At 72.2% G+C, this 173,629-nt stretch carries 152 protein-coding genes, 3 tRNA genes, 1 other RNA gene and 3 pseudogenes; 70 read left to right on the forward strand and 89 right to left on the reverse strand.

All coding sequences use genetic code 11. From position 1 onward, the window contains the following. Window positions 1–102 precede the first annotated feature (102 nt). Window positions 103–978, forward strand: a complete 876-nt coding sequence (locus AB0D67_RS11280; protein WP_362932468.1) for a helix-turn-helix transcriptional regulator — start codon at window positions 103–105, stop codon at window positions 976–978. Window positions 979–1,072: 94 nt separating this feature from the next. On the opposite strand, the pseudogene AB0D67_RS11285 reads toward AB0D67_RS11280, so the two are convergent. The 4 genes and pseudogenes from AB0D67_RS11285 to AB0D67_RS11300 all read right to left on the reverse strand — a co-directional run. Then, window positions 1,073–1,318, reverse strand: a pseudogene (locus AB0D67_RS11285) (transposase); the annotation flags it as partial. A 585-nt stretch (window positions 1,319–1,903) separates the two neighbouring features. Then, entirely contained in the window at window positions 1,904–2,962 is a 1,059-nt protein-coding gene (locus AB0D67_RS11290) for a beta-eliminating lyase-related protein (protein ID WP_362932470.1), read from the reverse strand. Between the two features lie 205 nt (window positions 2,963–3,167). Next, window positions 3,168–4,124, reverse strand: a complete 957-nt coding sequence (locus AB0D67_RS11295; protein WP_362932472.1) for a D-alanine--D-alanine ligase — start codon at window positions 4,122–4,124, stop codon at window positions 3,168–3,170. A gap of 240 nt (window positions 4,125–4,364) precedes the next feature. After that, complete coding sequence (locus AB0D67_RS11300; protein WP_362932818.1) at window positions 4,365–5,597, reverse strand: PLP-dependent aminotransferase family protein; 1,233 nt, start codon at window positions 5,595–5,597, stop codon at window positions 4,365–4,367. A gap of 296 nt (window positions 5,598–5,893) precedes the next feature. Here AB0D67_RS11300 and AB0D67_RS11305 point away from each other — a divergent pair, with 296 nt between their 5' ends. Further along, window positions 5,894–6,514 (forward strand): GNAT family N-acetyltransferase, encoded by a 621-nt coding sequence (locus AB0D67_RS11305; RefSeq protein WP_362932474.1) that lies wholly within the window; start codon window positions 5,894–5,896, stop codon window positions 6,512–6,514. A 306-nt stretch (window positions 6,515–6,820) separates the two neighbouring features. On the opposite strand, the gene trxA is transcribed toward AB0D67_RS11305, so the two are convergent. The 8 genes from trxA to AB0D67_RS11345 form a co-directional block, all read right to left on the reverse strand. Further along, window positions 6,821–7,144 carry a thioredoxin gene (gene trxA / locus AB0D67_RS11310; RefSeq protein WP_362932476.1) on the reverse strand — a complete coding sequence of 108 codons (324 nt, stop codon included), beginning with the start codon at window positions 7,142–7,144 and terminating at the stop codon, window positions 6,821–6,823. A 49-nt stretch (window positions 7,145–7,193) separates the two neighbouring features. Continuing rightward, window positions 7,194–8,126, reverse strand: a complete 933-nt coding sequence (gene trxB / locus AB0D67_RS11315; RefSeq protein WP_362932478.1) for a thioredoxin-disulfide reductase — start codon at window positions 8,124–8,126, stop codon at window positions 7,194–7,196. Between the two features lie 166 nt (window positions 8,127–8,292). After that, window positions 8,293–9,315: a hypothetical protein gene (locus tag AB0D67_RS11320; RefSeq protein ID WP_362932480.1), complete on the reverse strand. Its 1,023-nt coding sequence runs from the start codon at window positions 9,313–9,315 to the stop codon at window positions 8,293–8,295. Beyond that, complete coding sequence (gene sigM / locus AB0D67_RS11325; protein ID WP_362932482.1) at window positions 9,305–9,910, reverse strand: RNA polymerase sigma factor SigM; 606 nt, start codon at window positions 9,908–9,910, stop codon at window positions 9,305–9,307. Before sigM ends, AB0D67_RS11320 begins: the two co-directional genes overlap by 11 nt. 153 nt (window positions 9,911–10,063) lie before the next feature. Beyond that, window positions 10,064–11,599, reverse strand: coding sequence for a protein kinase family protein (locus tag AB0D67_RS11330; protein ID WP_362932484.1), 1,536 nt, complete (start codon window positions 11,597–11,599; stop codon window positions 10,064–10,066). A 198-nt stretch (window positions 11,600–11,797) separates the two neighbouring features. Further along, window positions 11,798–13,402: a murein biosynthesis integral membrane protein MurJ gene (gene murJ, locus AB0D67_RS11335; RefSeq protein ID WP_362932486.1), complete on the reverse strand. Its 1,605-nt coding sequence runs from the start codon at window positions 13,400–13,402 to the stop codon at window positions 11,798–11,800. Between the two features lie 30 nt (window positions 13,403–13,432). Beyond that, window positions 13,433–15,724, reverse strand: a complete 2,292-nt coding sequence (locus AB0D67_RS11340; protein WP_362932488.1) for a hypothetical protein — start codon at window positions 15,722–15,724, stop codon at window positions 13,433–13,435. Between the two features lie 46 nt (window positions 15,725–15,770). After that, window positions 15,771–16,292 (reverse strand): YbaK/EbsC family protein, encoded by a 522-nt coding sequence (locus tag AB0D67_RS11345; protein ID WP_362932490.1) that lies wholly within the window; start codon window positions 16,290–16,292, stop codon window positions 15,771–15,773. A 128-nt stretch (window positions 16,293–16,420) separates the two neighbouring features. On the opposite strand from AB0D67_RS11345, the gene AB0D67_RS11350 reads away from it, so the two are divergent. After that, window positions 16,421–17,866: a CCA tRNA nucleotidyltransferase gene (locus AB0D67_RS11350; RefSeq protein WP_362932492.1), complete on the forward strand. Its 1,446-nt coding sequence runs from the start codon at window positions 16,421–16,423 to the stop codon at window positions 17,864–17,866. A gap of 49 nt (window positions 17,867–17,915) precedes the next feature. On the opposite strand, the gene AB0D67_RS11355 is transcribed toward AB0D67_RS11350, so the two are convergent. Further along, entirely contained in the window at window positions 17,916–19,217 is a 1,302-nt protein-coding gene (locus AB0D67_RS11355) for an MFS transporter (protein ID WP_362932494.1), read from the reverse strand. A 170-nt stretch (window positions 19,218–19,387) separates the two neighbouring features. Between AB0D67_RS11355 and idi the strand changes: the two genes are divergently transcribed. Next, a complete protein-coding gene (gene idi, locus AB0D67_RS11360; RefSeq protein WP_362932496.1) occupies window positions 19,388–19,969 on the forward strand; it encodes an isopentenyl-diphosphate Delta-isomerase in 582 nt (193 codons plus the stop codon). A 102-nt stretch (window positions 19,970–20,071) separates the two neighbouring features. On the opposite strand, the gene AB0D67_RS11365 is transcribed toward idi, so the two are convergent. Both AB0D67_RS11365 and AB0D67_RS11370 read right to left on the reverse strand, forming a co-directional pair. Then, window positions 20,072–21,151, reverse strand: a complete 1,080-nt coding sequence (locus AB0D67_RS11365) for an inositol-3-phosphate synthase (RefSeq protein WP_362932498.1) — start codon at window positions 21,149–21,151, stop codon at window positions 20,072–20,074. 29 nt (window positions 21,152–21,180) lie between these two features. Next, window positions 21,181–21,867, reverse strand: a complete 687-nt coding sequence (locus AB0D67_RS11370) for a PadR family transcriptional regulator (RefSeq protein WP_362932500.1) — start codon at window positions 21,865–21,867, stop codon at window positions 21,181–21,183. A gap of 545 nt (window positions 21,868–22,412) precedes the next feature. Here AB0D67_RS11370 and AB0D67_RS11375 point away from each other — a divergent pair. From AB0D67_RS11375 to AB0D67_RS11385, 3 genes are read left to right on the forward strand one after another with little or no spacing between them, the layout of a single operon-like run. Then, window positions 22,413–25,214, forward strand: a complete 2,802-nt coding sequence (locus tag AB0D67_RS11375; protein ID WP_362932502.1) for a transglycosylase domain-containing protein — start codon at window positions 22,413–22,415, stop codon at window positions 25,212–25,214. Continuing rightward, entirely contained in the window at window positions 25,214–26,557 is a 1,344-nt protein-coding gene (locus AB0D67_RS11380) for a glycosyltransferase 87 family protein (RefSeq protein WP_362932504.1), read from the forward strand. The genes AB0D67_RS11375 and AB0D67_RS11380 overlap by 1 nt, the downstream gene beginning before the upstream one ends. Further along, window positions 26,538–27,791 carry a mannosyltransferase family protein gene (locus AB0D67_RS11385; protein ID WP_362932506.1) on the forward strand — a complete coding sequence of 418 codons (1,254 nt, stop codon included), beginning with the start codon at window positions 26,538–26,540 and terminating at the stop codon, window positions 27,789–27,791. Before AB0D67_RS11380 ends, AB0D67_RS11385 begins: the two co-directional genes overlap by 20 nt. Window positions 27,792–27,965: 174 nt before the next feature. Here the strand turns inward: AB0D67_RS11385 and AB0D67_RS11390 are convergent, their stop codons facing one another. Next, on the reverse strand, window positions 27,966–28,724 hold the full coding sequence (locus AB0D67_RS11390) for a deoxyribonuclease IV (protein ID WP_362932508.1): 759 nt from the start codon (window positions 28,722–28,724) through the stop codon (window positions 27,966–27,968). A gap of 115 nt (window positions 28,725–28,839) precedes the next feature. On the opposite strand from AB0D67_RS11390, the gene AB0D67_RS11395 reads away from it, so the two are divergent. Further along, a complete protein-coding gene (locus AB0D67_RS11395) occupies window positions 28,840–29,016 on the forward strand; it encodes a hypothetical protein (RefSeq protein WP_362932510.1) in 177 nt (58 codons plus the stop codon). A 118-nt stretch (window positions 29,017–29,134) separates the two neighbouring features. Here the strand turns inward: AB0D67_RS11395 and AB0D67_RS11400 are convergent, their stop codons facing one another. Further along, on the reverse strand, window positions 29,135–29,446 hold the full coding sequence (locus AB0D67_RS11400) for a hypothetical protein (protein WP_362932512.1): 312 nt from the start codon (window positions 29,444–29,446) through the stop codon (window positions 29,135–29,137). Window positions 29,447–29,704: 258 nt separating this feature from the next. On the opposite strand from AB0D67_RS11400, the gene rpsF reads away from it, so the two are divergent. The 7 genes from rpsF (at window position 29,705) to AB0D67_RS11435 (ending at window position 34,442) form a co-directional block, all read left to right on the forward strand. Further along, window positions 29,705–29,995, forward strand: coding sequence for a 30S ribosomal protein S6 (gene rpsF / locus AB0D67_RS11405; RefSeq protein WP_189246906.1), 291 nt, complete (start codon window positions 29,705–29,707; stop codon window positions 29,993–29,995). Between the two features lie 75 nt (window positions 29,996–30,070). Then, complete coding sequence (locus AB0D67_RS11410; RefSeq protein WP_362932514.1) at window positions 30,071–30,631, forward strand: single-stranded DNA-binding protein; 561 nt, start codon at window positions 30,071–30,073, stop codon at window positions 30,629–30,631. Between the two features lie 153 nt (window positions 30,632–30,784). Further along, a complete protein-coding gene (gene rpsR / locus AB0D67_RS11415) occupies window positions 30,785–31,021 on the forward strand; it encodes a 30S ribosomal protein S18 (RefSeq protein WP_012895699.1) in 237 nt (78 codons plus the stop codon). 14 nt (window positions 31,022–31,035) lie between these two features. Next, window positions 31,036–31,482 (forward strand): 50S ribosomal protein L9, encoded by a 447-nt coding sequence (gene rplI / locus AB0D67_RS11420; RefSeq protein WP_362932516.1) that lies wholly within the window; start codon window positions 31,036–31,038, stop codon window positions 31,480–31,482. Window positions 31,483–31,661: 179 nt separating this feature from the next. Beyond that, window positions 31,662–32,537 carry an ABC transporter substrate-binding protein gene (locus AB0D67_RS11425; RefSeq protein WP_362932518.1) on the forward strand — a complete coding sequence of 292 codons (876 nt, stop codon included), beginning with the start codon at window positions 31,662–31,664 and terminating at the stop codon, window positions 32,535–32,537. Beyond that, window positions 32,534–33,559 carry an amino acid ABC transporter permease gene (locus AB0D67_RS11430; RefSeq protein ID WP_362932520.1) on the forward strand — a complete coding sequence of 342 codons (1,026 nt, stop codon included), beginning with the start codon at window positions 32,534–32,536 and terminating at the stop codon, window positions 33,557–33,559. The genes AB0D67_RS11425 and AB0D67_RS11430 overlap by 4 nt, the downstream gene beginning before the upstream one ends. A gap of 139 nt (window positions 33,560–33,698) precedes the next feature. After that, window positions 33,699–34,442, forward strand: coding sequence for an amino acid ABC transporter ATP-binding protein (locus tag AB0D67_RS11435; RefSeq protein ID WP_362932522.1), 744 nt, complete (start codon window positions 33,699–33,701; stop codon window positions 34,440–34,442). Between the two features lie 134 nt (window positions 34,443–34,576). On the opposite strand, the gene AB0D67_RS11440 is transcribed toward AB0D67_RS11435, so the two are convergent. Next, window positions 34,577–35,887: an MATE family efflux transporter gene (locus tag AB0D67_RS11440; protein WP_362932524.1), complete on the reverse strand. Its 1,311-nt coding sequence runs from the start codon at window positions 35,885–35,887 to the stop codon at window positions 34,577–34,579. 326 nt (window positions 35,888–36,213) lie between these two features. Here AB0D67_RS11440 and dnaB point away from each other — a divergent pair, with 326 nt between their 5' ends. After that, window positions 36,214–37,569: a replicative DNA helicase gene (gene dnaB / locus AB0D67_RS11445; protein WP_362932526.1), complete on the forward strand. Its 1,356-nt coding sequence runs from the start codon at window positions 36,214–36,216 to the stop codon at window positions 37,567–37,569. Between the two features lie 95 nt (window positions 37,570–37,664). Here the strand turns inward: dnaB and AB0D67_RS11450 are convergent, their stop codons facing one another. After that, window positions 37,665–38,066 (reverse strand): MerR family transcriptional regulator, encoded by a 402-nt coding sequence (locus tag AB0D67_RS11450; RefSeq protein WP_362932528.1) that lies wholly within the window; start codon window positions 38,064–38,066, stop codon window positions 37,665–37,667. Between the two features lie 90 nt (window positions 38,067–38,156). Here AB0D67_RS11450 and AB0D67_RS11455 point away from each other — a divergent pair, with 90 nt between their 5' ends. After that, window positions 38,157–38,861: an SDR family NAD(P)-dependent oxidoreductase gene (locus AB0D67_RS11455; protein WP_362932530.1), complete on the forward strand. Its 705-nt coding sequence runs from the start codon at window positions 38,157–38,159 to the stop codon at window positions 38,859–38,861. Between the two features lie 184 nt (window positions 38,862–39,045). Here AB0D67_RS11455 and AB0D67_RS11460 read toward each other — a convergent pair whose 3' ends face one another. The 4 genes from AB0D67_RS11460 to AB0D67_RS11475 form a co-directional block, all read right to left on the reverse strand. Beyond that, on the reverse strand, window positions 39,046–39,954 hold the full coding sequence (locus AB0D67_RS11460; RefSeq protein ID WP_362932532.1) for a pentapeptide repeat-containing protein: 909 nt from the start codon (window positions 39,952–39,954) through the stop codon (window positions 39,046–39,048). A gap of 451 nt (window positions 39,955–40,405) precedes the next feature. After that, on the reverse strand, window positions 40,406–42,004 hold the full coding sequence (locus AB0D67_RS11465; RefSeq protein WP_362932534.1) for an ABC-F family ATP-binding cassette domain-containing protein: 1,599 nt from the start codon (window positions 42,002–42,004) through the stop codon (window positions 40,406–40,408). A gap of 281 nt (window positions 42,005–42,285) precedes the next feature. Further along, the gene (locus AB0D67_RS11470) at window positions 42,286–42,792 is read right to left on the reverse strand and encodes an anthrone oxygenase family protein (RefSeq protein WP_362932536.1); all 507 of its coding nucleotides are present in this window, start codon (window positions 42,790–42,792) and stop codon (window positions 42,286–42,288) included. 152 nt (window positions 42,793–42,944) lie between these two features. Continuing rightward, window positions 42,945–43,766: an NAD(P)H-binding protein gene (locus AB0D67_RS11475; RefSeq protein WP_362932538.1), complete on the reverse strand. Its 822-nt coding sequence runs from the start codon at window positions 43,764–43,766 to the stop codon at window positions 42,945–42,947. A 363-nt stretch (window positions 43,767–44,129) separates the two neighbouring features. On the opposite strand from AB0D67_RS11475, the gene AB0D67_RS11480 reads away from it, so the two are divergent. Then, window positions 44,130–45,116, forward strand: a complete 987-nt coding sequence (locus AB0D67_RS11480) for an AraC family transcriptional regulator (RefSeq protein WP_362932540.1) — start codon at window positions 44,130–44,132, stop codon at window positions 45,114–45,116. Window positions 45,117–45,155: 39 nt separating this feature from the next. Next, window positions 45,156–45,299 (forward strand): annotated as a pseudogene (locus tag AB0D67_RS11485) (winged helix-turn-helix transcriptional regulator); the annotation flags it as partial. On the opposite strand, the gene AB0D67_RS11490 reads toward AB0D67_RS11485, so the two are convergent. Then, on the reverse strand, window positions 45,296–45,751 hold the full coding sequence (locus tag AB0D67_RS11490) for an Lrp/AsnC family transcriptional regulator (RefSeq protein WP_362932542.1): 456 nt from the start codon (window positions 45,749–45,751) through the stop codon (window positions 45,296–45,298). The pseudogene AB0D67_RS11485 and the gene AB0D67_RS11490 overlap by 4 nt on opposite strands. A gap of 101 nt (window positions 45,752–45,852) precedes the next feature. Here AB0D67_RS11490 and AB0D67_RS11495 point away from each other — a divergent pair, with 101 nt between their 5' ends. After that, window positions 45,853–46,794, forward strand: a complete 942-nt coding sequence (locus AB0D67_RS11495) for an SMP-30/gluconolactonase/LRE family protein (RefSeq protein WP_362932544.1) — start codon at window positions 45,853–45,855, stop codon at window positions 46,792–46,794. A gap of 49 nt (window positions 46,795–46,843) precedes the next feature. Here the strand turns inward: AB0D67_RS11495 and AB0D67_RS11500 are convergent, their stop codons facing one another. Together AB0D67_RS11500 and AB0D67_RS11505 are read right to left on the reverse strand one after the other, a co-directional pair. Next, a complete protein-coding gene (locus AB0D67_RS11500) occupies window positions 46,844–47,578 on the reverse strand; it encodes an ABC transporter permease (RefSeq protein ID WP_362932546.1) in 735 nt (244 codons plus the stop codon). Next, window positions 47,575–48,474, reverse strand: a complete 900-nt coding sequence (locus tag AB0D67_RS11505) for an ABC transporter ATP-binding protein (protein ID WP_362932548.1) — start codon at window positions 48,472–48,474, stop codon at window positions 47,575–47,577. The genes AB0D67_RS11500 and AB0D67_RS11505 overlap by 4 nt, the downstream gene beginning before the upstream one ends. Window positions 48,475–48,606: 132 nt before the next feature. Between AB0D67_RS11505 and AB0D67_RS11510 the strand changes: the two genes are divergently transcribed. The 4 genes from AB0D67_RS11510 (at window position 48,607) to dnaN (ending at window position 54,648) form a co-directional block, all read left to right on the forward strand. Beyond that, complete coding sequence (locus AB0D67_RS11510) at window positions 48,607–50,130, forward strand: sensor histidine kinase (RefSeq protein ID WP_362932550.1); 1,524 nt, start codon at window positions 48,607–48,609, stop codon at window positions 50,128–50,130. A 2-nt stretch (window positions 50,131–50,132) separates the two neighbouring features. Next, window positions 50,133–50,789, forward strand: a complete 657-nt coding sequence (locus AB0D67_RS11515) for a response regulator transcription factor (RefSeq protein ID WP_362932820.1) — start codon at window positions 50,133–50,135, stop codon at window positions 50,787–50,789. A 216-nt stretch (window positions 50,790–51,005) separates the two neighbouring features. Continuing rightward, the gene (locus AB0D67_RS11520) at window positions 51,006–53,288 is read left to right on the forward strand and encodes a cellulose binding domain-containing protein (protein WP_362932552.1); all 2,283 of its coding nucleotides are present in this window, start codon (window positions 51,006–51,008) and stop codon (window positions 53,286–53,288) included. A gap of 262 nt (window positions 53,289–53,550) precedes the next feature. Next, window positions 53,551–54,648: a DNA polymerase III subunit beta gene (dnaN, locus tag AB0D67_RS11525; protein WP_362932555.1), complete on the forward strand. Its 1,098-nt coding sequence runs from the start codon at window positions 53,551–53,553 to the stop codon at window positions 54,646–54,648. A 114-nt stretch (window positions 54,649–54,762) separates the two neighbouring features. On the opposite strand, the gene AB0D67_RS11530 is transcribed toward dnaN, so the two are convergent. The 6 genes from AB0D67_RS11530 to upp form a co-directional block, all read right to left on the reverse strand. After that, window positions 54,763–55,452: a FadR/GntR family transcriptional regulator gene (locus AB0D67_RS11530; RefSeq protein WP_362932557.1), complete on the reverse strand. Its 690-nt coding sequence runs from the start codon at window positions 55,450–55,452 to the stop codon at window positions 54,763–54,765. 107 nt (window positions 55,453–55,559) lie between these two features. Next, window positions 55,560–56,918: a helix-turn-helix transcriptional regulator gene (locus AB0D67_RS11535; RefSeq protein ID WP_362932559.1), complete on the reverse strand. Its 1,359-nt coding sequence runs from the start codon at window positions 56,916–56,918 to the stop codon at window positions 55,560–55,562. Window positions 56,919–57,049: 131 nt separating this feature from the next. Further along, on the reverse strand, window positions 57,050–57,577 hold the full coding sequence (locus AB0D67_RS11540; RefSeq protein WP_362932561.1) for a PH domain-containing protein: 528 nt from the start codon (window positions 57,575–57,577) through the stop codon (window positions 57,050–57,052). Continuing rightward, window positions 57,574–57,732 carry a hypothetical protein gene (locus AB0D67_RS11545; RefSeq protein ID WP_179821737.1) on the reverse strand — a complete coding sequence of 53 codons (159 nt, stop codon included), beginning with the start codon at window positions 57,730–57,732 and terminating at the stop codon, window positions 57,574–57,576. The genes AB0D67_RS11540 and AB0D67_RS11545 overlap by 4 nt, the downstream gene beginning before the upstream one ends. Window positions 57,733–57,871: 139 nt before the next feature. Continuing rightward, on the reverse strand, window positions 57,872–58,102 hold the full coding sequence (locus tag AB0D67_RS11550) for a hypothetical protein (RefSeq protein ID WP_362932563.1): 231 nt from the start codon (window positions 58,100–58,102) through the stop codon (window positions 57,872–57,874). Window positions 58,103–58,239: 137 nt separating this feature from the next. Beyond that, complete coding sequence (gene upp / locus AB0D67_RS11555; protein WP_362932565.1) at window positions 58,240–58,878, reverse strand: uracil phosphoribosyltransferase; 639 nt, start codon at window positions 58,876–58,878, stop codon at window positions 58,240–58,242. Window positions 58,879–59,048: 170 nt separating this feature from the next. Between upp and AB0D67_RS11560 the strand changes: the two genes are divergently transcribed. From AB0D67_RS11560 to AB0D67_RS11575, 4 genes are all read left to right on the forward strand, one after another. Next, the gene (locus AB0D67_RS11560) at window positions 59,049–59,558 is read left to right on the forward strand and encodes a tRNA adenosine deaminase-associated protein (RefSeq protein WP_362744539.1); all 510 of its coding nucleotides are present in this window, start codon (window positions 59,049–59,051) and stop codon (window positions 59,556–59,558) included. A gap of 16 nt (window positions 59,559–59,574) precedes the next feature. Further along, window positions 59,575–60,066 carry a tRNA adenosine deaminase-associated protein gene (locus tag AB0D67_RS11565; RefSeq protein WP_362932567.1) on the forward strand — a complete coding sequence of 164 codons (492 nt, stop codon included), beginning with the start codon at window positions 59,575–59,577 and terminating at the stop codon, window positions 60,064–60,066. A gap of 154 nt (window positions 60,067–60,220) precedes the next feature. Then, a complete protein-coding gene (tadA, locus tag AB0D67_RS11570; RefSeq protein ID WP_362932569.1) occupies window positions 60,221–60,664 on the forward strand; it encodes a tRNA adenosine(34) deaminase TadA in 444 nt (147 codons plus the stop codon). Between the two features lie 24 nt (window positions 60,665–60,688). After that, window positions 60,689–60,778: transfer RNA gene (locus AB0D67_RS11575), tRNA-Ser, on the forward strand. Window positions 60,779–60,860: 82 nt separating this feature from the next. Here the strand turns inward: AB0D67_RS11575 and AB0D67_RS11580 are convergent. The 5 genes from AB0D67_RS11580 to AB0D67_RS11600 form a co-directional block, all read right to left on the reverse strand. After that, a complete protein-coding gene (locus AB0D67_RS11580) occupies window positions 60,861–61,160 on the reverse strand; it encodes a type II toxin-antitoxin system VapB family antitoxin (RefSeq protein WP_362932571.1) in 300 nt (99 codons plus the stop codon). Between the two features lie 81 nt (window positions 61,161–61,241). Continuing rightward, complete coding sequence (locus tag AB0D67_RS11585; protein ID WP_362932573.1) at window positions 61,242–62,099, reverse strand: neutral zinc metallopeptidase; 858 nt, start codon at window positions 62,097–62,099, stop codon at window positions 61,242–61,244. A gap of 88 nt (window positions 62,100–62,187) precedes the next feature. Then, the gene (locus AB0D67_RS11590) at window positions 62,188–62,913 is read right to left on the reverse strand and encodes an SMI1/KNR4 family protein (RefSeq protein ID WP_362932575.1); all 726 of its coding nucleotides are present in this window, start codon (window positions 62,911–62,913) and stop codon (window positions 62,188–62,190) included. A 106-nt stretch (window positions 62,914–63,019) separates the two neighbouring features. After that, entirely contained in the window at window positions 63,020–64,441 is a 1,422-nt protein-coding gene (locus tag AB0D67_RS11595; protein ID WP_362932577.1) for an ATP-binding protein, read from the reverse strand. A 479-nt stretch (window positions 64,442–64,920) separates the two neighbouring features. Next, window positions 64,921–65,009 (reverse strand) — tRNA-Ser (locus tag AB0D67_RS11600). Between the two features lie 82 nt (window positions 65,010–65,091). On the opposite strand from AB0D67_RS11600, the gene ffs reads away from it, so the two are divergent. From ffs to AB0D67_RS11635, 7 genes are all read left to right on the forward strand, one after another. Next, window positions 65,092–65,187: signal recognition particle sRNA small type (ffs, locus tag AB0D67_RS11605), an RNA gene on the forward strand. A 32-nt stretch (window positions 65,188–65,219) separates the two neighbouring features. Further along, window positions 65,220–67,511 (forward strand): DNA polymerase III subunit gamma and tau, encoded by a 2,292-nt coding sequence (locus AB0D67_RS11610; RefSeq protein ID WP_362932579.1) that lies wholly within the window; start codon window positions 65,220–65,222, stop codon window positions 67,509–67,511. 338 nt (window positions 67,512–67,849) lie between these two features. Continuing rightward, complete coding sequence (locus AB0D67_RS11615; protein ID WP_362932823.1) at window positions 67,850–68,203, forward strand: YbaB/EbfC family nucleoid-associated protein; 354 nt, start codon at window positions 67,850–67,852, stop codon at window positions 68,201–68,203. A gap of 4 nt (window positions 68,204–68,207) precedes the next feature. Then, on the forward strand, window positions 68,208–68,807 hold the full coding sequence (gene recR, locus AB0D67_RS11620) for a recombination mediator RecR (protein WP_362932581.1): 600 nt from the start codon (window positions 68,208–68,210) through the stop codon (window positions 68,805–68,807). After that, a complete protein-coding gene (locus AB0D67_RS11625) occupies window positions 68,800–69,330 on the forward strand; it encodes a DUF5063 domain-containing protein (protein ID WP_362932583.1) in 531 nt (176 codons plus the stop codon). The genes recR and AB0D67_RS11625 overlap by 8 nt, the downstream gene beginning before the upstream one ends. A gap of 90 nt (window positions 69,331–69,420) precedes the next feature. Further along, window positions 69,421–70,695 carry an aspartate kinase gene (locus tag AB0D67_RS11630; RefSeq protein WP_362932585.1) on the forward strand — a complete coding sequence of 425 codons (1,275 nt, stop codon included), beginning with the start codon at window positions 69,421–69,423 and terminating at the stop codon, window positions 70,693–70,695. After that, entirely contained in the window at window positions 70,692–71,759 is a 1,068-nt protein-coding gene (locus tag AB0D67_RS11635; RefSeq protein ID WP_362932587.1) for an aspartate-semialdehyde dehydrogenase, read from the forward strand. Before AB0D67_RS11630 ends, AB0D67_RS11635 begins: the two co-directional genes overlap by 4 nt. A 318-nt stretch (window positions 71,760–72,077) precedes the next feature. Here the strand turns inward: AB0D67_RS11635 and AB0D67_RS11640 are convergent, their stop codons facing one another. Continuing rightward, window positions 72,078–73,496 (reverse strand): hypothetical protein, encoded by a 1,419-nt coding sequence (locus tag AB0D67_RS11640; RefSeq protein ID WP_362932589.1) that lies wholly within the window; start codon window positions 73,494–73,496, stop codon window positions 72,078–72,080. A 390-nt stretch (window positions 73,497–73,886) separates the two neighbouring features. Here AB0D67_RS11640 and AB0D67_RS11645 point away from each other — a divergent pair, with 390 nt between their 5' ends. Beyond that, the gene (locus AB0D67_RS11645) at window positions 73,887–74,561 is read left to right on the forward strand and encodes a TetR family transcriptional regulator (protein WP_362932591.1); all 675 of its coding nucleotides are present in this window, start codon (window positions 73,887–73,889) and stop codon (window positions 74,559–74,561) included. 214 nt (window positions 74,562–74,775) lie between these two features. Continuing rightward, a complete protein-coding gene (locus AB0D67_RS11650) occupies window positions 74,776–75,549 on the forward strand; it encodes a hypothetical protein (protein WP_362932593.1) in 774 nt (257 codons plus the stop codon). 79 nt (window positions 75,550–75,628) lie between these two features. Here AB0D67_RS11650 and AB0D67_RS11655 read toward each other — a convergent pair whose 3' ends face one another. Next, on the reverse strand, window positions 75,629–75,868 hold the full coding sequence (locus AB0D67_RS11655) for a hypothetical protein (protein WP_362932595.1): 240 nt from the start codon (window positions 75,866–75,868) through the stop codon (window positions 75,629–75,631). Between the two features lie 882 nt (window positions 75,869–76,750). Here AB0D67_RS11655 and AB0D67_RS11660 point away from each other — a divergent pair. Both AB0D67_RS11660 and AB0D67_RS11665 read left to right on the forward strand, forming a co-directional pair. Continuing rightward, window positions 76,751–77,695: an LLM class F420-dependent oxidoreductase gene (locus AB0D67_RS11660; protein WP_362932597.1), complete on the forward strand. Its 945-nt coding sequence runs from the start codon at window positions 76,751–76,753 to the stop codon at window positions 77,693–77,695. A 222-nt stretch (window positions 77,696–77,917) separates the two neighbouring features. After that, complete coding sequence (locus tag AB0D67_RS11665) at window positions 77,918–78,289, forward strand: YkvA family protein (protein ID WP_362932599.1); 372 nt, start codon at window positions 77,918–77,920, stop codon at window positions 78,287–78,289. A gap of 120 nt (window positions 78,290–78,409) precedes the next feature. Here the strand turns inward: AB0D67_RS11665 and AB0D67_RS11670 are convergent, their stop codons facing one another. Beyond that, a complete protein-coding gene (locus tag AB0D67_RS11670) occupies window positions 78,410–79,606 on the reverse strand; it encodes an amidohydrolase family protein (RefSeq protein ID WP_362932601.1) in 1,197 nt (398 codons plus the stop codon). 512 nt (window positions 79,607–80,118) lie between these two features. On the opposite strand from AB0D67_RS11670, the gene AB0D67_RS11675 reads away from it, so the two are divergent. After that, on the forward strand, window positions 80,119–80,811 hold the full coding sequence (locus AB0D67_RS11675; RefSeq protein WP_362932603.1) for a hypothetical protein: 693 nt from the start codon (window positions 80,119–80,121) through the stop codon (window positions 80,809–80,811). A 39-nt stretch (window positions 80,812–80,850) separates the two neighbouring features. Continuing rightward, window positions 80,851–81,555: a hypothetical protein gene (locus tag AB0D67_RS11680; RefSeq protein ID WP_362932605.1), complete on the forward strand. Its 705-nt coding sequence runs from the start codon at window positions 80,851–80,853 to the stop codon at window positions 81,553–81,555. 104 nt (window positions 81,556–81,659) lie between these two features. Here the strand turns inward: AB0D67_RS11680 and AB0D67_RS11685 are convergent, their stop codons facing one another. Then, window positions 81,660–82,469 (reverse strand): SURF1 family protein, encoded by an 810-nt coding sequence (locus AB0D67_RS11685; protein ID WP_362932607.1) that lies wholly within the window; start codon window positions 82,467–82,469, stop codon window positions 81,660–81,662. A 317-nt stretch (window positions 82,470–82,786) separates the two neighbouring features. Here AB0D67_RS11685 and AB0D67_RS11690 point away from each other — a divergent pair, with 317 nt between their 5' ends. After that, window positions 82,787–83,425 carry a TetR/AcrR family transcriptional regulator gene (locus tag AB0D67_RS11690; RefSeq protein ID WP_362932609.1) on the forward strand — a complete coding sequence of 213 codons (639 nt, stop codon included), beginning with the start codon at window positions 82,787–82,789 and terminating at the stop codon, window positions 83,423–83,425. A 90-nt stretch (window positions 83,426–83,515) separates the two neighbouring features. On the opposite strand, the gene AB0D67_RS11695 is transcribed toward AB0D67_RS11690, so the two are convergent. Then, window positions 83,516–83,845, reverse strand: a complete 330-nt coding sequence (locus tag AB0D67_RS11695; protein WP_362932611.1) for a hypothetical protein — start codon at window positions 83,843–83,845, stop codon at window positions 83,516–83,518. Window positions 83,846–84,073: 228 nt separating this feature from the next. On the opposite strand from AB0D67_RS11695, the gene AB0D67_RS11700 reads away from it, so the two are divergent. Continuing rightward, window positions 84,074–85,516 carry a methyltransferase gene (locus AB0D67_RS11700; protein WP_362932613.1) on the forward strand — a complete coding sequence of 481 codons (1,443 nt, stop codon included), beginning with the start codon at window positions 84,074–84,076 and terminating at the stop codon, window positions 85,514–85,516. A 484-nt stretch (window positions 85,517–86,000) separates the two neighbouring features. Here AB0D67_RS11700 and AB0D67_RS11705 read toward each other — a convergent pair whose 3' ends face one another. Further along, window positions 86,001–89,291 (reverse strand): BTAD domain-containing putative transcriptional regulator, encoded by a 3,291-nt coding sequence (locus AB0D67_RS11705; protein ID WP_362932615.1) that lies wholly within the window; start codon window positions 89,289–89,291, stop codon window positions 86,001–86,003. Window positions 89,292–89,607: 316 nt separating this feature from the next. Between AB0D67_RS11705 and AB0D67_RS11710 the strand changes: the two genes are divergently transcribed. Next, the gene (locus tag AB0D67_RS11710) at window positions 89,608–90,126 is read left to right on the forward strand and encodes a hypothetical protein (RefSeq protein WP_362932617.1); all 519 of its coding nucleotides are present in this window, start codon (window positions 89,608–89,610) and stop codon (window positions 90,124–90,126) included. A 266-nt stretch (window positions 90,127–90,392) separates the two neighbouring features. Here the strand turns inward: AB0D67_RS11710 and AB0D67_RS11715 are convergent, their stop codons facing one another. Together AB0D67_RS11715 and AB0D67_RS11720 are read right to left on the reverse strand one after the other, a co-directional pair. Then, on the reverse strand, window positions 90,393–91,037 hold the full coding sequence (locus AB0D67_RS11715) for a GNAT family protein (RefSeq protein WP_362932619.1): 645 nt from the start codon (window positions 91,035–91,037) through the stop codon (window positions 90,393–90,395). Between the two features lie 165 nt (window positions 91,038–91,202). Beyond that, window positions 91,203–92,480 carry a pyridoxal phosphate-dependent aminotransferase gene (locus AB0D67_RS11720; protein ID WP_362932621.1) on the reverse strand — a complete coding sequence of 426 codons (1,278 nt, stop codon included), beginning with the start codon at window positions 92,478–92,480 and terminating at the stop codon, window positions 91,203–91,205. Window positions 92,481–92,575: 95 nt separating this feature from the next. On the opposite strand from AB0D67_RS11720, the gene AB0D67_RS11725 reads away from it, so the two are divergent. The 3 genes from AB0D67_RS11725 to AB0D67_RS11735 all read left to right on the forward strand — a co-directional run bounded on the left by AB0D67_RS11725 (window position 92,576) and on the right by AB0D67_RS11735 (window position 95,702). Next, complete coding sequence (locus AB0D67_RS11725; protein WP_362932623.1) at window positions 92,576–93,514, forward strand: LysR family transcriptional regulator; 939 nt, start codon at window positions 92,576–92,578, stop codon at window positions 93,512–93,514. A 10-nt stretch (window positions 93,515–93,524) separates the two neighbouring features. Continuing rightward, entirely contained in the window at window positions 93,525–94,193 is a 669-nt protein-coding gene (locus AB0D67_RS11730) for a ribonuclease HII (RefSeq protein ID WP_362932625.1), read from the forward strand. Between the two features lie 318 nt (window positions 94,194–94,511). Further along, window positions 94,512–95,702, forward strand: a complete 1,191-nt coding sequence (locus AB0D67_RS11735; protein WP_362932626.1) for a transposase — start codon at window positions 94,512–94,514, stop codon at window positions 95,700–95,702. Window positions 95,703–95,746: 44 nt separating this feature from the next. Here AB0D67_RS11735 and AB0D67_RS11740 read toward each other — a convergent pair whose 3' ends face one another. Continuing rightward, window positions 95,747–96,040, reverse strand: coding sequence for a nucleotidyltransferase family protein (locus tag AB0D67_RS11740; RefSeq protein ID WP_362932826.1), 294 nt, complete (start codon window positions 96,038–96,040; stop codon window positions 95,747–95,749). A 138-nt stretch (window positions 96,041–96,178) separates the two neighbouring features. Between AB0D67_RS11740 and AB0D67_RS11745 the strand changes: the two genes are divergently transcribed. After that, window positions 96,179–97,297 carry an LLM class flavin-dependent oxidoreductase gene (locus AB0D67_RS11745; RefSeq protein ID WP_362932628.1) on the forward strand — a complete coding sequence of 373 codons (1,119 nt, stop codon included), beginning with the start codon at window positions 96,179–96,181 and terminating at the stop codon, window positions 97,295–97,297. On the opposite strand, the gene AB0D67_RS11750 is transcribed toward AB0D67_RS11745, so the two are convergent. After that, window positions 97,294–97,680, reverse strand: a complete 387-nt coding sequence (locus tag AB0D67_RS11750; RefSeq protein WP_362932630.1) for an SCO5389 family protein — start codon at window positions 97,678–97,680, stop codon at window positions 97,294–97,296. The genes AB0D67_RS11745 and AB0D67_RS11750 overlap by 4 nt on opposite strands. Before the next feature lie 71 nt (window positions 97,681–97,751). Further along, complete coding sequence (locus tag AB0D67_RS11755; RefSeq protein ID WP_362932632.1) at window positions 97,752–98,717, reverse strand: ATP-binding protein; 966 nt, start codon at window positions 98,715–98,717, stop codon at window positions 97,752–97,754. Window positions 98,718–98,822: 105 nt separating this feature from the next. On the opposite strand from AB0D67_RS11755, the gene AB0D67_RS11760 reads away from it, so the two are divergent. Further along, on the forward strand, window positions 98,823–99,143 hold the full coding sequence (locus tag AB0D67_RS11760; protein ID WP_362932634.1) for an SMR family transporter: 321 nt from the start codon (window positions 98,823–98,825) through the stop codon (window positions 99,141–99,143). Window positions 99,144–99,186: 43 nt separating this feature from the next. On the opposite strand, the gene AB0D67_RS11765 is transcribed toward AB0D67_RS11760, so the two are convergent. The 5 genes from AB0D67_RS11765 to AB0D67_RS11785 all read right to left on the reverse strand — a co-directional run bounded on the left by AB0D67_RS11765 (window position 99,187) and on the right by AB0D67_RS11785 (window position 104,381). Beyond that, window positions 99,187–99,663, reverse strand: coding sequence for an Rrf2 family transcriptional regulator (locus AB0D67_RS11765; RefSeq protein ID WP_362932636.1), 477 nt, complete (start codon window positions 99,661–99,663; stop codon window positions 99,187–99,189). A 4-nt stretch (window positions 99,664–99,667) separates the two neighbouring features. After that, the gene (locus AB0D67_RS11770) at window positions 99,668–100,702 is read right to left on the reverse strand and encodes an ABC transporter permease (RefSeq protein ID WP_362932638.1); all 1,035 of its coding nucleotides are present in this window, start codon (window positions 100,700–100,702) and stop codon (window positions 99,668–99,670) included. Then, window positions 100,692–101,465, reverse strand: coding sequence for an ABC transporter ATP-binding protein (locus AB0D67_RS11775; RefSeq protein ID WP_362932829.1), 774 nt, complete (start codon window positions 101,463–101,465; stop codon window positions 100,692–100,694). The genes AB0D67_RS11770 and AB0D67_RS11775 overlap by 11 nt, the downstream gene beginning before the upstream one ends. 233 nt (window positions 101,466–101,698) lie before the next feature. Next, complete coding sequence (locus AB0D67_RS11780; RefSeq protein WP_362932640.1) at window positions 101,699–102,766, reverse strand: ABC transporter substrate-binding protein; 1,068 nt, start codon at window positions 102,764–102,766, stop codon at window positions 101,699–101,701. 271 nt (window positions 102,767–103,037) lie between these two features. Then, window positions 103,038–104,381, reverse strand: coding sequence for an LCP family protein (locus AB0D67_RS11785; protein ID WP_362932642.1), 1,344 nt, complete (start codon window positions 104,379–104,381; stop codon window positions 103,038–103,040). Between the two features lie 328 nt (window positions 104,382–104,709). Between AB0D67_RS11785 and AB0D67_RS11790 the strand changes: the two genes are divergently transcribed. After that, window positions 104,710–105,594: a hypothetical protein gene (locus AB0D67_RS11790; RefSeq protein ID WP_362932644.1), complete on the forward strand. Its 885-nt coding sequence runs from the start codon at window positions 104,710–104,712 to the stop codon at window positions 105,592–105,594. Window positions 105,595–105,608: 14 nt separating this feature from the next. Here AB0D67_RS11790 and AB0D67_RS11795 read toward each other — a convergent pair whose 3' ends face one another. The 5 genes from AB0D67_RS11795 to AB0D67_RS11815 are packed head-to-tail and all read right to left on the reverse strand — an operon-like array spanning window position 105,609 to window position 111,267. Further along, complete coding sequence (locus tag AB0D67_RS11795; protein ID WP_362932646.1) at window positions 105,609–106,526, reverse strand: NAD-dependent epimerase/dehydratase family protein; 918 nt, start codon at window positions 106,524–106,526, stop codon at window positions 105,609–105,611. Beyond that, the gene (locus AB0D67_RS11800; RefSeq protein WP_362932648.1) at window positions 106,523–108,325 is read right to left on the reverse strand and encodes a class I adenylate-forming enzyme family protein; all 1,803 of its coding nucleotides are present in this window, start codon (window positions 108,323–108,325) and stop codon (window positions 106,523–106,525) included. The genes AB0D67_RS11795 and AB0D67_RS11800 overlap by 4 nt, the downstream gene beginning before the upstream one ends. Next, window positions 108,319–109,533 (reverse strand): cytochrome P450, encoded by a 1,215-nt coding sequence (locus AB0D67_RS11805; protein ID WP_362932650.1) that lies wholly within the window; start codon window positions 109,531–109,533, stop codon window positions 108,319–108,321. Before AB0D67_RS11805 ends, AB0D67_RS11800 begins: the two co-directional genes overlap by 7 nt. 43 nt (window positions 109,534–109,576) lie before the next feature. Beyond that, window positions 109,577–110,308: a glycosyltransferase gene (locus AB0D67_RS11810; protein ID WP_362932652.1), complete on the reverse strand. Its 732-nt coding sequence runs from the start codon at window positions 110,306–110,308 to the stop codon at window positions 109,577–109,579. Next, window positions 110,308–111,267: a ketoacyl-ACP synthase III gene (locus AB0D67_RS11815; RefSeq protein ID WP_362932654.1), complete on the reverse strand. Its 960-nt coding sequence runs from the start codon at window positions 111,265–111,267 to the stop codon at window positions 110,308–110,310. Before AB0D67_RS11815 ends, AB0D67_RS11810 begins: the two co-directional genes overlap by 1 nt. Window positions 111,268–111,437: 170 nt before the next feature. Here AB0D67_RS11815 and AB0D67_RS11820 point away from each other — a divergent pair, with 170 nt between their 5' ends. Continuing rightward, window positions 111,438–112,895, forward strand: a complete 1,458-nt coding sequence (locus tag AB0D67_RS11820) for an MFS transporter (RefSeq protein WP_362932656.1) — start codon at window positions 111,438–111,440, stop codon at window positions 112,893–112,895. Between the two features lie 215 nt (window positions 112,896–113,110). Next, a complete protein-coding gene (locus AB0D67_RS11825; protein ID WP_362932658.1) occupies window positions 113,111–113,479 on the forward strand; it encodes a metalloregulator ArsR/SmtB family transcription factor in 369 nt (122 codons plus the stop codon). 143 nt (window positions 113,480–113,622) lie between these two features. Here the strand turns inward: AB0D67_RS11825 and AB0D67_RS11830 are convergent, their stop codons facing one another. The 3 genes from AB0D67_RS11830 to AB0D67_RS11840 all read right to left on the reverse strand — a co-directional run bounded on the left by AB0D67_RS11830 (window position 113,623) and on the right by AB0D67_RS11840 (window position 119,510). Next, window positions 113,623–115,053 carry a HAMP domain-containing sensor histidine kinase gene (locus AB0D67_RS11830; RefSeq protein ID WP_362932660.1) on the reverse strand — a complete coding sequence of 477 codons (1,431 nt, stop codon included), beginning with the start codon at window positions 115,051–115,053 and terminating at the stop codon, window positions 113,623–113,625. Between the two features lie 95 nt (window positions 115,054–115,148). Continuing rightward, window positions 115,149–117,941, reverse strand: coding sequence for an AAA family ATPase (locus AB0D67_RS11835; RefSeq protein WP_362932662.1), 2,793 nt, complete (start codon window positions 117,939–117,941; stop codon window positions 115,149–115,151). A gap of 132 nt (window positions 117,942–118,073) precedes the next feature. Further along, a complete protein-coding gene (locus tag AB0D67_RS11840; RefSeq protein WP_362932664.1) occupies window positions 118,074–119,510 on the reverse strand; it encodes an LCP family protein in 1,437 nt (478 codons plus the stop codon). Between the two features lie 372 nt (window positions 119,511–119,882). Between AB0D67_RS11840 and AB0D67_RS11845 the strand changes: the two genes are divergently transcribed. After that, entirely contained in the window at window positions 119,883–120,395 is a 513-nt protein-coding gene (locus AB0D67_RS11845) for a GNAT family N-acetyltransferase (protein WP_362932666.1), read from the forward strand. Window positions 120,396–120,529: 134 nt separating this feature from the next. After that, complete coding sequence (locus AB0D67_RS11850; protein WP_362932668.1) at window positions 120,530–122,290, forward strand: ABC transporter ATP-binding protein; 1,761 nt, start codon at window positions 120,530–120,532, stop codon at window positions 122,288–122,290. Between the two features lie 240 nt (window positions 122,291–122,530). Here AB0D67_RS11850 and AB0D67_RS11855 read toward each other — a convergent pair whose 3' ends face one another. The 9 genes from AB0D67_RS11855 to AB0D67_RS11895 all read right to left on the reverse strand — a co-directional run bounded on the left by AB0D67_RS11855 (window position 122,531) and on the right by AB0D67_RS11895 (window position 138,507). Then, window positions 122,531–123,379: a glycoside hydrolase family 16 protein gene (locus AB0D67_RS11855; protein WP_362932670.1), complete on the reverse strand. Its 849-nt coding sequence runs from the start codon at window positions 123,377–123,379 to the stop codon at window positions 122,531–122,533. After that, complete coding sequence (locus AB0D67_RS11860) at window positions 123,376–125,241, reverse strand: hypothetical protein (protein WP_362932672.1); 1,866 nt, start codon at window positions 125,239–125,241, stop codon at window positions 123,376–123,378. Before AB0D67_RS11860 ends, AB0D67_RS11855 begins: the two co-directional genes overlap by 4 nt. A 46-nt stretch (window positions 125,242–125,287) precedes the next feature. Further along, the gene (locus AB0D67_RS11865) at window positions 125,288–126,064 is read right to left on the reverse strand and encodes a hypothetical protein (RefSeq protein WP_362932674.1); all 777 of its coding nucleotides are present in this window, start codon (window positions 126,062–126,064) and stop codon (window positions 125,288–125,290) included. Beyond that, window positions 126,064–127,056 carry a MinD/ParA family protein gene (locus AB0D67_RS11870; RefSeq protein ID WP_362932676.1) on the reverse strand — a complete coding sequence of 331 codons (993 nt, stop codon included), beginning with the start codon at window positions 127,054–127,056 and terminating at the stop codon, window positions 126,064–126,066. The genes AB0D67_RS11865 and AB0D67_RS11870 overlap by 1 nt, the downstream gene beginning before the upstream one ends. A gap of 50 nt (window positions 127,057–127,106) precedes the next feature. Continuing rightward, window positions 127,107–129,215 carry a hypothetical protein gene (locus AB0D67_RS11875; RefSeq protein ID WP_362932678.1) on the reverse strand — a complete coding sequence of 703 codons (2,109 nt, stop codon included), beginning with the start codon at window positions 129,213–129,215 and terminating at the stop codon, window positions 127,107–127,109. Then, window positions 129,212–131,221 (reverse strand): hypothetical protein, encoded by a 2,010-nt coding sequence (locus tag AB0D67_RS11880; RefSeq protein ID WP_362932680.1) that lies wholly within the window; start codon window positions 131,219–131,221, stop codon window positions 129,212–129,214. Before AB0D67_RS11880 ends, AB0D67_RS11875 begins: the two co-directional genes overlap by 4 nt. A 27-nt stretch (window positions 131,222–131,248) precedes the next feature. Next, a complete protein-coding gene (locus AB0D67_RS11885) occupies window positions 131,249–132,520 on the reverse strand; it encodes a hypothetical protein (protein ID WP_362932682.1) in 1,272 nt (423 codons plus the stop codon). Window positions 132,521–133,172: 652 nt separating this feature from the next. Beyond that, entirely contained in the window at window positions 133,173–134,741 is a 1,569-nt protein-coding gene (locus AB0D67_RS11890; RefSeq protein ID WP_362932684.1) for an MFS transporter, read from the reverse strand. 163 nt (window positions 134,742–134,904) lie between these two features. After that, complete coding sequence (locus AB0D67_RS11895; RefSeq protein WP_362932686.1) at window positions 134,905–138,507, reverse strand: BTAD domain-containing putative transcriptional regulator; 3,603 nt, start codon at window positions 138,505–138,507, stop codon at window positions 134,905–134,907. A 203-nt stretch (window positions 138,508–138,710) separates the two neighbouring features. Between AB0D67_RS11895 and AB0D67_RS11900 the strand changes: the two genes are divergently transcribed. From AB0D67_RS11900 to AB0D67_RS11910, 3 genes are all read left to right on the forward strand, one after another. Beyond that, window positions 138,711–139,112 (forward strand): hypothetical protein, encoded by a 402-nt coding sequence (locus AB0D67_RS11900; RefSeq protein ID WP_362932688.1) that lies wholly within the window; start codon window positions 138,711–138,713, stop codon window positions 139,110–139,112. A 183-nt stretch (window positions 139,113–139,295) separates the two neighbouring features. Beyond that, window positions 139,296–140,258 carry an NAD(P)-dependent oxidoreductase gene (locus AB0D67_RS11905; RefSeq protein ID WP_362932690.1) on the forward strand — a complete coding sequence of 321 codons (963 nt, stop codon included), beginning with the start codon at window positions 139,296–139,298 and terminating at the stop codon, window positions 140,256–140,258. A 61-nt stretch (window positions 140,259–140,319) separates the two neighbouring features. Next, the gene (locus AB0D67_RS11910; protein WP_362932692.1) at window positions 140,320–141,303 is read left to right on the forward strand and encodes a DUF5996 family protein; all 984 of its coding nucleotides are present in this window, start codon (window positions 140,320–140,322) and stop codon (window positions 141,301–141,303) included. Here the strand turns inward: AB0D67_RS11910 and AB0D67_RS11915 are convergent. From AB0D67_RS11915 to AB0D67_RS11930, 4 genes are all read right to left on the reverse strand, one after another. Beyond that, window positions 141,287–142,345, reverse strand: coding sequence for a glucose 1-dehydrogenase (locus AB0D67_RS11915; RefSeq protein WP_362932694.1), 1,059 nt, complete (start codon window positions 142,343–142,345; stop codon window positions 141,287–141,289). The genes AB0D67_RS11910 and AB0D67_RS11915 overlap by 17 nt on opposite strands. Next, window positions 142,342–143,061 (reverse strand): MarR family transcriptional regulator, encoded by a 720-nt coding sequence (locus AB0D67_RS11920; RefSeq protein WP_362932696.1) that lies wholly within the window; start codon window positions 143,059–143,061, stop codon window positions 142,342–142,344. Before AB0D67_RS11920 ends, AB0D67_RS11915 begins: the two co-directional genes overlap by 4 nt. 154 nt (window positions 143,062–143,215) lie before the next feature. Next, window positions 143,216–146,266: an FAD-binding and (Fe-S)-binding domain-containing protein gene (locus tag AB0D67_RS11925; protein WP_362932832.1), complete on the reverse strand. Its 3,051-nt coding sequence runs from the start codon at window positions 146,264–146,266 to the stop codon at window positions 143,216–143,218. Between the two features lie 23 nt (window positions 146,267–146,289). Then, a complete protein-coding gene (locus AB0D67_RS11930) occupies window positions 146,290–148,056 on the reverse strand; it encodes a thiamine pyrophosphate-dependent enzyme (protein ID WP_362932698.1) in 1,767 nt (588 codons plus the stop codon). Window positions 148,057–148,299: 243 nt separating this feature from the next. Here AB0D67_RS11930 and AB0D67_RS11935 point away from each other — a divergent pair, with 243 nt between their 5' ends. Together AB0D67_RS11935 and AB0D67_RS11940 are read left to right on the forward strand one after the other, a co-directional pair. Beyond that, window positions 148,300–149,397 (forward strand): enolase C-terminal domain-like protein, encoded by a 1,098-nt coding sequence (locus AB0D67_RS11935; protein ID WP_362932700.1) that lies wholly within the window; start codon window positions 148,300–148,302, stop codon window positions 149,395–149,397. A 170-nt stretch (window positions 149,398–149,567) separates the two neighbouring features. Further along, window positions 149,568–151,367, forward strand: coding sequence for a glycoside hydrolase family 15 protein (locus AB0D67_RS11940; protein ID WP_362932702.1), 1,800 nt, complete (start codon window positions 149,568–149,570; stop codon window positions 151,365–151,367). Between the two features lie 86 nt (window positions 151,368–151,453). Here AB0D67_RS11940 and AB0D67_RS11945 read toward each other — a convergent pair whose 3' ends face one another. Further along, window positions 151,454–152,314: a 3-methyladenine DNA glycosylase gene (locus tag AB0D67_RS11945; protein WP_362932704.1), complete on the reverse strand. Its 861-nt coding sequence runs from the start codon at window positions 152,312–152,314 to the stop codon at window positions 151,454–151,456. A 198-nt stretch (window positions 152,315–152,512) separates the two neighbouring features. Between AB0D67_RS11945 and AB0D67_RS11950 the strand changes: the two genes are divergently transcribed. Continuing rightward, complete coding sequence (locus tag AB0D67_RS11950; RefSeq protein WP_362932706.1) at window positions 152,513–152,836, forward strand: hypothetical protein; 324 nt, start codon at window positions 152,513–152,515, stop codon at window positions 152,834–152,836. Window positions 152,837–153,091: 255 nt separating this feature from the next. On the opposite strand, the gene AB0D67_RS11955 is transcribed toward AB0D67_RS11950, so the two are convergent. Beyond that, the gene (locus AB0D67_RS11955; protein ID WP_362932708.1) at window positions 153,092–153,460 is read right to left on the reverse strand and encodes a hypothetical protein; all 369 of its coding nucleotides are present in this window, start codon (window positions 153,458–153,460) and stop codon (window positions 153,092–153,094) included. 147 nt (window positions 153,461–153,607) lie between these two features. After that, window positions 153,608–154,030, reverse strand: a complete 423-nt coding sequence (locus AB0D67_RS11960) for a hypothetical protein (RefSeq protein WP_362932710.1) — start codon at window positions 154,028–154,030, stop codon at window positions 153,608–153,610. A gap of 282 nt (window positions 154,031–154,312) precedes the next feature. Between AB0D67_RS11960 and AB0D67_RS11965 the strand changes: the two genes are divergently transcribed. From AB0D67_RS11965 to AB0D67_RS11975, 3 genes are all read left to right on the forward strand, one after another. Continuing rightward, on the forward strand, window positions 154,313–154,549 hold the full coding sequence (locus tag AB0D67_RS11965) for a hypothetical protein (protein ID WP_362932712.1): 237 nt from the start codon (window positions 154,313–154,315) through the stop codon (window positions 154,547–154,549). A gap of 210 nt (window positions 154,550–154,759) precedes the next feature. Next, window positions 154,760–155,629, forward strand: a complete 870-nt coding sequence (locus tag AB0D67_RS11970) for a hypothetical protein (RefSeq protein WP_362932713.1) — start codon at window positions 154,760–154,762, stop codon at window positions 155,627–155,629. Between the two features lie 527 nt (window positions 155,630–156,156). Continuing rightward, window positions 156,157–156,471: a hypothetical protein gene (locus AB0D67_RS11975; RefSeq protein ID WP_362932715.1), complete on the forward strand. Its 315-nt coding sequence runs from the start codon at window positions 156,157–156,159 to the stop codon at window positions 156,469–156,471. 9 nt (window positions 156,472–156,480) lie between these two features. Here AB0D67_RS11975 and AB0D67_RS11980 read toward each other — a convergent pair whose 3' ends face one another. Further along, window positions 156,481–157,497, reverse strand: coding sequence for a putative sulfate exporter family transporter (locus tag AB0D67_RS11980; protein ID WP_362932717.1), 1,017 nt, complete (start codon window positions 157,495–157,497; stop codon window positions 156,481–156,483). 71 nt (window positions 157,498–157,568) lie between these two features. Between AB0D67_RS11980 and AB0D67_RS11985 the strand changes: the two genes are divergently transcribed. From AB0D67_RS11985 to AB0D67_RS11995, 3 genes are all read left to right on the forward strand, one after another. Continuing rightward, window positions 157,569–158,492, forward strand: coding sequence for a LysR family transcriptional regulator (locus AB0D67_RS11985; protein WP_362932719.1), 924 nt, complete (start codon window positions 157,569–157,571; stop codon window positions 158,490–158,492). Between the two features lie 190 nt (window positions 158,493–158,682). Continuing rightward, on the forward strand, window positions 158,683–159,897 hold the full coding sequence (locus tag AB0D67_RS11990) for an ammonium transporter (RefSeq protein ID WP_362932721.1): 1,215 nt from the start codon (window positions 158,683–158,685) through the stop codon (window positions 159,895–159,897). 19 nt (window positions 159,898–159,916) lie between these two features. Beyond that, window positions 159,917–160,609 carry a YoaK family protein gene (locus tag AB0D67_RS11995; RefSeq protein ID WP_362932722.1) on the forward strand — a complete coding sequence of 231 codons (693 nt, stop codon included), beginning with the start codon at window positions 159,917–159,919 and terminating at the stop codon, window positions 160,607–160,609. Between the two features lie 45 nt (window positions 160,610–160,654). Here the strand turns inward: AB0D67_RS11995 and crcB are convergent, their stop codons facing one another. From crcB to AB0D67_RS12045, 10 genes and pseudogenes are all read right to left on the reverse strand, one after another. Continuing rightward, window positions 160,655–161,011, reverse strand: a complete 357-nt coding sequence (gene crcB / locus AB0D67_RS12000) for a fluoride efflux transporter CrcB (protein WP_362932724.1) — start codon at window positions 161,009–161,011, stop codon at window positions 160,655–160,657. Next, window positions 161,008–161,523, reverse strand: coding sequence for a CrcB family protein (locus AB0D67_RS12005; RefSeq protein ID WP_362932726.1), 516 nt, complete (start codon window positions 161,521–161,523; stop codon window positions 161,008–161,010). Before AB0D67_RS12005 ends, crcB begins: the two co-directional genes overlap by 4 nt. A gap of 69 nt (window positions 161,524–161,592) precedes the next feature. Next, window positions 161,593–162,534 carry an urease accessory protein UreD gene (locus AB0D67_RS12010; RefSeq protein ID WP_362932728.1) on the reverse strand — a complete coding sequence of 314 codons (942 nt, stop codon included), beginning with the start codon at window positions 162,532–162,534 and terminating at the stop codon, window positions 161,593–161,595. 5 nt (window positions 162,535–162,539) lie between these two features. Beyond that, window positions 162,540–163,175 carry an urease accessory protein UreG gene (gene ureG, locus AB0D67_RS12015; protein ID WP_362932730.1) on the reverse strand — a complete coding sequence of 212 codons (636 nt, stop codon included), beginning with the start codon at window positions 163,173–163,175 and terminating at the stop codon, window positions 162,540–162,542. Window positions 163,176–163,200: 25 nt separating this feature from the next. Further along, complete coding sequence (locus tag AB0D67_RS12020) at window positions 163,201–163,911, reverse strand: urease accessory UreF family protein (protein WP_362932732.1); 711 nt, start codon at window positions 163,909–163,911, stop codon at window positions 163,201–163,203. Further along, window positions 163,908–165,629, reverse strand: a complete 1,722-nt coding sequence (ureC, locus tag AB0D67_RS12025) for an urease subunit alpha (RefSeq protein WP_362932734.1) — start codon at window positions 165,627–165,629, stop codon at window positions 163,908–163,910. Before ureC ends, AB0D67_RS12020 begins: the two co-directional genes overlap by 4 nt. A gap of 144 nt (window positions 165,630–165,773) precedes the next feature. Next, window positions 165,774–166,076 (reverse strand): annotated as a pseudogene (gene ureB / locus AB0D67_RS12030) (urease subunit beta); the annotation flags it as partial. Continuing rightward, window positions 166,066–166,890, reverse strand: a complete 825-nt coding sequence (locus tag AB0D67_RS12035; RefSeq protein WP_362932736.1) for a hypothetical protein — start codon at window positions 166,888–166,890, stop codon at window positions 166,066–166,068. The gene AB0D67_RS12035 and the pseudogene ureB, both read right to left, overlap by 11 nt. Further along, the gene (locus AB0D67_RS12040; protein WP_362932738.1) at window positions 166,887–167,195 is read right to left on the reverse strand and encodes an urease subunit gamma; all 309 of its coding nucleotides are present in this window, start codon (window positions 167,193–167,195) and stop codon (window positions 166,887–166,889) included. Before AB0D67_RS12040 ends, AB0D67_RS12035 begins: the two co-directional genes overlap by 4 nt. A 34-nt stretch (window positions 167,196–167,229) precedes the next feature. Further along, window positions 167,230–168,138, reverse strand: coding sequence for an urea transporter (locus AB0D67_RS12045; RefSeq protein WP_362932835.1), 909 nt, complete (start codon window positions 168,136–168,138; stop codon window positions 167,230–167,232). Window positions 168,139–168,578: 440 nt separating this feature from the next. On the opposite strand from AB0D67_RS12045, the gene AB0D67_RS12050 reads away from it, so the two are divergent. Beyond that, complete coding sequence (locus AB0D67_RS12050; protein WP_362932740.1) at window positions 168,579–170,432, forward strand: APC family permease; 1,854 nt, start codon at window positions 168,579–168,581, stop codon at window positions 170,430–170,432. A 208-nt stretch (window positions 170,433–170,640) separates the two neighbouring features. Here AB0D67_RS12050 and AB0D67_RS12055 read toward each other — a convergent pair. Beyond that, window positions 170,641–170,726 (reverse strand) — tRNA-Leu (locus tag AB0D67_RS12055). Between the two features lie 164 nt (window positions 170,727–170,890). On the opposite strand from AB0D67_RS12055, the gene AB0D67_RS12060 reads away from it, so the two are divergent. From AB0D67_RS12060 to AB0D67_RS12070, 3 genes are all read left to right on the forward strand, one after another. Beyond that, window positions 170,891–172,198 (forward strand): M20/M25/M40 family metallo-hydrolase, encoded by a 1,308-nt coding sequence (locus AB0D67_RS12060; protein WP_362932742.1) that lies wholly within the window; start codon window positions 170,891–170,893, stop codon window positions 172,196–172,198. 111 nt (window positions 172,199–172,309) lie between these two features. Next, window positions 172,310–172,930, forward strand: coding sequence for a hypothetical protein (locus AB0D67_RS12065; protein WP_362932744.1), 621 nt, complete (start codon window positions 172,310–172,312; stop codon window positions 172,928–172,930). A gap of 239 nt (window positions 172,931–173,169) precedes the next feature. Then, window positions 173,170–173,629, forward strand: a 460-nt coding sequence (locus tag AB0D67_RS12070) for a chaplin family protein (protein WP_362932746.1), incomplete at its 3' end; no start/stop codon positions are given.

Consider the following 173,629-nt stretch of genomic DNA (forward strand, 5'->3'; position numbering starts at 1 on the left):
AGCCGCGGCCTGACGACCACCCAACTCGGTGAACCTTTCCGGTCACAGCACTAGGTCTGCGGGACCTACCATGGGCGCCCGGTGAGGCGGCACACTTACGGCATGACCAATCCGTACGCTCGTGAGCTCGGAGATTTCCTGCGAGCCCGGCGCGGCAGGCTGCATCCACACGACGTCGGCCTGGAGCCGGGCGGCCGACGCAAGGTCACCGGACTGCGGCGCGAGGAGCTGGCCTTGCTGGCCGGGCTGAGCACCGACTACTACCAGCGGATGGAGCAGGGCCGGGAAGTGCGCCCGTCCGACGATGTCCTGGACGCGCTCGCCGGGGCGCTCGGCCTCGACGGCGAGGAACGCCGGCATCTGTTCGCCCTGGCCCGTGCCGCCCGCCGGCCGTTACCCACCCTGGTGGACCGGGGCCCGGAAAGAGTGCCGGACAGCACACGGCGGCTGCTGCGGGTGATGGACACCCCGGCGGTCGTGCTCGGCCGGCACCTCGACCTGCTCGCCTGGAACCCGATGGCGGAGGCGCTGCTCGGCGCCCCGGACGCTTACCCACCCCACCGGCTCAACATGCTCCTGCTGATGTTCGACGACACGCTGACCGGCGAGCGGAGGTGCCCGGACTGGGAGCGGCAGGCCCTGGACTACATCGGCATGATGCGCGCCGCCGTCGCCACCGACCCCACCCATCCGCGCGCCACCGCGATCGTCGGTGAGCTGAGCATCCGCAGCGTCGAGTTCCAGCGGCTGTGGGCCCGGCATGACGTACGCGCGTCGGTCCGCGGCACCAAGACCTTCCGGGCTCCCGAGGTCGGCGACATCGTCCTGGACTGGGACACCTATCCGCTGCCCGGCAACCCCGGCCCGGTCATGCTGGTCTTCACCGCCGAGCCGGGCAGCGCTGACGCGGACCGGCTTCAGCTCCTGGCGTCATTGCACGCGACCCGCTCGGCGCTCACCAACAACTCCTCCCAGTAGTGCTTGTTGCGACTCCCAACAGAATGATCAGCCGCCCTGGACCAGTCGAGCTTGTGGCGGAATGCAACGCGGCCAGCAGGAACCGGCGCAGTCATTCCCACATGTCGGCGTGATGCCAGCCGCGCAGCCGCCGCAGGCAGGTCATTCCCGAGCCGAAGCCGGGTTCCCGGGGCAGGAACTCCCACGGGATCGCGGTGTGGAGCACGAGCAGGATGCCACGGGGCTTTGCGGTCACCCAGCCGCGTGCGACCGGGGTGGCGCTGCCGTCGCTCCACCTTCGGTACAGCGGCTCGATCCGTTCCCCCAAGTCGTCTGAGACGATCCACGGAGGCTGCTTCACCCTTCCTCACGCGCAGATCAACCACCGTCCAGGTGGACGGACACGGCCATGGTCGTTTTGCCGGGAGTCGTTGGTGGCGATGTTTCACGTGAAACAGTGGCCGTCCATAGGCGCTCTACCCCGGTGACCGGCTCTCCGGAGAAAGCCGTGGATTGCTCCGTGGGGTCAGCTCGTGGGCGGTGTTTCACGTGAAACATCACCGCCCGCGCGGCCTGACGTTCACTCGGCTGTATCGGTGATCGTACGGCCGGACAGCGGTGGCCGGCCGTACGGTCGAGAGAGTCGGCCGACCCGTACCGTCGGGGCCAGCCGGTCGGCCTTGCGGCCCGGAGAGCCGGTGCGGGCGGCGACCGCCGCGGGCCACGACCGCCGCGGGCAGCGACCGTCACGGGCGGCGGTCGCCCCGGGTCACGAGCGTCGCGGGTCGCGACTGCCCCGGGTCACGAGCGTCACGGGTCGCGACTGCCACGGGCCACGACCGTCACGGGTCGCGGGCGACGCGAACCGCGACCGTCACGGGCCGCGGTTGACGCGCACCGCGACTGTTCACGGGTCGCGGTCGACGCGGCCCGGGGCCGAGGTCGGTCAGGCGTCGGCAGCCGCCCGTACCGTGAGCCGGATGTCGGCGAGGAAGGCGTCGATGTGCTCAGCCGTGGTGTCGAACGAGGTGACCCACCGGACCACGTGCTCCTCGGCGTTCCAGACGTGGAAGGGATGCCGCTGCTGGAGTTCGGTGATCGCCTTCTCCGGAAGCGCCGGGAAGACGGAGTTGGACTGGACGGGATAGCGGAGCGAGACCCCGGGAAGCCCGGTGACGCCCTCCGCCAGCCGGCGGGCCATCGCGTTGGCCTGGGCGGCGTTCTCGCGCCAGAGCTCACCGGCGAGGAGCGTGGCCAGCTGGACGGAGACGAAACGCATCTTGGAAGCGAGCTGCATCGCCTGCTTGCGGAGGAACAGCGCGGAGGCGTCCAGCTCGGGGTTGAGGATGACGATCGCCTCGGCTCCCATGGCGCCGTTCTTGGTGCCGCCGAAGCTGAGGACGTCCACCCCCGCGTCCGTCGTGAGGGCGCGCAGCGAGCAGCCGAGCCCGGCCGCGGCGTTGGCCAGCCGCGCCCCGTCCATGTGCAGGAGGAGACCGCGGGAGTGGGCGAACTCCGCGAGCTCGGCGACCTCGTCGGCGGTGTAGCAGGTGCCGCACTCGGTCGCCTGGGAGATGGATACGACGCGGGGCTGTGAATGCTGGATTCTGCCCAGCGCCGAGAGCTGTCCCCGGACGTCCTCCGCCGAGATCTTGCCGTCCTCCGTGGCGAGGGGGACCAGCTTCGTGCCGAGAAGGCGTTCGGGAGCGCCGCACTCGCTGGTGTTGATGTGCGCGCTGACGGGACAGAGCACCGCGTCGTAGGGCCGCAGGAGGAGGCTCAGGCCGACGACGTTGGCTCCGGTGCCGTTGAACACGGGGTAGACGGTCACCCGGTCGCCGAACTCGGCGCGGAAGGCGTCCTCCATCTCCCGGGTCCAGCGGTCCCCGCCGTACGCGGGGGCGTCTCCGGTGTTCGCCTCGGTGATGGCGGCCATGACCGCCGGGTGGACGCCCGCGTGGTTGTCGCTGGCGAAGCTCTTCGGGAAGGGGGTGGAAGTCAGCACGGGGACCACCCTAGAACCTGCTCCGTGGGTCTTCCCCGAGGCGGGAGTCTACGGAACGGAACTCGGCGCGGGTGGCACGGGCCGACGGCGCCGCACCGCTCGTAAGGTGGCGCGGCGTCAGTGCGGGCGCGAGGCCGGATGAGTCCGGCTTCGCGCCCGCACGCCGGCCCGGCGGTCGGGTGAGGCCGGGTGCGTCGCGGGAGGGTCAGGCCGTGCCGCGGGCGGCGGCCTGCTCCAGCAGCACCCGGCATACGGTGCCGAGGTCGTCGCCGGCCGCCTCGACGGCCATCGGCAGGAGGGACGTCTCGGTCATGCCCGGGGCGACGTTGACCTCCAGGAAGTGCGGCAGACCGGAAGGGTCGACGATGAGGTCCGTACGGGAGATGTCCCGCAGTCCCAGGGCGGTGTGCGCGGTCACCGCCATCTCGGCGCAGGCCGCGGCGACCTCCGGGGACAGCCGGGCGGGCGCGAAGAACTCGGTGTGGCCCGCGGTGTAGCGGGCCGCGTAGTCGTACACCCCCCCGTCCGGGACGATCTCCACGGGCGGCAGGGCCACCGGACCCTCCCCGAGGTCGAGCACGGAGACCGCCACCTCGACGCCCTCGACGAACCGCTCGATCAGCGCGGTGTCGCCGTAGGCGAAGCAGCCGACCATCGCGGAGGGTAGCTCCTCCGCCGTGCGGACGACCGACGCGCCGAGCGCCGAACCGCCCTGGGACGGCTTGACGAACAGCGGCAGGCCCAGCCGTTCGACGATCCGGGACAGCACCTTGGACGCGCCGAGGTCGTGGAAGGTCTCCTTCGGCAGGGTCACCGACTCGGGGGTGCGGAGGCCGACGGAACGCACGACCGCCTTGGCGGTGGGCTTGTCGTAGGCCACCCGGCAGGCGTCGGGGCCGGCGCCCACGTACGGGACGGAGAGGAGCTCCAGCACCGAGCGGATGGCGCCGTCCTCACCGGACCCGCCGTGCAGCGTGACGAAGGCCGCGTCGGGCGGGTCGGCGAGGACGGTGGGCACCAGGGAGGCGTCGGTGTCGCGGATCTCCACCGGGATCCCCGCCGCGCGCAGCACCTCGCTCACCCGGCGGCCGGAGCGCAGGGACACCTCACGCTCGTAGGACAGCCCGCCCGACAGCACGAGGACGTGGCCCAGATCACTCACCCGAAACACCTCTCTTTTCCACCCCTGCCGCGTCCCGGGCCCGCTCCCGTCGCGGCCGGGCCGTCCGCCGCGCGACGGCGGCGGAAGTCACCGTACGGCACCGCGCCGGTCCGTGCTCGTCCGGCCCGCGGGAGGACGGGCTGAACGAGGACTTCGCGGGACGGTGAGAAGCGGTTCGGATCCTGGTCCGCGGATCACCCCGCGGGCCGCTCGCCCGGGCGAAGATCCACGAAACGGAATCTAGGCGATGTCGGGGCCGGGGGTGTCCACCCCGATGTGGTCCGGCGCGGCGCCCGGACCGAACGTGTCGCGCAACTGGAGCTCCTGCTCGATCACCCCGGCCAGGCGGCGGACGCCCTCGCGGATGCGGTCCGGCTCGGGGTAACAGAAGGACAGGCGCATGTTCCTGGCGCCGCCGCCGTCGGTGTAGAAGCCGGTGCCGGGGACGAAGGCCACCCGCTCGGCGACCGCGCGCGGCAGCAGGGCCTTGGAATCGAGGCCTTCGGGAAGCGTGGCCCAGACGAAGAACCCGCCCTGGGGACGGGTCCATGTCATGCCGGCCGGCATCAGGGCGTCCAGCGAGGCGAGCATGGTGTCGCGGCGCTCGCGGTACAGCTCCCGGAAGGTCTTGATCTGCTCGCGCCACGGCTGGACGGAGAGGTACTCGCCGACCGCGAGCTGGGTGAAGGTGGAGTGCGAGAGCACCGCCGACTCCATCGCCAGCACCAGCTTGTCGCGGATGGCGTGCGGGGCGAGCGCCCAGCCGACCCGGAAGCCCGGGGCCAGCGTCTTGGAGAAGGAGCCGAGGTAGACCACGCCGTCGGCGTTGTCGGCGCGCAGCGTCCGCATGGGCTCGCCGTCGAAGCCGAGCAGGCCGTACGGGTTGTCCTCGACGATCAGGATGCCGGCGCGCTGGCAGATCTCCAGGACCTGCTGCCGGCGGACCGCGTTGAGGGTCACCCCGGCCGGGTTCTGGAAGGTGGGGATCGTGTAGAGGAACTTGATCGGGGCGCCCGCCGTCCGCAGTGCGTAGATGGTCTGGGCGAGCGACTCGGGGACGATCCCCTCGTCGTCCATGGCGACGTGGACGACCTTGGCCTGGTAGGCGGAGAAGGTGCCGAGCGCGCCGACGTAGGACGGCCCCTCGGCCAGCACGACGTCGCCCGGGTCGATGAAGATGCGGGTGATCAGGTCGAGGGCCTGCTGGGAGCCGACGGTCACCACGACGTCGTCGGCGCCCGCCTCGATGCCCTCAAGGCGCATGACGTCGCAGATCCGCTCACGCAGGTGCGGGTCGCCCTGACCGGAGCCGTACTGCAGCGCGACCGGGCCGCGGCGGGAGACGAGATCGGCGACGAGCTCCCCCACCACGTCGAGGGGCAGCGCGGTGACGTACGGCATGCCGCCGGCCAGCGAGACCACCTCGGGCCGCGACGCGACGGCGAAGAGTGCCCGGATCTCGGAGGCGACCATCCCGGTTGCCCGTGCGGCGTACCGGTCGACGTAGGCGTCGATCCGCGAACCCTGGGGCGCGACGGTCCGACCGTGATCAGAATCGTGGGGCACGGTCCACCTCCTAGCTCATGTGGAGCACGCGAGTGCTCATGCCAGAGAAACCAGCGTACGTCAGTGAATGATGTCGTCTGCGTGGGGGGATACGACAGTCTGAAACGCGGACCCCCACTGGGCTACGATGCCAGCTGGGGACGCCGTTTTCGCGGGGTTTTCGTCATGGCTCGCACTCATCTCGCCAGGATTGGGGCCAACAGGTGTCGCGTCGGCTGGCCAACGTCACTCTCGACAATCTCGACGACCTGCCGCACCGGTGCCGCCGGTGCGTGTTCTGGGAGCTGGATCCCATGAGCGGCAACCGCGCCGTCGAGGCGGGGGACCCGGCGCTGGAGAAGGAGGCGTGGATCTCCTCCACCCTCCTGGAGTGGGGGAGCTGCGGGAAGATCGTCTATGTGGACGGCGTGGCCGCCGGGTTCGTGCTCTACGCGCCCCCGCACCACGTGCCCCGTTCGGTCGCCTTCCCGACCTCGCCGGTCAGCGCCGACGCCGTGCTGCTGATGACCGCGCACATCATCCCGGAGTTCTCCGGGGGCGGTCTGGGCCGGATGCTGGTCCAGGGCGTCGCCAAGGACCTGACCCGGCGCGGGGTGCGGGCGATCGAGGCGTTCGGCGACCTGAAATGGGAACAGCCGGGGGCGTGCGTGATGCCCGCCGACTACCTGCTCTCGGTGGGTTTCAAGACCGTCCGGCCGCACCTGCGCTTCCCCCGGCTCCGCCTGGAGCTGAAGACCGCCGTGTCGTGGCGTGAGGACGTCGAGGTGGCCCTGGAGCGGCTGCTGGGTTCCATGAGCCCGGAGAGGGCGCTGCGGCCGGTCTGAGGCGGTCTCAGTCGCTTTCCGTCCCGCGCGGCCGTACGCGGCGGGACGCCCGGCGCTCGACAGCTCAGCCCGGTGGACGACGGCCCAGCCCGGTGGGCGCGACCGGCGCGACTTCACGACACGCCGTCGCGGCCGTCCGCCACGCATGCGGAAGCCCCCCGCCGTGGGTGGCAGGGGGCTTTCGCGGGTGGGTGTGCCGCTCGGAAGCGGTGGTACGGCCCGCACGCCGTGGGGTGCGCCGTGCCGCAGGGGGCCTTCTCCGGCCCGTCCGTCCGGCCCCGCCGGAGCGGGACCGTGCGGGCGGTCCTAGATGATGCCCTCGAGCTCGCGGAGCAGCATGGCCTTCGGCTTGGCGCCGATGATCTGCTTCACGACCTCTCCACCCTTGTAGACGTTCAGGGTCGGAATCTGGAGTACACCGTACTTGCCGGCGGTCGCCGGGTTCTCGTCGACGTTCAGCTTGACGACGGTCAGCTTGTCGGCCTGCTCGCCGGCGATCTCCTCCAGGATCGGGGCGACCTGGCGGCACGGGCCGCACCACTCGGCCCAGAAGTCGACGATGACGGGCTTGTCGTTCTTCAGGACGTCGGCGTCGAAACTGGCGTCGGTCACGCTCTTGATGGCGCCCAAGGTCTTGCTCCCTCTTCGTGTATCGGTGTGTCCGGGTGTGTCGGTCGGGTCAGCTCTCGTGGTCGGCCAGCCAGCGCTCGGCGTCGAGCGCGGCGGCGCAGCCGGTGCCGGCGGCGGTGATCGCCTGCCGGTAGGTGTGGTCGACGACGTCACCGGCGGCGAACACCCCGTCGACGTTCGTGCGGGTCGAGGGGGCGTCGACCTTGATGTACCCCTCCTCGTCGAGCTCGACCTGGCCCTTGAGGAGTTCGGTGCGCGGGTCGTGCCCGATCGCGATGAACAGGCCGGTGGCCGCCAGCTCGCTCTCCTCACCCGTCTTGACGTTGCGCAGCCGGAGCCCGGAGACCTTGGCCTCGCCGAGGACGTCGACCACCTCGCTGTCCCAGACGAAGCGGATCTTGTCATTGGCGAACGCCCGGTCCTGCATGATCTTGCTGGCGCGCAGCTCGGCACGGCGGTGCACGACGGTCACCGACCTGGCGAACCGGGTCAGGAAGGTCGCCTCCTCCATCGCGGTGTCGCCGCCGCCGACGACCACGATGTCCTGGTCGCGGAAGAAGAAGCCGTCACAGGTGGCGCACCAGGAGACGCCGTGGCCGGACAGGCGCTTCTCGTTGGGCACGCCCAGCTCGCGGTAGCCGGAGCCGGTGGCCAGGATGACGGTCCTGGCGTGGTACGTGTCGGTGGCGGTCCTGACGACCTTGGGGTCGGCCTGCAGGTCGACCTCGACCACGTCGTCGGCGACCAGCTCGGCGCCGAACCTCTCCGCCTGCTTGCGGAGGTTGTCCATCAGGTCCGGCCCCATGATGCCGTCGGGGAAGCCGGGGAAGTTCTCCACCTCGGTGGTGTTCATCAGCGCGCCACCGGCCGTGACCGAGCCCTCGAAGACGAGGGGCTTCAGATCGGCGCGTGCCGAGTACACGGCCGACGTGTAGCCGGCGGGACCCGAGCCGATGATGATCACATTCCGGACGTCCATCACTGCGGTGACCTTTCCCGTCGTCGTTGCCAGTGGCGTCAACAGATACTAGGCGCCGGTGATTCCCCACCCGAACCGGCGCGTCCACCTGCGCCGAGACGGGCGGAGCCCGGCACGGATGACTCCGTGCCGGGCTCCGATGTCCTCGCGGATCGTCGTCCCCGCGGACCTACTTCCACTGGGCGAAGGCCGGCTTGCGCACGTTCTCGCACTGAGGGCCCACGACGTGGACGCGCACGGTGTTCTTCGCCTTGTTCTGCCAGAAGACCATGATGTTGGCCTCCTGCCCGTTGTAGAAGCCCTGGTCCACCGCGAACGGGAATCTCCCGATCTTCTTGGAGACCTGCTGCACACACTGGTCGATCTTGGACGCGTCGGTCGCCTGGGCGGCGTCCACGATCTGCGCCGGACCGATGTACTCCAGCAGCGAGCCGCTGAGCTCCTGCTCGGTGTAGTTCCAGTTGCTGTCGGTCAGCTGGTAGGCGGGCTCGCTGGCCGACGGGGAAAGGGCGATCGGGTCGTTCTGACCCGGTCCGGAGGCGGCGAACATGTTGGTCGACACCACGGTCGCGCCGATCACCGCCGCGGCCGCCATGCCCGCCACCGCGGGAAGGGCCCACCGGCGCCGCGCGGCTCCGGAGCCACGGCGCCGCCTGACCGGCGCCGGGACCACGGTGCCGTCGTCGCCGACGACTCCGAGGCGGGCGGCCGGCACGGCGGGCTCGCCGTCGAACCCACGATCGCGGTCGTCGCCGGCGACCTCCGGCCGCACGACGGGGGCGTCGCCTTCCCCGCCCGTTCCCGGCCGCGTGACAGGGACCACGGTGCCGTCGTCGCCGACGATCCCGAGGCGCGTCACCGGCGCGGGCGCGGGGGAGGACGTCGTCTCCCACGGCGCGTCGCGCATTATGTCGTCCCAGGCCGGTGCCTCCACCAGGCCTACTCCACCTCCACGGAAGCTCTCGGCCTCAGCGGCCAGCGCACGGTCGATCCTGAGGGCGACACCCATCGGCATGGCCGGGGTGGGCGTCGCGGCAAGCACCTCACGGACCGCTGCGAGGTCGGCGAGGCTTTCGCCACAGGGATCGCAGATCGCGAGATGCTCGCGTACCTGCAGGGCCGTGGCGGCGTCGAGAAGACCCTCGGCCAATTCGGCCAGGGTCTCCAGGTCGTAGTGCGTGTCACCCGTCACGAAGTTCTGCTCCCTTCGCGGATGAGACGCGAGTGAGGTCTGATCGGTTCCGTAGGTGAGAAAGAATCGGGGCCAGTTTCGCCCGGCCGCGGGCGCATCTGCTCTTCACGGTGCCGCTCGGCACCCCGAGGACCTGGGCCGCGTCCTCGACGGAGTAGCCCATCATGTCCACGAGCACCAGCGCGGCGCGCTGGTCGGCGGGCAGCAGCCGGAGCGCGGACGAGACCTCCATGGAGACCTCGCGCTCGGCCGTCTGGTCCTGCACGGGAGTGTCGCGCTCCGCGGCCTCGACGAGCTCGTCGTCGGCGACCGGGCGGACGGATTTCCTGCGCATGCGGTCCAGGCACGCGTTCACCACGATGCGGTGCAGCCACGTGGTGACGGCCGCCTCGCCGCGGAAGCTGCCGGCCTTGCGGTAGGCGGAGACGAACGCGTCCTGTACGGCGTCGGCCGCCTCGTCGGGGTCACCCAGCGTGCGCAGGGCGACCGCCCACATGCGGTCTCGGTGACGCTTGACTATTTCACTGAAAGCGTGCGGATCCCCGGCGATGTGCCGGGTCAGCAGATCGGCATCGGACACGGCTGGCCGCGCCATCTGCTCCGCCGCTGGCGGGGTCTCTGGTGGGAGGTTCACAAGGAAAGTCCTGCTGCCGGTCCGGGGAGAATCACCACTACGGGATAGATGGTGCCACGAAATCTCTGATGATCGGCAAGAAGCGGGGTAAAAGCGTCTGAATCCGTACAGCTCTCACTTGGTGGCGAGGATCTTCACATCCATGATCGTTCCTCGGTACTTCCCCTGGAAGGTCGGCATCCTGGTGAACCAGACGCACACGTAGCGGCCCTTGTGCGGGGAGTCGGCGCTGAAGGTCTTCCTGCCCCCGAGGTCGGTGAACCTGTGGACCGTCTCCAGGGAGGCGAGGTCGGCGGACGGGCCGACCCGCAGCTCGGCCGTGCCGCCGGAGCCCGCCCCGAAGTCGACCGTGACCTGCTTGACCGGCACGCTCTCACCGAGGTCGAGCAGCAGGCCGACGCCCTTCTTCAGGTTGCCGAAGTCGGCCGAGTCGTAGGACTCCGAGTGCCAGTCGGTGGAGGGCTTGCCGTCGATCGCGCCCAGCGTCAGCTCGTCACGCTCGTCGCTGTCCCCCTGCGGGTCGAAGCCGTCGGCGTTCTGGACCTTGACCTCGCGGGTGGCCGTGGCCGTCGTGGGGGTGGGCGTGGTGGTCGGGGCGGCCGCGGGCGGCCCGGAGGCGCCGATGCTGCGGCCGAGCGTCCAGGCGACCAGTCCGACGGCCACCATCACCAGCAGCACGACGAGGGTCATGGCGACCTTGTTGACCGTCCCGCCGCCCGCCGGACGCGGCTGCTGGTACGACTGCTGGTACGACTGCTGGTAGGGCGGCCGGGTGACGGGCGCGCCGGGCCCGGACGACGCCTGCGTCGTGGAGGGAGGCGCCTCGGAGCGAGAGGCCGTCACCGGCGGCAGGGCCGTCGAGGGCAGCGGCATGGGCATGGGCGTGGGCCTCGGCACCGAGCTGAGCGCCTCGGCGAACTCCGCCGGCGTGGTCAGCGGGGTGAGCCCCTTGCGGCTCTCCGGCAGCAGCGCCCGGCAGGTGATGGTGTCGAGGTAGCCCGGGACCCCGGCGGTGACCTGCCGCGGCGTGCAGTAGTGGCCGTCGTCCACGGGGGCGGCCGGCAGTCCGCCCTCCTGCTCCTCGCCCGGCCAGTGGCCGGTCAGCCCGGCGTACAGCAGGCGGCCGAGGCCCTCGGCGTCGGTGCGGGCCGGGTCGTCGCTGGTGACCTCCGCCAGGGCGGCGTCGATCCCCACGCCGAGCAGCTTGACCGTGTTGCCAGAGGTCCACACCAGGTGGTCCGGGGTCAGGCACAGGTGCGCGATGTCCGCCTCGTGCGAGTGGGCCAGCGCCTCGGCGGCCTCGGCGACCAGCGCGGCGGCCCGCTCGGCCTCCAGCGACCCGGAGGCGACCATGTCGCCGAAGGTCTCGCCGCTCACCCACTCGCTGACGACGTAGGAGCGCCCGTCGTCCTCGGTGGCGTCGAACACCTGGGTCAGGCGCGGGTCGGTCAGCCGGCTCGCCGCGCGGGCGGCGGTGACGACCTCGTTGAGACGTGGGAAGTCGGGGTCGAAGGTGTGGACCGCGACGGGGCGGGCGAGCACCTCGTCGATCGCCTTCCACAGGGTGGCCCCGCCTGACTCGTGGACCCGGTCCTCGAGCCGGAAACGGTCGGCCAGCTTCGTGCCCGGCTCGACGGCGGCGGAGCTCATGAGATCTCCGCTACTGGGGACGCGACGCCGTCATCTTCGACGGCCGACACGTCAAGACACATCACAATATGCCGGGTGGATCCGCCCACGCCCTCCTGCTTCCATTAGCCGCATGTCGTCACACGCGTCGCACCATGGTAGTCCCGCGCCGGTTCCGCCCGTGTTCTGCTTGTCAGACGCTTGGGACAAGTCTTGGGGTTACCGGCCTACCCGTCCTGCCACCATTCCAACGATCGAGTTGACCTCCGGGATGCGCATCCGGTGCGCGAAGGCCAGATAGAGCACCATACCGAGACCTCCGCCCGCGGCGAGCATGATGGCCGCGTTGAAGGGGGTCAGGTCGGCGAGTCCCCGGGTGATCCACAGCACGCCGAGCGCGAGCGCCGCGGCCGGCAGGGCCGCGAGGTACATCCGGGACAGCCCGGCGGCCACCACGCGCCCGTTCAGCCCGCCGGCGCGGCGGGCGGCCATCCGCCAGGCCACCGCGGTACCCACGACGTAGGAGACGGTGAGCGCGAACGCCAGGCCCATGACGACGTACTCGGGGGGCAGGACGGCGGCGGCGAGGAAACTGAGCGCGATGCTCACCGCCGTGTTGCCCGCCCCGATGAGGACCGGGGTCCTCGTGTCGCCGAAGGCGTAGAACACGCGCAGCAGGAGCTGGAAGAGCGAGAACGGCACCAGCGCCAGCCCGAAGACCTGCAGCACGCTGCCGATGTACAGGGCGTTGGCGGGGTCGTTGTTGCCCCAGGAGTAGATCAGCACGGTCACGGCCGGGCCCAGCACCATCAGCAGCACCCCTGCGGGCACGAGCAGCGACGCCACCAGCCGCACGCCCGAGGCGAACTCGTCGCGGACCGAGGTCAGGTCGCCCTCGGCGACCGACCGGCTCATCCGGGGCAGCATCGCGGTGATCACCGAGACCGCGATGATCCCGTAGGGGAGCTGGAAGAGCTGGAACGCCTGGGAGTAGGCGGTGTTGCCCGCGCCCGGCGCCCGGTCACCGGCCGCCGAGGCGATGTTGGTCGTGACCAGGAAGCCGAGCTGGGTGATGGTCACGTACAGGAAGGTCCAGGAGCCGGCCTTGGCCATCTCGCCCAGTCCGGCCTGGCGCAGGTCGAACCGGGGCGTGAGACGGAAGCCCGCCCGGTGCAGCGAGACCATCAGCACCAGGCACTGGGCCACGATCCCGAGGGTGGTGCCGAGCCCCAGGACGGTGAGGTCGGAGCCGCTCACCGCGGTGACGTCCGCGCCCGCCCGCCCCGCCTTCACGTAGTACAGGGCCAGGACGGCGATCATCACGATGTTGTTCAGCACCGGCGCCCACATCGGGGCGGCGAACCGGTCGCGGGTGTTGAGGATCGCCCCGGCGAGCGCCCCGACGCCGACGAAGGCGACTTGCGGCAGGAGGTAGCGGGCCAGCGTGACCGTGACCTCGACCCGCTCGGGACCCCAGTCGTGGGTGTAGAGGCCGATCAGCGGCCGGGCGAGCAGCACAGCGATGACGGTCAGCACCAGCAGTCCGAGCACGCCCGCGGTCATCAGCCGCTGCTCGTAGGCCCGGCCGCCGTCGGGGTCGGTCTTCTGCCGCCGCACGATCGACGGCACCACGACGCTGCTCAGCACCCCGCCGAGGAGGTAGTCGAACAGGATGAACGGGATCATGTTGGCGACGGTGTAGGCGTCGCCCATCTGCGCGCTGCCCAGCGCGGCCACCAGCACCGCCGAGCGGACGAACCCGGTGACGCGGGAGACCATCGTGCCCGCCGCCATGATCGCGCTCGCGCGCAGGACCCTGCTCATGGGCTTCCTTCCACTGGGGGACCCGGCCTTTCAGGACTCGGTGCCCGCGGGGGCGCCGGCCGGCCGTGGCGGAGCCGTCGGAGCCGCCTGGGACGCCCGGGACGCCGCGCCGCGGCGGGCTCCGCGGCGCCGCAGCACGCGCATGACCACGGCCGCCAGCATCACCGCCAGGGCCGCGCCCACGATGAACAGCGCGATGCCGGTGTAGCCGGTGGTCCGCACGGTCAGCTTCGCGGGCTTGCCGTACTTGTGGCCGTCCCTGGTGACGAGCTGGACCGTCACGGTCGTCTGGCCGCCGATGGCGGTCGCCCGCATCGGGACCCGGATCGTGCGGTTCTGGCCCCCCGCGATGACGATGGGGGAGTCCTCGCTCTCGTACGGGTCGATCTCCAGCAGCTTCGGCTTGTCGGACGTCACCCGCAGCTGCACCGCGATCTCGCTGCCCAGCCCCGTCAGGTCGTTGCGGACGCTGATCGGCACGTTGCCGTCGGAGCCCGCCAGGGTGCGGAACTGCGGCTGGTCGCTGCCACTGATGGAGACCTTGGCGATCCGCCCGTCGACGGCGGCGGCGACCTGCCTGACGTAGGGGGTGGCGTCCTCGGTCCGGCCGCGCCAGGCGGAGGAGGCCAGCCGCAGCAGCGCCGGCTCGAAGATGTCGAGGTCCTGCGCGGTGGTGACGCCGGTCGTCAGGTCGGCGCGGGAGCTCACCCGCTTGACGCTCGACATGTACGGCTTGCCGAGCTCGGCCCGCCGGTCCTGCTCGGTGTAGGTGAGGCCGGCCCGCGGCGTGGCCGGCGACTTGGGCCGCTTGAGCGCGTCGAGCGTGACCGGGGAGAGCCAGGGCAGCGTGGCGGTCGCCTTGACGAGCCCGGTGACGTAGCCGGGGTCCGGGTGCCAGCGGCGCGGCGGGACCGCGATGACGGTCTTCGCGGCGGTCTTCGGGGTCTCGGCCGTCCCGGTGGCGGTGGTGGCGGGGGCGGCCTGCTCGGCGCCGATCATCGCGGTCTCGGCGACGAACCGCTGCCGGTTCAGCGCCGCGGCTCCGGGGGTCGAGGTGTCGGCGCCGAGGACGTCGCTCAGCGCCGGGTCGGCGACCAACGCGGTGACCGGGCCGTCCACGCTCTCCAGACGGGCGAAGGCGTCGGGGGTCGTGCCGCCGGTGGTGGCCGGGACCTCGGGCGGCACGGTGGAGGGCTGGTCGGCCGCGGGCGGCAGGTTGCGCTGGTCGAGCAGCACGGTGTCGACGCCCGCGTCGGCCAGCGCGTCCAGCCCGTCGTAGTCGACCACGCCGTTGACCGGCCAGTTGACGTAGTCGATGACGTCGCGGCCGAGGGTCTCCCGGCCGATGCGGGCCGCCGCCTCGATGCCGCTGCGCGTCGCGTCGTCCACACCGTTGTGGGCCAGGGCCGTCACGTCGGGGTCGGCGTAGGGGGTGGCGATCACGGGCGGCCTGGCGAGGGCGGCGCGGAGGTCGCGCAGCCACCGGCCGGCCTCGGCACTGGCCGGCCGCTTCACGACGGTGTCCTTGGTCTTGACCGTGTGCGTCTTCGCCATCGCCTGGGCGTCGTCGAGCAGGGCGGGGTCGACCATCCAGGTGAGCCCCTTGGCGGAGGTGTTGTCCTGGGCGATCTTCAGCAGGTCGCCCAGCCGCTGCCCGGACGCCATGTACTTGGCCAGGGTGTCGTCGACGAAGGTGGCGTCGTCGGCCCGGCGCGGCTGGTCGATGACCGGCATGACCATGGCGATCTTCGTTCGGGGGACCGTGACGTCCTTGGGGAGGTAGGTCAGCACGGTGCGCTGGACGGCGATCTGCTGGTCGAAGCCGTCGAGCACCTCCAGCAGGAGCGGGTAGACCCCGAACCGGCTGATGCCGAGCTGCTCCGGGGTGACCGTGATCTCCCAGGGCGCCTTGGCCGAGGGGGCGACCGTGGGCTCCAGGTACTGGTCGCGGTAGGAGAGGGGCTGCACGCCCTCACCTCTGAGGTAGGCCGCGAGGTCGGCGCGGCGGGCGAACGGCTGCGCCGAGTGGCGCCGCCGGATCCGCAGGCCGCTGCGGGCCTCGCCGGTGTTGGCGAAGAAGCCGGAGATCCTGATCTCCGTCGTCGGGTCGCGCGGCACGTCGGGGGTGATCGACTCCACCACGAGCTGCGGCTCCTGGCGTCCCTGGCGGGCGGCCGCCGGACGGGCGCCGGCCGCGCCCACCCCGGCCTCGCGGGCCCCCGCCGCGGTCGTCCGGGCGTCCGCCGTACCAGGAAGGACCACGACGGCGGAGGAGAGCATCGTGGTGGTCATCATGGCGAGCAACGCGGCCTTGCGGATCACGTGCGGGCCTGGGTCGGAGTACGGCGCACGCCCGTAATGCTATGGCCTATCCGGCGAGCGGGAAGGTCGCGGGCTCTCTCCGTGACCGGGACTGGACCAGGCCGATGGTCTTCCCTGGGACAAGGGCGAGCAGGTGATCGGCCCTGATCCGCAGGGCCGTACGGCGCTCTCCGGTGGGGGTGTGGACGACCCGCTCGGTCCCGGACAACCGCTCGTCCACCAGGACGGGAAGGGTCTCCGGGAGCAGCAGCGGGCACACCAGCCCGGCGGCGTAGTCGGTGACGGAGTTCACAGTGAAATCCGTCGCCGGGCGGACCCGGCGGGCCCCCACGATGCCGCCGACGACGCCGGAGGCCGGCGGGGTGCCCACGGCGGAGACGACCGCCACCGGCTCGCGGCCGATGCGGGTCGTGACCTCGAAGACGGTGACCTCCACGCAGGTCTCCGGGCTCACCGACAGCAGGTCCGGAAGTTCCCGGACGGACGTCATCGCCCGGGGAAGGCGTACGATCTCATGGTGGACCTGGTGTGCGAGGAGCCAGCGATGGATCGCGAGGGCGTCCTTCATGTGTGTGCTCCTTGCCTCGACTGTCTCGACGCACGGCCCCCGACGGTCTCTTACCGACCGTAACCTGGTGATCGCTTCAGGTGTATCCCCGCAGGGAACATGTTTCGTAACCGAAGGACCTACCCGGCTTGTCCCTTTCAAATCTGACCGAGAGCCAGCGGAGCGGCGTGACCGCGTTGTTCCGGAAGATCGCCCCCGTGTCCGACGAACTCGGCGAGCTCTTCGCGGCCGAGGGACACCAGATCGCCCTCGTGGGCGGCTCCGTCCGCGACGTCTTCCTGGACAGGATCGGCAACGACCTCGACTTCACCACGGACGCGCGCCCGGAGACAGTCCTGGCGCTGGTGCGCGACTGGGCCGACTCCGTCTGGACGGTCGGCATCGACTTCGGCACCGTGGGCGTGCGCAAGAACGGCTGGCTGCTGGAGATCACGACCTACCGCAGCGAGTCCTACGACCCCGCCTCCCGCAAGCCCGAGGTGTCCTACGGCGACACGCTGGAGGGTGATCTCGCCCGCCGTGACTTCGCGATCAACGCGATGGCGCTGCGGCTGCCCTCCCGGGAGTTCGTCGATCCGTACGGCGGCCTGGACGACCTGCACGCCCGGGTGCTGCGCACCCCGGGGCCGCCCGAGCGGTCCTTCGACGACGACCCGCTGCGGATGCTGCGGGCCGCCCGGTTCGCCAGCCAGCTCGGCTTCACCGTGGACGACGCGGCGCTCGCCGCGATGCGCGAGATGGCCGGGCGCATCGACATCGTCTCCGCCGAGCGGATCCGCGAGGAGCTCAACAAGCTGATCTGCGGCGACGACCCCCGCCGCGGCCTGGCGATCCTGGTCGACACGGGGCTCGCCGAGCACGTCCTGCCCGAGCTGCCCCGGCTCCGCCTGGAGATCGACGAGCACCACCGGCACAAGGACGTCTACGATCACACGCTGATCGTGCTGGAGCAGGCGATCGACCTGGAGGAGGACGGTCCCGACCGGATCCTGCGCTGGGCCGCGCTGCTGCACGACGTGGGCAAGCCCAAGACCCGCCGCCACGAGCCGGGCGGCCGGGTCTCCTTCCACCACCACGAGGTGGTGGGCGCCCAGCTCGCCAAGCGGCGGATGACCGAGCTGAAGTTCCCCAAGGACGTGGTGGCCGACGTGTCCCGCCTGGTGGAGCTGCACCTGCGCTTCCACGGTTACGGCACCGGCGAGTGGACCGACTCCGCCGTGCGCCGCTACGTCCGCGACGCCGGGCATCTGCTCGACCGCCTGCACAAGCTGACCCGCGCCGACTGCACCACCCGCAACCGCCGCAAGGCCCAGGCCCTGTCGCGGACCTACGACCAGCTGGAGGAGCGCATCGCCCGGCTGGCCGAGGAGGAGGAGCTCGGCAAGATCCGCCCGGAGCTCGACGGCAACGAGATCCAGTCCGTCCTCGGCGTCCCCCCGGGCCCGGTCGTCGGCCGCGCGTACAGGTTCCTCCTGGAGATGCGGCTGGAGTCGGGCGTGGTGGGCAAGGAGGCCGCCACCGAGGCCCTGCTCGCGTGGGCCCGGGAGAACGGGCTGACGCCCCCCGCGGAGTGACCGGTCCCGCCCGCCGCCCCGCGACACCGGCGTGGCGGGCACGGGCGGGTCACGACGGCGACGACGACGGCAGCGGCTCGCGCGGGCGGTCCGGCGCGACGGCCCGGTAGACCAGCGCGCCCGCCAGGTACCCGGCGCAGATGACCGAGAGCACGACCAGCGACTTCCCGTTGGGCGGCAGCATCACCGCGGCCAGGGCGGCGGCGAGCACGTACGTGCCGTTGAAGAGCATGTCGTAGATCGAGAACGCCCGTCCGAGGTAGAGGTCCTCGACGTCGCGCTGGACGCTCGTGTCCGCGCAGATCTTGATGCTCTGGCCGGTGATGCCCAGCACGAAGCCGCCGGCCGCGAAGGCCCACTGGTGGAACGACGCGCAGAGCGCGAACGTCAGCACCCCTGCGGTGGCGAGCATGACCGGCACCCAGGTCTCGATGCCGAAGCGCGCGGTCGCCCACGGCGTGACCAGGATGGCCAGGAAGTAACCCACGCCCGAGGTGGCCAGCACCAGGGTGACCGCGTTCAGCGCGCTCTCGGCGCTCTCGGCGAAGTAGTAGCGCGACAGCAGCACCAGCATCGCCGTGCACATGCCGTACATGAACCGGTGGGTCGCCATCGCCCCCAGGGCGGCGCTCGCGGCGCGGCGGTGGGCGATGTGCCGGACGCCGTCGGCCAGTCCGCGGACGACGTTGCGCACCGCCTCGCGGGCCTGCGGCCGCTCGGGGTCGTCGGCCGGGCCGAGCAGTCCGCGGTCCATGGTCCTGGCGACCAGGCCGCTGACGCAGAAGACGACCGCGGAGAAGGCCAGCAGCACCGCCGTGCCCCGGTCGTCGCCCCCGACGGCCAGCCGCAGCGTGTAGCCCAGGCCCACGCCGAGGAAGGTCACCACCGTCCCGGAGGTGGGGGTGACCGCGTTGGCCACCATCAGCCGGTCGGACGGGACGACGTGCGGCAGCGCGGCCCCGAGCGCGGCCAGGAAGAACCGGTTGACGCCGAGGACGGCGAGCGCGGCGGCGTAGAAGACCGGCTCGGGAGCGTCCGAGACGACGATGGCCGCGGTCGCCAGCAGCAGCGCGCCGCGCACCAGCGGCGAGATCACCAGGATCCGCTGCCGGGACCACCGGTCGATGAACACGCCCACGAAGGGGCCCAGGATCGAGTAGGGCAGGAACAGCACGGCCAGACCGGCGGCGACGGCGGCGGCGCTCGTGTTCTTCTCCGGGCTGAAGAAGGCGAATCCGGTCACCGCGAACTGGAAGACCCCGTCGGAGAACTGCGAGACCAGGCGGGTCGCGTACAGCCGCCGGAAGTCCCGGCCTTCCAGGACGACGCGGAGATCGGAGAGGAACGACACGCGATCAGCGTACGCGGGGCCGCCGACGGCGGCATCGGGGAAATCCCTGAGAAGCCTCTCAGCCGCGGGCGGGTCTTCGTGAACCGGGTGTTCACCGCATTACACGGACCTTTCATGAACTAATGCTCATCGGACCCGGCGGACCTGCCTGGTCACGTACCCTCGGTCGGGTGACACGTGATGAACACGTCGTGCTCGTCGACACCGACGGCAACGCGATCGGCACGGCTCCCAAGGCGACGGTGCACGGCTCCGACACCCCGCTGCATCTGGCCTTCTCCAGCTACGTGTTCGACGACCAGGGCCGGGTGCTGCTCACCCGCCGGGCGTCACACAAGATCACATGGCCGGACGCCTGGACCAACAGCTGCTGCGGCCACCCGCTGCCCGGGGAGCCGCTCCCGGCCGCGGTGATCCGCCGGCTCTCCTACGAGCTCGGGCTGGAGGTGGAGCGGGTGGATCTGATCCTGCCCCGCTTCTCCTACCGCGCGGTCATGGACAACGGGATCGTCGAGCGCGAGCTCTGCCCGGTCTACCGCGCCGTCGTCGCCCGCGACGCCGCGCCCAACCCCGAGGAGGTGGGCGAGGTCCGCTGGATGCCGTGGAAGGAGTTCGCGGCCGGGGTGCTCGACGGCAGCCTGGAGATCTCCCCGTGGTGCCGGGAGCAGATCCCCCACCTCGACCGCCTCGGCGCCGACCCGCTGACCTGGCCGGCCGCCGACCCGGCGGAGCTGCCGCCCGCCGCCCGCTGAGCGGCCACGGGAAGAGCCCGGCGCGCTGAGCGGCCACAGGGGACGCTGCGCGGAAGAAGCCCCCCGCCCCGGTGGGCGGAGGGCTTCGTCATCGGCGGGGCGTCAGCGCTCGACCTCGCCGCGGATGAACTTCTCGACGTACTCGCGAGCCTCGTCGTCGGAGTACTGCTCCGGCGGGGACTTCATGAAGTAGGACGAGGCCGACAGGATCGGGCCGGCGATGCCGCGGTCCATGGCGATCTTGGCGGCCCGTACGGCGTCGATGATGATGCCGGCGGAGTTCGGGGAGTCCCAGACCTCCAGCTTGTACTCCAGGTTCAGCGGGGTGTCGCCGAAGGAGCGGCCCTCCAGCCGGACGTAGGCCCACTTGCGGTCGTCCAGCCACGGCACGTGGTCCGACGGGCCGATGTGCACGTCGGCCTTGCCCATCTCGTGCGGGATCTGCGAGGTGACGGACTGCGTCTTGGAGATCTTCTTGGACTGGAGGCGCTTGCGCTCCAGCATGTTCATGAAGTCCATGTTGCCGCCGAAGTTCAGCTGGTAGGTGCGGAGCAGCTCCACCCCGCGGTCCTCGAACAGCTTGGCCATGACGCGGTGCGTGATGGTGGCGCCGACCTGCGACTTGATGTCGTCGCCGATGATCGGCACGCCCGCCTCGGTGAACTTCCGCGCCCACTCGGGGTCGGAGGCGATGAACACCGGCAGCGCGTTGACGAACGCCACCTTGGCGTCGATGGCGCACTGGGCGTAGAAGCGGTCGGCCTCCTCCGAGCCCACCGGCAGGTAGGAGACGAGGACGTCGACCCGGTTCTCCTTGAGGACCCGCACGACGTCGACCGGGGCCTCGTCGGACTCCTCGATCATCTCGCTGTAGTACTCGCCCAGACCGTCGAAGGTGTGGCCGCGCTGCACGGTCACGCCGAGCGGCGGCACGTCGCAGATCTTGATGGTGTTGTTCTCCGACGCCACGATCGCCTCGGACAGGTCGCGCCCGACCTTCTTGGCGTCGACGTCGAACGCCGCGACGAACTCGACGTCACCGACGTGGTAGTCGCCGAACTTGACGTGCATCAGGCCCGGCACCCGGGTGCCGGGATCGGCGTCCCTGTAGTAGTGCACGCCCTGCACGAGCGACGAGGCACAGTTGCCAACACCGACAATGGCTACGCGCACCGAACCCATGGCACTCGCTCCCCTTGGTCGTTAGTTCGTCAGTTGCCGTCCGGGGCGGAACGCCGTCCCCGGTTATCAGATCCGGGCGCGGGCGCCCGGGGTGTTTTCTCTTGTGGAGCGTCCTCGGCCGAATGCAGGGCCTCCGCCGCCGACGACTCGCGCCGCTCGGTGGCGATCAGCTCGTTCAGCCAGCGCACCTCGCGCTCCACCGACTCCAGCCCGTGACGCTGCAGTTCGAGGGTGTAGCTGTCGAGCCGCTCCCTCGTCCGGGCCAGGGCCGTGCGGACGCCGTCGAGCCGCTCCTCGAGCCGGCTGCGACGGCCCTCGAGGATGCGCAGACGCACCTCGGCCTCCGTGTGCCTGAAGAAGGCGAAATGGATGCCGAAGCTCTCATCTTCCCAGGCAGACGGACCGGCCTGGGTCAGCAGCTCCTGGAGCCGCTCCTTGCCCTCGGCGGTCAGCCGGTAGACGATCTTCGATCGCCGTCCGGTGAGCGTTATGGAGCCCTCCGCTGGGGCAGAGGCGTCCTCCGCCCCGTCGTCCTCGACGATGAGGCCGTCCGCCAGCAGCTGACGGAGGCAGGGGTACAGCGAGCCGTAGGAGAACGCCCGGAACATCCCGAGCAGGGAGTTCAGGCGTTTGCGCAGCTCGTAGCCGTGGAGTGGAGTCTCGTGCAACGACCCGAGCACGGCGAGCTCCAGCACGCCGCTACGTCCGCTGGCCACCGGGGAACACCACCTCTCGCGTCGATGTATCGCTCCGATACATCAGGATGATACGTCGGCGCGTCATATCTCCGCAATTAACGACTTTCTCAAGAGGTTGGGAGGAAAGCGTAAAAAGCCGTAGTCTGGCGGCTATGTGGTCACGGCTGATCGTGTCGGGAGACGGGTCCCGCATGGCCTGGACCGCCCGTCGATACGGGAAATCCCGGCCTGTCGCGGCCGAGGTCTGCCAAGGTTGTTCTGGGAGTCACCGGAAGACCTCGATCGTCCTCGGCAACGGAGATCCACCCGAACGGGCCGGCCAGTTGTGGGCCAAGGCGACGAGATCATCCGCCTGCGGGAGGTAACCTCGCCGCGCCTGTACGCCGCCGTAGACCTTGACGACCGAACGAGGACGCGTGAGTTACAGCAGCAGCAATGACCCGGAGCCGGGCGGAGACCGGCGAAGTCCGGACCCTTCGGCTCGCCAGGGGCGGCGCCGCCGCTCCGGCGCGGGGGCCGCTTCTCCTCCGGTTCCCCCGGCTCAACCGTCTCAAACCGGCGACATGGCCGTGAACCGCGGGCCGTCCCAGGCACAGCCGGGGCGGCCTCCGTACGGCTCGGGCCGGAACGACACGGTACGGCTGCCACAGGGCGCGGGGCCCGACCCCCGCGCGCCGTACGGCCCGGCCACCGGCCGCCGCCAGGAGGCGGCCTTCGAGGACACCCAGGCGATGCTCGCCGCGGCGCGGGGCGCCGCCCACACCGGCGGCGTTCCGGGAGCCGAAGGCCGTGACGCGGCTCAGGAGACCCGGGTGCGGGCCGCCGGGCCGGGGAACCGTTCCCTGGACGCCAACGAGACCCAGGTGGCCGGCCGCTTCGCGGCCGAGGGCACGCCAGGCCCCAGGCGCAGGCGGGCACGCGGGCGCGGGGCGTCCGGACCGGGCGGTCCCGAGGGCCCCGGCGGCGGGCACGGTGACGACGGATCCGGCGACGACGGGCCCGGTGACGGCAGGCGTAAGGGCTGGAAGCGGTTCCTGCCGAGCTGGAAGATCCTGGTGGCCGGCTTCGTGGTCGTCGCCGCCGGCGTCTTCGGCATGATCGCGGTCGGCTACGCCAACACGCCCGTCCCGTCGGACGCGGACGCCAAGGCCAGCGTGGACGACCGGGGCAGCGTCTTCTACTACGCCGACGGCAAGACCGTCATCGCCCGCATGGGCACCAAGCGCACCCCGGTGACGATCGAGAAGATCCCCTTGCACGTCCAGGACGCGGTGATCGCCCTGGAGAACAGGACCTTCCGCACCGACAGCGGCATCGACATCAAGGGCATGGCCCGCTCGCTGTGGAGCACCGCGTCCGGCACCCAGCTTCAGGGCGCCTCGACCATCACCCAGCAGATGGCCCGCGGCTACTACGACGGCCTCGACAAGGAAGTGTCGATCAAGCGGAAGGTCAAGGAGATCTTCGTCGCCGTCAAGATCAGCAAAGAGCTCTCCAAGGACGAGATCCTCACCCGCTACCTGAACACGATCTACTTCGGCCGCGGCGCCAACGGCATCGAGGCCGCCGCCAAGGCGTTCTTCGGCAGGCACGTCTGGCAGCTCACCCCGCCGCAGGCCGCCTACCTCGCGGGCCGCATCCAGAACCCGAGCCGTTTCGACGTGCTGGAGCAGGAAGGCAACTTCGCCGCCACCAAGGAGCGCTACACCGTCGCGCTGCGGAACATGGCCGAGATGGACCCGGCCAAGTACGGCAAGTACGCCGACACCCCCTTCGAGAAGCTCAAGTTCGTCAAGGTCAAGACCACCGACATCTACAAGGGCATCCGCGGTTTCATGCTCGACATCGCGCGCCAGGAGCTCGCCCGGCGCGGCATCACCAAGCAGATGCTGGAGACCCAGGGGCTGAAGGTCTACACGACCTTCGACGAGCAGAAGATGAAGGACGCCCAGAAGGTGGTCAAGGCCCGCACCGCCGGGCTCGACCCCACCATCCACGCCAGCATCGCCTCGGTGGACCCCAGGAACGGCCGGGTGGTCGCCTTCTACAGCGGCGACGACTACCTCAAGGTGTACGGCAACCGCGCGTTCACCTCGCCCAAGCAGGCGGCGTCGGCGTTCAAGCCGTACGTCCTCGCGGCGTGGCTGGAGAAGGGCTACTCCCTCGACAGTTATGTTGACGGCGTGTCGAAGATCAAGATGCCGGGCACCACGGAGATCGGCAACTCCCACGCCGCGCCGTACGGGCCGATCAACATGGTCAAGGCCATGGCCGACTCGGTGAACACCGTCTTCGCGCAGATGGGCGAGGAGGTCGGCCTGGATGCCGTCGCCCAGATCGCCAAGGACGCCGGGGTCGGCGAGGCGGCCAAGAACGTCCCGGGCTATCGCGGCCTGAACGCGGTCGACTACGCGATCGAGGAGCAGAAGTACCAGACCACGATCGGTGTCGCCTCGGTCACCCCGGTCGAGCAGGCCGCCGGATACTCGATCTTCGCCAACGCCGGCAAGCACGCCGACTGGCACACCGTCATCAAGGTGACCGGCCCCGACGGGGTGGTGCTGCCCGAGCTGGCCAACACCCGCGAGGTCATCACCCCCGAGACCGCGGCCGACGTGACCGTCGCGCTGCAGGCCGTCGTCAAGAGCGGCACCGGCACCGCGGCGAACCTCGGCACCCGTCCGGTGGCCGGCAAGACCGGCACGAACAACGCCTACAAGGACGCCTGGTTCGTCGGCTTCACCCCGCGGCTGGTCACCGCGGTCGGCATGTCCAAGGACGTGCCGTACAACAAGCCGGTCGGCGCGTCCGGCCGACGCCCGCTCAAGGTCGACAAGTACGGCCAGCCGGTCAGCAAGAAGGCCAAGCCGTCCTGGGCCGAGGAGCCGATGCCGGCCTTCATCGGCGGCGGCGGCACCCCGACCCAGATCTGGCACGACTACATGGCCCTGGCCACCGCCAAGGACCCGGTCGAGCAGTTCCCGACGCGGGTCGACGCCGGTCAGCCGCACAACCTGGTCGACCCCAAGCCGACCCCGACGCCGACGGCGGAGTCGGAGCAGCCCGACGACCCGTTCGACCAGAGCTGGCCGAACGACGGCGACCCGGACAACCCGTCCGTCGACGACGGGGGCTGCCAGCCCGGCGACCTGTCCTGTGACACACCGCAGGACAGCACCGACGACGCGCCCCTCCCCGACGACGGCGGGGGCGGCGACATCGGCAACGGTCCCGGCAACGGCGGCGGGAACGGCCCCGGCAACGGCAACGGTCCCGGCAACGGGAACGGGAGCGGCGACGTCGGCACCACGAGCCCCGGAGCGGCGATCATGCCGAGCCCCGAGCCGTCCCGCCGGCGGCCCTGATGAAGGCGAACCGGCCCGGGTGGCTCACCACGTCCCGTGAGAGCGGAGAGATCCCGTACCTCCCCCTGACCCTGCTCGCGGGGCTGGGGGCGGTGCTCGCCTACCTGTGGAAGTGGCCGTGCCGCTTCGGCGGGGCATGGAACGACGGCACCCTCCAGTTCACCAACTTCTGCTACACGGACATCTATCCGCTGTGGTGGAACGAGAAGCTCAACGAGGGCAAGGTCCCCTACTTCGACCACCCCGTCGAGTACCCCGTCGGCATCGGCGGGATCATGGAGTTCTTCCGCAGGCTCGTCGGGCCGACCAGCGATCCCCCGACGGCGTTCTACGACCTGACCACGGTCCTGATGGCCGTCTGCCTGATCGGGGGCGTGCTGCTGACGGCGGCGCTCGCCGGGCCGGCCCGGCGCTGGGACGCCGCGTGGTACGCGCTCGCCCCGGCGCTGATCCTCACCGCCTACATCAACTGGGACCTGGCCGCGGGGGTGCTCGCGCTCGGCGGGTTGCTGGCCTGGTCGAAGCGGCGGCACGTGCTCGCCGGAGTCCTGCTCGGGCTGGCCGTCGCCACGAAGTTCTACCCGCTGATGTTCTTCGGTCCGCTGTTCCTGCTGACCTGGCGCACCGGCCGGTGGAAGGAGTTCGCCCAGACCGCCGCCGGCGCGGCCGGAACCTGGCTCGTCGTCAACGTGCCGATCATGCTCCTGGCCTTCGACGGCTGGAAGCGGTTCTACGTCTTCAGCCAGGAGCGACCCGCCGACTGGGGATCGATCTGGTTCTTCTTCTCCCAGAAGCAGTGGCCGCTGCTGGGCGACCCCGAGCGGGTCGACAGCCTCGGCATCGTCACGCTGGGCCTGCTCTGCCTGGGCATCGCGCTGCTCGCCCTGGCCGCGCCGACCAGGCCCCGGCTGATGCAGCTCTGCTTCCTGGCGCTGGCCGCGTTCATGCTGACCAACAAGGTGTGGTCGCCGCAGTACGTGCTCTGGCTGATCCCCTTCGCGGTGCTGGCCCGGCCGAACTGGAAGCCGCTCGCGCTGTGGATGGCCGCCGAGTGCTGGTACTTCTTCGCGATCTGGCTCTATCTCGTCGCCCTCCAGCCGGGCAACGCCGACCTCGGCATCTCCGGTGACACCTATTTCACCGCGGTGTGGGGGCGGGCGATCACCATCGTGGTCATGATGGCCTTCGTGGTCCGCGACATCCTGCGGCCGGAGAAGGACGTGGTCCGCCGGAGCGGCGTCGACGACCCGTCCGGAGGCGTCTTCGACGAGGCGCCCGACCGTTTCCGCCTCGGCGGCTCCCCCGGCTTCGTGCTCCCGGACAATGACCCCGCGCACGCCTGAGCCCGGCCCGGAGCCGGTGCCGACCGGCGGCGACGGCGGATCCGAGGAGACCTCCGACGCCGGCGGGCCCGGTGCCGGCGGTCCGGTCGAGACCGCCGTCGCGCGGAGGACTGCGCCGCCGTCGGCGCCGCCCGCGCCGCGCGACGCCCGCACGGAGGCGATGCTGCTCTGGCTGAGCTCCCGGCTGGGAGTCGTCGTCCTCTCCCTCGCCGCGGGGGCCGGGGCCGTGTCGCAGGTGGCGTCCATGCCGTTCCTGGACCGCTGGCGGCACTGGGACGCCCAGCTGCTCATCATCATCGCCGAGCACGGGTACGGCGGCGACCCTGCGGCCAAGCCCGACGCGGGGCTGCCCGCGTTCTTCCCGGGGATGCCGCTGGCGCTGCGGGTGGTACGGCCCCTGGTCGGCGACTGGACGCTCGCGGGGCTGCTGATCTCCCTGGTCGCGGGGGCCGTCGCCGTGGTGGCGCTGGCCCGGCTGGCGGAGTTCGAGGGGCCGCCGGGGACCGGGTGGCGCGCCGTGCTGACGCTGCTGCTGTGGCCGATGTCGGTCTTCCTGTTCGTCGGCTACAGCGAGGCGCTGTTCCTGGCCTTCGCGCTCCCGGCCTGGCTGGCGGCGCGTCAGGGCCGCTGGCCGCTGGCCGCCGCCCTCGGCGCAGGCGCCTCCTGCGTGCGGATCACCGGCCTGTTCCTGGCGCTCGCGCTGGTGGTGGAGTTCTTCACCCACCGCCGGCCGGTACGGCAGGCGGCCTGGCTCGCGGTGCCGTTCGTCCCGCTGGGGCTGTACTCGGCCTACCACTACACCCGCACCGGCGACTGGCTGGCCTGGAAACACGCGCAGGAGGCCGGCTGGGGCCGCCAGCTGGTGTGGCCCTGGCAGTCGCTGTCCACGACGTGGACCTCCGCGATGGGCGACGGGCAGTTCGCGTGGGCGTTCCGGATGGAGATCGCCGGGGCGTTCGTCGGGGTCGGGCTGGTGCTGGTCCTGCTGTACCTGCGCCGATGGAGCGAGTTCGTCTACGTGGGGCTCCAGGTGGGCGCCCTGATCTGCTCCGCCTTCTACCTGTCGATCCCGCGGTCCGCGCTGCTGTGGTGGCCGCTCTTCCTGCTCCTCGCGCGGGTGAGCGCCACGGGGCCGCCCTGGCGACGGTGGATCATCGCCGTCTACGCGCTGGTGGCGGGCCCGCTCATGGCGCTCAACACGCTGAGCTTCATGCAGGGCGCCTGGGTGGGGTGAATACCTTTACCCGATTTCGGCGGTGAATAATCCAGATAAGTTATCCACAGGCTGTGGATTGAATCCGCCGGACGCCCCGGGGCCGGCGCGGGACCCTTCACGGGCCGTTTCCGGGCCCTCCTCCCGCGGCCGTTCCGCGGATCCGCGCCGTGGCGGGGACCCGCGGAGCCGGCCCTAAAGCCTCTTCCTGAGCAGGGCGATGTCCTCGGCCTGGCCGGCGGACGGGGTCTCCACGATGATCGGAGCGTCCGCGCTCCGGCACACCTGGAGGATGAGCTCGGTGTCGATCTGGCCCGCGCCCAGGTTGGCGTGCCGGTCAGCGCCCGACCCGGCGGCGTCCCGCGAGTCGTTGCAGTGGACCAGGTCGATCCGGCCGGTGATCGCCCTGATCCGGTCGACCACGTCGGCCAGGTCCTCCCCGGCGGCGTGGGCGTGACAGGTGTCCAGGCAGAAGCCCACGTCGAAGCCGTCGAGGGCCTCCCAGAGCCGGGCGATGCGGTCCAGCCGCCGTGCCATCGCGTTGCCGCCGCCCGCGGTGTTCTCGATGAGCACGGGGACCTCGTGCTCCTCCAGACGCTCGAACACCTTGCGCCAGTTGTCGAAGCCCTTCTGCGGGTCGTCGCCGGCCGTCACGTGCCCGCCGTGGACGATCAGGCCTTTGGCCCCCAGCTCCGCGGCGGCCGCGAGATGGGCGCTCAGCAGCTTGCGGCTGGGGATGCGGACGCGGTTGTTCACCGTGGCCACATTGATCACGTAGGGGGCGTGGACGTAGACGTCGACCCCCGAGTCCCTGATCTCGCGGGTCTTCTCCTCGACGACCGGGCCCTTCCAGCCCTGCGGGTCACCGAGGAAGAACTGCACGGCCTCGGCGTCGCACGCCCTGGCGTGGGCGAGCGGGTCGTCCGAGGAGACATGGGCTCCGATACGCGGCATGTGTTCGAGCCTAACCGTTTCAGGGCCCCGCGCACGGGCAGTCGGACGGCGCGCCCCACGCGCTCCCGGCGTACCCCCCACACCGGCCCCCGGCGGGCCGACGCAAGGAGTCGAGATGGCTTACCGCAGCAGAGGAATCAGCCTGATCGGGCTGATCTACATCATCATCGGCGTCTACGTGGCCTGGGTCCACGACTACATCACCCCGGCGCTGCTGAAGGACGTCGCCAGAGCACTGCTGGCGATCTTCTTGTGGTTCCTCGTCCTGCTGGGCGTGGACCTGCGGTTCTAGATTCTGTTCTGTGGACACGTGCCCGCGCGGGTGCGAACCCGCGCGGGCACGGGCCCGCCACCGTACGGACCGGTGGGCCAGGCGGCCCGTGGGCCCACGAGTCCACGGGGTCACCGGATCACGGGTAGAAGCCGCCGTGGTAGACGCCGAAGGCCAGGCCGACGAACGAGGCGACGATGCCGACGATGTTCAGCGAGCGCTCCGCCGTGGTCGCCGAGATGTACTGGGAGTAGAGCCCGCCGACGAACCCCAGCACGCCCAGCCACGCCGCGAACACGTGGGCTCCGGGGTTGAACCCGCAGGCGAAGGCCACCAGGCCGAAGACCAGCGTGACGACGCTCAGGAGGTTCTCCAGCGGGTGCCGCCGTCCGTCGCTGTTCAGCCTCAGCCGGAACCTTTGGCCGCGCACGGGGCGAGACATCTGCGACATGACCCACCACTTTCCCTGTGTTCTCCCTGTGTTCTTCCTGGTGGGGGGCTTGTGCTTCCTTCTGGTAGGGGGTGCCCGGCGAGGTGGCGGCCCAACCCTTGACATCCTGGTAGGCTTGCACGGCTACGTCGCGCGGGTGTGTTTCCGCCCGCCCGCCGCCTCCGCCGCCGAAATGGGCGCCGGGGCGAAGACGTCAGCGTCCTCCTGTCACGGCACGGTGTCGTGACCGCGAAAGTCCAGAGGAGGTTGGAAGCCAGCATGCGTCGTTACGAAGTGATGGTCATTCTCGACCCGTCGCTCGATGAGCGCACGGTGGCCCCTTCCCTCGACCAGTTCCTCACTGTCGTCCGCAATGACGGCGGCACGGTGGAGAAGGTCGACGTGTGGGGTCGCCGGCGGCTGTCCTACGACATCGCCAAGAAGCCCGAGGGCATCTACGCCGTGATCGACCTGACCGCGACTCCCGCCACGGTCAAGGAGCTCGACCGGCAGATGAACCTCAACGAGGGCATCCTCCGCACGAAGGTCCTGCGCCCGGACGTGCACTAATCCCCGGCTTTTGTCGGGTGGCAGCCGTACTCTGAGCCGATAACAGCTAAGGCCGCAGGAAAGGCATCGCTAGCCATGGCAGCAGGCGACACTCAGATCACCATCGTCGGCAACCTCGTCGACGACCCGGAGCTGCGCTTCACCCCCACGGGGCAAGCCGTGGCCCGGTTCCGCATCGCATCCACTCCGCGGTTCCTCGACAAGCAGACCAACGAGTGGAAGGACGGCGAAGGGCTGTTCCTGACCTGCAACGTCTGGCGGCAGGCGGCGGAGAACGTCGCCGAGAGCCTTCAGCGCGGCATGCGGGTCATCGTCCAGGGACGGCTGCGCCAGCGGTCTTACGAGACCAAGGAAGGCGAGAAGCGCACGGTCTACGAGGTCGAGGTCGACGAGGTCGGCCCCTCCCTCCGCAACGCGACCGCCAAGGTCAACAAGACCACCCGGCAGGGTGGTGGCGGTGGCGGCGGCGGTGGCTTCGGCGGCGGTCCGGCCAATGACCCGTGGGCCTCCGCCGCGCCGACCGCGCCTCAGGGAGGCGGCGGTGGTTACGGCGGTGGCGGCGGCTTCGGCGGTGGCCAGCAGCAGGGCGGCGGCGGCTTCGGCGGCAACGACTTCAGCGACGAACCGCCTTTCTAGGACCTGCTCCGCGGGTCCCCGCCGCGGCGGGGGTCCACCGGGCAGTTCCACGGCGCCGCCCTCCGGGGCGGCCGGGGACCGCGTCCCACAACCCAGTCCATATCCGCAGCGACCATTCCCGCCTCGCGGCGGGGCTCTGAAAGGAGCACCACGATGGCCAAGCCGGCACTGCGCAAGCCCAAGAAGAAGGTTTGCCTGTTCTGCCACGACAAGATCTCCTACGTCGACTACAAGGACACGGCGCTGCTTCGGAAGTTCATCTCCGACCGTGGCAAGATCCGTGCTCGCCGGGTGACGGGCAACTGCACCCAGCACCAGCGTGACGTGGCGACCGCTATCAAGAACGCTCGTGAGATGGCGCTCCTGCCGTACATGAGCACCGCGCGCTAAGGAGGTCCGGACAGATGAAGCTCATTCTCACCAGTGAGGTCTCGGGCCTCGGCGCCCCCGGCGACATCGTCGAGGTCAAGGGCGGCTACGGCCGCAACTTCCTGCTCCCCCGCGGCTACGCGATCCTGTGGACGCGCGGCGGCGAGAAGCAGATCGCCTCGATCAAGAAGGCTCGCGACGCCCGCGAGATCCGTGACCTGGGCACCGCCCAGGAGGTCGCCGGCCAGCTCAAGGCCCTGCGCGTGGTCCTGACCACGAAGGCCGGCGAGTCGGGTCGCCTGTTCGGCTCGATCACCACCGCCGACGTGGCCGAGGCCGTCAAGGCCGCCGGCGGCCCCCTGCTCGACCGCCGCCGGATCGAGATCGCCCCGGCGATCAAGAGCCTCGGCTCGCACCGGGTCACCGTCAAGCTGCACCCGGAGGTCACCGCCGCCGTCGACGTCGAGGTCGTCGCGGCCTGACCGGTCATGCCTGACCAGGACCCCCTTCCGTCTTCTCGGGAGGGGGTCGCGAAGGGGTCTCTCTCGTCTTCTCGGGAGGGGCCCCTCTCCGTATGTATCCGTATGCCGAGACGGGGACATCGGTGACGCGGAAAATTCATACAATTTCGGAGCTGTTGCTTCGTTCATGGAGGTTTGTCGTGGTCCGTCCCTCGATCCTGTTCGCGCTCGGCGCCCTCGCGGTGGCCGTGACGGCCTGCGCCCCGGCCTCGGACACGACCCAGGCGGCCCCGTCCGGTACGGCGGGCACCCCGGCGGCGGACGCCTGCGCCAAGGAAGGGCTCGCCCTGAAGACTCCGGGCACCCTGACCATCGGCACCGACAAGCCGGCCTACGAGCCGTGGTTCAAGGACGACGCCCCGGCCAACGGCAAGGGCTTCGAGAGCGCGGTGGCCCACGCCATCGCCAAGCGGCTCGGCTTCGAGGGCGGCCAGGTGAAGTGGACGACGGTGAAGTTCGACTCCGCCTTCGCCCCCGGCGCCAAGAAGTTCGACTTCGACGTCAACCAGGTCTCCGTGACCCCCGCCCGCGCCAAGGTCGTCGATTTCAGCAAGGGCTACTACACCGTCAAGCAGGCCGTGGTCGCGCTGGAGGGCTCCCCCGTCGCCTCCGCGAGGGATCTCGCCGGGCTGCGGGACGCCAAGATCGGTGTTCAGATCGGCACCACCTCGCTGCAGGCGGTCAAGGACGTCATCCGGCCCGCCAAGGAGCCGAACGTCTACAACGAGCAGATCGACGCGGTGAACGCGCTGAAGAACAAGCAGGTCGACGCCGTGGTGGTGGACCTGCCCACCGCGTTCTACGTGACCGCGGCCCAGGTCGAGAACTCCAAGATCGTCGGCCAGTTCGGCTCCGTCTCCGGTACGCCCGAGGTCTTCGGCGCGGTCTTCGAGAAGGGCAGCCCGCTGGTGGGCTGCGTCAACGAGGTCATCGACGAGCTCACCGCCTCCGGCGAGCTGGCGAAGATCGAGAGCGAGTGGCTCGGGTCGGCCGCGGGCGCGCCGGAGCTGAAGTGACGGGAAGCGGCGACCGGGACCGCGCGACCCCGGCGGACGGCGGCTCGCGGGTCCGGGGTGACGGCGCCGGACCCCCGGCCGGCGGCGCGCGGACCTCGGGCGACGGGGCGGCCTCCCCGGCCGGTGGCGCCGCGGTCCCGGTCGACGACGGCGCGCAGGCTCCGGCCGGGACCGCGGCGGTCGCGCCGGACTGGGTGAAGAGCGCGCGGCAGGTGGAGCGCGAGCGCCTGCGCCGGCGGCGGACGGCCCGCTCGGGCTCGATCGCGACGGCCTCGACGGTGCTGGTGATCGTCCTGCTGCTGTGGGTCCTCACCGCCTCGCCCGGCTGGCCCAGGGTCCGGGAGACGTTCTTCGACCCTGAGCAGTTCGTCTCGGCGCTGCCGGACGTCCTGAGCGGGTTCCTGCTCAACATCAAGATCTTCCTGATCGCCGAGCCGCTGATCCTGGTGGTGGGGCTGCTGGTCGCGCTGGTCCGCAGCCTCAGGGCGCCGGTCTTCTTCCCGCTGCGGGCCCTGGCGGTCGCCTACACCGACGTGTTCCGCGGCGTGCCCACGATCCTGGTCATCTATCTCGTCGGCTTCGGCCTGCCCGCCCTCGGCCTGCAGGGCGCCCCGACGGACCTGGCGACGCTGGGCGTCATCGCGCTGACCCTGTCGTACGGCGCCTACGTCGCCGAGGTGTTCCGGGCGGGCATCGACTCGGTGCACCCCAGCCAGGTGGCCGCCGCCCGGTCCCTGGGGCTGAGCCACGGCAAGGCGATGCGGTACGTGGTGGTGCCGCAGGCCGTACGGCGCGTGGTGCCGCCGCTGCTCAACGACTTCGTCTCACTGCAGAAGGACACCGCGCTGGTGGCCACGATCGGCCCGCTGGAGGCGCTGCGCCAGGCGCAGATCCACGTCGCGAGCACGTTCAACTACACGCCCTATCTGGCCGCCGCGCTGCTGTTCATCGTGCTGACCATCCCCATGGCCCGCTTCACCGACTATCTGGCGGCCCGCTCGCAGCGGCGGCGGGGCCAGTGAGCGGGCGGCACGCGGCTCCCGGCCGCCGGACGGACCGTCCGCGACCCGGCCCGCGGGATGAGGGCTCACCGTACGGCGAGCCGCCGCGCGAAGGGGACGGCCGTCCGCGGCCCGCCCGGCGGACGGGGAAGGAGACCTCATGAGCCTGCTGACCATCGACGGCGTCTGGAAGAACTACCACGGCCACAGCGTGCTGCGCGGAATCGACCTGTCGGTCGGGGCGCACGAGGTGGTCTGCCTGATCGGCGCCTCCGGGTCGGGCAAGTCCACGCTGCTGCGCTGCGTGAACCTCCTGGAGACCGTGGACGACGGCACGATCCACCTGGACGGCCAGGAGATCACCGACGTCCGGGCCGACGCCGACGACGTGCGCAGGAGGATCGGCATCGTCTTCCAGGCGTTCAACCTCTTCCCGCACATGACCGTGCTGGACAACATCACCCTGGCCCCGCGCAAGGTGCACGGGACCGGCCGGGAGCAGGCCGAGGAGCAGGCCCGAGAGCTGCTGGGCAGGTTCGGGCTGGCGGACAAGGCCCTGGCCTACCCCGACCGGCTCTCCGGCGGCCAGCAGCAGCGCGTCGCCATCATCCGCGCCCTGGCCACCAGGCCCCGCCTGATGCTGCTGGACGAGGTGACCTCGGCGCTCGACCCGGAGCTGGTCACCGAGGTGCTCGGGATCATCCGGGAGCTCAAGGACACCGGAATGACCATGATCCTGACCACCCACGAGATGGGCTTCTGCCGGGAGATCGCCGACACCGTCTGCTTCCTCGACGGCGGCGTGCTCCTGGAACGCGGTACCCCCGAGCAGGTCTTCACCGACCCCCGGCAGCCCCGCACCCGGGAGTTCCTGCGGAGCGTGCTCGACGCCCGGCGGCTCTGAGTCCCGGCCGGACCGCCGGCCTCCCCGGGACCGCCGGGTCCGGCCGGCTCGCCGGGTTCGCGGGCTCCCTCGATCGCCGGTCCTCCGGGTCCGTCCGGGTCATCGGGTCCGGCGGATCCGCCGGACCCGGCGGGTCACGCGCCGGTCACCAGCCAGCGGGAGCCGTACGCCCGCGCCCCCAGGGTGACGAGCCGGGCCGCCATCCACACCCCCAGCGCCAGCCACAGCGCCACCAGGCCGCCACCGGACTCCGCCACCAGCACGGCGGCGGGGAGGTAGGCGAGCGTCGTCAGCACCCCCGCCCAGGCGAGGTAGCGCTGGTCGCCGGCGCCGATCAGCACCCCGTCGAGCACGAACACCACCCCGGCGATCGGCTGCAGGGCCGCCACCACCCACAGGACGGCGAGCAGCTCCCGGGCCGCCTCCGGCGACGCGTCGAACAGCGCGGGCGTGAACGGCCGCAGCGCGGCCACGACGAGGAGGAGGACCACCCCGGAACCCACCCCCCACACCACCATCCGCCAGGTGGCCGCCCGGGTCCCGGCGACGTCCCCGGCGCCCAGCGTGCGGCCGGTGATGGCCTGCCCGGCGATGGCGATCGCGTCCAGGGCGAACGCCAGCAGCGTCCAGATCCTGGAGGCGATCGTGTGGGCGTCGATCTGCGCCTCTCCCATCCGGGTGGCCAGCGCGGTGGCCACGATCAGCACCGCCTGCAGGCACACCGTACGGACGACCAGGGCGACCCCGGCGGAGCCCGCCGACCTGATGCCCGCCAGGTCGGGACGGAACGGCGCCCGGTGCCGTACGAACAGCAGGGCGAGGTACACCGCGGCGGCGAGCGACTGCGCCAGCACCGTGCCCCAGGCCGATCCGGCGATCCCCCAGCCCAGGACCAGGACGAAGACGACGTTGAGCACCGCGTTGAGCGCGAAGGACCCCACCGACACAAGCAGCGGGGTGACGGTGTCCTGCATGCCGCGCAGCACGCCGGTCCCGGCCAGCACCAGCAGCATGGACGGGACCCCCAGCAGGCTGATCCGCAGGTAGGTCAGGGCCAGCCGGGCCAGCTCGCCCTCGGCGCCGAGCAGGTGGACGAGCCAGGGGGCGAGCGGCCACACCACCGCGATGATCACCAGCCCGGTCCCGGCGGCCAGCCACAGGCCGTCCACCCCCTGCCGGAGCGCCCGCCGGGTGTCGCCCGCCCCGATCTGCCGGGCCACCGACGCCGTCGTGCCGTACGCGAGGAACACGCACAGGCCCACGACGGCGCTCAGCACCGTGCTCGCCACCCCCAGTGCGCCGAGCGCCGGACCGGGCAGGCGGCCGACGATGACCGTGTCGGTCAGCAGGAACAGCGGCTCGGCGACGAGGGCGCCGAACGCCGGTACGGCCAGCCGGAGGATCTGCCGGTCGTGCTCGCGGCTCGCGGGGCGGGTAAGAGGCACCCAATCATTGTGCCTCTTACCCATCGATGGTTTCCCGGTCCGCCGGGCCCCGGGTGAGGAGCGTCACGGCGTGTCGCGCCGACTTTCTTTCCTCCACAGGCGGTGGATGAAGTTTTCCCTGGTAGAAGCGGTGTTGTGGATTTCGAGGGAGAGTTATCCACAGCGCTGTCCCCAGGCTGCCCACATGTCTGGGGACGAAGTGCACACCTTATCCACACCTCTGTCGACAGGCCGCGTTGCGATGCGGCGTGGGAAGCGGCGAGACTGTCAGACCGGCCGGGTAACAATAGAGGTGCCGTAAATTTGTTCGAAAGAGGGGGTGCCCGGTGAGCATCGCGGAGCCGCCGGTCTTCGAGTCCGGATTCGAACGCACCCCTCCGAACAACATCGAGGCCGAGCAGTCCGTCCTGGGCGGCATGCTGCTGTCCAAGGACGCCATCGCCGACGTGGTCGAGGTCGTGCGGGCCGACGACTTCTACCGCCCCGCCCACCAGATCATCTACGACATCATCACCGAGCTCTACGGCCGGGGCGACCCCGCCGACGCGGTCACCGTCTTCGGTGAGCTGCAGAAACGCGGCGAGGTGGCCCGCGTCGGCGGCGGCGCCTACCTCCACACCCTCACCGCCGTCGTGCCCACCGCCGCGAACGCCGGCTACTACGCCCGGATCGTCCGCGAGCAGGCCATCCTCCGGCGGCTGATCGAGGCCGGCACCCGCATCGTCTCCTTCGGCTACGGCGGGCAGGACGAGGAGGTCGACGAGATCGTCGACCGCGCCCAGGCCGAGATCTACAAGGTCACCGAGCGGCGCACCTCCGAGGACTACGTCCCGCTGGCCGAGATCATGCCGGGCGCCCTCGACGAGCTGGAGGCCATCGGCGGCCGGAACGGCCAGATGGTCGGCGTGCCCACGGGCTTCCAGGACCTCGACGCCCTCACCAACGGCCTGCACCCCGGCCAGATGATCGTGGTCGCCGCCCGACCCGCGATCGGCAAGTCCACTTTGGGGCTGGATTTCGCCAGATCTGCCGCTATCAAGCACGGTATGACGACTGTCGTCTTTTCTCTGGAAATGTCCAGAAATGAGATTACGATGCGTCTGCTGTCCGCCGAGGCCCGGGTGGCGCTGCACAACATGCGGTCCGGCACGATGACCGACGACGACTGGGCCAAGCTGGCCCGGCGGATGGGTGAGGTGGCCGAGGCGCCGCTGTTCATCGACGACTCGCCCAACATGTCGATGATGGAGATCCGGGCCAAGTGCCGCCGCCTCAAGCAGCGCAACGACCTGCGGTTCGTCATCATCGACTACCTCCAGCTGATGTCCTCGCCGAAGAAGACCGAGAGCCGTCAGAACGAGGTCTCGGAGATCTCCCGGGCGATCAAGCTCCTGGCCAAGGAGCTGGAGGTGCCGGTCATCGCCATCTCGCAGCTCAACCGAGGCCCGGAGCAGAGAACCGACAAGCGGCCGATGGTGAGCGACCTGCGCGAATCCGGAAGTATCGAGCAAGATGCGGACATGGTCATCCTGCTGCACCGGGAGGACGCCTACGAGCGCGAGTCACCCCGGGCGGGCGAGGCCGACCTGATCGTGGCCAAGCACCGTAACGGCCCCACCGCGACGGTCACCGTGGCGTTCCAGGGCCACTACAGCCGCTTCGTCGACATGGCCCCGCACTGACGACCACGACGCCGTAGGAGCCCGGGTTCCGCTTCGGAGCCTCGACGCCGGCCGCACCTCAGCGGAGCCCGTGCGGTGGCGCCGGGCTCCCGATGTCAGGCCCGGCGGTCCCGCTCGCGTCGGCCGGACGTGTCGCCCGACCGCCGTGGGACGGCGGCGAGAAGGGTGTCGAGCGCCTGCTGGGACGACTGGAGCCGGGTGATCGCTTCCGAGATGCGGCGACGCTCCTGTCGCAGGCTGGTGACCATCCCGGGACAGGCGGACGGTATGAGCCGTTCACCTTCGTCGTGGACGCAGTGCAGCAGGCGGGCGATGACCGCGGTGGGCAGGCCGGCGGCCAGAAGTGTGCGAATGCGCCGCACCGTGGCGACGTCCGATTCGGAGTACTCACGGTATCCGTTCGCGAGACGTAGCGGCTGGAGCAGCCCCTGCTCCTCGTAGTAGCGCAGCAGCCGCCGGCTGGCCCCCGTCCTGTCCGCCAGGGTGCCGATCCGCATGTGACTTCCCCGGGGTTGACCTTCACATCGATGTGACACCTTAACGTTCCGGTTGTCGGCGATCATCCATGGAAAGAGGGGGAGTCAACGATGCCGGGAGCAGTGATCATCGGAGCCGGTCCGGGGATCGGCCGTTCGGTCGCCCGCCGGTTCGCGCGGGAGGGACTGCCGATCGCCCTCATCGCGCGGACCACCGGAACGCTCACCGATGTGACCGAGGCGGTTTCCTCCTTCGGCGTGCCGGTCGTCTCGCTGACCGCCGACAGCGCCGATGAGACGGCGTTGCGCGCCGCTCTCGACACGGCGGCCGAGGAGTTCGGGATCCCTGACGTCGTGGTCTACAACGCGGCGATCATCCAACCGGACCGGATCGGAGAGCTGAGCGGCAGAGGCCACCTGGATGCCTGGGCGGTCAACGTGGTCGGAGCCATCACCGCCGCCGCCCACGCCGCACCGGCGATGGCCCGGCGCGGAAGCGGTTCGTTCATCATCACCGGCGGAATGCCCGAGCCGAAGCCGCAGTATGTCAGCCTCTCGCTCGGCAAGGCGGGGGTGCGAACCCTGGTGGCCCTGCTCGACCAGGAATACGGGCCCTCCGGGGTCCACGTCGCCGGCGTCACCGTGGACGGTCCCGTGGCCGCGGGTACGGCCTTCGACCCCGACGACATCGCCGAGCACTACTGGCGGCTGCACACCCAGCCGCGGCACCGATGGCAACGGGAGGTCCTTCACAGCGATCCCGGCGTCATCGGGGACGAAGCCGTCGCGGACGACTCCGCTCCGGTCTCCCCGTGATCGACGCCGGCGGGCATCGCGGTGCCGGACCCCGGGCGGGAGCCGGGAACGGGGCCGGCGGGTCGTGGGCGGCAGGGGCGAGATCCCGCTCCCGCCGGGACGCGGGCCGTACGGCGGCCGGGCGCCAGCGGGCCGTACGGCGGGCGGCCGGGTGTCAGCGGGCGGTACGGCGGGCGGCCGGGTGTCAGCGGGCCGCGGCCTCGGCGGCGGGTGACCAGTGCGCCGGATGGGTGAGCGCCGGCGGCAGCTTCGTGGTGGCGTCGCCCCGGGCCGCGTCGAGCTGCGACTGGATGAGGAAGATGCTCCCGGTGAGATCCGCGCCGCGCAGGTCGGCGCCGCGCAGGTCCGCCCCGATGAGGTCGGCCCCGCGCAGATCGCCGCCGCGCAGGTCGGCGTCGATGAGGTAGGCGCCCCTGAGGCTGGCCCCGCGCAGGTCGGCCCCCCTGAGTCTGGCGCCGATGAGGTCCGCCCCGCGGAGGTCCTTCCCCGGGCCCTTGCCCGCGCCCCTGCCCTGGCTCTTGCCCCGGCCCTTGCTCCGGCTCTTTCCGGCTCCGCCGTCCCGCACCGGGGCGTTCGCGCGGGCCAGTTCGCTCGCGCGCAGCAGCAGGGCGTTGACGTCCCGCCGGTGGGCCTCCAGGTCCAGCTCCAGCAGCGCCTCCGGATCGGCGCGGGTGAGGCGCTCGGTCTCGTCGAGCGCGCGGCCGAGCTCGGCGTGGATCGGGCGGGCAGGGCGCAGGGCGAGCGCCTCCGTGAGGTACCACAGCAGCTCGTGGAGCTGCCGCATGACCGGGAACACCTCGAACATCCGGCCGGCCGTCTCCGGGAACCGCCGCCAGTCGCGTCCGCCGAAGGTGACCTGGGAGATCTTCTGGCCGGCTCCGAAGCAGTCGAAGACGGTGCAACCGGTGAACCCCCGCTTCCTGAGGTCGCGGTGGATGCCGCAGCGGAAGTCGTCCCGGAGGTTGGGGCAGGCCTTCCCGGCGGGTTTGTCGATGGCGAAGTCGGAGGAGGCGGCGAAGGCCGGGGCGACGCAGCACAGCGCGAAGCACTTCTCGCAGTCGGCGCGCAGGTCCCGGCGGTCGGGCCGGCCCACGGGCGCCGGAGCGCCCGGGCCGCCGGGAGCGTCAGAAGCGGCCGGAGCACCCGGAGTACCCGGAATGCCCGGGGCGTCCTGGACGTCGGGTCGGGGCTCGGCGTGTTCGCGCTGCTCGGACAACGTGGGTGATCTCCTGCCGGGCCGGACGGCCCACCGCGGCGTGCTCGGGTCGGGCCCGGCGTCCCGTCCGGGGCGGACGGTGTCCTCGCGGACGGCGGACCCGCGAAAAGGGCGGCCGGTTCCACCGGGCTCACCGGCTGAAGGGTACCTCCGGAGACCACGCGGCCGTTCATCCGGCCTCCCCGCCCCAGGGCTCCGTCCCGCCTCCGGGTGTGTGCGCCGGGAGGCGGGACGGGACCGGGCGGCGGGACGGCGGGGCAGAGCGCTCACTCACCGGCGGCCACAGGCACCGAGTCCGCCGCCCGAACAGCCGACCCGGCGGCTCCCGTCAGTCGAGCGGCACCAGGCCGGCGTAGCCGGGCGACCAGAGGTCCTCGACGCCGTCGGGCAGCAGCAGGACCCGGTCGGGTTCGAGCGCATCGACCGCTCCCTCGTCATGGGTGACGAGCACGATGGCCCCGCGGTAGCCGCGGATCGCGCCGAGGATCTCCTGCCGGGAGGCCGGGTCGAGGTTGTTGGTGGGCTCGTCGAGCAGCAGCACGTTGGCGCTGGAGCAGACCAGCGTGGCCAGGGCGAGCCGGGTCCTCTCCCCACCGGACAGCACTCCCGCCGGCTTGCCGGCGTCGTCGCCGGAGAACAGGAACGAGCCGAGGATCCGCCGGGCCTCGCCGTCGGTGAGGTGCGGCGCGGTGCCCGCCAGGTTCTCCCGGACCGAACGTGTGAGGTCCAGCGTTTCGTGCTCCTGGGCGTAGTAGCCCAGGCGGAGCCCGTGCCCGTGGACGACCGCGCCGGTGTCGGGCCGCTCGCGTCCCGCCAGGATCCGCAGCAGGGTCGTCTTGCCCGCGCCGTTCAGGCCCAGGACGACCACCCGGCTGCCGCGGTCCACGGCCAGGTCGACGCCGGTGAAGACCTCCAGCGAGCCGTAGGACTTGGACAGGCCGGTCGCGGTGAGGGGGGTCCTGCCGCAGGAGGCCGGTTCGGGCAGCCGGATCCGGGCGACCTTGGCGGCGCGCCGTTCGGGTTCGAGGTCGGAGAGCATGCGGTGGGCCCGGCGGGCCATGTTCTTCGCCGCGCTCGCCGTACCGACGCTGGCGCGCATCCTGTCCGCCTGGGCGAGGAGGGAGCCGGCCTTGCGTTCGGCGTTCACCCGTTCGCGCCTGCGCCGCCGCTCGTCGGTCTCGCGCTGGGTGAGGTACGCGCGCCAGCCGACGTTGTGGACGTCGATGACGGCGCGGTCGGCGTCCAGGTGGAAGACCCGGTTGACGGTCGCCTCCAGCAGTCCGGTGTCGTGGCTGATCATGATCAGCCCGCCCCGGTAGGAGGCGAGGAAGTCGCGCAGCCACCCGATCGAGTCGGCGTCGAGGTGGTTGGTGGGTTCGTCGAGGAGCAGCGTGTCGTGGCCGGCGAACAGGACGCGGGCCAGCTCGACCCTTCTGCGCTGCCCGCCGGACAGGGTGCCCAGCGGCTGGGCGAGCACCCGGCCGGGCAGTCCGAGGCCGGACGCCGCCTGGGCGGCCTCGGCCTCCGTGGCGTACCCGCCGCGGGCGAGGAACTCCTCCTCGGCGCGGGCGTAGGCCCGCATCGCCCTCTCCCGGGCCGTCCGGTCGTCCGAGGCCATCGCGAGCTCGGCGGCGCGCAGCGAGCGGACGACCTCGTCGAGGCCGCGGGCGGACAGGATGCGGTCCCGCGCGGTGACGCCGAGGTCGCCCGTCCGGGGGTCCTGGGGAAGGTGCCCGACGGAACCGACGACGGTCACGGTGCCGGCGGCGGGCTGCTCCTCACCGGCGAGGATCCTCGTCAGCGTGGTCTTGCCGGCGCCGTTCCGGCCGACCAGGCCGATCCTGTCGCCGGGGGAGACGCGGAAGGAGGCGTCGGAGAGCAGGGTGCGGGCGCCGACGCGGACATGGACATCGCTTACGGTAAGCATGGAGATACGCTCCGGATTCGCTCAAGGACACAGGAAGGACGCGGAACCTGTGTCCGAGCTAGGAGATCCGGGGCGAAGCCATGCCGGTCATCTTAGGAAGGGGCCGGCCGCGGCGTCGAAGGGTTTTCCGTCGCCGGGCGTTCTCCCGGCGTCGTTCCCGGAGGCCCGGCGCGCCCGCCGGGCCTCCGGCATCCCGCCGTGCGGCCCTTTCCCACGTCGCCCGGACGGTCTCCGCGATGCCCCGCGTGATCCGATCCGGGCGGCCCCCGTGCGCTCCGCCCCTACGCCCCTACGCCCGGGGCGGCCGACGCCCCGTGGACCACCAGGGCCCAGGCGAGGCAGCCGAAGGCCGCCGTCGACGACGCCGCGCGGACGACGTTCCAGCGCACCCACGCCGCCTCGAACTGCTCGCGCGCCGCCGCGAGATCACCGGTTCCGGCCGCGGCGAGCCGGTCGTTGAGCGGCACGCTGACCGCGAAGGTGACGGCCAGGACGAGGCCGTACAGCAGGAGGGCGGCCACGATCCAGGGCAGCGCGCCCCGGCCGTCCCCGCGCAGGTGCAGCGCCGCCGCCAGCAGGGTCAGCACCAGCGCGCCGCCGAAGGCGAGGGCGAACCAGCCGTTGAGGATGGCCACGTTGATCTGCCGCATGGCCTCGACGAAGGTACGGTCGCCGCCGCGGCCCAGGCCGGGCATGACCGCGTAGGCGAAGGCGGCGAACAGGCCGGCCGTGAGGCCCATGGCGAGGGTGGACGCGACCAGGGCGGCGCTTCTGAACAACTCGAACATCGCTTTCTCCATGAACAGGGTTCGGACGTCCGCACGGGAGGCGGCCCCTTCGGGAGTGGGCGCGGGCCCGCCCCGTACGGGCCGGGCGGGCGCGGGCCGCTTCGGCGGCGCGGGTCTCCGGTGCCCGGACGATCCGGCGTGGCCAGGTGCGGTCAGACGTTCCAGACGCCGGTCGCGGCGGTCTCGCGGGCGTAGCCGGTGAAGTCACGGGGCTCCCTGCCCAGGACGCGCCGGACGTCGTCGGTGAGGTGGGCGTTGCGCCCGTCCAGGACCTTGGCGAACAGGCCTGCCAGCATGGCCGCCTCCCCGGCCGGTACGCCCTGCCCCACGAGCCCGGCGGCGTACTCCTGTGTGGAGACCGGGACGTACCGGACGTCCCTGCCCGCCGCCTTGGTGATCTCCCGCGCCGCGTCGGCGAAGGTGAGCAGGCGGGGACCGGTCAGCTCGTGGATCCGGCCCGCGTGGCCGTCCTGTGTCAGCGCCGCGACGGCGACGTCCGCGATGTCCTCGGCGTCGACGAACGGCTCCGCCACCGTTCCGGCCGGCAGGGCGATCACTCCGTCGAGCACCGGTCCCAGCAGGTGGTGCTCGCTGAAATTCTGGGAGAACCAGCTCGCCCGCAGGATCGTCCAGTCGGCGCCGCACGCCTCCACCTCCCGCTCGCAGCCGCGGGCCTCCTCCTCACCCCGGCCCGACAGCAGAACCAGTCGCCGGACCCCGCTTCCCGCCGCCAGACGGGCGAACGCGCCGATCGTATCCACCGATCCGGGGGCGGCCAGGTCCGGCTGGTAGGTCACGTACACCGCCTCCGCACCCCGCAGCGCGGGGGCCCAGGTAGCCGGCTCCTCCCAGTCGAACGGGAGCGCGGCCGAGCGAGAGACGGCCCGCATCGGCAGGCCCCGGGCCGCGAGCCGCGCGGCCACTCTGCGGCCGGTCTTGCCCGTGCCGCCCACAATCACCGTCGTCTTCTGCATGTCCCCAGTCAAATATCACTCGATGAGACTTTCCATGGCGGAAAAGCTCACTCCCATATTCGATCGTCTACCTTGGGAAGTGAGTGCACTAGTGACCCTGCGGACCATGCGTCATGAGCGGCGCCGCCTCCGTCGCGGGCGGCGCCCCTCCATCGGACTCCGTGGCGAGCGGTGGATCAGGCCGGCGTCGACGGCCTCGGCTGTCGCCGGTCGGGCCATGCGCCTCGGGCCGGTCCGCCGCCCGGCGTCCGCCTCGTCCGGGCCCCGGATCCCAAGTCATCTCCGACTTCGGTGAAGCACCCCGGGTGAGACCCTTAATGTTTGGAAGATATTATTTCATATTCAGGCGTCTAGGATGGCGCCATGGACGCACTCGCCGGGCTGCTGGACGGGCCGCGGGCCCACCGGGCCTTCCTGCTGCGCTCGATCCTGGATCCCCCGTGGTCCCTGCGGATCCAGGATGAGGCGCCGCTCACCCTGGTCACCGTGACGCGGGGCCGGGCGTGGATGATCCCCGACGACGGTGAGGCCGTACGGCTGGACGCGGGGGACGTCGCGATAGCGCGCGGGCCCGAGCCCTACACGGTCACCGACGACCCGGCCACCCCCTGGCAGGTGGTGATCCATCCGGGCCAGCGCTGCACCACCCTGGGCGGCGAGCCGCTGGAGGAGGAGATGGGCCTCGGCGTGCGCACCTGGGGCAACGGCCCCGGCGGATCGACGGTGCTGCTCACCGGCACCTACCAGCTGCGAGGGGAGGTCAGCGGGCGTCTGCTCGCGGCGCTGCCGCCGATGCTGGTCCTCCCGGGGGAGGCCCGCGACCATCCCCTGACCGCGCTGCTCGACCGGGAGATCGTCAAAGACGACCCGGGCCAGGAGGCCGTCCTCGACCGGCTGCTCGACCTGCTCCTCATCACCGTGCTGCGGACGTGGTTCTCCCGGCCCGAGGCGGAGGCCCCGGCCTGGTACCGGGCGCACGCCGACCCGGTGGTCGGCCGCGCGCTGCGGATGATCCACAACGACCCGGCCCACCCCTGGACCGTGGCCGGGCTGGCCGCCGGGACCGGAGTGTCCCGGGCGTCGCTGGCACGCCGCTTCACCGAACTGGTCGGCGAGCCGCCCATGACGTTCCTCACCGGCTGGCGGCTGGCCCTGGCCGCCGACCTGCTGCGCGAGACCGACGCCACCGTCGGCGCGGTGGCCCGGAAGGTCGGCTACGGCGGTCCGTTCGCTCTCAGTGCCGCCTTCAAGCGCGTGCTCGGCGTCAGCCCGCAGCGATACCGCGAGGCGGGAGCCCCCGGGACCGGAGAGACCGGAGCCGCGACCGCGGCCGGACGGCCGGGCGCGTGACGATCCGGGCGGCCGGATGCGTGACCGGTTCCGGTCCGCGTCGACTACGCCCTCACCGACCTCGGCCGGGACCTCCAGCCGGTCATGCGGGCCATCAAGTCGTGGGCCGAGAGTCACATCGAGCAGGTGCGCGCCGCCCGCGAGTCCTACGACCGCGGATCCGAGGTGCCCCGGGAGCGTTAGGGCCGGTCGCCGCGGGGGTCGGGGGGGCGCTCGAAGAAGGTCTCCAGCACCACCACGGTCCGGGTGCCGGTGACGCCGGGCACCTCGTGCAGGTGTCTCAGCACGGCCTGCAGGTCCTCGGTGCTGGAGGTGCGCACCTTCACGAGCAGCGAGGCGGATCCGGCGACGACGTGGGCCTCCTCGATCCAGGGGAGCGCGGCCAGCGCCTCCGCCGTCTCCGTGCCGCCCACCCACGCGTTGGCGTCGATCATCACGAACGCGGCCACGCCCTTGCCCACCGCCGCCGGGTCGACCTCCACCGAGGTCCGTCTGATCACTCCGCGCCGGCGGAGCTTGCGCACTCGCTCGTGGGTGGCGCCGCTGGACAGCCCGACGGCCTCGCCGAGCGCCGCGTAGGACTGGGTGGCGTCGGCCTGGAGCAGGGCGAGGAGTTCGCGGTCGATGTCGTCCACGATGACATCGTAGTGCCGAACCACAGTCTGTATTTCGTCACTTGACCGAATGGTGTCCTGTGAGATTAGGTTCACACAGGATTCGATTCGGAAGGTGTGACATGGAAGTGATCGAGGCGCGGTTCGAGGTCCTGGACGACCGGTTCCGGGCGTGCCGGGGCGACGACCGCATCGAGCGGCTCGCCACGGGCTGCCGCTGGGCTGAGGGCCCGGTCTACTTCCCCGCGGGCCGGTACCTGCTCTGGAGCGACATCCCCAACGACCGGATGCTCCGCTGGGACGAGACGACCGGCGCGGTCGGCACGTTCCGGCAGCCCGCCGGTCACGCCAACGGCCACACCGTCGACCGCGAGGGCCGGCTGGTCTCCTGCGAGCAGGGGAACCGCCGGGTCACCAGGACCGAGCACGACGGCTCCGTCACGGTCATCGCCGACCGGTGGCGGGGGCGGAGGCTGAACAGCCCCAACGACGTGGTGGTGCGGTCGGACGGCTCGGTCTGGTTCACCGATCCGTCCTACGGCATCGACAGCGACTACGAGGGGCACCGGGCGGAGAGCGAGATCGGCGCCTGCCACGTCTACCGGGTGGACCCGGTCACCGGGGAGGCCGCGATCGTGGCCGACGACTTCGTCCGCCCCAACGGACTGGCGTTCTCCCCCGACGAGTCGGTGCTCTACGTCGTCGACACCAGGGCCGGTCACCTGCGGGCGTTCGAGGTGGGCGAGGACGGCGCGCTCACGGGCGGCACGGTGCTCGCCACCTGCTCCTCCGGGGTCTTCGACGGCCTCCGCGTGGACACCGGCGGGCGGATCTGGGCCGCGGCCGGGGACGGCGTGCACTGCTTCGACCCGGACGGCACGCTGATCGGGAAGATCCGCTTCCCCGAGGCGGTGTCCAACCTGTGCTTCGGCGGCGCCAAGCGCAACCTGCTGTTCGTCACCGCCACCACCTCGCTCTACTCGATCATGCTGACCGTCAACGGCGCCACCCGGCCCGCGGCCCCGGGCCGCCGTGACCCGGCCGGCGCAGTCCGGGTGCCGTGATCCGGACACCGGCGCCGTACCCGGGCGGCGTCGCCGGTGCCCGTCCGCGTCACTCCCACCGGAACAGCCGTGCCGCCACCGCGCCCGTGACCAGTACGGTCACCGCCATCACCGCCAGGTGCAGCGGCTGCGGCGCGTGGCCCGCCCAGGTGTCGCGGATCGCCTGGCCGAACGGAGCCATCGGCAGGAAGTCGCCGATCCGCCGGAGCAGGTCCGGCATCAGCTCGCGGGGGATCCACATGCCCGCCATGAACAGCAGCGGGAACATCAGCAGCGAGCCGATCCCGGGCGCGACCTTCGCGTTGGGCGCGACCGCGGCGATCAGCAGGCCGAGGCCGAACACCGAGGCGGTGCCGAGCACGAACACGACCGCGAACGCCGGGAGGTTCCCGGGCACGGCCACGCCGAGGAACAGGTGGCCCAGCGTGATCAGCAGGGCGGTGGCGACGATCGCCACCACGAGGTTGTTCACCACCTGGGCGACCAGCAGCCGGACCGGGCTTACCGGGGTGGTGGACAGGCGGCGCAGCACGCCCCTCTCCCGGTAGGCGACCAGCGTGCCCGGCAGCACCGACAGCGCCATCGTGGCCACCGACAGGATCACCATCATGCCGGGGAGCTGGGTGTCGATGACCCGCTGCCCGCCCATCGCCGGGTCCGGCTCGCCGAAGCCGGGGATGCTGCCCAGCCCCAGCAGGAGCGCCAGCGGAAGCAGGATGGCGAAGATCGGCCCGGCCGGATCGCGGAGGAAGAGCTTGGCCTCGGTGATGATCATCTTGTTCATGCGGAGATCTTCTTTCCGGTCAGTGCGAGGAAGGCGTCGTCGAGCCCGGCCTGATCGACCCGCAGGTCGGCGGGCGTGACACCGGCGGCGGACAGGACGGAGACGACCGCGGGGAGGAGGTCGCCGGTGCCGGAGACCTCGATCCGGCCTCCCTCGTGCCGCACCCCGGTCACCTCCGGCAGGGCCCGGAGCGCCGCGTCGTCGAACGGGCGGGAGGGCCGGAACCGTACGCGCTGCGGGCTGCCGATCCGCGACACCAGCCCCTCCGGGCTGTCGAGGGCCACCACCTTGCCCGCGTCGATCAGCGCGAGCCGGTCGCAGAGCCGTTCGGCCTCCTCCATGAAGTGGGTGACCAGCACGATCGTCACCCCGTCGGCGCGGACCTGCTCGATGAGCTCCCAGGTGTCGCGGCGGGCCTGCGGGTCCAGGCCCGTGGTCAGCTCGTCGAGGATCGCCACGCGGGGCCGGCCGACCAGCGCCAGGGCGATGGACAGCCGCTGCTGCTGGCCGCCGGAGAGCTTGCCGTAGTGGGCGTCCCGCCTGGCGGTGAGCCCGACCCGCTCCAGCAGCTCGTCGGTGTCGGCGGGCGCCGGGTAGAAGGAGGCGTACAGGTCGAGCGCCTCCCACACCTTGATCTTGTCCGGGAGCGCGGAGCTCTGCAGCTGCACGCCCAGATGCCTCCTGATCTCGGCGCGGTCCAGGCCGCCGAGCACCCGTACGGTGCCGGAGTCGGGGACGCGCAGGCCCGCCACGCACTCGACGGTGGTGGTCTTGCCCGCGCCGTTGGGGCCGAGGACGCCGAAGATCTCGCCCTCCTCGACGGTGAACGAGACGCCGTCCACCACGTTCCTGCCGCGGTATCCCTTGCGGAGATCGCTGACTTCGATGACCTTCATGACGACGACGTTAGGAATCCGGCGGATCAGGCGGAATCCATCTGGGCACCCGGCGGGGTGTACCCAGCCACACCCCGCGGAGTGCGGCCGGCGTCATTGGGCCGGCGGCGCCGATCGTCCACACTGTCAGACATGAGACGACACGCGGTGACCCTCGGCCGGGCCCTGGCGCTGGGAGGCATGGCCCTGACTGACGTCCTCCTGCTCGCGGCGGCCCTGGTGACCGCCGTTCTCGCCTCTCTGGGCCTGGTCTTCTTCTTCCTGCCCATGGTCGGTCTGGTCAGGCGCCGCGCCATGCTCGCCAGACGTCTGACCGGCACGTGGCTGGGCGTCGCGACGGAACCGCCCTACCTGCCGCCCCCGCCCCCTCCCCGGCCCCAGCCCGACGGCTGGTACCGCTACGAGCGCCAGCTCTACAAGACGCCGCGGTGGCCCGCGTGGCACGAGCGCTGGAAGTGGATGTTCACCGACCCGGCCACCTGGCGGGATCTGGCCTGGCTCTCCCTGAACCCGATCGTCGGCGGAAGCCTGCTGTTGCTGCCCCTCGCCGCGGTCTGGTGCGGCCTGGACCTGCTGGGGCGCTGGACACCCCTGACGGTGCCGTCGGGAGTCGTCGTCGCCGTGGCCGGGGTGGCCGCAGTGCCCTGGCTGCTGCGCCTCTACGGCTGGTGGACCCGCCTGTGCCTCGCGCCCACCGCCAGGTCCGTCCTGGCCGGGCGGGTCCGGCGGCTCGACCAGCTCAGGACGGAGACGGCCGACTCCCAGGCGGCCGAGCTGCGGCGGATCGAGCGCGACCTGCACGACGGCGCACAGGCGCGGCTGGTGGCCATGGGCATGACGCTGGGCGCGGTCGAGGAGCTGATGGACTCGGACCCCGAGGCGGCCAAGGCCCTGCTCGCCAAGACGCGCGAGGCGTCGTCGGTGGCGCTCACCGAGTTGCGCGCCCTGGTCAGGGGCATCCACCCGCCGGTCCTGGCCGAACGCGGCCTCGGCGACGCCGTACGCGCCATGGCGCTGGACAGCCCGCTGAAGGTCACGGTCACCGCGAACCTGAGCAGGCGGTCCCCCGCGCCCGTCGAGTCGGCGGTCTACTTCTCGATCAGCGAACTGCTCACCAACGCGGCCCGGCACGGAGGCGCGGACCGCGTGTGGATCGACATCGGCGTCCGGGACGGGTCGCTGCGGGTGACCGTCACCGACGACGGCTCGGGAGGCGCCGACCCCGCCCGGGGCAGCGGCCTGCGCGGGATCGAGCGGCGGCTGGCGGCCTTCGACGGGGTGCTCGCGCTGAACAGCCCGCCCGGCGGCCCGACCACGGCCACCATCGACCTCCCGATCGAGGGGAGCGGGGACGCGCCCGAGGGCGGGCCGGCGCCGAAGGGCTGGCGGCTCGCCGTGCTGGTCCTGGGCTGGGGGCTGGGCTGGCTCCCCCTGTTCCCGCAGGGCCTGGTCGCGATGGGCATGAAGATCTTCGGATCCGACGCGAAGAGCTGGTTCCTCGCCCTCCACCTGCCCGAGCCGTGGCAGTGGCCGATGATCGTCTTCAACATCCTCCTCGGCCTGACCATGTACGGCGGGGCCATGGCGATCACCTCCGCGCACTCGCACCGGCGGCTGATCGAACGGGCCGGCCCGGCCCTAGGGTTGGACGGGTGAGCCTGCGAATCGTCATCGCCGAGGACCTCCACCTGCTGAGGGAGGGCCTGGTCCATCTGCTCCAGGCCCACGGGTTCGAGGTCGTCGCGGCCGTCGAGAGCGGCCCCGAGCTGCTGCGGGCGCTGGTCGCCGAGCGCCCCGACGTCGCCGTGGTGGACGTACGGCTGCCGCCCACGTTCACCGACGAGGGCCTCCAGGCCGCGCTGGCCGCCCGCAGGGAGGTCTCCGGCCTGCCGGTGCTCGTGCTGTCCCAGCACGTCGAGCAGTTGTACGCGCGCGAGCTGCTCGCCGACGGCTCCGGCGGGATCGGCTACCTCCTCAAGGACCGGGTGTTCAACGCCGGGCAGTTCGTCGACGCGGTCCGCCGGGTCGCCGGCGGGGGCACCGCGATGGACCCCGAGGTGATCGCCAAGCTGCTGGCCAGCAACGCCCGGCACGAGCCGCTGGGCGCGCTGACCCCGCGGGAGCGGGAGGTGCTGTCCCTGATGGCCGAGGGGCGCTCCAACGCCGCCATCTCCCAGCGCCTGTACCTCAGCGAGAGCGCGGTCGGCAAGCACACGGCGAGCATCTTCGGCAAGCTCGGCCTCACCCCGTCGGACGACGACAACCGCAGGGTCCTCGCCGTCCTGGCCTATCTCGACGCGGCCCGGGACCTGTGAAACTTTCGGCCCGCCCCCGGGTGCGGGGCCGGGCCGCCCGGCGGAACGCCGCAGCTCACGGGGCGGTGCGGGGCGGCGCCGGCCCGCCGTACGGCGCCGGCCCGGCCGGAGGGGTGGCGCGCCGGCGACCGATGGCGGTTTGATCGGCCTTTGAAAACGCTTTCCGACACCGTGGTCGTCGAAGCGCCTCCATCCGATCAGCCGCAGGGGTGAAGAATGCACAGACAGCACGGACCATCCCTCCGCCACGCGCTCGCCGCCTGTTCGGTGGCCGGGGTCGCGCTCGCCGCCGGCCTGCAACCGGTCACGGCGCACGCCGCGGCGGGCTGTCGCGTCGACTACGCCGTCACCTCCCAGTGGGGCGGAGGCTTCACGGGCGACGTGAAGGTGACCAATCTCGGCGACCCGGTCAACGGCTGGACGCTGACCTGGAGTTTCTCCGCCGGACAGCAGGTGACGCAGGCGTGGAACGCGACCGTCACCCAGAGCGGCGCCCAGGTGACGGCCAAGGACGCCGGATACAACGCGGCGCTGGCCACCGGCGCCGCCGCGACGTTCGGGTTCAACGGCTCCCTGACCGGCTCGGCCAATCCCGTCCCGGCGGCGTTCGCGCTCAACGGCGTCGCCTGCACCGGCTCCACCGGTCCCACGGCCACCCCCACCGCGACGCCGACCGTGACGCCCACGGCCACTCCCACGGCGACGCCGACCGTGACCCCGACGGCGACCCCCACGACGCCCCCCGCGGGGGCGCGGCAGGTGGAGGACCTCGACCGGGGACTGATCAGCGCCCGGTCGGGCACCGGCAACTTCGTCGCGTGGCGGCTGCTCGGCACCGACCCGGCGAACGTGGCCTTCAACCTCTACCGGGGCGGGACGAAGGTCAACGCCACCCCCATCACCGGCTCGACGAACCACTTCGACGCCGGCGCCGCGGCGGACGCGTCGTACACCGTGCGCCCGGTCGTCGACGGCGTCGAGCAGGCGGCCTCCGAAGCCTCCCTCCGCTTCGGCGGCGGCAACTACCTCGACGTGCCGATCCAGCCGCCCTCCGGCGGCACCACCCAGGACGGTGTCGCCTACACCTACGCGGCCAACGACGCCAGCGTGGGAGACCTCGACGGCGACGGCCGCTACGAGTTCGTCCTCAAGTGGGACCCGACCAACTCCAAGGATAACTCCCAGTCCGGCTACACCGGAAACGTCTACGTCGACGCCTACCGCCTCGACGGCAGCCGGATGTGGCGGATCGACCTCGGGCGCAACATCCGCGCCGGCGCGCACTACACGCAGTTCCAGGTCTACGACTACGACGGGGACGGCCGCGCCGAGGTCGCGATGAAGACCGCCGACGGCACGGTCGACGGCGCCGGCCGGACGATCGGCAACGCCTCGGCCGACCACCGCAACTCCAGCGGCTACGTCCTGTCCGGCCCCGAGTACCTCACCATGTTCGACGGGCGGAGCGGCGCGGCCCTGTCCACCGTGAACTACGACCCGCCGCGCGGCACGGTCTCGTCGTGGGGGGACTCCTACGGCAACCGCGTCGACCGTTTCCTGGCCGCCACCGCCTACCTGGACGGCTCGCGGCCGTCTCTGATCATGTCGCGCGGCTACTACACCCGCGCCGTCATCGCGGCCTGGGACTTCCGCAACGGCTCGCTGGTCGAGCGGTGGAAGTTCGACAGCGACAGCGCCGGAAGCCAGTACCGCGGCCAGGGCAACCACAACCTCTCGGTCGCCGACGTCGACTCCGACGGCAAGGACGAGATCGTGTTCGGCGCGATGGCGATCGACGACAACGGCCGGGCGCTGTGGAATAACGGCTACGGGCACGGCGACGCGCTGCACGTCGGCGACCTCGACCCCTCCCGGGCCGGGCTGGAGGTCTTCAAGATCTCCGAGGACACGAGCAAGCCCGCCGCGTGGTTCGCCGACGCCGCCACCGGAAGGGCCCTGTGGAGCAACGCCTCCTGCGGCTGCGACAACGGCCGCGGCGTGTCGGCCGACGTGTGGGCGGGCAGCCCCGGCGCCGAGTCCTGGTCGGCGGCCGTGGACGGCGTCTACGACACCAGGGGCCGGAACGTCGGCCGCAAGCCCTCCTCGATGAACTTCCTCGCCTGGTGGGACGCCGACCCGGTCCGTGAGCTGCTGGACGGCACGCGCATCGACAAGTACGGCACGAGCGGCGAGAGCCGCCTGCTGACCGCGAGCGGCGTGCACTCCAACAACGGCACCAAGTCCACCCCGTCGCTGTCGGGCGACCTTTTCGGCGACTGGCGGGAGGAGGTCGTCTGGCCGACCACCGACAACAGGGCGCTCCGGATCCACACCACCACCGCGGTCACCGACCGGCGGATCCACACGCTCATGCACGACACCCAGTACCGGGTGGCGATCGCCTGGCAGAACACCGCCTACAACCAGCCGCCGCATCCGAGCTTCTTCATCGGGGACGGCATGGCCACCCCGCCGCGGCCCAACGTGTACGTGCGGTAGACGGACGCCGGACCGGAGGACGCGTCCGGTGAGAGCACCCGGCCCGGTGCTCTCACCGGGCCTCCGGCTCCTCACCGGACATCCGTTCCCGCAAAGGGCATCCGTTCCCCCGAAGACATCCGGCTCCGCCCAGGAGCCGCCCGGCTTCCGGGAAGCACCGGATCGCATGGGCTTCGCGGGAGTTCTGTCGGTCACACCGGCTACCTTCTGATGGATACGGCCCGCGATTCCGCCATGCCGTTCAGGACGAAGGGGTGATCAGGTGAAGTTCCGGGTTAACCGTGATGTCCTGGCCGACGCCGTGGCCTGGTCGGCCAGGGCGCTGCCGAGCCGCCCGACGGTTCCGGTGCTGTCCGGCCTTCTCCTGGAGGCCGGGGACGACCTCGTGCTCTCCGCCTTCGACTACGAGGTCTCCGCCCGGGTGTCGGCCGAGGCCGACGTGGCCGAGCCCGGCCGGGCGCTCGTCCCCGGCAGGGTCCTCGCGGAGATCACCCGCAGTCTGCCCGCCCAGCCGGTGGAGATCGTCACCAGCGGATCCGAGGCGATTCTGACCTGCGGTGACACCGAGTTCGGCCTGCCCACCATGCCGGTGGAGGACTTCCCGGCCCTGCCCCCGACACCGGCGAGGATCGGCGCGATCGGCGGCGGCGTCTTCGCGAGCGCGGTCGGCCAGGTGGCCCCCGCCGCCAGCCGTGACGAGGCGCTCCCCATGCTGACCGGCGTCCGGATCGACATCACCGGCGAGACCGTGACCATGGCGACCACCGACCGCTACCGCATCGCGGCCCGTGAGTTCGACTGGCGACCGGAGCGGCCCGACGTGGCCGCGGCCGCCGTGGTGCCCGCCCGGGCACTCGTCGAGGTGGCGAAGTCGTTGCGCGGGGGCGAGGTGTCGATCGGGCTGGGCGACGGCGTCGCCGGGTTCGAGAGCGTCGACCGCAGCACCACGGTCCGCCTGCTGGACGAGCAGTTCATCGACTACCGGTCCCGGCTGACCGAGGACTGGCCGATCCGGGCCGACGTGCGGGTCGCCCCGTTCGTCGAGGCGATCAGGCGGGTCGGGCTGGTCGCCGAGCGCAACACCGCGATCCGCCTGTCGTTCGACCACGGCCGGGTGTTCCTCCAGGCGGGCGGCGGCGAGATCGGTCGCGGTGCCGAGTCCATGGAGGCCGAGCTGTCCGGTGACCCCATCCAGATCGCCTTCCAGTCGCATTTCCTGCTCGACGGCCTGAACGGGGTCGAGACCGAGTTCGCCCGGATCAGCATGCAGTCCTCCAGCCGCCCGGCGCTCATCACCGAGGTCCCGGGCGACGCCGATCCCGCCTTCCGCTACCTCACGATGTCCCTGCGCGCGGTGTGACACCGCCCGGGGACTTCCCGGCGACGGACCACACACGGATGCGCCCCGCCTCCTCGATGTTCCCCGAAGGGAGAGGAGACGGGGCGCATCCGGTGCGCCGACCGGGCCCGCGGATCAGTTGGACAGTTCCTGGGCCTCGGTCAGGGAGATCAGGATGTGCTCCATGCACGCGTGGCCGGCGCGTTCCGCGGCGGCCACGTCACCGTCCGCGATGGCGCGGGCGATGGCCTCGTGCGGGATGTAGGTGCTGTTGATGGAGGTGCCCGCGGCGGTGATGCTGGCCCGCAGGGCGGCCGAGAAGTCCTCGTAGAGGTCGCTCAGCACCCGGTTGTGGGTCGCCTCGACGACGGCGATGTGGAAGGCGAGGTCGGCCTCGACGAACGCCTCGGGTCCGCCGGACTCCCATGCCCGCTCGCGCTCGGCCAGCGCGCTCTGGATGCGGGCGATGTCGGCGTCGGTGCGCCGGGTCGCCGCCAGGCGGGCGGCCTCGACCTCCAGGGCACGCCGTACCTCCAGGATCTCCAGCTGCTCGGCGGCGCGCAGCCTCCGCTGCATGGCTCCCGAAAGCTCACTCGTCGCGCGGACGTAGGTGCCGTCACCCTGACGGCACTCCAGCAACCCGGCGTGGGTGAGAGCTCGTACGGCCTCGCGTACGGTGTTGCGTCCGACCCCGAGCTGTTCGGCGAGCACGGTCTCGGTAGGGATTTTCGCGTGCATCTGCCAGGAGTTCGATGTGATCTGCTCCTTGAGCTGATCGATCACCTGGTCGACGAGGGACGCACGCTGCGCCGTACGCAGACTCACAGTCCGCCTCCTCCGGGGAAACCAATCATCCTATGAGTCAATGACTGGTAGACCCTAATTATTCCGGAGGCGTGAATACAAATCCAGGTTCGGCGGAGCGCCGATCTCTACCGGGCCAGAGCGGAGTCGACCGTCACCCCCACCATCGCGCTGCGCACTCCGGCGGCTTCCAGAGCCTTACGATACGCGTTAGAGCGTTCCTCGTCCGCGCCGACTCGTCCGTACAGGTCGCCCAGCTCACGCCAGGCCCGTGCCGCCTCCCTGTCGGGTGCGGAACCCGCCGGGCGCGGCTCGTCGAGCAGCTGGCCGGCCCGGTGCAGGATGACCGGCACGTCGCGGTCGCCGTGGGCGAGCGCGATCTCCGCGAGAAGGAGCTGCGCGGTCGCCGCGACGGGACAGGCCTGTCCGTCCAGCATGGCGAGAACGGACGCGGCCAGCCGGGCGGCGTCCTCGGGGGCGTCGCCGGTGAACCGTACCCGGGCGAGGGCGACGAGGCTCCGGGCGTGCTCGTGGACGGCTCCGGGGAACGCGGCGAAGACGCGACCGGCGGAGGTCACCAGCTCCCGGGCCTGCTCCAGCGACTCCTCACCGGTGGACGCGGCCAGCCGCGCCCAGCTCGTCGCGACGCCGGCGAGCCGGAACGCCATCCGGGCCGGACGGCCGGTCGCGATGGCGTCGTCGGCCAGGTGCACGGCCAGGGCGGAGTCCTCGCCCTCGGCCGCGACGAGGCTCGCCCGCCACAGCGCGTGGATCTCGGCGGTGCGGTTGGCCACGACGGGCACGCCGTTGTCCGTCAGCACCCTGCGGATGTAGTCCATGCCCGGCGAGCGCGGCTGCCGGGGGTTCTCGGTCTCCATGAGGGACGCGGCGAGATCGACGGCGACCTCGCCCTGCGTCAGCGCGAGCCTCTCCACCTGGACGAGCGCCTGGGCGGCCAGGTCACGGGCGCGCAGGATGTCTCCGGCACGCTGGTAGCAGCGGCTCAGCGCCACGGTGAGGGGCAGGTCCGCCAGACGCTCGGGATGGGCCGCCGCCTCACGGCGCAGCCACTCGAACGCCTCCACGGCCGGCCCGAGCCTTCCCCGGGCCTCCAGGGCCCGCGCGCGGCCGAACCGCGCGTGCGCGCCCAGCAGGACGTTCTCCTCGCCGGCCACCTTGACGATCTCGCCGAACCGCTCGGCGGCCACGGACGGGTCGCCGTGGAGCAGTTCCAGCTCGGCGTGGCGCAGCCCGAGTTCGGTGTCGATGCGCTGACGCGGTTCGATGCCGTGCAGCAGGAACTCGGTGGTGCAGCCCAGGCGTTCGGCGAGGAGGCGCGCGACCACCGGGGTCGGCGTGCGCTTGCCGGACTCGATGAGAGAGACGTAACTGTCGGAGAGGTCAGGCCCGGCCAGCTGGGCCTGAGACATGCGCCTACTGAGCCGCAGTCCGCGGACGCGGTCACCGATGGTTCCCTGACTCGGCATCTGATCTCTCAGGGCGGGGGATGGTCAATGTTCCCGCCATGATTGCACGAAGCAGTCGAATAAGGTAACCCCGCGTGAAAAATATCGGGTGGACTCTTCTCTAACGTGCCTCCGCAAAGGACGAAGAGGCACTAATCATCGTCGTTGCCTCCGGGGAAGAGCATCTGGCACACCTCGAGGTAGAGCGTCTCGGGGTAGGGGATGTAGTTGACCCTCGACAGGGCCTGGTCCTGGCCGGCCGACTCCAGGACGAACTCGCCGTACCCCATCATGCGGCCGAGCAGCGACCGCTGGAAGCTCATGTCGGTGACCTTGCCCAGCGGCATCATGTCGACCTTGCGGGTGATCAGGCCCGTGGTGAGCAGCATCCGCTTGGACGTGACGACGAAGTAGTCGACCGACCACTCCGCCACCTTCCAGACGAAGCGGATCAGCAGCAGGAGCCAGGCCCACCACACGACGACGAGGGCGGCGCCGCCGCCCTGGTCGCCGAACCACTTGCTCAGCAGTCCGGCGATGATCAGGCCGCCGAAGACCTCGGCGACAGGGCGGAGCAGCACGGCCGGGTGACGCCGCACCATGATGACCTGGTGTTCGTGGGGGAGCAGGTAGCGGTTGACCGACGAGGGAGCTGAGTCCCCGTGGGTCACGAGCCTCATGAGAGATGGGAGACGAACTGGGCCAGAGAGTCGGCCGCGTTGTACACAGTGTCCATTGCGCTCCTCACCGTGCTGGCGGCGTCACCTGGTCGGGTGAACAGGAAGAACGCCACAAAAGCAATACCGCCGTACGTAAGAACCTTCTTGACCTGCACTTCGGCCTCCTGCTACCGCTGACCCACTGCACCCGCCGTATACATTACCCACGCCATTCGCCGGGTAAAGCGCTTCGGTCCATTACGTCTGGCCGCGTTCCACGGACCTGGCGAACCGGACAGAATGGCTTTTTCTCGGTCACCCGCGCTCGCTCGCGACGAGCGCGAGGACCTCGAGATGTTTGCGGGCGATCCGCTCCACCATTCCGGGATGGACGTGGCCGGTCACCTCCAGCGCGCCGTAGTGCGCCGCCTCCACGCAGCGGGTCACCGTGGCGGCCGGATGGATCCCGGAGAACTCGGCCCGCAGCGTGGCGCTGACGCCCTCGTACGGGTCGGGCTCCGCGCCCGGCGTGATTCGCTCGCTCATGGTTCTCCCTGGTGTGCGCCCGCGGCCCTCGCGGACCGGAGCACGCAAGAGCCGCTTTCGCTACTCTGAGTACCCAGAGAGTAACATTACGGAGTCGAAAGCTGCAGAACGTCCCTTCTATCGGAAGGGAAGTTTTCTCAGACGACCCCGTAAAGACGGTCACCGGCGTCGCCGAGGCCCGGGACGATGTAGCCGTTCTCGTTCAGCCGCTCGTCCACCGCCGCGGTGACCAGGCGGATCGGCCGGCCGCTGCCCGCGAACGCCCGGTCCATGTGGGCGATGCCCTCCGGGGCCGCCAGCAGGCACAGCGCGGTCACGTCGTCCGCGCCGCGCTCGAAGAGGAACTCGATGGCCGCGGCCAGGGTGCCGCCGGTGGCGAGCATGGGGTCGACCACGTAGACCTGGCGGCCGGACAGGTCGTCCGGCAGGCGGGTGGCGTAGGTCTCGGCCTTCAGCGTCGACTCGTTGCGGATCATCCCGAGGAAGCCCACCTCGGCCGTCGGCAGCAGCCTCGTCATGCCGTCCAGCATGCCCAGGCCCGCCCGCAGGATCGGCACCACCAGCGGGTACGGCTGAGCCAGCCGTACCCCCTCGGCCGGCGCGACCGGGGTCCGCACGGTCACGTCGGTCACGCGGACGTGCCGGGTGGCCTCGTAGGCGAGGAGGGTCACGAGCTCGTCGGCGAGGCGACGGAATGTGGGTGAATCCGTCTCCGCGTTCCGCAGCACGGTCAGTTTGTGTGCCACCAGCGGGTGGTCGACGACCAGGGTCTCCATGGAGGCCAACGGTATCCGGTATGCCGAGGTGAGGGATAACGGCAGGGTCCGTACGTGATGTGACCCACTTTCACTTTGAGTTTGATCACGATTTGGTAGGAGAGACGTACGCTCGCAGGCTGGTTCTGAAAGCATTGACTTCCGGAGAGAACGCATCGGTGGGGATGGCCATGTCAGATCAAGAGGCGCTCGACTTCGCCATCGTCGTCTACCGCGAGGACGACGTCTGGGAGGCGGAGGTGCTCCCCACCGCCCTCACCTCCGACCTGGACGGCCTGATCTATGCCCTGCGCCAGCAGCCGAGCATGAGCGGCACGATTGGTCTGGTCGCCGTTGGGGATGAGTTCTTCGTGGCGCTAAGGGTTCTCGGCGAGCGGGTGGACGTCTTCCTGTCCGACATCGCCGCCTCCTGGGACTTCCCCCTCGCCGAGCAGGTGCTGGAGTACCTCGACGTTCCGGTGCCGGACGAGGAGGAGCTCGACGCGATCCTCCAGGACGAGGACACCGCCCTTCCCGCCGGGGACCTCTCGATCTTCGCGGATCTGGGCCTCGACGAGATGGAGCTCGGCATCCTCTCCGGCGACGTCGACCTGCTTCCCGAGGACGTGCTGTCCAGCATCGCCGCGCGGCTGGGTTTCTCCGAGCCGTTCGAACGCGCCATCGACTCGATGTTCGGCTGACCTTGGGAGATCGGCCATGTCCTCCAGCCCATCAGCAAGCAGCGTGTTCTCGGCGGCCTTCGTCCGAACCCCCGGCGGGTGGAAGGGCGCGGAGGTCGATCTCGGCTCCGCCGAGACCGCGGACGACCTCGGCGACGCCGTCGCCGAGCATCTGGGACTCGACGGCGACGAACTGGTCCTGCTGTGCGTGGAGGTGGAGGACGAATGGTTCGGGATCGTCCGCTACGACGGCGACAGGGAGCCCCGCACCTTCCTCTCCGACGAGCAGGCCGGTGTCTCGGCGAGGCTCGGGGAGCTCTTCAGCGAGCTGGCCGGGGTCGCGCCGGCCAAGGAGACGGCCGAGATCGGGGTACGGCCCGCCGGCGACTTCGAGCTGCTGGACGATCTCGGCGTCACCTCCGAGGAGCTGATCGAGCTCAGCGTGGAGGAGGGCGTCCTCCCCGCGGACACGCTCTCCGTCATCGCCGAGCGGCTCTCGTTCGCCGACGAGCTCGACAGGCTGCGATGACCGTGACGGCCGTACGGCCGCCGTCGCCGTGACCGGTGGCGGGCGGGGTCCCGGGGCGGGCGGTCCGGGAGACGGAGCCGCGGGCGGACGGGAGACCGGGCCGGGGCCCGCCGAGCCCGGCGGGTCCGGTGTGGAGGCCGGTCACGTCCCCGTGATGCGGCTCGCCCTCGACGAGGCGGCGCGGGCCGGCGCCCGTGGCGAGGTGCCGGTCGGCGCGGTCGTCGTGGACGCCGGGGGCGCCGTTCTGGCCCGGGCGGGCAATGACCGTGAGTCCCTGGCCGATCCCACCGCCCACGCCGAGATCCTCGCGCTGAGGGGCGCCGCGCGGGCGCGCGGCGGGTGGCGGCTGGACGGCTGCACGCTGGTGGTGACCCTGGAGCCCTGCACGATGTGCGCCGGGGCCGCCGTGCTGGCGCGGGTCGACCGCGTCGTGTACGGCGCCGCCGACGCCAAGGGCGGCGCCGTGGGTTCGCTCTGGGACGTCGTCAGGGACCGCCGCCTCAACCACCGGCCCGAGGTGGTGAGGGGCGTTCTGGCCGACGAATGCGCCGGGGTCCTCACCGATTTCTTCTCCGTCAGACGGATGCGCGAGCAATAGCGGTTATCCGGTAAGCTGCTCCGCGGTGGAGTCGCCTAGTGGCCGAGGGCGCACGCCTCGAAAGCGTGTGATGGGGCAACTCATCCGTGGGTTCAAATCCCACCTCCACCGCCACAGCGAAGGGCTCCCGGCCGTCGGCCGGGAGCCCTTCGGTTTTCCGCTCCCCCGCCCCTCCGGACCTCTCCGGCGGGCGGGCTCAGTCGTCCGGCAGCTCCAGCACCCTGGCGTGCAGGACCGAGCGCTGGTGAAGGGCCGACCGCAGCGCGCGGTGCAGGCCGTCCTCCAGGTAGAGATCACCGTGCCACTGCACCACATGCGGGAACAGGTCGCCGTAGAAGGTGGAGTCCTTGGCGAGCAGTGAGTGCAGATCCAGCACCGCCTTCGTGGTGATCAGGGTGTCGAGCCGGATCTGCCGTGGCGGTATCTGCGCCCACTCGCGGTGCGAGAGGCCGTGGTCCGGGTAGGGCCGTCCGTCGCCGATCATCTTGAAGATCACACTATGTAGTTTATGAGAGTATCGGGCGTCATGCCCGCCGGATGCCCACCCGGCGGTTCGTTTCGCAGGTCACGAGGCCTTTCAGATGTCGCCCGCGAAGGTGTCGCACTTGTTGGGGTCGCCGCTCTCGTAACCGGTGGTGAACCACTTGACACGCTGCGCCGACGTCCCGTGGGTGAACCCCTCGGGGTCGATCCGACCCTGGGTGCGCTTCTGGATGCTGTCGTCGCCGACGGCCGAGGCCGCGCTGATCGCCTCTTCGATGTCGGTCTGGCTGAACGGCTTGGCGAACAGGCCGGTCTCGTAGGCGTTCTTGGCCCAGGCTCCGGAGTAGCAGTCGGCCTGAAGCTCCAGCCGGACCGAGCCGCTCTCCGGTCCCTGCCGGTCCCCCTCCGCCTTGGCGTTGGTGCCGAGGAGGTTCTGCACGTGGTGGCCGTACTCGTGGCCGACGACGTAGGCCTGGGCGAACGGACCGCCCTTGGCCCCGAACCGGCTCTGGAGCTCGTCGAAGAAGCTCAGATCGAGGTAGACCCGCTTGTCGGAGGGGCAGTAGAACGGGCCGACCGAGGCGTCGGCCGCGCCACAGCCCGTGTTGACCTGGCCGGAGAACATCACCGTCTTGGCCGGCGTGTAGTTCTGCACGACCCCGGGCCAGTAGTCCTGGATGCTGTTGACCACGCCGACGATCCGGCACTGCTCCTTCTGGTCGGCGTCCTGGCCGGTCTTGCACTCGGAGGCGAGGTTGGAGCTGGGGTTCACGGGTGCCGGGTCTTCGCCGCCGGTGATGTTCCCGGGGTTGACGCCGAATATCAGAGCCACGATGAGCGCGATGATCCCGGCCGCGCCGCCGCCGACGGCGAGTCCGCCGCCGGGGAAGCCGCCCCTGCCGCCGCTCTCCACCTGTGAGGAGTCGAGCTTGGCGTCATCTCTGAAGTCCATCGCCGGTGTCCCTTCGATCCGCTGGGGAACCTCCCACTGCCCCGGGAAGGGCCGGACATTCCGGTGGAACCGTATGACGACGGGGAGGTCACGGCGTCGCGGCGTCCCCCTCCCCGGCTCCCGCCGCGCTCTCCGGTTCCTCCCCTGCCGCGCCCTGCGGTTTCTCCGCGGCCCGGCGCTCCGCGTGGGAGAGCCACTCCAGATACCACTCGGCGAACGTCATGCGCCCGCCGTCCCCGTCACCGAGGGGCACGACCCCCATCCCGACGGCCCGGACGTCCTCCCATACGGTGCCGCGCTCGGGACCGGTCACCACGAGGAGGGTGTGGTAGCCGCATCCCCGGTCGCTCACGCAGAGGGTGCCCGCGACGAGAGCCTCGTCGAGCTCGTCGAACTCGTCGTCCCAGGCTCCGAAGGCGCGGCGGTACCCCTCCTCGTCCGGGTAGGCGTCCCGGGAGGGCTCCCGCTCGTCGTACTCGTCCAGCGCCCGCTGCGCGTGGTCCGGCCGGAAGGGGCGCCGCAGACGCCCGGCGAGCGCGGCCCGGTTCTCCTCCGGAGGGAGGGCCGGTGGGAACAGCCCGTAGTCGGGGCCGGCCCCGCCCGCGCCGACCTCCATCAGGAATCCGCGGTACTCCCCGGGCAGGCTCGTGCCCAGGGCCGTCTCGATCTCCGCCACCTCGGCCCCGGTGAGCGGGGGCGACAGCTCGAAGCCGTGGCCGTGGCCCTTGAAGAAGGCGCCGAACACCCGGCGCGCTCCCGGGGCGGCGCGCAGGGCGAGCACCCGCTCGCGCACCCCGGCCCACATCGTCGTCACCGGAGGGAAACCACCGATCCGCGGCCTTTCCCGGGAGCCGGTTCCCCCGGAGAACCGGGACGGCCGGCCCGCCGTCGGAACCGCGACCGCGGAAGCCCCGACCCGCTCATGCCCTGCGCCAGGCGGAGAGCAGTTCGTCGGGGCCGTACGCCGCCTGAAGACCGGAACATCGGACCCCGCTGCGGGAGACCGCGACGAGTGGTACCGGCTCACCGGTGATCGCCGCTCGGTGCTTCTGCAGTGCGGCCAGGTCGTGACCGTCGAAGGCGGAGTTCTCCAGCCACTTGATCGAGCCGAGGAAGAGCAGTTCCCTGGCCACCGGCTGTCGGTCGGCGCCCACCAGGTCGATCTCGATGTCATTGCTGCGGGTCCAGTACCCGCCGATCGCCGGAGTGGAGGGCAGGACCCCGTCCGGCAGGAGGCGGGCGAGGGACTCCCGGATGAGGGGTTCGATCGCGCGACCCCGCCAACTCGTCCACTGCTCCTTGATCCGGCTCAGCGTCAGATCTCCCCGCATCCGCTCGATCTCCGCCATGTGCGGATCCAGGAACGTGAGCCAGAAGCGTAGGTAGGGGTCGGCCACTCGGTAGCGACGTTCCTTCGACGGCCTCAGTGAGAGCGGCAGTTCGGCGGCCACGACCCGTTTCTGGATCAGTACGTCAGTGGCTCGGGTGAGAGTGGTGTGGGCGATGCCGCCGGCCGCGCGAGCGATGTTGGTGAAGGCTCGCTCTCCGGAGCCGATGGCCCGCAGGACCTCCCGGCTCATCGCCTGCGGTGGGAACTCCGCGGCGAGTGAACGCTCGGCGGAGACCGACAGCGCCGAGATCGGGTTGTCCAGTGAGTCGCGGAGGAACTCCCAGGCATCCGCTCCGGCCCGCCATTCGGCACAGATCAGGGGGAGACCTCCTGTGATCAGAGCGGCGTCGAACGCGGCTGCCGGTGACAGACCGAGCATCTCGCCGATGTCGGCCGGGTTCAGGGGTCCCACGACCATTTCCCGGCCACGCTGATGGAGGGGACGGTCGTAACCGCTCAATGCCTCCATCATCGACAGATCGGATCCGACGAGGAGGAGAAGTACCGGTTTGCGGCTGAGCAGCCGGTCCCATGCTCGCTGGAGCATGCCCTCGAAGGCGTCGATGCGGTCCATGAGATACGGGACCTCGTCGATGACGACCACGCTCGGGCTGTCGTCGGGAAGGATCTCCGCGAGGAGCCTGAACGCCGCGTTCCACTGCCCTGGGATCTCCTCCGCGAACAGTCCCCGCTCAGGCAGGGAGGACCTGGCGACGGCGTCGAGCAGCTCTTCCAGCTCGTTCTCCGCGGTGCCGCCCGCCGCGGTGAAGAAGAGGTTCGGCGTCCCGGCTCGTCGGAGGAACTCCTCGACGAGGCTGGACTTACCGATCCGCCGCCTTCCCCGCATGAGGATGCACTGCCCCGGTTTCGGTGACCCGACGGCATCGTGAACCGCCTGCAAGGCGTTGCGGAGTACGGCCAGCTCGCGGTCCCGTCCGATGAAACGGCGCACGACAAGCCTCCTCGTGGGGATGGTATCGGTGGAGATACTATCGCCGTCGATACCATCCTCCTCCTTGGTTTGGGCCGGACGCGAAGCCTCTGACGCTTCGGATGCATACGTATGCGGGAGAAAGTAAGGACGCGTTCGGCACTCCACAGGTGGCGCCAGGCTTCGAAGTGGGGCGGATCCGCCATGAGGCGACTGAGAGCGCGTACGGCCCGGGTCCCGGAGGTGGCGACGCGCTCGCGGTGACGGGTTCATCGGAGTCGGCGGCATGGGCGGACCGGCGGGCGCCGCCGTACGCCGGCGCTTCGCCCACGCCGGGACGATTCCGGTGGATCGTGGCGGAGCGGACCGGCAGGTCTCCGAGGGGGCCGAGCCCTCCGGAGAGGCCGACTGAGACCCGAACTGAGACCGGAACTGAGACCGGAAGCAGAAGAAGCCCGCTCCGAGATGGAGCGGGCTTCCCTGTCGTGGCTGGTGAGCCGTGGCGGAGGATAGGAGATTCGAACTCCTGAGGGGTTGCCCCCAACACGCTTTCCAAGCGTGCGCCCTAGGCCAACTAGGCGAATCCTCCGTGGAGAAGCTTACCGAACTTTCGGAGTGCGATGAACGGATATTCGGTGCCCCGAACACTCCGGTCAGACGTTAGACTGTCCTCGGACCCCTCGCGCGGCGTCATCCTGTGAACCTCCCCAGGGCCGGAAGGCAGCAAGGATAAGCAGGCTCTGGCGGGTGTGCGAGGGGTTCTCTTCGTTTCAGGACCTCTCGCAGGCGGGATCGTCGCATGAGTCTTGCGCTTTACCGCAAGTACCGGCCCGGGACCTTCGCCGAGGTCAAGGGCCAGGAGCACGTCACAGAGCCGCTGCGGCAGGCGCTGCGGAGCGGCCGGATCAGCCACGCCTACCTGTTCAGCGGGCCCAGGGGCTGCGGCAAGACCTCCAGCGCCCGGATCCTGGCCCGCTCGCTGAACTGCGAGCAGGGGCCGACGCCCGATCCCTGCGGAAAGTGCGAGTCCTGCGTCGCGCTGGCCCCCACCGGTCCCGGCCACCTCGACGTCATCGAGATCGACGCCGCCTCGCACGGTGGCGTGGACGACGCCCGCGACCTGCGTGAGCGTGCCTTCTTCGCGCCGGTGTCGGCACGCTTCAAGATCTACATCATCGACGAGGCGCACATGGTGACCCGCGAGGGTTTCAACGCGCTGCTCAAGCTCGTCGAGGAGCCCCCGCCGCACCTGAAGTTCGTCTTCGCGACGACCGAGCCCGAGAAGGTCATCGGGACGATCAAGTCCCGGACCCACCACTACCCCTTCCGGCTGATCCCGCCCGCCGCGCTGCGCGCGCTCATGGAGGAGATCCTCACCGCCGAGAAGGTCCCGTTCGAGCCGGCCGCGCTGCCGCTGGTGCTCCGGGCGGGCGCCGGCTCGGCCCGTGACTCGCTGTCCATCCTCGACCAGCTCTTCGCCGGGTCCGACGAGTCGGGCATCACCTACGCGCGCGCCGTCTCCCTGCTGGGCTACACCGACGGCGGCCTGCTCGACGACGTGGTCGCCGCCTTCGCCGCCCGCGACGGCGCCCGGGTCTTCCAGACGGTCGGCCGGGTGGTCGAGGGGGGCCACGACCCCCGCAGGTTCGCGATGGACCTGCTGGAGCGCTTCCGCGACCTGGTGATCCTGGCCAACGTGCCCGAGGCGGCCGAGAGCGGGCTGCTCGACCGGCCCGCCGACGAGCTCGACCGGCTCCGCGAGCAGGCCGCCTCGATGGGTCCGGCCGAGCTGACCCGCGCCGCCGAGATCTTCAACGCGGGCCTGACCGAGATGCGCGGCGCGGCCTCGCCCCGGCTGATGCTGGAGCTGATGTGCGCCCGGACGCTTCTGCCCGGGACCGGCCGGGACGAGGCGGCGCTGCTGACCCGCCTGGAACGGCTGGAGCGCGGCGGCCTCACGGCGGCTCCCGCCGTCCCCGCCGTCGGCGTCCCGCCCGTGCGGGCGGTCGCCTCCCCAGCGGTCGCCTCCCCGGGGGACGCGTCGCCGGCGGCTCCGGCCGCGGTGGGCCTCTCCGCGGCGGCCCAGGCCGTGCCGTCCGCGCAGTCCCCGGTCCCGCCGCCCGCGCAGGCTCCGGCGTCCTCCGCCGGTACGGCTCCCGCCCCGGCGCAGCGGCCCCGCGCGGACGAGGACTGGCCCGCCGTGAACAGGCCGGGCGCCCCGGTGGCGGAATCCCAGGCCACCGCGGCGCCGATGGCCCCGGCCCCCTCGACGGCTCCGGCCGCCGACGCGGTGACCGGTACGGGGGCCGCGGCGGTGCAGCAGGCGTGGCCGCAGGTGCTCGCCGCCCTGAAGCGGCGCAGCATCGTCGTCTGGGCGAACGTGAACACCAACGCCCAGGTCGTGGGGGTCGAGGGGAAGCTCGTCACGCTCGGGTTCGCCCAGGTCGGCGCGATGCGCAACTTCACCGGCGGCGGCAAGGACGTCGTCGTCGCGGCGGCCCTCCAGGACGTCCTGAGCGGCTCCTGGAAGGTCGAGGCCGTCGTGGTGGGCGGCGGCCCGCCCGGCGGCGCCCGCCCCCCGGCGGGCCCGCCGCCCCAGCCGGTCCAGCCCGCCCCGCAGCCGGCCCGGCCGGGCCAGGACCCCGCCCCGGGGCCGGCTCCGGGATCCGCCCCGGGTCCCGCGCAGGGACCGGCTCCGGGGGCCGGCTCCGCGCAGGTCCCGGCTCCGGGGGCCGGCTCCGCGCAGGTCCCGGCGGCCCGGCAGGCCCCTCCCGCGCGCCGGTCCTCCCCGCCCACCGACGACTCGTGGCCGGACGCGCCGCTTCCCGACGACCCCGGCTCACCGCCCTCCCCCGCCCCCGGTCTCGCCGCCGCCCGCTCGGCCGCGAGGGCGGCGGCGCAGACGGGCCCGAGAGCCGGCGGCGCCAGGCCCGCCTGGCCGGACAAGGTGCCGGGGCGCGGCCCCGCGCCGGACGGCGACGAGGTCGACCCGCTGAACGACGCGGACGCCGACGTCGACGCGCTGACCGGCATGGCGCTCATCCAGCGTGAGCTGGGCGGTCAGATCATCGAGGAGATCGACCACACCTGACGCGCGACGCCGCGCCGTACAGAAGCCGTACAGGGCCGTACGGGCAGGAGCCGTGCGGAGCAGGGCCGTGCGGAGCCGGCGCGGGGAAGATGCGCGGGGTTATTGAACAAATGCAATGTGTGACGGGCCCGGGTCCGGTTAAATTTCCGTCAACACGTCGCCGTACGCGGCCGATCCGGTGCGTGTCATGTCGGGTCCCGGACGTCTGGAGGGGGGCCGGGACCCGACGGGGGATTTAGTCGCTTCCTCCGGGGAACACGTGCCCGGGCCAGTGCAACAGCCGGTCCGGACCCCGTAGGCTCGTGACGACTGACGTCACGGACGAGGAGCACACGACGGTGAACCCAGGGGATGTAAACCTGCAGCAACTGCTGGAGCAGGCGCAGCTCATGCAGCAGCAGCTCGTCAGCGCCCAGCAGGAGCTGAACGACGCCCAGGTGGAGGGCTCGGCGGGCGGCGGGCTCGTCGTGGCCACGGTCAACGGCAGCGGCGAACTGCTCGAACTGAAGATCAGCGCGGAGGCCGTCGACGCCGGCGACCGCCAGGAGACGGCCGACACGATCGCCGATCTGGTCATCGCCGCCATCCGGGACGCCGTGCGCTCGGCGGCCGACCTCCAGCAGGAGAAGCTCGGGCCGCTCGCGCAGGGCCTCGGCGGCGGGGGCGGCCTCGGCCAGCTTCCCGGATTCTGAAGCCATGTACGAAGGGGTCCTCCAGAACCTGATCGACGAGCTCGGCATGCTGCCGGGCGTCGGTCCCAAGAGCGCGCAGCGGATCGCGTTCCACCTGCTGGCAGCGGAGCCCGCCGACGTCAAGCGGCTCGCCCACGCCCTGCTGGAGGTCAAGGACAAGGTCCGCTTCTGCCGTGTCTGCGGCAACGTGGCCGCCGAGGAGGAGTGCCGGATCTGCCGTGACGCCCGGCGCGACACCCACGTCATCTGCGTCGTGGAGGAGTCCAAGGATGTGGTGGCCATCGAGAAGACCCGTGAGTTCCGTGGCCGCTACCACGTGCTCGGCGGGGCGATCAGCCCGATCGACGGGATCGGCCCCGACGATCTGCGCATCCGGGAACTGATGACGCGCCTGGCCGACGGCCGGGTGACGGAGCTGATCATCGCCACCGACCCTAACCTGGAGGGGGAGGCGACGGCGACGTACCTCGCCCGTCTGGTGAAGCCGATGGGTCTGAAAGTCACACGACTCGCCAGCGGCCTGCCCGTGGGCGGTGACCTCGAGTACGCCGACGAGGTCACCCTGGGCCGCGCGTTCGAAGGAAGAAGGCTGCTGGATGTCTGACGCATGGGCCGCTCTGGCCGACCGGATCGCCGTCCACGCGCGTGACTACATCGACGGGCTGACCCGGCTGGCGGGCGGCGAGGGCGGCGACGCCATCCTGCCGCTGCTGCTGGTGGAGGTGGCCCAGGTCAGCTCGGCCGGGGCCCAGCTCGGCGCCTGCCAGGACGTGATCCTGTCGGGCAACTGGGAGCCGCACCTGAGCGAGGACCCCGACGTCGACGGCGTCCGCACCGACCTCGCCGAGCGCCTGGGCCCGGTCGACGACTACGCCGAGGTCTTCGACCCCTACAAGGACACCTCGGTGACGCCCTACCGGCTGTCGGACGACCTGACCGCGGTGGCCGCCGATCTCATCCACGGGCTCCGGCACTACCAGGCGGGCCGTCCGCTGGAGGCGCTGTGGTGGTGGCAGTACTCCTACTTCAACACGTGGGGCAACCACGCGGGCGCCGCCCTGCGGGCACTCCAGGCGCTCGTCGCGCACACGCGCCTCGATGTGGCGGAGGAGCGTACCACGGTCTGACTGTCCACATGGTGGTCAGGCCCGAGAGAGCTCGACGGGGCGCAAGTAGACTGTGGACTCCACAGCCCCAGATTGCTTCGGAGAGATCTCGTGGCGCTCGTTGTACAGAAATACGGTGGTTCGTCCGTCGCCGACGCGTCCTGCATCAAGCGGGTCGCGCAGCGGATCGTCGCGACGAAAAAAGCCGGCAACGACGTCGTGGTGATCGTCTCGGCGATGGGCGACACCACCGACGAACTGCTGGACCTCGCCCAGCAGGTCTCGCCGCTGCCCCCGGGCCGCGAGCTCGACATGCTCCTCACCTCCGGTGAGCGCATCTCGATGGCGCTGCTGGCGATGGCGATCGCCAACCTCGGCCACGAGGCCCGGTCCTTCACAGGCTCCCAGGCCGGTGTCATCACCGACTCCTCCCACGGCCGCGCGCGCATCATCGACGTGACGCCCGGCCGGATCCAGGAGGCCCTCGGCGACGGCCAGATCGCGATCGTGGCGGGATTCCAGGGAGTCTCCCAGGACACCAAGGACATCACCACGCTCGGCCGGGGCGGTTCCGACACGACCGCCGTCGCCCTCGCCGCCGCGCTGGAAGCCGACGTCTGCGAGATCTACACCGACGTGGACGGCGTCTTCACCGCCGACCCGCGCATCGTCCCGGCCGCCCGTAAGATCCCCAGGATCTCCTATGACGAGATGATGGAGATGGCGGCCTGCGGGGCGAAGATCCTGCACCTCCGCTGCGTGGAGTACGCGCGCCGGTTCGACCTGCCGATCCACGTCAGAAGCTCGTTCAGCACCAAGGAAGGCACGTGGGTCGTCTCCGACCCCGACAGTGAGGGAACAGAGATGGAGCAGCCGATAATCTCCGGCGTCGCGCACGACCGGAGCGAGGCCAAGATCACCGTTGTCGGGGTGCCCGACAAGGTCGGCGAGGCTGCCACGATCTTCAAAACGCTGGCGGACGCTGAGATCAACATCGACATGATCGTGCAGAACGTGTCGGCGGCGGCGACCGGCCGTACGGACATCTCCTTCACACTGCCCACGACCGACAGCTCCACGGCGCTGACCGCTCTGAAGAAGATCCAGGACCGCATCGGGTTCGAGTCGCTGCTCTTCGACGACCAGATCGGCAAGGTGTCGCTGATCGGCGCGGGCATGCGCTCACACCCCGGCGTCACCGCGACGTTCTTCGCCGCCATCGCCGACGCGGGGGTGAACATCGGGATGATCTCCACTTCGGAGATCCGCATCTCGGTGGTCGTCGGGCAGGACGAGGTCGACGCGGCGGTCACCGCCGCGCACCACGCGTTCAACCTCGACGCCGACCAGGTCGAGGCAGTGGTCTACGGAGGTACCGGACGATGAGCCGCAAGCCGACCCTCGCCCTGATCGGCGCGACCGGTGCGGTGGGCACCGTCATGCGCGACATCATCTCCCAGCGGGAGGACGTCTACGGCGAGATCAGGCTCGTCGCGTCCGCCCGGTCGGCCGGGAAGGTCCTCCGGGTCCGCGGCGAGGACGTGGTCGTCCGGGAGCTGGCCCCCGAGGTCTTCGACGGCGTCGACATCGCGATCTTCGACGTGCCGGACGAGGTCTCCGCGATGTGGGTGCCGGTCGCGGCCGAGCGCGGCGCGATCGTCATCGACAAGTCCGGGACCTTCCGGATGGACCCCCAGGTGCCGCTGGTCGTGCCGGAGGTGAACCCCGAGGCCGCGCGGGAGCGGCCGCTGGGCGTCATCTCCACCCCCAACTGCACCACGCTGTCGATGATGGCCGCGATGGGCGCGCTGCACGCCGAGTACGGCCTGCGCGAGCTGGTGGTCGCCTCCTACCAGGCGGTCTCCGGCGCGGGCGTGGCGGGCTCGGCGCGCCTCTACGACGAGGTAGAGGCCCTGGCCGGCGACCGGACGGTCGGGCAGACCGCCGGCGACGTGCGCAAGGCCCTGCAGAACGCGCTGGGCGAGGCCGAGTCGCCGTTCCCGGCCCCGGTGGCGTTCAACGTCGTGCCGTGGGCGGGCTCGCTCAAGGACGGAGGCTGGGCCTCCGAGGAGCTCAAGCTCCGCAACGAGTCCCGGAAGATCCTCGGGATCGACGACCTGAAGGTCTCGGCGACCTGCGTGCGGGTGCCGGTGATCACGACCCACTCGCTGGCCGTGCACGCGACCTTCGAGCGCGAGATCACCGTCGCCGACGCCCACCGGATCCTGGAGGCCGCGCCCACCGTGGTCGTCATGGACGACCCGGCCAACGGCGTCTTCCCGACCCCGGCCGACGTCGTCGGCACCGACCCGACCTATGTCGGCCGGATCCGCCAGGCGCTCGACTTCCCGAACACCCTCGACCTGTTCGTCTGCGGGGACAACCTCCGCAAGGGCGCGGCCCTGAACGCCGCGGAGATCGCCGAGCTGGTCGCGGCCGAGTTCGCCTGACCCGTCAGACCCGTCAGACCCGTCGGACCGGTCCGGCCCGTTCGGATCCGGCCGGTCCGGTCCGTTCGGATCCGGCCGGTCCGGTCGTCACCGCCTCCCGTCGTACGGCTCGCCGTACGACGGGAGGCGGTCCGCCGTACGGCGGAAGGCGGCCTGACCTGCGGCGGGTGGCCGTCGCTCGCCGGTCACGATGTCAGGGCCCGCGGCGCCGGGGTGCCGTGGCGGTCGTCGCGTGGCGGTGTCCACGGGCGGCGGCGGTCGCGGTGCCCGGGGGTGCGGGTCCTGTGCTTTCATGCGTCCCGGGCGCCGGAGAAGGCGTCACGGCGTCCCGGTGTCGAAGAACAGGATGTCCCAGTGGTCCAGCTCGCGGGCGTAGAGGGCGTTCGGCGCCCGGTAGAGCGGAGCGCCGTCGTCGCGGATGCCGTCGAACGGATAGTGCCGGGTGATGTAGTCGTTGACGCATGAATTCGGCTGGATGTCCAGCTTGTAGCCCTTGGCGTGGCTGTAGCGGCCGGGGGCGTGGCCGACCTCGGTGCCGCCGGTGATGACGATCGGGCAGCCGCTCGCCCGTCTCAGTGCGATCACGGAGGTGACGGTGGTCCTCCGTACGGTGTCCAGCGAGGTGCAGTGCCCCACCGTGCGGTCCACACATCCCCCGGTGGACTTCCAGGACAGGCCCGAGCGTTTCAGCCGGTGCGCGGCCTGGGTCTGGGTGAGCCGTACGGGCAGCACGCGCGTGGTCTTCGCGCTCGTGGTCCGGACACTCGCCGCCTCCGTGCGCGCGGCCGGTTTCGCCTCGGCCGCGGTCTTCGCCGCGGGAGCGCGCCCGGAACCCGTGGCCGGTTTCGCCTCCGTCGCGGTCTTCGCCCCGGTCTTCGCCCCGGTCTTCGCTACGGGTTTCGCCACGGGAGCGGCCTCGGTGCCGGTGGCCGGTTTCGCCGCCGCGCGTTTCACCGCCGTCGCGGTTTTCGCCGCCGGGACATTCCTGGCGCCCGTGGCCGATTCCGCCTCGGCCGTGGTCTTCGTCGCCGTGCTCCTCGCCTCGGTTGCGGGCTTCACCGCCGGGGCGCCCTTCGTGCCAGGGGCGGTCCTCTCCGCGAGGGCGGTCTTCCTCGGGGCGATGGCCCCCCTCACGGGGGTCGTCCTCGCGCTCCCGGCGTCCTGCCTCACAGGAACGGCCTTCGTGCCCTCGGCGGCCTTCGTGCCTTCGGCGGTCCTCCGCGCAGAGACGGCCTTCTGCGCCGAGACGGCCTTCTGCGCCGAGACGGCCTTCTGCGCCGAGACGGTCCGGCGCGCCGAGACGGCTTTCGCGCCCGCCGCGACCTTCGCTCGTCCGGCGGCCCTCGTCGCCCTCGCGGTCTTCGTCACCGCCCGCACAGCCGCCCTGGTGCTCGCGGTCCTGGCGCCTCGCGCCCTCGGGGACCTCGGGTCGGCGGCCAGATCGTCCGACGTCGATTCCATGTCCGCGGTCGATCCCGTGTCCGCGGCTGTTCCGGTGTCCGCGGTCGACCCTGTTTCCGCAGCCGACTCGGCGCCGACGGTCCACGCGCCCGCCACCGCCCCCATGCCCGCCAGTGTCCCCATGCCCGCGCCCGCCGACGCTCCGGCACCCGCCATCGGCCGGTCGGCGGTCAGCGGTCCCGTGAGGACGGGCGGTATCGCGGCGGTCAGCGGGCTCAGGAGGGCGGGTGACCCCGCGGTGATCAGCGGACCCGTCGCCGTCAGCGGATCCGCCACCGTGGGCGAACCTGACATCATGAGCGGGTGTGCCGCCGTGACAGGGCCCGCGTCCATCAGCGGGTCCGCGGCCACGAGACCGGCCGGGCGTGTGACGGCTCCGGCGGCGCTTCCCGCGGTCACCGTGGTGAGCGCCGCGGGCAGAACCAGAAATGCTCCGGACGCGAGCCAGGAGGCGCCACGTCTACGGGGAGGTGCTCCCATTCTTCATCCCTTGTCGCGGGAGCCCTTCCGCCAAGGGGTTCAATCCCACGATCGAACTGGTACGACTCCTCAGAAAGTCTCGAATTTGCCCTTTAATGGTGATCATCGTGCGGCTCGATGACCTGACCCGTTCGCCCGCCGGGTCGTGGATCAACAACGGGGTCACGGGGTCGTACAGTGACGAACGTGGCTGAGCCGACCCAGAGAAGCCGAGGATCAGACAAGACCCGTGAAGTCATCGTCGAGACGGCCCTGCGGCTGTTTCGCGAACGGGGATACGAGGCCACGACGATGCGGGCCATCGCCGCCGAGGCCGGCGTCTCGGTGGGGAACGCCTACTACTACTTCGCCTCCAAGGAGGCCCTCGTCCAGGTGTACTACGACCGGGCACAGGACGAGCACGAGACGGCGTGCGAGGAGGTGCTGCGCCGGGAGAGCGCCTTCGCCGCGCGGCTGAGCGGCGTGCTGCGGGAGTGGGTGCGGGTCTCCGAGCCGTACCACGAGTTCGCGGTGAAGTTCTTCAAGCACGCGGCCGAGCCGAACAACCCCCTCAACCCCTTCAGCGCCGAGACCTCGCCCGCCCGGGACTCCTCGATCGCCGTCTACCGCACGGTGGTGGAGGGTTCGGCCGAGCGCATGGACGCCGAGCTGCGGGCCGAGCTGCCCGAGCTGCTGTGGCTGCTGTCGATGGGGGTCGTGCTCTTCTGGGTGCACGACACGTCGGAGGGGTGCCGGAGGACGTACCGCCTCATCGAGCTGGTCGTCCCGCTGGTGGACCGCCTGGTCGGGCTCTCCCACCTGCCGGGTCTGCGCGGCGTCGCCCGCGACTTCATCGCGGGGCTCCACGAGCTGCGGGCGTGACCTCGTAGCGGAGGTCCATGTCCTTCCCGCGGAGCTCTGTCATGGGTCCGCGGCCTTCCCGCGTGATCTCGTCACGGGGTCCGCGGCCTTCTCCTGCGGTCTCGTCGCGGGAATTCACGGATTCCGCGTACGACGGCGGGCCCGAACCCGAGAATTTCAGTAATCGATTCATTACCCTCGGTAGTTATTCTCATGACTACTCCGAGGGGGTCCCATGGCCTGGGTAACCGTCCTGGTGGTCTCGACCACCGCCGTCACGCTGCTCACGCTTCTCGCGCTTCGCCGGAGAGGCAGGCCGGACGAGGAGCGGGGGGCGACGTCGGTCGACTTCTCCGCCAACCTCGCCCTCGCCGTCTATCTCCTCGTGCTGGCCTACGCCGCGGTGCTCTGCCGCGACGCGATCTCCACCTCGCAGGCCGACGTCCAGGCGGAGGCGGAGACCCTGACCGAGATGTACTGGTCGGTGGCCCCGATCCCCGAGGCGGCGCAGATCCGGACCCAGATCCGCGAGTACTCGGCGCAGAGCGCCAACCTCGACTGGCCGTTGATGGCCGAGGGCGAGATGTCCCCCGTCCCGTCGAGGATCCTCGAGGACATGCGTGCCGCGACCCTCCGGCTCCGGCCGGCCGGGAAGGAGGCCGAGAGCCTCCGCCAGGACGCGCTCCTCCGGGCCTCCGAGGTCGCGCACGCGCGCGCCGTACGCGCCGACGACGCCGAGGGCGGTCTGGAGAGCATCTTCGTGATCTCGATGATCGTCTCGGGGGCACTGGTCATCGCGCTGCCCTGGACGCTCGGGATGAGGCCCACGCGTCAGTCCGTGATCAGCGACGCCGTACGGGTGGGCGTGGTGGTCATCGGCATCGGCTTCATCATGCTGATCAGCCATCCCTTCACCGGGATCGGCGCGGTCGGGCCCGACGCCCTGCGGACCGCCCAGCATCAGTACGACCGGATCGACGGGCAGTTCCCGCAGCCCTCGCAGGGGTGAGCGAGGCGCCGTCCGGGCTCGCCGCCGGGGTCACCGCCCCGGCGGCGGCCTGTTTCCGTGTGTGCTCCCCGGTGTCCGCTCAGCGACGGGAGCGGCTCTTCAGCGCGGCGGCGGCGCTCACCGAGATGACACCGGTGAAGACCACCAGGATGACCAGCCTGCGGTCGGTGCCCCGGCGCCGGTCGGCGAAGCGGTCCAGCACCATCGGCCTGCGCGCGGCCAGGGGTGCGAAGGAGGGTACGGCCGGCCGGGGCGTGGCGGACGGCGACGGGGTGGGCTCGGGCGCCTCCGGCGGGACGACGGCCTGGCGGAAGCGCACGGCGGGCTCGACTGGCCGGGGCTCGGGCCGCCGCGGCGGATGGGAGGGCGGGGCGGGGGCCCGCGTCTCCGGTGGCTCCGGCGAGGCTGGTGGCTCCGGTGGGTCCGGCACGGCGGGCATCACCGGCACCGCCGGCGTCACCGGAGCCACCGGGGTCGGGACGGGTGGCGCCGGAGGCGCGGGCTCCGCGGGCTCCGGAACCGGAACGGGCGGTTCAGAGGGCCGTACAGGACTCGGAACGGGGTGCGCCGGGACGATGACCGGGGGGCAGGGCTGCGGGCACGCCCCGCATGTCCCCAGGCGTACGCCCAGGATCACCTCCACGAGACCCGGCCCCACGCTCACCCGTGCCGGGCCGTTCGGGTCGCTCCCCACGCTCACCCGCGCCGGGTCGCTCGGGTCGCTCCCCACGCTCACCCGCGCCGGGCCGTTCGCATCGTTCCCGCCGTTCGCGTCAGGCGGGCCGGTCGGAGTGTCCCGCCCCGGAACGCCCGATCGTGCGGCGGCGGCCGCGCAGTACGGCCGAGCGGCGGTGCCGGGCAGGCCGCCAGGCCGCGCTCCGGCGGCCGCGTCACCGGCCCAGGCCGGTGCGAGAGCCGCCAGGCAGGCCGCGGCGGCCACCGAGACCGCCGCCCGTGGCCCGCGTCCTCGTCTTCCGTGCCGTCTTCCGTGCCACTTCGTCGTCACCATAACGTTCTAACATCTCACTCAGTGTCACGGAGGGGTAAACGGCCACCCCGGGAAGATCTTCTCCGGTCGTCGGCCGTACGGCCGAGGCGGGCGGACGGTTGACGGGGCCCGGGGCCGATGCGGCAAGCTGTTTCAGAACATCATTCTAGTAACCGCGGAGGCGGCATGATGGCCACGGGCACACGGTGGGGAATGACGCTCCCCTTCTCGGACCGCACACTCGCCGGGTCGCGGGAGTTGGTGGCCGAGCTGCCGAAGCTCGGCTACACCGACGTCTGGTCCGCCGAGGTGAACGGCGCCGACGGCTTCGTGCCGCTGGCGCTGGCCGCCGAGTGGGCCCCCGGCGTACGGCTCGGCAGCGCGATCGTCCCCGTCTCCACCCGTGGGCCCGGCCTGCTGGCGATGTCGGCCGCCACGCTCGCCGATCTCGCCCCGGGGCGGTTCGTCCTGGGCATCGGGGCCTCCTCCCCCGTCATCGTCGAAGGCTGGAACGCCGGAGAGTTCACGAAGCCGTTCGCCAGGACGAGAGACACGCTCCGCTTCCTGAGGGCGGCGCTGTCCGGCGAGAAGGTCACCGAGCGGTACGAGACGTTCGAGGTCAGGGGTTTCCGGCTGGAGCGCGCCCCCGAGACGCCACCGAAGATCGTCCTCGCCGCGCTGCGGCCCCGCATGCTCCGCCTGGCCGCCGCCGAGGCCGACGGCGCGATCACGAACTGGCTCTCGCCGCAGGACGTCCGGAAGGTCAGGGCGGAGATCGGCCCGGACGTCGAGCTGATCGCCCGGCTGTTCGTGTGCGTCAGCGAGGACGCCGCCCGGGTGCGCGAGTTCGCCCGCCGCATGCTCGCCGGATACCTGACCGTCCCGGCCTACGCGGCGTTCCATGAATGGCTGGGGCGCGGTGAGACGCTGCGCCCGATGCGCGAGGCGTGGGCGGCCGGCGACCGGAAGGGGGCACTGCGCGCCATCCCGGACGAGCTCGTGGACGCGCTCGTGGTGCACGGCGACGCGGCGACGTGCCGGGCCAGGATCCGCGAGTACGTGGACAACGGGCTCACCACCCCGGTGCTCGCGCCGATCCCGGTGGGCGGGGTCCCGCTGGAGCGGGCCGTACGGGAGCTGGCGCCGGCCGGGGACTGACGGGGCACGATCTCCGCCGCGGAGGCGGGGGTGGGGGGAACGGAGTGGAGGCGAGGGACGGAGGCGGGGCGCCGGATCCCGGGAGCCTGAGCCGGGGAATCGTGAGGTCCGCGTACGGGACGGGACCGCGCGGGAACCGGCCGGAGGAATCACGCGTTATATCGTGTGGCGGCCGGGTAGATGACCCCCGCCAGAAGAGCGTGCTTCCGAGGAGGTTCCCCCATGGCGAAGGCGGCGCGTGCGGCACAGGCGTGGCGGGTCTACAGGCAGGTGTCCGGGCCGGGTTCCCCCGGCGTCGCCACCCGCCTGCGCGCGGTGCCGAAGATGATCGGCGCGGTCATGCGCGGTCAGTATCCGGGCATGACCAAGGGCAAGCTGGCGATGCTGGGTCTCGGCGTCGCCTACATCATCTCTCCCATAGACCTCGTCCCGGACTTCCTGGCGCTCATCGGGGTCGCCGACGACTTCGGCGTCTTCCTGTGGCTGATGGGCTCCCTGCTCGGCGAGAGCGGCCGCTACGTCGACTGGGAGCGGCACGGCGTCAGGGCGTTCCCGTCCGCGACGGGTCCGTTCCCCCACGGACGGCGCGACTGAGCCGGCCCGTCACGCGGACCGGAGCCGTTCCGTCCCGAGCCGGGCCCGCGAGGGCGGCGGGTGACAGAGCCTGAAGCTGCGCCGCCCTGAGCCGGGCCCGCGATGGCGGCGGGACAGGACCTAGAGCTGCTCCATCCTGAGCCAGGCCCGCGAGGGCAGCGGGTGGCCGAACAGGCGGGCGGCGTTGCCGTAGGCCACCCGGGCGATGTCGGCGGGCGGCAGCCTGCCCAGGCCCGTCGCGACGGCCTGCTGGGTGTCGGGCCAGGTGGAGTCGGAGTGCGGGTAGCCGCTCTCCAGCAGCACGTGCTCCAGGCCGACGGCCAGGCGCACCCCCGACAGGGCGTGGTCGTTGAGCGTGCCGAAGTAGAAGTTGCGGCGCAGCACCTCGCTGGGCTTCAGGCCGCCCTCCCACTGCGCCTCGCCCGCCACCGGGTGGTCCAGCGCGTAGTCGGCCCGCTCGGCGAGCATGGGCAGCCAGCCCACGCCGCCCTCCACGATCAGGATGCGCAGGGCCGGGAACCGCAGCGGGACGCCCGACCAGAGCCAGTCGGCGCAGGCGAACATGGCGCTGGCCGGCATCAGCGTGGTGATCGCCTCGATGGGGGTGTCCGGGGACGGCACCGGGGCCCACGAACCGGCCCCGGCGTGCAGGCAGACGACGGTGCCGGTCTCCTCGCACGCCTGGAAGAACGGGTCCCAGTGGTCGCTGTGGACGGACGGCAGGCGCAGCCGGGTGGGGAACTCGGGGAAGAGCACGGCCTTGAAACCTCGGGCCGCGTTGTCGCGGACCTCCTTGGCGGCGATCTCGGGATCGGCCAGCCAGGGAAGCTGCAGGGCGATGATCCGCTCGGGGTAGGTGCCCGCCCAGACCTCCACGTGCCAGTCGTTCCAGGCCCGCGTGACGGCCAGGCCCAGCTCCTGGTCGCGGGTCTTGGCGAAGAGCATCCCGGACTGCAGGGCCAGCATGCCGGGGAAGCACAGCGACGCCCAGACCCCGGCGCGGTCCATGTCGTCGATCCTGGCCTCGATGTCGTGGCAGCCCGGCCGCATGTGCTCGAAGCGCACCGGGTCGAGCGTCCACTGCTCCCGGGGCAGGCCCGCGCCCACGTCGAGACCCGCGCACGGGTAGGTCGCGCCGCCGTACCGCCAGACCTGGTGTCCGGCCTCGGTCTCCACGACCTTGGGGGCGAGCTCGGCGTACTTGCCGGGAAGCCGGCCCTCGAACATGTCCGGCGGCTCGATCAGATGGTCGTCGACCGAGATGATCACATAATCCCGCCGCCTGGGCTCGGGGTCGGGGAGCAGCGGCGTCGTCACGCGGTAAACCGTACGTCCCCGCCATAACACTGGACAAGCCGGAGGGTCACGGTTTGACGCGCGTGGTCCGAAAGCCCGCGCCGGGGTCATGACCTCGCGACTTCGCGGGGTGGCGCGCAGGGGCTCGGCCGGGCCCGGCCGAGCCTTCCGGCCCTCGCGCCCCGGGCCCGGGACCGCCGTCCGGGGGATGGCAGCGGCCCCGGGAGGGCGGGCCCGCCGATGAGGGTGCCACTCGTGGCGGGCCCTGGGGAATGCCCCTACCCGTAGATCGTCGGGATAACGGCATTCCCCGAAAAAGATCCGTTCCGCGCTGAACGGGCGACGAGAGCCGGTGGAGCAACGGGTGAGCCTGACAAGCGGGACGGGGCAGGGACCGGCGGGGCGAGGTGGGGACCGGCGGGGCGAGGTGGGGCCAGGCGGGACGGGGCGAGGTGGGGACCGGCGGGGCGGGGCGGGGGTGCGGGTCCGCCGGCCGTAACCTGTCCGGCGGGTCCGAGAGCGGGAGGGGCGGCATGCCGACGGTGGTTCCGGCGCGGGACGGTCTGGAGTACGGCGCGCGCCTGGTGCTGCTGTTCGTCCTCGCGCTGTCCTTCGTCGTCGTCCTGGCCGACCAGGACCTGCCGCGCCGTGACGCCGAGGAGCTCATCGCGGACCTGCGCGCGGGGAGGGTCGCCACGGTCGTCTACGACCGTGACTGGCCGGCCTACGGCACCCTGACGTGGTCACGCGGCCCGCTGTCCTGGACCCAGGCCACCCACCGCCAGCCGGACGACGTCTGGGACCACCGGACGGGTGAGCTGGTCCGCCCGGCCCTGGAGCGCCGCCAGGGCGCGTTCCTGGCCCGGGTGCGCGCCGCCGCGGGCCCGTCGGTGGAGATCGTGCGTGGCGGGCCCGCGTGGCTCCGAACGGGCTCACCGGCCTACGCGCGGTGGTGGCCGCCGTTCGCGCCGTTCGCGGTGGCGGCCGAGATGCTGGTGTGGATGATGATGCTCGCCCGCGGGGACCACCGCCTCGCCGGCCGCCGGGCGTGGTTCTGGATCCTGCTGGCCGGTGGTTCGCCGCTCTACGCGCTGCTGGAGCCGTACCCGCTGTGGCGCCGGCCGTACGAGGTGCTGCCGGCGCGTGCGAGGCTCGGCGGCCCGGCGGCGTTCACCCTCGCCGTGACCGCCATGCTCACCCTGACGATGCTGACCACCCCCGCCTGATCGCCCCCAACGGGCGGGCCGCTGAGGTAGTAAGGAAGGATGATCCCCTTTCCTGCCGAGGTGCGGGAAGGCTGGCGGATCGCCGGCCTGGCCGTCCGGATCGTGCTGCTGGCGGTCCTCCTCACGGGCGCGCTGGTGGCGGTGCTGAGCTACGCGCCCACCGCGCGGACCCTGACCGATTTCCGCGCCGCCGTGGCCGCGGACCGGGTGTCGGCCGTCCTCTACCGGGAGCACGGCGGCCTGATCAGGGAGGTCAGGTGGTCCGAGGGACTCCTCGTCTGGCACCAGGTCGTCGACCTGCCGGTCTCCCGCGGGAAGCAGGGGTACGCCGCGGCCGAGTTCTGGCCGGAGATCTCCAGGGTTCCCCCGCGGGCGGTGTCCTCCTTCGGCGACCGGGACGACCCGTCGGGGATCCTCCCCGACTGGCCGTTCCGGGTCCTTCGGTACGGCGGCATCCCCTGGCTCGCGGGCGCCTGGGGGATCTCTTTCCTGATCATGCTCGGCTCGATGCCCCGGCTGGCCAGTCGGTGGGCGTGGATCTGGCTGTTCACCGTGGGCCAGGTCGGCGCGATCGGCTTCCTGCTGCTGGAGCCCCGGCCGCTGTGGTTCCGGGGCGACCGGCAGCCCGCGCCGGTGACGAGGATGAGCGGCTGGCAGGGCTTGGCGATGTCGATCGGCCTGGCGCTCGCCGCCGTGCTCGTCGCGATGGGCGTCGGCATGCTGGCGAGACTGCTGCTGGGCTAGGTCCCGTGGGCCGCCTGACCGGCCGCGGCAGGCGAAAAGGTCCACGGAACGGAACCCGGGCCCGCCCGGGGAGGCGGCCGGGCGCCGATGGGCGTGGGAGCCGGTCAGGCGTCGATCGGTTCGGCGGGCTCCTTCGTGTCCCGCTCCGATCCGTCCGCCGTCCGGCCGGCACGGATGTCGGCGGCCTCGCGGCGGATCAGCAGGATCCAGCCGCCGATCGCGACGGCGATGAACAGCCACCACTGCACGCCGTACGCGAGGTTGAGACCGCCGCCCTCGCCGACGTCCGGCGCGGGCACCGGGACGGGCGCGGCGGCCGCCCGGGGGGACTGGTCGGTCAGCTCCACGAACCCGCCGTAGAGCCGGTACGGCAGGCCGTCGCCGATCCGGCCGGTGTCGATCAGCATGACCTGGCCCGGGGGAAGTCCGGGCCGGTCCTTGATGCCGCTGGTGTCCTGGGTCTCGGCGGGGCGCAGCCGTCCGGTGACGGTCACCCGGCCCGGCGCGGGGGGCGGGACGTCGGGTACGGCGTCGGCCGACGCGCCGGCCTTGACCCAGCCCCGGTTCACCAGCACGGCCTGGCCGTCGCCGGTGACCAGCGGGGTGAGGACGTAGAAGCCGAGCACACCCTCCTGGGGGCGGCGGCGCACCAGGAGCTGGTGGGCCGTGTCGAACGCCCCGGTGGCCGTGACGATGCGGTACTTGTCCTGGGCGCGCACGGCTCCGCCGGGCGTGGTCAGCCGGTCCACGGGCACCGGGCCGGCCGCCAGGTTGGCGGTGGCCTGGTGGCTGGTGGTGGACCGCTCCTCGTAACGCCCGAACTGCCACCGGCCCAGGAACACGAAGGCGGGTATGACCAGCAGCACCACCACGTGCAGGGCGATCCAGCGAGGGGTCAGAAGAAACCGGTACACGCATTCAGGGTAGGCACCGCGGGCACCGCCCCGTCCTTCCGGGTGGGGTGGTGACGTGGGACAGGCGGGGCGGCGGTGTGGGGTGACGGCTCGGCACGGCGGCGATTCGGGATGGCGGCACGGGGCGGTGACTCCGGGCGGCGGTGCGGCACGGTGGCGTGGGACGGCGGCTTGGTGCCGTGAGGCGGAGGGGTGGCACGGCGGCGATTCGGGATGGCGGCTTGGTGCCGTGAGGCGGAGGCGTTAGGATCGGCCGGGCCGGAGCCGTTTCCCGAATCGTTTGCGGAACAAGGTTCTGTTGCCGCACCATGGAATCCGTGAAGACTGCCAAGAGCGGACGTGACGGCCGCTCCCGCATCATCGAGGGCGCCCTGCGGCGGTTCAGCCAGGACGGCGTGTCGGCCACCACTCTGGCCAGCCTCCGCGACGAGAGCGGCGTCAGCGTCGGAAGCTTCTACCACCACTTCGCCAGCAAGGAACACGTCTTCGGCGTGCTCTACGCCGACACCCTGCGCATGTACCAGGAGGCGTTCCTCGCCGAGCTGCGGCGTCACGAGACCGCGCGGGAGGGCATCGAGGCCATCGTCGCGATGCACATGGCCTGGTGCGGGGAGAACCGCGAGCGCGCCCATCTGCTGATCAGTGAGCGGCCGCCCCGGCGCGACGAGCCCGGCGGCACCGAGGTCTCGGAGTCGCGGCGGGCCTTCTTCCGCCAGGTGTCCGACTGGTGGCGCCCGCACATGAAGGAAGGACTGCTCCAGCCGGTCCACCCGACCATGTGTTACGTGCTGTGGCTGGGCCCGGCCACCGAGATGTGCCGCCTGTGGTTCGCCGGCGCCCACCAGCCGACCCAGGACGAGATATCGGGCCTGTGCGACGCCGCCTGGCAGAGCCTGCGCCAGCGGTCCTCCTCGGAACCCGCGCAGGAGGAGGCCGCGCAGGAGGAGCCCGCGTAGGAAAGGCCCGCGCAGGAAGGGCCCGCGCAGGAGGAGCCCGCGCAGGGGTCCCGGACGGCGGACCTCGTCCGCCGCGCGGCGCGGCTCTCCTCAGGGCTCGCGAAGAGGTCCCGGAGCCTTCGCCGGCCGCCGTGCACGGGCGGCGATCCGCCAGGTGGTCCCGTCCAGGGTGATGTCCAGCCGCGCGTCGTGCCGCCTGCGGCGCAGGCCGGGGACGGGCACCCGGTCCTCGGCGTCGAACCCGCCGCGCCGGGCGTGGCCGTACACCAGTTCGCCGGTGAAGACCCGCAGCTCGTCCCGGTTGCCGCACCGGGGGCAGGTCCAGGCCACCAGGTCGGCGCGGCGGTCGTAGTCGTGGCAGGCGGGGAAGTACTCGTCGGGCCGGAAAGGGGTGTCGCAGGCGAGGCAGGGGATCGGCATCCAAGTCCTCCAGGGGCCGCTGTGCCGGCCGGTCATGGTCACTCACCGTGATCAACGGCTATCCTGTCGCGCTTGACCTGCACTTTCATGGCGCTTGCCACTCTCCGTAGTCGATCGGCACTTCCCGTTTCCACCGTTGTCCCGGCCGTACGGCCCGCTCCGCCCGGAACACCGGACCGAAACACCGATCCGTCCGGCGCGGCCGGGCCGCGGTGCGAGGATGGGCCGGTGAACGATCTGTTTGACCGGCTCAGGGAGCTGCTGCTCGACGCCGGATACACCATCGACGGCGTCCGGGAGCGTCTCGGCGAGGTCGCCGCCACCGCGCTGTCCCGGGAGGAGACGGTGCCCGCGCTGCGCGCCACCCGCGACGGGGACCCGCTGGGCACACTGATCCGGCTGTGGTGGCTCGGGGTGCCGGTGGACGCCCCGGCGGGCCTGCCGGTGGCCGAGCTGGCCGCCGCGGGCCTGGTGGCCGCCGACGGCGACCGGGTGGTCTCCACGGTCCACCTCCAGCCCTGGGAGACCGGCGGCTACGTCGTCTCCGACCGCAAGGTCCGCCCCGGGGACCCGGCGCTGCGCCCCGACCACGTCGTCGGCGCGGGCGGCGCGTCGGCGAACCTGGCCCAGCTCGTGACCCGCCGCCCGGTGGAGCGCGCCCTCGACCTGGGCACCGGATGCGGGGTCCAGGTGCTGCACCTGGCCGGGCGGGCCCGGGAGATCGTCGCCACCGACGTCAACCCGCGCGCCCTGGAACTGGCCCGGATCAGCTGGGCGCTCTCCGGGGTCCGCGACGTGGACGCCCGCCAGGGGTCGCTGTTCGAGCCGGTCACCGGGGAGCGGTTCGACCTCGTCGTCTCCAACCCGCCGTTCGTGATCTCCCCGGCCGGACGGTTCACCTACCGCGAGTCCGGCTTCGAAGCCGACGGCTTCTGCCGCGAGCTGGTACGGCAGGCCCCCCGGTTCCTGGCGCCCGGCGGCACCTGCCAGCTCCTGGCCAACTGGCTGCACGTCCGGGGCGAGGACTGGCGCGACCGGGTGGGCGGCTGGCTGACCGGCACCGGATGCGACGGCTGGGTGGTCCAGCGCGACGTCCAGGATCCCGCCGAGTACGTGGAGCTGTGGCTGCGGGACGCCGCCGAACAGGGCACCGCCCGCTACCGCGAGCTGTACGACGGCTGGCTCGGGTGGCTGGAGTCCATGGACGTCACCGGGATCGGGTTCGGCTGGATCACCTTGCACGACTCGGGCAGCCTCGACCCGGTCGTGCGGGTGGAGGAGCTCGGCCAGCGGGTCGAGCTGCCGGTGGGCGGCTACGTGGACGAGGTGCTCGGCTCGATCGCGGCGGCGCACCGGCTGTCCGGCGCGGAACTGCCGGGCGTACGGCTCGCGCTGGCGGAGGGCGTGCTGGAGGAGCGGATCGGCCCGCCCGGCGCCGAGGACCCGTCCGGGATCGTGCTCCGGCAGACCCGGGGGCTGCGCCGTACCGCGCGGGCGGGGACGGTGGAGGCGGCGCTCGCCGGGGTGTGCGACGGCGAGTATCCACTGGGCCCGCTGCTGGCGGCGATCGCCGAACTCACCGGTGAGGACGCCGATGACCTGCTGGAGAAGGCTCCGGAGGCCATCCGGCCGCTGGTCGCCGAGGGGTTTTTCCACATATCCACAGGGTGACCGTCCACAGCCTGTGGACATTCTCCGGCGATCGGTTGTTGATCGGATGTTGAACCCCGTGGGAGAGGCTCTGATCACGGACGCGGCACCCGGGGGGAAGGGACCGCGTCCGGTCCGGCCGGTCGCCGGCATGAGGCGGCCGGCCGTCGGGAGACGCGCCGGACAACCGGGCCCCCTATGCGTCCCCGGCGGTCAGCGACCGGCCGGACACCTGCCCTCGCTGTCCGACCGCCCGGTGTCAGGTCCCCGGTGCGGGAACCAAGACGGGAACCCGATGAACAACCACGCCTGGATGACGCGGCTCGACGACGGCCTGTACGACGGGCTGGAGCCGGTGGCCCCGGCGGCGGACGGTCCGGCCCCGGCCGCCTCGGCGGGCGGGAAGGGAGCGCTGACGGACGGCCCGCCGGTCACGGCGGGCGACGCGGCGGTCTCGACGGACGGTCCGGCGGCTTCGGTGGCCCCGGTGGACGGTCCCGCGGTCTCAGCGGGCGGCGGGGTCGCCGTCGGCGGCGGCCCGGTCGAGCAGCGCCCGCAGGTCGGCGGCCTCGGGGGCGCCGAGCCGGGCGAAGACGTCATGGGCGCGCCGGAGGCAGTCGCGGCTGCGGGCGGCGTCCCCGAGGCCGTCGAGGGCCCGGCCGAGCACCCACAGTGACAGCGCCTCGCCGTACGGGTGGCCGATCTCGCGGCTGACCGTCAGCGCCTGCTCGGCGTGCCGGGTCGCGTCGGCGAACCGCCCGGCGGCGATCAGGGTCTCGGCGAGCCGGGAGCACACCCGCTGCTCCCACACCCGCTGCCGGCTCGCCCGGAAGAAGGCCAGGCACTCGGCGTGGTGGTGGACGGCCTCGTTCAGCCGCCCGACGCGCGACAGCACCATCCCCAGGTGGTAGCGGGCCCGTGCGGTGCCGGGACCGGAGCCGATCTCGGTGAAGAGGGCAAGGCCCTGCTCGGCGGCGGCGATCGCCTCCTCGGCCTGGCCGAGGAACAGGTGGTCGCGGGCGGAGTAGCTCAGCGTCAGGGCCTCGCCGCCGCGCGCGCCCGCCTCCCGGAACGCGGCCCGCGCCGCCTCGAACCAGGACAGTGCCTCGGTGTGCCGGCGCCGGCGGCCGGTCACCACGGCCAGGGCGTTCATCGTCTCGCCGGTGACGATCCCGTCGCCCGCGCCGGACAGGTCCAGCGAGGCGCGGAACTCCTCCTCGGCCTCGGCGAGCCGGTTGGCGTTGAACAGCACCCGGCCGAGCACGTAGTGGCAGCGCATCCGGCAGGAGGCGTCCCCGAGCCGCCGGGCGGCGGCCAGCGTCTCCCTGGCCCGCTGCTCGAACTCGCGGACGTGACTGCCCGACTCCAGCAGCGGCTCCATGGCCAGCAGCAGGTCCGCGCCGGGCAGCAGCCCGCCGGCGTCCCGCACGCCGGACTCCTGGGCGCCGGACGTCTGGGTGCCGGACGTCTGGGTGATGGCCGCGAACAGCGACTCCGCCTCGGCGGACAGCCAGGCCACGGCCTCGTCGGCGGAGGTGAACGCGTGACCTGGCGCGGCCACCGCGATCCGGTCGGCGACCGTGCTGCCGTCGTAGGCGAGGCGGTGCGCCGACCGCGCGGAGGCCAGGTAGAAGTCGAGCAACCGGCGCAGCGCGGCCGCCCCCGTGTCAGCCGTCCCCGTGCCGGCGGCCCCCGCCTCGGTCTCGGTCCGTTCCGCGATCCGGCGGGCGAAGAGCCTGAGCAGGTCGTGGAAGCGGTAACGGCCGGGTGCCGGGGCCTCCAGCAGGCTGGCGTCCACCAGGGACTCCAGGAGGTCCTCGGCGTCGGCCTGACCCAGGCCGAGCAGGGCGGCGGCCGCCCCGACCGAGATGTCGGGTCCGCCGGGCAGGGAGAGCAGCCGGAAGGCGCGGGCCTGATCGGGGCCGAGGTGGCCGTACCCGAGGGCGAAGGTGGCCTCCACCGCGAGGTTGCCGACCCGCATCTCGTCGAGGCGGCGGCGTTCGTCGGCCAGCCGGGGCACCAGCGAGGCGACCGTCCAGGACGGGCGGGCCGCCAGGCGGGCCGCCACGATCCGCACCGCGAGGGGCAGGAATCCGCAGGCGGCGACGACGTCCATGGCCGCGGCGCGTTCGGCCGCCACCCGGTCCGCGCCCGCGACCGTGCCGAACAGGGTGAGCGCCTCGTCGGGCTCCATGACGTCGAGGTCGAACAGCCGGGCCGCCGTCAGGTCGGCCAGCTTGCCGCGGCTGGTCACGATCGCCGCGCAGCCGGGCGTGCCGGGGAGCAGGTGGGCGACCTGCTCGGCGTCCCGGGCGTTGTCCAGCAGCACCAGCATCCGGCGTTCGGCCAGCAGCGAGCGGAACAGCGCCGACCGCTCGGCCAGGCCGTCCGGGATGACGTCGGGCGGCAGTCCCAGCCCGCGCAGGAACGCCGCCAGCGCGGAGTCGGGCGCGACCGGGTCCTCGCCGTAGCCGCGCAGGTCGGCGTAGAGCTGGCCGTCGGGGAACAGTTCCTGCAGGGTGTGCGCGACGTGTACGGCGAGCGTCGTCTTGCCGACGCCGCCGATGCCGGAGATGGCGGCCACCGGGACGCCGTCGGCGCCGTCCCCGGCCGACAGCAGGGCGCGCAGCCGGGAGATGATCCGGTGGCGGCCGGTGAAGTCGTTCACGGCCGCGGGGAGCTGCGCGGGCCGCGGCAGCTCCGGGGGACCCGCCGGGCCCGGCGGATGCGGCGGCGCGGCCGGATGCGACGAATGCTGTGGGTGCTGTGGGTGCTGTCCGGCGGTCTCCGGCCCGTCGCGGTCCGGGCTCCCGGCGGGTGCGGAACCCGCCGCCCCGGCCGCCGGCGGGTTCGGCCCGGCGGATGAGGCGGACGCCGGGGACGCCGGGGACACAGTGGGTACGGAGGACGCGGTGGGCCCCGCGGAGCCGGTGGTGGGACCGGCCGGTTCCCCGGCGCCCGGCGGGGCCGGGACCCGTGCCGGGCCCGGGACGGGAACGGGCGGCGGCGGGACCAGGCTCGGGTCGCCGCTGAGGACCCGTCGGTGCAGCGCGGTCAGCTCGGGTCCCGGCTCGATGCCGAGCTCGCCGACCAGCACGGTCCGGGTGTCGGCGAAGACGGCGAGCGCGTCCCCCTGCCGCCCGCACCGGTAGTAGGCCAGCATCAGCTGGGCGCGCAGCCGCTCGCGGAGCGGGTGCTCGGCGGTCAGCGCGATCAGCTCGGAGACGACGTCGGCGTGCCGGCCCAGCTCCAGGTCGAGGTCCATCAGGGTCTCCAGCACGCTCATCCGGCGTTCGGCGAGCCGGTCGCGCTGGTGTTCGGCGTAGGGACCGACGGCTCCGGACAGCGGCTCGCCGGTGTGCAGCGCCAGGCTCGCCCGCAGGTGCCCGGCGGCCGCGGCGAGGTCGCCGGAACCCCGGGCCGCCTCGGCCTGCCGTACTCCGTGTTCGAAACGGGCCAGGTCGAGGGCGTCGTCGGTCAGGCGCAGCGCGTAGCCCCTGCCCACCGAGGTGAGCAGCTCCGGGCGGGTGCGTGGCGACCTGCCCGGCTCCAGCACGGACCGCAGCCGGGAGACGTAGGTGCGCAGCGCCCCCAGCGCGCGGGGCGGGGCCTCCTCGCCCCAGACCCCGTCGATCATCTCGGCCGGGGTCACCGCCCGGTTCCCGCGCAGCAGCAGCATCGCGAGGATGGAACGTTGCAGGGGCGTGCCGAGATCCAGCTCCCCACCGTCACGCCAGGCTTGGACGGGGCCGAGTACGGCGAAGCGCAACCCGCCCGCGCTGCCCTGATCAGCCATTCCGTGGATCTCCGCCCTAATGGGAAGTTTTATTCGCAAATAATAGATCCTTTATCCCCGATCCACAGGAGAGCGGTGGTTACCCCTCGGTGGCAATCGACATCGTTGATCGGGTATTGATCGGCTGTTGAGCCTCGATGTCGATGATTCCCTATGTCGGGCATGGCGCCATACGGGGGCTGCCATGCCCGACATGTCAGTCAATTGCAGGTATGAAGAAAGATGCGGTAAGCGGGGTGCAGGCGGTCCGGCCTATCAATGAGCCATGGCTCCCCGAACGGAGACGGGAGCCACCTCACCCCCTTGGAGAACCGCAATGCGCACCACCGCCCGTACCCTCCTCGGCCTCGCCGCCGCCGCGGCCGTCCTCGCCGCCACCCCGGCGCTGGCCTCCCCCGCCTCGGCCGCCACGCTCGCCTCCGGCACCGCCGCGGCGACCACGGCGACCGCGGTGACGGCCCCGGGCCACGACTACGACGACCGCTGGGGCCCCTACTACTCCAAGTACTTCGGTCACTCCCGGGCCATGGCGGCCAGGGGCGGGGTGTGGACCGATGACTCCGACCGGGTCCACGTCGAGGGCAGGCTCTACGACAGGTACTCGCCGAGCTGGCTCTGCGGCTACGTCCAGGTCAAGTTCGAGGACACCGACGGCGACGAGTCGATCTACTGGGCCAAGAAGTGCGGCTCCAGCGGCTACCGCTCCTTCCACTTCGCCTCCGAGGACGTCGACAGCGCCCAGGTCCGGGTCTGCTACTGGCACCAGGGCGAGAGCCGGACGAAGATGTGCGGCAGGTGGAAGTACGTCTACGAGGCCGACGGCGACGACGAGTGACGCCGGGTTCCGCTCCCGGGCGGATGTCCGGTCCGTCGGGTCCCGGACGAACCTCGGGCCCGCCCGTTCCCCGGGCGGGCCCTCCGTTCCTAAAAGATCGTCGAAGTGACGGACGGCGGGGAGGGGTCCCCTCCCCGCGGTTCGGCCGCGCGGCCCCGGCCGGGCGGGGCCTGTGCGGTCAGGAGGCCCGGCCGGGCGGGGCGTGCGGCCGTCGTGCGGTCACACGGTCCCGGCCGGACCGGGCCGGGCGTGCGGCCGTCGTGCGGTCAGGCGGCCTCGACCAGACCCAGCCGGGCGTGCAGCCGTTCTCGCACGAGCGGCCACTCGGAGCTGAGGATCGAGTAGTACGCGGTATCTCGGACCGTGTCGTCGGCGCCTCGGGACTCCGCCCGCCGTACACCGTCGAGGTGTGCGCCGAGGGCTTCGATGGCGGTCCGGGAGCGCGCGTTGCGCACGTCGGCCTTGAGGGTGACGCGGTGGACCTGCCACGTCTCGAAGGCGAGGGAGAGCATCAGGTACTTGCTCTCCCGGTTGACACCGGTGCCCTGGGCCGACGCCGCCAGCCAGGTGTAACCGATGTCCGCCACGGACGGGACCTCGCCCACCGCTCCATGTGCGCCCGGTGGCCAGGGCATGGGGCCCTGCCAGTACTCCAGGTTCATGAGACGGGTGGCACCGACGACGCGGTCGGTGTGCAGCCACCGGATGGCGAAGGGCATCGTGCGGCCCTCCGCCTGCTCAGCCAGGGCGGCCTCCACGTAGGAGACCACCTCGCCCCGACCATGGGGCACACGAGTGAAGCCGTAGGTGGAGCGGTCTTCACTCGCCGCGGCGACGAGGTCGTCGACGACCTCGAGGCTGAGCGGCTCCAGGCGCACGAGGCGCCCGGACAGGGTGACGAAAGCGGGCATGAGCACATGATGAGGGCTGCCGACGTGGGCTTTTGCCAAATGATGTGGGGTGTTTCGGTGTCCACCGGGTGAATCACCCTCTATGCCCCGTTTTTCGCGACAAATCCGCAGGTCAGGGACGTGCAGCCTGCCCCCGGGGTGGTCGGCTCGCAGGTAAATTTTCGGTCAAGCTCCCGCATCGCCGAACGCCCGCTGCGGCCGGCGTCCGGCGGCCGTTCCGGCACCCGCGCGAAGACGGCCCAGGACCTCGGACAGACGGTCCAGGGAGGCGGCGATCCAGGGCAGCTCCAGGGGGTCGGGAGCGGCCAGTGCGGCCAGCCGCCGCTCGGCCGTCCCGCCGTACAGGAGGCTGGTCGCCATCCGCACCCGCAGGGCCCGCGGGTCGTCGCCGAAGGCGTGGCCGGGGAGCACCCCGACACCGTGCGCGCCGAGCAGGTGCGCGGCCAGTTCGGCGGAGCCGCCGAAGGGCAGCCCCGAGAAGTCGGGGTACAGGTAGAAGCCGCCGCGCGGCGCGCCGGCCGGGACACCCGCCCCGGCGAGCAGCCCGTGCACGGCCCGCGCGACCGCGCCGTGCAGCCGCCGGCTCCGCTCGATCCGCTCGGTGAGCTCGGGGGGCTCGGTGTAGGCGTGGGCCGCCGCCCGCTGGACGGGCGCCGCGGGGCTGGACCAGATCTCGCTTGCCACCGCGAGCAGCCGGTCGCGCAGCTCCCCCGAGGGGAGGCGGGCCACACCGATCCGCCAGCCGCCCAGGGCGAGGCTCTTGCTGAGCCCGCTGGTGACGATCGTGCGCTCGGGCGCGACGTCGGCCGGGCTGAGGAACTCCGTCGCCGGGTCGTGGACGAGGTCGCGGTAGATCTCGTCGGAGACGATCAGAAGGTCGAGCTCGCGGGCCAGTTCGGCGATCCGCCGGACCGTCGCGGCGCCGGCCAGCGTGCCGGTGGGGTTGTCCGGCAGCGTGACCAGCAGCGCGCTCACCCGGCGTCCCCGGGACCGCGCGTCCAGGACCGCGCCGGCGAGGAGATCGGGATCCGGCACCCCGCCCTCGCCGGGCGGTGACGGGACGGGCAGCGGGCGCACCCCGGCCAGCTCCGCCTGGGCGGCGTAGCTGACCCAGCTCGGCACGGGCAGCACGATGTCACCGCCGATCGCCGGCAGCAGGCCGTACAGCAGGGCCTTGCTGCCGGGACCGCAGACGACCGAGTCCGGGTCGGTGGGCAGCCCCCTGCGGCTCCAGTACCCGGCCGCCGCCTCGCGCAGCTCCGGGATCCCGGCGACCGGGCCGTACCCGTTGTGCCCGGCGGCGTCGGCCAGCCGCTCCCGCAGCACCGGGTGGACCGGCAGACCCGCCTCGCCGAAGGCGAGGTTCAGCACGCGCTCCCCGGCGAGCCGCCTGCGTTCGATCTCCTCGTTGGCCGCCAGCGTGGCGGAAAGGGCGATGCCCATGGGTGCCTCCGGTCGTTGCGGAACGCTCCCCAGCATGGTGAGGTGAGTGCCCCGGAACAACCACCGGTCGCCGTGGGAAGGCGTAAGGAAAACCGATGCTCGATCTGCGCCGCCTGACGGTGATCTGCGAGTTCGCCCGCCGGGGCAGCATCGCGGCGACCGCCGAGGCCCTCGGCTACAGCCCATCCGCCGTCTCCCAGCAACTCGCGGTCCTGGAGCGTGAGGCCGGGGCCGCCCTGCTCGACCGGACGGCCCGCAGCGCCACGCTGACCGACGCCGGCCGCCGCCTCGTCGAGCACGCCGAGCGCATCCTGGCCATGGTGGAGGCCGCCGAGTCCGACCTGTCCGCCCAGGCAGGGACGCCCTCGGGTCACGTCGCCGTCACCGCCTTCCCCACCGCCGCGGTCGCCTTCGCGCCCGCCCTGGCCCGGACGCTGCGCCGGCACACCGGGCTGACCATGCGGATGCGGCAGGCGCCCGCCGGACGCGGAATCGGGCAGGTGCGGTCGGGTGAGGCGGACATCGCCCTGGTGGACGACTGGCACGGCGGGACGCGCGAGGAACCGGCCCCGCTGCGGGTCTTCCCGCTGCTGCGCGACCCCCTGGTGCTCGCGGTGCCGCGCCGGCACCGGCTGGCCGACCCGGAGGAGCCGGTCGACCTGCGGGAACTGCGCGACGAACCGTGGATGGCGACCCCCGAGGGGGAGCCGTCCCGCCTGGCCGTGGACCGCCTGCTGGCCGGCGTCGGCGGCGCCCGGCCGGTGCCGTGGGAGTTCGAGGGACTGGGCACCGTCCTCGGCCTGGTCGCCAAGGGCATCGGCATCGCGGCCGTCCCGGCCCTGACCCTGGCCGCAGGGGTGCGCGGCGTCGCCGTACGCGAGATCCCCGGCTCCCCGACCGTCCGCGAGGTCCACGCCGTGGCGCGGGCCGGGAGCGTTCACCGTCCCGCCGTGGCCGTCACGCTGCGCGCCCTGCACGTCGCCGCGCGCCTGCTGTCCGCCGACCTCGCCCCGGTCCAGCCCGCCGACCGGTAACGTCGGGGCCGTGCCTCCCTCCTACGCGCTCGAACGCCTGCTCGCGGCCGGCGGCTCGAAGACGGTGGCCGGGATCGACGAGGTCGGCCGGGGCGCCTGGGCCGGGCCCGTCGCGGTCTGCGCCGTCGTCACCGACCTGTCGGAGCCGCCCGCGGGGCTGACCGACTCCAAGATGCTCGCCCCCGCCCGCCGCACCGCGATGGCCGCCGAGATCACCGGCTGGGCGGCCGGGATCGGGTACGGCGAGGCGTCGTGCGAGGAGATCGACGAGCTGGGCATGACCGAGGCCCTGCGCCGGGCCGCCCGCCGTGCGCTGGCCGAGCTGCCGGTCCGGCCCGACGTGGTCGTCCTCGACGGCAGGCACGACTACCTCGGCGCGCCGTGGCCGGTGCGGTGTGAGGTCAAGGCCGACCTGTCATGCGTCTCGGTGGCCGCGGCGTCGGTGGTCGCGAAGGTCCGCCGCGACGCCCACATGGCCTCACTCGGTTTCGAGGAGTACGGCTTCGCCGACAACGCGGGCTACCCGTCGCCGGTCCACCAGCGGACGCTGGCCGAGCGCGGGCCGACGGAGCACCACCGCCTGTCGTGGTCCTACCTCGACGACCTCCCCCGCTGGCGCCACCTCAAGCGGCACCGCAACCCACTGGCGGGCGAGGGCCAACTGGGGCTCTTCGGCTGAGAGCTCATTCCCCTCGGTGGGCGCCCGGGACCGTCGAGCCGCCGGACGATGGCGGGATCGAGCAGCCAGAGAAGGCCGAGGGCGTGTTTTTCAGGTCCGCTATGTGAGTCCTGGAAGTCACCCACCCGGCGTTGAGGTCAACGGAGAAATACGCGTGGGCCAATGTTGCGAAGGCCACGGATCTGCCGCCAGGGGATGTCGGGGTGGCTGGCTCGGAGCGCATCATTATGACCCTGCAGTATGGAGGCCCCGTCCTTCAGGGCGGGGACTTCCTGATTCACCGGCGACGGTCAAGTGACGTTCGGTAAAATGTCGTGCGTGTCCCGCTACCGGCTGCAGCCAACCCCCTCCCAGGAGGCGGCGCTGGCGGAGCACTGCCGTCATGCCCGGTACATATGGAACCTCGCCGTCGAGCAGGACTCTTTCTGGTGGCCCGGGCGCGGCAGCTCGCCAGGCTTCGCCGAGCAGTGCCGCCAGCTCACCGAGGCCCGCGCCGCCCATCCCTGGTTGGCTGAAGGATCGATCATCGTACATCAGCAGGCGCTGAAGGACTTCGCCCAGGCGATGGCGAACTTCTTCAACGGAACCCATGAGCGGCCCACCTGGCGCAAACGTGGACGGGATGAGGGCTTCCGCATCGTCGCGGTCAAAACCGAGGACGTGCGCCGCCTGTCACGCCATGTCGGCGAGGTGCGCGTCCCCAAGGTGGGGCTGGTTCGTTTTCGCTGGTCGCGGCCGGTGCCAGCCGGGGTGAAGTCCTACCGGGTGACCCGGGACCGGGCCGGGCGCTGGCACATCGCCTTCGCCGCCATTCCTCAACCGATTCCCGCGCCGGGCAACGGTCAGATCGTAGGCGTGGACCGGGGTGTGGTGGTCTCGGCGGCGCTGTCCACCGGCGAACTGCTCACCGTCTCACCCCTGCGAGAGACGGAACAGGCGCGGCTGCGGCGCTTGGAGCGCAAGCTCGCCCGCGCCAAGCGCGGCTCCAACCGGCGGGCGAAGGTCAAGGCCGCCCTTGCCCGGCTGAAAGCGCGGCGCAAGGATCGGCGTAAGGACTGGGTGGAGAAGACCAGCACCGATCTGGCGCGCCGGTTCGACGTCATCGCGGTCGAGGACCTCAAGGTCGCCGCGATGACCCGCTCGGCCCGCGGCACGGCCGACAAACCCGGTCGCAGGGTGCGGCAGAAGGCCGGGCTGAACCGCGGCATCCTGGCCAACGGGTGGGGTCTGCTCGTCACTCGCCTGGAGGACAAGGCACCCGGCCGGGTCGTCCGGATCGATCCGGCGTTCACCAGTCAGCGCTGCTCGGTGTGCGGGGTCGTGGATCGGAGGGCGCGTGAGAGCCAAGCGCGCTTCCGGTGCCGCTCCTGCCATCATGCCGCCCACGCCGACGTGAACGCCGCACGCAACATCGCACACGCGGCAGGGCATGCCGTGACTGCGCGGGAAGGGCCACGGGATGCCGGGCCGGTGCACCGCGAACCTCAACCTGGCCTCCTCATCGCGTAGGACAACGGGTTGGAATCCCTTGTCTTTCCAGGCGGGGGAGGAAGTCAAGCCGCGTAGAGGACTCGCGCGTCATGGAGGACCCGGTCCTTGATCGTTTCGTTGAGGTAGCGCTTGGCCACCAGGTCGACGGGGCGGCCGAAGAGGTCTTCCAGCTCCTCCTGGAGAGCCATGAGCTCGAAGAGGCCGAGGGAAGCGCCTTCGGTGTGGACGTACAGGAGGTCGATGTCGCTGTCGGGGCGATCCTCCCCCCGCGCGGCCGATCCGAAGACGGACAGCTCGCTGACACCGAACCGCCTGCACAGTTCCGTGAGTCGTCTTTCCACGGCATCGAAGTCCATCTCCACCTCCCCCTCCATCGTGCCACGCCGTCCGGCTCGTGCCCGGGTGAACGACGATCTCGTCACCGGCCTCCGTGGATCGGGGGTAACGGTGGTCTGGTCTTTCCCGGGCGGGTCCGCTGATCCACAGTGGGCGGCATGCGGATGGGCGTCTTTCTGATCGCGGCGGGTTTTCCCGGGCGGGACGCGGGAGAGGTGCTGCGGGACACGGTGGAGGCGGTCGCCGTCGCCGAGGAGGCCGGTTTCGACGACGCGTGGATCGCCGAGCACCACTTCATGTCGTACGGCGTGTGCCCGTCGGCGGCCACGCTGGCCGGGGTGGCGCTGGGCCGTACGTCCCGGATCGGGGTGGGGACGGCGGTGAGCGTGCTGTCGACCCGGCACCCGGTGGACCTGGCCGAGCAGGCGGCGATCCTCGACCGCGTCTCGGGCGGGCGGTTCACGCTCGGGGTGGGGCGGGGCGGCCCGTGGGTGGACCTGGAGGTGTTCGGCACGGGGCTCGCGCGGTTCGAGCGGGGGTTCGGCGAGTCTCTGGACCTGCTGTGCGCGGCCCTGGGCGGGGGGACGGTCTCGGCGGAGGGGGAGTTCTTCCGGTTCCGTCCGGTGCCGGTGGTCCCGCCCGCGCGGCTGCGGCCGGTGGTGGCGTGCACCTCCGCGGCGACCGTCGCGCTCGCCGCGGAGCGGGGACTGCCGATGCTGCTGGGGATGCACGTCGGCGACGCCGAGCGGGCCGCGATGATCGGTTCCTACAGTACGGCGAGCGAAAACCGGCACGGGGGCCGGGGCGCAGGGAACGGGGACGGCGGTCCAGGCGGCAGGCGTCGGGAGGGCGGTCCGGGGGCCGGAGTCCCGGATGGCGGTGCGGGGGACGGGAGCCGGAACGGCGACGCGGGCGGGGGCGGGGATCCCGGGCACGTGGGGGCGGCCGTAGGGTACGTGGCCGACACCACCGAGCGGGCCGTACGGGAGCTCAGGGAGGCCATGCCCAGGTGGCTGGGGCCGGGGCTGGCCGGTCACGTGCCGGTGGACGGCCGGCCCGGTCCGCGGCGTGACATCGGGGCGTACGTGGACTTCCTGTGCGACACGCACCCGGTCGGCTCGCCGGGACGCTGCGTCGAGATGATCGCGCGTACCGCCGCGGCCACCGGGTTGCGGCACCTGATCCTCATGGTCGAGGGTGCGGGCGACCACGCCCGCACCCTCGACAACATCCGGCGGCTCGGGGAGCAGGTGCTCCCCGAGGTCAGGGACCTTTAGCAGTCGACGAGTTCGGGTGACTGGTTGAGGATCTGGGACCTCGCGGTGACGAACTCGGCGAGGGCGCCGGTGGCCACCGGGTCGAAGACCGCGACCCGGTGGCAGTTCTGGAAGGCGAGCCTCATGCCGAAGTGGCGCTCCAGGGCGCCGCGCATGGAGTCGCTGGCCAGGCAGCGCAGGAGCTGACCGCGGGCCTGCTCGTCCGGCGGTGGAACGGTGTTGTCGGCGAATTCGGCGCCGGTGCGTTCACGCCTCTCGACCAGCTCGGTGATCACCGACCAGGCGTAGGGCAGGGAGTCTCGGACGCAGGCGACGAACGCCTCGTCGTCGACCTCGCCGGTCCTGGCCTGGTCGAGAAGATCTTTCGAAACGGTCAGCGACATGCTGCGTTCTCCTCTCGCGGATCGCAAAGGGGACGTTTTCCGACACTAGGTCGGCTTGTCGGCCGGTCCACCTAGCGGGGGAGCGACACTCGTGTGGGTCCGAAGACGAACCCGGGGTCGACCTGGGCGGCCAGGTCCTCGCCGGTCGCCCGGTTCGCCCAGGCCCTGGCGTTGCGCAGGTGGAACTCGACCGCCTGCTGCCCGAACTTCCACCAGTCCTTCTCCTGGGCGTCCAGGCGCGCGAGAAGCGTGCCGAGCGCCTTCATGCCGGCCGGTTCCAGGTCGCCGAGGGTGAACGGGCGGCCCTGCTCCATGGCCCGGACCGCCGCGGAGTGCTCCAGGCACACCAGCAGGTCGTCGCCCACGTGCTCGCGCAGGAAGGCGACGTCGGACGGGCCGTGGACCTTGTTGCCGACCACCGCGACCGGCACGTCGAAGTCGGCGGCGTAGTCGCGGTACTGGCGGTAGACGCCCACCCCCTGCCGGGTGGGCTCGGCCACCAGGAACGTCAGGTCGAAACGGGTGAACAACCCGGATGCGAAGGAGTCGGCCCCGGCGGTCATGTCGACCACGACGTACTCGCCGGCGCCGTCGACGAGGTGGTTGAGGTACAGCTCCACCGCGCCGACCTTGGAGTGGTAGCAGGCCACCCCCAGGTCGGTCTCCTCGAACGGGCCGGTGACCATCAGGCGCGGCCCGTCGGGTGTGATGGCCGAGAAGCGGGTGTGCACGGGGTCGTCGGGGTCCCCCGGGTGCAGCAGCCGCGACCCGCGGCCGGGCGGGGTGGTCTTGACCATCGCCGCGGCGGAGGAGATGAGCGGGTTGTCGCCGCGGAGGTACTCCTTGATCTCGGTCAGGTGCGCGCCCATCGGGCGGGGCAGCGCGTCCTGCGGCATCCCGAGCGCCATGCCGAGGTGCTGGTTGATGTCGGCGTCGATCGCCACGACGGGCCCGCCCCTGGCGGCGACGTATCTCGCGAACAGCGCCGACAGGGTCGTCTTGCCGCTGCCGCCCTTACCGACGAATGCCACCCTCACGTCGACCGTCCAATCATGATTATGAAAACCGTTTCACTCCGCTGGATCATCATGCCACGGAGGGCGGGTGAGCAGGGGCGGAAACACTGTGAGAGGCTCGGCCAGATGACGTTCGCATGGGTGTTGCTGGTGCTGTCGGGTCTGATGGAGACCGCGTGGGCGGTGGCCCTGGACCGGTCGGACGGGTTCTCCAGGCCGGTGCCCAGCGTCATCTTCGCGGTCACGCTGGTGCTGAGCATGGCCGGGCTGGGGTACGCGCTGAAGTCGATCCCGGTCGGTACGGCCTACGCCGTGTGGGTCGGGATCGGCGCGGTCGGCACGGCGGTCGCCGGCATGGTGTGGCTCGGCGATTCCGCGTCCCTGGCGAGGATCGCCTGCCTGCTGCTGGTCGTCGCCGGGGTCGTCGGCCTGAAGGTCTTCCACTGAGCCGCGCGGCCGGTCCGGCGGGCCGACCGCCCGGGAGACCGGGTCACCGGTTCGCAGGGCCCGCGGCGGGATCCCCGGCCCACGGGACGGTCGGCTCGCGAGACCCGGCCGCCGGGTCCGCGCGGCCGCCGGGGACGGTGTTCCGGGTGATGTGGGCGATGGTGATCTCGGAGAGCAGGGTCTCCTCGTGCTCGCGCAGCACGCTCCAGACGTGCGCGATGGGCCGGGCGACGCCGGGGTAGTCGTCGTTCCTGAAGTGCTCGGGCCGGCCCTCGATCACCATGATCACATCGGCCAGGGTGATCTCCTCGGGGGGCCGGGCCAGCCAGTAGCCGCCGTCGGGGCCGCGCTGGCTGTGGATCAGACCGGCCCGGCGCAGCTGCAACAGGATGTTGTCCAGGAACCTCCGCGGGATGTTCTGCGCCGCGGCGACCTTCTCCGCGGGCACGGGCCCCGGGCCGGTGGCGGCCAGCTCGGCGACGGCCCGCAGCGCGTACTGGGTCCTGGCGGAGACGCGCATGCCGTCAGGCGCTCGTCCGCGCGAGGCCCCAGCGGCGGCGCAGTGAGGTGTCGGCCGTCTCGAACAGCAGGTCCACCCCGATGCCGATGACCAGGATCACGATCATCGTGGAGAGCAGGCCGGCCGAGTCGGCGAGTTCGCGGTCGAAGAACAGCCGCTCGCCCAGCGACGACTGATGAGCGATGATCACCACCAGCTCCCCGGCCATGAGCGACCGCCAGGCGAAGGCCCAGCCCTGCTTCAGCCCGGCCAGGAACGACGGCAGCGACGCCGGCAGGATCACGTGACGGTAGAGCTGCAGGCGGCGGAAGCCGAGCACGTGCCCGGCGCGCAGCAGGATGGGCGGCGTGTAGTCCACCCCGGTGATCAGCCCGTTGGCGATGGACGGCGTCGCGCCGAGGATGACCACGAAGGTGATCGCGCTCTCGGTCAGCCCGAACAGCAGGATGGCCAGCGGGAACCAGGCGATCGACGGCATGGTCTGCAGGCCGGTGATCAGTGAGCCGAAGGCGGCCCGCAGCACCCGGACCCGGGAGACCAGGGCGCCGACGACCAGCCCCACCGCCACCGAGACGGCGAAGCCCGTCACCGCGCGGCGCATCGTCACCCCGATCGCCTCCCAGTAGTCGCCGCTGGTCAGCCGGTCGAACAGGACCGGGGCGACGTCGGCGGGCCCGGCGAAGACGTACTCCGGCCAGAAACCGGCCCACACCACGCTCTGCCACACCGCCAGCACGATGGCCACGGCCAGCGCCATCGGCCACAGGCGGCCCCAGACGCGGGCGGCCGGGCCGCCGGACGACTCGCCGCCCAGCTCCAGCGCGTCGAGTCCGGCGAGCTGCCGGGCGTGGGCGTCGGCGGGCACACGGTCCGCGCCGGCGACCGCGACGGCTCCATTGACCTCGCCGCCTCCGGTGGCCCCGTCGTCTCCGGTGTCTCCGGGGCCGGCGGTGCTCCCGGGGCTTCCGGCGGTCGCGGCGGCGGTCGCGGTGTGACCGGCGTCGTCGACGCCGGTGGTGATCCTGGTGTCAGCGGCCATGGCGCATGACCTCCTCCCGGAGCCGGCCCGTCACCGCGCCGGCGATCTCCGCCACCTCGGCGGAGTCGGTACGGCGGGGCCGTTCGAGCGTGATGGGGAAATGCTCGACGACCCGCCCCGGACGGCTGCTGAGCAGCACGACGCGGTCGCCGAGCCGTACGGCCTCGCGGACGTTGTGGGTGACGAACAGGACGCTGAGCCGGCGTTCCCGCCAGATCCGCTCCAGCTCGTCGTGGAGCAGGTCGCGGGTCATCGCGTCCAGCGCGCCGAACGGCTCGTCCATCAGCAGGACGTCGGCGTCCTGGGCGAGCGCGCGGGCCAGGGAGACCCGCTGGCGCATGCCCCCGGACAGCTCGTGCGGGCGCTTGCCGCCGAAACCGCCCAGGTGGACGGTCTCCAGGAGCGCAGTCGCCCGCTCACGACGTTCCCGGGAGGCCACGCCCTGGACCCGCAGCGCCATCTCGACGTTGGCCGAGACGGTGAGCCAGGGGAACAGGGCCGGCTCCTGGAACATCATGGCGATCTTCCGTCCGCCGGTGCCGATCCGGCCGGCCGTGGGGCTGTCCAGCCCGGCGACCAGGGAGAGCAGCGTGCTCTTGCCGCAGCCGGAGGCGCCGAGCAGGCAGACGAACTCGCCCGGGGCGACGGAGAGCGTGACGTCGTCCAGGGCGTGCAGCCCTTTTCTGCCCTGGCCGTAGACCTTGGAGACGCCGTCCAGCCGGACGGCGGGGCCGGTGTCCCCGGCGTCTCCGGCGTCCCCGATGGTTCCGGTGGTTCCGGCGTCTCCGGCGATCCCGGAACGGACGGTCCCCGGGGCCGGGGCGGTCCGGCCGTCCGGCGCGTCCCCGCCGCCCCGGGCGTTCGGGCCGTTCCGGTCGCCCCGGTCGCCCCGGTCGCCCCGGTCGTCCCGGGCGCGTTCTCCGAGTGGAGTCCTCACGTCCTCCTCCTTCCGATCTGCGGGTTCTGCGGTTTCGGCGGGTACGGCGGGCCCGGCGCTCACCTGTCGGCGATCTCCGGGCGGCCCTTGGCCTTGTGGATCTGGTTGAGGACCGACAGGTCGTAGATGCCGTTCAGGTCGACAGGCTGGAGCAGGCCGATCTTGATCGCGTGGTCGGCGCTGGCGGTCAGGGAGGAGGCGATGGGGTCGTCGGTGAAGGTGATGTTGGCGAAGGCGCGGTCCAGGACCTCCTGCTTGAGCGGCTTGCCGGTCAGCTCGGCGAGGGCCGCGTTCACGGTCTTCGCGGCGTCGGCCGGGTCGGCCTCGATCGCCGCGTTGGCCTCGACGTGCCCTTCGAGGAGCTGCCGGACCGTCTCGGGGTGCTCGGCGGCGAACTCCTGGCGGACGATGAGGTGGGTGATCACGAACTGCTTGCCCGGCCACAGGTCCCGCTCGTCGACGAGGACCTTGCCCTTGCTCTCCAGGACCAGCCGGCTGGCGAACGGCTCCGGAACCCACGCGCCGTCGATGTCGCCGGTGGCGAAGGTCTGCAGCGTCTGGGAGTTCTCCTGGGGGACGATGCTGACGTCGCCGCCGCCCTTGGTGTCGGCCTTCAGCCCCTTCTGCTGCAGCCAGTAACGCAGGGCGACGTCCTGGGTGTTGCCGAGCTGGGGGGTGGCGATCTTCTTGCCCCGCAGGTCCTCGACGCTCTTGATCTCGGGCTTGACGACCAGCGAGACGCCGCCCGAGGCCGCCCCGGCGACGATCTTTATGGCCTTGCCCTTGGACTTGGCCCAGGCGTTGATGGCGGGGTTGGGACCGATGTAGGTGGCGTCGACCGCGCCCGAGAAGACCGCCTCGATCGCGGCCGGTCCGGCGTTGAAGGTGCTGGTCTTGAGCTTGGTCGAGCCGAGGTGCCTGGCGAAGAGACCCTTCTCCACGCCGACCAGCGCCGTGGCGTGGGTGATGTTGGGGAAGAACCCGAGCCGCACCTCGGCGAGCTTGTCTCCGCCACCGGAGGCGGTCGCGGTGCCCGCCGTCTCCGATCCCCCGCAGGCGGTCGCCAAGGTCGTGAGCGCCAGTGCGGCCAGTGCCGCCACCACCCCGCGAGCCCTGCGAGCCTTCATGGCCACTCCTAATTCCTACTAAACAAGTCGGCTATGTGTATATAAAGGCCGAGTCTACCCACCTGTCAAGTAGGAAATGAGCACGAGCTGGTCACGGCCCCCTCCGGCGGGCGCCGGACGCGACGGGTTCTGCGGTGCGCGCTTCGAGGCGGGTCCTGTGCCGCGAGATTGGAGGTGGATGAGGACGGCGGGTCCGCGCGGTGCCCGCCGTTTCGGACGGGGCCCCGGGGGGTCCGTACGGTGCCCGCCGTTTCGGACGACCCCCGGAGGGTCAGCCGCAGACGGAGTCGAGGACCGTCGCGCCGTTCGGGCGGAACCGCTGGGAGTCTCCGCGGTGCGTCACGACGGCGGGGGCCGGCCTGGTCAGGGTAGCCGCGATCTTGTGCTTGATCAGGTCGTAGTCGGGGTACGCGGTGTTGATCAGCGGCGGGACGAACTGCAGGGTCCGGATCTTGGACCGCTTCACCTTCTCCGCCAGCTCGATCAGGTTCGGCAGCATCCCCTGCGGGATGTCGGTGGAGACGGCGTGCATCGTGGCGTCGGCCAGCTTCTCGAAGCTCCGGAGGACCGTCACCGGGTTCGCTTGCTTGGCGACGGCGTTCATCAGGCACTTCTGCCGGCCCATCCGGACGTAGTCGTCGCTGTAGGTACGGGCCCTGCCGTACCAGAGGGCCTGCTCGCCGGTCAGCCGGCGGGTGCCGGCGGGGATCAGTCCCTCGTTCTGCCGGCCGTACACGATGGGGTCCCGTACGGTGACCCGCACGCCGCCCATCGCGTCGATGATGTCGGCGAAGCCGAACATGTCGACCATCGCGTAGTAGTGGACCGGCAGGCCGGTGATGCCGCTGACGGTCCGCTTCAGCAGCGTGGGGCCGCGGTGTCCCCGGGGGACGCCCGGGACGACCTCGGGGTGGTCCTCGGCGTACTGCCAGACCTCGTTGAGCAGGCCGGGGGTGTAGGGCGGCTCGCCGCCGAAGCCGTAGGGGAAGTGCCGGTGAGCCGGGCCGGGGGGCATCGGGACCTTCTCCAGGTTTCTCGGCAGGCCGAACAGCACGGTGTCGCCGGTGTGGGTGTCCACGCTGGCCACGGTCATGCTGTCGGTGCGCACCCCGACCCGGTTGGCCGCGGCGTCGGCTCCGATCAGCAGGATGTTGATCCGGTCGCGGCCCTGCCAGGGGTCCACCGGGATCGGCGCGCTGTCGGCGGCGAAGACCGAGGTCACGACGTGCTGGGAGACGTAGGCGAGCCGGGCCGCGTACGCCATGGGGGCGATGACCAGGGCGCACAGCACGCCCACCGCGAGGGCCGACAGCAGCCGGGCCGGGCCGGACAGCGACTCCGGCCGGACGAGCTGGTAGGAGCGCACGACCACGGCCACGGTCGCGGCGGCGAACAGCAGTGCGGCCAGCCCGAAGGCCCACAGCCAGGCCGGCTGGACGATCAGGGCGAGCAGCTCGTCCCGGGAGGTGAGGAGGAGGACCGCGACCCCTCCGACGAGGGTGACGTAGGTCCCCATCAGGGCGACGCCGACCGCGCGCCGCCCGGCCCACAGATGGGCCAGACCCCACAGGACGGCCGACCCCAAGGTGATCGCCAGGCTCGGCCCAATGTTCAAACGACCCCGTTGACCTGCCATCTCTCTAACATCTCCTGTCCGTTGGCCCCAGACGTCACAGGTTAGTAACGGTTTTCGGATGAATGCGCTATGAGGCGATGCGACGCGCGGGGAAGTCCGAGTCAAGGTTCGTTGGGGGGTCCCTGCCGTTTCCGGTAATTGACCACGCTCAAATCACGGCCAAAAGAGCGACATATACGGTTTTCCGCGATGAATTCGGGGATTTCCCGCTAAGGGACTAGCGAGGGAATCGGTCCGAGGGTGATCGGCGGGTGATCGGCGGGCGGTGGGGGGAGCGGTGCGGGGAGCGATAAGCGTCTTTTCGATCATGCTCGGCTGCGCGCTCACCCCGTTCGCGCTCGCCGGTTTCTGGGTGGCGGACGAGATATCCGGCTCCGGCCGCTATGTGGCGGACGTCGCGCCGGCGGCGGCCGACCCCGCGGTCCGTGACGCCGTCGCCGACCGCGTCACCGCCGCGTTCTCCCGGCCGCTGCATGGCATGGACCGCCCGGCCACCGCCGACCTCGTCCACAGGTCCGTGAACGCGGTCGTCACGGGCCGCGACTTCCCCGCCGTGTGGGCCGAGCTGAACCGGGCGGCGCACCGGCGGGTGGTCTCCGCGCTGCTCGGCGGCCCCGGGCGGACGGTCCCCGAGCGGGTGGACCTGGACCTCACCCCGGTGTACGGCATGGCCCGGCGGGAGCTGGCCGCGGCCGGGCTGGCGGGCGCCTCACGCCTGCCCGTCCTGCACCCGCGGATCGGGCTGTTCCCCGTGCGGGCGCTGCACGACGCGCGGACGGTCTGCGGCTGGCTGGTCCGGCTGAAATGGGTGCTGCCACTGCTGCCCGTGCCGCCGCTGGCGGTGGGGATGATCCTCGCGGGCGACCGCGGGGACGCGCTCACCGGCGCCGGGTTCGGGCTGGCCGCGAGCATGGTCGCGCTGACCGCAGGGCTGGCCGCCGTCCGTTCGCTCTGCCTGCCCGCCCTGGCGGACGGCGGTCCCCCGTCCCCGGCCGTTTACCCGATCTTCGACGCGCTCGCCCTGTTCCCCAGGGTCGGCCTGCGCGTCGTCTTCGCGGCGGGCCTGGTCACGGTCGGTGCGGTCTCCATCGTTCGCCGGCACCGGGCCGCGCGGGCACCGGACCCGGGCACCGGTGCCTCCCCGGGCACCGCGCCGTTCCCGGCCTCCGCGGGAGCCGAGGCGCCCCCCTGATCACCGGTCGGCGGTCACCAGTGCGCGGCGCCCGCGAACGAGGTCGGCGAGGGACGCCAGCCGAGCCGGTCCTGGGCCGCGGAGATGTCGAGAGTCCGCTCCACGGCCAGGTGTCCCACCGCGTAGCGGGTGAGCCGGGGCGGGCGGGCGGCCCCGAGCAGCCGGAACGCCGTCTCGGCGAGGGCGGACAGCGGACCCGCCAGCCCGAGGGGCAGATAGTACGGCTCGGCGTCGACGCCCCGCTCGGCGAGCACCGCGCGCAGGGCGTCGTCGAGGACGACCGGCTCGGCGTCGGCCACATTGAACACGCCGTGCTCCACCGGGCCGTCCGCGGCGCGAAGACAGGCCTGGACCAGGTTGTGCACCGAGGTCAGGCTGACGCGCGGGCGCCCGTCGCCCACGGCGATGAGCCGCGATCCGCGGACCGCGCCGAGGATCCGGGGCAGCAGGGTCGTGTCGCCCTCGCCGTAGACGGCATGGGGCCGCAGGACGATCGCCCGGCCGGCGGCCCGCTCGGCGGTGGCTTTGGAGGCGCCGTAGGCGTTGGCGTACCGGCGGACCGGGGCCTGCTCCTCGCGCGCCATGACGGTCGGCCGGAAGGGGTCGTAGACGCTGGCCGTACTGACGTGCACGAACCTCGCCCCGGGGAAGGCGGCGACCGCGTTGCGGGTGCCGCCGACGTTGGCGGCCCAGATGGCCGCGGGCGGTCCCCAGTCCGTGACGCTCCCGGCGCAGTGGATCACCACGTCCAGCTCCGGTAGCTCCGGTCTGCGTCCCAGCAGGTCCCACGCCGTGTACGGCGCGCCGCCCACGTGCGTCCCGGCCACCGAGCGCCGCCTGCCGAAGGCGTGCACCCGCCATCCCTCGCGCACGGCCGCGCGGCAGACCGCGCCGCCCACGAAGCCGGAGGCCCCGGTCACGCCGACCCTCACCGCGCCGCCCCCTTCCCGGCGGGGCTGCCGGGCTCGTCCCGTCCGGGGAAGGGGCCGGAGCCGTCCCGGGCCGGCCCCTTCCCCGGACGGGCGAGCACGCGGCGCAGCGCCGCCCGGTCGAGCTTGTCGGCGCGGCCGGAGCGGGGGAGGTCGTCCACGACCTCGACGCGGTCGGGGATGGCGGCGGCGTCCACGATCCGGGGAAGCGACCTGCGGAGCAGGGCCTCGTCGTAGTCCTCGGCGGCCACGACCGCCAGCACGACCTCCTCGTCCCCGGTCTCGGGGTCGGTGATGCCGACGATGGCGGCCTCGGCCACCCCGGGCAGCGCGGCGACGGCGGGTTCGTACAGTCCGGGGTAGATGTTGACGCCGTCGCGGAGGATCATGTCCTTCTTCCGGCCCAGCAGGACCAGCCGGTCGCCGTCCAGCCGGACCAGGTCGCCGGTGGCGACCTCCTCCAGCGGGTCCTCGCCGAGGTAGCGCGGGGCGACGTGCGGTCCGGAGACGAACAGTTCGCCGTCGTCGGCGATCCGGACGCCGACCCCGGGCAGGGGCGTGCCGAGCAGGTCTCCCCCGGTGTGGTCGAGCTTCTCGCGCGCCGAGGCGATCGCGATCGGCAGCGCCTCGGTCATCGCGTACACCGACAGCACCTCGGGGCCGGCGGCCAGTGCCCGGCGCAGCACGGCCGGGGGTGCGGGGGCCGCGCCGAGCAGTAAGTAGCGCAGGGTGCCCGGAAGCCGGGGCGTGCGGCGGAGCAGCCGGTCCAGGTGCACCGGGACGGCGAAGGCGTGGGTGGCCCTCCGGGCGGCCAGCTCCCCGGCGAGGTCCCCGCCGCCGGGCAGCGACCAGGTCGCCCCGGCCAGCAGCGCGGGCAGTCCCAGCATGAGCTGGTCGGTGTGCACCACGTCGCCGGGGCCCAGCGGGAACGCATCGTGGAACATCGCCAGCCCGGCCGCCAGTGACCCCCGGGTGTGCACGACTCCTCTGGGACGGGCGGTGGTGCCCGACGTGAAGATCACCGTCGCTGGTTGATCTGGTGAAATTTCCGTCATGTCAGGCGCGTCAGCGCCTGACATGACGGGGGCACCCGGCGCGGTGGGCAGGTTCGGCCAGGTCCGGTCCTCCGGCGGGACGGAGCCGGTGCGCCCGGCGCCGGACCCGCGCAGGATCCGGGACAGCCGCAGGGCGCCCCGGGGGACCCCCGGCAGCCACGGGCCCGTGTGCAGGTGGCGGACGGGCAGGCCGGGCAGGGGGGCCCGCAGGTTCGGCAGGAGCAGCCCCCGGCGGCGGGCCAGGCCGCTGAGCGGGCCGCTCAGCGGGTAGAGGAGTGACTCGGCCACCACCCACCTCGGCCGGGTGGCGGCCATGCGGGCGGTGAGCACGCCGGGGGCCAGACCGGGATCGGCCAGGACGAGCGTCCCGCCCGCCGCCACCGCGCCGAGCGCGAGCACCACCGCGTCCACCCCCGGGCGCACCGCGAACAGCACGCCGTCCCCGGGTCGCAGCCCGCCCGCCGTGCGATCCCCGGACCGGTGCCCGCTCGCCGCCCGGTCCCCGGGACGTCCGTCCGCCGCCCGGTCTTGAGGATGTGCCCCGCCCGCCGCGCCGTTCCCGGGCGACGAGCCGCCTGCCGGGTGCTCCGGTCCGCCGGGCGGGGCGGTCATCGCGGCGCGGACCGCCTCCACCCGCCGGGCCAGCTCCCGGTACGGGATCCTCCGGCCACGGCCGTCGATGACGGCGGTCCGCTCCGGCTCCCGCGCGGCGGTGGCCATGATCCCGGTGACGACGTCGTTCAACATGCCTCTATCCACAGGTGCCGGTAGGTGGGGATGAGGACTCCCCGGGCGGCGCGCCGCCGTACGACGCGGACGCGGTGGGAGAGCAGGACCGAGGCCACCGCCCGGATCTCGGCCAGGGCGAGCGGGTAGCCGATGCAGAAGTGCGGCCCGGCGCCGAACCAGAGCCTGCGCAGCTCGGGCGGGTGCTCGCGCGCCGGGTCGAACGGCCCGTGGGCCCGCGCGCAGTTGTGGGTCACGATCAGCACCCGGTCGCCGGGACGCGCCGCCACCCGCCCCACCCGCGCGGGCGCGCCCACCGAGCGCAGCATCAGCGGGGTCGGCGTGGTGATCCGCATGGCCTCCTCGATCAGCCGGTCCAGGTCGCCGGTGAGGTCGCGCGCCGACGACGGGTCCGCCCGCCGCGCGCGCCCCTGTTCCCGGCTCCGCCCCGGGCTCCGGTCCCGGTCCCGTGGCCCGCCGATCCCGTGGCCGTGGTCGTGGAGGAGAGCGATCAGCCGGGGGACGAAGGTCGCCACCGTCTCGGTGCCGGTCAGGAAGAACGCCCCGGCCGCCCCGCGGGCCTCGGCCGCCGACAGGCCCTGCGCCCGCATCCGGCCCATGACCGTCGACGCGTCGCCGGCGTCGTAGGCGGCCTGCGCGATGTCGCCGATCCGCGCCAGCACCCGCCGGGCGACCGCCACCTGCCGGTCCGACAGCCGCCGCGACCGCAGCGAGACCATCGAGACGACCCGCTCGCCGTCGGCGAAGAGCTCCCTGGCCCGCGCCTCGGACACCTCGCCCAGCCCGATCACCCGGCAGATCACCGCTCCGGCCAGCGCCCTCATCTCGTCCACCAGGTCGACCGTCTCCCCGCGTGCCAGCCGGGCCGACAGGTCCGCGAGCGGCCGGTCCAGCACGTCGGCCACGAGCGCCGAGGTGTGGGCGGGGGCGAACAGCGGCGCGAGCCGCCGGCGCAGCGCGAGATGGCCGGGGCCCTCCATGTTGAGCAGCACCGAGGGGCCGAGCACCGGCGTCCACAGGTCGCCGGGCGAGCCGGGGCCGTCCTTGCGGAACCGCTCGTCCGTCAGGACGGTCCGGGCGACGGCCGCGTCGTTCACCACGATCCCCAGGCCGGGGACCCGGACCACCGGGCCGAGGCGGGCCAGCAGCCGCATGAGCGGGTAGACGAAGGGGTGCGCGGCCAGCTGCAGCCGGACCTCGTGGTTCACCGGGCCCCCTCGGGCATGTCCCGGCCCTCGGACACGTGCCGGGTCAACGGATGTCGACCACTTCCGGGCGGTGGCGGTGGTCGGCGTACCAGGCGAGGGTGCCCGCCAGGCCGTAGGCCCGCAGCCGCCGCACCGAGCCGTGGACGACCACGTCGCGGCGGGAGCCGTACGCGGAGGTGACCTTCCGGACCCGGTTGACCAGGGCGCGGTCCTCGTGGACCTCCTCGATCGCGGTCCTCGGGAAGCCTCCGGCCCGCTCGTACAGCGACGCCGTGATGGCCAGGGCGCAGCCGGGCGTCATCACGTACGGCCCGCGGTAGGCCGGCGACCGGTTGCCCGGCCGGAAGCGGCCGAACGTCGCCGCCACGTCCACCACGAAGGGGATGAGCCGCCGCTCCCAGAATTTCAGCGGGAACTCGTCGGTGCGGGGCAGCAGGCGCCCGCCGACCATCTCCAGCCCGTCGCCGAACGCGCGGCGGATGTTGCGCACCCAGTCGGGGCGGGGCAGGCAGTCGGCGTCGGTCCTGGCCAGGTGGGTCGCGCCGTGCGCGATGGCGTACCGCATGCCGGTGTCCGCGGCGGCGCCGGTGCCCTTGCGGGGCTCGGTGACCACGGTGACGCCGTGCCGGCGGACGACCGCGGCCGTGTCGTCGGTGCTCGCGTTGTCCACCACCACGAGGGTGAAGTCGCGGTCGTCCTGCGCGGCCAGCGCGCGCAGGGTCGCCTCGATGCCTCGCGCCTCGTTGTAGGCGGGGACGATCACCCAGAGGTCCATCACATCTCCGCGAGCAGCACGCCGGTGCTGATCCCGCCGCCGAGGCCGAGCAGCGCCACCCGGTCGCCCGGCCGCCATCCGCCCAGCGCGAGCTGGAGCGGCAGGGTGGCGGAGGCGCAGTTGCCGTGCTCGGGCAGGCTGACCACCAGCCGGTCGGCGGGGATCTCCAACGTCTCGGCGAGGACGCGCAGGTACGGCAGCGCCACCTGGTGCACCGCCACCACGGCGAAGTCGTCCCAGCCCAGGCCGGTGCGCTTGAGCGCGTTACGGAAGATGTCCGGCCCGGCCAGCTCGAAGGCCTCCCGCAGCCGCCGCCCGTCCCCCCGGAAGTAGGAGTACTCCTCGTCGCGCGGGTGGGCGGAGCCGCCGCCGGGCAGGGTGCCGACCTCCCACGCCGTGGAGTCGGCCGCGAAGGCGCGGTAGAAGATGCCGCGCCCGGCGTCGGCGGTCACCAGCACCGCGGCGCCGGCGTCGGACAGCGTGTAACCGGCGAAGGACTCGGCGAACTGCGTCCGGTCCCGGACACGCCAGCGGACCGCCCGGGACGGGACCTCCCCCGAGCAGACCAGCACCCTGCGGTGCGCGCCGGACAGGATGAGCGCCTCGGCCACCTGGATGCCGTTGAGCATGCTGTTGCAGGCGTTCTTGACGTCGAACACCGGGCACGAGAGCCCGAGCTTGGCCGCCACGATGTGCGCGGTGGCGGGCTCGACCATGTCCTGGGAGGCGGAGGCGAAGATCAGCAGGTCGGCGCCGTCATGGTCGAGACGGCGGGCCGCCTCGGCCGCGAGGTCGGACGCCTGCTGGTCGTCATGGGCGACGTGCCGGGCGCGGATGCCGGTCAGCCGTTCGACGATGCCGCGCTGGGGGACGTATCCCTCGATCCGCCGTTCCACCTCCGCGCTGGACAGCGTCCGTTCCGGCAGATAGGTCGCGACGCCCGTGATACGGGCCTTCATCGGAGCTCCTAGGTGGTGTCTCGTTTCCCCACGGTTTCGCAATGTAGCGAAAAGCCGGATGACTGTCGCGATCGCACCAGGCAAGACGGACGCCATGAAAGGCGGAATGTCGGGTTAGGCCGGGCCCTCACCTGGCATGAGACGGCGAGTGCGGGGTAGCCGGTGGCGCTATGAGCGACGTTGAGACGGGGACGGTGACCACGAAGGTCCCCGCACGGCTGGACCGGCTGCCATGGTCACGATGGCACTGGATGATCATCATCGGCCTCGGAACCGTCTGGATCCTCGACGGGCTCGAGGTGACCATCATCGGGAACCTCTCCGCGCAGCTCGCCAAGGAGGGAAGCGGCCTGGCGATCACCCAGGCCCAGGTCGCCGGCACGGCGGCGGCCCTCTACGTGGCCGGCGCCTGCGTGGGCGCGCTCTTCTTCGGCTGGCTCACCGACAAGTTCGGCCGCAAGAAGCTGTTCATCATCACGATGGTGGTCTACCTGGTCGCCACCGCGGCGACCGCCTTCTCGTTCTCCGCGTGGTGGTTCTTCCTCTTCCGCTTCCTGACCGGGTTCGGCATCGGCGGAGAGTACGCGGCGATCAACTCCGCCATCGACGAGCTGATCCCCAGCCGGCACCGCGGCCGCATCGACGTCGTCATCAACGGCAGCTACTGGCTCGGCGCCGCCGGCGGCGCGCTGCTGACCGTCCCCCTGCTCAACGACCTCCCGGTCAACATCGGCTGGCGCGTCGCGTTCGGCCTGGGCGTGTTCCTCGGCCTCGCCATCCTCCTCGTCCGGCGGCACGTGCCGGAGAGCCCCCGCTGGCTGTTCATCCACGGCCGGGGCCGGGAGGCGGAGGAGCTGGTCGACGGCATCGAGGAGCGCGTCGAGACCGAGAAGGGCGAGCGCCTCTCCGAGCCCTCCTCCTCCATGACCATCCACCAGCGCCGCTCGATCGGGTTCGGCCAGATCGCGCACACGATGGTCGCCCGCTACCCCAAGCGCACCATTCTCGGCTTCTCGCTCTTCATCGGGCAGGCGTTCCTCTACAACGCCATCACCTTCGGGTACGCCCAGATCCTGTCGACGTTCTTCAAGATCGACACCAACACCGGCTACTTCTTCGCGGTCATCGCGGTCGGCAACTTCCTCGGCCCGCTGCTGCTCGGCCACCTGTTCGACACCGTCGGCCGAGTGCCCATGATCTCCGGCACCTACATAGGGTCCGGGGTGCTGCTGCTCGGTACGGCCTGGCTGTTCAACCAGGGCGTGCTGACCGCCGTCACGCTGACCGCCTGCTGGTGCGTCGTGCTCTTCTTCGCCTCGGCGGGGGCGAGCGCGGCCTACCTGACGGTCAGTGAGATCTTCCCGATGGAGACCCGGGCCATGGCCATCGCCTTCTTCTACGCGATCGGCACCCTCGTCGGCGGCGTCGCCGGGCCCCTGATCTTCTCGAGCCTGGTCGAGAGCGGCCGGCCGGGTGACACGGCCCTGGCCTTCGCCATCGGCGCGGTCCTGATGATCGCGGCCGGGCTGGTCGAGGTGTTCCTCGGGGTGAAGGCCGAGGGCAAGAGCCTTGAGGAGATCGCGGAGCCACTGAGCAGCGCGTCGGCCAAGAGCACCGCTGCGGCCTGATCGGGCTGAAGCGCACCGCTACGGCCGGATTCAGCCGAAGATCGTCGCAGCGGCCGGATCCGGCCGTTTCCGAGCCCGCCGGGCCTCACCCCGGCGGGCTCGGTCGTTCGCGGACGGAACCCGGCCGGCCCGCCGTGGCCGGCGGAACCGGGGAGACGGTGAAAGGCTTGGTACGATACTCATTATCACTTGAGCAGTTGTTCAGGAGTTTTCTCATGGATGTCCTCGCCGACCCGGACGCCTGCGCAGGCAGGGAGCCGGACGCGGACCGGGTGGCGGCAACGCGCGACCGGCTTCTCAGCGCCGAGGAGGCCACCCGGCTGGCCGAGCTGTTCCGGCTGCTGGGCGACCCGACCCGGGCCCGCCTCCTGTACGCGTTGCTCGACGGCGGCGAGCTGTGCGTCTGCGATCTCACCGAGACGGTGGAGGTCAGTGACACCGCCGTGTCGCACGCTCTGCGGCTGCTGCGGACCTCGGGTGTCGTGGCCGCCCGCCGGGCGGGCCGGATGGTCTACTACCGCCTCGCCGATCTCCACGTGCGGATGCTGCTCGACCTCAGCCGCGAGCACCTGCGCCACGCCTGACCCGCCCGTCCCTCCGGCCGTGCCTGACCCGCCCGTCCCGTCGGCCGGCCGTGCCGCCCCCTTCGGCCCGTGCCTGGCTCGCCGTCCCGCCGGCCTGCCCGCCGTACGGTGGCGTCCCCTTCAACGGGGTCAGCTGACTTCGCCTAGCTATGCCGGATTTCGTCCGGCCTTCCCAGCCGGGGAGCGCCCTCCATGGGGTCGGGCGGCGCCTCCGCGTCATCGAGGAGCGGTAACTTCAGGACGAACCGGGCTCCCTCTCCCCGCGGCCGGTCCGTCGCGTACAGCGTGCCCCCGTGCGCCGTCGCGATGTCCCTGGCGATGGACAGGCCGAGTCCCGTCCCGCCCGCCTCCCGGCTGCGGGCGGTGTCCAGGCGGGTGAACCGCTGGAAGATCCGTTCCCGGTCGGCCTCCGGGACACCGTGGCCGTCGTCGACGACCTCCAGCACGGCGTCGTCCCCGGTCCGGCAGACGTTGATCTCGATCATGCCCGCGGCGTGCCGTTCGGCGTTGGCCAGCAGGTTGGTCAGGACCCTGCAGAGCTGGAGCCGGTCGCCCCGGACGGCCACGTCCGGGTGCAGCCGCAGGAGCACCTCGTGCCGGGACGGCCGCTGCTCCATCTCGCTGGTGACCAGCTCCGTCAGGTCGACGCGATGGTGATCGAGCCGTAACCCGGAGTCGAGGCGGGTGAGCGTGAGCAGGTCCTCGATGACGGACTGGAGCCGCTCGGCGTCCTTCAGCGCCGACCGCATCGCCGTCGCCGGGTCCTCGGAGTCCGGAGCGGCCAGCGCCAGCTCCAGCTTGGTGCGCAGGCCGGTCAGCGGGGTGCGCAGTTCGTGGGAGGCGTCGGAGGCGAAGCGGCGCTCCATATCCCTGGCGTGCTCCAACCGGTCGATGGTCCCGTTGATCGATTCGATGAGCGTGCTCAGCTCACTGCCGGAGGCGGGTACGGCTATCCGGCGGCTGAGACCGGACACGGCGATCTCCGCCATCTCGGCGCGCATCCGCCGTACCGGTTCGAGGGCCCTGCCGACCAGCCACCAGGTGCCCCAGCCCACCAGGCCGAGGAGTGCGAGGCAGAAGGCGGCCAGCACGCCCTCCAGGGTGTGGCCGAGCAGCAGCGGTGGTTTCCGCTCGGCCGCGTAGACCATGACGTCGCCGTAGGGGGAGGACCTGTCCTCTAGGCCGACGGCGACGAAGCACGTCTGTCCGGCTGCCGGAACCGTCACGCAGGGGGTGTCCACCACGCGGGTGTCGTCCGGGCCGGGCCACGCGCGGCTGATCGGCGGCTTCCCCTCCATCATGGGACTGGCCGCGACGACCCGGCCGGCGCGGTCGACGGCCTGCAGCCGGCTGACGGTGTCGGTGGGGATGACCCCGCCGGGCACCCCCTGATGGACCTCTCTGACCGCCAGCCGGGCCGCCCGGGCGGCGTTGTCCGTCGTGTAGTTCAGCGCTTTGCTCCGTAGGGCCGTCGACGTCGCGAGCGCGCCGATCCCCAGCACGAGGGCGAAGATCAGAACGGTGATGAGCGTCGCCCTCCCTCGTAAGGAGTGCGGGCCTCGCCAAACGTTCACGGATCTCCTCCGGTCTCCTTCCGGTCGAACACTCACCAAACACTAGGAGCCGGACATTCGGCGGCGGGTAAAGGAGGAAGACCTTTCGCGACTTTTTACGCGAAAAGGACAATATCCGGCAGTTCGCCCCGAGAGGCGACGCCGAGCTTGGGATACGCCTTGTAGAGGTGGTATCCGACCGTGCGGGGGCTGAGGAAGAGCTGGGCGGCGATGTCCCGGTTGGACAGCCCGCGGGCCGCCAGCCGTACGATCTGCAGTTCCTGGGGGGTGAGCCGGGCCAGCACGCCGGGGGCGGGCGCCTCGGGCGCGGCGGACCCGGTCGCGCCCAGCTCCGTGCGGGCCCGCGCGGCCCACGGCGCGGCCTCCAGCCGCTCGAAGGTCTCCAGCGCGGACCGCAGGTGCGGGCGGGCATCCGACTTGCGCCGGGTACGGCGGAGCCACTCGCCGTAGAGCAGCTCCGTCCTGGCCTGCTCGAAGGGCCGCGCTCCGGTCTTCAGCGCCGCGGTGAAGCACTCCTCGGAGTCCTCCAGCAGGGCCCGGCAGCGCAGCACCAGGGCGTGCGCCCAGGGCCGCCCGGTACGGCGGGCCCAGTCGCGGTAACGGGCGAAGGGACCGGCCGCCCGCTCCGGGTCGCCGAGCCGTACCGCCGCCTCCACCAGGTCGGGCACACACCGCGTCTCCGACACCTGGTACCCGCCCGCCAGGGGCGCGAGCCGGGTGAGCGCCGCCTCCACGCGGCCGTGGCCCAGGTCGAGCGTGCCCAGCGCCCAGGCCGTCCAGCCCGTCCCGATCACGCCGTCGGCCAGGGCGTCGTTGACGAGCGCGTGGCAACGCCCGTCGTCGCCCTCGACCGCGGCGAGATAGGCGAGGAAGGCGCTCAGCTGGCCGGCCCACTGCGCCTGGCCGGTGTCCCGGGCGATGCGCAGCCCCTCGTCGGCGGCGGCCAGCGCGTCACGGTGCCGCCCGTGGAACAGTTCCGTCTCGGCGGAGAAGAACAGCAGCGTCGGCAGCACCCCGATGGTGCCCCGGGTGCGGGCCTCGTCCACCAGGGACCTGGCGACCTCGCCGACCTCGGCGTCCTGCCCGGCCGCCAGCCCGATCCCGCAGACCTGGACCAGGTCGCGCGGGCTGTCGGCGCCCGCCCGGCGGGCCTCGGCGACCACCTCGGTGAGCGGAGGGAGATCACCGGGCCCCGACAGCACCGCCGTGACGAAGCCGGCGACCGGGGCCAGCGGGTCGCCCGGGGGCAGGGTCAGCGCGCGCAGCCGCTCCGTGACGCGCGCCACCTCGGGCTCCCCGAGATACCAGGCGCTGTGGAACGCCTGGATCAGCATCCGGGCCGCCCGCGCGCCGTCCACCGGCGCGGCGCCGTCGAGCAGCGCGTCGTACGCCTCGCGCGGCGCTCCCCGCAGGAAGGCCGCCGTCGCCCGGACGTGCGTGAGCCGGGCCCGCAGCGCCGGGCTCCCGCCGCTCCCGCCGCTCTCGTCGGCCCCATCGCTCTCGCCGTCGTGGCCGGGGTCCCCGGGGTCGTGGTGGCCGTCCGCGCCGCCCGTACGTCCGGCGTCACCGGCGAGCGCGGCGAGCTGCCGGGCGCCCTGCTCGGCGAGCGCCCCGGCCCGGTCCAGCTCACCGGCCCAGATCGCCGCCTCGGCCGCCAGCGTGAGCCGCCGGGCCCGCGTCTCCGGCAGCGCGCTGAGCCGGGCCGCGCGGTCGTAGGCCGAGGTCGCGGCGGCGTACCCGCTGCGCTCGCTCGCCCGTGCGGCGGTGCGCTCCAGCTCCGCGGCCACCTCCTCGTCGGGGCCGGTCGCCGCCATGGCCAGATGCCAGGCCCGCCGGTCGGCGTCGTCCTCGCCGGTGAGCGCCTCGGCCAGCGCCCGGTGCACGGCCAGCCGCAGGCTGGGCGGGATCCCCTGGTAGACGGCGGCGCGGACCAGGGGGTGGCGGAACACGACGGAACCCGCCTCGACCCGGACCAGCCCCGCGCTCTCCGCCGGGTGCAGGTCCTCCAGGTGGTCCCCGAACCTGGCCGCCGCCGGCAGCACGACGTCCAGGCCGCCGGTCCCGGAGGCCGCGGCCACCGCAAGCAGTCCCTGCGTCGCCTCGGGCAGCCGCCTGAACCGGTCGAGGAAGGCGTCCTGGACCCGTTCGGTGAGCGGCAGCGCCGTACCGTCGTCCGGGTCGCCGGGCGGGACGCCGGGGGATCCGGCCCGGGAGAGGGCGGCGGGAAGCTCGATCAGCGCGAGCGGGTTGCCCCGCGCCTCGGCGAGCACGCGGTAGCGGATGACCGGGTCGATGGTCTCGCCCGAGACCGAGCCCAGCAGCGCCGCGGCGGCGACGGGGTCGATCCCGCCGAGCGTCAGCTCCGCCACGCCCGGCGCGGTGAACGGCTCGCGGGCGGCGAGGACCAGCGCGATCCCCTCGGCGTCCAGCCGTCGCGCGGTGAAGAGCAGCGCCTCGGCCGACGCCCGGTCCAGCCACTGCGCGTCGTCCACCAGCACCAGCAGCGGGCCGTCCTCGGCCAGTTCGCTCAGCAGCGAGAGCACGGCCAGGCCGACCAGCAGCCGGTCCCCGGGCTCGGCGGCGGCCAGGCCGAACGCCGCGCGCAGCGCCCGTTCCTGCTGCGCGGGCAGCGCCCCCGCCCGGTCGAGCACCGGCCGCAGCAGCAGGTGCAGGCCGGCGAACGGCAGCTCGGACTCCGGCTCCACCCCGGTGCCGCGGATCACCCGCGCGTCCCCGGCGGCCTCGGCCGTCTCGGCGGCGTGGTCGAGCAGCGCGGTCTTGCCGATGCCGGGCTCGCCCCGGACGAGCAGGGCGCCGCTCCGGCCTTCGCGGGCGTCCGCCAGCAACCGGTCGATGACGGACTGTTCGGCCGATCTACCGTGCAACATGGGTGAAACCCTACTCATTCGCCCTGTTGGGCCGTGAAGTGTCATGTGGTCCGGCCGGCGGGGCGGCCACGGTCCCGGACCGGGACGACGGACCCGGCGCGTACCGGGGGCGGCGCCGGCCGGACGGAGAGGTCAGGTGCCCGCGCAGGAGTCGTGGGTGGCGTCGAACCCCTTCAGGCTGTCCGTGTCGTTCTTCCTGATCGGCTTGAGCCCCTTCCAGTCGTCGCCGACGGTCAGGATGAGCCTCGGCGTGGTCGCCCGGGGCACCGCCAGGCCGGTCGAGACGAGCAGGTCGCGGGTGAGCGTGGGGACGCCGGGCTCGCCGTTCGGCGAGTACGCGATCGTGGTCTTCGGGTACGGCTTGCGCGGCGCGTCACCGATCTTGTAGATGTGGTAGCCCCGTTCCTCCAGCTGGACGGCCACCTGCGAGCCCAGGCCGGAGCGGCTCGTCCCGTTGCGGACCTCGACCTGGATCTTCGAGCGGGAGACCTTCGTCTGCCCGCCCTTGATCCCGGAGCCGGCGAGCGTCCTGTCCCGCGCGACCATCTGGAACAGCGCCTTGCTCTGCGGCTGCGTCCACTCCACCCGGCCGGGGTAGGTGGCCGAGTATCTCCAGGGCGTGGTGACGAAGCGGATCTGCCCGGCGGCCATGCCCTTGGCGCTCGTCGCCAGGTCCTTGATGACGCCCGTGGTGAGGCCGGAGTCGGTGGTCACCGACTTCGTGGCCGCGTCCAGGAAGCCGAAGAGCCTGGTGGGATCCGTGAGCGTGTCGCCGCTCATCACCTTCTTGACCATGGACGCGACGAACATCTGCTGCCGCTGGATGCGCCCGATGTCGGAGCCGTCGCCGAGGCTGTAGCGGACGCGGACGTAGCCGAGGGCCTGCTCGCCCTTGAGGACCTGCCGTCCGGCGGGGAGGGTGAGCAGGGCCTTCTTGTCGTGGATCGGCTCCGGGATGCAGACCTCGACGCCGCCGACCGCGTCCACCATGCTCTTGAAGCCGGTGAAGTCGACCTTCACGAAGTGGTCGATGCGGATCCCGGTGAGCGACTCGACGGTCTTCCAGGTGCAGCCGATCCCGCCGAAGTTGAACGACTCGTTGATCATGCCGATGTGCGCCCGCTGACCCTGGAGGCCCCTCGCGGCCTTGCAGTCGGGGAGCTGCACCATGGAGTCGCGGGGGAAGCTGATGATCATCGCGTTGTCCCGCTTCGGCGAGATGTGCGCCAGCATGATCGTGTCGGTCCGCTCGCCGACGGCCGGGCCGTACTTGGCGTTCTTGCCGTTGCGCTGGTCGGAGCCGACCACCAGGACGTTCAGCGCCTTGGTCGCGATCTTGGCGGGTCGCGGGCCCAGCTCCTCGGCTCCGACCTCGACCCGCTTGACGTTCCCGTTCAGCTTGACGTAGGCGGCGGCCGCCGTCCCGGCCACCGCCACCACGACGGCGGTGCCGCCGGCCACCGTCCACCGGAGCCACCGGCGGCGACGCGGTACGGCCCGCGCCGGGGGCTTCGCGGGCGCGGGCTGCGCGGAGGGCTCCGCGGGCGCGTCCATCGACCCGTTGCTCACGTGACTCCCAAGGGGACTGGCCGGGGCGCGCGCCCTCGGCTGGGGCCGGATTCCGGCAGAGGGAGTGTACTGATCCCAGGTAAAAGTCAAGTAAGGATTGCGCATATAGCCTTTTGCCCCATAGCTACGCTTTCATGACGCTCTAAGCATTTCGTCTGGTCGTGGGCCCGGGCGGAACGGGCGCCGGAGGGCGGTCTCCGGCGGGCCGGTGCGCCCGGCGAGGGTTCCGGGCGGGTGCCGCCCGTGGGGATGCCCGGCGACCGGCGTGCCCGCGCGGATTCCGGGTGGGCCGGCGTGCCCGTGAGGGCTTCCCCGTGCGGTGCGCCGATCGGGGGGTGAGGCCGGGGAAGCCGGTCTTGTTATGATCCGCCGATGATTATCCGAGTCGGCGGTCTCGCCGATGTCCCGGCGGTGCTGGCGATGTTCGACGGCGCGGTGGCGTGGCTGACCGCGCGGGGCCGTACCGGGCAGTGGGGCAGCGAGCCCTTCTCCACCAATCCCGCCCGCGCCGAGAAGGCCGCCGAATGGGCCGCCTCGGGCGGGATGCGCATCGCCGAGATCGACGGCCGGCCCGCCGGCTGCCTCGTCGTCGGCCCCGCGATGGAGTACGTCCCCCAGGCCGCCGAACCCGAGTTGTACGTGCGGGTCCTGATCAACGACCGGCGGTTCCACGGTCGGGGCGTCGGCTCCGCGCTGCTGGAGCGGGCCGTGACGGAGGCGGCGGAGCTGGGCGTCTCGCTGGTCCGGGTCGACTGCTACGCCGGGGACGACGGCCGGTTGGTGCGCTACTACGAGAGCCAGGGGTTCACCAGGACCGAGACGTTCACGGTGGGCGAGTGGCCCGGTCAGATCCTGGAGCGAAGGCTTCCCGTCACGACGGGCTGACCGGGCGGCCGGGTGCACCCGGGTCGCACTCGGGTGCGCCCGCGGGCCGCCGTGTTTCCGCGGCGGGGTGGTCATACGCAGGAAATATCGACAAGAGAGGATTGGGACTGGGTTTACCGTCTTATGGGGGTTTCGTGAACACTGCTCTCGATCATTCCTATCGGGGCGAACATCCCGTCCGTACCCTCGCCTACCTCTTCAAGGAAGACCGTCTCAAGCTGGTCGCCGCGGTCTTCGCCTTCCTCCTCAAGCACAGCCCCACCTGGCTGTTGCCGCTGATCACCGCCAACGTCATCAACATCGTGGTCGGCCACCGTCCCATCGTCGAGCTGTGGGCCAACACGGCCGTCCTGCTCGCCCTGCTGCTCCTCAACCACCCCTTCCACCTCCTCTACGTCCGCTGGATGCACGGCGCGATCCGGCGGGTTGGTGTCAACCTGCGCTCCGCGCTCTGCCGCCGCATGCAGCAGCTCTCGATCGGCTACCACTCCCGGGTCAGCGCCGCCGTACTCCAGACCAAGGTCATCCGGGACGTCGAGAGCATCGAGCAGACCAGCCAGCAGGCGAGCGACATGGGCCTCTCGGCCCTCACCACCCTGGTCGGCGGCCTCGCGGTGATCGCCTTCCGGGTGCCCGCCGCGATCCCGGTCCTCCTGGTGATCGTGCCGGTCGCCGCCTTCCTGGTGATGCGGCTCCGCACCCGCCTGCGGGAGGACAACGAGAGCTTCCGCCGCGAGGTCGAGACGCTCTCCAGCCGGATCAGCGAGATGACCACCCTCATCCCCATCACCCGGGCGCACGGCCTGGAACGCGACGCCCTGCACCGCGTGGACGGCACGCTGACCAAGGTGCTGAGCAAGGGACTCAGGCTCGACCTGCTCAACGGCAGCTTCGGCGCCCTCGCCTGGATCCTGCTCAACGCGCTGGGCGTCGCCTTCCTGACGGGCTCCGCGCTCATCGCCTACTACCAGGTCATCCCGATCACCGCCGGTGACGTGGTCATGCTGACCACCTTCTTCACCACCCTCACCTCCGCCGTCACCTCCCTGCTCAGCCTGACCCCGGTGATCAGCAGGGGACTGGCGTCGGTCCGGTCGATCGGCGAGGTGCTCCAGGCCCCCGACCTGGAGCACAACGAGGGCAAGGTGAAGGTCGACTCGGTACGCGGCGAGGTGGAGTTCCGCGACGTCGGGTTCTCCTACGGCGAACCCGGCGAACCCCCCGCGGTCACCGGCCTCACCCTCAGGGCGGTGCCCGGCGAGACGATCGCCCTCGTCGGCCCCTCGGGCGCGGGCAAGTCGACCGTGCTCAACCTCGTCATCGGCTTCCTGCGGCCGACCTCCGGACGGATCCTGCTCGACGGCCGCGACATGGAGACGGTGGACATGCGGACCTACCGCCGCTTCATGTCGGTCGTGCCGCAGGAGTCGATCCTGTTCGAGGGCAGCATCAGGGAGAACGTCACCTACGGCCTGGCCGACGTCTCCGAGGAGCGGCTGATGCGGGCCCTGCGGGACGCCAACGCGCTGGAGTTCGTCGAACGGCTGCCCGCCGGGCTCGACACGGTCGTCGGGGAACGCGGGGCCCGGCTGTCCGGCGGCCAGCGGCAGCGGCTGGCCATCGCCCGCGCCCTGATCCGCGACCCGCGCGTGCTGATCCTCGACGAGGCGACCTCCGCCCTGGACTCCCGGTCGGAGGCCCTCATTCAGCAGGCACTGGCCCGGCTGGTCGCCGGCCGTACGGTGTTCGTCGTCGCGCACCGGCTGTCCACGATCCGGAACGCCGACCGCATCGCGGTCATGAGGGACGGCGGCATCGCGGAGGCCGGCACCCACGAGGAGCTGATGCGGCTGCGCGGCGTCTACGCGGGGCTCCAGCAGGCCCAGCTCGCCTGACGCGGCGGAGCCGGGGAGAACGGCCGGGAAGAACGGAGCCTGGAACGGCGGAGCCGGGAACGGAGGGTTCCGGAAGTCCGGAAGAAGGAAGGGCGCGGGACGGTCTCGCCGTCCCGCGCCCTTCGCCGGCCGGGCCTTCCGCCGGCCGGGCCTTCCGCCGGCCGGGCCTTCCGCCGGCCGGGTCGTCCATCGGCCGGCCCGCCCGGCGGTGAGGTCGTCCGGTGAGGTCACCCGGCGGGATCAGCCCGTGCCGGCGGCGTTCAGCGGATAGATCCGCAGCCAGTCGACCTCCATCCACGCCTCTCCCTCGGTGCCTCCGCCGGGGAACCAGTCGAGCTGCAGGCACGGCTGCATCACACCGGTCGTGTGCCTGGCCGAGCGGAACCACTCCTTGCCGTCGATGTAGCCGACCGTGCCCTGCGGGCTGACCTCGACCGCGTAGGTGTGCCAGGCGGTCACCTCCACGTCGGAGTAGGACTGGTACTCACCCTGCGGGGTCTGCAGGTAGAAGTTGGGACGCCACTTGCCCGGATAGTCGTAGACCCCCAGGAAGTCGATCTCCTCGTTCGTGGTGCTCTGCACGTCGCCCCCGCCGTCACGCGGCCACAGCAGGGCGAGAGGGCGGTAGGCGGTCGCCCCGCCCTCGTACATCCGGACCCGGGTCTCCCAGCGCCCGTACGCCTGCTCGTGGCGCGCGCCGATCCCGGCCGTGGTGCCGTCGGCGCGGCCGTAGAGGTAGAGCGAGCCGTTGCCGATGTAGAGCTGGTCGGGGGAACGGCGGCCCTTGCCGGCATGGCCGGGCGAGTTGTAGACCACCCAGTCGGCCGGGTCGAGGACGCGGTCGAACTCCGCGCACCACGAGGGCGTGCCCCAGCCGAGGGTCCCGGCCGCGCTCGCCTGACCGGCCGCGCTCGCCTGACCGGCCGTGCCCGTCTGGCCGGTCGTGTTCGCCTGGTCGGCCTGGGCCGGGCCGCAGACGGCTCTCGCGGCGCCGGACGCCGCCTGACCGGGGGCGGCGCCGATCGTGCCCGCCGCCAGCGCGGCCACCAGGCCGAGTACGGCCGTCCGCGCCGGTAATCGATGGATCATCGTTGCTCCTTGGAACTGGCACAGAGCGCCGAGGGGCTGAAGCCCCAGCAACCGGCCTTGACCGGGGTCGCGGGCCGCGAGGCGGACCCGCCCGGCGCGAGCGGAACGGAGTATGCGGGTGGTGCGAAGGCCCACCGGGGCGCCCAGGACGGCGCCTGACGGCCGGTGGCCTGCGGCGGCGCGGCAGAGCCGATCGTACGGCCATGCCAGGGCGCGAGACTCCAACATGCCGAATCCCGCCACGACGCGCAGTCACCGGAACCCGCGACCCCCGAGGTGAAGAAGGAACGCGCCAGCGGAGGCAGCGGCAGGACCGGCCTGGTGGCGGGGACTCCGAGGAGAGCCGCGGCCGAGTGGTCACCGGACTCCGTGGCCGGCTGACCGGTGGAGAACGCGGGGGCGGTGGGGGTCACGGCGGTGGGGGGGATGGGCGCCGCGGTCGGATCCGCCGGATCGGCCGTGGGACGTTCCGTACGCGCGGTCGGGACCGGGTCGGGGACGGCGGGAACGTCGTCGGTGACGCCGGTCCCATCGGCGGTCGGGACGGGAGAGGGCTTCGCCACGTCCCTGGGAGCCTTCCTGGGCGTCCTGCCGGACCTGTCCGGGGTGCCGTCCCCTGACGTGGCCTTCTTCGACGACTCCTTGGCGCCCTTCCCGGACGGCTCCTTCGCCGACTCCCCGGAGTCCTTCTTCCCGGACTCTTTCCCGGAGGACTCCTTCGTGCCCTTCTCGTCCTTCTTCCCGTCGTCATCCTTCGGAGCGTTCTTACCGGCGTCCTCGCCCTTCTCCCCGGACTTCCCCTTCTCCTCGTCCTTCTTCTCGGAGCCGCCCTTCCCCGAGTCGTTCTTCCTCGGGTCGTCCTTGCCGGTGGAACCCTCGCCGTCCTGGGACGGCTTGGTCTCCGGTCCCCGGGGCTGCTCGGGTGTCTGCGGGGCGGGGGACTCGCCTCCCGAGGACGGGGGCTGTGCCGTGGCCTCGGGTGCGGCGCTGGGCGCCGGAGCGGGGGAGTCCTTCCCGCCCTTGTCATCGGTGCCGGGCGCGTCCTTGGTCGTGACGTCGGGCGCGTCCTTGGTCTTGGAATCCGGTGCGTCCTTGCGCTTGGCGTCGGACCGCGGCGCGTCCTTGACCTTGTCATCGGTATCGGGTGCGCTCTTTGTCTCGGCGTCGGGCGCGCTCCTGGTTTCGGCGTCGGGCTTGTCCCTGCGCCTGGTATCCGGTTTTGGAGTGATTTTTCGGACTGTGGTGCCGGAGGAGTTCTTTCCTTCCCGCCCGGTGTCACGACCGGAGGCGCGGCCGGAGTCGTCCGTCGTCCTCTGACCGGAGTCGGAGGAGCCCTTCGCTCTTCTCGGCGCGGGCTCGGACCGGTCGGTCGGCTCGGACCGGGGCGCCGAACGGGACTCGGGTGCGGGACCGGACCGCGGCGCCGGGTCGGAGCCGGACCGGGATGCCGTGCCCGACTCGCGGGCCCGGCCTGACCCGCCGCCCTCGCGGGAGCGTGAGGACGTGCCGCTCTCCGCACCGGAGGAGCCGCCCTCTCCGCCCGTGGGCGCCCTTTCGGCGGTGGGCTCGTCACGGGAGGAGCCGCCTCCTCCGCTCCGGGGCCTCCCCTCCACGGTGGACGACTCGTCGCGGGAGGAGTCGTCCTGAGGTGCGGGCGCGTGGTCCCGGCCGCCGCCGGGAGCGGGTTCGCCCGGGGCGATGGCGGAACCGCCGGCCGGGTCGGACGACGAGGCGCCGGTCCACTCCTGGTCGGCCTTGGCGTACCAGGGCTGGGCGACGACCGCGCCGGCCGTCGCGGAGACCCCCGCCAGGAGGAGGCCGGAGACCAGGGTGACGCGGCGAGGTGAGCTGCGTGGGGACATGTGCGGTCTTCCTCGTTCCATGGGCGTTCTACGCGTTCTGCGTGTTCTACGGGGTGGAGTCGGGAGTGGGCGCGGAATCGGGTGCGGACAGGGACTTCCAGCCCGCGGCGGTGAACTCCGGGGTCCCGGGCAGGGCGACGGCGGGCAGTGCGCCGGGGGACGGGTCCGGGACGTTGACCCAGTCGCCCTTCCCGCCGGCCCGCATGTCGGGGTGCCAGGTCATGAGCAGGTTCATGGCGTACGGGCTGGAGTAGATCGGGTCGGTGTCCTGGGTGCCCTTGGTGGCGGTCACCTGCACCAGCACGGACACCTGGATCTGGTCCTGGGCGCGGACCCGCCACTGGACCCCGATCGTCCGCGTCCGCATGGCGGCGCCGTCCGGGAGCGCGCCGGTCTTCGGCAGGCCGAGCGTCTCACGCCAGCTCGCGACGGTGTCCCGGGCGCCGGCGCGGGCCGCCTCCTGCTGGTCGGGAGGGACGTACAGGACCGCGGCCCGCTCGGCCTGGGCGGTGTCCAGCGTCCAGGCCGCCTCCAGGGTGGCCGCCGCCGCCGAGACCGCGCCCAGCTCGGTGCGGGGGAACCCGACGGGGTAGCCGGCCTCGCCCTCGTACCCGGCGGGGGTCGCGAGCACGACGGAGTCGGTGGCGGCGTTCGTCACCCGCACCGTCGGGGGTTCGGCCTCGGGCCGCAGCACGTGCCACACCCAGACCGCCGCGAGGATCGCCCCGACGATCGAGACGACCACGATGATCATCCGTCGGGGGGAGCGGGACGGCGGTCCGAGGTCCCAGTCGAGATCGACGTCCTCGGGAACGGGCGGCACTAGCGGCTCCGGTCGGGACGCTGGCCGAAGGACTGGCCGGCCGCCGCCGCCAGGCGCAGGTACGCCCCCCGGGTCGTGGGCCGCAGCCGGGCGAGATCGACCTCCGCGCCCTCCTTGAGATGGGGGTCGTAGGGGATGCGGACCACCGCGCGGCAGCGGGAGGCGAAGTGCCGTTCCAGCAGCGACAGGTCCACGTCGGTCTTCGGCTCCACGGCGTTCAGCACGACGATGGCGTTCCTGACCAGGTCGGCGTGCCCGTGGGCGGTGAGCCAGTCGAGCGTGGCGGCGGCCGAGCTGGCCCCGTCCACCGCGACCAGGGTGACCAGCACGATCTGGTCGGCCAGCTCCAGCGTCGCGTCCATGGCCCCGTGCAGCAGGCCGGTCCCGCAGTCGGTGATGCAGATCGAGTAGTAGCGCTCGATGATCCCGGCCACCGTACGGTAGTCGTCGGCGTTGAACGCCTCGCTCACCGCGGGGTCGGTGTCGGACGCGAGGACCTCCAGCCGGGCCGACGACTGGGAGGTGAAGGCGCGGGCGTCGGCGTAACGGAGGATGTGCGGGGCCTCGGCCAGCATGGTGCGGATGGTCGCGGCCGTCTCCGACTTGACCTTCAGCCCGAGGGTTCCGCGGTCGGGGTTGGCGTCGATGGCGATGACCCGGTCACCGCGCAGCGAGGCGAGCGTGTTGCCGAGGGCCACGGTCGTCGTGGTCTTGCCCACTCCGCCCTTGAGGCTCATGACCGCGATCCGGTGGTGCCCGCTCGCGACGGGGGTCTGGGCCTGGGCCATCAGTGTGCGGCGTTCCAGTTCGGCGGAGGATTCGGATGGGGTGATCCGGCCGCCGGACAGCCGCCAGACGAGCCGCCGCCATCCGCCCGCGGGCTCGGGGCGGCGGTTGGTGAGCAGGTGTTCCGCGGTGAGTGGGATCGCGTCCTGGAACTGTTCGGCCGGGCCGTGCGGCGAACGCTGCGTCCTCGGGGGCGTCTCCGTCATAGCCGGGGTCCTTTCGCGTAGAACTTGCATGAGGCTGGGGGACGGGGCGGTCAGCAGGTACGCCAGCGCACCGTCGTGGTCACCGAGTCGTCGGGGCCGAACACGGTCAGGGGAGCGGAGACGGAGGCGGGGACCCCGCACCACTGGCGGACCCTGAGGGCGCGCAGCACGATCACGCCCGTCTGGCCCTGCCGCAGCGTGCCGCTGGACGGGGTCACGGCCAGCCCGGGAGCCGAGATCCGCCACTCCAGCGGCTCGCCCGTGAGGGTGAGGAGCAGGCTTCCCTGGCCGAACTCGTCCAGTGTCACGACGGGCGGGACGCGCAGCCGGCCGGCGAGCCCGCCCGAGACGGCCGGGGCGGTTCCATCGGCCGTGGGCGGGGCGGTCTCGGGCCCGGTGGCGGCGGACGACTGCAGGGGCCCCGCCGGATCCTCGGTGCCGATGACCGGGCCGAGGAGGCTCATCCCGGCCAGCGTGCCGGCCGTGCCCGCGACCGCGATGATGATGACCTTGATCGTCGTGGTGCGGAGCCTCCTCCCGGCCCATGACATCGCCTCGGCGAACCGGACACCGGCTCCGAACCGAATCCCCTCCGGCCCGTCGTCCGGCCCGTCGTGTCCGTCGTGTCCGTCGTGCGTCCCGGAGCCCGTCCCCGCCCGCGCGCCGCGCCCGCCCGGCGGGGTCCGGCGGGTGATCGCGGGCATGGAGGGGACGGTGGCCGCCGCGTCCTGTTCGCGGGTCTCCCGCGCCCTCGACTGGGAGAGCAGGGCGTTGTAGAGCGGGGTGTCCTGACCGGGCGGGGGCGGGGGCGGGGAGGGCGGCCGGGCCTTCGGTGGCGACGGCGGTGTGGTCGCCGAGCTGTCCGGGAGAACCGGCCGGTAGGGATTCCTGGAGCGGTCCTGGCGCGCGGGACGCGGCGCGGTGCGGTCGGCGCGCGGCGTGATGCGGTCGGGATACGGCGTGGTGCGGTCGGCGCGCGGTGCGGTGCGGTCGGGATACGGCGTGGTGCGGTCGGCGCGCGGTGCGGTGCGGTCGGCCTGCTGCCGTTCGGGGCCGGCCGGCATGTAGGGGGGCCTGGCACGACCCGGCCGGGGACGCCGTATGGCGATGCCGGGCATCGTGTCCTCCTGCGACCTCGACGCCGGGCCGGGGCCGGCGGCATCGGTTCCGGCGGTCTCCGCGGGCGGTGGCGCGGCGGGCGTGCCGGGCGCGGCCGGTACGGCGGGCGCGGCCGGTGCGGCGGGCGGGGTCGGCGCGGGCATGGGAACCGCGGGAACGGCGGATGACGCGGGTGTCGTGGAGGCCGTGGGTGTCACGCCTGCCGTACCGGTCGTGGACGCGGTGGGTGTCGCGCCCGCCGTGGGCGTCGCGGTCCCTCCGCCCGGTGACGGGGGCGCGGAGGCGGTCCTCGGCGCAGGCGGCCGCGTGGCGGGCCGGAGGGAGTCCAGGAGCCGCTGCCTGACCTCGGCGGTCAGCGGCGTGACCCGGGGATGGGAGATCATCTGCGGGACGGTGTAGCGGATGTTGATCGGCCGCGTGCACACGGTGCACCGCACCATGTGGGACAGCAGGTCCTCGCTGGCCTCCGCGAACTCCGCGGCGGGCGGGACCGTTCCTTCGCCGGGGAACACGCGCTCGGCCAGTGGGGCGAGGTCGCGGCAGGTGGAACGACGATGGGCGAGGGCGTCCAGCCCGCTCACGAGGGTCTCGATCAGGTCCTGGGTGCGGGTCGTGAGCCCGGGGACCTCCTCGACGGAGATCGACAGCGCGTGGGCGAGGTCCTCGGTGGTCAGCTCGTGCCGGTACATCAGCCGGAGCGCCTCCGCGCCCAGCGGATCGACGATCGTCCAGGCGCGCTCGATCAGCCGGCGTTCCGGCATCCCCGGCATGTCGGCTTCCGGCACGTATCTCGCCCGGTAACCGGGCGAGATACGGCACTCCCGCCGGAGGAAGGCCAGCAGGCGTCCCCGGGGCGTCACACCCCGGGGCGCCGGTCCGCTCCGGCACGCGGCCAGCGCGGACGCCGCCGCCGCCATCGCCCGGGTGGGCGGGAGGTGGCGGGCGGCGTAGTCGATCAGGTGTGCGCCGTGCTCGCCCACCCAGGCCGCGGCCTGGCCGGGACCGAGCACGGCGCGCCCCGCTCCGGGGGACGTGCTCATGAGCCCGAGTACTCGCCCTGACCTGAGCCTTGGTATTCGCCCTGGTCCGAGCCCGGATAATCACGCTGACCCGAGTCCGGGTACCCGCGCCGGTCCGAGCCCTGGTCCGGGTCCGGATACTCGCGCTGGTCCGAGCGCTGGTCCGAGCGCTGGTATCCGCCCTGGTCCGAGCGCTGGTCCGAGCTCTGGTCCTGCTCGACCTGACCCGGTTCGGCCTGGCCGGTGGCGGGCGGAGCCTGCCGGACGTCGGACGGATCGCTCACCACGAGCTCCAGGTTGCGTTCGGAGAGGCCGGTGAACTTGGTCCAGTTGCTGACCTGACCGGGCGCCGGGTCGGCGTACAGCCAGCGGATGAACGCGGGCCACGCGCACGAGTCACGCGGAACGGAGAAGCCTCCCTGGGACGCGCCCAGGTCCGCGAGCTCGTCCTCGGAGTAGTTCCGGCACTCGGGGGTGCCGGGCGGGGCGATGTTGAGGTCCCACACACCGTTCTCGTCGGTGTACCGCATGTTCTTGTCCAGTCCCAGGGCCTCCTGGGCCCGCCGCATGAGCTCCGGGTCACGGAAGATCGGCAGGGTGGAGAGGTCGGGGGTCTCGGCGCGGGGCGCGGACCGGTCCGCCGGGGACTGTTCGGCCGGAGGCTGCGCGTCCTGGCCGGTGGGCGGGAACGCGTTCTGGTCGGCCGGCGGGAGCTGCGTGCCGTCGGCGGACGGAAGCCGGTCCTGGGGAGAGGGCAGGGGAACCGGGGTGATCCGGGCGGAGCTCGTCGGCTGCGGGGCCGGGTTCGCCGGCGCGGACGGGCCCGAGGGAACGAGCGGCTTCATGGTGCTGTTGGGCGCCGCCGGGGTGAGGATGCCGGTCGGCCGCGCGCCGATGGGCGCGTCGGAGGGCCGGGCCGCCGTACGCGGATCGGCCGGCGGCCGGGTCGCCATGCGGCGGTCGGCCGGCGGCTGGGTCTCCGTCCGGGGGGCGCTCGGCGGCTGGGACGCAGTACGGGGGTCCCCCGAGGGCCATGCCTTCACGCGCGGGTCGGCCGACGGCCGGCCGTGCCGCCGGTTCCACCGCGACCGGTCGTCGGGCGTCGGCTGCGCCGTACGGACCGAATAACCGTCATGCGGGGAACGGGTCCGGTGGTCGTGGTCGCCCTTCCGGGGGGACCGCGGGTACGCCGACGGCGGTGGGGTCCGGGAGCCGTCGGACGGCCGCGCCGCGTCGGGTCCGTTCGAGGGACGGGTGGCGGGCCCGTTCGAGGACTGGGCGCCGGGTCCGTTCGAAGGACGGGCGTCGTTCCTCGGGGAGGGCGGCGGCGGAGGGGGTGCGACGACCTCCTGCTTCTGCTCGGCGGCGGGCTGTTGCTGCTGCTGGATCCGGCTGCCGTTCTCGGAGAGGTCGCGGCCCACCTTCTCCGTCGGGGCGGGTTTGGGAGCCGGCGCCTTGGGAGCGGGGGCCGGGGGCGGGGGGGCCACCTGGCGGGTGTTCGCGGGAGGCTGCTGCACCGGGGCGGCGTCCTGCTGCTGTGCGCGCGGGGCGGCCGGCGGATTCGCGACGGGCTGCGTCTTGGTCTTCTCGCTGGCCTTCGGGGCGGCGTTCTCCTTGGGCGGAGCGGCCGGTGTGTTTCTGGGGTTTCCAGGACGCAACAAGGCTCCGACCGCTCCCGCCACGGCCGGGAGGGCGACGCAGCCACTCGCCCCGCCGGCGATCGCGTGCCCGTCCGTGGTCGCGGCCAGGCAGACCTTCGTGCTGCCGGTGGCGGCGCCCCGGGCGGCCTGGCCGCTCCCGGAGAGCCGGCCCGCGCCGGACGCGCCCAGCGCCGTCCAGGCGCCTACCCGGTCGTCCAGGCGGTACGTGCCCGCGACCAGGCGCATCCCTCCTGCTTCGGGGGAGTCCGCGGAGTTGGACCGAGCGGCGATGACGGCTCCCAGCCCGGCGCCGGCCCCGAACACGCCGATCGCGACACTGGCGGTGACCACCGTCGCGCGTGAGGCCCTACGTGAGGGTGTCATCATGAACGTTCCTCTTCTTTCGGTGCTACGTCAGTCGCCGTGGCTATCCAGGACCTCGCTCCAGTCGCCCAGCACGCGGACGGGATCGGGGGAGCCGGCGGGGGGGATGTAGGTCACGTACAAGCGTCCGTAGGAGGCCGACGCCGAGTGCGCGAAGGACCTGTTGCGGGTGCGCACGGCCGCCGCCCCCTTGAGCCCGACCCGCGCTCCCGGCTGTTCGACCTTGCGCGTGTCGGTCGAGCGGGCCCCGTACCAGACCAGGGCGCCCCCGTCGGCGGTCCGCAACGCGCGCACCGGGCCCTCGGGCAGGTACGACAGCGTCAGGCTCCAGCCTGCGTCCTCCAGCTGGGCGCGCTCCTCCTGCCAGAACAGGGCGACGTCGCTGGTCCAGGGCCCGTCGGCGAACATCGGGTCGGTTTCGGCCCGCTCCATGCTCGCCAGGTGGGCGTCGATGACCTGGCGCGGGGTGGCGACCAGGCCCGAGGCGTTCTCGGACAGGCTCATGGCGTAGCCGTCGTCGTCGGTCGCGATCACGGGGAACCGGTCGGGGGTGGCCCGCGTGTCGGCGGCGGAGGCCACCAGCCGCCAGCCGGCGGGGGTGGAGCTCATCACGTCGATCACCCGGGCCACTCCGGGCTCGGTGGAGACGGCCACGAACCAGTCGGGGCGGCCCTCGACGTGGCGGGGGATCCACACGCGCGGGTTGGGCCATGTTCCCGAGGCCACGGACTCCCCTTGGAGCTGGGCGGTTTTGAAACCGGCCCGTGTCATCTGCACCGCGAGACCGCTCTCCAGCTTGCCCATCGCGACCTGGTCGAGGTCCCGCTGGGCCACCGACAGCCCGTGTTGGTAGTCGCTGTGGATGCGGTACGCCTGTTTGGCGGTGAGCTGGGCCGAGCCTCCCTTGGCCGAGGAGTTCGCCGAGGAGTCGGCGGAGGAGGGAGAGGAGACGGGCGGAGGAGGAGGCACCACCGCCCTGGTCTCCGTCCGCTCACCGGCGCCGGTCCTGGGCGCAGTGGACGGCGGAACCGTGGGTTTCACGTCGGCCTTGCCGGGCTTGTCGTTCTTCTTCGGTTTCTCCGGCGCACCGGACGCGCTGGGAGCGTCCGGCTCCGGGGAGGAGACGGGGGCGGAGGGGGACGAGATGGGAGTGGACGGGGTGGCGGAGACCGAGGCGGAAGCCGAGGGGGACGCCGTCCTCCAGTCAGCGTCGGGTGGCGCGGATGACGGGTCCGCGGCCAGCGCGCCGGGGCGGGGGGCGTTCGAGGTGGTCAACCAGACCCCCGCGCCGATCAAGATCACCAGAATTGCGCTGAACAGAATGAGCTTCCGAGGGTCGAATGCGAGCAGCCGCGGTGGATGCCAGTCCGACAGGTGATCGAATTCGTCTGCCCGGGAAGATCCTGCGGGGTAGGCGGAACCAGCGTTCCTATCTGGGAAATCTGATGCGCGCCATGACATAGGTCCAAATATTAGACTGACCGTGATCCCTAGGGAAGGTAAAGGGGCCGGGTAATCATCACTTATGGTTATTAGGTTTTAATTAGCTCATAATCGCAATAAATTGCTGTCCGAAACCCCGGTCCGCTGGCCTGTTCCATGGATGGCGAGACCGTCCGAATCCCTGCGGACGGCCTCGGCGGGTGCGTCATCCCCGGGGTCCGGCCTTTCTTGTTATCCAACATTCATCTACGACAGGTTTGACGTTGCTCTTGCGGTGAATTGCCGCTCTTGCGAGGGATCGCCGTGCCGGTGGACGACGTCGCATTCACGGTTCCGGCCTCGGCTCCCCGGCCGGTGACCGATATGAACGGCCTTCGTATTCCGCTCCACCGGCTGCCGGACCGCCACCGCGCGGAGTCGCGGGGAGGCGGCCCGTCCCGAACCCGGGCGGAGCCGCAGAGGAGACGGCCCGGCCGGAATCCCTGCGCCGCCGAGCGCCTCGGCGGACTCGTCATCCCGCCGTCACGGCTTTCTCGTGCGCCCCGCCCCGGTCGTCGAGGACCACCTCGGGGATCACCTTCGGGACACCGCGCAGGGCGAAGAGCACCGCCACCGCGAGAAGAGCGAGAAGAGCGGCGCCGGTCAGCACCGTCAGCTGCATGGCGGTGACGAACGTCCTCCGTGCCGCCTCGGCGACGGCTCCGGCCAGCGCCGGAGGCAGGGAGGCCGCCGTCTCCAGCGCCCCGCCGAGCGACTCGCCGATCTGACGCGCATCCTCCGGCCGCACCCCGGAGGGCAGCTCCAGGCGATCGCGGTAGACACCGTTCAGCACGCTTCCCAGTACGGCGATGCCCAGCGCGCCGCCCATCTCCTGGGCGGTCTCCGCGATCGCGGACGCCGCGCCCGCCCGCTCCCTGGGCACCGAGGCCAGAACGGTGTCGTTGGTCACCGCGAAGGCGAGACCCGTGCCGGCGGAGGCGACCAGCATCGCGGCCAGCATGTACGCGTAACCGGTGCCGGCGTCCATCCGGCTGTACATGAGGAACCCCGCGGCGGTCATCGCCAGTCCCAGGGCGGTGACCCGGGCCCGGCCGACGGCCATGATCAGGCTGGAGGCCAGGGCACCGCCCAGCGCCGCCCCCAGGCCGCCGGGGAGGCTCGCCAGGCCGGAGACCAGGGGCGACCAGCCCCGGACGAGCTGGAAGTACTGGGCGAAGGCGAGGGACGACGAGAGCATCGCGAAGATCCCGACCATGTTGGCCCCGATCGCCCCGGAGAAGGCGCGGTGGCGGAAGAGCCGGACGTCGATGAGGGGCTCGGCCAGCCGCGTCTGGCGCCGGGCGAACACGACGAGGGCTGCGACGCCGAACGCCCCCGCCGCCCAGACGCCCGCACCGGTGACGCCGTCGTGGGCGGCGGTCTTCAGCGCGTAGATCACGGCGACGACGCCCACGGCGGACAGCGGCACGCTCACCGCGTCGATTCGTCCGGGGCGGGGGTTGCGCGACTCGGGAAGCACGAAGGCGCCGGCCACCACGATCAATACGGCCACCGGAACGTTGATCAGGAAGACCGAGCCCCACCAGAAGTGGTCGAGCAGGAGGCCGCCGGCCAGCGGGCCGACGGCGAACCCCAGAGCCGAGACGCTGCTCCAGATGCCGACGGCGGTGGCTCGTTCCCTCGTGTCGGTGAAGACGTTCCGGATGATCGACAGCGTGGACGGCATGACGGTGGCGCCCGCGGCGCCGAGCAGCGCCCGGGCCGCGATGAGCCATCCCGGGGCCGGCGCGTACGCGGTCAGCGCCGAGGCCGCTCCGAAGGCGGCCATGCCGATCAGCAGCAACCGCCGCCTCCCGATCCGGTCACCGATGTTGCCCATGGTGACGAGGAGACCGGCCAGCGCGAAGCCGTACACGTCGGCGATCCACAGGAACTGGGGGGCGGAGGGCCGCATGTCCTCGGCCAGCCTGGGCGCGGCCAGATGCAGCACCGTGAGATCGATGGACAGAAGCAGTACGGCGAGGCAGGCGATCACCAGCGTGCCCCACCTGCGCGTCGGGGAGATCGTGGGGGAGGTCATGGACGCAGCGTCGCCGCTCTCCCCGACGGTTCGCTGACCGGACGCTGACGAGCCCTCGACGGGCGGTGCGGCTCATCGCCGGGGCGCGGACGCGTGGACGGCTGCCCGGTGTCGGCGTGGCTCATCGTCGGGGGGGTGGACGGCTGCCCGGCGCCCGTGTGGCTCATCGTCGGGGCGTGGACGGCTCCCCGGCGCCCGTGCGGATCCGGTCGAGGGCGTCGAGCGCCCGGCCGATGGTGAGGTCGCCTCCCCGCCGGTGGGCCGCCTCGAACACCGCGTCACCGGCCAGGGCGCGGGCTCCGGCTCCGACCCGGGCGACGTCCGGGTCGTCCGGACCGGCCGGTACGGAGACGCCGCGCAGGGCCGCGCCGAGACCCAGCAGGAAGGCGGCTCGTTCACCGTCCCCCTCCAGCAGGGCCACGCCCGCCAGACCTTCCGTGGCGAGGGCGGCCAGCGGCGGGTTGCGCCGCCATGCCGTACCGGAGAGTGCCGAGAGGTGCCGGTCCAGTGCCTCGCGGGCGTCACCCTCCATCTCGGCCAGCCTGCCCAGGGCGACGCGCAGCCGCCCGCGCACCTCCTCGGCGAGGTACCCCTCCAGGTCGCATCCGGCGAGAGCGGTCTCGTAACAGGCGCGGGCCCCGGCGAGATCTCCGCGGATCCGGGCGACCTCGCCGAGACCGAGACGGGCGCCGGCCAGCGTCGCCGGATCGCCCGCCCGGCGGGCGAACCCGGCCGCGCGCTCGTACCCGTCCCGGGCGCCGTCCAGATCTCCCGCCCGTACGTTCAGCTCGGCACGGCGGCACAGCAGGTCGGCCAGGTCGGTGGTGGCGCCCAGCTCCTCCGCGAGGGACATTGCCTCGCCGACCAGCCCGGCGGCTCTGCCGTCGTCCCTTCGCCAGATGGCGAGCTCGGCCAGCGAGGTGAGCGCGGTGACCGTTCCCCAGCGGTCGCCGAGGGACCGGAACCTCTTCAGGGACGCCTCGAAATCGTGTTCGGCCTCCACCGGCCGTCCGTTCGACCACCAGTGGTAGCCGTATCCGAAGTCGAGCAGCGCGCGGGTCCACGGGTCCAGGCCGAGCCGGTCCAACCGCCGGATGGACCGCAGGTAGAGGTCTCCCTCCGGCATGCCCAGGACCACCGCCTGGACCACGAGGGTGAAGGGCTGCCGGGGCGTTCCGTCGAGACCGGCGATGATCGCCTCGGCGACCTCGACGTGCGGCCTGAGCCGCGGATCATGCCTGCCCGCCGACGCCGCGAGGAACACGCACAGGGCGTACTCCTCCTCCGCGCCGGCCGGGGGACGAAGGCCGATCCGGTCGAGGAGCCGCCGTGCCGGGGCCGCCGCCTCACCCCGTAGCCCCCGCAGCCACCAGTACGGGGTTAGGGCCGACAGCAGCCGCAGCGCGAACACCGGCTCGAAGGAGCCGGAGGAACGCGTGGAACCGGAGCCGGAGCCGGAGCCGAGGGCATGAGCGGGGGCGGAGGAGCCGGGGGAGCCGGAGGCATGAGCGGGGATGGAGGAGTCGGAGGAACCGGAGGAACCCGTGGAGCCGGGAGATCCCGCCGTCCCCGGGACCTCCGCGGGAAGGACGGCCCGGTGCACCGTGGCGCGCAGGTCCTCGTACTCCCGGTCCAGCCGCCGCAACCACTCGAGCTGCTCGGCGTCGCGCAGATGCGGGTCGGCGGACTCGGCCAGACCGAGGAAGTACTCGCCGTGCGCCCGGCGCAGCGCCTCCTCCTCACCCGCGTCGGCGAGTCGTTCGGCGCAGAAGGCGCGGATCGTGTCGAGCATCCGGTAGCGGTCGCCCACCACCTCCACCAGCGACTTGTCCACCAGGCCGGCCAGCAGGTCGACCGCGTCCGGCATCCCGGTCACCCGCTCGACGGCCTCCAGCGTGGCGCCGCCCGCGAAGACCGTGAGACGCCCGGCCATCGTCCGTTCGTCCTCGTCGAGCAGGTCCCAGCTCCACTCCACCGCCGCGCGCAGCGTCCGGTGGCGCGGCTGGGCCGTACGGCTGCCTCGGGACAGCAGCCGGAAACGGTCGTCCAGCCGGGCGGCGACCTCGGCGGCCGTCAGCGACCGCAGACGGGCCGCGGCCAGCTCGATCGCCAGCGGCAGGCCGTCGAGGGCCCGGCAGACGCGCAGGACCGCGTCGGCCTCGGACTCCACCGCGTACCCGGGCCGTACGGCCGCCGCCCGCTCGGCGAACAACCGGACGGCGGGGAAGCCGAGCGCCTCGGCGGCGGGGACATCCGGGGGCGGGAGCATGAGCGGGGGGACGGGGCACAGCGTCTCACCGGTGATGCCGAGCGGCTCGCGGCTGGTGGCGAGGACGCGCAGCCCGGGGCAGCCGCTCAGGAGCCGGGCGGCCAGCGCGGCGGCGGCCTCGACCACGTGCTCGCAGTTGTCCAGGACAAGCAACGTCCGCCGCTCGGCGAGCGCGGCGACCATCCTCACGACCGGGTCGGGCACGGCTCCGCCCGGGGCGGGCAGCATCCCGGGCTCGTGGAGTCCCAGTGCGCCGAGAACCGCGCGGGGTACGTCGGAGCCGTCGGTGAGCGGCGCCAGCTCGACGAAGCAGACATCGTCGTGACCGTGCGCGGCCGCCTCGGCCGCCAGCCGGGTCTTGCCGGTGCCGCCGGGCCCGGTGAGCGTGACGAGGCGGGACCCGGCGAGCAGACCGCCGATCCGCGCCAGTTCGTCCGCCCGGCCCACCAGGGGTGTGAGCTGCGCGGGCACGCGGGCCCGCGTGCCCGCGCCGTCTCCGGAACGCGGGCTCCGGTTCCCGGCCGGTGGGACGTCCGGTCCGGGAACGGGCAGGGTGCCCCGGAGCACCGACAGGTGGATCGCCCTCAGCTCCGGTGACGGGTCGGCGCCGAGCTCGTCGGCCAGCCGCGCGCGGACGTCCTCGTAGACCGCGAGCGCCTCGGCCTGCCGGTCGCACGCGTACAGCGCGCGCATGAGCTGGCCGCGCAGCCGCTCGCGCAGCGGGTGGGCCGCGACCAGCTCATGAAGGTCCGCGACCAGCGTACGGAGGTCCGCGGCCGGCGTACGGAGGTCCGCGACCGGCGTACGGAGGTCCGCGACCGGTGCCTGGAGGTCTGTGACCGATGCTTGGAGGTCTGCAACGGGTGCTTGGAGGTCCGTGACCGGCGTACGGAGGCCCGCGATCGGCTCGCGGTGCCGCCCGAGGGCGAGCCGGGCCTCGGCGTGGTCCTCGGCGGCGGCGATCCGCGCCTCCTCCAGGCGGGCGGCCGCGGCGGTGGCGAACGGCGCGTTCAGGACGTCGGCCAGAGCGGGTCCCCGCCACAGGCCCAGCGCCTCGCCGAGCAGTTCCCCGGCCCGCTCATGCCGCCCCGATGCCAGGGCGGCGCGGCCCTGCCGGGCGAGCCGTTCGAAACGGTGCGCGTCCACGGCCTCGGGAGGTACGGCGAGCCGGTAGCCCGCGGGATGGCGCGTCACCATTCCGCGGCCGCCGCCCGCGCCACCGTTCGCGCCACCGCCCGCGGCGTCGTTCGCGGTTCCGGCCGTGCCGGCGGTGTCCAGCAGGTGGCGGAGCCGGGAGATCTGTGCCTGGAGCGCGTTGCCGGCTCCCGCGGGCGGGTCGTCGCCGTACAGGCCCTCGATGAGCCGGGTCGTGGTCACCACCCGGTCGGGGGTGAGGAGCAGGAGTGCCAGCAGCGCGCGCAACCGTGGCCCGCCGACGGGCACCGGACGCCCGTCGGCGGGCCGTACCTCCGTTGGGCCGAGGATGCCGAACCGCACGACTCCGATTCTCCGTCATGAGCGCCCGGACGGGTCGGACGTCAGAGAATCGGAAAGAACCCGACAAAACGGTGAAACGATGAAAAACGGGGGGATTATCTCTTAGCAGATGCTGTTCACCGGCATCGACGTCTCCGTTGTGCCGGGTACGGACGCCGCGCGGGAACGGCCCTCACGGGGACCCGCGGGAAACGGGGGTCGGCATGGCATACGGCGCGCGGGCGAGCGGCTGGCTCGGCTGGATATGGTTCGCCGCGGTGATGATGATCCTGGTGGGCGTCTTCAACGTCATCACGGGCCTGTCGGCCATTTTCCGGGGCGCACTCTACGTGCAGACGGGCGACCAGGTGGTGTTCCTCAACCTGCCGGCGTGGGGGTGGATCCACCTGATCCTCGGCATCCTCCTGATCGCGGTGGGCATCGCCCTCATCACCGGGCAGACGTGGGCCCGCGTCGTGGCGGTCGTGCTCGTCGCGCTGAACGCCATCGAGCACATGCTCTTCATCCCCGCCTATCCCTGGTGGTCCCTGATCGTCATCGCGATCGACGTCCTGGTGATCTACGCCCTGATCGTGCACGGGCACGAGGTGGAGAAGGCGGTCTGACGACCGCCGGCGGTCGCGGCGGGACGGGACGGCGGAACCCGGGAGCGGCGGCCGCCGGACGGCGGAGCGACAGGTGACGGAACGGGCGGAACGGGCGGAACAGGCGGGACGACCGGACGGCAGGCGACGGAGCAGCGGGACGACCGGACGGCCGCGGAACCGGCGGCCTGGGGGGAGCGGCACATGCGGGTGGCGGTGCTGGGAGCGGGGCGGATGGGCACGGCGCTGACCCGGCGGCTGCTCGCCCGCGAACACACGGTGCGGATCTGGAACCGTACCCGGGGCCGGACCGGGGAGCTGGTCCGGGCGGGCGCCGAGGAGACGTCCAGCCCCGAGGCGGCCGCCCGCGACGCCGACGCCGTCCTGATGACGCTCACCGACGACCGGGCGTGCCGCGACGTCCTGACCCGTCTCGCGGCGCACATGGGCCCCGACCCGCCGGTCGTCGTCGACATGAGCACGGTGTCGCCGGACACGGCCCGGGAACTGCGGGAGATGACGCCGGAGCACCGGTTCGTGGCCGCTCCCGTCGTCGGGGGACCGGCCGCGCTCGCCGCCGGACAGGCCATGGGGCTGTTGAGCGGGGACCGGGAGGTCATGGACCGGATCCGGTCCCTGTGGCCCGACGTCTTCTCGGTCCAGTGGTACTGCGGGGAGGACCCGGGCGCCGGCCTGATCTACAAGGTCCTCAACAACCACCTGCTCATGTCCGGCGTCGCGCTGCTCTCCGAGGTGGTCGCCACCGGGCAGGCGGCCGGGCTCGACGAGAGGATGATGCAGGACTTCCTCTACCAGTGGCCGACGGTCGCCCCCGGCGTGCACAACCGGCTCGACGACATCTTCCACGGCGACCACGAGGGCTGGTTCACGACGCGCCTCGGCGCCAAGGACCTGCGGCTCGTGATCGGGCTCGCCCGGTCGCTCGGCCTCGACCTGCCGATCGCCCGGACGGTCGAGCGCCGTTACGAGGAGGCGGCCGCGAGCGGCTGGGGGGACGCCGACATCGGCGCGGTCGTGGAGCTGCTCCGCGCGGAGCACGGCCCCGGACGCCCCGGGAACCCGGCCCCCGGTGCCGCGACCCCGGAACCCGAGCCCCCGGAACCTGGCCCCCCGGAACCCGAGCCCCCGGAACCCGAGGCTCGGTGACGCGACTCCGGCGTCCCGGGCATCCGGGGCGGGAGGACGAGAGGAAGAGAGGAACGGTGCGATGGCCGAACGTGGGAACGGCTGGCCGGCGTTGCCGGTGAGCGGATGGCAGCACACCTACGACACGCTGCACATGTACGCGCAGGTGGTCGGGAAGATCTCGCTCGCCCTGCGGCCGATGGTCAACCACTGGTGGCAGGTGGCCTTCCACCTCACGGCCCGGGGCCTTTCCACCGGCCCGATCCCGTACGGCGAGCGCACCTTCGAGATCTGCTTCGACCTGCTCGACCACTCCCTGCACATCGAGACCTCCGACGGCGGGCGCCGCACGATCGCGCTGGGCGGTTCGGTGCGCGACTTCTACGCCGAGGTCCTGCGCTCCCTGGCCCACCTCGGGGTGGACGTCGAGATCCGCACGATGCCGGTCGAGTTCGCCGACCCCGTACGGTTCGACCGGGACGACCGCCACGCCACCTACGAGGCGGCGCAGGTCCAGCGGTTCTGGCAGGTGCTCCTGCGGGTGGAGGAGGTCTTCACCGAGTTCCGGGCCCGGTTCGCCGGCAAGTGCAGCCCGGTGCAGTTCTACTGGGGCGCGTTCGACCTGTCCACGACCCGCTACTCCGGCCGGCCCGCCGAGCCGCCGTCCGGCGCCGATCCCGTCACCAGGCTGAGCTTCAACGCCGAGCAGAGCGACCTCGGCTTCTGGCCGGGCGGGACGTGGATCAACGGCGCCCGGATCGACCAGCCGGTGTTCTACTCCTACGCCTACCCCGAGCCTCCCGGCTTCCGTGACCGGCCCGTCCTGCCCGAGGCGGCCCGCTACGACGACGCCTTCGGCGAGTTCGTGCTGCGCTACGACGACGTCAGGAACGCCCCCGACCCCCGCGGGGCGATCCTCGACTTCGCCCAGTCCACCTTCGAGGCCGCGGCGAGCCTGCAGGACTGGCCGGCCGAGGCGCTCCAGCGGGTCCAGCCCCCACAGCCCCGCAGGGCGGCGGGCCGGGCGCCCGCCGCCTCGGGTTCGCGGATCAGTCCTCGAAGGTGATGACCACCTTGACGTCCTCGGGTTCGGCGGCGAACGCCTCGGCGAACCGCTCCAGCGGCACCCGCCGGGTGATGAGCCGTCCCAGCCAGTCGCGGTCGGCCTTGGCCAGCGCCTCGGCTGCTGCGGCGTAGTGGCCGAGGTTGGCGTTGACGGACCCGATCACCGCGTCGTTCTCCAGGACGATCTCCCGGTTCAGGCCGCCCGCGTCGACCGTCAGCCGCCGCCCGTACGGGGAGACGCCCGTCAGGCAGACGACGCCGTAGGGCACGGTGGCGGTGATGGCGTCGAAGACGACCTTGCTGACCCCGGTCGCCTCGATCACGATGTCGGGCTTGGCGGCGGCGGCCGCGTCGGAGAGGTCGCCGGAGTGGTAGGTGGCCCCGAGGTCGGCCACGAGCCGCGGCTTGGGTCCCTCGGTGACGACGTCCAGGACGTGGACGTCCAGGCCGCGCTGCACGCCCAGCAGCGCGGCCAGCAGTCCGATCGGTCCCGCGCCGGTGACCAGCACCGTCTCCGGATCGAACCACGACCGGCCGCCGACCTTCTCGATCTGCTCCCACGCCTTGGCCACCACGCTGGTCGGCTCCATCAGCACGCCGGCCTCGCCGAGCCCCGGATCGAGCCTGACCGCGTAGTCGGCCTCCACGGTCCAGGACCGGCTGCCGTAACCGTCGAGATCCTTGATGCCGCGCTCGGTGTAGCGGCCGTTGCGGCACATGTCGAACTGGCCGCGCGCGCACGCGCCGCAGGGCACCGGGTCGGGGCGCCGCACCACGCCGACCACGAGATCACCCTCGGAGAACCCGCTGCCGTCCGGCGCCCGCCGTACGCGGCCCAGGGACTCGTGCCCGATCACGAGGCGGTCCCGTCCGTCCGGCGCCGTGCCGTAGTCACCGGCGGCGATCTCCCGGTCGGTCCCGCACACCCCGAGGGCGAGCGCGTCCACGAGGAGGTCGTTCTCGCCGGGCTCCGGGTCGGGGACGTCGGTCACCGCCAGCGAGTCCTTCTGCTGCGGTACGACGGTCAGCGCTCGCGTGGTCACTGGTTCCTCCTGGTGGTCCGGTCGGTACGCGTCGGGTCCGAGGCGCGCCCGGCGGCGTCCTCGGGTGGCGGAAGCGGGTCCCGCGCGGCCCCGCCGCCGAGATCCTGCGCGGCCTCGCCGCCGAGGTCCTGCGCGGTTCCGTCACCGGGGTCCCGCGCGGTTCCGTCACCGGGGTCCCGCGCGGCCCCGTCACCGGGGTCCTGCGCGGTTCCGTCACCGGGATCTCGCGCGGCCCCGCCGCCGGGTTCCTCGCCGGTCCGCGCGGCGGCGGTGAACTCGGTGAGGGCTCCGGCGAGCGCCTGCCGGGTGCCGGGCGGCAGGCGGGTCAGCGCGGCGGCGATACGGCGACGGCGGGCGGCGCGCAGACGTCCGATGGCCCGGCGGCCGGCCTCGGTGACGCCGATGCTGATCTCACGGCGGCTGTGCGGGGCCAGCAGGCGGGTGAGCAGCCCGGCGTCGTCGAGCCGGGCGACCAGCCGGCCGGCGGCGGAGACCGACATGGCGAGGTGGGCGGCGAGCGCGCTGAGGTTGAGGGGGCCGTGCCGGTCGACCGCCAGCAGTACACGCAGCTGCGTGACCGACAGGTCGCTGTCCTCGGCGACGGCGTTGAGCGTCATCTCCACCAGGGCGAGCGACGCCTCCTCGACCCGCCAGACCGCCGTGGCCAGGCCGTTCCGGGGTCCGGCGGCGGCGTCGCGGGCTTCGTCGGTGTTCATCGCGCCTTTCTCGGGTGGTCCGCCGGTCGCGGGCGCCGGGGCCTCCCGGCGGATACGGCCCCGGGCGACCGTCCGCGCGGCGCGTTCTCCGCGGTCCCGGGGGCGCGGCCCGTGGCGGTCACTGACGTGGTGCGTTCCCCGTGGTCCACGGTTCTCACCTCCCGCCCCGAACCGGCCGTGTCCCGTCTGCCCGTGTCCCGTCTGCCCGTGTCCCGTCTGCCCGTGTCCCGTCCGGCGGCGTCCCGTCCGCCCGTACCCCCTCCGCCCGGTCCCGGTCCCGGTCCTGATTCCGCTCCCGGTCCCGACCGGCGGCGAGGACCTCCGCCAGGTGCAGCGCCCGGCGGCCGGTTCCGGCCTGTTCGAGCTGGGTCCGGCAGCTGAACCCGTCGGCCAGGATCAGCGTGTCCGGCCCGGCCGCGCGCACGGCGGGAAGCAGCTCCTGCTCGGCGCAGGCCATCGACACCTCGTGGTGGCCGGCGGTGAAACCGAAGTCCCCGGCGAGGCCGCAGCAGCCGCCGACCACGCCGAGGTCGACTCCGGCGCGTTCCAGCAGACGGCGGTCGGTGTCGTAGCCGAGGACCGAGTGGTGGTGGCAGTGCGGCTGGGCGACCGCCGTCCCGCCGATCCGCGGCGGCTCCCACCCCTCGGTCCCCGCGAGCAGCTCGGCCAGCGTGCGGGTCTGCTCGGCCAGCCGGGTCACGTCCCGGTCGTGCGGGAACAGCCCGGCGGCGTCGTCGCGGAACACGGCGGCGCAGCTCGGCTCCAGCGCGACGATCGGCACGCCGCGGCGCAGCAGCGGGGTGAGCGCGCCCACGGTACGGCGCAGCACCCGCTTGGCCACGCCGAGCTGGCCGGTGGAGATCCAGGTCAGCCCGCAGCACAGTGTGCGGGGCGGGACGAGGACGCGGTACCCGGCGTCCTCCAGCACGTCCACCGCGGCGAGGCCGATCCACGGGGTGAAGTTGTCGGTGAAGGTGTCGGGCCACAGCAGCACCGGCCCGCGCTCCCCGGCGCCGCGCGGACCGCGCCGCCGGTACCGGTCGCTGAAACGGGTGCCGGCGAAGACCGGCAGGCTCCTGGCCGGCTCCACACCGCCCAGCCGCTTGAGCAGCGCCGCCGTGCCGGGCCCGTGGGCGAGCGCGTTGGCCGCCCGCGGGGCGAGTGCGGCCAGGCGCGCCCACAGCGGCAGCCAGCCCATCGAGTAGTGGGCGGCCGGGCGGAGCCTGCGGGCGTAGTGGTGGGAGAGGAACTCGGCCTTGTAGGTGGCCATGTCGACGTTCATCGGGCAGTCGTGCTTGCAGCCCTTGCACGCCAGGCACAGGTCGAGGGCGTCCCGTACGGCCTCGGAGCGCCAGCCGTCGCCGATCGGCGAGTCGGCGTGGCCGCCGAGCATCTCGAACAGCAGCCGGGCACGGCCCCGGGTGGAGTGCTCCTCCTCGCGGGTGGCGCGGTAGGAGGGGCACATGACGCCGTCGTCGTGCCGGCGGCACTTCCCGACGCCGACGCAGCGCATGACGGCGCGCTGGAAGCTCCCGTCGTCGTCGGGGTAGCCGAAGTGGACGCGCGGGTCGGCCGGGGTCCAGCCGGTGCCCAGCCGCAGGTTCTCGTCCACCCGGTAGGGAGCGACGATCTTCCCCGGGTTCATCCGGTCATCGGGGTCGAACACCGCCTTGACCCGGCCGAACGCCGCCATGACCGTGTCGCCGAACATCCTGGGCAGCAGCTGCCCGCGCGCCTGGCCGTCGCCGTGCTCCCCCGACAGCGACCCGCCGTAGGAGACGACCAGGTCGGCGGCCCGGTCGAGGAAGGAGGTGAAGGCGGCGACGCCGTCGGCGGTGACCAGGTCGAACGGGATGCGGGTGTGCACGCCGCCCTGACCGAAGTGCCCGTACAGCGAGGCGGTGCCGTACCCGTGTTCCTCCAGGAGGGCGCGCAGGTCCCGCAGGTAGCCGCCGAGCCGTTCCGGCGGCACGGCGGAGTCCTCCCAGCCCTCCCACGTCTCGTGCATGCCGGGGACGCGCGCGGTGGCTCCCAGGCCGGACTCGCGGAGCTCCCACAGCTGCTTCTCGGTCTTCTCGTCGTCGAAGAAGGCGATGTGCGGTTCGTGTCCGGTGCCGCGGAGGTCGTCGGTGAGGGCGCGGGCCCGCTCGTCGGCCTCGCGCTGGGAGGCGGCGCCGAAGGACACCATCAGCCAGCCGCCGCCCTCGGGCAGCCGCTTCACCGCCTCGGGGTGCATGCCCTTGCGCCGTTCGTAGTCGATCAGCTTGTCGTCGACGCCCTCAAGCTGGAGCGGACGGTGGGCGGCGATGCGCGGCACCGCGTCGGCGGCGGTGACGATGTCGTGGTAGCCGAGGAGGACGAGGCTCTCGGCGGCCGGGGCCGGCACCAGGCACAGCTCGGCCCGCAGGACGGTGACCAGCGTGCCCTCGGAGCCGACCAGTGCCCTGGCCAGGTTGAAGTCGCCGCCGGGCAGGAGCTGGTCGATGTTGTAGCCCGACACCCGCCGCGGGATGTCGGGGAAGCGGCGGCGGATCTCCCCGGCGTCGGCGGCGACGATCTCCCGCAGCTCGCGGTAGATCTCCGCGCGCCGGCCGCCCCCGGCGAGGATCCGCGCGTACTCCTCCTCGTCGGTCGCGCCGACCCACATCCGGGTGCCGTCATAGGTGAGGACCTCCAGGCGGTTGACGTTGTCGGCGGTCTTGCCGTACGCCTGCGCGGTCGATCCGCAGGAGTTGTTGCCGATCATCCCGCCGAGCGTGCACTGGGAGTGCGTGGAGGGCCGGGGCCCGAACATCAGCCCCGTGGGCGCGAGTCGCGCGTTGAGGACGTCGAGCACGATCCCCGGTTCGACGACGCAGGTCCGGGCGTCGGCGTCCACGGAGACGAGGCGGTCGCAGTGCTTCGACCAGTCGATCACCACGGCGACGTTGCAGGTCTGCCCGGCCAGGCTGGTGCCGCCGCCCCGCGAGGTGACGGGCGCGCCGTGCTCCCGGCAGACCGCGATGGCCTCGGCGGCGGCCTCGACCGTGCGGGGCACCACCACGCCCAGCGGCACCTGCCGGTAGTTGGACCCGTCGGTGGAGTAGGCGCCGCGGCTTCCGGGGTCGAACCGCACCTCGCCGTCCACCCGGGCGGCCAGGTCGCGTTCCAGGTCGCGCACCCGCACGTACGGCTGGGCCGGGCGGGCCGTGACCGGCGACGGCATCGGGACGACCGGGCTCATCGCGTTCACCTCCCCAACTGGGAGATCTTGTCCTTGAACAGGGTGGTGGCGATCGCCGCCCGGTGCGGCTGCCCCCTGAGGAACGCCTCGGCGAACTTGACCGCCTGGTCGTGGCCGACCTTTCCGGGCATCGGCGGCTCGTTGGGGTTGACGTCCACGTCCACCAGGGCGGGACCGTCGTGCGCGAGCGCCTGCCGTACGGCCTCCTCGACGTCGCCGGGGGCCTTCACCTTGCGGCCGTAGGCCCCGCAGGAGCGCGCCCAGGCGGAGAAGTCGGAGGCCGGCTCGGCGAACCGCACGCCGTGCTCCGGGTAGCCGAGCACCATCTGCTCCCACAGGATCTGGCCGAGGGAGTTGTTGTTGTTGACCACGACCTTGATCGGCAGCCGGTGCTGCGCGGCGGTGAGGAACTCGGCCATCAGCATCGCGAAGCCGCCGTCGCCGACGAACGCGATCACCTGCCGCCCGGGGAAGGCGTGCTGCATCGCGATCGCGTACGGCAGGCCGGGCGCCATCGTGGCGAGGTTGCCCGACAGGTAGAAGCGCCGGTCGCCCCGGATCGTCCAGTGCCGCGCCGCCCAGGTGGCGATCGTGCCGGAGTCGCAGGTGAGGATCGCGTCGTCGGCGGCGGCCCGGTCCACGCAGCCCATCAGGTACTGCGGGGCGATCGGGTCGCGGTCGGGCGACTCCAGGGCCGCCATGTCGGCGCGCCAGCGGTCCATCGCCCGCCGGTACTTCTCCAGGTGGCTCCGGTCGTCCTTACGCCTCAGCAGCGGCAGCAGCGCGGCCAGCCCCTCCTTCGCGTCGCCGATCATCGGCACCTGGGTCGGCATGCGCACGCCGGCCCGCGACGGGTCGGCCTCGATCTGCACCACGCGCACCTCGCCCGGCTCGGGCAGGTGCTTGGTGTAGGGGAAGTTGGTGCCGACCATGAGCAGGGTGTCGCAGTCCTCGACGAGGTCCTCCCCGGGCCTGGTGCCCAGCAGTCCGATCCCGCCGACCGAGTAGGGCGAGTCGTCGGGGATGACGGCCTTGCCGGGCAGCGTCTTGATCACCGGGGCGCCCAGGACGTCGGCGGTGGCCAGCACCTCCTCCCGCGCGTGCAGGGCGCCGGCGCCGGCCAGGATCGCGACCCGCTCACCGGCGTCGAGCACCTCCGCGGCGGCCTCCAGGTCCTCGCGGCGGGGCACGCCGGGCGCGGGCAGGTAGATCGGCGCGGTCGCAGGGGGCCGCGCCGGGGCGACGTGCCGGTAGGGATCGGCGTCGGCCGGGGCCACCTGCACGTCGTTGGGCAGGCACAGATGGGCCACGCCGCGCCGGGCGTAGGCGGTGCGGATCGCGATGTCCACCACCCCGGGAAGCTGCGCCGGGTTGTCCACGACGAGGTTGTAGTCGGCGACGTCGGCGTACAGCCGGTCGAGGTGGACCTCCTGCTGGTAGCCCGTGCCCAGCACGCTGGTCTCCTGCATGCCGGTGATCGCCAGCACGGGCTGGTGATCGAGTTTGGCGTCGTAGAGGCCGTTGAGCAGGTGGATGCCGCCGGGCCCGGAGGTCGCCAGGCAGACCCCGATCCGGCCGGTCGCCTTGGCGTGGCCGGCGGCCATGAACGCGGCGGCCTCCTCGTGGTGCACGAGGACGAACCGGACCCGGTCGGCGTGGCGGCGCAGCCCTTCCATGATCCCGTTGATGCCGTCGCCGGGTAGCCCGAAGACGGTGTCGACTCCCCATGCGGCCAGCCGCTCGATGAGGACTTCCGAGGCGATGTCGGTCATACCCGCGAGCGTGCGCCGGGTGGGTGCCGCCAAACATTCACCGGATGGAAAATCTCGCTTTTTACTGAAATTTGCCGTTAATCAAATATTCCGGGGATATGGCGGCTCGGTCTCCGGCGGGAGGCTCGGCAGAGAGGGGTCCGCCGCGACGCTCACGAAGGAGGGCGCCCGGCGGAGAGAGCGGCCGTCGCGACGCCCACGGAGGAGGACGTCCGGTGGAACGCCCGGCGGAGAGGGGGCACGATGACGGCGATCAAGGAGATACGCGCCGCGGCCTACCGCGTGCCGGCCGACCGCCCCGAGGCGGACGGCACGCTGGCCTGGGACGCGACGACGCTGGTGGTGGTCGAGGCCGGAGCGGAGGGCGCCGTCGGCACCGGGTGGACCTACGCGCCCGCGGCCGCCGCGGCCTTCGTCACCGAGGTCCTGACCGATACGGTGACCGGCTCCGACGCGATGGACATCCCCGCGGCCTGGACGGCGATGACCCGCCGGGTGCGCAACGCCGGCCGTCCCGGGATCGCCGGATACGCGATCTCCGCGGTGGACGTCGCCCTGTGGGATCTCAAGGCCCGGCTGCTGGGCACGCCGCTCACCCGCCTGTTCGGCGCCGCCCGCCCGGACGTGCCGGTCTACGGGTCGGGCGGGTTCACCACCTACGACGACGACACCACCCGCGCCCAGCTCCGGCACTGGACCCACGAGCTGGGCATCCCCCGGGTGAAGATCAAGATCGGCGAGTCCCGAGGTGCCGCCGCGGACCGCGACCTGCACCGCGTCGCCGTCGCCCGGGAGGCCGTCGGCCCCGGAGCCGAGCTGTACGTCGACGCCAACGGCGGCTACACCGCCAAGCAGGCCGTACGGCTGGCCCCGCTCCTCGAGGGCCAGGGCGTGAGCTGGTTCGAGGAGCCGGTCTCCTCCGACGACCTGGCCGGGCTGCGCCTCGTGCGCGAACGGATCGGCGCCGACGTCGCCGCCGGCGAGTACGGGAGCGACCTGACCTACTTCACCCGGATGTGCCAGGCGGGCGCCGTGGACTGCCTGCAGGTCGACGCCACCCGCTGCGGCGGCTACACCGGCTGGTTCGGCGCCGCGGCGATCGCCGCCGGGCACCACCTGGAGGTGTCCGCGCACTGCGCACCCAACCTGCACCTGCCCGCCGCCGCGGCCACCGCCGGCCTGCGCCACGTCGAGTGGTTCCACGACCACGCGCGCATCGAGGCCGAGCTGTTCGACGGCGCCGCCGACCCCGCGGGCGGGACCGCGCGCCCCCGCGCCGACACGCCCGGCCACGGCCTGACCCTGCGGCCCGGCGCCGCCGCCGGCCACCGCGTCGCCTGACCATCGGAGCCATCGGAGCCATCGGAGCCATCGGAGCCATCGGAGCCATCGGAGCCGTCGGAGACCGGCTGGAGGCACAGGACGGAGCCGCGGGAGGAACCGGACGAACCGGTAGGACGCACAGAACGGAGCCGCGGGAGGCAGAGAGACGGATCGGTAGGGAGCACGGGATGCGGATCGAGGACTACGCGCTGATCGGCGACATGCACACCGCCGCCCTGGTCGGGCGGGACGGCTCGGTGGACTGGCTGTGCCTGCCGCGGTTCGACTCCGGGGCCTGCTTCGCCGCGCTGCTGGACGGCCCGCGCGCCGGACGCTGGCTGCTGGCGCCGACCGGCCGGGAGACCTGCACCGGACGCCGCTACCGTGGCGACACCCTGGTGCTGGAGACGACATGGGACTCCCCGGACGGGTGCGTGCGCGTCGTGGACTTCATGCCGGCCCGCGGCCAGGCGCCCGACCTGGTGCGTATCGTCGAGGGCGTCCACGGCCGGGTCGAGATGCGCACCGAGCTGACGCTGCGCTTCGACTACGGCCACATCGTGCCCTGGCTCCGCCACGAGGGCGGCCGGCTCGCCGTCGTGGCGGGTCCGGACGCCGCCTGGCTCCAGTGTCCCGTCCCGCTGTGCCCCGACAAGGAGGCCCACCGCACCACCGCCGCCTTCACCGTCTCCGCCGGGGACCGGGTGCCGTTCGTGCTGACCTGGCGGGAGTCGTGGCTGCCCCGCCCCGAGCGGACCGACGCCGAGGAGTCCCTGACCGCCACCGAACGGATGTGGAACCGCTGGCTGACAGGCTGCCGCTACGACGGGGAGTACGGCGAGGCCGTCCGGCGCAGCCTCCTCACCCTCAAGGCGCTGACCTACGCCCCCACCGGGGGCCTGGTCGCCGCCCCCACCACCTCCCTGCCCGAACGGCCCGGTGGCACCCGCAACTGGGACTACCGCTACAGCTGGCTGCGGGACGCGACCTTCACCCTGCAGGCGCTGATGCGCGCCGGGTACGACGACGAGGCCACCGCCTGGCGCGACTGGCTGCTGCGGGCCGTCGCCGGAGAGCCCGCCGACCTCCAGACCATGTACACCCTCGACGGCGGCCGCCGGATCCCGGAGTGGAACCCCGACTGGCTCGCCGGCTACGAGGGGGCGCAGCCGGTGCGGATCGGCAACGCCGCCTCCGCCCAGTTCCAGCTCGACGTCTACGGCGAGATCATGGACTGCCTGGAGCTGGCCCGCGACGCCGGGCTCAGACCGGACGACGACGCGTGGGACCTCCAGCTCGTCCTCATGGACTACCTGGAGGGCGCCTGGCGCAAGCCCGACAACGGGCTGTGGGAGACGCGCGGCCCGCGCCGCGACTTCGTCCACTCCAAGATCCTCGCGTGGGTCGCGGCGGACCGCATGATCTCCGCCGTCGAGAACCATGGCCGCGACGGCCCCGCGGACCGCTGGCGGGCGCTGCGCGAGGAGATCCACCGGGACGTCTGCGAGCGCGGCTACGACCCCGGCCGCAACACCTTCACCCAGTACTACGGCTCGACGGGACTGGACGCCGCTCTCCTGCTCATTCCCAGACTCGGCTTCCTGTCGCCGGGCGACCCCCGCGTCGCCGGGACGGTGGACGCGGTACGGCGCGAGCTGTCCGAGGACGGCTTCGTCCAGCGCTACCGCTCCGACGAGGAAGCGGACGGCCTGCCCGGAGGAGAGGGAGCCTTCCTCGCCTGCTCCTTCTGGCTGGCCGACGCCCTGGCACTGATCGGCCGCCGGGAGGAGGCCCGGGAGCTGTTCGACCGGCTGCTCGCGGTCCGCAACGACGTCGGCCTCCTCGCCGAGGAGTACGACGCCGCCCGCCACCGCCAGCTCGGCAACTTCCCGCAGGCCTACAGCCACGTGTCGATCGTCAACACCGCGGCCGCGCTGGCCGGCGACAACCGCACCCGCCGCGCCCGCGGACACCCGGGCCGCTCCTGATCCCCCCGGACGGCCCGCTCCGACCGGCGGGCTCCCGCTTTCCGTACGGCCGGCGCCGGTCGTACGGGCACGCGGAGCCGGAGGAGTCAGGTACGGCCGGCGCCGGACAGCAGCCGCTCGCAGGCGTCCAGCAGCCGGCGGCGCAGCGGCCGGGCCCGCTCGGCGAACCCCCGCTGCTCGGCGGCGTACTCGGCCCGCCCCTCGGCCGTCTCGATCCGGATGGGCCGGTAGCCCAGCCGGCCCAGGTCGTACGGGCTGGCACGCATGTCCACGGCGCGCACGTCACGGGCCAGCTCGAAGCAGTCGGCGACCAGCTCCCCGCAGACCAGCGGCGACAGCTTGTAGGACCACTTGTACAGGTCCATGTTGGCGTGCAGGCAGCCCGGCTGCTCCAGCTCCGGCTGCCGCTCCCGCGTCGGCTGCAACGCGTTCAGCGGACGGGCCTCGGGGGTGAAGAAGCGGAACGCGTCGTAGTGACTGCACCGCACCCCGCGCTGCTCCACGATCCGCGCGATCTCCTCCCCGGGCAGCCGCAGCGGCCAGGCGCCGTGCCGTACCTCCTCCGCCCGGTAGACCATCGCCCACTCGTGCAGGCCGAAGCAGCCGAGGAACGCCGGCCGCGACGCGGTGGCGGACAGCAGCTGCGCGGTCCACTCGACGGAGGAGCCGCGCCGGCCCATCAGCGCCGCCACGTCGAGCGTCGCCCCCTCGGGGGTGTCGACGTAGTCGGGGCCGAGGTCGCGCGCGCCCCTGAGCAGGACGTCCGCGCCCGGGTGCCAGCGGCGCAGCCGTCCGGGCCGGTGCCCGTAGTAGGTGAACAGGAAGTCCTCGACCGGGTGCGCCTCGCCCCGCGACCTGCGCGCCAGGTGCGGCGCCACCCATGCCTCGACGCGCCGCTCGTAGGCCGCCGCCCGCGCCCGCCACTCCTCCGGCTCCAGAACCTCCACCGCTGCATGGTATGCGCGCCCGGACGGCGCCCGCCGCACGGCCCCGGGCCCCCCGCCACGGGCGGGGGCCCCTGGCGCCTCCCCGTGCCGCCGTCATTGATTGCCGTCCGTTGACCGGCTCCCGTCCAGCTCCATGATCAGTGATTCGGTAACCTGGCGCTGGTCACAGAGCGTGATCGTGAATGGACAGGAGGTCATATGACTGTGATCCGCCGGCTCCTTCTGGCCGGTTCCGTCTGTGCCGCGCTCGCCGTCGCGGCGCCGGTCGCCGCTTCGGCGTCCGTCGCCGTCCCGGCCCGTCCGGCCGTTCTCGCCCAGGCGGGCTTCACGGCCGGCGGCCCCGGGTGGGGCGGTCCCGGGGGTGGCTTCATCCACCCCGGTGGCGGTTTCATCCGCCCGTGGGGTGGATTCGTCCGCCCGTGGGGCGGTTACTGGGGCGCGCCGATCGGCGGTTACTGGGGCAGCACGGTCGTCGTCGGGGGTGGCTGCACTCTCCCGTACTACACCGGTCTGTGCTGCTGATCGGGGATTCGCCCGCGGGTGACCGGATCTGAGGGCCCGCGCCTTTTCAACCCCCTGCTTGTCAGCAGCTTTTGTTGACAAGCAGGGGCCCGCCCGGTGCGTTCGGCCGGAGGGGTGCGGGCCCCTGTCGCCGGGGATCCCGAACCGCGCCTCTCCGGTGGGCCGGCCGGACGATCCGGCGTCACGAGGCCGATGGTCCCGCGGCGCGGGGCGAGCGGGTCGATCACGTCACCCGGCGCGGGGCGAGCGGGGCGATCACGTCACCCGGCGGACGAAGCCGCGGGAGATCCGGGTGCCCGCCTCGCTCAGGAAGGCGGCCAGATCCTCCGACATGAGGGACTTCTCAACCCCTACGGTGACGGCGTCCGGCATGATCTCGGCCACCACGAGCTCGCCCGCGAGGTCCCCGCTCCGCCGGACGCGGACGCGGACCGCCGGTGTGGGGCGGGTCCCCTCCACCGGTTCGAGCAGGTTCAGCACCATCGTGCTGACCTCGTTCATGGGGACCGCTAACTCGGGGTCGAACCGGCCCTCGTCGACGTAGGCGACGATCCGGTGTCTCAGGGGCGTGTGGACGATGACTCCGGGGGAGCCGTCCGGCAGGGGGGCGCGGCGGTACTCCACCGATGGTGATGACGGCCGGGACGGAAGAGACATCCACCGTAGCCTTTCTGTCGGACTGTTTCCTGAGCACCTGTTCGGCTTTTGGACCGGTCCAGTCGCAGAAAGTTTGGCCTATCCGACCGTAGTGACGGTGGTGTATTGGGAAAGCTATGTTTCCTCCTGGTTGGCGTCCGCGGAGGAGATCGCTCTGGCGAGGCTCTCGGCGAGGCGGGCGCACTGCTCCGGGGTGTAGTCGCTGGGCACGCGGAAGATGAGGCGTTCTCCCGCTCCGGCCGGTATGTCGGCGATCTCCCAGCCGATCCACTGGGTGATCGCCATCCCCTTCACGCTGTCCGCGTCGAGGCCGAGGCCCGTCGCCAGGGCGTTCAGCCGCCACAGGTCGGGCATTCGGGGCACTCGGCCGCTGAGCACGTCGGTTATCCACTGCGCGGTGAGGTGCTGTCCGGTTCCCGGATCCACCGACCGTAAGGCGAGCGCGCGGATGCTGAGGTCCTTGTCCTTGACGTGATCGCGGATGCGGTCGCTCAGCGGAGTGGGGGACGGATCTCCTGTCACGCGCCATGACGGCATTTGGTTGTCAGCTCCTCGGCTCTCTTCACAGTGATCGCCCTCATGATGCCCGCTGGATCCTGACGACAGGTAGCGAACTTTTGCAAACCTCGGGAGTGGCGCCCGTCAACGAGATGGGCGGGTGGTGTGCGCGTGGGGCCGAGGTGTCCGGAGTGAAATTTTTCAGTTCCCCTGCGCCCCTCTCGTCACCCGGATTACAGTGCGACGCACAGACGAGTTGTCAGCAAAATCTGATGACGCAACGATCCGTCGGAGAGGTTGGCGATGGCGGGTAAGCCGCAGATGCGCTTGCGGAGCGCGACGCTCCTGCGCGCCCTGATGTGCGGAGAGCGGGCCGGCAGCGTGACCGAGTTCGCCCACCGCGCGGCTCTCAGCAGGCAGTGCATCGACGGCCTGCTCAGGCGGGGCACGTGCCGCCGTGCCACGGCGGAAGCGGTCGCGTCAGCAGCGGGGGTGCGGACTCTCGATCTGTTCGACACCCGAGTGTCAGCAAAATCTGCTGACAAGGAGGGGTCGTGACCTTCGTCCCGGACGTGTCCGACCGAACGGGTTCACATCCCGGGTCTCCCGAGCGGTCATCACCGCGGGAGCGCGGGTCGCACACCGTCTCGACGGGGGGACGCCTCCCGGCTCGCCGGCACCGCCCGGCTCCGGAGAGACGTGTTCGGCATCACGTCGGTCCAGGCGGAGCCCGAGGGCTTCCGCCGAACTCACGAAAGGAATCGTCCCTTGACGATGAAGAGAAAGCTCATCACCGGTCTCCTCGCCGCGTCCGCGATCGCGACGGTCGCCCCGGCGGCGCTGGCCGTCCTGCCGGCCGACGCGGCGGTCACGGCCGCCCGCACGACCAGCAGCCCCTCCCCGGGGGGCTCGTGGAACTGGGGCGGGTTCAGAGGCGGCGGCTTCACCGGGAACTGGCACGGCCGGGGCGCCCACGAGTACATCCTCAACGGCCGCTCCTACACGCTGCCGAGCTGCCAGTACGTCGTCAACGGCGGGGTCTACGTCAGCCCGAGCTGCGGATCGGCGCAGAGCCAGCCGGTCTACATCGTGGCGGGCCGCCAGTACGCCCTGCCCGGCGACTGGTGCGATCAGCCCGTCGGCCTGCCCGGCCAGTGGTACGGCCCGCGCGGTTACCAGTACACCGAGAACGTCCACCAGTACGTCGTGGCCGGCCGCTCCTACACGCTGCCGAGCTGCCAGTACGTGCTCAACGGCGGGGTCTACGTCAGCCCGAGCTGCGGATCGGGCCTGAACCGGCCGGTCTACATCGTGGCGGGCCGCCAGTACCCGCTGCCCGGCTCCTGGTGCGACCAGCCCGTCGGCATGCCCGGCCGCTGGTACGGCCTGCCCGGTCACCGCTACAACCCCAGCTGGGGTCACGGCAACTGGGGCGGCGGCAACTGGGGCGGCGGCGGAGGCCAGCACGGCGGTGGTGGCCTGCCTGGCGGTGGCCAGCCTGGCGGCGGCACGCCCGGCGGGGGCGGTGGACAGCCGGGTGGTGGCATGCCCGGTGGCGGCACGCCCGGCGGGGGCGGCGGCCAGCCCGGTGGTGGCATGCCCGGCGGCTGGCACGGCGGTGGTGGCGGCCGGCGCTGACACCTCCCGATGACGTCGCCGCCCGCCCTCCGGTGCTCGCGAACCTCGGCGCGTGAGCGCCGGGCGGCGCCGGATCACCCCCGGAACGGCACGGCCTGCGGAGCAGGCGGGATCCGCCCGGAGACGCCGGGTTCACTCACCCCGGCGGCGTCCCGGCGCGGCCCTTCCGCGCCACCGGGGCGTTGATCCGGGCGTGCCCGTATCCCACCGCCGGGCGCGAGCGGTGAGATACGGGCACCCGCGGTGACCAGAGCGGCTGCGACGAGGGGCCGCAGCCGCTCACCCGGCCCCGCCCCGCGCTCCCCGAGCCGTGGAAACGGCGAGCGCGGGGCGGGGCGACCCGGCCCTGACCCGGGACGACGACGCCGGCCGGGGAACTCCCGAGGGAGATCCCTCCGGCGTCCGAGGTCTGGGCCGTCGTCAATCCCCCGGCCTCGGCGTTCCCCGGAACGCCCGAGGCGACCGACGGCAAGAGCCTCATCCGCCGGCGACCGGATCCGGGACGGCCGGCGACGAAGGGAGTCGCTGTGAACGCGCACTGGTGGATCACAGGAACATCGCTGCTGACCCTGCTCGCGGCATCGGCCCGGCCTCGATGGCGGGTGTTCCTGACCAGGCCCGAGCACCGCCTGTCCGGCGGCCTCACCGAGGTCGCGCCCGACGACACCGAACCGTCCGCAGTCCGCCGCGTCAACACCGGATGGCGGACCACGACACCCATCATGGCCATCTGGGACCAGACGCCCGGCGCACCGTCGAGAGGAGCCCCGGCGAAGCCGCCGCCATCCGTACCCGCGCGTCACAGAGCCGCCGGGAACGGCGCCGGCGGCGCGGCCGCGTGACCGGGCCGGTCATCCCCCGGGCGTGAGGACCAGCACGCCGCCCAGCGCCACCAGCGAGACGAGGGCCGTCGACAGCGCGCCGAGCACGACGGCCCGGCGGCCGGTGCGCGTCAGCGCCCGCAGGTCGACCGCGGCTCCCATGGCGAACAACGCGGCGGTGAATAACAGGGTCTCGGCCGTCCTGAGCGGCTCCAGCCAGGCGGCCGGCAGGGCGCCGAGGCTGCGCAGCGCGACCATCCCGAGGAAACCCGCCACGAAGAGGGGAACGACGGGCGGCTTCCCGCCGGCCTGGGGCCCGGCCGTACGGCGGCGCAGGACGCCGACGCCGGCGATCAGCGGGGCCAGCAGCACGACCCGGGTGAGCTTGACGACCACGGCCGTCGCGAGCGCCGCCGTACCGGCCGTCTGCGCCGTGGCGACCACCTGAGCCACCTCGTGCACGCTCGCCCCGCTCCAGACGCCGAAGCCCTCCGCGGGAAGGCGGAGGAACCCCTGGGCCAGCGGGAGGGCGACGATGCAGAGGGAGCCGAACAGGGTGACCAGGGCGACCGCGGTCACGACGTCCTCCTCGTCGCCGTCGGTCACCCCGTTCATCGCGGCGACCGCGGCCGCGCCGCAGATGGAGAAGCCGGTGGCCGTCAGCAGCGAGAGGTCGCGGCCCAGCCCGAGCCGGCGTCCGAGCCACCAGGTGCCGGAGAAGGTGACGGCCACCGTCGCCACCACCAGCAGCACCACCGGCAGCCCGAGGGCGAGGACGTCCCGTACGGCGAGCTGCGCGCCGAGGAGCACGACGCCGAGCCGGAGCAACCGCCTGGAGGCGAACGAGAGACCGGGCCGCAGGGCCGCCGGGCGCGCTCCGAGGTTCGCCATGAGGGCGCCGAGCACGACCGCCGCCATCAGCGGGCTCACGGCGGGCAGGAGGGCGTTGACCCCGGTGGCCGCCGCGACACCGGCGGCCGACACGACGAGCCCTGGCAGGAGGGAGCGGACGCCGGTGGCCGGCGCCGGCACGGTGGACGGGGTCATGCCAGCATTTCTGCCAGGTGCACGATCGGCCCGGTAGCCACCGATTTCGTAGTAGGTCATACGGTGACCGCATGAGCAACACGCGCTGGCCCGACCTGGCGAGCCTCGAACTCCTGCTCCTCGTCGCCGAGCAGGGCAGCCTCGGCAAGGCGGCCAGGCTGCACGGCATCACCCAGGCGTCCGCCAGTCGCCGGCTCGACACCCTGGAGCGGGAACTGGGCCTGCCCCTGCTGCGCCGCTCGACCACCGGCTCCCGCCTCACCCCGCAGGGCCGGATCGTCGCCGACCAGGCCCGGACGGCACTGGCCGCGGCGGACGGCCTGCTGGCGAGCGTGCGGACCCTGCGCCGGGAACGCGACGCGCTCGTGCGGGTGGCGGCGAGCATGACGATCGCCGAATACCTCATGCCGGGCTGGCTGGCCGCGCTCCGCCGTACCCTTCCCGGCGTCGAGGTGAGGCCGCGCGTGGTCAACTCGGACATGGTCTGCGGACTGGCGCGGGACGGTGAGATCGACGTGGGCTTCATCGAGTCGCCGTTCCTGCCGCAGGGGTTGAGCACCCGGTACGTCGCCTACGACCGCCTCATCGTGGTCGTGGGACCCCGCCATCCGTGGGCGCGCCACCCGGTCCGCCTGCGTTTCGCCGACCTGGCCGCCACCCCGCTGGTGGTGCGCGAGCCGGGCTCGGGCACCCGCTCCGCCCTCGACCGCGTCATGGCCGGACGGGTCACCGTTCCGCCCGCCCTGGAGCTGTCGTCCAACGCCGCGGTGAAGGTGGCGGTGGAGGCCGGGGCCGCCCCGGCCGTGCTCAGCGCGCTCGCCGTCGCGGCCGAACTCCGCGAGGGACGGCTGGTCGAGGTCCCCGTCGAGGGCTTCGACCTGCGGCGGCCGCTGCTGGCGGTCTGGCGCAGGCGGACGCGCCTCTCCGGCGCCGCCGCCGAACTCGTCCGCCTCGCCGCGGCCTCCGCCTCCGCCCGGCCCGCACCGCCCTCCTGACGGTGGAACCACGGGCCCCCCGGGGTGAAAACCCCTTTTTTCTGGAGAAAGCGGGATAAAGCATTCGGGAATATCGGGAAGGGTAAAGCCCCGATGGATGAAGCTTTGTTTGCGGTGCTTCAGGAAAATGTTTCACGTGTTCATTGAATGACCATGTCTAATGGTGTTGACGGAAACCAGGAGCTTGGGCATGAAATATGGGCTGAATACCGGTGATTCCGCATGGGTGCTCGTCAGCTTCGCCATGGTGCTGCTCATGACCCCCGGACTCGCCCTCTTCTACGGCGGGATGACGCGGGCGAAGAATCTCGTCAGCGTCCTGTACATGAGCTTCGTCTCGATCGCAGTGGTGACCGTCATCTGGTTCGTCTACGGGTTCGGCCTGGCGTTCGGTGACGACGTGGGAGGACTCGGCCTGATCGGCTGGGGCGAGTGGGAGTTCTTCAAGACGACTCCGTCGGTCCTGCGGGGCGTCATCCCGATGTACGTCTTCTCGCTCTTCCAGCTCGTCTTCGCCATCATCACGCTCGCGCTGGTCAGCGGTTCGGTCGCCAACCGCGTCAGGCTCGGGCCCTGGATGGTCTTCGGCGCGGTCTGGGTGACCCTGGTCTACCTGCCGGTCGCCCACTGGGTGTTCTCCAAGGACGGCTGGCTCAACAGGTGGGGGGTGCTGGACTTCGCCGGCGGCCTGGTCGTCGAGCTCAACTCCGGGATCGCGGGCCTGGCGCTGGCGCTGGTGCTCGGGCCGAGCCTGTCCTTCCGCAGGGAGGGGCCCCCGGAACCGAAGAACATCCCGCTGGTCATGGCGGGCATGGGGCTGCTGTGGTTCGGCTGGTTCGGGTTCAACGGCGGATCGGCCCTGACGGACGGCGCCCTGGCGGCGAACGCGGTGGTCAACACCATGATGTGCGGCTGCGTCGCGATGCTGGTCTGGATGCTGTTCGAACGGGTCCGGTTCGGGCGGTTCTCCAGGCTGGGCGGCACGACCGGCGCGCTCGCCGGCCTGGTGGCCATCACCCCGGCCTGCGGGTACGTCAACCTCTTCGGCGCGACGATCATCGGCATCGTCGTCGCCGTCGTCTGCACCTACGCCGTGGAGGTCAAGACGACCGTCGGATACGACGACACCCTGGACGTCGTCGGCATCCACGGGGCCGGCGGCATCGTCGGCGTGGTGCTCCTCGGGCTCTTCGCCACCGGCAAGTACGCCAAGCCCATCGCCGGTCTCTTCTACGGCGGCTCGGTCTCCCTGCTGGGCAAGCAGATCGTCGCCGTCCTCGCCGTCGCCTGCTACACCTTCGTGCTCACCTACCTCATCGGCAAGGTCGTGGAGGTCCTGTTCACCTTCCGTCCGAGCCCTCACGAGGAGGCCGCGGGCCTCGACACCGAGCTGCGGATCGGATGAGACCCGCCGGCGCGAGGTCGTGACCGGTGGCACGCGGAGCGGTGGCCGGCCCGACGGGCCCCTGCCGTACGTGCTCGTCGCGCTCGCCTTCACCACCGGGATGATCGACGCGTCGAGTTTCCTGGACCTCGGCCAGATCTTCGTCGCGGCCATGACGGGGAACGTCATCATCCTCGGCCTCGGCCTGGCCGGTCACGGCACGCCGCTGCCCTCCGCGCTGTCGCTCATGTCCTTCGCGGCGGGAGCGGCCGGCGGCGGCAGCGCCGTCCTGTCGTGGTCCGGGCGCCGGCACCGCGGCCTGCTGCTGGCCGCGGGCACCGCGGTCCAGACGGTGCTGGTCTGCGGCGCCTCGGTCCTGGCCTCCCGGTACGGGTTCGCCGATCCCCGGGCGCGATGGCCGGTCATCATGACGCTCGCCTTCTCCCTGGGCTGGGAGTACGCGATCGTACGCGGGATCAGGGTGCCCGACCTGAACACCACGGTCGTCACGACCACACTCACCTCACTGTTCGCCGAGTCCGTCGTGCCCGCCAGGCAGGGCCGGAGACTCGTCTCGATCTGCGCGCTGCTGACCGGCGCCCTGGTTTCGGGCACGCTGCGGCGGGTGCTCTTCCCGGCGGCCCCGCTGTGGACGGCCGTTCTCGTCCTCACCGGATGCACCGTGGTCGTGTACGTCGCCGCCAGGCGTCCCGGCGCGGAGCGCTGGCGCTGAGAACGCCTTCCGCGGATCGGCGCGGGCCCCCCTCTCCGGCGGCCGTCACACCGCCCGGAACACGGTGAACAGGAGCGCGAGGACGGCGAAGCCGAGCACCAGGGAGACGAGCACGTTCGCCGTCGCTCTGGCGTACTTCCCGTCCTGGAGGAGGTGGACGGTCTCCAGCTCGAAGGTGCTGAACGTCGTCAGCGCGCCGCAGAAGCCCGTGCCGGCCAGGGCCTCCGCCCCGATCCCCACGCCCGCTCCGTGCAGCGCCCCCAGAATCCCCGCGCCCAGGAGGTTGACCGTCAGGGTCCCCCACGGGAACGCCTTGCCGAACCGCGCCTTGACCGCCCTGTCGAGGATGTAGCGCAGCACGGCGCCGAACGCCCCTCCGATGAGCACCAGCAGGAGGATCATGACGGCGCACCGCCCTCGGACCCGCCCGCGCGGTGCGGCACCAGCTCCCCGAGCCGGAGCCCCGCCACGATCGCGATCCAGCCGCCCACCACGCTGACCACCGCGTAGACGACGCTCAGGTCCCAGCTCCCGGCGCGGCCGAGGGCGTGTACCCCGTCGATGAGATGGGAGAACGTGGTGAAACCGCCCAGGTAGCCGGTCACCAGCAGCGGACGGGCGAAAGCATGCGGCCGGCCCTTGAGCAGGTACGTCGTCAGCACCCCCATGAACAGGCAGCCGAGGACGTTCACCAGGAGGGTCCCCCAGGGGAAGCCTCCCTCCGCCCCGGGCATCGCCTCGGTGATCAGATAACGCAGCAGGGCCCCGACCGCTCCTCCGACGGCGATGTCGAGGAGCGCGCCGGGCCGGACCCCCGGATGGCGGGGCGACCCCTCCCCGCGCCGGTCCAGGACGGACGCCTCGGCTCTTTCACGATGGAGCAGATGCCCCTCTGCCCTTCCCGGGGACTCCATGGCCTCCTCCTCCAGGTCTTCTCACCGTCTCCTCCAGGCCTTCTCGCCGTCGAGAGCGCCGGACCGGTGTCAGCGTCCGCGCGGGGCGGACGCTCCCGGCAGCAGCCCGCGGACGGTGTCCAGGGCCTGCCCGAAGGCGCCCTCGACCTCGGGCGACCGCTCACCGAGGACACGCGCCCAGGCGCCCCGCTCGCCCGGCAGGACGCCGGCCCCGGCCCGCGATCCGGTGCGGGTGAGCACCTCGTGCATCGCGTCGGCCAGGATCCGCGCGGGTCGCGCCCCGGTGACGACGTACAGGGACGCCAGGACCCCGTACCGGTCCATCACCGCCGGTCCCGTCACCGCCCGTTCCTCCGGCACCAGGCGGAGCGGGTCGGCGAACAGCAGCCGACCCGCGGTGTCGTGTACCTCGACGTCGCCGCAGTACGCCGTGTACGCGTGCCGTTCTCCCCGGGCGAGCCGGCCGGCCAGCAACGTCTCGCCCAGCACGACGGTGGAGTCGGGGTGGGCGGTGACGTCGATCCGCTGGTAGTACCGCGTGCCGCCGAACGGGATCGTCTTGTCCGGCAGGTACTCCAGGTGACCGCCGGGCCCCACGGTGAGGCGGACGAGCTGCGTGGCGTAGTCCTGCTCCATCCGGTAGAGCCGGGTGGCGCCCTGGGTGGTCAGGTGCACGGCCGCTCCCGGCCCGCAGGAGACGTCGACGCGGTAGCGGTCCCCCTGGAGGACCCCGCCTCCGGACGACATGATCATGACGTACGGCAGGCCCGGATTCTCGGGGTCGCGGTAGAGCGGCCGGGTGATGTGCAGCGGCGCCTTCTGGTAGTGGCCGGTCAGCTCCGTCCGGTCACCGATCCGCTCGAACTCGAGGTCGAGGATCCCGACCTTGCCGGGGCTGCCGACCGGCAGCATGTCCGGGACGCCGGCGTGCCGCCGCACCGGTTCGGGCACCCAGCCGGGGAGGTACCACTCCGGGGAGAGGCGGTCGCCGGTTCTTCGCGAGCCGTCCACCGTCCCTACGCCGGCGAGGTGCACGCCGCTCCCGCCCGTGCCTCGATGAAGTCGACGACCTGGGGGACCCCGGTGCCGGTGAGGCAGTCGGTCAGCGCGACCGGACCGGCGCCGCGCACCGCCCGCGCGTCCCGTTCCATGACCCTCAGGTCGGTGCGGACGTACTGGGCGATGTCGATCTTGTTGATGATCAGCAGGTCGGAGTCCGTGGTGCCCGGGCCGCGCTTGCGCGGCATCTTCTCGCCCTCGGCCGTGTCCAGGACGAAGATGTACACGTCGGCCAGCACCGGGCTGAAGGTGAGCGTCAGGTTGTCTCCGCCGCTCTCGAACAGCAGCATGTCGAGATCGGGGAAGCGGTCGAGCATCTCGGCCGCCGCCGCCAGGTTCATGGTCGGGTCGTCCCGGACCGCGGTGTGCGGGCAGGCCCCCGTCTCGACACCCACGATCCGCTCGGGATCGAGCGTCCCGGCCAGCGTACGGCGGACGTGCTCGGCGTCCTCCTGGGTGTAGATGTCATTGGTGATCACACCGATGCGGTGCCCCCGGGCCTGCAGGTGGGGGACCAGCGCCTCGATCAGCGCCGTCTTGCCGGATCCGACGGGGCCGCCGATCCCTACCTTGAAGACCTTCTCCAGCTCCATCTCGTTCCTCTCACGTACGAACGGATCAGGTGGCGAACAGGCGGGCCTCCGCCCGCTCGTGCGCGGCTGAGACGATGTCGGCGAGGGGCGCCGCGCCGTGCAGGTCCCGCGGATCCCCGGCGGTGAGCGCCGTCCGCGCGACCCGCGCGAGATCCGGGCGGATCTCGCGCAGCAGCCCCTGCGCGCGGCGGAAGTCGGTACGGCCCAGCCGAACCGCCGCCGCCGTCCAGCTCGCGGCGAAGGCGTACAGGTCGGCGCCGACCGCGTGTGCCACCGGCACTCCGAGCCCCGCGTAGAGCGCGCCGACCACGACCGCGTGATTGCCCGGTGTGGTCTTCTCCGCCACCAGCTCCGCCAGCCGGGCGGCCTCCGGCACCGGGAAGGCGAAGGCCGCCGTGTCGAGGACCTGCCGGCCGGTCCGCACCGAGGCGGCCCGCTGCTCGCGGTTGAGCTTGATCGCGTGCAGCCGCCGGTCGACCTGGACCAGCCGCTCCCAGTCCTCCTCGCCGGCGGCGCGGTGCGCCAGCACCAGGGCCGCCGCGTCCGCCGGGCCCACGGCGTTGTACAGCAGGTCGGTCAGCAGTTCACGCAGGTTCTCCGGACCGGTGATCCGGAGCTGGACGTACCCCTCCAGCCCGTGCGACAACGTGTACATCCCGCTGGGGAAACCGGAGTCGGTGAGCTGGAACTGGGCCAGCAGCGGGTCCAGGTCGCCGGTGCCGGAGGTCGCGCTCATGCCAGGAAGTACAGCCGGTTCAGCGGCAGCTTCTTGGCCGGTTCGATGTGCGCGGGCTCCCCGTCGACGGTCACCCGGTAGGTCTCGGGGTCGACCTCGATCCGGGCGAGCGTCGTGTTGCGGATCATGTGGCGCTTGTCGACGGTCCTGCACTGCCGTACGGGTCGGATCAGCCGCTGCAGCCCGAGTCTCTCCGGCACACCCGCCTCGATCCCGGCGGCGGACATGAAGGTGACGCAGGTGCTCGACAGCGCCCTGCCGAAGGCCCCGTACGTGGGGCGGTAGTAGACCGGCTGCGGTGTCGGCAGGGACGCGTTCGGGTCGCCCATCTGGGCCCAGCTGATCAGGCCGCCCTTGACGACCATGGCGGGCTTGGCCCCGAAGGAGTGGATCGGCCACAGCACGATGTCGGCGAGCTTCCCGTCCTCCAGAGAGCCGATCGTGTCCGCCATCCCGGAGGCACGGGCCGGGTTGATGGTCACCTTGGCCAGGTAGCGCAGCACCCGGAAGTTGTCGTTGCGGGCGGAGTCCTCCGGCAGCGTCCCCCGCTTGTCCTTGTTGTGGTGGGCCACCTGGAAGGCCCGGGTGAACGTCTCGCCCACCCGGCCCATCGCCTGCGAGTCCGACCCGATGATGCTGATGATGCCCAGGTCGTGCAGCACGGTCTCGGCCGAGATGGTCTCGGCGCGCACCCGGCTCTCGGCGAACGCCACGTCCTCGGGCACGTCGTAGCTGAGGTGGTGGCAGACCATCGTCATGTCCAGCAGTTCGTCCACCGAGTCAACGGTGTACGGCAGCGTCGGGTTGGTGGAGGCCGGGAGCACGTTGGGCTCGCCGGTGACCCGCAGGATGTCGGGGGCGTGCCCGCCGCCGGCGCCCTCGGAGTGGTAGGTGTGGATCGTGCGGCCGTTGATCGCGTTGATGGTGTCCTCGACGTAGCCCGCCTCGTTCAGCGTGTCGGTGTGGATGTTGATCTGGATGTCGAGCTCGTCGGCGACCGACAGCGCGCAGTCGATGACGGCGGGGGTGGTGCCCCAGTCCTCGTGCACCTTCAGGCCGGCCGCCCCGGCCCGGATCTGCTCCTCCAGCGGGGCCGGCAGGCTGCTGTTCCCCTTGCCGTACACCGCGATGTTGATCGGGATGGCCTCGTAGGCCTGGAGGATGCGGGAGATGTTCCACGGGCCGGGCGTGGTGGTGCAGCCGCGGGAGCCGTCCGCCGGGCCGGTGCCGCCGCCGACCAGCGTGGTGATCCCGTTGCTCAGCGCGTGCTGGGCCTGCTGGGGGGTGAGGAAGTGGACGTGCGTGTCGATCCCTCCGGGCGTGGCGATGAGGTTCTCGCCGGAGAGCACCTCGGTGCTGGCGCTGACGATCAGGCGCCGGTCGACCCCGTTCTGAGTGTGCGGGTTGCCGGACTTGCCGATCCCGGCGATCTTCCCGTCCTTGACGCCGATGTCGCCCTTGACGATGCCCAGCACCGGGTCGATGATCACCGCGTTGGTGATCACCAGGTCCAGGGCGACCGCGCTGTCCGAGGCCGGATCGGCCGACATCCCGTCCCGGGCGGTCTTGCCGCCGCCGTACTGGGTCTCGTCCCCGTAATGCCCCTCGGTGTAGTCCTTCTCCACCTCGGCGATGAGGTTGGTGTCCCCGAGATGGAGCCTGTCGCCCACCGTCGGCCCGTACATCGTCGCGTACTGTTTGCGGCTCATCGTGGCCATGGCGGTTCAGCCCTTCTTCCCGGAGCTCTGGGACTTCGACTTCCTGGCCGGCTTCTCCTCGGACGTGCCGGACGTGCCGGGCTCGTCGTGGTAGCCGCGTTCGCGCATCCTCTTCAGCGCCTTGCGGTGCGCCTCGCCGGAGCGGACGCTGCCGTTGAGGAGACCGCCGAAGCCCACCAGCCGCTGACCGCCGCCGTACTCGACCAGGGTCACCTGCTTGGTGTCCCCGGGTTCGAACCGGACCGCGGTCCCGGCGGGGATGTCCAGGCGTTTGCCGAACGCCTGGTCGCGGTCGAAGCTCAGCGCCCGGTTGACCTCGAAGAAGTGGAAGTGGGAACCGACTTGAACGGCGCGGTCGCCGGTGTTGTGGACCGTGATGGTCACCCTGGGCTGGCCGGCGTTCAGCTCGATCTGCCCTTCGCCGTACATGTAAACGTCATCCGACATGGGACGCCGCCTCCTTCAGGTTCGCCGTCACCGGCACGGACGGGTTCCGGTGACGATCTGTGTGGTCGTGCTCGTCGCGATGGCCGTGTTCACGGCCGTGTTCGTGTTCGTGGCCGTGGCCGTGGCCGTGGTGGACGGTCGCCAGCCCGTCGTCGCCGTACCGGTCCCACCGGTGTTCCGCCTCGGCCACCCGCTCGCGGACCAGCGTGGCGAGCGAGGCGGGCCCCAGGAGCGGCCCCGCGGTCCGGACGCCGGGCCGCGGGGCCACCGGGACGAACGAGGCGGGCACCAGCACGACGCCGTCGGCCCCCAGCCGCAGGCAACGTTCCACGCCCTCGTCCACGTCCGGGTCACCGCCGATCAGCGCGACCTCCACCCAGCGCACGGAGGTGTACTGCCGCACCAGCCGCGCCACCCTGAACAGTTCCGCGTCAGGCTCGGGCCCGGCCGCCGGCGCCACCAGCAGCACCGCCTGCCGCGGCGGCCCGTCGCGCAGCGCCCGGGTCACCGCACCCCTGATCCAGCCGACCAGATGCCCGGTCGTGCCCAGCGGCCCGGCCAGCAGCAGGTCCCCCGGCGCACGCTCACGAGCCACCCACCTCAGGGTCTGCGCGGCGACGGCCGTCAGTTCCGGATCCCGTCCGAGCGTCATCGGCACCGCCACGATCCGGTCGCGGCCGACGAGCGCGGCGTGCAGGTCGCGGCCCACGGCGCGGACCTCGGGACCGTCCGGCCCCACCAGGCCGGGCAGGCACCGGCCGTCCCGGCTCTCGTGCCCGCCGACCAGCAGGACCCTGCGACGGTCCGGCCTCACTTCCCGCCCACCGGGTCGTGGCAGGAGACCAGCTTGGTGCCGTCGTCGAAGACCGCCTCCACCTGGATCAGCTTCATCATGCCGCGCACACCGGGTAGGACGTCGTCGGGTCCGACGATCTGCTTGCCCAGCTCCATGCACTCCGCGACGGACTTGCCGTCCCGGGCCGCCTCCACGATCGCCGAGCTGATCAGCGCCACCGCCTCGGCGTAGTTGAGCTTCAGGCCCCGATCCCGGCGCTGCTGCGCCATCTGCGCGACGGTGAAGATGACCAGCTTGTCCATCTCTCGCGGTGTGAGGTTCATTGACGGTCCTTTCCGCGCCCGCGGCCATCGACGGTCACCCGGCGCGCTTGATCTTGTTGAGCATCGGGACGGCGGCGAGGAACACCCAGCTCACGAGTACGAACGGCCAGGTGAGAGTGTGGCCTCCGACCACCTGGAACAGATTGCCGACACCGGCCGTCAGCCCCGCCGCCGACACCGCGCCGATCACGGCGTAGGCGGCGCTCGCCGGGGCGACCGCGACGAAGGTGCCGAACAGCGCGAGCCCGGTCAGCACGGAGTTGTAGCCGTACAGTCCCGCCCCCAGGTCCGCGGCCTGCGCGCCCAGCGCCCAGCCGGTGAGCAGACCGATCAGGCTGGACACGAACGCCACCAGTCCGGTCATCCATCCGCTGACGAACAGCCCGACCAGGAAGATCACGCCGACGTACCACTTGTTCTGGAAGAACACCTGGCCGACGCCGTTGAACGTGCCCTGCCAGAAGTGGTTCCAGGTCATCGCGATGCCGGGAGCGGTGGCGGACGGCGGGGCCGCGCCCGCGTGGCCCGCCCAGATCCGGTGGAAGGACGGCCCTCCGACCACCATCACGGAGGTGATCACGCAGAAGGGCGCGGTGAGGGTCGGCAGGCGGTACGGCGCGAGGAGCACGCTCAGCGCCGAGGTGAGCACGCTTCCGGCGATCGCGCCGACGACGACGAGCACGACCGTCATCCACCGGACGTCCAGATAGAGCACCAGGCTGACACCGATCAGCGTGCCGCAGAAGCCCTCCAGGCCCGGCGAGACCCGGTCCGGCCAGGAGACGCCGAACAGGTAGGCGGTGAGCGTGGCGACCACCGTCCCCAGCAGCCCGAAGACACCGAACTGCCAGCCCCCCACGAACAACGCCACAAGGAACACCAGGCCGGTCCAGAGACTCGACTGGAAATCGACCTGTGCGACCCCCTTCGGAACGGTGCGCAGGAGGTCGAGGCCTCGCGGCCTGTCCGAGTGGGTCGTCTGCTCCGCCGGATCCGGTGGTGCGGGTGCCGAGGACAAAGACGCCAACCCCTTGGACTCCGACGGTGTGACAGGACGCGGGGACCCTACGCGCTGCGGCGATGATTCCCGCACCCTCGGATCAACAAAAACCATAAAAGGTCATGCTCTGGTCAATGATTTTATTCGTGGCATTGACCGGATATGCGGGCATTAACCACTACTGAGGCCACCGAAGAATTCAAATAATCCGGGCGGACGTCGAAACGTAAGTGGGAAGATGTCAACCAGCGAAAAGCCAGGAACGCCCGTGCCGACGGGAAACGGATGCTCTTCCCGGGCCCCCTCCTCTGCCGCCGGTCCCACGATCAGGAGAACGGCCGGCCGGAGGACGGGCTCCGGGGCGTGCATGAAGGCCGCGTGACATGCCCTCACTGCCGCGGTGGAAACACCAGGACTCCGGGACCCCGGCCGCCCACCGCAGGCTCCAACTGCGCCACGGCGAAGGGGACAGGCGGCATCTGACCAGCCTGGAGGGACTGGCCGCGCTGTCGCTGGACGCGCTCAGCTCGGTCGCCTACGGACCCGAGGAGATCGCACTCGTCCTGGCGGGCGCCGGCGCGCTCGCGGTGGGCGGCACACTGCCGATCACTCTGGTCATCGTGGGACTGCTCATGGTGCTCGTACTCTCCTACCGCCAGGTGATCGCCGCGCATCCCCAGGGCGGCGGCTCCTACGGGGTGGCCAAGGAGAACCTGGGCGAACGGATGAGCATGCTGGCCGCCGCGGCGCTCATCGTCGACTATGTGCTCACCGTGGCGGTCAGCCTCGCGGCCGGGGCCGCCAGCCTGGCCTCGGCCTTCCCCGTTCTGGCCCCGTACCTCACGGAGACCTGCCTGGCGGGGCTGGTGCTGCTGACGGTCGTCAACCTGTACGGGATCTCCGACAGCGCGCGGGTGCTGATGGCGCCGACCATCCTGTTCGTGGTGTGCATCGTCGGCGTCGTGATATTCGGACTGATCCGCTCCAGTCCGGCGGCGGTGGTGGGAGCGCCCATGACCGTTCCCGTGACCGAGACGCTGGGGGTGCTGCTGATCCTGAAGGCGTTCTCCTCCGGCTGCTCCTCGCTGACCGGCGTCGAGGCCATCGCCAACGGCGTCCCCATGTTCCGCGAGCCCAGGACCGTGCGGGCACGGCGGGCCGAGCTGATCCTCGGACTGCTGCTCGGCTCGATGCTGCTCGGACTGGCGCTGCTCATCCACCGGGACCACGTGCTGCCCCGGGAGGGGGTCACCATCCTCTCCCAGCTCGTGGCCGGCTCCTACGGGACCGGCTGGGCGTACTACGTGACCAATATCGTGGTCACACTCGGCCTCGCCCTGGCCGCGAACACCAGCTTCGGCGGCCTGCCGGTCCTGCTGAGCCTGCTGGCCCGTGACGACCGCCTGCCGCATCTGTTCGCACTGCGGACCGAACGCCCCGTCTACCGTTACGGCGTCGCGGTCGTGGGGGTCCTGGCCGCCGTGCTGCTGATCGCGGTGGGCGGACTGACCCACAAACTCATCCCGATGTTCGCCATCGGGGTGTTCATCGGCTTCACCATCAGCCAGGTCGGCATGGTCGAGCGCTGGTGGCGCCTGCGTCCGCCCCGCTGGCTCGGCAACGCGGTGCTCAACGGCATCGGCGCCCTGCTCACCTGCGTCGCCGCCCTGGTGCTGCTCGTCTCCAAGTTCCGGGAGGGCGCCTGGGTCGTCGTCATCGTCGTCCCCCTGCTCATGCTGCTGTTCACCCGGATTCAGCGCTACTACACCGAGGTCGGCGCCGAACTGGGGACACGCCGGACACCGGCCAAACCCTCCGGACCCGCCGGGACGGCCGGCCCTGAGAAGCTGGTCATCATCCCGGTCGCCGCCGTCACCGCCATGACGGAGCGGGCCCTGAGCGCGGGCCTGGCGTTCGGCGGAGAGGTCGTCGCCGTCACGGTGTGCTTCGACTCCGCGGGCGCGGACCGCATGCGCGAACAGTGGGCGAGGTGGGATCCGGGCGTCCGGCTCGAGACCATCGTGAACCCCCACCGCACGGTGGTGCATCCCGTTCTGGAGTACGTCCGCGCGGCGGACGCCACGGGCAGGCGGGTGATCGTCCTCATCCCTCTCATCGAGCCGAGGCATTTCCGCTACCGGATACTGCACAACCAGCGCGGCCTCTTCATGGCCCTCGTGCTGCGGGAGCACCTCGACGTGGTCGTCGCCCTGCTGCCCTTCCGGCTCAGGATGTGACCGGACGGAGAGCCGGCGGCTTCCCGCCATGAGCCGCCCCTCCCGGTGCGCCCGCCCCGCCGGACGCCGCCGGAAACGCTCCGGGCGGCGGGCCCCGTCGGAAAGACCGTGACCCACGGCATCCCGGGTCCTCGACCGGTTCACGACCCGGGAAAACACGAAACCCTGGTCGCTCTTCCAGCGACCAGGGCTCCTGAGCCATCGAATGTGTCCGAGGGGGGACTTGAACCCCCATGCCCCGCAAAGGGCACTAGCACCTCAAGCTAGCGCGTCTGCCTATTCCGCCACCCGGACGTGGTGCCTGCACGAGAGACCGTCATCGCTCGTCGGCGGACTTAGGTTAGCAAACTCTTGGGCGTGCGTCATATCGGTTGTCCGGCGGCCCTCCCGGTGGTGCCCCGGCGTCCCGGCGGCGGCAGGATGGGGAGGGCAAGCCGTACCAAGCGTAAGGAGCCGACATGACCGTGCTCAATGGTGAGGACGAGGTCGCCGGGCTGTGTCGTGACCTGATCCGGATCGACTCGACCAACACCGGGGACAACACCGGCCCCGGGGAGCGGGCCGCCGCCGAGTACGTCGCCGGGAAGCTGGCCGAGGTGGGGCTGGAGCCCCGGATCCTGGAGTCGGACGACCGGCGGGCGAGCGTGATCGCCCGCATCGAGGGGGAGGACCCCTCCCGCGGCGCGCTCCTCCTGCACGGACACCTCGACGTCGTCCCCTTCCACGCCGAAGACTGGACCCACCACCCGCTCAGCGGGGAGATCGCCGACGGCTGCGTCTGGGGACGCGGCGCGGTCGACATGAAGAACATGGACGCGATGATCCTCGCGGTCGTCCGGCAGCGGCTCAGCGAGGGCCGCCGCCCGCCGCGGGACGTGGTGCTGGCGTTCACCGCCGACGAGGAGGCCGGCGGCGCGTACGGCGCGCAGTGGCTGTCCGACGAGCACCCCGAGCTGTTCGAGGGCTGCACCGAGGCGATCGGCGAGGTCGGCGGGTTCAGCGTCTCCATCGACGGCGACCGCAGGCTCTACCTCATCGAGGCGGCGGAGAAGGGCATCGCCTGGATGCGGCTGACCGCCCGCGGCCGGGCCGGTCACGGCTCCATGCTCAGCGCCGAGAACGCGATCACCGAGCTGGCCGAGGCCGTCGGCCGGATCGGCCGCTACGAGTGGCCGGTACGGCTCACGCCCACGGTCGAGACCTTCCTCACCGAGACCTCCCGGGTGCTGGGGGTGGAACTCGACCTCGACGACGCCGAGGCGACCGTGGCCAAGTTCGGACCGCTGGCCCGGATGATCGGCGCGGTGCTGCGCAACACCGCCAACCCGACCATGCTGCAGGGCGGCTACAAGGCCAACGTCATCCCGCAGACCGCGACCGCGCACGTGGACGGGCGCTTCCTGCCCGGCTACGAGGACGAGTTCTTCAAGACGATCGACGAGCTGCTCGGCCCCAACGTGACCAGGGAGTTCGTCTACCACGACATCGCCCTGGAGACCGGGTTCGACGGGCCGCTGGTGCGCGCGATGGCCGACGCGCTGGCCGCGGAGGACCCGGGGGCGCTGGCGGTGCCGTACACGCTGTCGGGCGGCACGGACCTGAAGGCGTTCAGCAGGCTGGGCATGCGGGGGTTCGGCTTCGCGCCGCTGAAGCTCCCGGCGGACCTGGACTTCTCCGGGATGTTCCACGGAGTGGACGAGCGGGTGCCGGTCGACTCCCTGCGGTTCGGGGTGCGGGTCCTTGACCGTTTCCTGGACGCCTGCTGATCCGATCCTTGGAAAAGCATTGCGATGACACTGCGTAGTGCTAACGTAGCTTTCCGTTGATGGGGGCGGGCCATGCGGAAAGCAGGCCCACCAGGGCTTCGAGGAGGCTGCGTGGCACGCGTGCCGTATGGGCGGTGGGGGGCGTTCTCGCCCGCCGCCCGGCGCGTGCCCGCGGCCGTCTCCGCCGACGGCGCGGTCTTCGCGCGGGATGACCGGATGGCGCGGTTCGCGGCCGGCTCCCGGCTGATCGTCAGACGAGCGCTCTCCATCGGCGGCCTGCTGGCCGCCGGATGGCTGCTCGCGGTCGTCTTCGGACTTCTCGGCGCCGCTCCGGCCGCCGCGGACACCACCGCGGTGGCCGGAGCGGACGGTTCCCCTGCCCCCGTCCCCGCCGCTTCCGGACCGGCCGTCAGGGCCGGTGTCTTCCCCGCGGAGAGCGGCGTGCCTTCGGCGTCGGGTGACGCCGAAGCGATGGCCGGGCGAGGCGTGGACGGGCTCACCAGCCAGTCCGGGCCGGTGTCCCCGGCTCCCGCCGTCGTTGACCACGGCTCAGGTGCCGACGGGTTCCTGCCCCAGGGCAACGGTGGCTCCGGCCCCTCCGGGCCGGGCATGGGGGATGTCGCGAGGTTCGTCTACGACCCGCGGCCGATGGCGCGGCGCGCCCCACTGGCGTGCGTGCTTCCCCCTGTCGTCCGCACAGCGGCGGACGACCCCTCCTTCTCTCCTGACTGACGCCGTGTCCCGCGTGCCCGGGTTTCCCCACCGGACACGCTCATCGGTCGCGGAGCGCGTCATGGCCTCCCCCCGGTGGGGAGTCGCTCCGCACGCCGGATGACCGGCGATCTCCAGTTCCTCGTGACGGCCGTCGGGGCTTTCCGCTGCACGCGTTCCCGTCAGGTTCTCGCGCGGCCTCGCATGTCCGCCACGAGACGTCAGGTATTCCCCCCGAACAACCGCAAGGAGCATCAAACATGCGTACGTGGGTTAAGGGCTCGACCCCCGCGGCACTGCTCGCGCTGGGTGTCATGACACTCGGCAGCGGTACGGCCTTCGCGGACACCTCCGGCGACCACTCGATCGGCGGCGGCAACCAGGTCAACCTCCCGATCACCCTGCCGATCGACATCAGCGGCAACGCTGCCGCGGTCGCCGGGAAGTCCCGGGCGGGCTCCATGGGCGGCGCCTCCGCCGGCACCGCGGGCACCCCGGGTTCCGGTTCCGGCGGCGTCCCCGGCGAGACGTCCGGCAGGGGCAGCGTCCTGGGCGGCAACCAGGTCAACGCCCCGATCACCGCTCCGGTCGACGCCTGCGGCAACGCGCTCTCCCTGTTCGGCCGCTCCGAGGCCGGCTGCCGGGGCGGCGCGTCGGTCTCGCACGGTGGTGGCGGTGGTGCGGGTGGCAACCGTACGAATGGTGACCACAGTGTGGCAG

The organism is Streptosporangium sp. NPDC048047 (assembly GCF_040653115.1).
Classification (GTDB): Bacteria; Actinomycetota; Actinomycetes; order Streptosporangiales; family Streptosporangiaceae; genus Streptosporangium.

Bases quoted from the DNA above. Each gene is read 5' to 3' on its own strand.
- AB0D67_RS11280 (WP_362932468.1), top strand. From the start codon at position 103: ATGACCAATCCGTACGCTCGTGAGCTCGGAGATTTCCTGCGAGCCCGG.
- AB0D67_RS11300 (WP_362932818.1), bottom strand. From the start codon at position 5,597: ATGGTCGCCTCCGAGATCCGGGCACTCTTCGCCGTCGCGTCGCGGCCC.
- sigM (WP_362932482.1), bottom strand. From the start codon at position 9,910: ATGGCGCGGCCAGCCGTGTCCGATGCCGATCTGCTGACCCGGCACATC.
- AB0D67_RS11330 (WP_362932484.1), bottom strand. From the start codon at position 11,599: ATGAGCTCCGCCGCCGTCGAGCCGGGCACGAAGCTGGCCGACCGTTTC.
- murJ (WP_362932486.1), bottom strand. From the start codon at position 13,402: ATGAGCAGGGTCCTGCGCGCGAGCGCGATCATGGCGGCGGGCACGATG.
- AB0D67_RS11345 (WP_362932490.1), bottom strand. From the start codon at position 16,292: ATGAAGGACGCCCTCGCGATCCATCGCTGGCTCCTCGCACACCAGGTC.
- AB0D67_RS11365 (WP_362932498.1), bottom strand. From the start codon at position 21,151: ATGGGTTCGGTGCGCGTAGCCATTGTCGGTGTTGGCAACTGTGCCTCG.
- AB0D67_RS11375 (WP_362932502.1), top strand. From the start codon at position 22,413: ATGGCCGTGAACCGCGGGCCGTCCCAGGCACAGCCGGGGCGGCCTCCG.
- AB0D67_RS11380 (WP_362932504.1), top strand. From the start codon at position 25,214: ATGAAGGCGAACCGGCCCGGGTGGCTCACCACGTCCCGTGAGAGCGGA.
- AB0D67_RS11385 (WP_362932506.1), top strand. From the start codon at position 26,538: ATGACCCCGCGCACGCCTGAGCCCGGCCCGGAGCCGGTGCCGACCGGC.
- AB0D67_RS11390 (WP_362932508.1), bottom strand. From the start codon at position 28,724: ATGCCGCGTATCGGAGCCCATGTCTCCTCGGACGACCCGCTCGCCCAC.
- AB0D67_RS11395 (WP_362932510.1), top strand. From the start codon at position 28,840: ATGGCTTACCGCAGCAGAGGAATCAGCCTGATCGGGCTGATCTACATC.
- AB0D67_RS11400 (WP_362932512.1), bottom strand. From the start codon at position 29,446: ATGTCGCAGATGTCTCGCCCCGTGCGCGGCCAAAGGTTCCGGCTGAGG.
- rpsF (WP_189246906.1), top strand. From the start codon at position 29,705: ATGCGTCGTTACGAAGTGATGGTCATTCTCGACCCGTCGCTCGATGAG.
- AB0D67_RS11410 (WP_362932514.1), top strand. From the start codon at position 30,071: ATGGCAGCAGGCGACACTCAGATCACCATCGTCGGCAACCTCGTCGAC.
- rpsR (WP_012895699.1), top strand. From the start codon at position 30,785: ATGGCCAAGCCGGCACTGCGCAAGCCCAAGAAGAAGGTTTGCCTGTTC.
- rplI (WP_362932516.1), top strand. From the start codon at position 31,036: ATGAAGCTCATTCTCACCAGTGAGGTCTCGGGCCTCGGCGCCCCCGGC.
- AB0D67_RS11435 (WP_362932522.1), top strand. From the start codon at position 33,699: ATGAGCCTGCTGACCATCGACGGCGTCTGGAAGAACTACCACGGCCAC.
- AB0D67_RS11450 (WP_362932528.1), bottom strand. From the start codon at position 38,066: ATGCGGATCGGCACCCTGGCGGACAGGACGGGGGCCAGCCGGCGGCTG.
- AB0D67_RS11455 (WP_362932530.1), top strand. From the start codon at position 38,157: ATGCCGGGAGCAGTGATCATCGGAGCCGGTCCGGGGATCGGCCGTTCG.
- AB0D67_RS11465 (WP_362932534.1), bottom strand. From the start codon at position 42,004: ATGCTTACCGTAAGCGATGTCCATGTCCGCGTCGGCGCCCGCACCCTG.
- AB0D67_RS11470 (WP_362932536.1), bottom strand. From the start codon at position 42,792: ATGTTCGAGTTGTTCAGAAGCGCCGCCCTGGTCGCGTCCACCCTCGCC.
- AB0D67_RS11475 (WP_362932538.1), bottom strand. From the start codon at position 43,766: ATGCAGAAGACGACGGTGATTGTGGGCGGCACGGGCAAGACCGGCCGC.
- AB0D67_RS11480 (WP_362932540.1), top strand. From the start codon at position 44,130: ATGGACGCACTCGCCGGGCTGCTGGACGGGCCGCGGGCCCACCGGGCC.
- AB0D67_RS11495 (WP_362932544.1), top strand. From the start codon at position 45,853: ATGGAAGTGATCGAGGCGCGGTTCGAGGTCCTGGACGACCGGTTCCGG.
- AB0D67_RS11500 (WP_362932546.1), bottom strand. From the start codon at position 47,578: ATGAACAAGATGATCATCACCGAGGCCAAGCTCTTCCTCCGCGATCCG.
- AB0D67_RS11505 (WP_362932548.1), bottom strand. From the start codon at position 48,474: ATGAAGGTCATCGAAGTCAGCGATCTCCGCAAGGGATACCGCGGCAGG.
- AB0D67_RS11510 (WP_362932550.1), top strand. From the start codon at position 48,607: ATGAGACGACACGCGGTGACCCTCGGCCGGGCCCTGGCGCTGGGAGGC.
- AB0D67_RS11520 (WP_362932552.1), top strand. From the start codon at position 51,006: ATGCACAGACAGCACGGACCATCCCTCCGCCACGCGCTCGCCGCCTGT.
- AB0D67_RS11535 (WP_362932559.1), bottom strand. From the start codon at position 56,918: ATGCCGAGTCAGGGAACCATCGGTGACCGCGTCCGCGGACTGCGGCTC.
- AB0D67_RS11540 (WP_362932561.1), bottom strand. From the start codon at position 57,577: ATGAGGCTCGTGACCCACGGGGACTCAGCTCCCTCGTCGGTCAACCGC.
- AB0D67_RS11550 (WP_362932563.1), bottom strand. From the start codon at position 58,102: ATGAGCGAGCGAATCACGCCGGGCGCGGAGCCCGACCCGTACGAGGGC.
- upp (WP_362932565.1), bottom strand. From the start codon at position 58,878: ATGGAGACCCTGGTCGTCGACCACCCGCTGGTGGCACACAAACTGACC.
- AB0D67_RS11560 (WP_362744539.1), top strand. From the start codon at position 59,049: ATGTCAGATCAAGAGGCGCTCGACTTCGCCATCGTCGTCTACCGCGAG.
- AB0D67_RS11565 (WP_362932567.1), top strand. From the start codon at position 59,575: ATGTCCTCCAGCCCATCAGCAAGCAGCGTGTTCTCGGCGGCCTTCGTC.
- tadA (WP_362932569.1), top strand. From the start codon at position 60,221: ATGCGGCTCGCCCTCGACGAGGCGGCGCGGGCCGGCGCCCGTGGCGAG.
- AB0D67_RS11585 (WP_362932573.1), bottom strand. From the start codon at position 62,099: ATGGACTTCAGAGATGACGCCAAGCTCGACTCCTCACAGGTGGAGAGC.
- AB0D67_RS11610 (WP_362932579.1), top strand. From the start codon at position 65,220: ATGAGTCTTGCGCTTTACCGCAAGTACCGGCCCGGGACCTTCGCCGAG.
- recR (WP_362932581.1), top strand. From the start codon at position 68,208: ATGTACGAAGGGGTCCTCCAGAACCTGATCGACGAGCTCGGCATGCTG.
- AB0D67_RS11625 (WP_362932583.1), top strand. From the start codon at position 68,800: ATGTCTGACGCATGGGCCGCTCTGGCCGACCGGATCGCCGTCCACGCG.
- AB0D67_RS11635 (WP_362932587.1), top strand. From the start codon at position 70,692: ATGAGCCGCAAGCCGACCCTCGCCCTGATCGGCGCGACCGGTGCGGTG.
- AB0D67_RS11650 (WP_362932593.1), top strand. From the start codon at position 74,776: ATGGCCTGGGTAACCGTCCTGGTGGTCTCGACCACCGCCGTCACGCTG.
- AB0D67_RS11660 (WP_362932597.1), top strand. From the start codon at position 76,751: ATGACGCTCCCCTTCTCGGACCGCACACTCGCCGGGTCGCGGGAGTTG.
- AB0D67_RS11665 (WP_362932599.1), top strand. From the start codon at position 77,918: ATGGCGAAGGCGGCGCGTGCGGCACAGGCGTGGCGGGTCTACAGGCAG.
- AB0D67_RS11675 (WP_362932603.1), top strand. From the start codon at position 80,119: ATGCCGACGGTGGTTCCGGCGCGGGACGGTCTGGAGTACGGCGCGCGC.
- AB0D67_RS11680 (WP_362932605.1), top strand. From the start codon at position 80,851: ATGATCCCCTTTCCTGCCGAGGTGCGGGAAGGCTGGCGGATCGCCGGC.
- AB0D67_RS11695 (WP_362932611.1), bottom strand. From the start codon at position 83,845: ATGCCGATCCCCTGCCTCGCCTGCGACACCCCTTTCCGGCCCGACGAG.
- AB0D67_RS11705 (WP_362932615.1), bottom strand. From the start codon at position 89,291: ATGGCTGATCAGGGCAGCGCGGGCGGGTTGCGCTTCGCCGTACTCGGC.
- AB0D67_RS11710 (WP_362932617.1), top strand. From the start codon at position 89,608: ATGCGCACCACCGCCCGTACCCTCCTCGGCCTCGCCGCCGCCGCGGCC.
- AB0D67_RS11715 (WP_362932619.1), bottom strand. From the start codon at position 91,037: ATGCCCGCTTTCGTCACCCTGTCCGGGCGCCTCGTGCGCCTGGAGCCG.
- AB0D67_RS11720 (WP_362932621.1), bottom strand. From the start codon at position 92,480: ATGGGCATCGCCCTTTCCGCCACGCTGGCGGCCAACGAGGAGATCGAA.
- AB0D67_RS11725 (WP_362932623.1), top strand. From the start codon at position 92,576: ATGCTCGATCTGCGCCGCCTGACGGTGATCTGCGAGTTCGCCCGCCGG.
- AB0D67_RS11740 (WP_362932826.1), bottom strand. From the start codon at position 96,040: ATGGACTTCGATGCCGTGGAAAGACGACTCACGGAACTGTGCAGGCGG.
- AB0D67_RS11745 (WP_362932628.1), top strand. From the start codon at position 96,179: ATGCGGATGGGCGTCTTTCTGATCGCGGCGGGTTTTCCCGGGCGGGAC.
- AB0D67_RS11750 (WP_362932630.1), bottom strand. From the start codon at position 97,680: ATGTCGCTGACCGTTTCGAAAGATCTTCTCGACCAGGCCAGGACCGGC.
- AB0D67_RS11760 (WP_362932634.1), top strand. From the start codon at position 98,823: ATGACGTTCGCATGGGTGTTGCTGGTGCTGTCGGGTCTGATGGAGACC.
- AB0D67_RS11765 (WP_362932636.1), bottom strand. From the start codon at position 99,663: ATGCGCGTCTCCGCCAGGACCCAGTACGCGCTGCGGGCCGTCGCCGAG.
- AB0D67_RS11770 (WP_362932638.1), bottom strand. From the start codon at position 100,702: ATGGCCGCTGACACCAGGATCACCACCGGCGTCGACGACGCCGGTCAC.
- AB0D67_RS11780 (WP_362932640.1), bottom strand. From the start codon at position 102,766: ATGAAGGCTCGCAGGGCTCGCGGGGTGGTGGCGGCACTGGCCGCACTG.
- AB0D67_RS11790 (WP_362932644.1), top strand. From the start codon at position 104,710: ATGCTCGGCTGCGCGCTCACCCCGTTCGCGCTCGCCGGTTTCTGGGTG.
- AB0D67_RS11800 (WP_362932648.1), bottom strand. From the start codon at position 108,325: ATGTTGAACGACGTCGTCACCGGGATCATGGCCACCGCCGCGCGGGAG.
- AB0D67_RS11810 (WP_362932652.1), bottom strand. From the start codon at position 110,308: ATGGACCTCTGGGTGATCGTCCCCGCCTACAACGAGGCGCGAGGCATC.
- AB0D67_RS11815 (WP_362932654.1), bottom strand. From the start codon at position 111,267: ATGAAGGCCCGTATCACGGGCGTCGCGACCTATCTGCCGGAACGGACG.
- AB0D67_RS11820 (WP_362932656.1), top strand. From the start codon at position 111,438: ATGAGCGACGTTGAGACGGGGACGGTGACCACGAAGGTCCCCGCACGG.
- AB0D67_RS11825 (WP_362932658.1), top strand. From the start codon at position 113,111: ATGGATGTCCTCGCCGACCCGGACGCCTGCGCAGGCAGGGAGCCGGAC.
- AB0D67_RS11835 (WP_362932662.1), bottom strand. From the start codon at position 117,941: ATGTTGCACGGTAGATCGGCCGAACAGTCCGTCATCGACCGGTTGCTG.
- AB0D67_RS11845 (WP_362932666.1), top strand. From the start codon at position 119,883: ATGATTATCCGAGTCGGCGGTCTCGCCGATGTCCCGGCGGTGCTGGCG.
- AB0D67_RS11855 (WP_362932670.1), bottom strand. From the start codon at position 123,379: ATGATCCATCGATTACCGGCGCGGACGGCCGTACTCGGCCTGGTGGCC.
- AB0D67_RS11860 (WP_362932672.1), bottom strand. From the start codon at position 125,241: ATGTCCCCACGCAGCTCACCTCGCCGCGTCACCCTGGTCTCCGGCCTC.
- AB0D67_RS11870 (WP_362932676.1), bottom strand. From the start codon at position 127,056: ATGACGGAGACGCCCCCGAGGACGCAGCGTTCGCCGCACGGCCCGGCC.
- AB0D67_RS11875 (WP_362932678.1), bottom strand. From the start codon at position 129,215: ATGAGCACGTCCCCCGGAGCGGGGCGCGCCGTGCTCGGTCCCGGCCAG.
- AB0D67_RS11880 (WP_362932680.1), bottom strand. From the start codon at position 131,221: ATGATGACACCCTCACGTAGGGCCTCACGCGCGACGGTGGTCACCGCC.
- AB0D67_RS11890 (WP_362932684.1), bottom strand. From the start codon at position 134,741: ATGACCTCCCCCACGATCTCCCCGACGCGCAGGTGGGGCACGCTGGTG.
- AB0D67_RS11900 (WP_362932688.1), top strand. From the start codon at position 138,711: ATGGCATACGGCGCGCGGGCGAGCGGCTGGCTCGGCTGGATATGGTTC.
- AB0D67_RS11905 (WP_362932690.1), top strand. From the start codon at position 139,296: ATGCGGGTGGCGGTGCTGGGAGCGGGGCGGATGGGCACGGCGCTGACC.
- AB0D67_RS11910 (WP_362932692.1), top strand. From the start codon at position 140,320: ATGGCCGAACGTGGGAACGGCTGGCCGGCGTTGCCGGTGAGCGGATGG.
- AB0D67_RS11920 (WP_362932696.1), bottom strand. From the start codon at position 143,061: ATGAACACCGACGAAGCCCGCGACGCCGCCGCCGGACCCCGGAACGGC.
- AB0D67_RS11925 (WP_362932832.1), bottom strand. From the start codon at position 146,266: ATGCCGTCGCCGGTCACGGCCCGCCCGGCCCAGCCGTACGTGCGGGTG.
- AB0D67_RS11930 (WP_362932698.1), bottom strand. From the start codon at position 148,056: ATGACCGACATCGCCTCGGAAGTCCTCATCGAGCGGCTGGCCGCATGG.
- AB0D67_RS11935 (WP_362932700.1), top strand. From the start codon at position 148,300: ATGACGGCGATCAAGGAGATACGCGCCGCGGCCTACCGCGTGCCGGCC.
- AB0D67_RS11940 (WP_362932702.1), top strand. From the start codon at position 149,568: ATGCGGATCGAGGACTACGCGCTGATCGGCGACATGCACACCGCCGCC.
- AB0D67_RS11950 (WP_362932706.1), top strand. From the start codon at position 152,513: ATGACTGTGATCCGCCGGCTCCTTCTGGCCGGTTCCGTCTGTGCCGCG.
- AB0D67_RS11960 (WP_362932710.1), bottom strand. From the start codon at position 154,030: ATGCCGTCATGGCGCGTGACAGGAGATCCGTCCCCCACTCCGCTGAGC.
- AB0D67_RS11965 (WP_362932712.1), top strand. From the start codon at position 154,313: ATGCGCTTGCGGAGCGCGACGCTCCTGCGCGCCCTGATGTGCGGAGAG.
- AB0D67_RS11980 (WP_362932717.1), bottom strand. From the start codon at position 157,497: ATGACCCCGTCCACCGTGCCGGCGCCGGCCACCGGCGTCCGCTCCCTC.
- AB0D67_RS11985 (WP_362932719.1), top strand. From the start codon at position 157,569: ATGAGCAACACGCGCTGGCCCGACCTGGCGAGCCTCGAACTCCTGCTC.
- AB0D67_RS11990 (WP_362932721.1), top strand. From the start codon at position 158,683: ATGAAATATGGGCTGAATACCGGTGATTCCGCATGGGTGCTCGTCAGC.
- crcB (WP_362932724.1), bottom strand. From the start codon at position 161,011: ATGATCCTCCTGCTGGTGCTCATCGGAGGGGCGTTCGGCGCCGTGCTG.
- AB0D67_RS12005 (WP_362932726.1), bottom strand. From the start codon at position 161,523: ATGGAGTCCCCGGGAAGGGCAGAGGGGCATCTGCTCCATCGTGAAAGA.
- ureG (WP_362932730.1), bottom strand. From the start codon at position 163,175: ATGGAGCTGGAGAAGGTCTTCAAGGTAGGGATCGGCGGCCCCGTCGGA.
- AB0D67_RS12020 (WP_362932732.1), bottom strand. From the start codon at position 163,911: ATGAGCGCGACCTCCGGCACCGGCGACCTGGACCCGCTGCTGGCCCAG.
- ureC (WP_362932734.1), bottom strand. From the start codon at position 165,629: ATGGCCACGATGAGCCGCAAACAGTACGCGACGATGTACGGGCCGACG.
- AB0D67_RS12040 (WP_362932738.1), bottom strand. From the start codon at position 167,195: ATGAACCTCACACCGCGAGAGATGGACAAGCTGGTCATCTTCACCGTC.
- AB0D67_RS12050 (WP_362932740.1), top strand. From the start codon at position 168,579: ATGCCCTCACTGCCGCGGTGGAAACACCAGGACTCCGGGACCCCGGCC.
- AB0D67_RS12060 (WP_362932742.1), top strand. From the start codon at position 170,891: ATGACCGTGCTCAATGGTGAGGACGAGGTCGCCGGGCTGTGTCGTGAC.